A 185,941-nucleotide genomic window follows, 5' to 3' on the forward strand; every position below is an offset into this window, starting at 1 on the left:
CTTTTCGAAACACATGTGGCTTCTCGGCGCATTAAAAGTAAAAGTCAATACAATAAACCGCCCCGTCCACCGCACCCACACGGGGTGCAGTGGCCGGGGCGGCCTCATTCAGCGGTCAAAAACCGGCTTACAGGCTCTGTGCCTGAATTGCGGTGATCGCAACGGTGTTGATGATGTCCTCAACGGTGGTACCGCGCGACAGGTCGTTCACGGGCTTACGCAGACCCTGCAGAACCGGGCCCACAGCGGCAGCACCCGAAGACTGCTGAACAGCCTTGTAGGTGTTGTTACCGGTGTTCAGGTCGGGGAAGACGAACACGGTAGCCTGACCAGCGACCTCGCTGCCGGGCAGCTTGGTCGACGCAATGGACATGTTCGAAGCAGCGTCGTACTGGATCGGGCCCTCAACCGCGAAGTCGGGGTTCGATGCGCGCACGAGCTCGGTTGCCTCGCGCACAACGTCCACGTCTGCGCCAGCGCCGGAGGTGCCGGTCGAGTAGGACAGCATAGCAACCTTGGGGGTGACGCCGAACTGGCGTGCAGTCTCCGCGGATGCCTTCGCAATGTCGGCGAGCTGCTCTGCGTTGGGGTTCGGGTTCACTGCGCAGTCGCCGTAGACCAGAACGCGGTCTTCCATCAGCATCAGGAAGACGGAGGAGACGATCTTGGTGCCGGGGCGGGTCTTGATGAACTCGAGCGAGGGGCGGATGGTGTTCGCGGTGGTGTTCACTGCACCGGAAACCATGCCGTCGGCGATGCCCTTGTAAACCAGCATGGTGCCGAAGTACGAGGGGTCGGTCATGCGCTCGCGAGCAGCCTCAATGGTGACGCCCTTGTGTGCACGCAGCTCAGCGTAGGTTGCTGCGAAGTCTTCGGTGTACTCGTTGTTTTCGATGTCGATGATACGAACGGTGCTGGGCAGTTCAATACCCTCGGCCTGGCAGATCTCTGCGATCTTGGCGGGGTTGCCGAGCAGGATCAGGTCGCAGAAGTCGCGGCGTGCAATGATTTCGGATGCACGCAGGATTCGCACGTCGTAACCCTCGGGCAGGACCACGGAGCGGCGGTTTGCGCGTGCGGTCTCGATGAGGTTGTGCAGGAAGCGCAGCGGGGTCATGGATGCGGGGCGCTCAATTTCGAGGCGTGCGAGCAGTTCGTCCTTGTTGACGTGCTCGTCCCAGCCGCCCATTGCTGCTGCGAGCTTGCGCTGGTGGCCGCTTTCGAGGGTGCCGCGGACGCGGGAGACTGCGCGTGCAGACTTGAAGGTGTCCTTGGTGGTGGACAGCACGGGGAACGGTGCGTTGTCGATGAGGGAGCCGACTGCGGTGTTCTTGCCGGGCAGTGAGTCCAGGCCGCCGGTGAGCAGCACGCCGGAGGGTGCGGGGAAGGTCGGTGCCAGTGCGGATGCGAGGGTTGCGGCAACAATGTCTGCACGGTCGCCGGGGACGATAACGAAGTCGCCGTCGACGAACTGGTTGAGGAAGTTGGAGACGTTCATTGCTGCGACCTTGATGCCGTGAATATCGCGGCTGAGGTCCTCAGCCTTGATGCCTTCGGTGTCGAGCTTGAGGGCTTCGGCAACTTCACCGACGGTGGGTGCGTTCAGTTCGGGGATTTCAGGCAGCACGTAGACGGGCAGGTTTGCGTCGCCGCGCTTGACGGAGTTCTCGATTTCGTCGCGCAGTTCGGGTTCTGCACGGCCGACGATGATTGCGAGCAGGTCTGCCTTGGAGGCGAGCAGCTCGGTGCGTGCCACGTCAACGGCGGTGACTGCTTCCTCAACGGTTGCTTCCTGTGCGCCGACGATAGCGACGACGGGCAGGCCCAGGTCGCGTGCAATCTGGACGTTCAGGTCGAATTCGACTGCGAGCGCGTTGGCGGGCAGGTAGACGCCGTCAACGATTACGACGTCGCTGTTTGCAGCGACCTTTTCGTAGGCGGAGACTGCGCGTGCGGAGATTTCTTCGGTGTCGCCTTCTGCGATGAGTGCGAGTGCGTCGGTCATGGAGACTGCGCCGCCGACCTGCTCTTCGGTCAGGCCGAAGTGTTCACGGATGAGGCGTGCCATGGGGTCGTCGGAGATGGTTGCGCCGTCGAAGACGGGGCGGAAGAAGCCGACGCGGTCTGCGCGCTTGATGAGGGAGTCTGCTAGACCCAGGGCTACGAGGGACTTGCCCGAGTTCTGGGACATAGCGGAGAGGTAAAGACCGGTGGTCATTGTTTTACTGTCCTTCTATGCGATGTTCGGCGCTGGGTCCCGCGGTTGCGCAGGGGTGTATGTGCTCCTGTGCGCGGGTGCGTCGAGCTTATAGGTCTCTTCTATCTTAAGGCGTTGTGGGGGTGGCGCCTAACAGGGTGTGCGGTGCGCTGCGTCATGTGGGCGGGCTGTTTCCCTGTTGGGGTGTGTCGTTTAGGGGTTGAGGATGCGCGCGTATCGTACGCTGCGTCCGGGTTCCCAGGAGCCGCGTGCTTGGAAGTACACGCCTTCGTTGCGGTAGCCGAGCCGCTCGTAGAAGGAGAGCGCTCGTTCGTTTTCTGCCATGACCCACAAGTAGGAGTTTTCGTCCGGGTAGATGACGGATTCGTAGAGCGCCTGACCGAGGCCGGTGCCGTGCGTGTGGTTGAGAGTGTACAGGTGCGTAAGTTTGCGGGTGTCTGCGGGCAGTTCGGGGAGGTTGTCGGCGCGTTCGAGTTCCCAGGAGGAGGGCTCACACAGGGAGAGCGCCAGGCCGACCGGCTTATCCCAGTCGATGCGTGCGCCGATGGAGCAGGAGAGCCCACCGTCGGGGGTCCAGCCGGGTACGTCGTAGGCGAAGAAGCCGCGCACGGTGGGGGAGGAGAGGTGGCGGTGGAAGTCTTCGAGGTATTCGTTGCGTTCGGCGCGGTGGCGGGCGGTGAAGCTTTCCCCGAGCGTGTCGAAGTAGATCGGGTCGTAGGTTTGCTCCATGCAGTCCAGCTGCAGGTTGACGTATTTTTCGGCGTCGGTCGGTTCAATTGGTGCGAGCGCGTAGCGGCCCTGACATACAAATCCCATGGGTTCTAGTCTACTCAGCTGGCCCCTGTGGAGGCGGTTCCTTGCGGGTGCGTACGCTAGGGGCGTGTGGGCTGTCGGCTAGTCTAGTGGGTATGGCGAAAAAGAGCAGGGCACCCAAGAAGTCCCAAAAGGCGCAGAAGAACCAGAAGAACCGCATCGACGATACCGAGAACACCCCCGTGCAGGGTGCCGCCGCTGGAGTGTACCCGATTTCTACGGGTGAGGCGGAGCTGGTCCCTGACGGCTACCACGCTGACGGCTGGCTGCTGCTCATTAATGGTGTGCAGTCTTCCCACGTGATTGTGGGTGAGCCCCGCCAGCTGGATTTTGAGTACATGCGCTGGATTGCCGCGGTCGTCTCCTCACACGTGGAGGAGCACCTGGACGCCGCGAAGCTGCGCATCACCCACCTGGGCGGCGGCGCGTGCTCGATGGCGCGCTATTTCGCTGACCTGTACCCGACCAGCCGCAACACCGTCGTTGAGCTGGATGCCAAGCTCGCCGAGTATGTGCGCGCCTGGTTCGACATCCCGAAGGCACCGCGCGTGAAGATTCGCGTGGGCGAGGCGGGTGCCGTCACCGCGACCTTCGCGCCCGCATCCCGTGATGTGCTGATTCGTGACGTGTTCGCCGGGGACACCACGCCCGAGGCGCTTACCACCGTCGAGTTCACCCGCACTGTCGCCGAGTCGCTGGCACCCGGTGGCCTGTACATCCTGAACTGCGGTGACGGGCCGGCGCTGACCGGTGCCCGCGCGGAGGCGTCCGCCCTGCTTGAGGTGTTCGAGTACGTGTGCATTGTGGCGGATTCGGCAATGTTGAAGGGTCGCCGCCGCGGCAACGTCATTATCGCTGGTTCGCACGCGCCCCTGCCGGAGGCTGGTTCCGTGCAGGCTGCCGCTATCGCCCGTGAGCTCATGGGTGGAGGCGTGCCCGCCCAGTACTGGGACACCGCGCGGGTGCGCCAGTTCGTGAGGTAGCGGTTTCAGCTGTTGCCTGGATTTTCAGTGGTGGCTTAGGTCTTTCAGTAATGACTTAAGTTTTTCGGTGATAGGTTAGTGACTTCGGTAGGGGTTTTTAACTACCGCCAAAGACCGTAACCTATCACCGAATTCGGCGCCCCCTCCACAGCAGACGCTACTATAGTGGCATGCGATACACCTACCTTGGCCCCTCCGGCACCTTCACCGAATCCGCCCTGCTGAGCGTCCCCGGCGCATCCGACGCCGAACGGATCCCCGCCACCAGCGTGCCCGACGCGCTCGCACGCCTGAACGCGGGCGAGGCGGACGCCGCCATGGTGCCCATCGAAAACTCCGTGGAGGGCGGCGTGAGCGCCACTCTGGACGCTATCGCAGCCAGCGAGGGTGTACGCATCATCCGCGAGGTGCTCGTACCGATCCGCTTCGTGCTGGTCGCCGCGAAGCCCATCAGCATCGAAGACGTCAAGACCATCTCCACCCACTCGCACGCCTGGGCGCAGGTGCGCGGCTGGACGCAGGAGAACGTACCCACCGCCGCCTACCTGCCCGGATCCTCCACCGCCGCGGCGGCTGTCGGCCTGCTCGAAGAGGGCTGCACCTACGATGCGGCAATCTGCTCCCCGGCGCTGCTGAACTACCACCCAGAACTGCACGTGTTGCAGGACAACATCGGCGACAACAAGAACGCCGTGACCCGCTTCGTGCTGCTCTCCCGCACCGCCGACATCCCCGAACCGACCGGCTCCGACAAGACCACCCTGACCGTGCCGCTACCCACCAACCGCGCCGGCGCCCTGCTCGAACTGCTCGAACAGTTCTCCGTGCGCGGCGTGAACCTCTCCCGCATCGAATCGCGCCCCACCGGCGAAGGCATGGGCTCCTACTCGTTCAGCATCGACGCCGACGGCCACATCTACGAGGCACGCATGCGCGACGCTCTGCGCGGCCTGCACCGTGTCTCCCCGACGCTGAAATTCCTCGGCTCCTACCCGCGCGCCGACCACGAAAACACCGAAGTCGACAACATCCACTCCGACGGCTCCTTCGACGCCGCACACGAATGGGTCGAGTCGCTCTTCCCGAACGGCCGCCCCGTACAGCTGCAGCGCCGCTAGATACCCCCCCGCACCTACCCGCGCCCCACCAGTGCAAACCCCGCCCACAACCCACCGCAAGATTAGGTAGGATAAAACAGTGATTGATATTAACCTCCTCCGCGAAAACCCCGACGTCTTCCGCGCCTCCCAGCGAGCACGCGGCAAGGACGAAACCCACGTCGACCGCATCCTCGAAGCCGACACCGCACGCCGCGCACTCATCGGCGAATACGAGACCCTGCGCGCCGAACAGAACGCCTTCGGCAAGACCGTCGCAAAGGCACCCAAGGAAGAAAAGCCCGCCCTCGTCGCACAGGCCAAGGAACTGGCAGCCCGCGTCAACGAAGCAAAGGCAGCCTCCGAAGCGAAAACCGCCGAATACGAGGAACTGATCAGCAGCATCGAAAACCTCATCATCGACGGCGTACCCGTCGGCGGCGAAGACGACTACGTAGTCGTCAAGGAAGTTGGCACCCCCCGCGACTTCACCACCGAAGGCTTCGAACCGCGCGACCACCTCGAAATCGGCGAACTCGTCGACGGCATCGACATGGCACGCGGCGCAAAGGTCTCCGGCGCACGCTTCTACTTCCTCAAGGGCCAGGTAGCACGCTTGGAGCAGGCACTCATGTGGATGGCGCTCGACCTCGCAACCGAGCACGGCTTCACCATGATGACCACCCCCACCCTGGTACGCCCCGAAATCATGAACGGCACCGGCTTCAACGTCAAGCACGACGACGAAATCTACCGCCTCGAACGCGACGACCTGTACCTGGTCGGCACCTCCGAGGTGGCGCTCGCCGGCTACCACACCGACGAAATTCTCGACTTCGAGAAGGGCGCGAAGAAGTACCTGGGCTGGTCCTCCTGCTACCGCCGCGAGGCAGGCTCCGCAGGTAAGGACACCCGCGGCATCATTCGCGTGCACCAGTTCAACAAGGCTGAAATGTTCGTGTACTGCCCCGTCGAGCAGGCAGAAGAGATGCACGCAAAGCTGCTGTCCCTCGAAGAGGAAATGCTGCAGCGCTGCGGCCTCGCATACCGTGTGATTGACACCGCCGCAGGCGATCTGGGCACCTCCGCAGCCCGCAAGTTCGACTGCGAGGCGTGGGTCCCCACCCAGGGCACCTACCGCGAGCTGACCTCCACCTCGAACTGCACCACCTACCAGGCGCGCCGCCTGAACATCCGCGAGCGCACCCCGGATACCGTGGATGAGGCAGGCAACGTGCGTAAGGGCCGCACCCGCTCCGTAGCGACCCTGAACGGTACCCTGGCGACGACTCGCTGGGTGGTTGCCATCCTGGAGACTCACCAGCAGGCTGACGGTTCTGTGCGTATTCCGGAGGCTCTTCGCCCGTACATGGGCGGCGCCGAGGTTATCCCGGCTATCGCTGAATAAGGGAAACCCCGCCCGCTGAGTAATCTCACAACCAGCTGAAAAACCCGCTCACCGCGTAAACGGTGGGCGGGTTTTTGCGTATCCCGGTAGTCTAAGAACTATGCCTCTTTACCGTAAACTCCTTGGTGTTTCTGCGGCGGCGGCTCTGACCGCCTCCGTCACTCGTGCCCGCCGTGAAGCGCGCCGACGCGCTATCGAACTGGGCGCACCCTTCGGCGTTCTGCCGACCCTACCCACCGGTGAGGCGCAGCGTGTGGGCGTGGTGTACAACCCGAGCAAGCCCGGTGCTGCGGCGGCTATCGAGATTCTGGAACGCACCCTCGCGGCGAACGGCCACCCGCAGGCGCTGGTGCGCACCACCCGCGTGGACGAGCCCGGTTCTGAGGCTGCCCGCGAGCTGATCGCTGAGGGTGTTGACCTGCTGATTGCTGCCGGTGGTGACGGTACGGTGCGTGCTGTGGCGGCGGCGCTGGCGCATCATGAGGGGCGCAAGCCGCGCCTGGGTATTCTGCCGATGGGTACCGGTAACCTGCTGGCGCGTAACCTGTATATTCCGGTCAGTGATGTGGCGGCGTGCGTGAATATTGCGCTCAACGGTGCAGGTCAGAGCGTTGATGCGATTGAGATGACGACGACGAGCACCCCCGGCGAAGAAACCGAACACACGTTCTTTGTGATGAGTGGTGCCGGCTTTGACGCGCTCGTCATGAATGATACGAACGAGGAGATTAAGGCGAAGTTCGGCTGGGTTGCGTACGTGCAGTCCGGCATGAAGCATATGCTGGGTAGGTCGCACCCGGTGCGTATTAGCGTGGACGGTGGGGAGCCTCGTACTTTACCGATGCGTTCGGTGCTGATCGCGAATTGTGGCCGCCTGCAGGGCGGTATTCGCCTGGCGGATATGACGGATGTGCACGACGGTAATCTTGAGGTGATTGTGGCGTCGCCGCGTGACCTGGTGGAGTGGGGCCTGCTGATGGCGAAGGTTACGCGCCGCACGATTTTGGGTTCGCCGCGCATTGAGCTGCCGGTGATTCGCCACTTGGTGGGTTCTGAGGTGGTGTTGGAGTTCCCGGACGGTGCGCAGCCGGTTGAGGTGGATGGTGACCCGGCGCCGTCGGCGTACCGTATTAGCGCACGTGTGCTGCCTGCCGCCGTAGAGGTGGCGGTCCACCCCGAGGTGCTCTAGTGGGTGTAGTGAAGGTGCTGTGGGAGAGGCTGGCACCACCCCGAATCACCTATATGTGACCTGGATTATGAAAAAAATCGCGGATTTTTTCACTATTCCTTAAAAATTTTAGGAATAATGAAAAAAATCGCGGTTTTTTTCACTATTAAGGAGGACTAGATGAGTGTTGCCGGTCACGGATACCGAACTCTGAAAAGTATTTTCCATGAACGCGGCGAAGCTGCCGTACAGGAGGAACTGCAGGTACGCCGCAACGGCTACTCCACCTACCTCCTCAACGATTTCATGGTAGGGGAGCACCCCCTGTTCTACTTGGTGGATCGTACCGTGCTTGCCCATTACGACCGTATTATGGTGCGGGAGCGGACTATCGAACAGCTGAGTTCTCGCTTACCTGGTGTCGCGATGAGGAGCTACCTATCTGACCTGGCAGTACGCAGCATCGTGGCCACTGACAGCATTGAAGGTGTGCATACAACTCGCCGGCTGATTTCTGACGCACTTACATCTGGTGACAGTGAAGATCCTCGCGCTAAACGTGCTGTGGAATTTATGAATCTATTGAACACACTAGGAGAACGTCGGCCGCCTGATACGGTCGAGGAAGTGCGCAAGCTTTATGACACCCTGCTTGAGGGGCATCTGGATGATGAAAATCGTCTAGACGGAGCACTTTTTCGTGCCGGTCCTGTCCATATCACTAGTGGTACTAAGGTTGTGCATAAGCCCCCGATGGGCGAGGAAGCTATCACCGCTAACATTCAGGCGGCGCTCGACCACGCCCTTGACCCGAACGTGCCGGCGTTATTCTCTGCAATCGCCGCGCATTTTATGGTGGAGTACACACATCCCTTCTACGACGGCAACGGACGATTTGGCAGGTACCTCCTCGCTTCCCATATGGTGTGGGTACTCAGCCACCTGACGGCGCTTACTCTGCCGAGCACACTTAACCTCCATAAAGAGCGTTATTACAAGGCGTTTTCTGATGCTGAGGAGCGACTCAACTACGGTGAAGTAACTACTTTTCTGCATGCCTTCCTTGAACTGATTGAGAAGGCACAGGAATACCTAGAAAAGGAGTTGGCGACCCGCTACGAGGCGCTAGTATCGCTGAATAAGCGTACTGCTGAGTTGAATCAGAACCATGAGTGGCTGAGGGGCGAAACAGCAAAAAATCAGAAGAAGGTGGATTCCCTGCTTGACCTTCTGCATCTGTTGGGACAAGCCAATATTTTCCGTGCGCCAGTCGCCCCCACCTCAAGCGAGCTACAGGAGGTGTTGGGTGTTACGGCGCCGACTCTGCGCGATAGACTCAAACTGCTGCAGGGGCTCGGCTTTGTTAAGGGCGTCAAGGCTGGCCGTACGATGCGCTGGTCCCTCACCGAGGCGGGAACCGCCCTGCTGGGCCTGCCGGCGGTTGATGACGACGAAGAATAGCCCACGAGCAAAAGAAACAAGGGAGGGGCCGCACCGGAATGCGTCCCCTCCCCTAAAAACTATTGTTTCCCGTAACTCCTAGTAGTGGTAGTGATAGTGATAACGAGGAGTCGAGGCAGCCACCGCGGTAGCTGTAGTCGCTGCCAGAATGCCGGTAAGCAGAACGTTCGCCTTGCGCTGTTCATACAGCTGCTGATTCATCAGGTCCTCCACAATAGCGTTATGGATTCGCTGCTCCTCAGCCTGCTGCTCCATGCTGAGGCGAACCCACAGCTCGTGCTTCTCCTTCTCGAACAGGTTCAGCGCATCCTGCAGGGTGAAGGACCGACCCTGCCGCACGTACTTGTACAGGCTGTCCGAGGCGTACGGGTACAGGTAGTCTTCCGGGTACCAGTGGGAGAAACGCTCCATGTACTCCTTATGTACCTTCGATAGTTCCGCACGTGCCGGGTCCTCATACTCGCGCCACACAGATTCGTTGTGCGCCTGGCGTTTCAGGTTCTCTCGCTCCACACTCATCATTGCCAGCGGGTAGATGCCGAAGTACTTCCACAGCCACCAGGCAACCGCGATAGCAGCGGCAGAAACCAACGCCGGGACGTGGATGGTGTGCCAGGGAATATCACTGGAGTGAATCTGCGGGTTAGCGACAAGATACCGCAGGTACGTCACCATCATGATGAGGGCACTAATAAGGTACGTCCAGGCGAGGACCTTCACGAAAGCTACAAAGAGCTTAGTGATTTTGATGCGAGGCGGGTTAGGCACAGCGGTAACGTACGACTCCTGGGCGCTCTTCAAAGAAGCCGCCCAGGGTGCTGCGCGATCCACCAGCTGCTTGACCTGGCGGAGGTGTTCCAGCAGGTCCTGACGCTGATGCATCTGCTCCTGCGGAATCGGGGAATGAGTGGATGGTGCCGGGATGGGGGTGGGACTACTGGACGACATGGGGGTCTGCGACATTGGTGTGCCCTTTTCGTAGTGTGAATCGGTGTTTTATTCAGCCGGTGCGGCGGTTTCAGCTCTGACTAGGCGGCTTTCCAGGTGACGTACTTGCCCTTGTCATATTCGTCAGTCACCTGCGGCTGCTCGGCGGGAACCCACAGAGCCCAGTCGCCGTTGTGCCATTCCAGGGTCGTCTCAAAGTAACGGTAGGTACCTGACGGGGTCTGAAAGAGAATGCGGATGACTGCGCGTTCCGGGGTGTACGACATGTAGCGATACCCCATGATACGAACCACGGTGCGGGTCTTCGTGTCCTGCAGACGTTCCTTGGTGATTTGCTCAGCGCCGGGTCCGATGACGGTCGGCATGTACGCCTCCGGGCTGTCATTAACATGGATGACCGCCCACGCGGCTGCGTACAGGGCACCCTGCGCAGAGTGCTCAAAACAGCTGCGAATAGGGGACTCTACAACGGGGCCGGCGGTCTGCGAGACGGGTCCGGTCCACCCCGACTCGGTGGTCACCCACTGGGTGTCTTTCGGGGCGGTTTTCAGGACGGTCTTGTCTGCGGATGCTCCAGCACCGCACGTGCCGGGCTCAATCACGACGCCGGGTTTAGCTTCTAGGGTTTCGTTGGGGGAGGCGCCTCCTCGCGGCACCCACAGGAGGGTGAGCCCGAGGAGTAGCAGGCCAATGATGTAGAAGAACCCGATGAGCGCGCGGGGAATGGCTGGACCTGATGCGGTGTTATATGTTTTCACGAGTCTCCAATCGTATCTTCCCGGCGGTGGGTTATAGACTGAGCCAGCCCCTCGGCGCTGGGGGCGGTGTTTACTGGTTGAGAGTGAGTGGAGACAGTAGAGCATCCCCATGTGAGGTGCCGCCTTAGGAAGCGGAATCACCGGCTACTGGGTGCTCTCATATGAGCGTCAAAAGATACCCTAGCATGCCTACCGTCAGGGCGCTGAGCGGGCGGTCATTCTCTCATGAAGAGAGAGCGCGAAACAAGAAAAAGGCGCACCCCGTAGGTGGTAATCCGTCGTTTTATCCTGATAATCCCCAATATACGGAGGTTGTATCTACCCGCAACCGGTTTAGTCATGCATGACTGGGAGTCTAGTTTCAGATGCAGAAAAGGCACCCGCTGAGGGTGCCTTATGCGCGAGGTCCGTAGCTTCGACCAGAATCCACCAGTACACCCCGCTACGGCTCACCCGGTATACCTCATCGCCTTGCGGCGACTACCTCAGGGTTCTTGCTTTACCTTGCACCCCCAACTATACGGAACCCCTCCACACCCTGCAAACGATATGGTTATGGAACGCCACCTAATCCAACGCCACCTAATCCGAAATGAGGTAGATGAACCTTCTGCCTGGTATCTGAGAATTTCTAATACGGGACGGTGCGCCAGAGCGTAAAGTAGCGGCATGACCAACGGCGGTGCACACCTACGGGAAGTGCGTTAGGGTGGGAATATACGAGGTGCCTCGCAACGCTTGGGAGGGGGCTTCGGCACATGGATGTCGCTGAAACACCCCGCCTTCACAATAACCCTAGTATCTTGAAAGCGGGGTACCTTCAATCCTAGACGTAAGTAGTAGTCGTGACCTACCTGAAGAGTAACGCCTGGTATCTTGGTATCTTTGCCGTTGTCGTAGTGTGCTCACCCCTTGCCCCTGCCGCGTGCCTGCCGATTTGCGCGGTCTTCATCCTGGCTTTCGGAATTGAAACGGCGGCGCACCGCGCCCGAAAGCGTAACCGCCGCGTCTAAAATCCCACAAGAAAAACGTAGAGGGATCCCGCCCACGGGGTAGTGGGCGGCTCCTGCTGACAGACAATCACCAACCCCACCTGCGAGGAGAACATACAGTGTCAGATCGTTTTGACCTGCACCTGCGCTACCCCGAACTATTCGAGCCGCTCACCGAAGAGCAGCGCCGCAACATCATGCAGCCCCTCGCCTCATCCTGGCTTGAGGGCGACAACCCCACCCGCGAAGACGTCACGCTACTCATCGACTACGAGCTCGGGCGAATCACCGCGGAAGAATACGACCGGCAGGCACTAGCGAAGGCGCTCGCTTACCAGGTGCTGACAAGCCAAAACGTGGACCAGCACGCAGAGGAGGGCGAATAAACCGTGAATCATCAGCAGAACTGGGTGGCGTACTTCTACCCCGAACCCTACCAGCACGTCATGCGGAACAAGCCGGGTATCAAGGACCCCGCGGCACTTTCGCTCTACGAGCACCGTATCATCACCCGACGAGGCTACGAGCTCACCAAGAACCCCGAGCTTATCGCCCGCACCTTCGACGCCGAGCACCTCAAGGCCATTCACCGCTATCTCTTCCAGGACGTGTACGACTGGGCGGGGGAGTACCGCACCGTGGACATGTCCAAGGGTGTGAGTGCTTTCGCGAGCGTTCAGCGCGGGCCCTTGAGTATTGACCGGTACCTCGACTACGTTTTCGCCACTAGCCGCGCGACTGACTGGGCGAGCCTGAACCATCAGGAGTTTGTGGAGGTTGCCGCCGCGATTTTTGCGCACCTGAACCAGGCGCACCCTTTCCGCGAGGGGAACGGCCGCGCGACCCGCATTTTTATGGATCATGTGGCGGCGCGTAGTAATTTCCGGTTTGATTATGCGCGTGCTGGCCGCCGCGGCTGGAACCAGAGTTCGATGTTTAGCGGCCCGGATCGCGGGTATTTTGAGGTGCATCCGGAGGAGCTGCATCAGCTGTTCGGCATCATTACTGTGCCGTGTGACGCGTAGTCAGGCCACTAATACACCTCGGGCAGATGCCCGATGAGGGCATTAAAGCGCGGATGTCCGCCACCTTATTGGTAAGGCGGTGGGTTTTCCCTGTATGCGCGGGGGTGAGCCCATTCCATCAAGCCGCCTAATCTGAGCCTCCCCGCGTTCCCCGTATGCGCGGGGATGAGCCCGACAGACACGCTTATATGTTGGATTTTGGTCACATTATTGTATATTTGTCCCGTACCCAATTTCGGTGCATGCCCGAGAAGGCAGCATCTCAGCCGACGTTGGCTGTTCATTATAGACTGCATCACACAGTGCTTACATCGAATTTGGCTCGAGTTGTGAAGTCAATGGGGGATCTTCAAGAGGCGGAGCGACTGTTCAGAGAGGCCATCGCGATGGACCCAGAGTTCGCCGAATACCACCAGGATTTCGCGTCGTTCTTGAGCGATATGGGCCGTTTTGAGGAAGCAGCGGTAGAGGCAGGACGCACGGTTGAGCTCGAACCGAGCATAGATGTCCAGGTAGCTCTCAACGACCTCCAAGCCCGTTTTCCGAACGACGAACTTATTAACGAGGCCGTACACCTGAACTCGAATACCGAATGACTGGAAACATAATGGTGAGTAATCACAAGCGACGGGGCGAAGCACAGAGCGCTCCTAGCCTGCATCTGAGAGACATGCCCATCGAGCACTTGTATGTGCGCTATCAAAGGATAGCGCGGAACCTGCCGAGACGGATCCGCTGGCTTGCTTTGGTATTCGCGCCAACGAGCACGAGTTTCACCGTCTTCACCGCTGGCCTACTGAATGTTGCAGGGGCTCTGATGATTACGGCAGGTATCGGCCAGGTAACGTCAGGTGAGAGGACCCCAGGCAGTGCTATTTGGTTACTCATCTTCGCTTTCCTGGCTGAAAGCCTAGGGTACTGGGTGAAGGAACGCCAAGAGCTTATTCTCACGATCGCGGTTCGACAGCTCACATACCGCCGTTTCCGGGACATCTTTAGTAGGTCATCCCATCCGCCGGAAGCTCACGGACATGTTCTCACATACCCAGGACAGATCAGCCAGTTTGCCTTCGTTGTTGATTTCGCCGTTTCAACCGTTCAGATTATTGCCTTTCTCGCGGCTTCGCTCGCGCTATATGGTGCAAGCGGCGCCATCGCTGCGTTGCTCATCACTGGATTGGTATTCGTCAGCGTCCGTCTCATCAACTTGGTGGGCCGACTATGGGAACAGTACGTCGCTCTAGAGGGAGAGCGTAGGCAGTGGATCCAGCGTGTAGCAAACGCGATGCCTCGAGGGCAAAGCATCCCCAGCTGGGGTACCGCCCTGGACAAGATCGCTAGCATCCGAAACACCGAAGAGCAGCTTCTGCACAGACGGGTCCCGTTGCAGGTCCTGAATGGATTCCTTGAACGGGGAGCACTAACTGCGGTGCTCGCTGTGGTTGCGGTTCTCGGCGCGTGGTTCTGGCCATCCGCTCATTTCGGTGTTGGAATTATTTTGGCTGCCCGCTACCTGTACGCAGCGGTGCAGAACAACATCGTAAACTATCGGGTTATTCGGCTCGCTGTGCCAATGATGCGTGAGCTCGACAAGCTCGAGTCGTCTCCAAATTGCACGGTTAAACAGCAGGACTGGGTGGGGCAGCCTTCAAATTCTAGAGAGGTGCTTGCAGCTACGTCTGAGCGCGCTGAAGCATTGCGCACATCCGCGACCACCCCCGATTCTGCTTTCGTACCACGCAACCCGGAAGTGTCCCATTCGGTGTTGTCAGCGTGGCGAGCTTCTGCTTCGCCACATCAGGTATCCCGGTTCACTAGCCTCGCTTTAGATATGGGGCTCACTGAGGATGTAATCGGGCGGTTCTGGCAAGACGCAACAACCTTGTCGTCAGGAGAGAGACACCGTGCTGCTGTCGCTATCGTTTTGGCAGACAAACCGGACTGGCTAATTTTGGACGATACGTTCGCAGCGCTTGATCCTGTAGCACGAGAAGTGGTTGCCGAGAAGATCTTAGAGTGCGTGCCAACGTGCACACTTCTGGCAAGCTCGGAGGAGTATGTACCGAGTGCCTTCACCCCCGGCAATGATGCGAGGGTAGACCCTCTTGAGTTGCAGGCTCATAGCCCCGGGGCAGCTAAGGAGGTAGATGCTGGTTCGACGGATGTGAGCGAGGGACAGGACCTTCCTGACCCTGAGCCGAAGCGTGCCACATTCCGACGATCGGCCCTGTTGTTGTTTGGACCGCATTTGGTGTGGATTACGTGTGGCGCCCTACTCTTAAGCGGATCCGAAGTTGCTTTTGCATTGACGATTGCTCACAGTGATGGGCTGTCTGCTCAGGTTGCTGAAGTGTCAGCTGCTTGCGCACTGGCAGCAATTGTTGGGTCCGTCATGTTCTTTGGCCCGCTCTACTGGGCTCCCATCGCTAGGCTGAGCGATTTGCACGACCGGGTTATACGCAGGCTCGATCGATTCGCTACTCCTAGAACAAGCGGTGCGGTCATGGGGCGGATGGGTGAAGACTTCTCCGACCTTCAGATGTCGGTGCCTAGCGCCCTGGGTTCGGTATTTATGGTCATTCTACAGACCTTTATGCTCATCGGAGGCGCAGTGGCCGGCGCCCCGCTGTTCATGATCGTTGTGTTGGCGGTAGCACCCCTAGCGATGCTTGCTATGCGTCAGGGTTCAAAGTGGATTCTCCCTGCCTCGACGACGGCTGCCAATCGCCGAGGTGACTTCATCGGGGTGGCTGGTGCCCAGGCTGGCTTACACGCTGCGCCCGTCAGTGCAGGGCTGCGTCGGGCTGGAGAAGAAGCCTACGCTCATTCGGAGGCTGCATACGTCAGCAGCTCGATTCAGTTGGCGAACGCCTACGCACTGCGTACGGGACTGATTCAGTCGCTTGTGTTGTCACTGAATGTTTCTGCAGTGGTATTGGCACTGATGGTCGAAGGATCGAACTCAGTGGTTGCTCCCGCGGTCGTAATATATTTTGCAGTAACTCTGTCATCTGGCATCCAATCTACGGTGGAGACGCTGCAACAGGTTGGTGTAGTCAGCTTGACTGCGGAGCGTGTTCGGATGCTTGAAGAATACCGGGCCGACCGTTCTTATCCGCCCGTGCGGTCTGCTGACCTGGCTCTGCTTGAGAGTGCTCTTGACTCTGGGTGTTCTATGGTTGCCTTGATTGGACCAACTGGCGCGGGGAAGTCCGTCATGCTTGATGCTCTATACCGCCGGTATCCCCAAGGCGAAGTGGTAATCGTACCAGATATCGATCCGTTCGCATCTGAAGCATCGAATTCGAGCGGGCTCATGCTTGCGCGTTCCGTGTTACGTGAAGGCGCTGCCCGGCTTGTGTTGCTTGATGAGACTTTGAAGGCTCTCACTCCGTCAGAGGAGCGCGCTGAGCTCGAATCGATGGCGTGCGCTATCGAGGGCAGTGACAAGCAGGTTGTGATTGTCCTTCACTCGCGCTCTAACCTTGATTGTTTCAAAGAAGTGGTGAATTTAGATGCGTGAGCTGACCCAAGTACTACGTTTTTCTCCAAGAACTATCGAGGACGAAATGCGAATCTTATAGGGCCAAACCTATAGCCTGGACCGATTCGTCGGTGGCACTTCTGAACGAGTACGGCGCCACACTGTGCACACCTGACCGCGAGGCGACACCGCTGGACTTACCCGAGGCGGATGAGAAAGAAAAGAGCCCACCAAACCTGCCCCCGATACTGCCCGCGACAAAACCCCCGTTAAAAACACAGTCGGGGCCGTCTCGCACGCAGGCTCGAAAAGTGCGAGAATGGAGCAGAAAAGAAAACTACGAAAGAGATACTTTCATGCTTATTCTCGTTGTGAACGCTGGTTCTTCCTCCCTGAAGTACCAGGTGCGTGACACCTCCCTGCCCGAGGCAGAGCAGATGCTGACCTCCGGCCTCGTCGAAAACATCGGCACCGACGTGCCCAACCACGAAGTCGCATTCGACATCATGTCCGAGAAGCTTGAGCCCGTCCTGGCAGGCCGTGAGCTGCAGGCAGTCGGCCACCGCGTGGTGCAGGGTGCAGAGAAGTTCACCCACCCCGCCCTGCTCACCGAGGAAGTTGTCCAGCAGATCGACGACCTCTCCCCGCTGGCACCGCTGCACAACCCCGCACACGCTCAGGGCATGCGCGCAGCAATGCACAAGTGGCCCTCCCTGCCGCAGGTTGCTATCTTCGACACCGCGTTCCACTCCACCATGCCCGAAGAAGCATGGCGCTACGCGATCCCCTACGACCTGGCTGACAAGTACAGCATCCGCCGCTACGGCTTCCACGGCACCAGCCACGAGTACGTCTCCCACGTTGCAGCTGACATGCTCGGCATTGCACGCGACGAGTTCAACGGCATCGTTGCTCACCTCGGTAACGGCGCGTCCGTGACCGCTGTGAAGGGCGGCAAGTCCGTCGACACCTCCATGGGCTACACCCCGCTGGCTGGCCTGATCATGGGTACCCGCTCCGGCGACATTGACCCCTCGGCACTGACCACCATCCTGATTCGTGAGGGCATCGACGGTGCACGCCTGGACACCATCCTGAACAAGGAGTCCGGCCTGCTCGCACTGGCTGGCTCCAACGACATGCGTAAGGTCGTTGAGGCTGCACAGTCCGGCGACGAGCGTGCACAGCTCGCACTGGACATGACCTCCTACCGCCTGATGAAGTACATTGGCGGCTACAACCTGGTTGTTGGCGGCGCGCAGGCACTGATCTTCACCGCTGGTATCGGTGAGAACTCCGGCGACTTCCGCAAGCTGGTCCTGGACCGCCTCGGCGCACTGGGCATCAAGTACAACGAGGAGGAGAACGCTAAGCGTTCCCCCGAGCCGCGCGTGATTTCCACCGAGGATTCCGCTATCAAGGTGCTGGTCATCCCCACCAACGAGGAGAAGGCTATCGCTGAGGCTACCGAGGAACTCGTCAAGAGCCTCTAAGCCCCACGCACCCCGCCGTATAGGCGGTTGAATATAGGCAGTCCGCTGCAGTTCCCGTTCCGTACGGGTGCTGCAGCGGACTTGTTTGTGGGCTTCCATTAGCATAAATGCATATGATTCAACTTACTTTACAATGCAATATTACGGTAATGTGACGTGTGTTGCATATGTATCTTCTGTCACATAGAGAATAAAATGAAATTTAATTAAAAATGTGGGCTTGGGTGCTGCATAGAGTGTAAATTTTTTGCTTGCTTGGGAAAGTTATGTAGAGGTGTGCACTGAGTGCATTGATTCGCAACATTCCAACATTGATGGCAGTTAAGGTTGAAGGTGAAAAAAGGTTGATAATCCTGGATTAATTCTGTTAGGAATTATCTATCGACCCAAGTTTTTGCACAACGTTGAACAATAAATACAAATTTTTTGTGCTTTCATATAACGAGTGTTCATCGAAAAGAACTGAAGCGGATTTATAGCCGCAAAAGAATTCTGAGAGCGCACTCTGAATTACACGTTAAACACATACTGCGATAACCTTTATATCTGTATTTTTTATACAGAAATAAAGTGAATCAATGTACAAAACTCATTCCAATTGAGAGAGATTTGGTAATGGATATTCACTCGACTAAGAGCCACTCCGAACAAAGTGGAAAGCTGATGGGCCGTCGCGCCCTGGTCAAGGGTGCAGCATGGGCAACGCCCGTTGTGGCAGCAACCGCCGTAGTGCCCGCCTACGCCGCATCCAAGAACCCTTGCGAATACGGCACCATCGTATCCGTGCCCTGGGGTGAACGTGCCAACCGTCGCCGCTACAAGGGTACCGTGAATGAAGAATACGAATGGGCAGTAATGCCCACCTCCAACTGCAGCCCCCAGCCGCAGACCTACTTCATCGACAACACCACCCCCGAACGTAAGCTTGCTTACCCCTGGGGTCGTTACGAGGGTGTGAGCGACTTCCCGCCGATTTACCCCCCGAACGGCAAGGACACCCCTGACTACACCTCCAAGGACGGCGTTGGTGGCGTTGGTGGCGGCGTTATCATCAACGTTCGTGTTGAGAACGTTGCAGGTGACGTTTCCTATGCACCGACCCCCACCGGTGCGGACCGTTTCGCATTCGGTGAGTCTGACGCAAACCGCAAGAACAACATGTACTACGCCGAAGGCTACAAGGGCAAGGGCGCAAACCCCCCGGTTGTTCGCCTCAACGACAACTACAAGGGCAGCCGCTCTACCTACATCGCTCACGGTAAGTACAACTACCTGCACTTCCCGGATGGTCCCCGTCCTCCCAAGGAAAACAGCCCCCTGTGGACTTACGCATACGGTAAGCACTACACGACTGCTGAAGGCCGCGACGGCTGGTCCTGGGACATTCAGGTGATGGCTAACATTACCCACCCCAATGCTGGTCAAGACGTTGTGTCGTACATGACCTACCTGCGTAAGCACACCTACGGTGACCCCGCGCATCAGTCGGCAAAGGTCATTCCGGTGCAGTACCGCGTTATTGTGACTTCCCCCTGGGGTACTGTCACTTATCTTTCGGCAGCTGTTTAATATCAGCTTCCATTAGGTCTGAATGGAGTAGTGACCCATTCGACCTACTTCAATCTTGGATTGAGATTTATATATTGTGATGTTTATTTGAGTATAAAGTTGATGGATTTTTAGTGTATTAGGGAGTGGTGTCCCTAATAAGTAGACGCTATTCTTCTGTCAACTTTTGGAGGGGCCGGGCCGCACCACGTGTGCGGAACCGGCCCCTCTGCATGCATCAATAGGGAGAAAAGCTAAGCATTGTATCTCTTGGCGGGCTATTGCAGGGAAGATGAGAAGTGGTGAGCGTTCCGTGAGAAAAAGCGCATTCACATTCACTAGTAAGTGCCCAAAAACGATAGAGTGGAATCAGATAACACTCGATACGAAGCGGACGAGACATGACTCAACCCCCTGAAAACCACCAGCAGCCCGGCGGACAGTTCAACGCCCAACCCGGCCAGCAGGCATTCCGTGCCCCCGGTGAGCCCCTCCCGCAGGACCTCTCCGCCGGCTGGCTCCCCGAAGACGAGCGCCAGAAGCCGGTCAGCCCCCTGCCTCAGCCGAAGCTCTTCGCCTACCAGTCGATGCTGCCGCCGAAGGTGCTGCACGCGCTGCGTCACCCCTCCGAAATTCCGTGGCTGGTCGCCGCCTACGCCGTTACCGCGGTCGGCTACATTGTGCTGTTCATGGCGCTGGCTGACCTGTTCAGCTCGATGATGCGTTACGTCTTCAGCTCAACCGGTGAAGGCTCGGTTCGAGTACCTTCCGGCAGCACCTCCGCAAGCCTGGAAGACCTGATTTTCCAGACGGTTGGTCTGCTCATCCTGGGCCCGATTGCCATCTTCATTGTTCGTGCAATCTACTACGCACAGCAGCGTGTTCGCGGTGTGCGCATCACCCCGACCCAGTTCCCCGAGGCGTACCAGATGCTCGCCGAAGCAGCTGAGGCGGCAGGCCTGCGCCGCGTGCCGGATGCCTACGTTGTTCTCGGTAACGGCACCATGAACGCTTTCGCGGCAGGTCACGGCTTCCGCCGCTACATCTGCCTGTACTCTGACCTGTTCGAGATCGGCGGTAAGTCTCGTGATCCGCAGGCGCTGCGCTTCATCATTGGCCACGAGGTGGGCCACATCGCCGCAGGTCACGTCGGTTATTTCCGTCTGATTTTCACTACGCTGTTCAACCAGATTCCGGTGCTGTCGAGTGCGCTGTCCCGCTCGCAGGAGTACACCGCCGACAACTTCGGCTACCGCTTCTGCCCCGAGGGTGCTGAGGGTGCTGTCAAGGTGCTTGCGGCAGGTAAGTACCTGAACAAGCAGGTTAACTTCGATGAGCTTGCCGACCGTGCCGTCACCGACCGCGGTCTTGCCGTCTGGTACGTGAATCTGCTGGCAAGCCACCCGATTCTCACCTGGCGTGCGCACGCGCTGCGTGACCGCACCCAGCCGGGCCGCCTGTTCTGGCGCCCGACGGAGAACCCGGTCAAGGACGCCGCACCGCGCGTTCCTGTCCTGATTCCGGCGTCTGAGCCGGTGCACATGTGGCCTGACCCGATTCAGTCCACCGAGTTCATGCGTGAACACCAGGACACCTGGGCAGACCACACCCTGGAAACCGTGGACGTGTACTCCAAGCCCGAGAACGCCCCCGCGTTCGATGCGAACTCTACGCTGTTCGCTGGCTGGCTCACCGAGCAGGCTCGTGCCTTCCACGGCCAGCGTTGGGATGCGTACGCTGCCGCCGGTGGCGTGCCGGCGCCGGGTGCTCCCGGTGGTCCGCAGATGCCCGCACCGGGTCAGCCTGCAACCAATCAGCCTGCCTACGGTCAGCAGCCCGGCTTCGGTCAGCCTCCCGCAGGCCAGAACAGTGCAACCCAGAACGGTGCAGGCCAGCCCGCACCTGAGCAGCCCTCTAATGGCCAGCCTTCCAGCGGTCAGTCTTCTAATGGTCAGTCTGCTCCCGAGCAGTACGGTTACGGCCAGTACGGTAGCGGCTCCTCTGAGGGTGGCTCGTACGGTTACGGCTTCGACGGCGATAAGAAGTAGCCAGTAGCCACCCGGGTGCGCTCTGAACGCCTCATCTGAGCCGCACAGCTCAATAACCTTCACGAACCCGTCGGGGTGCCTAGGCGCTCCGGCGGGTTCGGTTGTTAACCGCCTCCTGCACACTCCTAAGCTCTCCCTGCGTGACCCCCAGGTGAGAAGGGGCGCCCGCCACTGCATCCGCCGCATGCCGCAGGCATAGAATGGACAGCATGCTTTCATCACTTCGCTCTATCAAGCTCGACCCGCTGCTGACCATGCTCATTAGCGCGGTTATCCTCGCAATTATTGTGCCGGCGCGCGGCGACTTCGCCGAATGGTTCAGCACCGGAACGAAGTTCGCGGTCGCCCTGCTGTTCTACCTGTACGGCGCTCGCCTCTCCACCACAGAGGCTATTCGCGGCCTGACCCACTGGCGTCTGCACCTGATGATTCTCAGCTGCACGTTCGTGCTGTTCCCGCTGGTCGGTTTGGCGCTTTCACCACTGCGTTTTGTGCTCGGTGATGGGCTGTACATGGGCATCCTGTTCTTGACCTTTGTGCCCTCGACCGTGCAGGCGTCGATTGCGTTCACCTCGATTGCGGGCGGTAACGTGGCGGCGGCGATTGTGAGCGCTTCGCTCTCTTCGATTGTGGGTGTGGTGGCGACCCCGCTGCTCGCCATGTTGCTGATGAACACGGGGCATATTGAGTTCTCCGGAACGGTCTTCCTGGACATCGCCATTCAGCTGTTTCTGCCGTTCGTGCTCGGTCAGCTGACGCGCCGCTGGGTGGGGGAGTTTGCTAAGAAGCCGACGACTAAGTGGCTGGATAAGTTCTCGGTCATGATGATTGTGTATTCGGCGTTCTCCGCCTCGGTGGTGCAGGGCGTGTGGACGCGCGTGGCGTGGTGGCAGATTGTGCTGCTGGTTGTGCTCATGGCGATTATTGTGGTGTTCATGCTGTGGCTGACCGACCAGCTGGCTAAGCGCCTGGGCTTCAACCGTGCTGACCGTATTACGATTCAGTTCTGCGGTTCGAAGAAGTCGCTGGCGGCTGGCCTGCCGATGGCGATCATTATTTTTGGTGCGGGCTCGCTGGGCCTGATGATGCTGCCGATCATGATTTTCCATCAGGTTCAGTTGATGATTTGTACCTGGCTTGCGGGCCGCTATGCGCGCCTGGATGTGGTGGGTGCAGCCTCCGCGAAGGAAGTTCAGTAGGGGCTTGAACCCTGTCTGCTGGGGTTGCTTGCCGGGTGCTATTGGGGTCCTCTGAACCTGTGAGATAAGCCTCTGATGAGGGGTTTTAATGGGGGACTTTGGGCCGTATCAATCGGTTTATGAAGTGATATGGCGCGCACTGCCAAAAATTCCCTGACTAGTGCATTTATGTGCAAAATGTGGTATTTGTACTGGTCAGTTGGGTTTTTGTGGGGTATGTGCACTCTATTGCATAAAAGTGACCGAGGAGACAATCAACACTATCGGGCGTTGAGCGGCGAAAAAGCCCCAAATTTGCCCTAGAATGTTTTGTCGTGGGTTAGACAGATTCGCATCCTGTATGCAAGAATTTATGACTCACATGGGAACGGTTGAGATTCACTCCCTCACACCGCCCACGAGCGTTGATGCAGCGGATTCACTCCCCGCCCGCATCCCACACCGGAAGAGACTCACTCACTCAACCGGAAGGAAGCTCAAAACCATTTATTCACTCAAACACAACTGGATACACTCAGCTTAATGACGCGCTTAGATTCTATCTATGCGCTAATCGCTGTTTGTATCCGCCAAGAAAGAGGACACTCCATGGCTACCATCATGAGCGTGAACGTATGCGATTCCAAGTACAACGCTGACCCCACCGGCGTACGAGATTCCACTAGTGCTATCCAGAAGGCTATCGATGATGTTGCTGCGCAGGGCGGCGGCTCTGTGGAGATTCCCGGCGGCATGTACCGCGTCTCCTACCCCTTCATCGAAATGAAGCACCGCGTCGAGATCTTCGGCCACGGTCAGGCAACCCGAATCGTCGCTTTCACCGACAAGAGCATCCCGTCGTCTAAGAACGGTAGCTACGAATGCACCGGCGTTTTCCACACCGGTAGCTACACCACCCCCATGAGCGGTGGCACCAACCAGAACAAGCCCATGCGTATGGGCGTGCGTGACCTGTTCATCCGCACCAACAAGTACAACCTGCCGCTGGATTCTAAGAGCAACCAGATTTTCCTGGAGAAGCACACCCAGCCCGTCGACAACGTTGCAGGCGTCATCTTCCACACCCGCATTGCGGACGCTAACCCCGGCGAGCCGGACGCAGTGCCCACCCTGTCCAACATCGAAATCTGGGACACCGCTATCGGCGTTGCAATCCTGGGCCTGGACGACCAGGGCATGAAGATTGACAAGATCCGCATCCGCCAGACCCTGCGCCAGGGCCTGCTGGTCGGCAAGCCTGTCGGCCACCCGCTGCGCCGCCGTGAGGGTGACACCCCCGGCGCGGCAGATAACAAGTTCTCCATGATTGACGTCTCTGATGCAAACATGAGCTTCGGCACCTACGCGGGTATCGAGATTTACACTTCTCAGTCCAAGTTCGAGGCGTCCACCAGCTGGTTCAACAAGCGCAACCAGGGTAAGAACGCCCTGTACGAGGTGAAGACCCGCCACGTGGGTGCAGGCTGGTTCATTCAGGGCACCCGTAACATGTTCATTGGCTGCACCGCCCAGGAGAACGCCGGTCACGGCTGGCTCGTGGAGGGGGGTAACAACCAGTTCATTGGTTGCCTGGGTGAGTCTTCGAGCTTCCAGGACGCTGTTACCGGCGCTGCTCGAGGTGACGAGGCGGCGAACTGGTACATTGGCCGTAACGCACGCGGTAGCCGTTTTGTGGCTCCTCGTTCGCACAACCCTTACAGCTGGGCGAAGGCTTCCCTGTACGGTTTCTACATTGAGAACAACATTCGCGATATGCACATTACGACTGCGTCCGCGAAGGATGACCGTATTGGTGAGAACAACATGATTGGCCGCCGTGTTCACGTGACCGGTGCTATGGGCGATAACGTGCTCATCGAGGTGGACCACATCCGCCACGCGACTTTCGCGCCGAAGCAGCTGGAGAAGCGCGGCAACGGCGTGTTCATGGGCTAACCCTCGCGGGTTAGGCTCTACGAGCTGAGGCTCGTGACCACAAAATCTTAAAACGCATACGCCTGAGGGGCGGGGAGTAATCCCCGCCCCTCAAGCGTTTAAATATTTTGTAAATTAGTAGACCCAGGTACCACCAGGGAGTTCTGTAAGGCTGTCAGGAGTAAATTTTTGGTATCGTAGCTTATCAATCTGCAAGATGACTTGGCTGCCAGGGCGCCCAGTCACACAGACCCTACGATTCTTCAGGTTGCTCTCGCTCATTCGCTCGTCAATGACTGAGCCACCAATAATTTGCAGGTCGTTCGTTCCACCCTCAATATAAAACCCATACAGTGAAGCATTGCGATCGTCTTTAGGGTTATGTGAGCGTGGAGCCACAAGCCGTAAACCCGTTGCTCCGTTCATAATGTACCAATTCGCGGCCTCCATCGGTTGTGCTTGACCTCCTACCGAAGCTCCCTGAAAGCTGGAGGACTCACCTAGACAGCCGATGAACTGGCTTTTACCGAGACGCAGAACCCAGCCGTGGCCCCCATTTTCCTGGGCGGTGCAACCAATGTACATGTTTCGTTCACCACGGTTGAGCCACCCAGCACCAGCATGAGCATTCTCAGGAGAGTAGATAGTGCTTTTAGGGAGGGTGCGGTGGTTATACCAGCTGCTGGAGAGTTCAAATTTCGTTTGGGAAGCGTACACCTCAATGCCAGCGTATACACCACCGGACTGATTTGTCCCAGAGACGTCAATCATGGAGAACTTATTGTCCGCACCATCAGCGTTCTGGTCTTTAGACTTTCGCAACGGATGACCAACAGGCTTGCCGACTAGTAAACCTTGACGGAGAGCCTTTCGGATACGGAGATCGTGCACCTTCATACCTTGGTCGTCTTTTCCGAGAATAGCTACTCCAATATCAGTACCCCAGATTTCAACGTTAGAAAGTAAAGGAACAGCATCAGGTTCATTTGAGGATTTATCTGGCATCTCAGTATGAAACAGGACTCCTACGACCTTGGGCATAAGAGGAGTCGTATGAAGCTCCTTCCAAAATGATCCATTAGGGTCTGAGAGAGACAGATTAGACGGGTTTGTACGGATAAATAAGTCTCGAACGCCCATACGCATAGGTTTGTTTTCACCCTTATTTGGGTTTGTCATAGGTACGCTATATGTTCCCGTGTGGAAAACCCCAGTTGTAAATTCAACGGTTTTCTCACCCGTGGCAATAATGCGGGTTGCCTGACCGTGCCCAAACACCTCTACACGATGCTTCAACTCAATGAAGGGGTAGGTGACACGATAAATACCACCAGGAATCTCCACTGAGCCACCGCCTCGTGCCGCTACATCATTAATAGCTTTTTGAATAGCGGCGGTGGAATCTTTAGCCCCCGTAGGGTCAGCGTCATAGTTAAGAACATTGACCGCCATAGGGCTTGTTTTCTCAGAGGCCATGAATCCTCAATTCAAGAAGTAGTGAGTGAATATATCTGCTAGTCAGCAGCTTATATGGGTAGTTTACTGCAATATCCGAGAAATCAATGGAGTATTTATGCACTTAGATATAAATTCATGTCATCCTCTACATGAGGGTTATTTTTTATAAATCCTAAAGGTGAGGATTATACTTTCACCTTTTAATCTCTGACAGGCAAAGATGCAAGTGACACATTGCCTACATACAACGGGGTTCAGATTCCTTAATGTGGTGCTAGTATTTAGCTGATTCACTCAACATGTCGTTCTCACATCACCGATTTCTGGAGAGTAACATGACCCCCCTCCCTCGCCCCCTCAAAGCATTGGGGGTAGCAGGCATTGCCGCATCCTTGATGCTGGCACCCCTCCCCGCACATGCGGAAGGGAACAACCTCTACCGCAACCCCAGTAAATTTTATACTGGCGCAGTTAGTGACTGTCTCCTGGATAAGCAATACGGACGCGGCCAGATAGCAGATATCTGGGCATATTGTAATGGCTTGATTTCTACAGGCGTTTACGAAATTCCCAATAGTTCTGCCAGCAGAATGGACGTTATCGCTGCTTTATACCGTCTAGCAGGATACCCTGAAGTCAAAAACCTACCTGAAGTATCCCCATACGCAGACGTGGAGACCTATGACCCAACCTACCCTCTTGCTATTTGGGCATCACGTGAGGGAATTACAAGTGGCTGGTCTGATGGCAAGTTCCATCCCAATGATTATGCAACTACCAGCACCGTCATCGCTTTCCTCTACCGTGCTGCCGGTAGCCCACAAAAGCTGTGGTACCGCACATGGGAACATTACAACTACGCAGCTAAAGATATTACCCCCATCGGAAAACCTTTCTGGAAAGAAACTTCCTGGTACACCGTAGCTATCGCTCCGTACCCCAAGGTACCCGTTAACGAAAACGAACCGAATAATCTCAAGACCGCTAAACCCACCACCATCCTTGACAGGAGGACGGTATATTCAATGATTCGAGATTTTCATACTTCCGGGTACCAGGTTGTCGGAACCCACAAATAAAATATGATGCATACGCCTGAGGGGCGGGGAGTAATCCCCGCCCCTCGGCGTTTAACCCGCACCCAAAACAGCCGAAAAACCGTAGAAAAACAGGGTAGGGGAGCAGGCATCACAGCGCCCGGTCATCGCCTCCACACGCCCAATGCGGTACCCTTGAGCAGGAGGCAGGTCTGCCGGTGCACAGACCCGCACACGTCAAAACACCCGCAGAAATGCGCCCAACACACCGCACCACACAAACTCAACACTGCACCCACGCAGCGCCGTACTCACTCAACACCGTATTCACCGCATACAGCCGTATTCACTCAATTCACTCACCCGCGCCGCCTTCAGCACCGAACGCGGTACCCATCGAAAGAATTGAGCCCCTCATGCCCGATACGCCCATGAGCATCAACGCCATCAACTACGGCGCAGACCCCACCGGTGCCAAAGACTCCACCGCAGCCATCCAGCGAGCCGTCGACGCTGTCGCCGCACGCGGCGGCGGATCCGTAGAACTCCCCCGCGGCATCTACCGCGTCTCCTACCCCTTCATCGACATCAAGCACCGTGTCGAAATCTTCGGCTACGGCTCCTCAACCGTCGTCATCGCGCACTCCGACCGCGCCATCCCCACCACCGCCAACGGCCACACCGAATACACCGGCGTGTTCCACGTCGGCAGCTACACCACCCCCGTCTACGGCAACTACAACGCCAACAAGCCCATGCGTATGGGCGTACGCAACCTGCACATCCGCACTAACGCCGCCAACACCCCCATCAGCAGCTACCCGCTCGATGCGCACACCACCCCGCTGAATAACGTCGCCGGCGTCATCTTCCACACCCACCTGACCGGCGACATGCTCAACGAACCGGACATCGTGCCCGTTATCGCCGGCGTGGAAGTCTGGGACACCGCCATCGGCGTTGCCGTGCTCGGCCTGGATGACCAGGGCATGAAAATTGACGACGTGACCATCCGCCGCACCCTCAACCAGGGCCTGCTGCTCGGCAAACCCGCCGGCCACCCCCGCCGCCCCAACGAAGGCCAGAACTCCGGCGCGGCAGACAACAAGCTGCGCGGTATCGACGTTGCCGAGGCGAATCTCAGCGGCGGCTCCTACGCCGGTATTGAGGTGTACGCGGCGCAGGCTAAGTTCGAGAACTGCTCCAGCAACAGCAACCACCGCACCAGCAACAAGAACGCCCTCTACGAGCCCGCCACCCGCCACGCTGGCGCAGGCTGGATCGTGCAGGGTGAACGCAACATGTTCATCGGCTGCACCGCACGCTCCAACGCGGGCCACGGCTGGCTCGTTGAGTGGGCGCACAACATCTTCATCGGATGCGAAGCGGAAGGCTCCAGCTGGGCTGGCACCGTCAGCGGCGCCGCCCGCGCCGACGAGGCCGCCAACTGGTACATCAGCCGTAACGCGCGCGGTACCCGCATGGTCGCGCCTGTCTCCTACAACCCCCCGGAGAAGCCCGCCTCCCTGTACGGCTTCTACATTGAAAACAAGATTTACGACCTGCGCATCACCGAAGGCACCGCCAAGGACGACCGCATCGGTGAGGGTAATATGCTCGGCCGCCGCGTGTACATTACTGGCGCAATTGGCGCAAACGTGGTCATTGAGGTTGAGGAACTGCGCCACTCCACCTCGCCCGCCGGTCAGCTCACCAAGGAAGCTTATAACGTGATGCGCGGCTAGTAGAGGCTAGTAGACACGCCCGAACCGGTCCAGGACTTTCCTGTGAATCGTGAGGGAGGCGCGTGTGCCCTAGTGGGCGCGTTATACCGCCACATGTCGGCTAAGAATCAGGGCAGCTGCGAATGGAATACATACCATTCGCAGCTGCTTTGTCGTTTAGAACAATGTTTAATTTTTAGTTGATAAAAGTCTCAATTAAATATTGAATAAAATATTAATATGTACTTTAAACTTTCTATGGCGGTGTAAAACAGTCCATTCACTGTGCACCACCATAGCCGTGCGACAGCATGCGCAACACGCACATCATTGGTACACATCAAAACCGCGTATCGCCGCACGTCAGCTCCTATTCATTGCCGCTTCTCACTATTCCTCAACGACCACTACCCTTCCCCTTTTCTTATTCGCTCCATTGGCGACCCCGCGGTCGACCCAAAAATCGGTTCCTTCCGGCCGGTTCCCAACCACAATTACATAAGGACAGCCCATGCTTCCGGTTATCTCCCGAGTCCTCACACCCACCACTCGCGCACGCCGCATCTTTGCACTCACTCTCGCGCTCGCCCTCGGTGCCCTGCCCGTAGGCACCTCCGCCATCGCCTCCCACCAGGCTGTAGCTCACGCCGCCGAACCTGCCGCAGCCAACGGCCTCATCAAACTTCACCAGCCCAAGGACGACCCCAGCTACGTCGAATGCGTCGCCAACTTCCTTGGCACCATGAGCGCCACCCCCGGCGTGTGGGCGGTCTGCCACGGCTACCTCGACAGCGAAGAATACACCGTCACCCGCCGCCACAGCAGCGCAACCGTCACCCGCGGCCAGCTCGTACGCATGCTCTACCGCATGGCGGGATTGCCGACCGTCAAGGACCTCCCGAAAACCTCGCCCTACAAGGACGTGCCCACCACCGACCCCAACTATGCTGCGTACATTTGGGCAGCGGATGCGGGCATCACCTCCGGCTGGGATGACGGGCTCTTCCACCCGGACGATTACGCCACCCGCCACACCCTCGCCGCGTTCCTGTATCGTGCCGCAGGTAGCCCCGATGGTGCCGCACGCCTGCGCCAGATTCGCCGTCCGCTACGTGCCGAAGTCAAGAAGACTGAGCAGTTCAAGGCTGAAAACCGCTGGGCAGCCCGCACGCTCGGCGCCTACCCCGAAGTGGACCGCGACAGTGACGGCGTGGCAGACGTGGTGAACCCTGCCAGCCCCCTGTACTTCTCCGATGCCCTGTACATGCTCAAGGCGTACGGTGATAAGGGCCTGAAGGTTGTGGGCACTCCCGCCGTTGACTAGGAAGCCGTTGACTAGGAAGCCGTTGACTAGGGGTAATACCGACTAGATGCAGTGCTGACTAGATGCAGTGCTGACTAGCGCATATATTCACCGCCCGCCGGTGCGACCCGAAGGTTGCGCAGGCGGGCGGTGCTCTGTTCCGGGTGCTGTGCTGTTCTGGCAGGTTGCGAGCGCCCGTGCCGCCGCGCAATCGCTTCCGTGCAATGAAAGGTGCATGCTCTGCACCCGCTAAGCTAGAAGGCATGAAGATTGCCACCTGGAACATCAACTCAATCCGCGCCCGTGAGAACCGCGTCGAAGACTGGCTCGACGAACACGACGTTGACGTGCTCGCCCTGCAAGAAACCAAAACCAAGGACGAAACCTTCCCCTTCGACCTCTTCGAATTCATGGGCTACGAGGTTGCGCACTTCGGCCTGAATCAGTGGAATGGCGTGGCAATCGCCTCCCGAGTTGGCCTCGAAGACGTGCAGCGCGGCTTCGATAATCAGCCGCACTTCGGTAAGACCGGCGAGCCCGAGGTGCTGGAGGCGCGCGCGATCGGTGCGACCTGCGGCGGCGTGCGCGTCTGGAGCCTCTACGTGCCCAACGGCCGCGGCCTGACCGACCCGCATATGGACTATAAGCTCCACTGGATGGAGGCGCTGTGCCAGAACGTGCACAACGAACTGGCTGCTAACCCGCAGTCGCAGCTTGCCCTGGTCGGTGACTGGAACGTCGCCCCCGAGGATGCCGACGTGTGGGATATAGACTACTTCCTGCGCAACGAAATGACCCACGTTTCCGAACCCGAACGCCGCGCTTTCGCCGCCCTACTCGAAGAGGGCATGGTGGACGTAGTACGCCCGCACACTCCGGGCGAGTACACCTACTGGGACTACCAGGCGGGCCGCTTCACCAAGGATGAGGGCATGCGCATTGACTTTCAGCTGTTCTCGCCCGCGCTCGCCGCACGCGTGGAACGTGCCTGGATCGATAAGGTGGAACGCGCCGGTGAAGGCGCAAGCGACCACACGCCGGTCGTGGTTGAGATTGCCGACTAATCCGAGCGTATAGCTTGCCGTAGAACCGCGTGTAGTAAGGAGGCGGGGGAGGGGTCCCTCGCCTCCTTGCTGTATCTGCTGGTGCTTCTGTGTGCCTGTCTCTGGGCGGCTGTTCCTATGCCTGCCCCTGGGCTTCTGCCAATATTTCGGGGTTTTCTGTGTGGCTTAGTTGAAAAGTTCGGCTAGCCGAACTATTGTTAAATTCCGCCCGGGACGACAGGCAAAAGCGCATTATGATGCCTGCGCAGACACAACCGTGTCCCTAGCGTCCCGGCGCGGCAAATTCCACACATCAACCACATACTCAAACCCGTGACTTCGAATGAAGGATGCCTCATGAACGCTTTCACCCCCGCAGGCAGCAACGCACGCCGCCTCGTCCAGGCGCTCTGCGCCGCCCTCGCACTCACCCTGCTACTCGTACTCACCGGTTGCGGTAGCACCGCCAGCACCGCCGACGGCGCTAAGAGCAGCAACGGCAAGAAGACCGTGCTCACCACCTTCACCGTGCTCGCCGACATCGCCCGCAACGTCGCCGGTGACGACCTGAACGTTGAATCCCTCACCAAACCCGGCGCAGAGATTCACGAGTACGAGCCCACCCCCTCCGACCTGAAGAAAGCGCACGCCGCAGACCTGGTACTCGACAACGGCCTCAACCTCGAATCCTGGTTCACCAAGTTCGTCAAGGACTCCAACGCTAAGCATGTGACCGTCTCCGAGGGGGTCACGCCCATCTCCATTACCGAGGACGCCTACGCGGGCAAGCCCAACCCCCACGCCTGGATGAGCCCCAGCAACGTGCAAAAGTACGTGGACGTGATGATTCGCGAATTTAGCACCCTCGACCCCACCCACGCCGCCGACTACAAAAACCGCGGCGAAGCCTACAAGAAGCAGCTGCAGGGCGTGCGTGACGAGCTCGTCAAGGAAATCTCCACCCTGCCCGAAAACCAGCGCGCACTCGTCACCTGCGAAGGCGCCTTCTCCTACCTGGCGGCAGACGCGGGCCTGAAGGAAAAGTACATTTGGGCGGTCAACTCCGAACAGCAGGCGACCCCCTCGCAGATTTCCTCCGCGATCGATTACGTGCGCGAGAACCAGGTGCCCGCTGTGTTCTGCGAATCCACCGTCTCTGACAACCCGATGCGCCAGGTCGCAGACGCCACCGGCGCACGATTCGGCGGCGTGCTCTACGTAGACTCGCTCTCCGAGGCGAACGGCCCCGTGCCCACCTACCTGGACATGATTCGCTACGACGCACGCACCATCGTTGCGGGCCTCAAGGGCAACTCCTAAACTCGGCATAAAGCCCGAATAAACCCGGTATAAACCCGGGCCAACCCCGGCATCGAAAACCCCGGGTAAACCCCAAACCTCCGATAGGATAGGAGGGGCGGTCGCCTTCATGGCTCCGCTCCTCCCACGCCGTTAACACTCGCTCACACAGCACCCGCCCACACGGCACCCACTCAGCAACACGCAAGCAAGTACACCCGCCCCACGCATACGGTGACCACCAGAAAGAACACAAGGAATGAGCACTCTTCTCAGCTGCGAAAATGTGCACGTGAACTACGGGCCAGTCCGCGCCCTCACCGGCGCATCCTTCACCCTGGACACCGGGCGTATCTGCGGCCTGATCGGCATGAACGGCTCCGGCAAATCAACCCTCTTCAAAGCCATTATGGGGGTCGTGCCCATGCATGCCGGTAGCATCACTCTCGACGGGCAGCCCGTCGGCGGTAACCATGGCAGCCGCGGCAAGAACGCGCACCACCACCGCGCCGGGCTCGTCAGCTACGTGCCGCAGAGCGAAGAAATCGACTGGACCTTCCCCATCTCCGTGCGCGAGGTCGTCAGCATGGGACGCTACCGCAACCTCGGCATCACCCGCCGCCTGCGTGCTGCAGACCGTGCCGCCGTGGATGAGGCGCTCGCCCGCGTGGAACTGACCGACCTTGCCGACCGTCAGATTGGGGCGCTCTCGGGCGGTCAGCGTAAGCGCGCCTTCGTGGCACGCGCTATCGCTCAGGGCGCCCAGCTGCTGTTGCTGGATGAGCCTTTCGCCGGCGTGGACAAGCGCAGCGAGGCGATGCTCATTCAGGTCATCGAACAGCTGCGTGACGAGGGCGCGACCGTGCTGGTTTCCACGCACGACTTGGCGAGCCTGCGCCAGTTCGCCGACGAGGCACTACTGCTACGCGGCGATATTCTGATGCACGACACCCCCGAGAAGGTGCTCGCCCCCGAGAACCTGGTGCGTGCCTTCGGCATGGAAGTGGACGCCGGCGCGCCGACTGCCGCCTCCAGCGCTACTACCTCTGGCACTACTACGATCAGCTCTGCGGAAGGGAAGAACTAAATGGACATCCTCAACTTTCTGGTGGAGCCGCTGACCCTGCCCTTCATGCTCCGCGCATTCGTGGTCACCGTCATCGCCGCCGCCGTCTGCGCCCTGCTCTCTTGCTGGCTCGTGCTGCTCGGCTGGTCGCTCATGGGCGATGCGATCTCGCACGCGGTGCTGCCCGGCGTGGTGCTCGCCTACATTTTTGGTGCGCCCTTCGCGGTGGGTGCGGTCATTGCCGCGCTCGTGGCGGTGGCGCTCATCGGCGGGGTGCGGCGTAGCGGACGCGTGCGCGAGGATGCCGCGATCGGCATCGTGTTTACGACCTTGTTCGCGTTCGGTCTGGTGCTGATTTCGGTTACGCCGTCGAATACCGACCTGAACCATATTCTCTTCGGTAACGTGCTGGGTGTGTCCTGGTCGGACGTCTGGCAGGTCGCTATCCTCGCGGTGGTGGTTGCCGCCGTGCTGCTGGTCAAGCGCCGCGACTTTGTGCTGTACGCCTTCGACCCGGGCTTTGCGCAGGCGGTGGGGTTGCGTCCGCGTCTGCTCGGTGCGCTGCTACTCATTATGCTGGCGCTGACTTCCGTGGTGGCGCTGCAGATTGTGGGTGTGGTGCTGGTCGTGGCGATGCTCGTCATCCCCGGCTCCACGGCGCGCCTCATTACCGACCGGTTCGTGCCGATGCTCGCGGTGAGCGTGGGTGTGTCCCTGGTGGGCACGCTGACCGGCCTGTACGCCAGCTACTACGCGGACGTATCCCCCGGTGGTGCCGTGGTCGTCACGCAGGGCATACTGTTCGCCCTGGCGTACGTGTTCGCTCCGCGCTACGGTCTGCTGGGCAGGATGCGTGCCCGCCGACTCAGCACTGCTGCAACGAAAACTGAGCCCTCAGCTTCCTAAAACTAACTCAATACAGCGCTAGGCGGAGGCCCTTTACGGGACCTCCGCCTAGCGCTATTTTCTGAAATTCTAGGGTGCCTCTACCGCCCTGCGCCTAGCGCACCGTGCGGGACACGAACAGGGAGGCGGTCGCCTCCGCACCCAACGGAATAATGGTGCCGCCGGGCTTCACCGCGCCAGCCGCGTCCGTCTCGTGCAGGTTGCCGGAACCGGCACCGACCACGCTCACGTTCACCGCCTCCGAGAAGGGCGCACCCTCCTCAATGTGTAGGCGCACGCCGGGCACAAAACCGTGGCCCTGCAGGTAACGCAGCAGGCGCGGGTCATCATCGTTAATGCGTTCGAGCACGACTGTTTCGCCGGGTTCGCACTGGCTCAGCGGCACGGTCTGCGGAAAACTAATATGCCCCGAAGAGTCCGGGATCGGGTCGCCGTGCGGGTCGCGGGTCGGGTGCCCCAGCAGGGTGTCGATGCGGTCCACCATGAAGTCGGATACCGCGTGCTCCAGAACCTCCGCCTCGTCGTGCACACGGTCCCAGGTGTAGCCGAGCGTCTCCACGAGGAACGTCTCAATGAGGCGGTGGCGGCGAATCATCGCCAGCGCGTAGGAGCGGCCGGTTTCAGTGAGCCCAATAGCGCCGTAGGGCTGATGCTCGATCAGGTCGGCGGCGGCGAGGCGCTTGAGGCCGTCAGATACCGAAGAAATGCGCAGGCCCATGCGTTCTGCCAGGGCGGATGCGGTGGCAGGGGTTTTGGTCCATTCTTCGAGGCTCCAGATTTCCTTGAGGTAGTTCTGGGTGCTGACGGAAAGTTCTGAAAGAGGCATAAAGATAAGTCTACCTTTTCTCTGGTTTTGCCCGTCGAGCTACAGGGTATTCAGCGCGGGCTTAAAAAGCGTCCCGCCCGGACGGTTCACCCCTGGCAGGGGGTGACTATCACGGGCGGGATCAGGTGTTCGGTTCCGCGCTGGCAGCTACGAAAGGCTGGCAGGTACCAGGTACCAGGTACGAAAAGGCTGGCAGGCGCGAAAGAATGAGGGATGCGCGGCGGCGGTTAGGTGGCGCGGCGGCGCGAACGGTCAATACGGGTCAGCAGCTCGATGAGCGCACCGCGTGCCGCCTGCTCCTCATGCCAGAGGGAGCGGACGAGGGTGCGGCTGACCGCCTGGGTGGTGATGCCGAGTGCGGTTGCGGCGGCCTTCTGCTGGCCGCGTACGCCGGGTACGAGCAGGTTTACTACGCGCCATTCGGCGTCGGTGCGGTCGGCGCATACGCGGTAGAGCAGGCGTGCGGAGCCTGCGGCGAGGTCGGCGAGGTGGCGGTTGTCGGCGCTGACGCTGATGCAGCGTACGGGTGCGCCTCCTTGTGCTTCTTCGACGGCGAGGCGTGAGAATTCGAGGGCGTCGCCGGTGCAGTCGGTGGTGCTGACGGCGCCGAGTGCGCCTGCGAATCGGGGGATGTTGAGCTCGCCGATTCCGATGCCGACCCAGAAGCCGTTATCGCGCGCGGCAATGAGCGCCGCGTGGAGTGCGTCGCTGGCGCGGTCGAAGGCGCCCTGAATTTCATCAGGGTATGTCTGGGCGAAGGCAACACGCGGGTTGAGCTTTGCGAGTTCGTCCGACAGTGCAGTGAGTGAGTGCTGTGCGGAACGTTGAATAAAGGTTAGAACGAACACCTTCCTATTATGCCGTAAAACCTTCAACAAGCGGCGTAAGGTTCGCCGTAATACCGGCAACATTTAAACCCCTAAAAATGCGCATTGATAAGGGGAATTATCGTGAGCATGCACTGTGTGCAGAAATCCTCGAAAGGACGTAGAACACCCCCGAAAGGAAAATAATTTTCATGCAAGTGCACGTTGAATTATTCGCTTTCGGGGGCGTTGAGTGGAGTTGATAGACGGGGCTACCGCGGAACTACTGTGCGTTCGTTACCTGCGAGATATGCGGTAGCTGACGCAGCGGCTTCTGGAATACCATCACCACCAGCGACAGGAAAATGAACACCGCGTAGAACAGCGCCGTGTACGTAATACCCCAATCAACAATGAGGAAGCCTGCCAGCAGAACAGCCAGTGGGGTCAGCGCCATATTCGGGATGCCCTGCACCGAGTGCACGCGACCGATCATATGCTCCGGGGTGGACGCGTTAATGTACGCAATGATGCTCGAATTGAAGGAGGGGAGCACAATACCCGCCAGCACAATCAGCAGGCACACCGCCCACAGCATCGAATGAACCACCGGCAACAACAGGTAGCAGGCCGACATGATGGCCAGGGAGGTGATACCGAGCGGGCCGAGCGCAAACTTCTCGGTCAGCGGGCCGACCAGGAACGAACCGAGCAGCACGCCCACGCCGAAGGCGCTCGCGAAGATGCCGATGAAGAGCGGGTGTGCGCCCTCCAGAGTGTAGTAGTAGATGAAGGTGAGCGGAATGCCGACCGTTCCAAAGTTAGCAAGTGTTGAAACGAACGCAATGGACACCAGCACCTTGTTTTTCAGGATGTACTCGAAACCGGCTTTTGAATCCTGCCAGAAGCTGGTTTTCTCGCCTTCCTCCTCTTCCGCGGGCTGCCGACTAGCGCCGTAGGTCTTAGGTGCGACGATGAATGCCAGCAGGTTGACGACCGCGTGAACTGCGGTCATGAGCACGGTCGAGAAGCCGATAATGATGCCGGCGACCGGGCCGCCCAGCAGGTTAGCGGTGGACTCGCGCGTCTCACCCATACCGGAGGCGTACCCCAGGTGTTCCTTGGGGACTACACGGGTGATGATGGACTGTTCACTCGGGTAGTCAAAGGTGGAAATGATAGCGGCGAGAGAAATCGTGATCACCAAAACGTAAATGTTGGTGACATTGAAAACGAGGTAGAGAAGAATCGCTATCCAGGACAGTGACTGGCCGATACAGGACAGTGCCAGGCACTTTGAGGGGCCGATTCTGTCGACCCATGTTCCAGATACTGCTCCGGCGCAGGTGGCGAGAACACCCGCGACGAAGAGGGTGATACTCGCGGCCTCGGGGGAGCCGGTCAGCGCCAAAATAATGATGGGCGTGGTGATATAACTCATCGAGTCTGAGAGCTGGTTGGCTCCAATGGCGAAGAGAGTATTTCGAAAATCTCTATTCTTGAGTAGCTCGGTGTTGACACTCATGGGGGACCTCCACGATGGGGTTGGGTGTCGCGCGGCGTGCAGTCCGTCGTGCGTAGTTCATTGTGCGCAATTCGTAGCGCGCAATCGTATGAGTGAATATCCCGACAGTCGGCTGTGCCTGCCTGTATTCGTCTGTTTTCGCCTGTGCTCGCCGATCATGACGGGCCCGCCGATCATCACGGGGTGGTTGAGGATGCACGGGGCGGCTCATCGGGAACCCCCGCACAAGAAGTGTGTCGCGCGATACTTTAGATTCTATAAGAGATGTGAATCATATACATGAACGCTAGTTGAAAAACTTTCCTCATTTTGAGTATTGACATTAGGGTTAGGGTGACTACAATTCAGTCTTGGTGCTTCCGCCCAACCGAACCCTGAAATAACCCGATTGAACCCGATTGCGGGCGCACCAAAGACGCCCCCTCCCCGCAACGCAGCGGGCGGGGGAGTGTAGAAGAGCGCAGAATAAGGGCTGCACTAGGGGTGCTACTCCACCAGGCCCGCGAAGCCCGACAGAGCCAGCACCTCCTCAACATCCTGCGGCACCGAACGCGCCACCCATGGCGAATGCACCAACACCGCCTGCCACTGACCGCGCGACACCGCCACATTCAAACGATTCGGCGACAGCACAAACCCGGCACCGCGCCCAGAATCAACCCGCGACGACGCCAACGACACCAACACCACCGCAGCCTCCTGACCCTGGAACTTATCCACCGTGCCCACACGCACACCAGCACCCGAAGAATCCGCCAAACCAGTAGCAATCAGCGCCTCACGCACACAATCAACCTGCGCGTTATACGCCGCCACCACAATGCAATCCTCCGCCGCCAGAGGGCGCGGCTCAGCACCAGCCGCCGGAACCCACTCACGACCCAACAACTCGCGCACGCAATCCACCACCGCCTGCGCCTCCTGCACAGAACGCACCGAACAACCCGCATGCTCCACCGGATACGACACCACACCCGGCGCAACACCCCGCAGGGCGCGACCAGCCGTCGCCGCCGCGCTCGCCAATGCGCCATCATACGACAGCCACGAAACCCGCTCGCACAACGCCGAATCCATACGCCACGACTCACCCAAGAAATAGCCAAAACGAGGATCCAGCGCCGCCGCCCCATCAGACAACCAGCCCAGTGCCGAAACATCCACCGGGTACGGGTGCACACCCGTCGACACCTGCGGCAACTGCTGCGGATCACCCAACAGCAGCACCGAACGCGCCGCACGAGCCGCCGCCACCGTATTCGTCAGAGAGAACTGGCCCGCCTCATCAACCACCAGAACATCCAGCGACCCGGCAGGCACACGACGCTCACTCACGTAATCCCACACCGTACCGCCAAACAGCAGGCCGCCCGCACCAGAAATCAGCTCCACCAGCTCCGAATCAGACACCTCAGACCACGGGGCGTCCGGAGTCACCGACTTACCGCGCAGACGCACCGCACGCGAAACATCAAAACCATCACGGGCACAGCACGCCAACATGAGATTCTCAATCACCGCATGCGACTGAGCCACAACGCCCACCTTCGCGCCCTCAGCCACCAGACGCGCAATCACGTGCGAGGCGAGGAAGGTCTTACCCGCACCCGGAGGGCCCTGAACCGCCACATAGGAATGGTCGAGAGCGCGAACCGCCGCGTGCACGGCATCCACCGTGGGCAGGTCAGAGGCAGAAAAATCAACCTCACGAGGTAGATTTTCTGCATTTTTGGCGTTCGAGGTGCTCCTCTTCAGGCGCGGTGCGCGGCGGAACAGCAAATCCGCGGAGGCGCTCTCCACCCCCGTCAACGAAGCCGCCGCATCGAGCACGCTCGGCAGGGTGCTGGGGGAGGAGGGGGTATTGGAGGGCTTGGAATCCTCGCCGGGCACGGGGCCATTAAGCACGGGGTCGCTCGGCATGAGGGCGCCATCGAAAAGTAGCCCGTGCACATCGGCCTGCAGAGCCGCCTCAATCGTCGCCGTAGACACCGGATCGCCAGGACCAATACCCGAAGGCAGGGCACGGTGCGGCTCATCCTTCACGCGGATGCGCTCCTGCAGAAGCACCTCCAAGAACTCGCCGGTCGACTCTGCGCCAGCCTCTGCAACAGTCTCTTCGGGGTCCGCAGAATCCTCGGAACCGGCACCGAAACCGCCCTGCGCCACCGCCAGCACACGCAAGCCAAAGAAACCCGTCGCCGCCAACTCGGCGGGCACACGCTCACCCGGATTCGACGCACGGAAATAATTCACCTGCGACTCCATACGGTCCAGCGCAATCTGCGGGCTCACCCCCGTCTCATACGCACAAAAAACCGCACGGTCAGAGGGCGCAATCACCAGGCTCGGGTCAGCCTCAAGTCGCGCACGCAACAGGCGCACCTGCGCGCCGCGCACACGATACCAGCCGGGGGTGTCTTCAACCTCGGTGGGCTCCTTCATGGCGGCGGCAAGCGCCTCCAGGTCTGCGGAGGTGTTCAGAAGAGCATGCGCATGCTCCACCGAAAGCACCTGCACCCGGTCAAGGTACGCGTAATCGCGGCTCGCCACCCACGCCGTCGGGCCGTCCTCCAGGCGGCGAATGTGCTCCCGCCAGAACGGGGCGCGCTCACGGCGGTAGTAGTTCGTCATGGACAGCAGCATCGCCGCCTCAAGCTCGCCGGCACCCCAGCCGTGCTCCGCCGCGTGCTCCTCCAGGGATGCGAGCTGGGCATCTAGCAGGCACTGCAGGCGGTACTGTTCGCTGTCGTTCTCGACCGCGGCGGGCACCCGGTACATGACCGGGTGCTCCTCAGTTGCGGGGTCTTCGGCAGTGTCTTCAACGGCGTCTTCGGTGACGAGTTCCGGGGCTTCGGTCGCGAGGGCAAGAGATGCCGCCGCGTTCAGGCACGCCGGGCACTCGTCGCAGGTCAGAAAATAGGGGATGCGCTCGGCAAGTTCCGCCGGTTCTACACCCTCGTTCAGCGCCTCGGTGAGCAGCAGGAGGCGCTGCTCCTGCAGGCGAACCAGCGGCAGAATACGCGCCGAATCAACTCGGTGAGGTTGAGGAACGGGGGAGTGGTGCTCAGAGGGTTCCGATTCGGACCCCGCGCAGTACTCATTTGCGCCGTGCTCCAGATGAAGGTCGAGGCGCCTCACATTCTCGGCATTCTCGGTGCTCGCGGTTGCACTAGCGGTCAGCAGGTGAGCCGCCAGGGCACCGCGCAATAGCGCCCGATGCGCCGCCTCACTCAGATGCGGGGTGCAGACGATTCGGGCGGTATTGCTCTCGGCGGTGCTGTTCTCAGGCGAGTACTCCAGACGGTCGAGCTCCACCGTGTAGGTCAGTCCCGCCGCGGAGGTCGCCACCAGGGGCACCGGGCGCGGTGTGCCGCCCGAGTGCTCACCGCCGACTACTTCACCGCTGACTACTCCACTGCCGACCATGCCACCTTCGGTTAGTACTTGCAGGCACTCGCGGTACGCTTCGTGGGCGCGCTCGGACTTCTCGGGGGTCGGGTGGGCAGACTGCTTCTGCGCACGCTCCCGAAGCTCGGTGTAGAGCCGCAACTCGCAGGTGGAGGTGGCGGTCAGATCAGCGAGGGTGAAGGTAAGGTCCATGGTGACTTTTCTGCTGGAGGAGAGAGAAATAGGGCGGGAGTGAAACCCCGCCGTAGGGAGCGGGCGCGAGTCCCGGTTGAGGAGTCTATCGGCACCCCGTGCCCCCTCGCCCCGAGAGGTTGATTTTCAGGTTTCACGTGAAACACTACAGAAAATCAACCTGCACGGGGTGATTCAGGGGGCTTTCGGGGCTATCCGGGCATACACGCTAGGAGGCTGCACCCGCCGCAGCCGCGGTAGAAACTGCCGCCGAAGCAGCCGCAGAAGCCGGGGCGCTTGCCCCGTCCGAAGCGGGTGCCGAAGCACTCGCTGCTACCGCAGAGGGAGCAACAGAAGCACTCGGCGCGGTCGAACGGTTCGCAATCGCCGCCGCGGCAGCGTCCACGCGTTCCTTCGCGGCGGGCAGCGCATCCGAGCCGCCCAGATCGTTCAGAATAATCGCGAAAATCAGGCGGGTGCCGTCGGGTCGGATCGCCACACCGCACAGCGAAGACACCGTGTACAGGGTGCCGGTCTTCGCCTGCACAAAAGTGCGCGCGTGCACGGCATTCGCCGCACCAAAACGATCAGACAGGGTGCCGCTCACGCCCGCGACCGGGAACGTGCTCATCAGCTGCTCCGCATGCTCATCAGCATTCAGCAGAGCCACAACCTGCACGAGGGTTCGGGCGGTCACGCGGTCCGTCAGCGACATGCCGCACACGTCTGCCTGCGCCAGGTTTTCAATGTTCACGCCGGCATCCACGAGTGCCTGGCGCACGGTCTGCTGTGCCGCTTCGCCGCTGCCTTCCTTACCTGCGGCGATGGCGGCGCAACGGCCAAGCACCTCAGCGAGGGCGTTGTCGGATTCGAGCATCATGTGTTGTGCCTGCTCCAGCAGGGTTGCAGACTCGACCGCGGCGATTTCAACCGCTTCCGCGGGGGCGGTGCGGCGCTCCGCGAGGGTGAAGCTCATGCCGGACTCCTTGCCGGCGGTGTTGAGTGCATCCACGAACGCCTTCTGGGCGGCAACCGCCGCATCGTCCGGGCGTACCGGGTTGCTTGCGGTGGACTTGCCCGGCACCGTGTGCGATTCGAGCGCAATCGGGTGAATGGGCGTGATCTGGCCGGACGCCACGTCGGCGGCATCCCAGCCGGGGTTCACGCCGGGGCCGGTGAAGAAGGTGCCGTCAAGGTAGACGGGTAGCGCCGCGGTCGGCTTCTCGCCCTCGTTCAGCGCCTTCACGGTCAGCTCGGCGAGGGTGGTTAGGCCTGCGCGTCCGACAATCTGCTTCGGGTCAGAGGCGCCCGCGCCGAGCAGGGTGTCGCCGCCTGCCATGAGGTACAGTCCGGCGGAGTCGCGGGTGACGCGTGTGCGCAGGCGCGCCTGCAGGTTCGCGTAGTGGTTGAGTGCGAACAGGGTCAGCACCTTAAAAGTGGAGGCGGGTACGCGTGCGGTGTCGGCGTTGGCGGCGTAGAGGTCGGCGGGTGCGGTGGCCGCCTTGATGCTGGGCAGGTTCCCGTCCATGCCGGTGACGAGCAGGCTGTACTGCGGGTAGGTGTCGTCAGCGAAGAGCGCGGTAAGAGCGGCACGTAGCTGTTCCTGCTCCGCTTCGGGCAGTGCGGGGGCGAGGGTCGGGGTGGCGCTCGGGGTTGCGGAGGCGGTCGCCTCGGCGGTGCCGGTGGGGCTGCCGGTTGCGCTGCCGATGGGGCTTGCGGAACCTTCGGGGCGTTTCTGTTCGGTTGCGGCGGGTCCGCAGGCGGTGAGGAGGAACATGCCGCCGAGGGTGAGGGCGGCGCGGCGGGTGAGGGTGGTGGTCTGGGTGTTGTGCTTGTTGGAAGGCATCTTTTGAGCATAGCGGGCGGATGGGGTGCCTATCGAATTTACGCGCCGGTGCCCTGATGCTCATGCCGTGTTCCTGCTGCCCCTCACGAACCCTATCTGGGCTGCCCGGCATGGCGGCGGGGTGTGCTGGCGCGCGTGCTGGCGGGCGCGGGACTAGGCGGAACGTTAACTGTGGTGTGAGCGTGGTAAATTACGCTGGTTTTGGCGCCGAATACGCGGTTTCGGTGTGCGTGAACGGGTTACAATGGGTGAGTTCAACACCTAACTTTCGCACCTTGCGCGCCGAAGTCGCCGCGAAAGTGACTCTAACTCACGAGAAAGAAGGTTCCGATGGAACTCGACGTCACTATTGAAATTCCCCGCGGCTCCCGCGTGAAGTACGAAGTGGACCACGAGACCGGCCGCCTGCGCCTGGACCGTGTGCTGTTCACCTCCATGCAGTACCCCACCGCTTACGGCTACTTCGAGAACACCCTCGGTGAGGACGGCGACCCGCTGGACGCAATGCTGATCCTGGACGTTGACGTTGTTCCCGGCGTGCTGGTTGAATCCCGCCCGGTCGCAGTGTTCAACATGACCGATGAGGCTGGCGGCGACGCTAAGGTTCTGTGCGTCCCCACCGACAAGCGTTACGACCACATCAAGTCCCTGGCTGATGTTCCCGAGCAGCTGAAGGCTGAGATTCAGCACTTCTTCGAGCGTTACAAGGACCTGGAGCCCGGCAAGTGGGTTAAGGGCGAGGGCTGGGAAGACCTGGCTGCTGCTGAGAAGATGGTCCAGGAGGCTATCGACCGTTTCGCAGCTGAGGGTCACTAAGCTGCCGCACCGTTAGGTGCACCCGGTTTTTGTAGGGGGCGTGTTCCCCGTGTCTGGTTCGTGCGAGTTTTCGTGCGTGCTGGAGGCGGTGGGCACGCCCCCTTTTGTTGTGCTCGGAGTTGTTGCCCAGGGCTTTGTTGAGGGGGATTTCAGCAAGTACTTTGCGCGGTGGGGCTTGTAATATTTCTGAAAGTTCAGATTTTTAAAGATATTTCTAAAGTTCTAGTTACATAAATATTCAAGTTTAAAGTGAGATTTTAATAAACTTCAAGTTTATATTGATATATATTTTTTCACGAGAATGAAATATTTGCTTGTGAATACTCGAAACGGTGAATTTTCAGAGTAGGGTTGAAGGAGTGTGGTGTATAGAGCGTCGACGAAGCGTAAACGCCACACACTATTGTCATCACTCAACTTAATTTAAGGACTATCATGTCTGAACTGTCACGCCGGCATGTGTGCCGGCTTTCGTCATTTGCCCTGGTAAGTTTCTTCGCAGCACCTCAGAGCACGGCATGGGGTATTCAGGGCTCTGTTGGGTCTCCCCAGCAAATAGATGGATGCACTGTTGCCCCGCTTCGTGAAGCATGGGTGCCGACTAATGGTGCAGATAATGTCATTCTGTGGTTTCAGCTTCTTCCCTTTTCGGGCCCTTTTGTAGGGGTGCATGCGCTTCCGTCGGTAGAACTGATGGGGAATCAAGAAGAGTCAGCCTTATATGAGGTAATTCGTCCCCATATTCACCGTGATACAGGGCAGTGGCTGTCTAAAATTCCTTCGGGTCAGCAGATTGTGGTTGAGCTTGAACAGCTGAGTGGATCGCAAGAATACATGGTGCAGATGAGCCGTTGGCAGCCGGGTTCTATGGGATTGACAAGCCATTCTCCTGAGGGGTACCCGGCTGCACCATCACTGACAGTGCGTGAAGACTCGGGTCTGAAGGTGGTTCGTGCGCGTGGTGCCTCAACGGAGAGCACTGAGTATTTTTGTGGTGTCTACCAAGGGGAGATGAAGGGAAACGCATCCCTTGGAGAAGATGACGGTGCGTTTATTCAAGCTCAGCGCTGGGAATGGGGTCTTGAGGTAGATAAAGATATTTCTCAGCCGGAAGAGTTGTTTCAACGAGGGTGCTTTGGCGTGTATTTCCCGGGTCGTAGCGAATACGGCGGATCTACTGTGTCGGCTTCCTATCGGATTAGTGTTAGGACGCCGGGAGGCGTGTTGACATGTACCACAATAGCTGCCCCATAAAACAATTATGGGGGTAATCGCAGGGTTGTGGATTCGGGAAATCTTGCTCTGCAAAAAGAGATGATTGATAGGGGGTTGGTACAGATTTAATAGAATTAAACATCAAATCATCTTTATGTATAGATATTCAGGGAAAATTGGTGGGTTGGCATTCAAACTATTTGAATGCGTTTGAACTACATGGCTTAAGAAAGGAATACAATATGGTTGATTATAGTAAATCAAAGCATGTGAATGTTTTGGATTTTGGTGCAGACCCAACCGGTACGAAGGATTCCGCACCAGCAATTCAAAATGCCATTAACTCGGTGGCCGCTGTTCCCGGTGGTGGTTCTGTCGAGATTCCTTCGGGAATCTATCTTGTGAGTAATGATTTTATTAATCTCAGGGATAGGGTAGAGGTGTATGGTCATGGATTCTCAACACAAATTATTGGGTTTAATAAAAACCCGAAGATTTTAAGAGATGTTGATGGTGACGATATGGAGTGTCAGGGGGTATTTCATATGGGGTCATACAATACCTTTGTGGGTGATATGGGAACAAATATACCAATGCGTTTTGGGGTACGGGATATGTTTATTCGTGCCGCCAATCTTAATCTTTTGAATCCTAATATTCGTAAAGGATTTTTTGAGTATCAAATTGCTCAGGGTAAGCACGTTGCTGATAATTATATACCGGATAATATTGCGGGCATTATTGTTCATACAAGATATGATATTTTTAATGAACCTGAAGCTGCCCCTATTATTTCAAATATTGAAATCTGGGATACGGCAATCGGAATTGCCATCCTGGGTGAACATGATCGTGCTATGAAGGTTGATAAGGTCCGCATTCGTAAAACTCGCAGACAAGGGCTCTTGGTGGGAAAGCCGGTGGGTCATGTTCAGCGTAGAACAGAGAGTTTGAACTCTGGAGCTGCGGATAATAAGTTTGTGATGGTTGAGGTCTCTGATGCCAATCTTGGTGGCGGATATCATGGGGCAATTGAGGTGTACGGAGCTCAATGTAAATTTGTGGCATGTACCGCCTGGTTTGCTATTCGCAATAAGCCAAATTCCGACCTTTATCACGATAGAGATCAGTACCGCAGAAAGTCTGGTGCCGGGTGGGCGATTTTTGGCGAACGGAATATGTTCATCGGATGTACCGCTCAGGAGAATGGCGGGCACGGGTGGGTCGTAGGTTTCAAGGATAATCAGTTTATGAATTGTCTAGGTGAGTCCTCGAGTCTCGAGAATTCACTTATTCTTAAGGGAACTGCACGCACTGATGAAGCAGCTAATTGGTATATTGGACGAAATGCTTCTGGAGCACGCCTAGTATCGCCGCGTTCGGCTAATCCGAAAGTTGGCCAGCGTTCCTCGCGTTACGGGTTTTATCTGGAGAATAAGCTGGATGATATTAGTATTGTGGCCGGTTCATCGCGTAATGCCCGTGATGGTAATAAATTGACTTCGAATGACGGTCGGCACCTTTTCTTTAGGAGAGATCGCAGTGTCCCCTGGGGCAATTTCTATATTGATATTAATTTTGTGGTCTATAGGACCTCGCAAGATAATGAGATTAATCGGAATAGTCAAAATGACGTAAAAGTTTAATCATTCTGAAATAATTGCGCGGAGAGTGAATCCTGAGTACCTTCAAAGGGATTCACTCTTCTTCTACCCTCACACCTTTCACCGAGGATAGAAAATGAAGAAAAACCTTTCGACCCGCGGCGCGGCGGCACTGTTGGCACTGGCTATGGGGTATATGGGCCAGGGTGTAGCCCAGGCGGCATACATTCAGCCGAAATCTGCACAGCCTGTAGAAGAGCTGGAATTTGATGTTAATTGTTTTGACATGCACTTCTTTTACGGCACGAACGGTATGACCAGTTTGTACTGGGCGGAGTGTACCGGCCTAATTACGAAGAAGCAGGTTGTTGGTCTGGGCACAACCCGTGAAGATAAGTTGCCGAACGGGGTCATGACCATTTCGCGTGGTCGCTTACTGGAGTACCTATACCGTCTGGCTGGTTCACCCGAGGTGAAGAACCTGCCGGAGAAGTCCCCGTACACCGACCTGACTCCGGGCGATGCACGCTATAAGGTTGCTATCTGGGCGACCCGCGTGGGTTTGACCACCGGTTGGTCTGACGGCTCCTTCCACTACGACACTCCGGCGAGCCGTGGCGCCTACTTCACCTTCCTTTATCGTGCTGCGGGTAGCCCCAAGGTGACTCTGGAGCCCCTGGACGCGGCGAATGCTGTGCGTGCTGAGAAGGGTGCTGCTCCCATTAAGGAGGGGAGTGAGTTGCATCGAGCAATGAGCTGGGTGTACCAGCATGCGCTGGCGAAGGGGGAAGATATCCGGGCGTATAACACTAACTTCTTCACTAACGGGTACACGCCGTGGGATTTCAACAAAACACCGGATTTCTATTACGCTTCGTACCCCACTATTTTCACCCCTCTCATGGTTCTTGATTACCACGAGGAGTTGGCGCCCATTGTGGCTCGTCTGCAGTCGCTGTCCTAGCGGTAGATGAGCGGAGGGCTTGTTGGGGGGCGTGTTCCCCGCGTCTGGTTCGTGCGATTTTTCGTACGTGCTGGAGGCGGTGGGCGCGCCCCTTTTTTTGTTGTACTCCTTGGCTGTGTTTAGGGGTACCGGAAGGGGCATGTGTAGCCGAACTATTCTTCGGAAAATAGCCTCAGGGTACCCCTAGGAGTGCTAATATATGCATATTACGAAGAATAGTTCGTATAACCTGAGGTTCTGCAGCGGTGAGGAGGAAACCCCTATGGCATTCGACGCAATGGGGTTCGCACAGGAATTTGGCGCCCAGGTTCGCGCCGTCCGCAAGTACGAAAAAATCACCCAAATGGAGTTGGCGTGGATGGTCGGGCTCAGCGATAAAACAATCCGCGATATTGAGCGTGGGCTACCCGGCCCGTCAATTGGTGCGGTCCTCAAGGTCGCCCAAGAGCTCGGCATCGAGCTGGCTATCACCAACCCCCTCACCTAACCCCTCCCGCACGCCTATATAAAGGAACCACCATGCAGAATGGACGCGCAGGACGCCTGCACCCCGCCGTCGGCACTGCTCGCCGCCACCTCGCCGCCGCCCTTGAAAAGCTCCTCGGCGCTGGAAGCATCAAAGCTACCGGGCGCTCCCGCACCGCCTCCACCGCGGATGCCGCCGACCTGCCCCTGCTCCTGGTCGCCTGCAGCGGCGGCCCCGACTCCCTCGCGCTGGCAGCCATTGCCGCGCACTTCACACGCCGCAGCGACGTACGCGTAGGCGCCATCATCGTCGACCACGGCCTACAAGAAGACTCCGCCGCGGTCGCCGCGCAGACCGCGCAGACCCTCACCGACCTGGGGCTTCACCCCGTCATCACCGAAAAAGTGCAGGTTCCCGTCGGGAACATGGGCCCCGAAATGGCGGCGCGCACCGCCCGCTACACCGCCTTCACGAAAGCTGTTGAAGCCACCGGCGCCCGCGCCGTACTGCTCGGCCACACCCTCGACGACCAGGCAGAAACCGTGCTGCTCGGCCTAAGCCGCGGCTCCGGCACACGCTCCCTTGCCGGTATGCCTCCCGTGCGCGTCGAAGGGGGCGTCACCTACCTGCGTCCCTTCCTTGGCCTGCGCCGCACCGACATACTCGACATCTGCGATGCCGAAACCCTCACCCCCTGGACCGACCCGACCAACACCGACGAAACCCTCATGCGTGCCCGCATCCGCCACAGCGTGCTGCCCTACCTGGAGGAGCACCTCGGCGGGGACGTCGCCCGCTCCCTGGCGCGCACCGCCTCCGTAGCTGGCCCCGACGCCGAATACCTCGACGAGCAGGCGCAGGCTGCCTACGAGCAGGCGCTCCTGCCCGCCGGAACCGCCGTGCGCGGCATCGAACGTGAGGACGCCGTGCTACTGGACCGTGCGCAGGTGGCGGCGCTGCACCCGGCGCTTCGATTGCGTGTGCTTGCGACCGCCTGTAAGACCGCCGGGGGAGAGAACCCCGGCTTCGAGCGACTGCAGGCGCTGGACTCTTTCACCGCCGGATACGCGGTAGCTGGGCCCGTTCAGATGCCCGGTCACGTGAGCGCGTACCGTCGCCGCAAAATTGTGCATCCGGCAACCGGTGAACGCCTGGACGTGCTCGTATTAGTGCCAACTCGACCCTAACTAGGTGCCCAGCTAGATGCCCGCGGAGCATCCTCAGCACACACTATCTGCATGGTGAGGTGCGCCGCGGCGCCGTTTTAAGCCATACTTAAGGCGAACACCATCCACATTGTCCGCTGTGGGAAGGCATGAAACCCCCGCACCCGGGGCCCCCCGGCGGAGGCGCAGAGCGTCTAAAAGAATACGAAGGAATACATCGTGCAGGCTATCGACGTGCAGGACGATATCAAGAACGTTCTCTTCAGCAAGGAAGAGATTAATGCGAAGGTCGCCGAACTGGCGGCGCGCATCGACGAGGACTACGCCGGTAAGGACGTGCTGTTGGTGGGTGTTCTCAAGGGCGCCATCATGATTATGGCTGACCTTTCCCGCGCTCTCAAGGGCCACTACACCATGGACTGGATGGCTGTTTCCTCGTACGGTTCCGGCACCAAGTCCTCCGGCGTTGTGCGTATCCTCAAGGACCTGGACACCGACCTGGTGGGCCGCAACGTCCTAATCGTTGAAGACATCATTGACTCCGGCCTGACCCTCGCATGGCTGCAGCAGAACCTGATTTCTCGCGGCGCAGCTTCCGTTGAGATTTGCACCCTGCTGCGCAAGCCCAAGGTCGTCAAGGCTGACGTTGAGGTCAAGTACGTCGGCTGGGACATCGAGCCTGAGTTCGTTGTTGGTTACGGCCTGGACTTCGCTGAGAAGTACCGCAACCTGGACTGCGTCGCAACCCTGCACCCGCACGTTTACTCCTAAGCCTTCGCCTCAGCAACCATGCTGTAGGTGGTTACGCCCCGCCTCCTCACGCTTGTGGGGGAGCGGGGCGTTGCTGTACCCGGAGGTGGATGTACCCGACGCAGAAGATGCACTTTCACCCCCGCCGAGTGCTACAACCCTTTAGCCCGCAGGTGAAATAGAGAAGCCCGGTACCTAGCCGCCCGCCGGGGTAGGGTACATTTAAGGTTGCACCGTTGGGTGTTCCGGCAGGCATGCCGCACCCCAACGGGTCACAGCCGCAACGTAAGGACAAAGCATTGGCGCAAACCCCCAATACTCCGCAGAAAGGCTCGGAGGGCTTCCTGAAGAAGCTGATTAACGGCCCCTGGTTCTGGCCGGGTGCAGCTCTCGTAATCATGCTGGCTTTCCTCATGGCCTCCTTCTTCACCCAGCCCTCGCGTCAGGTGGACACCAACGTGGGTCTTCAGCTGCTCAACGACCACCAGGTCAAGAGCGCAAAGATCTACGACGGCGACCAGCGCGTCGAGCTGCAGCTTAAGGACGACTACAAGAAGGGCAACGACAACTACGGTAAGTCGGTGCGCTTCTACTACGTGCAGCCCCGCGGCGACGAAGTTGCTAAGGCAATGGAATCCGCCGAGCTGGAAAGCTACACGGACCAGCCGGTTGAGCACAGCTTCCTGGGCTCCTTGGTGTCCCTGCTCCTGCCGATTCTGCTCTTTGGTGTGCTCTTCTGGTTCCTGATGGGACGAGTCGGAGGCGGTTCCTCTGTCATGAGCTTCTCCAAGTCCCGCGCGAAGAAATTCACCAAGGACAAGCCGGAAGTCCGTTTCAGCGACGTCGCTGGCGTGGACGAGGCGCTCGCCGAACTGGAAGAAGTCCGCGAGTTCCTGGCTGAACCCGAAAAGTTCACCCGCCTGGGTGCAAAGATCCCCAAGGGCGTTCTGCTGTACGGCCCTCCCGGCACCGGTAAAACCCTGCTCGCCAAGGCTGTGGCGGGCGAGGCTGGCGTGCCGTTCTACTCGATTTCTGGCTCTGACTTCGTTGAAATGTTCGTGGGTGTGGGTGCGTCCCGCGTGCGCGACCTGTTCAAGGAAGCGAAGAGCGACCCCGCCGCCATCGTCTTCGTCGACGAGATTGACGCTGTTGGCCGCCGCCGCGGCGTCGGCATGGGCGGCGGTAATGACGAGCGTGAGCAGACTCTGAACCAGCTGCTGGTTGAGATGGACGGCTTCGACGGCAACTCGAACGTCATCGTCATTGCGGCAACGAACCGACCCGACGTTCTGGACCCGGCACTGCTGCGTCCCGGCCGTTTTGACCGTCAGATTGGTGTGGACGCCCCCGACATGCAGGGCCGCGAACACATCCTGCGCGTTCACGCCGCAGGCAAGCCGATCGCTAACACCGTTGACCTGGCTCAGGTTGCTAAGCGCACCCCCGGCTTTACCGGTGCTGACCTGGCGAACGTCATGAACGAGGCGGCTCTGCTGACCGCCCGCGATAACGGCAACGTGATTGACGACCGCGCTATCGACGAGGCAATCGACCGCGTCATGGCTGGTCCGCAGCGTTCCTCGCGCATCATGAACGAGCACGAGCGTAAGGTCACCGCATACCACGAGGGCGGTCACGCCCTGGTCGCGGCGGCACTGCGTAACTCCGCGCCGGTCACCAAGATTACGATTCTTCCGCGCGGTCGCGCCCTGGGTTACACCATGGTCATGCCGCAGGACGACAAGTACTCCACGACCCGCCACGAACTGCTCGACCAGATGGCATACGCGATGGGTGGCCGCGCGGCTGAGGAAATCGTCTTCCACGACCCGTCCACCGGTGCGTCTAACGACATTCAGAAGGCAACCGACACCGCCCGCAAGATGGTCACCGACTACGGCATGAGCGCCGTGATTGGTTCCGTGAAGCTCGGCGGCGAAGACACCGAACCGTTCCTCGGTGGCGGCGGCGCTTCGGCACGCAACTACTCCGACGCGACCGCGGCAAAGGTTGACGCTGAGATCCGCGCCCTGCTGGAGCAGGCACACGATGAGGCATTCCAGATTCTGCTGGAAAACCGCGATATTCTGGACCGCCTGGCGTTCGCCCTGCTGGAGAAGGAAACCCTGCTCGAGAACGAGATTGCCGAAATCTTCAAGGATGTTCGCAAGCGCCCCGAGCGTGAGCACTGGTACTCCAAGCCGACCCGCGAGCGTACCGACATCCCGCCGGTGAAGGCACCGAGCGAGCTGGCGAAGGAAGCCGAAAAGTCTGAGGAAGCACCTGCCGAGGCGCCGACTGTTCCGGTGGCACCTACGCAGCCGTTGCCGCCTCAGGCGCCCCTCACCAACCCGGACGCCGACCCGACCGTCGCAATGCCCACCCAGCAGTACCCGAACTACCCCGCCCCTCCGGCGCAGCGCCCGGAGAACGGCACCCCGAACCAGAATGGAGCAGAGAATGAGCGAGGCTAAGAACGCCGTCGACCAGCCGCGTATTGAGGCTGCCGTCCGCGAGATTCTGCTCGCGATCGGTGAGGACCCGGACCGTGACGGCCTGCAGCAGACCCCTGCACGTGTGGCGCGTGCCTACGCGGAGTTCTTCTCGGGCCTGCACCAGGACGCCGGCGAGATTCTGGGTACGACCTTCGACATCGCCCACTCTGAGATGGTGCTGGTGAAGGACATTCCCTTCTACTCGACCTGTGAGCACCACCTGGTGCCGTTCCACGGTGTGGCGCATGTGGGTTACATTCCGGGCCCGGACGGTAAGGTGACCGGCCTGAGCAAGCTCGCCCGTGTGGTGGATCTGTACGCTCGCCGCCCGCAGGTGCAGGAGCGTCTGACCACGCAGGTGGTGGAGGCTCTGGAGGAGCACCTGAACCCGCGCGGCGCGATTGTGGTGATTGAAGCTGAGCACATGTGCATGTCGATGCGCGGTGTGCGTAAGCCGGGCGCGAAGACCGTGACCAGCGCGGTGCGCGGTGCACTCATGAACGGCGCAACCCGTGCGGAGGCGATGAGCCTGATCTTCTCGCAGCGCTAAGCATTCGGGACGATTACATAGCTATACGACAGGGGGCAGGATTCTAAGGAATCCTGCCCCCTGCGCTGTACCCCTGCACTGTGTAGCGGCATTTGTTGGGTCGTATGACGAGTGCCCTTGCGTGAAGAGCATTAGTGATTGTAAAGTTGTTACTACTAGAACCGGCACCACTGCCTGATGAATGATTGAGAATTCTGAAGGAGTACAGGACCGGTCTTCTTTTTTATCTTCAGTAGATTCGGGTCTTGTTACGGTGCGGGAAGTTAAAGAATTTAAAAGCTACGGTGAGCAACTAGCCATACTCGAAGGGCGAGGGATGGCGATAGAAAATCGTGAAGAAGCGATTGAATCCCTCGCCAAGGTTAATTACTACCGTCTTAGCGGATATTGGCATGCCCTACGCCAGACTGAGCGTGATGCCTCTGGAGAGACTACCCCGGTTGACCAGTTTAGAGAAGGGGTACGTTTTGACGACGTTGTAGCTCTTTATGAGTACGACCGGCGTTTGCGTTCTATTGCACTTCCGCATTTATCCCAGCTTGAAGTGTACCTACGAGCTAGGCTGGGGTATTTACTGGGAGAGATTGACCCGCTAATTCACGAGAAGGAAAATCTACTAGATGTAGCTCCTGCAAGGAGAGAAATCTGGAATAAGTTTGTTCGGATTTGTGGTGACTCTCTTCAGCGTTCTAAGGAAGATTTCGCTGTACATCACATAGAACAATACGATGGTAAAGTCCCTGTATGGGTGCTGGTAGAGGTTCTAGATTTGGGAGCCTTACAGACTCTATATATGATTTCTCCGCGACGAGTTCGCCGTCAGATAGCGCAGGATATGAACTGTACCGATCCGCAGCTTGGAAGCTGGATACGTTCGTTGAGAGGGATTCGGAATATCTGCGCACATCAGGCACGACTGTATAACAGGGTGCATTCCAAAGTTCTTCTACCGAGGGCAACATCCGGTAGAAGAGTTGAGAGCCCTGAAATCCGTGAGGTTATTGACCTGTTCGGGGTTCCTCAACGTGAAGAGAACCATAAAATGCGTAAGACTTTCGGAATGCTCACTCTCCTCAAATATCTGATGGATCAGGGTGGAGTTGGGGATACGGAATCTTTGACGCAGATCCTGAAGGAACGTCCTGATATTTCCGTTCCTGGGGTTGATGTATCGCGGGCTATGGGTATACCCCAAGGTTGGGAAGAAACCCGTTTGTGGAGCTAAAATCTTCACAGCTTATGGACACGCTGAAAGGGGCGGAGGTGAAAACCTCCGCCCCCTTTTCGCATCGCCAAAGTGCTCTGAGAATGTGTTCTGAGCCAGTACCTTCCGCGGCCGTGGCGGCGCCGATCATGCCGCACCGCAGAAGCTAGAAGAGCCCCGCCGCTAACGCTGCAAGCTACCCTTCGCCTCGCTCGGATTATCCCAACCCAGGGCAAGAGTCACGATCAAGCCCACGGCAATGAAACCGCAACCGGTCGCGGTGCCGAAAGCAATCCAACGCACGGCAGGAACACCTTCAGCGAGCACAATAGTCACCAGCGCGGCAAGAGCTACCAGGGAGAGAATCCAAGCTCCAGTCTTCATATTCACAATGAGTCACTTCCTAGAGTATGTATGTGTGGGTGCGCGCCGCCGACCGGGAACGCGCCCGGCACGGTATGCGTGCCCTCCCAGCATACCTTTAAATAAGTATCTGTAATGCAAGTATTGCATGCCGTGTCCCCAGAATCGACCCTACAGCTGCCCCAACCCCCGCCCCAATCACTGCGGCAAATATGGGAGCACCGCAGATTCGGTACGATAAACCCATGACTGAATCCACACACACCACCCGTGTAGCCCCCCTGCCCTGCGACGCGCTCGCCGCCGAACGCACCCTCGTGATGGGCATCCTCAACGTCACCCCCGACTCCTTCAGCGACGGCGGCCAGCACTACGCCGCCACCGACGCCATCGCCCGCGCCGCCCGCATGATCGCTGAGGGCGCTTCCATTATCGACATTGGCGGTGAGTCCACCCGCCCCGGTGCCGTGCGCATCAGCGTGGAGGAGGAGCAGCGCCGCATCCTGCCTGTCATCGAGGCAGTCGCGCAGATGGGCACCACCATCAGCGTTGACACCATGAACCCGCAGACCGCCCGCGCCGCCATTGCCGCCGGTGCGCACATTATCAACGATGTGTCCGGTCTGAACGTGAGCGATGAAATGATTGAAACCGCCGCTGAACTGCAGGTGCCGTACATCCTCATGCACGCCCGCGGCACCTCCCAGACCATGAACAGCCTGGCGGAGTACCCGCGCGGCGTGGTCACCGAGGTTGTGGAGGAGCTGACCGGCCTGCGTGAGCGTTTCCTCGCCGCCGGTGTGCTGCCGCAGAACCTGATTCTTGACCCGGGTCTGGGCTTCGCGAAGGGCGGCATGCAGGATTGGGAGCTGCTCGCCGCCATTGACGAGCTACAGGGTCTGGGGCACCGCCTGCTCATTGCCGGTTCCCGCAAGCGTTTTATCGCCAACGCCCTGACTGCGGCGGATATGGCGCTGGCTGAGCGCCTGAACGCGAGCGGTTTCACCGCAACCGATGCGGGTGAGGCTGAACGCGAACTGTGGCAGTCGCTGTCGGAGCCGCGCCCGGCTCAGCATCGTGCGGCAGCCTCTGCGGCGGTGACCGCCCTGGTGGCGGCGCGCGGCGTGTGGGCGGTGCGCGTGCATGACGTGCCCGCCAGCGTGGATGCGGTGACGGTCGCCTCCGCGTTGCGATCTGTCAGCTAGAACCACCAACTACCCGAATATCCTCTAGGAGCCCCCAATGACCCAGGCAGATTACGCCCGCCACGACCGCATCACCCTCACCGGCATCACCGCCAAGGGCTACCACGGCGTGCTCGACTTTGAGAAGCGCGACGGCCAGCCCTTCGTCGTGGACGCGACCCTGTACAGCGATTTTTCCGCCGCAGCCGCCACGGATGACCTGACGAAGACCACGAACTACGCGCTCGTGGTTGACCTGATTCACCGCCACGTGACGAACGGTTCCCTGGACCTGATTGAGACCCTTGCGGTGAACATTGCCGAGGGTATCCTTGCGATGTTTGAGCTTGTGGAGGCGGTGGAGATTACCCTATCGAAGCCGCAGGCGCCGATTGAGCTGCCGTTCGGTAACGTTGCGGTGAGCGTGTTCCGTGAGCGTGCCGCGGAGCGTACCGCTGAGGGCGGCCGCTAGTGGCGGGCACCCAGAAAACCGATACGCAGAAGCCCAACACCCTGAAACACCGCGCGGTGTTGGCGTTGGGCTCGAACCTGGGTGAAAGCGAAGACACCCTGGAGCGTGCCGTCGCCGACCTGGTGGCGGGCGGCGTGCAGCTGGTGCGCGCCTCCGGGTTGTACCGTACCGCCCCGGTGGGTGGCCCGGCGGGTCAGCCGGATTTTGTGAACGCGGTCATTGAGGTGGCCACTGACCTGGGCGCCTACGAGCTGCTGAAACTGTGTAATGCGGTGGAGGCGGCACATCACCGTGAGCGCCTGGTGCGTTGGGGACCGCGCACCCTCGATATTGACGTGATTGACTATGACGGCGTGATCTCTGAGGATCCGGTGCTGACTTTGCCGCATCCGCGGGCGCAGGAGCGTGCTTTTGTGCTGGTGCCGTGGGCGCAGATGGACCCGCAGGCGTACCTGACGGTGACCCGGCGTGCGGAGCCTTCGGGGGAGCGGCCGGATGAGGTTCCTGCGCCGCTGAGCCGCGAGGTCGTGAACGTTGCGGAGCTGTCCCGCACGCTGGTTGGGGCGGATGAAGACGCTATTAGCTATATGCGTGAGATGCAGGTACCTGATCAGCCTTAAATGTGGCACTCTGGAAGGTAGAGGAACCTACCGAAAGGAAACACCATGAAGCCCCTGAGTTATCGGGCGATTATTGTGGCGGCTGTGTGCGGTGCCGCTGCCGCTCTTATGGTGAATTCCGTGATGATTGGCGCCGGTTTTGGTGAGCTGAATTTTTCGTGGATGCTCGGCGCGGTGTGCCTGCTGGTTGCGGCGGGCGCCGTGTGGCTGGGTGTGCAGGTGGCTCGTTATCGTCGTATTCAGACGCGTGAGAAGGTACCCCATATGGGCCCGATTCTTGCGGCGCGTGCGGTGGCGTATGCGCAGGGTTCCATCATGACCGGTGCCCTGTTGACGGGCTGGTGCGCTGCGATTCTTGGCTACCATGTGGCGATGGTGTCTGTGCGCGGTTTTTCGGTGGTCTTTTGGGAGGTTCTTGTTAATTGTGTGGGCAGTGTTGCCCTGCTGATTGCTGGCCTGTGGGCTCAGCATTGTTGTCGTATTCCGCCGGAGGATGATGAGGATGCGGCCTCCTCTTCCGGTGCTGTAAAGCCGCGAGAGGGAGGAACCTATGTCGGCTCCTAACCAGAATAGTTATTCGCCGAATGGCCAGTACGGGCAGGATGCCCAGCAGGGTCAGTATGGTCAGAGCCAGCCTGTTCAGCAGAACCAGTACGGGCAGTACCAGCAGGCGGCTTACGGTCAGCCTGGTGCCCCGTCTGGACAGCAAGCACAGTACGGTCAGCAGGTTCCGCCCGCTGCCGCGTACCCGAACGCGCCTCAGCAGGTTCCCGCGCAGTCGGTAAGCTCCCAGCCGGTTCCCGCGCAACCCGTGCCGGAGCCGCAGTGGGTGCCCGCCGCCTCCGGCTACCTGACGGTTCGTTTTGTTCACACTATTTCTGCCTTGGCGCTCCCGATTCTTGCGGGTGTTGCCGTGTATTGTGCGGGCGCGTTCTTCGGCGGCCCGGAGGCGCTACGCATCGTCGGCCTGGTGGTGGTCGCGGTGTTTGGTCTGTGGGGTCTGTGGTGGATTCTGACCACTCCGCGCCGTACTCGCGCGCTCGGCTACGCGCTGGAGTCGAATCACCTGATGGCTCGCCGCGGTATCGTGTTCCGTTCGATGAGCTCCATGCCGTACGGTCGCATCCAGTATGTTGATGTGGATTCGGGTCCGCTGGAGCGCATGTGCGGTGTTGCCCGCCTGACGGTGCGCACCGCGGGTACGACCACCGGCACGATGGTGCTGTTCGGTATTCCGCTGAACGTGGCGGAGGAGCTGCGTGCGGATTTGGTGCGCCGCGCCGATGAGCGAATGGCGGCACTCTAATGAGTACCCCGGTTCCGCCCAACCCCGCGCCGCAGGCACCGCAGCCTCCTGCCTCCCAGACGCCGCAGGAGCAGAAGTGGTGGCGTGCCGATATCCGCACGTTCATCATGAACCTCTGGTTCATTATTCTGTTGGCGTTTGGTTTCTTCCAGAGTATTATCCTGAATATTTTGACCACCCCGCCGAACGAGTGGGGCGCGCGCCTGACGCAGGTATTCGACGAGAACAACAGCTACTTCAGCGCAACGTACTCGCAGCTTATCGGCTTCGCCGTGCTTGTGCTGATTCTGGTTGGCGGCTCGATTGACTGGTGGTTTACCCGCTATAGCCTGGACGATTTGGCGATTCACCGTCGTAGCGGTTTTCTGTTCAAGAAGAACCGCACGATCCGTCTGGAGAGTGTGCAGAGCGTGGACATTTCGCGTCCTCTGGTGGCGCGTCTGCTGGGTCTGTCGGAGCTTCGTTTTGAGGTGGCTGACGGCTCTTCGGAGGCGCTGCACATCAAGTACGTTTCTGCCCGCAAGGCGGAGGTTCTGCGCCGCACCGCGATGGCGAGTATTAACCTGCTGCGTTCGGAGGCGGCTGGCCGCCCGGTCGACGTGCTGCCCGATAGCATGCAGATTTCGGCGGAGCGCATGCCGGATGCGGATCAGCTGCACCAGCCGTTCGAGGCATCTTACGAGGCGCCCTATGGTGTGCCCGCACAGAACAGCACCCAGCAGGTAGCGCCTCAGCAGGGTGCCCAGCAGCTCGCACCCGAGCAGTCTGCACCTCAGCAACCCGCACCCCAGCAACCCGTCGCATCCCGCCGCGGCGCTCGCATGCCGATGCCGGTCGCGGCCGACCCCTCGCAGCCGCCGATTTTCCGCATCTCGAATGTGCGTCTGATTGCCTCCATCATGCTGGAGCACCTGGTGTGGCTGGTGCCCGCCGTGGCCCTCATGGTCGGTGCCGCGGTCATTGCCGCAATCATGGCCGGCGAGAGCCCGTTCCTCATTTTCATGGCGATGCTGCCCGGTATGTTCGCGCCCATGGTTGGTTACGTGGTTGCCCTCTGGACACGTTTTGACGGTGCCGCGAACTTCAAAATCACCCCCAGCGGTCAGGGCGGCGTGACCCTGCGTTACGGTTTCACCGGCACGCACACCCAGAACGTGATGGTTGAGCGTATTCAGGCACTCGCCGTGGAGCAGTCCATTCTGTGGCGTGCGTTTGGCTGGTACCGCATCAAGATGACCATTGCCGGTATTGGTATTGAGAAGAACGACAACCAGAAGCTGGTGACCCGCAACGTTGCCCTGCCGGTCGGCAACAAACAGGAGACGCTGATGGTGTTGCGTCTGCTGTTGCCCGCCCTGGATGAGGGGCAGGCGCAGGTGCTGCTGGATACCGCCGATGGTTCGCTGAAGAGTCAGAAGCCGCAGGTTCCGGCAATGATTGTGACGCCCTCTTCGGCGCGCTGGATGGATCTGCTCACCTGGAAGCGTAACGGCGTGACCACGGTCGGTTACACCGCCGGTTCGGTGCAGGCGAGCACCCGCATTGATTCTGATGCGGCACGTTCGAGCGTTGGTGAGCATACGCGAGGTGACCTGCTACTGATTCGTGGCGGCTACTTTATCCGCACGCTGTCGATTGTGCCGGTCAGCCGTGTGCTGAGCGTGAGCAGGGGCCAGGGCCCGCTGCAGCGTGCCTTCGGATGCGCGAGTGTGCATTTCGGTACGGTGCCCGGCCCGGTGCGCACGCTCATGATGCACTTGCCGCCGCGTGTCTGCGAGGACCTGGTGTGGTTGATGACGGTTCGGCTGGAGGGTATTGAGCCCTACTACCGCGTACCGGAACCCGCGCTGGGTTCTGCGTCCGATGCGAACGGGTACGGTGCGTGCTAACCCGCCGGGTTAGCGGGCAGCAAAACTACAGAACGCGCCCTGCCGTCAGTGTTCTTCGTGACACCGGCGGCAGGGTCGGCGTGAAAGGGAGAATATACTTAAAGCCGTGATACAGCATTCAAAACCTGCGCGTTTAGGCATTGGAATTATTTCAGCCGGGAGGGTCGGATCCGTCCTCGGTGCGGCTTTGCGCGCCTGTGAGCACACTATTGTGGGTGTTCACGCGGTGTCTGAGGCTTCTCAGGAGCGCGCCGCGATGCTGCTTCCCGATGTGCCGTTGCTACCGGTGGAGCAGATTGCTGAGCGTAGCGAATTGCTGATTCTTGCGGTTCCCGATGACGAGCTGCCGGGCCTCATCACCTACCTGGCGTCCTCGGGAAGTATTACCGCCGGTCAGATTCTGGTGCACACCTCCGGCCGTCACGGCACCGAGGTTCTCGCACCGGCGACCGCGCTGGGCGCTATCGGTTTGGCGATTCACCCCGCCATGACGTTTACCGGCATGTCCGTGGACCTGCAGCGCCTGAACGGCACCTGCTTCGCAGTGACCGGGCCTGCACCGTTCATCCCGATTGCTCAGGCACTCGTGGTGGAGATGGGCGGCGAACCCGTGCACGTTGCCGAGGCCGACCGAGCGCTCTACCACGCCGCTTTAGCGCACGCCGCGAACCACCTCGTGACCATCCTGGGTCAGTCCCAGCAGATGCTCGCCTCCATCGGTATTGAGGACCCGGCACGCTACATGGGGCCGCTCGTGCGAGCCGCCGTGGACAATGCGCTCGCCAGCGGTGAGGGTGCTCTCACCGGGCCCGTGGCACGTGGAGACGCCGGCACCGTGAAGGCTCACCTTCAGGCTCTGAATGAGTACTCAGAGCATGAGAAAACAGGTGATATTACAGACTCTTACGCCGCTCTGGCACACGCAACCGCAAAAAGAGCGCATAATAGAGGTTTGTTAAACGATGAACAACTGGGACGAATTGAGAATCTGCTGGGTGAGTCTTCGGACCGCAACCACCCCGGCGATATTGATGATTCAGCCCCCGAAAACAAGGAGTTCTCGTCATGACTGAGACTTCGATGCCCCGAGTCGTGACCACCATTGCGGATTTCCGCACGGCAATCACCGAATCCCTTGCCGCAGCGCAGGAAGAACTGGACCGGACAGCCCGCCAGGAGGCGGAGCAGAACGGCACCGCAGTTCAGTACACGAACGCATCCCTGGGCTACGTGCCCACCATGGGCGCCCTGCACGACGGCCACGCAACCCTGTTGCGTCGCGCCACTGAACAGAATGATGTAGTGGTCGCCTCCATTTTTGTGAACCCGCTGCAGTTTGGCCCCGGCGAGGATTACGAAGCATACCCGCGCACCCTGGAGGCAGACGCTGCCCTGGCTGGTGCCGCCGGCGTGAGCATCATCTTCGCACCTTCTGTGGAGGAAATGTATCCCGATGGTGATCCGCTCATCCGCATTTCGAGCGGCGAGCTGGGCACCAAGTTTGAGGGTGCGACCCGTCCGGGCCACTTTGATGGCGTGCTGGCCGTGGTCAATAAGTTCTTCAACATTATTCGCCCCGCAGCCGGTAACCACCCGGTGAACGCGTACTTCGGTCAGAAGGACGCTCAGCAGTACATCCTGATTCAGCGTATGGTGCACGATTTCAACCACGACGTGACCATGCGCCCTGTGGCGATTGTTCGCGACGATAACGGTCTGGCGCTGTCTTCGCGTAATGGCTACCTGTCGGATGAGGAGCGCGAGTCTGCCCTGGTACTGTCCCGCACCCTGGCGATGCTGCGTGAGAATTCGCTGAACCGTGGCTTCCACGAGATTGATTTGGACGGTGCGCGTGAGCGTATCAACTCCACTCCGGGTGTACGCCTTGACTACCTGGAACTGGTCGACCCGATGACTTTTGGTGAGCCGACTGAGGAGTCGGAGCGAGTGCTGGCACTGGTTGCTGCGTTCGTTGGCCCGACCCGCCTGATTGACAACATGGACCTGCGCTAAGCGTTCGTTCGTTTAGAAGAGTCCCCAACACACTACACAGATAGGTATCACTGTGAGCACTGAGCACACTGCCGCACCGGCGATTGCTGATATGTCTGAGCAGATGCAGATTCGCCTGGAAAAGCGTGCGAAGCTAATCGAGTCGGGTCGCGAGGCATACCCGGTGGGTCTGCTGGATTCTGAGGGTAACCGCGTGGAGCCCAACCACATTGAGGATTTGCGCGCCGAGTACGACCCGAAGCTGGAGTCCGGCGAGCTGAAGGCAGGCGACGAGACCGAGCGTGTGGTGCACGTGGGTGGCCGCGTGGTGTTCGTCCGTAACACCGGTAAGCTGTGCTTCGCGACCCTGCAGGGTGGCACCGAGGGTAAGCGCATCCAGGCGATGCTTTCGCTGGCTGAGGTGGGCGAGGAGTCCCTGGCGGAGTGGAAGTCCCTGGTTGACCTGGGTGACCACGTGTTCGTGACCGGCCGCGTGATTGTTTCTCGCCGTGGCGAGCTGTCCATTATGGTGACCGATTGGAAGATGGCGTCGAAGGCTCTTCGCCCCATGCCGGTTCTGCATAAGGACCTGAACGAGGAAACCCGCGTTCGCCAGCGTTACCTGGACCTGATGGTTCGCGAGGAGGCTCGCGAGCTGGTGAAGAAGCGCGCCCTGATTACCCGCACTGTCCGCCGCGTGCTGGAGGATCACGGCTACATTGAGGTTGAGACCCCCGTTCTGCAGCTGGTGCACGGTGGCGCGACTGCTCGCCCGTTCCGCACCCACCTGAACGCTTTTGATCAGCCGATGACCATGCGTATTGCGACCGAGCTGCCGCTCAAGCGCGCAGTGGTGGGCGGTATTGAGCGCGTGTACGAGATTGGCCGCGTGTTCCGTAACGAGGGTGTGGATTCGACCCACAGCCCCGAGTTCACCACCCTGGAGTGCTACGAGGCGTATGCCGACCAGTTCGTGATGGCTGAGCGCATGAAGGAGATTATCCAGAGCTGCGCAAAGGCTGTCGGTACTGAGCGTATTGAGACTGAGAACGGCACCATCGACCTGTTCGGTGAGTGGAAGTGGGTTGGCGTGTACCCGGGCCTGTCTGAGGCTGTGGGCGTTGAGATCACCCCCGAGACTGACGCTTCGGTTCTGCGTGAGATCGCTGAAAAGCACGAGGTTGACATCGACCCGAAGTGGGACGCTGAGAAGCTGGTGACCGAGCTCTTCGGTGAGATTGTTGAGCCGACCCTGGTGAACCCGACCTTCGTGTACGATTACCCGCCGAGCGCTCAGCCGCTGGCGCGTCCGCACCGTTCCGGTGAGCCGCTGATTGAGGCGTGGGACCTGATTATTGGCGGTATGGAGCGCGGTACCGCGTTCTCCGAGCTGATTGACCCGGTTATTCAGCGTGAGCGCCTGACCGCTCAGTCGCTGCTTGCTGCTGCCGGTGATGACGAGGCGATGGAGCTGGATGAGGACTTCCTGCGCGCCCTGGAGCACGGTGCACCCCCGATGGGTGGCATCGGTCTGGGTATTGACCGCCTGATCATGCTGCTGGCGGGCGACCAGGATCCGGAGCGTCCGGGTACCGTGGTGCGTCAGCCCGGTATTCGTGAGACCATTCTCTTCCCCCTGATGAAGCCGGAAGCCTAAGCTTTAGCTTCACCTCGAGGGTTGCTTATACTTCGCCTTGAGAGGCGATAATGCGGCGGGTGCCGCGGATACGGTTGTATCTGCAGCACCCGCCGTTTTTGCGTGCACTCTTTTGCACGGTGTATAGCGTGTGGTGTGGGCTTGGATTGGTATTTGCACAGGTCAGGGGCGTTTTTCGGTGCTTTTTTGCTCTATTCGGGTGCTGATTTATGCTGCTCTATTCGTTCTGGCGGGTGTTTCTGTTCTTGTACACAAATGTGTTGTGCAGAAAAGAATGAGGTGCTGGGATAGGGGTAGAATTTCGCTTTTGAATAGAGCTGAAATGCTATGGTGCGAATGGTCTATTGTGCAGACTCGTACGGGCGCTATATTTCACTCAGATTGTCGGGGACGCCGGGGCGCATTATTAGGTGTCTTTGTCTCTGGGGGCTGTGTCTGCTGTCTGGAAGAATCCAAAGTATTTGCACTCTGAACTTCGCTTTAATGTTCTTGTGGCGGATGCAGATTTAACGGGGATGCACAGAAGCGATATATCGCTGCGGGTGATTGGTGCATTGTTTCAATGCTCAGAATATTTTCGGAATTTTTAATATAGTTCTGTTACTATATGAAAGAAAATTAGTACATAAATATATCCGGCACATTATTTTCTCAATCCCGATAGAGGCTTTTGGGTTTACTCCACAGGATATATGCAACAGATGAGGAGGTGCCTCAATGGCACAGAAGGTTCGCATCATCCTTGAAGACGATCTCGATGGCGGCCCCGCAGACGAAACTATCCGTTTTGGCCTGGACGGCGCTCACTACGAAATCGATCTGTCCTCCGCAAACGCAGCTCGCCTGCGTGACGCTATCCGCCCCTTCGTAGCGAAGTCCCGCCGCGTGCAGGGTGCCGCTACCCAGCGCACCCGTGCTCCCCGTGGCACCGCTGCTCCGGTTAAGCGCAACCCCGAGACCGCAGCAATCCGCGAGTGGGCTAAGGCTAACGGCCACAAGGTTTCTGACCGCGGTCGTATCCACCAGGACATTCAGGACGCATACTACGCAGCAATGAAGGCTCAGGACTAAAGGTTCTAAGTTATTGCGTGTAACCGGAGGTGCTGGTTCTTTAGGACTATAAACCTCCGGGTGCTCAAGGCGGGCGGTGTTATCACCGCCCGCCTTTTGTTGTGCCCCCTTATGCGTTGTGTGTTTTGTGTATCTAATGGGGCGTGTTTTGTGCCTAATTCCAATTAACTATTTACATGTAAAATATATAGGGTTGGTTGATGGTGCAATCTGTGCAATACCGAGAAGGGTATTGGTTGGCCGAAGGGGCATAGTTTACATTCGGATTCTGTGTTCGTTTACTGTGTTCGTTTAGATTGCATGCATCGGCAGGAAGGCTAAAGGTGTTGTTGCATTAATCTCTTCGGTGCGGTTGTTATGCGCCGTTGTTGTGCGCCGAGATATTCCCTCTGTAAGAGGTGTGGAGCGCACCCTGAATAGAGTCGAAAATAATAAGCGCCCTACCTATGTGTCGACGTGGGGATTTCCTCTGATGTCGAGATGATTATCGGATGGAATTCTGACGCAGATTGCCTGAGGATTATGCGGAAATATATACCGGAAATGGTGCCGTATGTATTTTTGCGAATTATTGAAATTTCTCACTTAAACATATAAATTTTTAAAAATTTCTGCAATATATTCACGCGCGTGCAGAAAACATGCGGTTTGGGTGTTGGTCTGTGTGGCTTCTTTTGGGTTCTTCTCTTCCGTAAACCCGTGTATCGGCACTGTAGACCCTCGGAACCCACTTGTAGCACCTTCCCGCGGTACATCCGACGGTAATATGCGCACACTCTGCACAGACTGCCTCCGTAAAAACAGCCAGCCCCGGCAAAAACAGGTAGCACCGACCGGGCGGCACCCGTCCATCTTCAGGGTAGGCTCACCTGCGTGAGCTAGACCCCTCAAAACCGCCCCCGAACCCCGCCAGAAGCCCCGAAGCCGCGCCTAAACCGCCCCTAGAACGCCCCGAACAGCTCATCTGTTCTCTTGATGGCGAACAGACGCCCATCAGCCCGCCCTTTCAGCCGCGCTCAACGTACTCTTGTATCAATAGGAAAATGCAAGGAGTGCGTAAATGTTTGAACGCTTTACCGATCGAGCTCGGCGCGTTGTGGTGCTTGCCCAGGAAGAGGCACGCATGCTCAACCACAACTACATCGGTACCGAACACCTTCTGCTCGGTCTGATTCACGAGGGCGAAGGCATCGGTGCCCGCGCCCTGGAATCATTGGGCGTTACCCTGAACGCAGTACGTGAACAGGTTCAGGACATCGTCGGCCCCGGCCCCCAGGCGCCTAACGGTCACATCCCCTTCACCCCGCGCGCGAAGAAGGTTCTCGAACTGTCCATGCGCGAGGCTATTCAGCTGAACCACGGCTACATCGGCACCGAACACATCCTGCTGGGCATGGTTCGTGCAAACGAGGGCGTGGCAAACCAGGTGCTGGTCAAGCTGGGCGCTGAGCCCGCTGCCGTGCGCCAGGCCGTTATGGACCTGATTTCTGGCTACCCCGGCAACAACTCCGGCGATAAGGAAACCGCTGGCGTGGGCGCGGGTAACTCTCGCGAAGGCACTCCCGCGGGTTCGACCATCCTGGATCAGTTCGGCCGCAACCTCACCGCAGCAGCACGTGAGGGCGAGCTGGACCCGGTCATCGGCCGCCACAAGGAGATGGAACGCGTCATGCAGGTCCTCTCCCGCCGTACCAAGAACAACCCCGTGCTGATTGGTGAGCCCGGCGTCGGTAAGACCGCCGTCGTGGAGGGCCTGGCACAGGCTATCGTTCACGGTGACGTCCCTGAGACCCTCAAGGACAAGCACCTGTACACCCTGGACCTGGGCTCCCTGGTCGCAGGTTCGCGCTACCGCGGTGACTTTGAAGAGCGCCTGAAGAAGGTTCTGAAGGAAATTCGCTCCCGCGGCGACATCATCCTGTTCATTGACGAGATTCACACCCTCGTCGGTGCAGGTGCCGCAGAGGGCGCGATTGACGCCGCCTCCATCCTCAAGCCCATGCTGGCTCGAGGCGAACTGCAGACCATCGGTGCAACTACCCTGGACGAGTACCGTAAGCACATTGAGAAGGACGCCGCCCTGGAGCGCCGCTTCCAGCCGATTCAGGTTGAGGAGCCCTCTCAGGAGCTTGCCGTTCAGATCCTCAAGGGTGTGCGCGATAAGTACGAGGCGCACCACCGCGTCACCATTACCGACGAGGCTATCGAGACTGCCGTGAACCTTGCGGCACGCTACATCTCTGACCGCTTCCTGCCGGATAAGGCTGTCGACCTGATTGACGAGGCGGGCGCACGCCTGCGCATCAAGCGCATGACCGCTCCCCCGGAAATCAAGCTGCTCGACGAGAAGGCCGCCAAGCTGCGCCAGCAGAAGGAAGACGCCATCAACTCCCAGGATTACGAGAAGGCCGCAGGCCTGCGTGATCAGGAGCAGAAGGTTCTGGCTGAGAAGGAAGAAGCTGAGAAGGCATGGCGCGAAGGCGGCGACGCATTCGGCACCGTGACCCCCGAGGTTATTTCTGAGGTTCTGGCCGCTTCCACCGGTGTTCCCGTCTACAAGATCACCGAGGAAGAGTCCAGCCGCCTGCTGACCATGGAGCAGGAGCTCCACAAGCGCGTTATCGGTCAGGAGCACGCTATCGCGGCGCTGTCCCGCGCTATCCGCCGTACCCGCGCAGGTCTGAAGGACCCGCGCCGCCCGGGTGGTTCGTTCATCTTCGCCGGCCCGACCGGTGTGGGTAAGACCGAGCTTGCCAAGGCTCTGGCGGAGTTCCTGTTTGGCGATGAGGATTCGCTCATCACCCTGGATATGTCCGAGTACCAGGAGAAGCACACCGTCTCCCGTCTGTTCGGTGCGCCTCCCGGCTACGTTGGCTACGATGAGGGCGGCCAGCTGACCGAGAAGGTCCGCCGCAAGCCCTTCTCCGTGGTCCTGTTCGACGAGGTTGAGAAGGCTCATGCCGACCTGTTCAACTCGCTGCTGCAGATCCTGGAAGACGGTCGCCTGACCGACTCGCAGGGTCGCGTGGTGGACTTCAAGAACACCGTCATCATCATGACCACCAACCTGGGTTCGCGTGACGTGAACCGCCGCATCCCGGTTGGTTTCCAGGCGATGGATGACACCGCAGCCGACTATGAGCGTATGCAGGCACGCGTGATGGAGAACCTCAAGGAGCACTTCCGCCCCGAGTTCCTGAACCGTGTGGACGACATCATTGTCTTCCCGCAGCTCTCCGAGTCTGAGATTCTGCAGATTGTGGATCTGTTCGTGGGTCGCCTGGCTAAGCGCCTGGCGGAGCAGGATATGTCCATTGAGCTGACCAACGCTGCGAAGGTCCTCATGGCGGCTAAGGGTTACGACCCGTCCATGGGTGCTCGTCCGCTGCGCCGCGAGATGCAGCGCAACATTGAGGACGCCCTGTCCGAGAAGATCCTCTTCGGCGACATCAAGCCCGGTGAGAAGATCACCGTGGACGTTGAGGGCGAGGGCGACTCCGCGAAGTTCGTCTTCTCTTCTCAGCCGATGAAGGAGCTGGCTCTGGACTCGGTGCAGGAGCTGAACGAGGATGCCGCAGAGGCTCCCGCAGCTGAGGCACCTGCTGCTGAAGGTCAGGGCAACGACTAAGCTCTGGAATAAGTCCTAGGTAGCTAGGCTTAGCGCACTAAACGCCTGAGGGGCGGTACCGGAATTATTCGGTACCGCCCCTCAGGCATTTCTATTATAAGCCCCAGGAGCCTCTAGGAGCCTGTCTGCGGCGGGTACTAGAGCGAGACGAGCACAGTACCGCCCTGCGTGACTTCGCGGGCGAGAGAGTCCGCCAGAAGCCCCGCGTAGCAGCGCTGCAGCTGCTCGGCGGCGGGGGAGAGCGCATACAGCGCCTTGAGCGGGCGATGCACCGCGGCGGGTGCATCCGCCGGGAAGGCCAAGTCAGGCGAAGCTGATGCACCAGTGGCCGCAGTGGTGCCTGCACCCAGGATGAGGTCGCGTTCCACCGGCTCATGCGCCGCACGCAACACCGCCATGACTGCGCCGCGCACCTGGCGGTCCGTGCCGTGCCAGCTCTGACCCTTGGGGGTGTAGTCCGCCTCCGGCTTGCCTGCCGCAACCCAGGCACACAGATCCTCCACCGGGCACAGCTGACAGGTCGGGGACTTTGCCGTGCAGACCAGCGCACCAAGCTCCATGGTTGCCGCATTCCACAGGCAGGAGGTGGGGGTGTCGGCGGGCATGAGCGCCTCCGCCAGGCGAGTCTCAGCAGCCGTCAACGAACGCGAGGGCAACGCCTTGCCGGATACAGCGCGCGCATGCACGCGGCGGATATTCGTATCAATCACCGTCGCGCGCAGACCAAACGCGAACACGCTAATCGCCGCCGCTGTGTAGGAACCCACGCCCGGCAGATCCAGTAGCGCCTCGTAGTCGGCGGGAACCTCGCCGCCGTGCTGCTCCACAATCGCTACAGCGGCACCGTGCAGACGCTGCGCGCGGCGCGGGTAACCCAGGCGGCCCCAGGCGCGCACCGCCTCCGAGGTGGGCTCGGCGGCAAGGTCAGCGGGGGCGGGCCAGCGGCGCATCCACTCCTCCCACACGGGCAGCACGCGCTTGACGGGGGTCTGCTGTAGCATGAACTCGCTGACCATCACACCCCAGGGGGTGCACTCGTCGCGGCGCCACGGAAGGTCGCGTGCCTGGTCGAGGAACCACTGGTTGATGCGTTGGTGAAGCGCTTCAACATTAGTTCCTTCAGGGAGGTGTTGGGTAGGGGTGGATGCTTCTGTGGTCATCCGAAAAGCCTACGCCACGGGGCATATATTCCCAAAACCGCATGAACAGAGTTCACTGTGAATCTCAGGGTTAAACCCGGTATCCTTGAGGTATGTCTGAAAATGGTCCCGTTCTGCCTCCCGAAGTGTACCGCCGCCGTCGTATCGTGGCGGTTATTGCTCTGCTCGCTGTCATTCTGCTGCTGGTCGCCGGCGTGACCTCCATGGTCGGCATGATTAACGGCAAGAAGGACGCTACCGTAGCCTCCACCGCGACGGCTTCCGGTGCACCCTTCCAGAGCTTCAGTGCTCGTCCCTCCGAAACTGCTTCGGCAACCCCGTCTGCTAGTGCGACTGCTTCGGCTACCGCAACTGCCTCGGCTAGTGCTTCGGTAACCCCTTCGGTGACTGCATCTGCAGCACCCACTGCAAGCGTGACCACCGCTACCCCCGTAGCAACCCCGACCACGCCCGCGCCGACTCCGAGCGTGACCACTGCGGCTGTTGTTGCGGCGTGCACCGCGAACGACCTGAAGGTGACCGTCACCCCCGCGAAGCGTACCTTCGCAGCCGGTGAGCAGGTGTCCTTCCACGTGACCTACACGAATTCCTCGAAGACCCCCTGCGCTGTGGGTGGCGAGGGTGCAAACACCGGCGTGGACCTGAACATTACTTCCGGTGCAGCTCAGGTGTACACCCGTAGCCTGTGCGCGGCGACCGCCGTTCAGAAGTCTGAGGTAGCCGCAGGTGCTGAGGGTGCAGCCGACCTGGCGTGGGATCGTAAGATCAACGTCCTGGGTTGCTCCTCCGCTTCGACCGCTCAGAAGGGCTCTTACTGGGCGACTGCCACGGTGAATGGTGTGACTTCGGCTCAGGTGAACTTTGTGATTCAGTAGTTCACTTCTATAGTTTTCGCCCGTGAATGGGCACGCAAAAGCCCCCGTGCTGGATATTCTCCGGCACGGGGGCTTTTTTGTATAGGTCTATTGCGTGGCACTATTTGGAGGCGCGCGGCTTGGCGAAGCGGCGCTCACCCAGGTACCCGAGCAGGCTACCGAATGCGGTCCACTGTAGTGCCGCCAAAAGCAGGGTGGACAGGTCGGTCACCTCAAAGGAATTGGGGATGACCTTGAACCACAGCAGCGGCAGGTAAATCAGGAACAGAATGGGGGACGCCCACACGAAGAACGGGACGGGGCGCTTAGCCGACGGATACTTAGCTCGTGAGTACGACATTGTGACCTCCAAGGGGTGTCATGATGCTTGAGGCACCAGGGTGCGGAGGGAACTCCGCTGTCACTACATCATAATGCAAAAGGTTCTTGTGAGGCAGGAAAAGGCCGCCGTGCCAGATAGTCTCCGGCGCGGGGGCTTCTCGTATGAGCTTTTGTTAGAGGTACTTCTCCAGGCTGCTCTCCGCCATGCGGGAGAGCTGCTCGCGCACCGTGCGGGCACGAGCCTCACCCACACCGTCCACGGCGCGCAAATCCTCAAGGGACGCCGCCATCAGAGCCTGCAGGCTGCCGAAGCGCTCCACCAGACGCTCAGAAATAGCGTTCGGGATGCTCGGAATACCGGCGAGCAGACGGAAACCGCGAGGCTGCAGGGGGAACTCCAGGTCGGGGTTCTCGCCAAAGCCGACAGTGCGGGCAATCGTGCGCAGATCCACGATAGCCATATCGTCCAGGTTCTGAAGCGCCTCAACGCCGGCGGCGATCAGCTCGTCATTCGTCTCGGGCAGATAGTCGCGCAGAATCAGATCGCTGGCGGTCATCTCGGGGGCGCGTAGCTCCTCCAGCTGCAGGGCAATCAGGCGGCCGTGCACGCCGAGCTCCAGCACGTAGTGGCTGACCTCGCGGATAATGCGGTTCACCATCTCCATACGCTGAAGGGTCATCGCCACATCCGCCAGGGACACGTTAGACTCAATCTCCAGGGCCGAGAGTGAGGAAAGCACCGAACGCAGGCGCTTCTTATAGCTTTCAAGGGTCTGAATCGCCTGGTTCGCGCGGGCCATGAGGTACTGGCTGTCCTCGACCGTGTAGCGGGTGCCGTCAACGTACACCGAAATCATAGACATCGACGCGCTCACCGAAATCACCGGGAAACCGGTCTGAATCGCGGTGCGTTCGGCGGTGCGGTGGCGGGTACCGGACTCGTTCGTGTCAATGGAGGCGTCCGGCATGAGCTGCACGCCGGCGTGCAACAGGCGGGTGGCGTCACGGTCGCAGATGATAGCGCCGTCCATCTTCGCCAGCTCGCGCAGGCGCGTTGCCGAGAACTCGGTGTCGATGTTGAAACCGCCCGAAGACAGGGAGGATACGGTGCGGTCGGATCCGAGTACGATGAGCGCGCCCGTACGGCCACGCATGATGCGTTCCAGGCCCTCGCGGAGCTCGGTGCCGGGGGCGATTCGGGCGATAGTTTTAAGCAATAGGTCACTATAATTCATCTGCACAAAAAACATTGTACCTGTAAGGGTGGTTATTGAGCCAGGTCAGGGGCGGAACGGCGGGCTAAAGTGCCTCAAAAGCGAACGGATATTCTCGATATTTATACGGGAGTGCACGAGGTGAAACTATCTGCATTTAAGGGTAAAAGTGTGTTCTGCGGTACCCCTTTTCGCCGTGACTAAACACCGCGCACCATATCGCCCCAGACCCTAAAATAGACCCATGACCGCGCGCACGAAAAACACCAAAACCGCACCCGCCTACCGCTGCACCGAATGCGGCTGGACCACCGCCAAATGGGTAGGCCGCTGCGGCGAATGCCAAACCTGGGGCACCGTCGAAGAAGCCGCCGGGGGCACCCGCGCGCGCACCCGCGCCGCATCCAGCGTGCAGAAACCCGCCCAGCCCATCGCCGAGGTCGACTCGCGCGTAGCCGCCTACATGAGCACCGGAAACCCCGAATTTGACCGCGTGCTCGGCGGCGGACTCGTACCCGGCGCGGTCATCCTCATGGCGGGCGAACCCGGCGTGGGTAAGTCCACCCTGCTGCTGGATGTTGCCGCCACCTTCGCGCGCGGCACCGCCGGGATTACGGGGCAGAAGGGCGTGCAGAACCGCGCCACCCCGGCGCAGAACGTCCCCGCGCAGAACGCCCAGCCGCCGCGCCCGGTCCTGTACATCACCGGCGAGGAATCCGCCGCGCAGGTCAAGCTCCGCGCCGACCGCATCGGCGCCATCGCGGACACCCTCTACCTGACCAGCGAAACCGACCTCGGCACCGCCCTGGCGCACATCGAGCAGGTCAACCCCTCCCTGTTGGTCATCGACTCGGTGCAGACCCTCGCCTCCGCGGAAGTTGAGGGTAGCGCCGGCGGCGTGACCCAGGTGCGAGAGGTCGCCGCCTCCGTGATTGCAGCCGCGAAGGAACGCAACATGTGCACCCTGCTCGTGGGCCACGTGACCAAGGAAGGCACCATCGCGGGCCCGCGCCTGCTCGAGCACCTGGTGGATGTGGTCTGCCAGTTCGAGGGTGATAAGCACTCGAATATCCGCATGCTGCGCGCTATTAAGAACCGCTTCGGACCCACCGATGAGGTGGGCTGCTTCGACATGCACGAGGACGGCATCGCCCCCGTGCTGGACCCCTCCGGCATGTTTGTTTCGAGCACCCCGCACCCGGTGGCTGGCACCTGCGTGACCGTCACGATGGAGGGCCGCCGCCCCCTGCTCGCCGAGGTTCAGGCGCTGCTGGATCAGGCGGTGGCACCCGCCCCTCGCCGCACCGTTTCCGGTCTGGATTCGGCGCGTATCCAGATGCTGTTGGCGGTGCTGCAGCGCCGCGCCGGGCTGAACGTGGGCAAGCTCGACTGCTACGTCTCCACGGTGGGCGGTGCAAAAATTGCCGAGCCCGCCGCCGACCTGGCGTGCGTCATGGCGCTCGCCTCGGCAGCTCAAAATAAGCCGCTACCGCGCAAGCTCGCGGTCTTTGGCGAGGTCGGTCTGGCGGGTGAGGTGCGCGCCGTGCCGGGCATCCGCCAGCGCATCGCGGAGGTGGGCCGTCTGGGCTTCACACACGTGCTGGTGCCCGCCTCCCCGACCGGCGTGGGGGACGTGCCCGAGGGCGTGACCGTGCGTGAGGTAACCACCCTGGGTGAGGCGCTCGCGCTGCTCTTCCCGCAGAAGTAAAACACCTAAAGACACAGCAAAGGGGACTCCCGGCTGGCGTGAATGCCGCCGGGAGCCCCCTCCGTTGTGTCCTTGATGGTTGCCGCTGACCCCGTTAGAAACCCTCCAGAAACCCGCTAGGAGGAGCGGCTCTCCTCCTCATTCTCGTGCAACATAATGTTGATCGAGCGGGTGTTGAGCTTGTTCGTGTGGTGGGTGTTCACCGCGCTATCGGTCACGTCATCAACCACCGTGGAGTCGTCCATGTCAGCGTCAACAATCGGGATTGCCGAGGTGCGCGGTGCATGCTTCGTGACCGCCTCGCCGAGGGGCACCAGAACCGCCACGGCGTCCTTGTGGGACATACCGGTCGCCTCCAAAAAGTCGACCACAATTAGGCGGAGCATCAGCACCAGCGACTCGCCCTCAAAAGTTGCCACACCCATGGTGCGCGGCTCGAGGGTGCCGGCAAGCTTAATCATGCGCTCGCGTGCCGCCATCATGTAGTGCTCGCGTTCGCCTTCCGTCGGGGCAGACATACCCAGGCCGAGGCTCTGCGCCGCCAAAGACAGCTCGGTCAGCGCGTCACTGAGCGAGAGCTGCGCGGCAGTGCGTAGCTGCACGTGGTGAATCGTGGACGCCATGCGGCGGTTGAGCACGCGGTCGTTACGGATCGCCAAATCCACCGCGGCGAGGGTCTTTGCCATGCGCTCCAGCTCGCCCTTGCTCTTGCGGCTATTCCAGGACAGCTCGCTCATACCCTGCGCGGTAATCAGATCGCCGCGGCAGCTATCGTAGAGCGGTTGCAGGGCGCGTGCATCAAGCAGGCTCTGGTACGCCTTGTTGTAGTCGTAGTAGCGGATTGCTTCGGAGGAAAGCTGGAAAACCTTCGCGAACGCATCCATGAGAGCCTGCGCGCGTTCACGCGGGTTCTTACGCGGGTCGCGTGGCATCAGGTACATGGCGAGGAACGCGAAAGCGCCACCAACGATACCGTCGAAACTGCGGGTGAACGCATCGTCAGGTACGGGCAGCAGCAACGTGAAACAGGCCTGGAAGCTGAGCTGAATCGTAAAAATAATGCCCTTATCAATAAATCGGGCAATAATCACGGTCAAGAAAAGCACCACTGCCGCCTGCCAGGTACCGTGACCGAGCAGGATCAGCAGAAGGTCGCCAATGAGAATGCCGAGGGTCACGCCGAAGGATACCTCAAGGATTCGGCGGGAATGCTTAGCACCGCTTACATAGCCGAGGGATACGAGGGCAGCGACCGGCGCGAAAATGGGCTCGTGGTGGCCCAGGATGCGCTCAGCGAAAAGCCAAGCGCCCATAGACGCCGCAACAATCTGCACAGACTGAAAGAAGTCTGCTTGGACTCGGTGAATACCCTCACGGATGAACTGTCGGGTGTTCTGTTCAGTAGTGCGTAGAATGTCTGCGAATCGTGCCATGGGCACCATCATACCGGCGCATATGCGGTGCACAAGGGGGTAGGGGAGTGTTGGGTTGAAGTGTGAGAGACCCCGCGCCCCGTACCCCGCTTAGCGCCTCGGCTTGGGCGGTTTTGCGTGCCGAAACCTCAGCTTGCGTGCCGAAACCTCAGTGCAAGGGGCTTAGCCGCGAATCTAGCCGCGGAGGCGGCGCGCCACCCTCGCCAGCAGACCCTGCTGGGCGGGATGTGCCTCGGTGGGTGCTTCAGAATCAGCCTCAACGGTGACGGGGCGCGTTTCTTCCGCGCCGTGTGCCCCGTGAATACCGTGCGTGCTGTACCCGCCGATTGCGCGGGCACACTCGAGCTGCCGGCGGTGCTCGGCATCCCAGGAGTGAGCCCGGTCAGACATCGCCCACTCGAACCCCGCGGTGAGGGAGGTTTCGGTGAAGAGCTCGCGTGCGGCACGGACGGTCGCACCCAGCGGCTCGGGGAGCGCCGGAACCTGTTCCACGGTGGGGAAGGGGGCGGGTGCCTCTACTTCGTCCAGCTTTTCTGCGCCAGATGCAAGAATCTGCGTGAGCAGGTAGGCGCGCTCGGCGCGCAGAACCTCCAGCAGCTCGGTGCGGCGTGCATCCGATGCCACCGCCGCGTGCCGCAGGGCGGCGGCAACCATCAGCTCGGGAACCCCACCGGCGAGCATGCCCAACGGCAGGGTGAACTCGCCCAGCCCGTACAGGCTCAGGGCGCCGCCCACGCGCATCTGCGTGAAGGCATCCGGCACGAGGGCGAGCACGGGAATACCTGCCGCGGCGGAGAACACCGCCGGGTGGTAGCGGCTGGTCAGGGTGAACGCCGCCGCACGGTGTACCGTGATGCTCTGGTCGGCGTGCAGAATCGGCAGAATGGTCGCCGGGGTGGAGGTGCTGAGCCGCTTGGCGATGCGCTGGTGCGCCTGAATATCGCCGCTTGCCGGGTCCTGCGGGTCACCGTAGTGGCTCAGGAAGACGGGTGCGTAGCCGTGCTCGCGCCACATGCCGTCGAGCAGGCGCGCAATCTGCTGTGCCTGCTGGTCGGTGCACTCGTTGACGGTCACGCAGACGTAGTGCTCCGGCAGCTCATCAAGCGCCTGACCTGCGGAAACACCCTCCGCATAGTGCAGAGTACGCGCCGGAGAAGCTACCGGGTAGTCGGTGGCGTCATCTACGCTCAGGCGCGCGTCAATACCCCGCTCACGGCACCAAGCGAGGGAAGAACGTTCGCGCACCGTCACCGAACGGGCGGTGCGCAGCATGCGCTCCAGGATCTGCGCGTCCTCGGGGTTGAGGACCGGGCCCAGGGACTGGCCGGTCACGTACACGGGCACGCCCGCATGCTCGGCGGCACGCACCGCGGCGGCGCGTTCGTAGAGCAGCCAGCCGTAGCGGGAGTTGAGGTTGCCGCCGCCGGAGATGACGACCGCGTCCATGGCGGCGATGGAGTCCGCAAACTCCACCATGCGCTCGACGGTCTGCTCCAGCGGATGCAGCACCTCCGGCAGCGCCTGCACCTGCGGTAACGCCACCAGCTCGGCGGTGGAGGGCCGCTCCCGGTCAGCGTGCAGCTCCGCCAGAACAGATTCGAGCGCCGCGAGGGTCAGCTCGCGTTCAGCCGGTGCCCAGGGGAAGAGGAGGAACGGCAGGTACTCGTAGGGTGCGCCCGCCTCATGAGCAGCCGCGCCGATATAGCGCGCTGAATGGCCCACATCGCGGGTCATGAGGGTGACCGCCGCGCCGCCTTCGGAAAGCGCCTGGGCGCTCGCAATGGTCATGGCTTCGTCGCCCACGTGGTAGGTGTGCTGGCCAATATCGCCGATAACGAGCACGCGCGGTGCTTCATTAAAGTGCGGTGCTTCAGTAACGGGCAGTGCTGTAGAAGAATGATTGTTCTCTGCCACGGCTATGCGTCCTTCTCACCGGTAGAACCAGTCTCAGTACCGCGACGAGCCTGAGAACGCTGATTGAGGGAACGCTGCGCGAAGGAACGCAGTGCACGGCCCGGTGCGCGCAGGTGCTTCAGAACCCGCAGGCGCTCCTCGATGGACTGCTGGCGGGACTCAATAGCCTGCTGACGAGCCTCAATACGCTCCAGGCGGCTCTCAATAGAGCGCAGAATATCCAGGGATTCGCGGGTCAGATCGTGCCCATCAATCACGCGGCGCTCCAGGTCAGCCGCCAGATGCGCCTGGTACAGGTAAGCGCCCGGTCGGGCACCCGCCTGCAGGTCCTCGCGGATAGCGCGGGCACGCACCATCGAATCGAAGCGGGCGTGATCAGCCTGACGCTTCACGCTATTCGCCTCGGAGCCCTCCGCGTCGGGGCGCAGCGACCAGTACGCCAGCGGCTCATCCACCAGCAGAATATCTGCAACAGAGGCGGCACGTATGTTGAACTCCCAGTCGCCGACCACCGGCAGGGACTCGTCATAGAAACCGACGAGCTCGTGCAGGCTACGGCGGTAGAGAATGCCAATCGGCACGGCACGGTTCGTGCGGAAGAGGAACTGCAAACCCATGCCGGGCAGGCCGTCGTGGAAAATACGCTCCTCGTACACCTCGAACTCGCCCTCGGCGTTCTCACGTTCGTACCGCTCCACAACGCGGGTGGTGCACATGAGCGCGCCGCTCTCTTCGAGCGCCGCGACGGTGCGTTCCAGGAACTCGGGTGCCCACAGGTCGTCGTCATCGTGAATCGCCACGTACTGGGAGGTGGTCGCCGCCAAACCGGCGTTGGATGCCGCCTCCATGTTGTCGCCGGCGGTGGTCAGCAGCTGCACGCGGCCGGAACCCTGCGCATCAGAGCCCTGCAAGCCCAGCGGGGATGCCTCAATAACGGTGCGGGTTGCCTGCTCGTCGCCACCGTCGTTGATCACGCAGACCGTGTAGTCGGTGAAGGTCTGCTGCGCAATATTCTCCAGGGCGCGGCTCAAGAAGCGGGGGCGGTCCTTCGTGCGGACCAGAATAGCTACGGTGGGAGAAGACATAACCACAATCAGTCGAGGGTGAGTGGGCGCGTGCCAGCCCAAGAACTCAACCCATTATGAAGGTGTGCACTGTTCAGACTCAACCCGCCGCCCGGCTATCCCGCGGCAGTGGGCATGCAGGGGCACGAGCCGCCCCTAAAATTTAGCTGATGGACTGTAGCGCCACCATCGCCAGCACACCGAGCACAAAGCACGCCGGAATGGTTACCAGCCACGCCAGAAGAATCTGCAGAACAATCCTGGACTTCAACGCGTTAAAACGCTGGTTCACGCCCGCGCCGAGCGCCGATGCCGTTGCCAGGTGCGAGGAGGAGAACGGCACCTGCAGCAGGAAGTAGCCGATTACCTGCACCACAGCGGTGGTACCCTGGGCGACTGCGCCGCGGAACGGGTCCAGCCGCACCATTTTGTAGGCGAAGGTGTAGCCGATGCGGCGGCCACCGGTCAGCGTACCGGCACCCAGGCTGAGGGCAATAATGATGGTGCCCAGCAGCATCCCGCCCCAGGTGAGGGACTGAATCAGCGCCGGATCCATGATGCGTTCGCTCAGCAGCGCCCACAGCAGCAGGTACAGATAGCCGGTCTGCAGGCCGTGTAGCAACGAAATCGCGGAGGCAGACACCGCCAGCACCTCGCGGGCATGCTGATTCACCAGGCGCGGGTTGTGGCCGACCACCAGCCGGTAGAACGGCACCACCATCAGCCAGGACAGCAGAAAAATGAGCGGTGGCAGGTAAAAGAGCGGCAGCAGGGTCGCCCCAAAAATATGCGGCAGGAAGGCGAGAGAACCGAAGCCTTCAGCGGCGCTGTCACTCCTCGTCTGGGTCCACCAGCTCACGCCGGCAAGGGCACCCACCAGCGCGTGGGTCGAGGAAGACGGAATCCTCGAAACCCAGGTGAGCACACCCCAAATAGCGCAGACCAGTAGTGCCGCAACAATGCCGTTCAGGCCGGTGGTACCCTCCGGGGCACTCACCCACGAGGCGGAATACTCACCGAGCAGCAGGAACGCACCGACCACACCGAGCACGTTGAAGAGCGCGGCAAGGTACAGGGCGGAGCGCTCGCCGAGGGCGCGGGTACGCACCGGAACAGCGACGGCGTTTGAGGCGTCGTGCACACCGGTAACGTAGACCGCGGCAATGAAGGCGCAACAGGCTAGAAGACCCAGGAACATTAGGATTCCTGAACGATAATGCGGCCGATCTCGGCGGACACATCACGCATAGCGTTGGAGGCGGCGGTCAGCTGCGCCAGGAAGGTGGCGTAGCGGCGGTACCGTTCGGGGGTGTAGCGTTCGGCAATGTACGCGTCGTACTCTTCGGCGGTGCGCAGCGCCTGGCGGGAGATGCGCAGCATGTCCATCCAGTAGTTGTCGAGGCCGCGAATATCGGCAAGCTTGGGGATGACGGCGGCGGTCAGCACCGCCTGACGCTGAATAATGTCCAGGATTGAGGTGATGTGTGTGGCGAAGCCGTCAATGCTGTGCAGGGACAGCACGTGCGCGGCGCTGGTGAGCTTCTCAACGGCGTTGGTGAGCTTGCGTGCCAGCGTGTACAGGTCTTCACGCGGAATCGGTGGGGAGAAGGAGCTGCGCACCTCGGTGAGGGTGCGGAACAGCAGGTTCGTGGAGTCCGCCTCATGGGTGAGCATGCGTTCGAAGAGTTCGGGGTACTCCGCGACGGGGGAGCCGACCATTTCAGAGAGCAATGCCGCCGCCTCACCGACCTGCGCTGAAATTTCAGCGAGGGAGGCGAGGGATTCGTTGGCGTGGGGGAAAAGTCGGTGCAGCATAGTTCCCAGTCTAACCAGTATTGGGGGCTGCGGGTGCGCATAGCCCGCGCGCATCTCACGAGCGCCCGACCTGCAAACGTTATAGCGCCGACCTGTTCACGGTTACGCATGAGGGTTTTAAACAAAAAACGGTGGGGGTCGATTTCTCGACCCCCACCGGAACGTTTAGGGATGTCGGGTTGGGAGCGCCTCTCGGCGGAAGGCCGCTCGAAGCGGCTAAAGATTTGGAGCCCGGGGCTACCTATTAGCAACCCGACATCTTGTAATTATTATCCACCCGCACCCGGCGCAGAGTCAATCGGAAACAGGCTTTTCAGGCCTTTGCGGCCCAATGTGGAACCTGTGCCAATTCGCGGCACGAACCCGTATTTTTGCGCCCCTCAACGTTGCAGAAGACTAGAATGCTTCGAGGTTGGTCTGCGATTTTTCCTGCACAGAACCAGCCCCCGAGCCCCCGTTAGCCTGCTGACTAGCCTCAACGGCGCGCAGCTGGGCGGCGACCGCCTCCAAATCGTGCGCGATCTGCTCCATCTGCTGAGCCTGACGCGGCAGGCGAGCACGACGCTCCACCGCCTCACGCTTCACCTCGTGGCTGCCCGGAACCGCACCATCCTGCCCGGCAGAGCGCGCATAATCGGTGCGAATACCCAACGCCACCACGTGCGCAAACGCGGCGCAACGTTCCATCGCAATGTCCATATCGCCGGTGTACAGGCCCGCCAGAATCTCATCAATCGTGCGGACCACCTCATCGGCACTCGGCGGGTCGGGAACACCCGCCACCACGTGCGAACGGTAATCCTCCGCCATGCCCAGCTCAAAAGCGCGGCTCACCCCGCGCGGCGAACGATGCACCACGTCCCGCAGCCAGTACATACGCCACAGCGCACCCGGCAGGGAGTGGGCGCTTGCGTGCGACCAGAGTTCGGCGAGCGTCTCAATACCGTAGTCGTCGGTGAAGCTGACGAGCCGTTCGGTCATCTGCTCGTCGGTACCGCGTCCGCGCATCAGCAGGATGCGTGCGGAGGCGTGTGCCGCCTCTTCGCGTGCGGCGGGGTCCATGCCGCCTTCGTGGCGTTCAAATTTCTCGGCGGAGTAGAGGACGGGGCGGTGGTGGGTGCGGTATCGGGTTCGCCCGGAGGCGCCGGTTGATGATGCGGGTGTAGACATAGGATTTCCCAGTGTACCGTTCATTGGTTGGGGGCCGGTAGTGTATAGTATTTCTATCTGCACACTTTCAGTTTTGTGTGGATAGGAGCGCCTTTAGCTCAGTCGGTAGAGCTACGGACTTTTAATCCGCAGGTCGTGGGTTCGAGCCCCACAGGGCGCACTAGCCGACCCGTCGCCTCCCGCTTTGCGGGGGTCGGCGGGTTTTTGCGTCTTCACCCTAGTGTGCGGGGTTTTACCCCGTGTTGATTCCGTGTGGTGGGGCGTGTTCTGCCGGGTTGGCCTGGCAGTTTTTGATTTGTGTACGTTGACCCGAAAAGATGAGGAAACCCGTGAGCGTCACCATTAAGAACCCCGAAGAGATCACGATTCTTGCCACTGGCGGCACGATCGATAAGTTCTATTCGGTGGCGGGCACCATGGATATTGGTGAGCCTGCCGCTAAGGACCTGCTGGACCGCGTCATCACTGACGTGCGCTTCGATATTCGTCCGCTGATTGGCAAGGACAGCCTGGACATGACCGATGAGGATCGTGCCGAGCTGACCGAGGCTCTGAACGCTGTTACCAACGACCAGGTACTCATCACCCACGGCACCGACACCATGCCGGAGACCGCCCGCTACCTGCTGGAGCACGCCGACCTGGGCAATAAGGTCGTGGTGCTGACCGGTGCGATGCAGCCCGCCGTGATGGCTCGTTCGGATGCCGGTTTCAACCTGGGTGCCGCTATTGCCGCCCTGAACCTGCTGGAGCCGGGTGTGTACATCAGCATGAGCGGTCGTATTTTCCCTGCTGAGAGCGTGCGTAAGGACCGTTCGCGCGGCATTTTTGAGGGCTAAGATGGCTGATTCCGCTCGTATGCGGCGGGGTGAACCGGTTTCTGCCGCTGAGCTTGCGCCGGTTGAGGGCTCCTCGGATCTTGTGCCGCAGGAGCATATGTCGCAGGCGCAGCTTATGCAGCTGCAGGCTATGGATGAGCTGGAGCAGCAGGCTGATGAGTTCTGGAATGTCACCAGTGATTACCCGCTACCGGCTAAAAACCTGTACCTGGTGCGTGTGCTGCTGCTGGTCGTACCCTCGCTGATTACTGTTTATTACTTCATTCGCGTCACGCTTTTCCCGATTGGTGCGGTGCCGCTGGTCTATCTGGTGATGCATATGTGGGTTGCCATGATTTACCGGGCGAACCGTTCGGTGAAGTTGGTGTTGCTGGCGAATGCGGCGTCCGGGGTCGCGGCGGCGATTATGACGGCGTTCTTTGCCTATGCGCTTGTGACGGTGCAGGGCCCGCAGACGCTGCTGGACCGTGTGGGCGTGTTCTATACGGTGGGCTTGCTGACGGTCATGGCGTCGTTCGCGTTGGAGGTTCTGTTCTCGCTGTTCTATAGTTTGGCGGTTCGTAGGAGCTTGCGTCTGACGCAGAAGAAGCAAGAGGAAGAACAGCGGAACGCAGAACAGCAGCATGCAGAGGACCCGAACGCGGAGGCTTCGCAGGTAGCGGAGTAGGGCTAACGCGCCCCGGCGGGCGGGGATTCTACCCCCGCGTATCCGCGCCTCCGACGGGGTGATAACGAGGCGATAAGCGGCGGTGTGACACGCTCCCCGCGACGCCCAGCTACTGCTCAGATTCCCTTAAAGTACGCGTGATACGGTAGAGACAGAAACACGACCCGCACCTGCCAGGAGGCCGCTCATGGGCGCTACACACCTGAACACAGATGCCGCTTCATCCGCAGAACACCCGGATGAAGATATCAGTATGCAGACCCGCTTTCAGGCGCCTATCCGTCACGTGACTCCTGCTACGCCGGAGGTATCCGTTCCGCTGAACGCGCCGCCTGTGGTGACTGGCTCGCATCCGGTTATTTCGGCAACTTCTACCGTCATCATTCAGGATGGTACGAACCCGCCGATTGTGGTGCGTACGCATCCGACGGGTCCTCTACCGCCGTTCCCGGGGCAGGGTCAGTTGCCCGCTTTTCTGCGCACCTACACCGCTGACGAGGTGAAGGAGCGCAAGCAGAAGCTCAAGAAGAACCTGCTGGTCCGCGCGGTTATTCTGTGTATTTTGACCCTGGTTGAAGGCCTCATTATCTCTCAGTACACGCAGCCGTTGGCGATTTGCTTTGGGTTTGTTGCGGCGCTTTACTTGGTGGTTCAGATGTGGCCGCTGATGCGCCCTCCGCGTGATTCGGCGGACGCCTCCGTGTATAGCGTTTGGGCTATCTGCTCCCTGATTGGGTTTGTTGCGGTGGGGCTGGTGCTTTCACCGATTACGTTCCTGCTGCTGATGCTCGACTGGGCTGGGGTTTCGATGGGGCTTGACCCCCTGCTGATACTTGTTGTCTTGGGCTTGGTCTGGTTGAGCGAGGTCGGTTTATCGTTGCTGACCATTTACCGCTTCAACAACTTGCGAATTGCGATGGCGAACCGGGCAGATTCTCCGTTGCTACCTGAAAGTATTTCTGCGACGGTTGACCCGTCCACTTCTGCCTAAAGTTTTGAGGCGGCGCGGTAGACGAACGCCGCGCCGCCGCCCACACTCACATCACACACTCGCTCATACGTTTTCCGCACACTATCAGCCGATATCCGAAAGATTCAGCTATGTCCGCCGTCGAGTCCTCTCCGCCATCCGCTCCGAACACCACGCATCCTACGAAGCCCGCCACCCCCACTCTCGTGTCTGTGGCGGGTTGGGTTCTGCTCGTTATTGCTGTGGGCTGGCTGGCGCTGATTGCGTACACCGGCATCTCCTATGCGACTACCCATTTGTCGCATTTTTCGACCTGGCGCGCCCAGTCGCTGGTGGATGCGCAGGCGTACTATCCGGTGCTTTTCCTGATGGTCAACGCGTTCGGTAACGTGACCCTGCACGGTTTCTGCACGGTGGCTTATCTGCGTGGTTACCGGTGGGCGGCGTTGGTGCTGTCGGTAGCGTTGGCGTTGGGTGTGTTGGCTTCTTTGCTGATTATGCTGACTGTGGCGGCTCTTCTGGGCACGTTGAATGGTGCGCCGAGCCAGGATGTTGAGCTGCTGCTCAGTAGCGCTTCGCCGCTGTACACGCCGGTGTATATTGCGGGTCCGTACATGCTGGTGTGCGTGGTGGCGTTGGCGTTGGTGTGGTCGCGTCAGTCGCGTTCTTATATGGAGGCGCGCCGTGATTGGCGTGTGCGCCGCAGCGAGGATTACCTGATCTAGCCTCATTTCTGGCCGCGGGCACTGCGAGACACGGGTCTGCGGCTCACCGATAATTTTATTCACCCAACCACAGTTAGGATGACTTGTGCACCCTACTTCCGAACCTGCGCACGAATCCTCATCGCAGACTAGCCCCGGCGCCGCCAAGCGCACATATGATGAGCGGGCGGCATTTGAAGAGGCGAAAAGAAACCTTGGCATAGTTGGCGATAGGGAACAGGAATTTAACCGGGGACTGGCGATTCTTGGTAAAGCCTATTCCATCGGTATGACGCTCATCCTGGTGTATTTCCTCCTGGATGCGTACCAGATTCTTGTTACTGCGGGTCGTAGTGTGAACATCGGCTCGTTCCTTAGTTATGGCTTGCCGAAGGTTCTGCCTGACGCCATCTTGGTGGTGCCGTTCCTCTGGATTGTTCTGGGGTGGGTCAAAGACGGGTACATTAATCCGCGCCGCCTGATGATGCTGTACCTGCTGCTGTGCTGTGTGAGCGGCGTGCTCTCTTTCGCCGGTGTTTTTGGTATGGCGCAGGTACTTTTCCCAGCGTTTACTGCTCTGGATTCGGCATCGCATCCTGCCGCCGCTTCGTCTATCGTGACGCAGGCTCTGGTCGCGGTCATTACGGCGGGTAGCGCTGTTCTGATGTTTCTGCTGACCCGCCCGGCTGTGGGCGCGGTTCCGAGCTTTGCGGTGATTCGGAAACAGATGAGGGCTATCGAGGAAAGCATGTCGGGTGCTGAGGATGAAGAAGAGCTGACTCGCGAGGATGTTCTTCGTCAGCTTGAGAAGGAAGAAGGCCCGGTCAAGGACTCTACCGAGCAGCTGTTGCGTGAGCTTTCTGCCGATTATGCGCTCTCGAATGATCCGGTGGAGAAGAACCGCCTGCTGGATGAGATACAGCAGGTTCAGCGCGCCCAGAAGGCGGGTGTAAAGCCCAATCTTGGCGGCGCTTCCACTGGTGAGGCGGGTAAGCCCCACGAGCAAGCACACGGGGGTGAGAAGGCTACTGCTGGCTCTACCGCGCCTGCCGTGCCTAAGGTGGTGCTCCCGCCGCGCCCGAAGGCGTTACGCGGCGTCATGTGGTGCGCTACAGCGATTATTATTCTGTCCGCAATCCAACGTATCTATGTATCTATCCATAACGAGGTGCCAGACCGCGTTATGGAAAATATGCCGGGCATCATCATTTCAGGCATATTTGCTACCTTCATTTTCTCTCTCATACCCATTTTTGTCCTCCGCCGATTGTGGAAGGGCCGTAGATGGGCGTACTTCCTCACCCTCTTCGGTAGCGCTTTTGCGGTTTTTGTTGGGGCGCTAAGTTTGCAATCTTTCATCTCGGCTGATTATTTCTCCAGACTGGCGGATGAATCGTTGACTTCAAGGCCCCGAGACTACGTAGTTTCCATCGTGGTGAGTGACATTATGGGAGCTTTTCTTACGGCCTTCTACCTGCTGATAGTTGTGCTGCTCATTAGCCGTCCCACCAGGTCGTTTATGGCTACCGCGAGGTTGGCATGGATAGAAGCACGTGAACAGGTGAACGCCGGTGACGGTTGGATTGTTGCGCATCAGGATGCAGAAACGCGTACTCACCTGGAAGAAGAACAGACACGCAGGGAAGAAAAGGAAGCTAACCGACGCGCTGAAGAAGCGGTCGCTCAACAGTACAAGAGGACCCGCCGCACGGATGCACGGAGGAACTCCCGCAGCGAACAGCGCGGCTACAAGGACACTTCCGTGTACACCGAAGAAGGCTACCGCCTCAACTAGGGCAAGATGCCCCTCCTCATGGGGAAACTCTCTTCTGCACCCGCCCTGCGCTATAGCGTGCGGGGCGGGGCGCGAAGAGTAGAAAGGAACAATGATGTCAGAACGCACCCCAAAGCAACCGTTGAACGATCCGGAGTACACGGTTCCCGAGTACAGCGTGCTGTTGCCCTCCGACGAGGCTGAAAATAGCACTGCAGGAGGCGATGCCGCCTTCAATAACGTAACTTCCGGTAGCGCCGCAGATAACAGCGCGGCGGAGGGCAACGCACCCGGCGGCAGCGCCTCCGAGCACGACGCTAGCACCCCCGAGCAAACCACTACCGGCTACACCGCGACTGTCTCCGCCGAGCAGGTAATCCCGGAGCGCCCTAAGGCTATGCGCAACGTCATGTGGTGTGCAGTCGCCATGATTGCGTTGATGGTTCTTAGCAGTTCTCTTCGGATCCTGCTCCCAAGCCAGTCGTATATCGATTTTGAGATGGTGGTGAGAACTCTCTTCTCTATGCTGGCGTTTACCCTCTTCGCCTCCATCATCCCGATCTTTATCCTCTGGAAAGTCTGGGATGGCCGTGAGTGGGCCCGCATTCTTACCATCATCGGCAATGCTTTTGCAGTGGCTAACGGTGTGCTTATTTTTGCGAATAATTTCATGGACTCAAGGTATTCCTCCAGGGCGATAGGCGGGTCTTCGTATTCAGCCTCTTACCTGGTAGATACCGTTAGCGGCACTCTTATGTTTGTCCTTCATATCCTAATGATTGTGCTGCTGACTCGTGCTCCTATTAGGATGTACACACAAATCGTTAGCGGGGCACGTGCACTAGAACATCAGCAGATGATGTCTGAGACGAGACAGGCTGCCGGTCAGGTACCGGCGGAACTTCGAGAGCTTTTCGCTGATGATGAGGACGGCGAACGCACATCATCAGGGGAGAACACCCCTCGACCCCCGCACCGTAGCGCGGGATGGGGAACATAGAAAGGAACAATGATGTCAGAATATGGATCTCCGGGGCTAGCCCCGCACTATCAGCAGAACCAGCCGTATCAGCCGCGTTCTAACGGCCGCCCTGCTGCTCTGATATGGGTAACGGTGCTTACTGCGCTGGTTATTCTGATTGGGGCAACCCAGTCTACTGTGAGTGCTTTGGAGTCGAACCACACCTCCATGAATTCCGAGGCGCTGGTGCAAGTAACGATTCCTGCGCTGGTCAAAATTATCCTGATGGATGCGGTGACCCTCATTGCCCTGTTGTTCCTCTGGCTGAGGCGTAACTGGGCGCGTATCGTCAGTATTATTTTGAGTGTTCTCGGTGCGCTGGGCGGTCTTTTTTCTATTTTTGGTTCCGTCATACTCTTCAACTCTGTTGATGTGCAGGCGCTGAGCGGCGCCGAGCTGGCGCACTTCATCTTTGTCCTTGTGTTGGTGAATCTTCCTACCGTATGCCAGGCGGTGATCGCGGTATTGCTGTTCACTCCCGGTATGCGCCGGTACACGTACGCGGCTGGCTCATACTAAAGGCCCGTCGGCGTGAGAAGGCTGTGATAGAGCCTGATGCATGGGCGTAAAGTAACCTCGCGGAGGTGCAGCTGGCTTCCGGGGCATCACCTCCACCGGGCTTGAGAGAACGCAAAAAGGTGGGGATACCAAACGGTATCCCCACCCTTTCGCGTTAAACATCGAAATCTTCTAGCTGGTAAAACCCTTTGAGTTGCCTAAAAGGTTCCAATCATCCCATAAAAACCCTACTAGCCTCGAAGAGCTTACCCTATACTGAAAAAGTATTATTCTCTCAGCTAACTACATCAAATAATCCTTTTAGGTATGTTTTAAGCAAATCGACCTAAACGAGGGTAATAATCACCGACTTACGCACTGTAGTGCGAGCATACGAGAGAAAGAACGACGATGTTGAACAATACTTCCGGTGCCTCCGCGGGCACGCTGGCACCTCAGCCTAACGCCGTAGCATCGAACTTTCCGGCACTGAACTTTGCGGCACCCGCCGCAGTGACGCCTCAGCTTCCGGTTCCTGCTGGTGTCCACCCCGTACACGGCGCGCCAGGCACTCAGCGTGCTATCAATCTTCCGTCGCGCCCTATTGCCATCTGGGCGGTATCCCTATTCTTGGTGCTGTACATGTCCACATACCCTCTACAGCCTCTTGTGGGCCTAGAATTTACGGGCGCTTACATGTTTGCAGGTATGACGATGGGGCTTACGATGGTTCTCCCTATTGTTCTTGGAGCAATCAGCGCCTGGTACCTCAATGAGGGTTATGAGTGGGCGCGAGTGGTGATTATTATCGAGGGCGCGCTACGCATGATCCTGGATATTGTGTATGTAGTTCTCTGCGCTCACGTTTTCTTTGACAATGAGTATGATTCACAAATGCTTAGGGTGTTGTTCTTTGGCCCGTTTATGACTCTTGAAGTCTTGTGTGCGAAGCTCGCCTTTGATTTCATTAGCCGCATCGTGATTATTGTTCTTCTCTGCCAGCCGCAGGTGGGGCGGTACATCCATATGCGTGGAGACCTGCGACGCATGTGCGTAAAGTAACCTCGCGGAGGTGTAGCTGGCTTCCGGGGCATCACCTCCACCGGGTTTGAGAGAACGCAAAAAGGTGGGGATACCAGACGGTATCCCCACCTTTTCTCATCCCCGGCTCAGTAGCCGAGAAGGACTCACGTATTACTCAGCAGATTCCTGCTTCGCCTTCGAACGGCCACGCAGGTACTCGATAATAACCGGCACCACAGAAACCGCCACAATAATCACAGCAATGTACTCAATGTTGTTGTGCACGAACGGGATACCGCCCAGCAGCACACCCGCCAGACCAATCAAACCAATCCACGCAACCGCACCAACAACATTCCACAGGTGGAACTTCTTACGGTCGTACGATGAAATACCAGCCGCAAGAGACACAAAAGTACGAACAATCGGCACGAAACGACCCAGAACCAGAGCCAAACTACCGCGCTTCTGGAAGAACTCCTCAGTAGTGTGCAGGTTCTTAGTGCTCAGAATCTTCGCGTCATCCTTGAAGATCTTACGGCCGTAACGGGCACCAATCTGGTAGCCAACCTCAGCGCCAGCAATAGCAACCAGCACCAGGACCGGGAACGCAACCCACAGGGACAGGCCCATCTGCTCATGCAACATACCCAGAGCAAAAATCAGGGAGTCACCCGGAAGAACCGGGAAAAGAACACCGGACTCAATAAATACGATAATTGCCGAAACAACCAGAACCCAGGGGCCGGTATCGAGCAGGAACTGCTCAAGGTCGAGGCCCAAGAGCGCAACCGGAAGATGCGCCAAAGCGGTGGCAAGAAAAGTCATGAAAAATCCTGAACTGTGAGTGGACCGCACGCACGGATCGGCGGCGGAGTAACACCAGCATAGAAAGCGTACCTATGGTGAACATTGTGCAAAACTATGCGGAGGCTGTGTATTACTGGCACAATTCTACCGGCATTTACGCCGGATGCAGGGTGAGCGAGGCATAAATCTCCGTGCCCGCATGGCGAAACAACCCGAGGTGACGCGGCGCTCGCGTGCCTCCCCAAGAAATGACCATCCGCAGAGCCGGAGGATACGGGGTGTGACATGATGGAAAGAGAGCACGGCGCGTCGCGGCGTAGCGATTGACCCAACCACCCACCGTTGGAGAGAACCATGAACCCCGAACAGCCAGCGTCCAGCCCCGCCGATCCCCTGCATGCTGAAGCCCGTGAAGTGTTGCGCCGCCTCACCGGCGTTCCTGACGCTGAGTTCCACGATGGCCAGTACGAGGCGATTCGCGCCCTCGTAGCCGACCGCGCTCGCACCCTCGTCGTGCAGCGTACCGGCTGGGGTAAGTCCGCGGTCTACTTCATTTCTTCCCTGCTGTTGCGTGCCCGCGGTATGGGCCCGACACTTATCATCTCCCCGCTACTTTCCCTCATGCGTGATCAGGTTGAAGCGGCATCCCGCGCGGGAGTGCGCGCCGCAATGGTGAACTCCGCGAACGTCACCGAATGGGATGAAATCCGCACCCGCCTCGAAGCTAACGAGCTCGACGTGCTCCTGGTGGGCCCCGAACGCCTCAATAACGCGGCGTTCCGCGAGCAGTGGCTACCGTACCTGCTACCGCGCCTGGGGCTACTCGTCATTGATGAGGCGCACTGTATCTCTGACTGGGGCCACGATTTCCGCCCCGACTACCGCCGTATTGGTTCGCTCATTAAATCTCTGCCGGCGGGTGTGCCGGTGCTGGCGACTACCGCAACCGCGAATGACCGTGTTAGCCGCGATATTGCCGAACAGCTCAGCACTGATACCACCGCACCCGTGCATGTGCTGCGCGGTCCGCTGTCCCGCGAGTCCTTGCGCCTGGGCGTTCTGACCCTGCCTCATGAGGCGCAACGCATCGGCTGGCTGCTCACGCACCTGAATAGCCTGCCCGGTTCGGGCATTATCTACACGTTGACTGTCTCTGCGGCAGAAGATACCGCAAATGCTCTGCGTGCCAGCGGCTACGAGGTGCTTGCCTACACCGGCAAAACTGACCCGGATGAGCGGCTGGTTGCAGAGCAGGCACTCAAGGAAAACAGGGTGAAGGCGCTTGTTGCGACGAGTGCCCTCGGTATGGGTTTTGATAAGCCTGATTTGGGTTTTGTTGTGCATCTGGGCGCGCCGTCGTCTGCGGTGAGCTACTACCAGCAGATTGGCCGCGCCGGACGAGGTGCCGTCAACGCTGATGTTCTGCTCCTGCCCGGTCGTGAAGACCGCGCCATTTGGGAGTATTTTGCGACCGCCTCCATGCCTAACGAGGAGCAGGCGCTGGCGGTGCTGGATGCCCTCGCCCAGTCCCCGGATGGGTTGAGCATTACCGCGTTGGAGGCGCGCGTTCAGTTGCGCCGCTCCACCCTGGAGCTTCTGCTGAAGGTGCTGGACGTTGAGGGTGCCGCCGTGAAGGAAGGCAACTATTGGCGTCGAACCTCTTCGCCGTGGCAGTACGATAGTGCCCGTTACGCGGCGGTGGCGCAGGCGCGTGTGGTGGAGCAGAACGCCATGCTCGAGTATGAACGCACTAGTCAGTGCCGTATGCTTTTCCTGGCTCAGCAGCTTGATGATGCGTCCGCGACTGCTTGCGGTCGTTGCGATGTGTGCGCGGGCCCCTGGTACCCGGTTGAAGTTCCCGCTGAGGCGCAGCAGGCGGCGCAGAGCAGCTTTAATACGGTGGGCGTGCCCCTGCAACCGCGCCGTATGTGGCCGAGCGGGCTGGACCAGCTGATGGGTGCGGATGCGCCGCGCGGTCGTTTGTCTAAGGATGAGCAGGCTGAATCCGGTTACGCTTTGGCGCGTCTGAGCGACATGGGGTACGGTACTCGTCTGCGTGAGCTTCTGGCGACGAATGAACTGGGTGAGCCAGTTGATTCTGAGGTTCCTGCCGAGCTGGGTCGCGCCTGCGTGAAGGTGCTTGCCGCTTGGGAGTGGGCTGAGGCGGGTCGTCCGGTGGCGGTGTTGACTCTGCCTTCGCCGGTGCGTCCCCGTTTGGCTCAGTCCCTGGGTAGGGGATTGGCATCGGTGGGTCGTCTGGTGGATTTGGGTCAGGTGTCTCTGGTGGGGGAGCCGCGTTTCTTTGGCGGTAATAGCGCGTTCCGTTGTGCGGATGTGCTGCGCTCGTACCGGGTGCCTGCAGAAGTTCTGGACTATGTGCGTGAGCATCGGTGCCCTGTTCTGCTGGTTTCTGATGTGGTGGATTCGCGGTGGGCGTTTACGGCTGTGGCGCGTGAGCTGCGACTGGCGGGTGCTTCTGCGGTGTATCCTTTCTCTTTGGCTGCCACCCACTAGTTGCGCCTATTAACGTTTATTTATTCCCCTGACGAGGTTGTATGTCATATTCGGAATATTCAAAGTTGACGATCACAGACGGTTCTTCCGCCGTGCTCAGCGATATTCCCGCTCGCCCCGAACACGGTGAGTGGATGGTCCGCGCCCTCGCCGAGGGTGCCGCCGCGGGTGAGCGTGGCGAGATCCCTATTGGTGCTGTGGTGGTGGATGAGCAGGGTGTCATTATTGGTTCGGCAGGCAATACCCGCGAGCGGGAGCATGACCCCAGTGCCCATGCGGAGGTGAACGCGATTCGTCAGGCGGCGGCGCATCGTGGTCAGTGGCGCCTGGACGGGTGCACGCTCGTGGTGACGGTTGAGCCGTGCCTGATGTGTGCTGGCACGATCCTGGCGTCGCGCGTTTCGACGGTGGTTTTTGGTGCCTGGGAGGAGAAGACGGGGGCTGCTGGCAGTCGTTACGATGTACTGCGTGACGGCAGGGTTGCTCCGGTTCCCGAGGTGTATGCGGGGGTGCGTGCTGATGAGTGTGCGCAGCTGATGGTGGACTTCTTTAAAGAACGCCGCCCCTAGGCCTCACCTCTAAAAGATAGTTTGTATAACGCGAAAAGCCGCGCAGAGATTGCGTGGCTTTTCGCGTTATTTGTACGAAAAACCCCATTTATTTGAAAAATACTTCAGAAATTTCAAAAATGGCCCATATTTTTTCATGAAAAGCCCACCACATCACACATAACCGGGTCTACCATATATAGGCATTGGAGCCTCCGCCTGCCTGCGCCTGACGTTCTACACCCCGCGTGGTGCCCGCGGATGACTCCCAGAAACTCACCCGAACCATCCATTCTCTGAGGGGATATAACCGTGTTAAGCGTTGACAATATTTGGGCGAAAGGGCGCCACACTCCGCTTTTTGACCGCACCACCTTCTCAGTGGGTGAGGGTGAAGTCATTATTGTTCAGGCGGATAGCCAGTTAGAGCGTACCTCTCTCGCGTTGGCGCTGACTGGTCGCCTTCCCCTGTCCGGCGGAACGATTAGCTGGAGCGAAGGCGATGATGAGCCTCGCCGTATTTCGATGAAGCGTCTGCGTGCTCTCAGCAGCGTGGTGGACTCTCCTGATGTGACTGCTCCTGAGCAGCATATGCGCGTGCACGATTATGTGTCGGAGATGCTCTCCTATAACCTGCCGATTTTTGGTCGTTCCCGTGCGAGCCGCTGGTTGGCCGAGCGCGGTCTTGAGGAGCTGGACAGCCTGTGGATGGATGAGATTAGTGGCGAGATGAATATTGAGCTGATGGCTGCTTTGGCGCAGCATAGCCCCTCTGACTTGCTGGTTTTTGATACTCCTTCCCGACACCTGAACCACACGTACATGTGGCTTCCGTACCTGGAGGAGCTTGCCGCCGATGAGGACCACCCGCGCACGGTGGTGGCTGTTGTTCCGCATATTTCTGAGTCCTGGCATGGTGCGCGTGCTGTGGTCGGTCGTGTCCCTGAGGAAAACGTGCCGGCTCCTGTTGAGGGCGAGATTGAACCCTCCAATGATTCCCCCGAACATGGCGAAAACGCTGAGAAGGAGTAAGAATGACTGTTCTGCGTGTTGCACTCGTTGAGCTGAAGCGCCTGACCAGCGGTGTTTTGCCGGTTCTGGTGCTCATCGCGATGTCCTGTATTCCGCTGCTGTACGGTGCCCTGTACCTGTACGGCAACTGGGATGCTTACGGCCATGTGAATGGCATTGTGGGTGCCCTGGTGGTTGAGGATGAAGGCGCGACGGATTCTGAGGGTCAGCAGGTGAACACCGGTGCTGATGTGCGCCAGTCCCTGCTGGATGCTGGCACGTTTGATTGGCGTCAGGTGCAGACTCGCACTGAGGCTGTTGAGGGCGTGGAGAACGGCACCTATGACTTTGCGATGGTGATTCCGAAGGACTTCTCCCGTAATTTGCAGAGTGCCGGTTCGTTCAAGCCTGATGCTGACGGCAAGACGGGCACTATTGATGCGCGTTCGGCGGGTATTGAGGTCATTACGAATGACGCCAATAACTATGTGCTGACGAATATTGTCACGAAGGCGGGCACTGCGGTGCGTGATTCGGTGGCTGAGAAGGTCGGTAATTCTACGGCGAATTCGCTGTTGGCTAGCTTCACGACTATTCATTCGAAGATGGGTGAGGCTGCTGATGGTGCGTCGAAGGTGAATAGCGGCACGGTGAAGCTGGCGGATGCTATCACTCAGCTGAAGGACGGCACTGCCACGGTGAATGATGGTGCCGTGAAGCTGAAGGACGGTACTTCCTCCTTGGCTGATGGTCAGTCCCAGTTGTTGGATGGTCAGAAGCAGTTGGCGGAGGGTGCCGCGAAGCTTGCTGATGGTGTGTCGACTTTGGATTCTGGCGCGGCGAAGCTGGATTCTGGTGCGTCGAAGCTTGCCGATGGTGCTTCGAGCTTGAAGGATGGTTCGTCGACTTTGGCTTCGGCGGCTGCTTCTGCTTCTGATGGTGCGGCGAAGTTGAAGGACGGTTCGGCGACTCTGGCTGAGGGTACTGCGAGCTTGAAGAGTGGTTCGGCGGCGGTTGCGAAGGGCGCTAATGATTTGGCGTCGGGTATCCATCAGATGCGTGAAGGTATGGATCAGGCGGGTATTCGTGAGTTGCCGGCTGAGCTGAATGCGATGTGCGCGCGCCTGCATGAGACAGATACGTCTGCTGGTAGTGGTGATTTTGGTCGTGACTTGTCGAATACTGTGGTGTCTGCGACTGCACAGAAGATGCGTGCTCAGTTGGCGCCGTTGGTTGAGGCGGGTACGTTGACTCAGGAGCAGGCTGATCAGCTGGTGGCTGCTGTTGATTCTGAGGAGACGAAGAATGAGGTTGCTGAGCTGAATCAGAAGGCTCTGCAGTCGCACCTGGCTACTCGTGATGCTGCCGCTGCTGATGCCCTGTCGAAGCTGAGCGCATTGAAGTCGAGCCATTGTATTTCTGATGGTTCGTCGTCGACTGCGGTGAAGATTCAGACTTTGGTTGCTGGCGTGGATTCGCTGGATTCCGGTGCGTCTTCGCTTGCCAAGGGCGCTTCGTCGGTAGCTGATGGCGCCGCTCGTGTGGATGCTGGCGCGTCCTCGTTGGCGTCAGGTTCGGCGAGCCTGGCTGATGGTAATTCTAAGATTGCTTCGGGTGCTTCGAGCCTTGCGAGTGGTTCTGCGACTCTGTCGGGTGGTGCTTCTGAGCTGAAGGAGGGTACCGATTCTTTGAAGAGCGGTACTGCCGAGCTGAAGGATGGTAGCGGTACTCTGGCGGAGAAAGAGCAGTCTGCGGTTGAGGGTCAGCAGAAGTTGGCTGATGGTGCGAATGAGCTGAAGGATGGTGCGTCGCAGCTTTCTGACGGTACGGCGAAGCTGTCTGATGGTTCTACTCAGCTGAATGATGGTGCTTCCGAGTTGAAGGATGGTACTTCGTCGTTGGAGAGCGGCCTGGCTTCTGGTGTTAAGCAGGTTCCGAGCCTTGCTCCGACTGATCAGGCGAAGGTTGCGGATACGATGTCGAACCCGGTGACTTTGTCGCATGATTCCTTGGCGTCGGGCCGTAACTATGGTGAGGGCATGGGCCCGTTCTTCATGTGCTTGGCGTTGTGGATTGGCGGCTTGATGCTGGTTCAGACGTTGCGCGTGATGAATAACCGTGCGTTGGCTTCGCATGCTCCGTCGATTCGTGTGATGCTCGGTAGCTGGATGCCGTTCGGCCTGGTGGGTATTGCTCAAGCGACTTTGATGTTTGCCGCGATTAAGTTTGGTTTGGGCTTTGAGATGGCTCATCCGTGGCTGGTGTGGCTGTTCCTCTGCTATGTGGCTTTGGTCTTTACCGGCTTCATTCACGGTCTGACGGTGATTTTGGGTGCGCCGGGCAAGCTTGTTGCTTTGGTCATTCTGATTCTGCAGCTGATTACTGCGGGCGGCACGATGCCGTATGAGACTTTGCCTGAGTCGATTCGTTGGATGCATGATTTCTTCCCGATGGGTTATGCGGTGGCGGGTACGCGTCGTTTGGCGTATGGCATTAATGAGTCGAGCCTGTGGGGCATCATGCTGGTTTTGACTCTGTGGGGTCTGGCTGGTCTGATGTTGGGTTACATTGGCACGCGTCGTGATCGTACGTGGTCGCTGAAGAAGCTGGCTCCGGAGATTACGGTGTAACAAACCCTGTTTAGTCGCACCGGGGGAAAACTGTCTAATAAAATAGAGATATATCTGCAAAAAGGGAGGGAGGACTGCTGATGTTGCAGCGCCCAGTCGCTGAAGCTTCAAGTCGTCGTCCCGGCCGTACAGGTAGAACTCAGTTGAAGTTGTTCAACGCTGCTATGGAAATCATGACCGAAAAGGGGCTTGAGTACGCCACTGTTGAAGAGGTGGCTGCCCGGGCGGGTGTTTCTAAGGGAACCGTGTATTACAACTTCGGTTCTAAGAAGACCATGGTGGATCAGCTGGTTCAGTACGGCACGCAGTTGCTGCTGAGCGATGCGCGTCGCGCGGCGTCGGTTCATTCTGATCCGCGTGAGGCGTTGCGGAGTGCTGTTCGCGCCGCGTTCCAGTATCTTGAGGACCGTCCGGGTTTTACTCGGATGTGGCTTTCGGAGGCATGGAAGGGTGCGGATGGTTGGACTGAGGCGATGAGCGATAACCGTCTGAATCTTCTGGATTTTTTGGAGGAGATGACGGAGGCTGTGGCTCGCCGCTATACGGTTGATACCGCTCAGAATCCTCGTGCGATTGCGATCTCTATGTTCGGCGCGATTTACATGTTTGCTATGGATCGTGAAGTGCATCAGGCGGAGCGCAATGCTGAGGATGCAACGCGTGCTGTCATGCTGGTTGTAGATGGGTATATCCGTCATTAGGCGGACCTGTTGGGGTCTGTAGACGTAGCCGGGACTTCGGTGTCGGGTGTCGAAAAGGGCACGGTGAAAAGGGGCCGTGAAGAGGACGACACCCGGCTGCCGCACGTGGTTTTTCTTGCTCTCCTGTTGGGGGTGTGCTATAGTTTTCCACTGTTGGTGGTGTGTCCGAGCGGCCGAAGGTGCATCACTCGAAATGATGTTTGGTGTAAAAGCCAACGGGGGTTCAAATCCCTCCACCACCGCACCAACGAAAACCCGTCGAGATTTGTCTCGGCGGGTTTTTGCATGCCTGGATTGTTCTGGGGTGGTGCCGGCGGGTGTGTTGGTGGGTGTTTGTGCGGCGGTATTCGCCTCGTTTTATAGGGTGTGTGCCACTTCCGGGGCTTTGCCGGTGCTTGCTGATTCGGGGGTGGGTAAAATCGTATTATGCGTATTAAGATTCTTGACCACCCGCTGGTCTCTCACAAGATTAGTGTTCTGCGCGATAAGAACACCCCGTCCCCGATTTTCCGTCAGCTGGTTGATGAGCTGGTGACCCTTCTTGCCTATGAGGCGACTCGCGAGATTCGTGTGGAAGAGGTTGAGGTTGTGACTCCGGTGGCGACTACTACCGGTGTTCGTATTGCTGATCCTAAGCCGCTGGTTGTTCCGATTCTGCGTGCTGGTCTGGGCATGCTGGAGGGTATGACCCGTCTGGTTCCGACCGCTGAGGTGGGCTTCCTGGGTATGGCTCGTAATGAGGAAACGCTGGATATTGTGACTTATGCTGAGCGTCTGCCGGAGGACCTGACTGGTCGTCAGGTGTACCTGCTGGATCCGATGCTGGCTACCGGTGGCACTCTGATTGAGGCCATTAAGTTCCTGCGTGAGCGTGGCGCTGAGTCTGTGACGTGCGTGTGCCTGATTGCTGCTCCTGAGGGCATTGCTGCTCTGGAGAAGGGCATTGAGGGTATGGAGAATGTTGACCTGTTCCTGGCTGCTCGTGATGAGCGTCTGAACGAGAAGGCGTACATTATTCCGGGTCTGGGCGATGCTGGGGACCGCCTGTACGGTCTGGCTGAGTAGTTTTTCAGCGTAATTCACGTGATGTGAGTGGGGCGCCTCTGCATATGTTTAAGCATGTGCGGGGGCGCTTTGTTGTGTCTGCTGGAGGCCGTGTGCAGGTCATATGGTGTGGTGTTGGGGGATGTGTGTCTAACGGTCTGCTGTCTTGGGCGTTTATGGTGTTGTTGGGCGCTTGTGTGGGTTTATGAAACACCCTTGATAATATGTGATGAGGAACACTATAGTGCTTTGAGGGGCTTAAAATATATTGAGCATATTCACAGCTTCACATGAAAATACAGGGTGAAACTAGTAAATAAAAGAAGCTATGAATATTTATAAGGAAAAAATACTGAAAGCTTCAGGTAGTCCCTGAAACCCCAAAACGCGAGAGGGGGTATTGTACTCCTCTCGCCCATAAAGATGAATCCACTATGCCGAATCCGCTTGATTTATCCGTCAAATAGGAGAAATATTAAGTAAGAGGATTGAAGCTCGAACAGGTATTGGGGACTGTTTGACTCGGCGTCACTTCCGGCGCACCCCACACTACGTACGACAGGGATCCCGTACACAGACTTTGAGAGAAGGTTGAATCATGTCAGGCGCTGTACCTGGATATGTGCACATCTCCCAGCGCGGCCGCGCCGCTAAGCGCCAGGTCGTGCAGCCTCAGCGTCCCGCTGCGCAGGCCGCAACGTTGCGTCCGATGACTTTCTCAGCCGGTGACCCTGCCCATAAGCAGGCTCAGGAAAATGAGGCACGCGGCTTTGTGCTCTATGTTGGTTTGAACGAGGAACTTGCTGCAGCGAACGGCACCTCCCTGGTGCGTATCGTTCAGGATTTGCGCACTTATGCACACCACCTGGCTCCCGAGTCGGAGTCGTACGCCGCTGTGGCGTTGGCTCCGGTGAACGCTGAGGGTAGCGACCTTGAGGTAGTACGTAATGCACTCGGCGATCCGACCGCAATGTATATGCACCCGGAGGCGCATGTCGCCCGCGAAGCAGAGACCACGAATAGCCACTCTTCGGGTGTGCTGATTGATTTGGCACGCCGCGAGGTGTTCCTGGACGGTGAGCCGCTCATGCTGACCTTCAAGGAATTCGAGCTGCTGGCACACCTGGTGGAGAATTCTTCCCGCACCGTGGGTCGTGAGGAGCTGCTGAAGGCGCTGTGGAGCTCCGGTGACGAGCATCCGCATGAGCGTACGATTGACGTGCATATTCGTCGTCTGCGTTCGAAGCTGGGCCGCCTGTCGGGTACCGTGCGTACGGTGCGCGGTCAGGGTTACCGCTTCTTTGAGCACCCCGAGGTTGTTGTCTGGGCTGCTCCGGAATACTCGATTTAGCGTGTACAGAATTTAGCTTCTGTAGAGTGCACCCCGGTGTGCTGGCGTGATGCCGGTGCGCCGGGGTTTACTTGTGCCCCCCTAGGGGTGTTAGTGTGCGTGCTGTGGCGGCGTGCGGCACGTTCCGGCGCCCTCTAGATAGAATGGGTGTATGGCTGAAAATTCTTCCAACACTGCATCTGGCTCGCACCGCAGCGGGGTCAAGCGTCTGATTATTATGCGCCATGCGGAGGCTGATTGGGGTCTGAATGATTTTGATCGTCCGCTGACGAAGCGTGGTCATGAGCAGGCTGCCGCTGCTGGCGCTTGGCTGGCGGCTCGCGGTTATATTCCGGAGCAGATTATGTCGTCGTCGGCTTTGCGTACTCGTCAGACGACGACTTGGGTTTCGGATGGTTTGGGGGCGAAGGCGCCTACCGCTCATCTGGATGAGGGGCTGTACGAGGTGTCTGCGTCCCGCATTATTGCGCGCATCAACAGCGTTTCGGAGAATGTTCATTCTCTGATGGTGGTGTCGCATCTGCCCGGCGTGCAGGATGCCGCGCAGCGCCTGATGAGCCCTGATTCTGATCCGAACGCCTCCATGGATGTGTATTACGGTTTCCCACCCTCTTCCATTGCGGTGTTTGAGGTGCCGGGGGAGTGGGCTCTGCTTGATGGTGCGGATGCGCGCCTCGTGGACTTCAAGAGCTTCTAGACCAGGAGTTTCTAGCCCAGGTTTTTCTAGGCTTTGTACCTGAATGAAATGGGTAAAGCAAAAGCCCCGTACCAGCCGGTACGGGGCTTTTTGTGGCGGAGACGGGGGGATTTGAACCCCCGGTCGAGTTTAACCCCGACCCTTCATTAGCAGTGAAGTCCATTCGGCCGCTCTGGCACGTCTCCACGGTGCGCTCGTGAGCGCATCCCTATAAGAATATAGGCTGTTTTGCGCTTGGTCAATTCGACCCACGCTTGGGGGATATCTCTGAGCGTGTGTTGCTCTATAGGGCGGACTATGGATTGTAGGCTTTGAGGCTTATAAGCATTTTCGATAAACTGCTACCGTCCGACCGATAAATAGAGGGCGTCTCTGGCGTGTGATTTTTCCATACAGTGTTGCCAGAGTTGTCTTATTTACTCAACGAAATGAGAAATCATGTCTGAAAACCCCAACAACCCCCAGCCCCAGTTCAACCAGGACCCCCAGTTTAGCCAGCAGGCACCCCAGTTCAATCAGCAGGCTCCTTACGGTGTGCCCGTTCAGACCCCTGAGCAGCAGGCTCAGGCGAAGAAGGCAAAGACCCTGTCGATTGTCTCTCTGGTGAGCGGTATTGTGTGTCTGTTTGCTTTCGGTTACATCCTTGGTGCTGTAGCTATTGTGACGGGCCGCCTGGCTATGAATAACCCCGAGCTAAAGAACCGCGGTATGGCTATTGCCGGTACTGTTCTGGGCGCCGTCGGTATTATTTTGCTGGTCGCTCTGAAGATTTTTGTAAAGCAGTAAGATTGAAGCTACCTGCAGTAGCCTCATGATTTGAAGAAGCCCGCGAGCGCCCCGTGTGTTCGCGGGCTTCTGTGCGCCTCATCAGTTTTCTGGTCAGTGCATATATGCTGCGGATAGCTCCAGAATGACGAATCCGTTTGTGCCCACCTCAGCGATAGGTTAGGGTGAGTAAGGTTCAATACACACCATTCACACGAAAGAGGGACCACATGTCTCAGAACCCGCAGGACTCTAACTCCTACGACTACAACCCGGAATACGGCAACCTGAACGAGCAGAACGCTCAGAACGGTCAGCAGCAGTACCAGCAGCAGTACCAGCAGCCTGGTCAGTACGGTCAGCCTATGATGGTGCCTGTCGGCATTGTTCAGAAGACCCCCGAGCAGCTTGCTGGCGAGAAGGCTGGTCAGACCTCCATGGTGCTCGGCATTATTGGTCTGATCTGCAACTTCTTTGTTAGCTGGTGGCTGTTCGGTCTGCCCTCGCTGATCATGGGTGTTATCGGCATTATGAAGGCTAATGAGGCTGAGCGTTTTGGCACTGCAGCTTCGGGCGGTCGCATCATGGGCTGGATTAACGCAGCTTTTGGTGGCCTGTTCTTGGTTGTAATCGGTGGTTTCCTGCTGCTGGGTCTTATCGGCGCGGCAGGTGCTGCTTCTTCCTCTTCCAACCACTTTACTGAGCTGGTCAGCACCCTGGCACTCTTCTAAGAGCTCATTCGCAGGGTATAGCGGAAGCCCCGTTCCTCGATGTGAGGAGCGGGGCTTTTGCGTACCTGATAAGGCGCATATCCAGCGCATCAAAGTCTGTTGTGCGGGGTTGCATAACGGCCTTAGTTGTACCCGTTCCATTCATGGGTTAGGGTGAATTAGGTTTAACACACACCAGCCGTACGAAAGTGAGATGCCATGTCTCAGACTCCTCGGGGTTCAGACCCCTACGACTACAACCCGGACTACAACCGTCTGAACGAGCAGTACAACCAGAACGGCCAGTACGGGCAGAACACTCAGTACGGTCAGTATGGCCAATACGGTCAGGGTTCTTACGGCCAGTACGGGCAGAGCTCCTACGATCAGTATTCTTATGACCAGTACGGTCAGAATTCGTACGGTCAAGACTCGTATGGTCAGAATCAGTACGACCCGTACGGTCAGCAGTACCAGCAGCCCGGCCAGTACGGTCAGCCCATGATGGTTCCTATTGGCATTGTTCAGAAGACCCCCGAGCAGCTTGCCGGTGAGAAGGCTGCTCAGACTTCCACGGTGCTGGGTATTATCAGCTTGGCGTGTATAGTGACTCTCAGCTGGTGGCTGTTTGGTCTGCCTTCCCTGATTCTGGGTGGTATCGGTATTTTCAAGGCGAACGAGGCAGAGCGTTATGGCGCGGCTGCTTCGGCTGGGCGTATCTTGAACTGGATTAGCGTAGTCATTGGTGGCATGTTCCTGGTGCTTTTTGGCGGCGGTATGCTGCTGGCGATTATGCTGGCTCTTTCTGATTCTGCCGCAAATTCTAGGCTCGTGGAGACTGCGCAGATGCTGGTACTTTTCTAAACACTTTCACCCTCATTGGAGGGTACGCAAAAGCCCCGCTCCTCAATACGAGGAACGGGGCTTTGCCGTGTATATGCCGTATATCTCGTGGATTGGTCCTGACATGCTTGTTCCCGCGCGGGGGAAGGTCTAGGGTGAAGTTAACACCCCCTCGTGTGGAATGTGAAAGGTTGTGATGCAACGATGCAGGATCCAATCCTAGGCCCGTATTCCGACCCAGCAGCTGGTCTGCGCTCGAAACCTCATCGCCACAAACAGGGTGCTGATATTGAAGAGCCCCCTATGATGCAGAGCGGTGGGAAAACAGCGACTAATCTAGGGGAACGAGCCTCCCAACTTTCACTCACTTTCGGTGTGCTCAGCCTCATCAACATCATGGTGTCGGGTCCGTGGTTTTTCGGTATCCCCACCATCATCTTAAGTGTCCTTGGTCTACATAAAGCTAAGGAAGCGGATAGTTACGGCGTAGTTTCTCTTGCGGGTCGAATCCTGAGCTGGATAGCTATCGCCAAGCTTGTCCTCGTGTACGTACTGATTGTGTGGGCGTGGTTCAACGCCAAATAGGTTTTTGCGAAGCACCAGGCTGAGGTATTCAACTAACGCGTGTAGATCCTGAAAGGTTGTGGATGCGATGTCGCAGCTACCCCAAAACAACGAAGCCTTCGATAACAACCCTGAATACGCCAAGCTCTACCAAGCGGATGACAGCCAACAGCCGGAGACTGACGGCACGGACGACTGGGAGCAACCTGCGAGCGAGCAACCTCCCGCTGTGCAAGGAACACAAGACGGTAAAAGGGCTGCGAACTTCTCCCTGCTTTTCGGCTTCCTCAGCCCGCTGTCTTTCGTTCTAGGGTTTTGGTTGCTTGTCCAGGGTCTTGGAGAAAGTGGTCTGCAGGTAGCTCTCGCCGCGCCGGTGCTGAACATCCTGGGTATCTGGCAGGGGTGGGTAGCGCAGAGGCACGGTGTACCTGCCCTAGCGGGTCGTATTCTCAACTGGCTGGGGCTATGCTTTTTCATCGGTATCGCCGCCCTCTTCATGTATATTGCGAATGCCTTGTCACAAATCAACTGACGACGCCCTCCGGTAACTCAAAACGGCGTATGCAAAGAGCCCCGTTCCTCAATACGAGGAACGGGGCTCTTTGCGCTCCACACGTGGAGCAGAAGCTAAAACGCGGATGGTAAGGGATTTGAACCCTTGAGACGGGGTCACCGCCTACTGGTTTTCAAGACCAGCTCCTTCGGCCGCTCGGACAACCATCCATACGCACCAGAGACCGGCATTTTATGGCAATACCGTGCCGCAGGGCACTACGAGATTATCTCATGCGATAAGCTTTCTGTAAATCGCGCACCAACGATGGTGCTTCCGGCAATGAGGAGGACTCATGAGAGCAATTATTGAGAACAGTCACGGCGGACCTGAGGCTCTGACAATCAGCGAAGTCCCCGCCCCCGTACCCCGATCCCACGAAGTTCTCGTCCGTGTTCACGCCGCCGGAATCAACCGCGCCGACGCCCTGCAGCGCCGCGGATTCTACCCGCCGCCCGCCGGCGCGAGCGCCATCTACGGCCTCGAAGTAGCCGGCGTCATTGAAGCGGTCGGTGAAGGCGCCTCCGTGGAGAACTGCGGCACCCCCGTCATGGCGCTCCTCGCTGGAGGCGGCTACGCCGACTACGTGACCGTACCGGTCGACCACGTGCTGCCCGTACCCGAACAGCTGAGTTTTGCCGAAGCCGCCGGTATTCCCGAAGTCGCGGCAACCGTCTACTCGAACCTGGTTCTCACCTGTGGTATGAGCATGAACCCCGCCGAAAACCTCAAGGAAGACGGTGAACCCGCGGTGGTGCTCGTGCACGGTGGTACCGGCGGTATCGGTGTGCACGCTATTCAGCTGGCGCTCGCCGTAGGTACCCGCGTGTTTGCAACCGTGGGAACCGAGGAAAAAGCAGAATATGTGCGCTTACTAGGTGCGGAACCCATTATTTATACAGAACATTCGTTCCGTGAAGTTCTGCTGGCTGAAACTGGCGGACGCGGCGCTGACTACATCCTCGACGTCGTGGGCGGAAAGTACCTGGACGACAACCTGCACACCCTCGCCGACGGCGGTCACCTGTGCATTATCGGTCTGATGGGCGGCGCCAAAGCAGAAGTGAACCTGGGGTATATGCTCTCCCGCCGCCTGTCAGTGCACGCCACGAGCCTGCGCACCCGTTCGGATCAGCAGAAGGCTGAGATTCTGCGCGGTGTACGCGAACACGTGCTGCCGCTCATTGAATCCGGCAGGATTGGCGTGGGTCTGGACCGTATCTTCGACATGGAGGAGGCGGCTGCCGCCCACGAATACTTCGACTCCGGTCAGCATCGCGGCAAGATTGTGCTGCGCATGGTCTAGAAATCGCTGCGCCCCTGCGGTGCTATTTTAGGCCGGTGCCATTTTAGACTGGCGCTGCGGGGAGCGTCGCGTGAGCGGCGTGAAGAAAATCTGGGTTTGAAATAAACAGTTGACTGCTGACATCTCGTCACCAAAAGAGATTTAGGGTAACCTAAGTATAGGGAGGTTTGCGGGTCGCCGCAGAGCCCATCGCCGGCAGCCTCCACCGACCAACCAACACGGCACACACACCACGCAGAGGAGGGCACATGGGACTTAAAAGCTACCTGCAATCGCGCCGCGACGACGCCGAGCTCGGCAAAGGCATCTGGCGCCGATCCCACGACCGGTTCATTCGCGGTATCGACCGCTTCCACCAGGTCCTCGAACGCCTAGCGGCAACCGACTCATCCGACTCCATGATCGAGCTCATCGTGCCGGATGCAAACGCGCTCGCCGACCTCATCCCGCGCGTGCGTGCAGTCGCCATGGAAGCGCACCGCCTCGCCCCCAGCGACGGCGATATTCCCGCCTCCCCGTTCGGCACCTACTCCGACCTGAACCGCGCCCTCTCCAAGGCAGGTAACGCCGTGGCACTCTGCGCCGAAGCGCTCGCCATGGCACGCTGCTTCGGCAATTGTGCCACCGGATGCGACCGCCAGGTGAGCGTGCACCGCCGCGTGGAAACCGTCATCCAGCACATTGAAGACGCTGAGCGTCTGATTCAGCGCGCCCAGAAGGAAGCCGCCGGCAAGCTGACCTTCGACGATGGAATCCCCGTGGGCCGCACCCAGCTGATTGAGGCATAACACAGGGCCTAAATTGCGGTCAACAGGCGGGTTAGTTTGATGTGCACCTCAACAGGCGATACGCTTAAAGAAGAGGTGTAGGACACTTCTTATGCGGTTCCGTCACAATGGAGGTGACGACACAATGCGATGGTACGCGCGGAAGAACCGCAGGCTTTTTCCTGCCCCTCTACGGCACAACCCAATGCATATACAATTCACGGAAGAAGTCACACACCATGTTTGAATTCCACCGCAATGAGCGTGCGCGTCAGCTGCGCCCCAGCCTCTCACGCTCCTGGCTCCTCGTGCGCGCCAACTCCTCCGAAGAAGTCTTTGAAGAGGCCTTCGAATCCGAGGCCGACTCCATCATTATCGACCTCGAAGACGGCTGCCCCGCCGAAGAGAAGGACGCCGCTCGCGAACAGGTCGTCCGTATGCTCAACTCCGGCGTCGTCGCATGGGTGCGAATCAACGCCATCACCACCGAACACTGGTGGAAGGACGTCAAGGCCCTCAAGAACGTGAAGGGCCTGCGAGGCGTCATGCTCGCCACCGCAGAGCACGCCACCGACATTGACCGCACCGCAGCCGAGCTGCCCCCCGGAACCCCCATCATCGCGCTGATCGAGTCCGCACTCGGCGTGCACCACTCCATCGAAATTGCGCGCGCAATCGGCACTTTCCGCCTCGCATTCGGCGCAGGCGACTACCGCCGCGACACCGGCTCCTCCGCAACCCCCATGGCGCTCGCCTACGTGCGTTCGCAGCTGGTCATCGCCTCCACCCTGGGTGGTCTGCCCGGCCCCATCGACGGCCCGACTCTCGGCGCATACGGTGCTGACCTCTCCAAGGCATGCGGCTACGCGAACGACCACGGCATGACCGGTAAGATTACCCTCGACATCCGCCAGACCGAGACTATCAACGCGGCATTCTCCCCGAGCGAGATCGAAATCGAAGAAGCACACCAGATGCTCGACGTGCCCCTCGACGGCCCCCGCGACGGCTCCTACCTGCCGCGTTACCTGCGTGCAAAGAAGGTCAAGGAACTCGCCAAGGTTTACGGCCTGTGGGGCAAGACCGACAGCGACTTCCAGCGCGCCTCCAAGTAAGGTGCTCGCCTAAGGTACACGCGCAAAAAGCCGCGCATCCGACCCCTGAACGGGGGAACCGGATGCGCGGCTTTTATCTGCCTGAAACCTCTGGCGCGCTACAACTTAGCTACTAGTTGCGGGGCGATTTGCCGCCCGTCAACGCATGAGCGCACACGTACGAAGTCACCAAAGAAATCACAATCGGCACCAGGAACGAGGTGTCATCCTCATACACGGAACGGTAGAAGAACCACACCGCCAGGGAAACCACCAGCGCCAGCACGTACACCAGAGCAAAACGCATCGTGGGGCTCATCGGGCGTGCAGGGCCCGCGGAGGGGCGACCACCCTGCGAACGGTTCTGCAGACGCTGAGTATTTGAGGAATGAGAAGACACGAGAATCTCCTAAAAATCGATGGTGACATCCTGCGAGATACGTGACGTCTCTCAGATGCTAAAAACCGCCGCAACACACCGGAAACCGGCACGCGTTACGGCGGATGTGGAGCCCCCAGTGGGATTCGAACCCACGACCTTTTCTTTACGAGGGAAATGCTCTACCCCTGAGCTATAGAGGCACATATGCGTTCGTTCCCAACCGCCCGAAAGCAGCCGACGAACAGTGCATACCCCGCAATAGTACCAAAAAGGCGGGGGAGAGGCTAATTACTTTCAGCACCGTGACCGCTACCGAGAGCAGACGGCAGAGAGCCTATGGTGTGCACTGCATTCACCCCGTAAACCCGCCCGAAGATAGGGAATGTTCAGGGCAGAGGCATACAATAAACCCTATACCCACGGCGGCTAATCGCGCCTCACCGCGCCCAACAACCACTGACACATCAACCACAGACAGCCGCCCCCCATAGAGAGGAACCACCATGACTTCACCCCTCAACCGCCGCACCCTGCTGCTGGGCGTAGTGCCCGCCGCAGCCCTGGGATTGAGCGCATGCGGTTCCAGCTCCTCCCAGCCCTCCGCATCGGCATCTGCGAGCGGTTCGGCAAGCACCGCCGCAACCTCGGCAAGCGCATCCGCGAGCGCCACTGCGAGCGCTTCGGCATCCGCTAACTCCTTGGCTTCGGCAAGCGCGTCGGCAACCGCCGATGACGGCTACGTCGGCTACCGCCTCAACCGCGAAGTACCCGGTGCAGGCACCGCAACCCTGTACACCGACTACCAGTGCCCCTACTGCGCCAAGGCAGAACCCAAGTTCGAAGAAGCCGCCAAGAAGCTTGACGGCGTGCTGAACGTGACTGTGCGCCACATGCCGCTGAACATGCACGCCAACGCCGTACCCGCCGCACTCGCCGTGGAGGCCGCAGCCGCTCAGGGTAAGCACCTCGAAATGGCGAACAAGCTCTTCAACACCCAGAACGACTGGAAGAACATCAAAGAGCGCGACAAGCTGCGCACCCTCTTCAACGACTACGCCAAGGAACTGGGCCTGAACGTCGAAGAATTCGACAAGGTCCTACTCGCCTCCGACACCGTCAAGCCCATCCAGCGCGACTACGAGCACGCCGTGAAGATTGGTGTGAAGGGCACCCCCACCTTCGCCGTGAACGACAAGGTCGTTGAGGGTCTGGATTCTTCCTCCTCGGTGGATGACCTGGTCAGCACCTTCAAGCGTGAAGCTGGCGTGAAGTAGTGGCACACATTCAGCTCTCCGGCGGGCAGCGCGCCGAAATTCACCCCGACGGGTTCAGCGACCACGGCCACGTCCTCGAAATCGGTGGCGCCGAGCAGTCCCACGTGGACGTGCAGAACCCCGACTACGTGTTCTACGAGTACCTGCGCCGCATCGCAAACGCGGTGGATGCGCTTGCACCCGCCGGCGAACCCATCACCGCAGCACACCTGGGCGCCGGTGCGCTCACCCTTGTGCGCTATATTCAGGCGACCCGCCCCGGCTCCCGCCAGGTTGCCGTGGATATTGAACCCGAGCTCATGGGCTTCGTAACGGACCGCCTGCCGCTACCCGCCGGAACCGACTGTCGGTTGGTGGTCGGTGACGCTCGCGAGCAGCTGGCGAACCTGCCCGAGCTGCTGGGCATGCCCGGCTTCGACGCAATCATTCTCGACATCTTCACCGGCATGGACGCGCCCGCCCACCTGGCGAACCGCGACTTCTACCGCGAACTCAAGGACGCCCTGAGCGAGCGCGGCATGGTCGCCATCAACGTGGGTGACGACGCGGGTCTGCCCTTCTTCCAGCTGCAGGCAACCGCCATGCTGGAAGTCTTCGACCACGTGTGGTGCCTGTGCGAAAGTTCCATGATTAGCGGGCAGAATGAAGGCAACCTCGTGCTGGTCGGTACCGCCCGTGAGCTGGACGAGGACACCCAGGACTGGCTGTACGCCCTGGGCCCGCATCCGGCGGAGGTGCTCACCACCGATGAGCTGCGCGACCTGCTGGACGAGCTGGCTGAGAGCTAAACCTGACATACAAAACCGTTGAGGCGGGTACCAACCAGGTACCCGCCTCAACGGTTTTCTCTATGAGTTTTCTATAGGGGTTTTCTATACGCCGCGCGCCGTACACCGGCAGAATTTGGATTTTTACTCGGGACTTTGGCTTTACTCGGGTAGCGGCATGGGAACGGGGTCCTCGCTGTCATCCTTCTGCTTGTGGGAACCACCCTTCGTGGTGGTCAGCGTAATACCCACACTCGCAGTCATCAGCAGGAAAATTGCCACCCAACGAATCGGGCCGGTCTCCTGATTCAGCAGTGCCCAACCGGCAATCGCCGCAATAGCCGGCTCCAAGCTCATCAGCACACTAAATACGCGCTCCGGCAGGTTGCGCAGAGCCATCAGCTCCGCGCTATAGGGAATCACCGAAGCGAACATGGCGGTACCAAAAATCATGAGGGGCAGCATCGGATCCTGCGCCGCATTCCAAATCGGCTGAGGCGCCGGAACAACCGCCGCCACCGGGGCAATAAACGCAGCACCAACAAGCATCGCCACCGCCAGGCCGCTCGCACCCGGAACCAGGGCACCCACCTTCGCACTAGAGCGAATATACAGAGCCCAGAACACGCCAGCGATCAGCGCGAACGTCAGACCCAGGTAGTCGGTATCCTTGCCGACCGCCGCCTCATAGCCGAGCACCAGCATGCCCGCCAGGGCGCAGAGCACCCACACCGCATCGCGGAGCCTGCGCGTCAGCATGGACGCCAACGCCAGCGGGCCCAAGAACTCCACCGCAACCGCCAAACCAATCGGGATGCGGTCAATCGCGCAATAGAAGAAGCCGTTCATCAGACCGAAAGTCATACCGAAAATGATGACGGCACGCCACTGCTCCTTCGACCAAGACAGCGCACCCGGCGGCATTTCGCCGCCGCATCGGGTACGCCAACGCGCCGCCAACCACACGGCGCTACCCACCACCATGGAAGCAATCGCCAGACGGCTGACGCTAATAGCCAGAGCACCAAACAGCGGGAAGAGACTCACCGCGAACGCGGCACCGAACTGCAGCGACGAGCAGGATATCAGCACAAACATAATGCCCAGTGCGGGTCGTTGAGATGAAGTATGCGGCATGATTCTCCTTCCTGCGCCTCACAAGGAGGCGGTGCATCTCTCAAGGTGTACAGGTGACGTATCGATTCGGGCGGAGGCAAGAACCTGACCAGTGCAGTTAAAAAGCGCACCCCCGGGCAACACGAGATACTATCCTACTCGTCACCCGGGGGCGCTAGAAACCGTTGACACGGCTACAGTTCAGCAGATTAGAGGCCCTTCGCCTCACGGTCAGCCTTGATCTGCGCAGCCGACGGAAGCGTAATGGAACTGGTTGCCATCTGCGCAATATCTACTGCGTGCGCATCCACCGCACCGGGCAGGTAACGTTCGTTATCCTCCAAAGTGCCGTCTTCCTGCGCCTTCTTCTGCGCGCGAGCGTGAGAAATCGAAATGCCGATACTTGCAGCCACCAGCAGAGCAATAGCAACCCAGCGGACCAGGCCGGTAGCCTCACCAAGCATCACAATACCCACAGCCGCCGCAATCGCAGGCTCCAGGGACAGCACCACGCTATAAATATGCGCGGGCAACAGACGTAGCGAAGAAACCTCACCCAGAGCCGGCAGAGCAGAAGCCAGCAGACCCATCAGGCAGCCAATAGCCAGCAGGTTCACATCCTGAGTTACCTTCAACAGGTTATTGCCACTCAGAATAAACGGGAACGGCAGAACCAACAGGGTCGAAACAGCGTTACCCATGACCATGCCACCCATACCCGGGATGAGCGCGCCCACCTTCTCCGTCGCCAGAATGTAGGCGGCACGAGAAATAGCGGTCAGCACCGCAAAGAACACACCCACCAGGGCGAAATCCTCCGGCTTCGCCTGCGACTCAGCCGTCAGAATCGCCATGCCCGTAAAGGACAGAGCAATCCACACCAAATCCAGCTTGCGGCGCGACATAACCGTCGCCAACACCAGCGGACCCATGAACTCAATAGCCACCGCAATCGCCAGCGGAACCTGCTCAATCGCCACATAGAAGAACGCATTCGCGCCGGTCAGGGCAATACCCATGACAACAACAGTCAGCCACTGCGCACGAGTCCACGAACGAATCTGCGGGCGGAAAAACGCCCACATCAAAATGGTGGAGGTCAGCAGGCGCAGAGTCACCACGCCCCAGGGGCCCAAATCGCCCATCAGCTGCTTAGCAAGAGCCGCACCGAACTGCGCCGAAATAATCGCGCCGGTCGCGTACGCAACACCCAGTCCCTGAGTCGCCAGGGGAGAACGCGCAGCATTGGGCGTATGGGTGGAAGAAGTCATAGCAATCCTTATTAGTCCAGAAGAGGTGTCAGCCGCTATCTGTCATCAGGCGCGACCCCGAATCGTCGTGAAACAGGTCACGCACTATGCAAACAATGAATAGTGTGTAATCTACGACAATTTTACGCGCTTTAAAATCCGGCGCAAATAAAGACCAAAACACCTTAACAAGCAGACAAAAAACCACACGCCCTCGGTGAAATTTCACCCCCGCACCCCACCACAACCCCCTATATCCAGGAAATATTCACCCAGCCGTGATTTACTGAGAGCATGCTTGACCCGAAGAAGTCTCTATTCGATGAAGACGGCAACCCCCGTCCCGCGCTAACCACCACCCTCGACAACGTACTGCGCATGCAACGACCGCTCGCGCTGTCCATCGTCAAAAAACTCCGTGAAGCGCACCCCGACGAAACCCCCGAACAAATCCACAAGCGCCTCGACCGCACCTACCTGCGCGATATCACCGCTATCGGCGGCGTCACCGGCGCATCCGCATTCGTGCCCGGCGTCGGTACCGTCACCTCCATGAGCCTGTCCGCGCTCGCAGTTGGCGGCTACCTCGAACGTACCGCCCTCTACGCCCAGGCAGTCGCAGAACTGCACGGCGTGCACGTACACGACGCCGAAACCGCCCGCTCCATGGTCATGGCCATCATGCTCGGTGACGAAGGCTCCCAGCTCATGAACACCGTGCTGCTGCAGACCGGTAAGGCAAGCGGCGTCTCCAACAAGTGGGGCATGCTGCTCGGCAACTCCTCCGGCGGCAAGATGTTCAGCGTCGAGCGCACCATCCGCAATATGTTCATCCGCCGATTCCTGACCCGCCAGACCGGTGCACTGCTCGGCCGTGCCCTGCCCTTCGGTGTGGGTGCAGTCGTTGGCGGCGGCGCAAACCTGACCCTCGGCAAGGACGTTGTCCGCAACACCCGCCGTGCCTTCGGCGACGCACCCGCCTACTTCCCCGCAGAGCTCATGATTACCCCGCGCGCACCCCGCGTACAGGGCGGCGACGGTTCGGAAAGCTCCTCCGGCGTGGCTGGTGCCCTCCTCAAGGGCGTCAAGGATGCAGGTAAGGCGGCAGGCAAGGTCTTCACCCGCGGCAAGGGCCACGACACCGAAACCGGCCACCGCCGCATGCTCGGCCGCTAAACCTTCTGACTAACAGAACACAGCAAAGACCCAACACGCACAAGACCCCGGATCCCTAAACAGGGACCCGGGGTCTTGTGCGTATAAACCGTTAGTAGGCGCTACAGGTTACGCGTTCTTCGCGTGGTCCAGCAGCTGAGCCGCAATACCGTTGTAGGTGTGCGGGGTCAGGTTCGACAGACGCTCCTCAGCCTCGGGGGAGAGGCCCAGGGTTGCCACGAACTCCTTCAGACGAGCCGCATCCACGCGGTGACCGCGGGTCAGCTCCTTCAGACGCTCGTAGGGGTTCTCCATGCCGGGAACACCCGCGATAGCCTCCGCGCGCATCACCATCTGGATTGCCTCGGCCAGAACCTCCCAGTTGGAGTCCAGGTCGGCAGAAATCACGTCGGCCGCGATGTCCAGGCGCTTCAGGCCCTTCACCACGTTCGAGATGGCCAGGACCGAGTGACCGAAGGCCACGCCGATGTTGCGCTGAGCCGAGGAATCGGTCAGGTCGCGCTGCCAGCGGGAGGTCACCAGGGTCGAGCCCAGCGAATCCAGCAGGGCGTTGGAGAGCTCCAGGTTAGCCTCCGCGTTTTCGAAGCGAATCGGGTTAACCTTGTGCGGCATGGTGGACGAACCGGTCGCACCGGCCACCGGAATCTGGCGGAAGAAACCAATCGAAATGTAGCTCCACACGTCGGTGCAGAGGTTGTGCAGCACGCGGTTGAAGTGCGCGATATCCGAGTACAGCTCGGCCTGCCAGTCGTGCGACTCAATCTGGGTGGTCAGCGGGTTCCAGGTCAGGCCCAGGTGCTCAACGAAACCGCGAGAAATCTTCTGCCAATCGGCGGTGGGCACCGACGCATAGTGCGCGGCGTAAGTACCGGTCGCACCATTAATCTTGCCGAGGAACTCGGTCGCCTTCACGTGCTTGACCTGGCGCTTCAGACGGTAGGCGAGCACGCCCATCTCCTTGCCCAGGGTGGAGGGGGTCGCCGGCTGGCCGTGAGTGCGGCACAGCATCGGCACGTCGCGGCCGTCCTCAGCCAGCTTCAGCAGAACATCAATCAGCTCCTCCGCGGCGGGAATCCACACGTTCTCAACGGCGTCCTTGATACCCAGCGCATAGGAGAGGTTGTTAATGTCCTCAGAAGTGCAGCCGAAGTGAACCAGCGGCACCAGGTGACCCAGGCCCAGGCCCTCCAGGCGGCGACCAATGTAGTACTCGACCGCCTTCACGTCGTGAACGGTGACAGCCTCAATCTCAGCCAGCTCCGCCACAGAATCAGCGTTGAAATCGGTCACGATGGCGCGCAGGCCCTTCTTCTGCTCCTCGCTCAGCGGGGACAGACCCGGCAGCACCTCGTGCTCGCACAGGTAAATGAACCACTCAACCTCAACGTGGATGCGGTCGCGGTTCAGAGCCGCCTCAGAAAGGTAGTTGGTCAGGGGCGCGGTCACGGATGCGTAGCGTCCGTCCAGGGGGCCCAGCGCAAGTTCGCCGGTGCCCAGGTCAATACGGCCAGAAGGCAAGAAGGTGTTATTGGTGTGAGACATAGCTCTATTTTTGCATGAATTCGCTGAAAAAAAGAGGCGGGAAGAGCATGTGGACGTGACGGGTGGCTTAGTTAGTTACAGAAATATGACAAAACGAGGGGGCGCGGAGGGAGCATTTTTTGGGTTTTGAGGGCGCAAAACGTGCGAATTTTTCGAAACAAGCCTGAGTTATCCACAGGTTGGCACACTCCACCTGCACGGTCACCGCGGCAGATTTAGCCTAAAACAAACCCGAACACAGGACAGAAATAGGCGCACAAACAACCAGTCCAACCCCCGAAAGGACGCCCCGTGAACACAATCGTCGACACCGCACCGCCTCCCGCACTCCAGCTGCCTCGGATTGAACCAACCGATATCCTCCGCGCAGCAGGGCACATGGGCATCGGCACTGCCGCCGGCCACGCCCTCGCCGAGCAGCTCATGGCAGCCGCCACGCTTGCCCGCGCCAAAGGCGCAGAACTCGCCCACAGGATGCGCACCGAAGCCCAAGAAATCCGCACCGCACACCAACGCGCCAACGAACTCAACGGCGACCACTGGGCATCCGAAGCCGGACGCGCCTACCGGCGACAACTCGAAGAACACCGCGAGAAAATCCGCAACCAAGCCGAACAAGCCGAAAGCGCCGCTGCCATGATCGCCGCCGCAGGTGAAGAACTCGCCAACGACCTCATCACCAAAGCCCAGGCCATCGAAGCCGCCGCCTCCGCGGTAGATAACCTACTCGGCAAAATTGCCGACGGCGCCGCGGACGCACTCGAAAAACTCAACCCCGGCGAAATCATCGCCCGCTCAGGCGTACAAAAAGCCCAGTCAGCACTCGATTCACTCATGCACGTGAACCTGCCCGACGGGCTGAGCTCGCTCATCCGAACCCACTAACCTCACCCTAGGAGAAACCATGCTTACCGGACCCACCGTTGCGCCCATCGGTGACCTCAGCGACTCTGCAGGGCCCACCGCAGGCACTATTAGCGTCGCTCTTGAAGAAATGCCCGCCATTGCCGACGGGCTCGACACCGTCAGCCGTACCTGCGCCGACCGCACCATGCCCATTCTCGGTATCGCCGCCGAAACCAGGCTCTTCCTCGGCATCAACGGACGCGCCCAGCAGGCTGCTGGCCTCTGCGCCGGCCTCGCTACAGACCTAGGTATTAGCGCCGCAAAGTTCGGCGCCACCGCAGCCGCCGTCCGCACCGCCCACAGCTCCTACCTGCAGACCGAAAATATTGTCGCAGGCTGGTTCGAATCCATGGGCATCGCAAAGGACGGCAAACTACCCGACGGCCGCAGCACCCGAGACCGCCTCCGCGGCCTCGTCGCCGGAGAACCCGGTGAAGCTGAATACCTCATCAAGCTCACCATTCCCGAGCTCGGGTACTTCTCGGCCTATTGGATATTGCCTCATTCACCTGTAGCGGCAGCCATTATCTTCGGCTTCACTGCCTACATGGATGCCAAATGGAACCCCGAGATTGCGCGTCAGCGAGCATTTGACCGCCTTGCAGACATGTTGGGCATTCCGCGAGGACTTGCTCGAAAGGCACTGGGAGGTGGCTTATTTAGTATCTTCAGTATCGTCAAATCTGGAATCGATACCTATCTTGGCACTAAGGCTCATAATATTCGGACCGCTTCCGCCGATGCATACGGTATTGCTACGCATCGTGGTGAGAAAAGCCAGCTTTCTGTAGGTGCCAGCTCAGATCGTCTTCTTGCGGCTGCTAAGGCACAGGATCAGGAATTTGAGCATTCCCGGCAAAACCCCTCGACCGCTGAACGTAGTGCCGTGCTCGTCACCGTCATGTACGAAGCAGGGCACGAAGGCGACCCCGCCCATGCCCTGTATGTGGTGAGCGTTCCGGGTACCAACTTTAACTCCTGGGGCGGATCCATCATAGATGTCCCTGGTGCCGAACGCGAAGCATTGGGCAAAGATACCCTGGAAAACCCCGCCTATCAGATGGTTTTGCAAGCCCTCCGCGATGCCGGCGCGCCTCAGGGCGCACGCGTGTACATGGAGGGTTTCAGCCAGGGCGCCATGATTGCCTACAACATGGCGAATAGTACTGAAGTCGCTAAAGAAATCAACATTGTGGGTATCTACGCCCAAGGGGCTCCGCTACGAGGCTTGCCCGCCAAACGCCGTGATTTTGCTGTGGACTACGTGGAAGGAGAAGGAGACTGGGTTCCTGACTCTGCATGGCGAGAAGATGGATGGCATCCTGACGACCGTGATACAGCAATGACCGTCCAGAATCCTGAACATGATGGAGGAAAATATCGAGAAACCCTAGAACGCGAAGGATATAGTGGAGCGGTATTTGGCGGTATGCGTGCCGCAATGGACGGTAAAGAGTACGCGCTGGGGGAACAGAAGGTAACCTCAGCCTCAAGCCTGCCGGATGGTCTGCCTCCCGCTGTACGAGTGGACATAACTATCAGACGTGCCGAGGGCTACGGCGCGGCAGCCCTTGTATCAGGAACGGTGCCTGGTGCCTTGGGTATAGCTGAGTTCGCTGATGAGAAGACAGGCGGGCGTCTGGGGCAAGCAAAGCGTGGCATCGAAGACACCGTCTCAGATGTCCAGCAGGGCATGGAGATTGCCAAGCAGAAGGCCGAGGGTCTTCAGCGAGAAGCTGGAGAATCCGCCTGGGCGGTTGCTGGGCAAATCCCCGCCGTCATCGAGGGTGTCCAAAAGACCATCCCTCATCCCGAGCCGACTCCGCAGGAAAAGCCTCATAGCCCGAAGCCTGCATGGCCCGAAATGCCTGTGCCGCAGATGCCCAAGGTGCCCATCCTACAGGGATACAACCCGCAGCATCTGCCGCCTGCCATCAAGATGCCCGGGGACCTGAGTCGTCCGGAGCCTGCACCCATCAAGATGCCGAGCGACCTGAGCCGCCCTGAGCCTGCGCCCATCAAGATGCCCACTCGAATCGAGGCAGAGGGACAGCTACCGCCTGCAGGTCTGATCCCGCCGGACATTCTGCCCAAACCTGCAGATCTGCATACGCACATCGAAAAGGCTGTTACTCAGCCAATCATCGATCAGCTGCAGCTCCCTAATGCAGGTTCTGTGCTCAAGAATCCTCCAATCTTCGGAGCCGGGCAAGGCGGAGACTACGACGGCGTTGAGTCGCTCATTCCCATCCTGCCAGGCCAGAAGCCGGCGCCTATGCTCCCGCCCAAGAGTATTGACCCGGGATTCCTTGCACCAACTCCGCCCGAGAACATCGATCTCGGGTTCCGCGCCCCAGGCCCTCCCGAGGACCTGACTCCCATCGAGGAGAGTGAACCCCTGATGGTCTAAACACCGAGTCTAAAAGCACCAATCTCAATGGCTCGGTGGAGGGGCGAGTAGAGTAGAGAAGAGAAAAGGAGAGGCGTCGCCGGGAACAACCCCGGTGGCGCCCCTCCATCTTTGCGTACAGCGCTCGCGGCCAGTATCTGCTGCCTGCACAGCTGTAGCTGCGACCTGCTCTCCAGGTGAGAAGCGTTAGCCTCCGAGCCGCCCGCAGGCACATACTGGAACCATGAGCCAGTCAGCTGAACACGCCAACATCCCGGTCCGCCCCGTCTTCAACACTCTGCCCAGCTACGCGGCAGGCAAGCCGCCCGCACCCGTTGAAGGCCTCACCCAGTACAAGCTCTCCTCGAACGAGAACCCGCTGGGCCCTGTACCCGAGGTCGCGCGCGTCCTCGCAGAATTTGTGACAGTGCACCGCTACCCCGACCCGTTCTCCACCGCCCTGCGCCACAAGCTCTCCGCACGACTCGGCGTGGACGCTGACGACATCGTCACCGGTGCCGGAAGCCTCGGCGCGCTCAACCAAATCCTCAAAACCTTCGCCGGCGTAAACGCCGACGGCGTGCAGGACGAAGTCATCTACGCCTGGCGCTCCTTCGAGGCATACCCGATCCTCGTCGGCATTATGGGCGCTCGCAGCGTGCAGGTGCCGAACCTGCCCGACGGCTCACACAATCTGGACGCCATGGCGGCAGCCATCACCGACCGCACCCGCCTAATCCTGGTCTGCACCCCCAACAACCCGACCGGCCCCGCCGTCACCAAAAGTCAGATTCGCGCGTTCTTGGCGAAGGTGCCCGCCCACATCCCCGTGGTGATTGATGAGGCGTACTTCGAGTTCTGCGCCGCCTCCACCGTGCCGGAAGGCGAAGAAGCCCCGCTGAACGGCCTGGATATCTACCGCGACTACGAGAACGTCATCATTCTGCGCACCTTCTCCAAGGCGCAGGGCTTGGCGGGTCTGCGCGTGGGCTACTCGATTTCGCACCCGCAGATTACGCAGCACCTGCGCGTGGCGGCAACCCCGTTCGCCGTGACGGCGCTGGCTGAGGCGGCGGCTATCGCCTCCATCGAGCACGAGGATGCGGTGATGGAGCGCGTGAGTCACCTGGTCGCTGAGCGTGAGCGCGTGACCGCTCGACTGAGAGAGCTGGGCTACGAATTCCCGAGCACTTACGCGAACTTTGTGTGGCTGCCCCTGGGGGAGCGCACGGGTGAGTTTGTGCAGCTGATGTCTGAGCATGCCCTGTCGGTGCGTGCGTTCGGTACCGAGGGTGTTCGCGTGAGCATTGGTGAGGTGGAGGCGAATGACCGTTTCCTCTCGCTCTGTGAGGTCTTCGCGAAGGGGCTCTAGAGCGTCTTGTGAAGGGGTGGGGGTACCCGCTCGACCCTAATTGAACAATGTACTATTTTCCCTTGTCGAGGTTTGTTTGGGCTTTTCAAATGGTTCTCGCGCGGGAAAAATGATGGCCCGAAAAAGCTCTCAATAGTTAAATTAAACCTCCCGTATATTCTCGAAAAAGAATATACGGGAGGTTTAATTTAATGATGTTCAAATAGTGAATGACAGGGCATAATACACTGCGTTATCAGCGTAACTGCCGCGAGATAAAGCCGAAAAGAGTAGACTGGTAACTATATATGCCCAGACCCTCACAGGCTTGCCGGAACACCTCAAACCCTGCACCATCAGGTGAAAGTTGAGACTAAAACCCAAGCCGCTGAGGGCCAAGCCCTCGTCACGTGTGGAGGTTAGATGCACGAGAACGACAAGTACCCCGGAGTGCCCGAACGCATCCAGCTCATGGATGAAAACGGCACCGTACACGAACACCCCACCTACAGCCGGTACATCGAAGACGTCAACGCAGACACCCTGCGCGAGGCATACCGCCTCATGTACACCACCCGCCGATTCGACGACGAGGCAACCGCCCTGCAGCGCCAGGGCCAGCTCGCCCTCTGGGTGCCCAGCCGAGGCCAGGAAGCCGCACAGGTCGGCTCCGCACTCGCCTACGCACCCAACGACTACATCTTCCCCTCCTACCGTGAGCACGCCGTCGCCCTGACGCGTGGCGTGGACTTCCGCGACCTGATCACCATCTTCCGCGGCTCCACCACCCACGGCTGGGACATGAAGGCACACAACTTCCATACCTACACCAAGGTGCTTGCCGCCCAGACCCTGCACGCCGTCGGCTACGCTATGGGTCTGAACTTCGACGCCGACATCGAGGCTGAAACCGGCACCCGCCGCACCGGTCAGGGCCAGGCAACCGACCCCGCCGAGGACACCCAGAAGCCCGCCGTGGCGGTCTACTTCGGTGACGGCTCCTCCACCGAGGGTGACGCACACGAGTCCATGGTTTTCGCTGCCTCCTATAACGCGCCGGTGCTCTTCTTCGTGCAGAACAACCGCTGGGCTATCTCGGTGCCCTTCGAGGTGCAGTCCCGCGTTCCGGTGTCCACCCGCGCCGCAGGCTACGGCTTCGAGGGTATTCGCGTGGACGGCAACGACGTTCTCGCCGTGCTCGCTGCAACCCGCTACGCCATGGAGAAGATCCGCGCCGGCGAAGGCCCCGTGCTGATTGAAGCTGAGACCTACCGCCTCGGCCCGCACACCACCGCGGATGACCCCACCAAGTACCGCACCGATGCCGACCTGGAAGGTCCTCTGCGCCGCGACCCCATGTTGCGCCTGGAGAAGTACCTGCGTGATAACGGCTACGCCGATGATACCTTCTTTGAAGAGGTTGCAGAATCCGCGCAGCAGATCGCATCCGGCGTGCGTGAGGCAGTGCTGAACTCCGAGGTCGCTGACTTTGAGCGTTTCTTCGACCGCGTCTACGTGCAGGAACACCAGCAGGTGGAAGACGATCGCGAGTTCTACCGTAACTACGTTGCAGGCTTTGAAGAGGAGTAAGCATGAGCGAGAAAATTGAACGTTTGACCCTCGCCAAGGCGATTACCCGCGGCCTGGAAGATGCCATGGAAGCCGACCGCACCGTCGTCATGCTCGGTGAGGATATCGGCAAGCTTGGTGGCGTGTACCGTGTGACCGAGGGCCTGCAGGCGCGCTTCGGTAACCGTCGCGTCATGGATGCGCCCCTGGGCGAGTCCGGCATTATCGGCACTTCGATCGGTATGGCGCTGCGTGGCTACCGCCCCGTGCCGGAGATTCAGTTCGACGGCTTCGTGTTCCCCGCCTACAACCAGATCACGAGCCAGCTGGCGAAGATCCACAACCGCACCGATAAGCAGTACACGGTGCCGGTGACTATCCGCATTCCGTACGGTGGCGTGATTGGTTCGGTGGAGCACCACTCCGAGTCCCCGGAGGCGCTGTTCGCCCACACCGCGGGTCTGCGTATTGTGACCCCTTCGACCCCGCACGAGGCGTACTGGATGACCCGCAAGGCGATTGAGTGCCCCGACCCGGTCATTATTTTTGAGCCGAAGCGCCGCTACTGGCTCAAGGGTGAAGTGGACTTTAGCGACACTTCCTTTGATCCGTTTAGCGCCCAGGTGGTGCGTGAGGGTACGGACGCGACCATCGTTGCGTACGGTCCGCTGGTGCCGGTTGCTCTGGCTGCTGCAGAGGCTGCGGTGGAGGATGGCCGCTCGATTGAGGTCATTGACCTGCGCTCGATTTCGCCGCTGGACGTGCCGACCGTTGCCGCTTCGGTGGCGAAGACTGGCCGCCTGATTATTGCGCACGAGGCGCCGACCTTTGGTGGTATGGGTGGTGAGTTGGCTGCGGCGATTACGGAGCGTTGCTTCTACAGCCTGCAGGCGCCGGTGATTCGTGTGGGCGGCTACTACATGCCGTACCCGATTTCCCGCGTTGAGGAAGAGTACGTGCCCGATATTGACCGTATTCTTGAGGCGGTTGACCGCGCTTTTGACTACTAGGCATTCCCTGATCTGACGTATCAGCGTGTTGCGCTATGGCGGGTTGCAAGCCCGCACAGAATATTCCGTATAGGGTATATGCCCTAGTGAGAGGTAAAAATGTCCCAGATTTTCCCGCTCCCTGACGTGGGTGAAGGCCTGACCGAAGCAGAAATCCTCAGCTGGAAGGTTGCCGTCGGCACCGAGGTCGCCATCAACGACGTCCTCGTTGAAATTGAAACCGCGAAGAGCGTCGTAGAACTTCCCTCGCCCTTCGCTGGCACCGTCGAGGCGCTGCTCGTTGCCGAAGGCGAAACCGTTGAGGTGGGCACCCCAATCATCAGTATCTCCGGCGGCGACAACGCACCCGCAACCCCGGCGACACCCGCCGCGGCAGAGGCTGAGTCCGGCACCGCACTGGTCGGCTCCGGCCCCAAGGCGGACGCTGTGAAGCGCCGCGCCCGCAAGCGCCCCGCCTCCGCATCCCAGCCCGCACAGGCTGCTACGGCACCGGTCGCACCGACTGTTCAGGCGCCCGTGGCGCACACCCCCGCCGACTCGGTGAACCGCAACCAGGGCCTGCTGAGCGAGCTGGCTGAGCGCGCCTCCCGCTTTGTGGAGAACACCCCGCTGAACTCGGTGGTGCAGCGTCTGGCGCCCGAGCCCGCAGCGGCTCCCGCACCGACTTTGGCTCCCGAGCAGGTTCCGCACCGCCCGACCCTCGCGCCGCCTCCGGTGCGTCTTGCCGCAAAGGAGCTGGGTGTTGACCTGGCGAACGTGACCGCTACCGGTGCGCGCGGCCAGGTGACCAAGCAGGACCTCATGAACTATGTGGCGCACCTGAGCGATGTGCAGCATAGCGGCGCCCGCCAGCCGTTCTGGCAGCCCGCAGCCACCCCCGGTGACCGCATTGAGCGCATCCCTGTGCGTGGCGTGCGTAAGGCTACCGCGAAGGCTATGGTTGCTTCGGCGTTTAGCGCCCCGCACGTGTCCATCTTCGTGGATGTTGATGCCTCCCGCACCATGGAGTTCGTGAAGCGCTTGAAGAAGTCCCGCCACTTTGAGGGCGTGAAGGTCACCCCGCTGCTGGTGCTTGCCGCCGCGGTCATTTGGGCTGCTGAGCGTAACCCGCAGGTCAACGCGACCTGGACCGATAGCGAAATCCAGATTAAGCACTTCATGAACCTGGGTATTGCTGCGGCAACCCCGCGCGGCCTGATGGTTCCGAACATTAAGGACGCTCAGGAGCTGTCCCTGCGTGAGCTGGCTATTGCGCTGAACAACCTGACCACTCGCGCCCGTGAGGGTAAGACTCAGCCCGCTGAGATGGCGAACGGCACCCTGACCATTACGAACATCGGTTCGCTGGGTATTGATACGGGTACCCCGATTATTAACCCCGGTGAGGTGGCGATTGTTGCCTTCGGTACGATCAAGCAGAAGCCGTGGGTGGTTGATGGTGAGGTTATTCCTCGCTGGGTGACGACCCTGGGTGGTTCCTTCGATCACCGTGTGGTGGATGGGGACCTGTCGGCTCGTTTCATGGCTGATGTGGCTGCGATTCTTGAGGAGCCTGCACTGCTGCTGGACCACTAGGCGGCACATTTGGGCTAGTCAGCACCGTATTGCTGGGTAGCTGAGGCCGTTTAGGATACAGATATTTAGATACAGAAAACCTCCGGTACCTTACACAAGGTACCGGAGGTTTTCTGTATTCTCTAACGCCGAGGTGCGCGCTTAGAAACCTAAGTTAGGCGTCCTCGCGTGCCACCTGGTCGCTCGGATACTTGTCCACACGGCGGTGGTACAGGCGTCCGCACAGGCCGCCGAGGATAGCTCCGAGGAAGCTCAACGCCAGAACCAGCAGAACCGCGAGCAGGCCGTTCGCGAAATCGCCCGCAATCAGCTTCTGCAGGGACAGGGACGCGACACCGTTCTGGAACAGCTGAGGCGCGAGGAAGGTCGCCAGGGACCCGATGATGAGCGCCATAATCTGCCAGAGCCACACGGCAATGCCCTGCTTCGCGCCGGCGAATCGTGCCATGCGTCCCGCCGCGTAACCGCCCACCAGGTAGGCGAAGAAGATGAGCACGCTCAACGCCACCGCGACCGGCACGGCGTTCGACGCGCCGCTGAAGAGTCGGGAGACCACTGAAGAGTACTCGATGGACTCGCTCTGACCGGTCAGGGCCAGCCACGACTGGATAGCCCACAGGCCACCGTCCATGAGGGAGATGGTAATCAGCCAGCCGAGCAGGCCGGGCAGCAGGTGCATGCGGGAGTAGCGGCTCTTCTGCATGGACAGCGCGGTTGCGGCGGTGAGGATGGGTTCCGAGCCAGCGGCATCACCTGCGGGGGCGGGGATGACGAAGTGGTCATCTGCCGCGGGGGCAGCCTGCGGGGCGTTCGATGCCGCATGTGCGTTGCCGGGTGCGGGTACTTCGTAGCTTGCCGCCGCAGTCGGCGCAGTAGCGGGGGCAGGTGGGGTAGCGGGGGCAGAGGTTGCGCCGCCGCGCACATTATCCGCGCTGGGGGTTGCGGGCTTGTCGAGCCAGCTGAGGTTATCGGTAGCGGGTTCGCCCAAGTCAGCACCGGAGTCTGTACTTTGAGCGGCGCTGTTTGCGGAGAGGAGCGGCTGGGTTGCGGTAGCCGCCTCGGTGAGGGGGCGGGTCGCATCCTGCGAGGACTGTGCCGAAGAGCTCGACTCGCGCGCCTTTTCGTGGGCGCGGCGTGCCGCGTTCAGGTCCTCATCGGTCAGAACCACAGTGGGGTCGTCGGAGGAGAATGCCGCCTCCCACAGGTCACTTTCGGTGGGGGTGGACGCCGCGGCGGCCGGACGCTGCTGCGGGTTGTTGTTCTGTGCGTTCATTAAATCCTTTGGATTCTAGTCCTGGGTGCTGATTTAGCGGTTGCGGTCAGCGTAGAAGGCGCGTGCTTCTTCCAGGGCTTCTGCGGAGTAGGTGTGCGGGTATGCCGGGCGTTCGTTCTCGTCCAGGGTGCGGATGACGCGGCCGGGGTTGCCCACCACGAGGGAGTTTTCGGGGACATCCTTGGTGACGACGGTGCCCGCGCCAATCACGGAGTTCTTGCCGATGGTCACACCGCCCAGGATGATGGCGCCGCCACCAATCCAGACGTTGTCTTCAACGGTGATAGGCTCGCCACCTTCCCAGTATGCGGCGCGGTCGACCGGGTTGAGCGGGTGGGTGGGGGTGAGGAACTGTACGTTGTTGCCGACGAGCACGGTGGAGCCGATGCGAATCGGGCAGACGTCCAGGAAGACGCAGCCAAAGTTGAAGAAGGAGCCGTCACCAATATAGGTGTTCACGCCGTAGTCGAAGCGTGCGCCCGGGCGGATGTGCGAGTGCTCGCCCAGGTGGCCGAGGTGTTCACGGTAGACGTGCATTGCCTGTGCCTGCTCACCGCGTGCGTAGTGTTCTTCGGCGAGGACGGTTGCAGCGTGGATGCGCTTAGTCTGCGCGGCGCATTCGGCGTCGGGCATGTAAGCGGCGCCGGAGACCATGCGGTTGAAGATGTCGCCGTTGGGGCGCTGCGGGGTGTGCATTAGTGGGCTCCTCCCAGAAGGTAAGCAAGTGCGATGATGGCCATTCCGAACAGGATGACGACTCCTCCGGCGATGGCGAATCGTTTGGAAATTTCGCGGAGGAGCTTCTTGAACTGTTCGTCAGTGATGTCTTGCTGTCGTTTACTCATGCTTTAAGTATCCCAGAGTTGCTTGGGTTTACCTTAGTGTTTCGGCGTTTATTGCGGTATCTGGGGTGGGTGTACCGTGTGATTTTCAGCGTGGGAAGAAGCGCTGCTGAGTTGAAGCGTGAGGGTGTGGGAAGGCACAATCAATGCATGACTGAGGCTCAGAAGAACACGAATTCGCAGGATGCGGCGGCACCTGCATCCCCCGCTGGCGTATCGGCTGGTACGCATCCGTTGGCGCATCGCCCCTGGTTGAAGAATTATTCTTCGTGGACTGCCCGCGATATTGAGCTGCCCGAGACTTCGCTGAGCCACCTCATTGACGAGGCGGTCCGCACCGTACCCCACAAGGTGGCGCTGGAGTTCTTTGGCGCGACCACAACCTACGCCGAGTTGGGGGACCAGATTGAGCGTGCTGCGGAGGGTCTGCGTGTGGCTGGTGTGCAGGCGGGTGACCGTGTGGCGCTGATTTTGCCGAACTGCCCTCAGCATATTGCGGCGTTCTATGCGATTTTGCGCCTGGGCGCGATTGTGGTGGAGCATAACCCTCTGTACACGGGCGCGGAGTTGCGCCACATGTTTGAGGATCACGGCGCGAAGGTCGCGATTGTGTGGGATAAGATCGCCTCGCATATTACGGGTCTTCCTGCGGATATCCGCCCGAACCATATTTATTCGGTGAACATGATTTCGGCGATGCCCGCGCTGATGCGTACCGCGCTGAAGCTGCCGTTGAAGAGTGCGCGTGCTTCGCGTGAGAAGCTGACCGGTCCTGCGCCGGGTACGGTGCCGTGGACTCAGCTGGTGAAGAGCGAGCGTATTGACCCGTCGCATCGCCGCCCGACCGCGCACGATATTGCGCTGCTGCAGTACACCTCGGGTACGACCGGCCTGCCGAAGGGCGTGATGCTCACGCACCGCAACCTGGAGTCTAACGGTCGCATGGGTGAGGCATGGATTAACCCGGGCGATGACGAGGTGATTTACTCGGTTCTGCCGCTGTTCCACGCGTACGGTATGACCCTGGGCGTGACGATTGCGTCGTTGTGCCGTGCCCGCCTGGTGCTGTTCCCGACCGTGGACATGGACCTGATTTTGAAGGCGATGAAGAAGACCCGCCCGACCATTCTTCCTGCGGTTCCGCCGGTGTATCGCCGCCTGATGGATGAGGCGAAGAAGCGTGGTGTGTCCCTGGAGGGTATCCGTTACGCGGTCTCTGGTGCGATGAACCTGCCGCCTGAGCTGGTTGCCGAGTGGGAGGAAGCGTCCGGCGGTTTCATGGTGGAAGGCTACGGCCTGACCGAGTGCGCGCCGCTGGTGTCCTGCAACCCGCTCAATGACACTCGCCGTGCCGGTTTTATTGGTGTTCCGTTCCCCTCCACCGATATTCGTGTGGTGGACCCGGAGACCGGCGAGGACGTGCCTGATGGTGAAGAGGGCGAGCTGTGGGTGAAGGGCCCTCAGCGTTTTGCTGGCTACTGGAAGCGTGAGGACGAGACGGCTAAGACCATCACTCCCGAGGGGTGGCTGCGTACCGGCGATATTGTGCGACTGGATGAGGACTACTTCATTCAGATTGTCGACCGCATTAAGGAAGTCATTATTACCGGCGGTTTCAACGTCTCCCCGACGGAGGTTGAGGTCGCCCTCAAGCAGCACGACATGGTCGCGGATGCGGCGGTAGTCGGTATTCCGCTGCCCGCCGGTGGCGAGATGGTGGTTGCCGCCGTGGTTGCCGCCCCGGGTCGAGTGGTGCAGGAGCATACTCTGCGTGAGCACTGCTATTCGAAGGTGACCCGTTATAAGGTTCCGCGCCGCATCGTGGTGGTGGATGATCTGCCCCGTTCGATGCTGGGTAAGGTTCTGCGCCGTAAGGTGCGTGAGCAGCTGATTGCTTCGGGCGAGTTCGATCAGTAGGTTGATTCCCCACCGCCCGTAACGGGTGGCACTATGGACGCCGGCTTGGGTTTTTGTACCCTTGCCGGCGTTTTGTGTGCGCCTGAATACACCGTCAATGACGCTTTGTGACCTGGCAAATAATCACCGCATGACGAATTGTGACAAAATATGACGACCTTGACGTTCTGTGTCTCATGAATAGCCATTAACTTCCACACCCGCCCTTGTGCGTGCTGTAATTGTCCCATCATCATTCCCATCGGATGTGCTAGTACCAACGTGAGCACCCGGCGGAACGCATCATCATTCAACAGAAAGATTCATAGCCGTGAAGAAGTTTGCTGCTGCACTCGCAGTTGTCCCCATGGTCTTTGGCCTGGCAGCCTGCGGTTCCACCAACTCCTCCTCTTCCTCCTCTTCCGCATCTAAGAAGGTCACCATCGGTGTGGTTGGCTCTGAGAAGTTCAACAAGACCCTGAAGGAAGAAGCTAAGAAGCAGGGTATCGACATTGAGTTCAAGGAGTTCAGCGCTTACACCGAGCCGAACCCCGCACTGGACGCCGGTGACATCGACATGAACCGCTTCCAGCACATCGCGTACCTGTCCAACTACAACGTGAGCGCTAAGAAGGACCTGCAGATTGTCGGCCCGACCGTCATCTACCCGATGGCTCTGTTCTCCAAGAAGCACTCCAAGTTGGCTGACATCCCCCAGGGCGGCGAGATCGTTATCCCGAACGACACCGTGAACGAAGCACGCGCTCTGAAGCTGCTGAAGACCAACGGCCTGGTTACCTTCAAGAACGCTGATGTTGACGCACCCACCATCGACGACGTGGACACCGCTAACTCCAAGGTGAAGGTCACTCCCGTCGACGCAACCCAGACCGTGGTTGGCATGGAGTCCGCTGATGGCGCAGTCGTCAACAACGACTTCCTCAAGGATGCAGGTCTGAAGCCCGCAGACGCCCTGGCTCAGGACGACCCCAAGACCGACCCCTCGGCAATCAAGTATGTGAACCTCTTCGTTGCTCAGAAGGACAAGGCTGACGACGAGACCTACAAGAAGATTGTTGAAATCTTCCACACCAAGCCCGTCATGGATGTTGTTCAGGAAGAGACCCGCGGCACCGCTGTTGAGGTCAACGTGAGCACCGACGAGCTACGTCAGTCCCTGGCTAACGAAGAAGCCAAGCTGCGCGCCAAGAAGTAATCTTCTAAATACACGCCTCCTCTAGGCATACGCAAAGGCGGTAAGTCTAAGCACCCGATGCGGGTCACGACAGGCTTACCGTCCTTTGCGTAACGGCGTTAATGCCCTTTAGCGCCCCAACCACGACATACAACGGATACAAACTTATGAGTGAACTGGTACAGAGCTTCGGTGACAGCACCGAGCCCATGGTGGTTCTGGACGGAGTCTCCAAGGTCTTCGGCAACGGCCCCAAGGCAGTAGTTGCTGTGGACAACGTCTCCCTCAGCATTAACCGCGGCGAAATCTTTGCAATTATCGGCTACTCCGGCGCCGGTAAGTCTACCCTGGTCCGCCTCATCAACGGCCTGGAAACCACCACCAGCGGCACCCTGACCGTTGGCGGCTTCGAGATTTCCGGTAAGCGCGACTCCGAACTGCGTGAAGCACGCACCAATATCGGCATGATCTTCCAGCAGTTCAACCTGATGAACTCCCGCACCGTGCTCGGTAACGTCGAGTTCCCGCTGAAGATTGCCGGCTGGTCTAAGAAGGACCGCCGCGAACGCGCCCTGGAAATGCTTGAGTTCGTGGGTCTTGCCGACCGTGCAGGTCATTACCCGAACCAGCTTTCGGGTGGTCAGAAGCAGCGTGTGGGTATTGCTCGTGCGCTCGCGACCAGCCCCGCCCTGCTGCTGGCGGATGAGTCCACCAGCGCGCTGGACCCGGAAACCACTCATGAAGTTCTTGCGCTCCTTAAGCGTGTGAACCGTGAACTGGGTGTGACCGTCGTGGTGATTACCCACGAGATGGACGTGGTCTCCAGCATCGCTGACCGTGTGGCTGTCATGGAGTCCGGCCGCGTGGTGGAGCAGGGCAACGTCTACGACGTCTTCTCCAACCCGCAGACCGACGTGGCAAAGCTGTTTGTTGCGACCACCGTCAAGCTCGCCCCCACCGGCAAGGAAGCGGCTGAGCTGCGCGCAAACCACAAGGGTTACCTCATCAACGTTGAAATTGTGGAGGGTAACCAGGAGCTCGGTAAGGTGCTGTCCTACCTGGGCGCCCGTAACGTCCGCTTCAACATTGTGGGCGGCGGTATTGAGACCCTGCAGGGTAAGGCGTACGGTACCCTCACCCTGGAACTCCTTGGCGAAATCACCAGCATTGATGCCGCCGTTGCCGAACTGAAGACCGTTGCCCGCGTGCAGGAGGTGCGCTAAATGTTTGCTACTACTCTTCCGCTGGCTGCGTCTAAGACGGACTGGTCCGAGTTCCTGCCCGAGAAGCTGCTCCCGGCTATCGGCGATACGTTCTACATGGTGTCTATCACCATGCTGTGCGCCGGTCTGGTCGGCCTGATTGTGGGTGCTCTGCTGTACACCACCCGTGAGGGCAACATCTTCCAGAACCGTTTCGTGTACACGATCCTGAATATTCTGGTGAACGTGATTCGCCCGATTCCGTTCATTATTTTGATTGCGGCTTTGGGCCCGCTGACGAGCGCCGTGGTGGGTACCCGCCTGGGCGTGAATGCGGCGGTCTTCGCAATGAGCTTCGGTGCTGCATTCGCTATTGCCCGTATCGTGGAGCAGAACATGGTCTCCATTGACCCGGGCGTGATTGAGGCGGCGCGTGCGATGGGCGCTTCAAAGCTGACCATCCTCTTCACCGTGATGATTCCGGAGGCGCTTGGCCCGCTGATCCTCGGTTACACCTTCCTCGTCATTGGCGTGGTGGATATGTCCGCTATGGCCGGTTACGTGGGTGCTGGCGGTCTGGGTAAGATCGCGATTGTGGACGGCTACCAGCGCTTCAACGATGAGATCACCTGGGCTGTTGTGGCGATTATTATCGTCCTGGTTCAGCTGGTTCAGTTCATCGGTAACGCACTGGCGAAGAAGGTTATGCGCCGATAAACTCGTACCGCTTAGGTACAAGCTGATAAAGCATAGAAGACCCCCGGTCTGCTCTTCAGGAGCGGGCCGGGGGTCTTTCTTCATACCGGGGGAGGGGGCGCTAATTACTTAGCCCTGCGCCGCCTCAGACTGCTGTGCCGCCTCAAGCTTGGCGATCCAGATGCGTGCCGCCTCCCAGAGCTGCGGGTCATTGAACGAATCGAAGCGCCCAAAACCGGCCGGTGCCTTTGCCGGGTCGGTGCCTTCCGGAACGTAAACCATGACCTTTGTACCGGCGTCACGTGCCGCCTGCGCGCCCGCGGGGGAGTCCTCGAACGCCAGCGCCTCGTGACCTTCAAAGCCGAGGCGGCGTGCCGCCTCCAGGTACATGTCCGGGGCGGGCTTACCGGCCGGAACGTCGTTGCTGCTGACCCAGGTGCGCACCAGCGGGGCGTAACCGTAGCTTTCCATCTTCAGGGTCAGAATGTTCGCGGTGGAGTTCGACGCCACCGCAACCGGCATGTGCTCGCTCAGGAAGCCCAGGAACTTCTGTGCACCCTCAATCAGGTCCACGCCGGAGCTGATGACCTCGTGCTCGGTGGTGAGCAGGTCCTTCATCACGCGTTCATGGTGTTCGGCGTACTCTGCGGAGGCGGTGTCCGGCTTCTGGCCGTTCTGCGCCTCGTAGGAGAGCAGTGCAAGCTCCTGCGCAACGTCGGCTGCCGCCAGACCGGTGAGGCGATGCTCCACCTCCTCGGTGAAGGGAACAGACCAGCGGGTGAAAAGCTCACGCTGCACATCGTTCCAGACGGTCTCGGAGTCGAGGAGGATGCCGTCGCAGTCGAAGATTGCGCAGCGGGGGAACCAATCGGAGGGTACTGTGTGTTCAAACATAATGTCAGTCTCTCACAGGGCTTTAGGCTATGGAAGCAGTGGCCCGGTGCGTGAGAAAACATGCGGGGCTCAAACCGGGTGAGGGCACAAACGCACGCAGCACCTCAGCAGACATGAAGAAACCCTCCCGCCGCATCCACTGAGAACGCAACGGGAGGGTAGCAGCCGTACAGCTTAGAGAGCGGACACCGGCTTATGAGTCACCTGACGCATAAACGGAATGGTCGCCAACAGGCCCACATAGACCAGTGCCAGACCCAGCGCAATAGCGCCGAAGGTCATACCGAACATCTTCGCCAGAATCTCACCGGAAAGACCCTGCGCCGCAATCAACGCCGTCAGCGGCAGACCCAGTAGCGCAGAAACCACGCTAATGAGCACCAGCGGACCGAAAACCACGGTAAGGCGCGAAGCCTGCAACATCCTCGTGGGGGTACCCATCATATTCAGCGAAGAGTACAGCGAACCACGCTCGTAAATGGCGGCGCTCTGGTTCAACACTGCGGAGAGGGTGACCAGCAGGTACGAGAAGAACAGCATGAGCAGCATGCCCTGGAACATGTCCGACATGATGGTCATGAAGGGGCCGGCGGCGGGGCCTACCTCCTTCGCCGTTTTGTTCATCTCACCCGCCAGAATCAGGATGGGGCCGAAGAAGGTCACCAAGAAGGTCGACAGCGCCACACCCGAAACCTGACGCCACGCCCCGCGCGGGGACTCTAGCACCGCACGGTAACCCAGCAGAACCGACGCCTTCTGGGTCATGCGCACACGAATCTTTGCGTATGCCCACACCAGGAAGGTACCAATCAGGTCGATAGCAACCATCATCAGCAGACCCGGCAGAGCAATGAAAATCGCTAGGTTCTTAATCGCGCTATCGGCACCGCCGTCCTGGAAGGGTGAGAACATGCTAAAACCCTTCGAGGTCGAAGCCAGAATCATCACGGCGATGACCAGAACAACACCGATACCCAGAGCAATGTAACCGGCGGAACCAGCCTTCGCGCGGGTACGCACACCCAGCGGGCTGATGCTGACCTTCGCCAGACCGAAGAGGGAGCTAAGAGCCGCCAGAACCATACAGCCCAGGAAGCAGTAGAAAATCACGCTCACCGGCAGGAGCATATTCTCAGCACCCAGCGGAACGTTCATGAAGTGCAAAGCGCCAAAGGGGAAAATCAGCACCAGGTAAAGCAACAGACCGATGATGAAACCCACAAGAGAGTACACCAGCGCGTCCGCAACAGACAGACCCACAATCAGGGTTGTGGAGGCACCAATCAGACGCAGGGACGCCAGACGCTCATCACGGCGGCGGGCACTCAAACGAGCAGCCGAAGCGCCCAGGGTAAAGAGCGGAACAATCAGCACCAGAGCGGCAACCCACGCCAAACCCATGTAGAGCTTCTGAATGCCCATCAGGTTGATCATTTCGTGGTCAACGTTGGCGTGCTCAAGCCACGTGCTCAGCGCCTGAACACCACCGGCAACCGTCAAAAACAGTGCCGAGGAGGCGGCAAAAGCCAGTACGGGAAGAATCGCCTGCGAACTCCATAGGGTTCGCTTGGCGAGTAGAGCATAGATTTGCATTATGCACCTGCCTGAGACTGAGCGCCGAGGTTCTGAGCGTGGTTCTGGGAAGCGGGAACACCGCCCTGGTTATTGCGCTGATCGCTCACAATCTGGCCGTCCTGCAGGTACACCACGCGGGAGCACGCCGCCGCCACGTTCGGGTCGTGAGTCACCACCAGCAGAGTCTTACCCTGCTGCGGAATCATGGTCAGCAGCAGAGCCATCACCTCACGCGCGGTCTTCGAATCCAGTGCGCCGGTCGGCTCATCCGCGAAAGTCACGGGGGCACCGTTCACCTGGGAGCGGGCAATCGCCACACGCTGAGCCTGACCACCGGACATCTCACCCATACGGCGGTCCAGCATCTGCCCCAAACCCAGACGGTTCAACAGATCAGCCGAAATGGAACGCGCCTGCTGGCGGGGAACACCGGCAATCATCGCGGCGAGGGAGACATTCTCCTCCGCGGTCAGCTCGGGAACCAGCAGACCCTGCTGGAACACGAAACCAAACGAGTTAGCGCGCAGGGAGGTGCGCTCACGCTCGCTGAGGGACTCCACCGCCACCTGACCGGTCGGGCCGTTGAACAGCACAGAACCGGCATCGAGCTTGATAATGCCCGAGAGCGCGTGCAACAGGGTGGTCTTACCGGAACCGGAAGGACCCATAATCGCCACGGACTCACCGGGGAAAATATCCAGGCTCACGTTACGTAGCACCGGGTTATTGCCGTACGACTTGTGCAGGTTACGGGCAGAAATAATCGCGCCGCGCGCGAAGGGCGCCTGCTGCATCTGCTGAGGTGCCTGAGCCGGGTAGCCCTGCGGCTGGCCCTGATAGTAGCCCGCCTGGCTCTGCTGGTTAGGCTGACCCTGCTGAGCGGAATACTGACCGGCAGGCTGCGCCGCCTGCGGAGGGGTCATTGAGTACGGGTTCTGAGCCTGGAACTGCGGGTTCTGAGATTGAGGATTCTGCGTCATGACAACCTTCATTGGGTATGAACTAACGGAAGTACTCTTCTATCATCTCAGCTTCTCGGCAGCTCACCCCTCCGTCTGGGGGCTGAAAAATATGGGAAAACCCTGAAAAAATTCGCCCGACCGGGTGCTCAACCACCCCGCAGCTCATACCGCGGTATGAGTGCGCCTCAGCAGAAGGGATAAGCCGCGCACCCCTTGAACTGCACCGAGGCCTTGAACTGCGCGGCGGCCTTGAACTGCATGGAGGCAGTGCCATACTAGAAGGATGACCGACGCACAGAACACCCCCATCATCACTCCGGTAGCCGACCCCGAGGCAGGAACCCGCATCATCTTCCTACGCCACGGCCAGACCGACTGGAACATTGACCACCGCTTCCAGGGCGGCACCGACATCCCCCTCAACGACACCGGCAGAGAACAGGTCCGCACCGCTATCGGCGCCCTGAAGCAGGCAGCAGCTGAAGGCACCACCGTGGACGCTATCGTCTCCTCGCCGCTCTCCCGCGCCGTAGAAAGCGCCGAAATCGTAGCCGAAGGCCTGGGCGTACCCTACCGCGGTGCCGTTGACGGCTTCCAGGAACGTTCCTTTGGCGACTTGGAAGGGCAGATTGCTACCCGCGAGCTGATCCTCGCCTCCCGCCAGTCCAACAATGCTTTCAATGTGGAACCGAAGAAGGACTTCCTCGCCCGCTCCCTCGCGGCGCTGAACCGCGTCCGCCGCGAATACGAGGGTCAGACCGTTGTGGTCGCCGCGCACGGCATGCTGATTGCCATGACCATGACCGCCCTGGTCGCTGAACGCCATCCCGAACTGCTCAACGAGGACGGCATCTACCCGATCCCGGTAAACGCCTCCCTGACCGAGGTGCCCCTGCAGTACCTGGACAACGCAATCGACCGCCTGGTTGTGCAGCATCTGGAACCTGAGCTGGGCCCCGAGGAAGTACCGGCGGGCGCCGAGAACACGACCCTCACCCTGATTCGTCACGGCCAGACCGACTGGAACAAGGCGAACCTGATGCAGGGCATCACCGACATTCCGCTCAATGACACCGGTCGCGAGCAGGCACGCACCACCGGCAAGAAGCTCGCCGACATGGGTCTGGAGTTCACCGTGCTGGTGTCCTCGCCGCTGTCTCGCGCCTACGAGACGGCGCAGCTGGTCGGTGAGCACTTCGATCTGCAGGTGCACAAGACCTACCCCGAGCTGGTGGAACGCGCCTACGGTGCCGGTGAGGGCCTGGACATTCCCGCCCCCGAACGCCGCGCCCCCGAACGCTACTACCCGAACGTGGAATCCGAACGCGACGTGTACATCCGCGCGGTGCGTACCCTGCGCAATATCGTGCGTGAACTCTCAGAAGACTCCGGCGACCAGAAGATTATTGCCGTCAGCCACGGCAGCTTCATTCGCCGCGCCCTCTCCGCCGCAGCCGGTGAAGAGTGGACCGTGACCGTGCCGAACGCCGAACCGCTCACGATTGACGTGCCGGGCCTGTTCGCGTGGGATTCGACCAAGCAGTTCGACGAGGTGGGTCGCCTTGTTTGGTAAAGGTTGGTCTGGCGCTCGCGTATGGCGGCTGATTCTCTGGCCGGTCACGGCGCTGTACTGCGCGGTGGTGGCGAGTATCGTGTTCGCCCCCGTGCACGTGGACGATAACGAGATGGGAGGCCGCCTGGCGCAGCTGCTGGATACCGGCCACGCCGAGGGGTGGCTGCCTGCGTTCATCACCTATTCGAGCATCGAGCAGCTCTCGAACGTCATCATGTTCATTCCGGGCGGTTTTCTTTTCGCCCTGCTACTCAAACCGAAGGCTCGCCCGCACGTGCTGTACTCGGGATTTTTGGTCAGCGCCTGCATTGAGACGATCCAGAGTTTCATGCCTGATCGTACCGGCGATCCGGTGGATGTGCTGATGAACGGTTCGGGTGCCCTGCTGGGTGCGGCGGGTGCTTTGGGCGTGCATCGTTGGCGTCGTGAACGTCGTGAGCGTCAAGGTAAATAAAGTTTTGTGCCCGGTGGAGGCGCTGGTTTCGAGGATTCTCGCTGAGGATTTTCGGAGCTGGCGCCTCCACTTTTTACCCTGTGAGGGCGCCGTGTAGGTGTTGGATACTGTGCGGATGAGGGGGGAGCGGGAAAACCCAACAGTTCATTAGGTCAAACAGACATAAACAGGCAGTGACCTCCGATATAGTGTGGTTTCTGTAGGGAACATTCGGGTAATATTCCGGTAAATACAGCGTTTTATATTGACTTACCCACAAAAACCCACATAAAATCAAGTATTACCCTCAAGTGTTCTGCTGGCTCACTGAAACCATGTCTCTCACGGTTATAAAAGCCGAGCAGAGCACAGAAAAGAACGCACAGATTTCCTCCCACTAGCCCAAAGGAACACCAGATTTATGTTCGCAGAAGAACGCCGTGCCGAAATTGCAAAGCTTGTTGCCTCCGCACGTCGTGTCAACGGCGCTGACCTTGCGCGCCGTTACGATGTGACCATGGAGACCGTGCGTCGTGACCTCGCCGCACTGGAAGAGGCAGGTAAGCTCCGCCGTGTTCACGGTGGTGCTGTCACCATTGAGCAGTCCACCTCCCTGGAGTCCTCCATCTCCTCCCGACAGGGCATGAACACCCCCGAGAAGCGCCGTATCGCCACCAAGGCATACCAGATGCTGCGCGACTCCGAGGCAGGCTCCATCGTCCTGGACGCAGGCTCCACCATCGAGATTCTCGCCGACCACATCGGCGCCGAGAACTTCAGCCTCAAGACCGGCAACGACCGCATCATCATCACCCACGCACTGCACATTGCAGTCAAGCTCGCCGAAGCCGAGGGTGTCACCCTTGAACTGGTTGGCGGCCAGCTGCGCAAGATGACCTGGGCTGCTGTTGGTGCACGCGCCGCAGAGCACTTCGGTACCATGCGCCCCGATATTGCTTTCATCGGTGCCAACGGCATTGAAGCCCACTTCGGCATCTCCACCCCCGGCATGAACGAAGCTATCGTCAAGACCGCAATTTGCAAGGCAGCCCGCCGCGTGGTCTTGCTTTGTGACTCCGCGAAGTTCGGTCAGGAATCCCTGGTCCGCTTCGCCGGATTTGAGGATATTGACACCCTCATTACTGATCGCGAGCCCGAAGGTGCCCTCCGCCAGGCACTCGAGGCCGCAAATGTTGAGATTGTGATTGCCTAATGATTATTACTTTGACCGCCAACCCCAGCCTGGACCGCACCATTGAACTCGGTGCACCCCTGGCTCACGGTGCCGTGCAGCGTGCTGTCGGTGCCGTACAGGATCCCGGTGGTAAGGGTGTGAATATTTCCCGCGCCCTGCAGGTTTCCGGCGTACCGACCCTCGCCATTGTGCCCGGTGAAGCCAGCGACCCGGTGCTGACCGCACTGCAGGCGGTGGACGTCGAGTTCGCTAACCTGCCCACCGGTGAGCCGATTCGCTCAAACATCACCGTGGTTGATCCGGATGGTACCACCACCAAGCTGAATGCCCCCGGCACCGTTTTTGATGCCGAACTGCGTCAGAAGCTGGACGAGCTGGTGGTTGAGCGTTCCAAGGGTGCCGACTGGGTGGTTTTGGCTGGTTCGTTGCCTCCGGGCCTGGAACCGACCTACTACTCCGAGCTGGTGGCGGCACTGCGCGCCTCCGGCTACGAGGGCAAGATCGCTATCGATACCTCTGAGGCGCCGCTGATTGCGACCGTCGCCGGTGAGCACAAGCCCACCCTGATTAAGCCCAACTCGGAGGAGCTGGCTCAGCTGACCGGTAGCGATAACTGGGAGGAGCTGGAGGCTAGCCCCGAGCTGACCGCCCGCACCGCCCAGAAGCTGCTCGGCGACGGCATCGAGTACGTGCTTGCCACCCTCGGCGGCGGCGGCGCAGTGCTGGTCACTGAGCAGGGTATCTGGCACGCTGTGCACGAGCCGATTCAGGTTCGTAGCACTGTGGGTGCCGGTGACTCGTCGCTGTCCGGTTTCTTGATTGCTCATACTCGTGGTGAGGATGCCCCCGGTTGCCTGGTTCAGGCGGTAGCTCACGGTTCGGCTGCTGCTGCTCTGCCCGGTACCCGCATGCCTTCGCTGGAGCAGACCACTCCTGAGAAGGTCACTGTTCGTCAGCTGCAGCTCTAATTCGGGCTGTTTTCGCACCTCCAGCTTTTATTCTCAGAAGGGAATATAAGATGGGGTGCTGTGCGCATATGTACACACATATCCGCACGCTGCACACTCAACACACACTGCGCACACTTTGAACTCATATAGGGGAGAAGCCCGGCACCGCTGAGCGAATCCCCGCCCCAACACATACCCGAGGAGGGAATATGTCTGATCTGATCACCGCAGATCTCGTCCTGCTGGACGAGAACCTCGGCGAGACCCGATTCGACGTAATTGCCAAGCTCGCCCAGGCAGTCGTAAATGCCGGACGCGCTACCGACTTCGAGCAGCTCTACGCGGCTGCCGAGGCACGCGAATCCAAGACTGACACCGGCATCCCCGGCGGTATTGCGATTCCTCACTGCCGTAGCGCCGCCGTCACCGAGCCGACCCTGGCGATGGCACGCCCCAACCCGGCAGTTTCCTTCGGTGCAAAGGACGGCCCCGCCGACCTGATTTTCTTCATCGCTGCACCCGATGGCGCTGACCAGGCCCACCTGAAGCTGCTCTCCACCCTGGCACGCTCCCTGATGAAGAAGAGCTTCACCGCGTCCCTGCGCGAAGCCTCCTCGGCTGAAGAGATCGTTGAGCTGGTTAACGGTGCGCTCGGCGTGGGCGAGAAGAAGGCAGAGGCTAAGCCCGCCGAGGCTGCGCCTGCCGCTGCGCCTGATGCTGAGAAGGAAACCCCCGCTGCTTCGGCTCCGGTGAAGAAGATTGTTGCTGTGACCGCGTGCCCCACCGGTATCGCCCACACCTACATGGCCGCCGACGCCCTCAAGTACGCCGCCGAGGAACTCGGCTACGACCTGAAGGTTGAAACCCAGGGCTCCTCGGGCAACGAAACCCTGAGCCAGGCCGATATTGACGCCGCAGACGCCGTGATTTTTGCGGTGTCCGTGAACGTGCGTGAGCGTAACCGCTTCGCAGGTAAGCCCTTCGTTGAGTCTCCCGTCAAGCGCGGTATTGACGAGCCGAAGGAAATGATTGCGGAGGCTCTGGCTGAGGCCGAGAACCCCAACGGTGCACGTGTTGCCGCTACCGCATCCAGCGGTGAGGATAGCGCAGGCGCTACCGATGGCGCTTGGGGCTCGCGCATCTACAAGGCCGTGATGACCGGTATCTCCTACATGATTCCGTTCGTTGCTGCCGGCGGTATTCTGGTCGCCCTGGGCTTCGTTTTCGAGGCAATTACGGTGCCGAACCTTGGCAATGTGAACACCAAGGCGATTCTCGACTCGGCAACCCTGTTCAACCTCGGTGACGTGCACTGGACCCTGTACCTGGGTGCTGTTCTGCAGACCATCGGTGGTTTCGGCCTGAGCCTGATGGTTCCGGCTCTTGCCGCGTACATTGCGTACGGTTTGGCTCAGCGTCCCGGTATTGCTCCGGGCTTCATCGCCGGTTCGGTGGCTCTCGCTGTGAACGCGGGCTTCCTTGGCGGTATTGTTGGCGGTATTCTCGCCGGTCTGATTGCGTACGCTCTGGGCACCCTGAAGCTGCCCCGCTGGCTTGGCTCGATGATGCCCGTGGTCATCACCCCGCTGGTGACTTCTCTGGTTGCCGGCCTGGCAATGTACCTGCTGCTCGGTGCGCCCCTGGCGTGGGTTATGACCACCCTGCAGGATTGGCTGACCTCCATGTCTGGTGGTTCCGCTCTGCTGCTGGGCCTGATCCTGGGCGCTATGATGGCTTCTGACCTGGGTGGCCCCATCAACAAGGCTGCTTACCTCTTCGCAACCGCTGGCCTGTCCTCGGGTGCGACCGTGAACCAGGAAATCATGGCTGCCGTCATTATTTCCGGTATGGTTCCGCCGCTGGCTATGGCTCTGGCAACCACCCTGCGCCCCAAGCTGTTCAACGAGAACGAGCGTGAGAACGGTAAGGCTGCGTGGCTGCTGGGTGCATCCTTCATCTCTGAGGGTGCTATTCCCTTCGCTTCGGCTGACCCGGCTCGCGTGATTCCTTCGACCATTGTTGGTGGCGCTATTGCCGGTGCAATCTCCATGGGTGCGCACGTGGCTTCCCCGGCTCCGCACGGTGGTATTTGGATTATTGGTCTGGCACAGAACCCGCTGATGTTCCTGGCGGCTGTTGTTGCCGGTACCGTTGTTTCGGCGCTACTGTACGTGGTGCTGAAGTCCCTGGGTGCCCGCTCTAAGGCATCCGCATAAAGGCCGTATAACCTCACCTTCATTTGATCGTCTGTTTGCAGGCGTGAGCGTGAAAAAACACGTTACACTGTAGACAAACCACAGATAGGACATGAATTTATGACTACCTACAAGGGCGTCGGCGTATACGCCGGCCGCGTTATTGGCCCCGTTCTTCAGATGCCTAAGCCCATCGAGGAACCCAAGGACGGTCTGCGTCTGAGCGGCGAGACCGCTGAGGCTGCAGCGCAGCGCATTAAGGACGCATCGGTCCGCGTGAAGGAAGACCTGCTCGCTCGTGCAGAGCACGCTAGCCGTGACGGCAAGGCTGTTCTGAAGTCTACCTCTCAGATGGCTACCGACCGTGCACTCATCAAGAGCGCTATTAAGCTGGTTGAGACTCAGGAGATGGCTCCCGAGCGCGCTATCTGGGAGGCTGCAACCTCCTTCGCAGACCAGATGGCTGCCCTGGGTGGCTACATGGCTGAGCGCGTCACCGACATCCACGACGTGCGTGCCCGCATTGTTGCTGAGCTGACCGACCAGCAGGCTCCCGGCATCCCCGTTTCTGATGAGCCGTTCATCCTGGCCGCTATTGACCTGGCACCGGCTGATACCGCGACCCTGGACCCCGAGAAGGTTATCGCCCTGATCACCTCTGACGGCGGCCCCCAGGCGCACACCGCTATTTTGGCTCGCGGCCTGGGCCTGCCCGCTATTGTGGCCGCTAAGGGTGTGACCGAGATTGCTGACGGCACCGTCGTCTACGTGGACTCCAACGAAGGCATCGTTGACACCGAGCCCACCGACGCTGACCGTGAGGTAGCAATCAAGTACGCAAACCGTAAGCCCGTCGCTGACTTCGACGGTCAGGGCGTGCTGGCTGACGGCACCCGCGTTGAGCTGTACGCAAACGTTGGTGACGGCAAGTCCGCTGAGAAGGCTGCAAGCCTAAAGGCTGAGGGTGTTGGCCTGCTGCGCACCGAGTTCGGCTTCCTGGGCCACGACTCTGAGCCTTCCATTGAGACTCAGGCTAAGACCTACAAGTCCGTGTTTGACGCATTCCCCGGCAAGCACATTGTGGTTCGTACCCTGGACGCTGGCGCTGACAAGCCCCTGCCGTTCCTGAACGTGAACCCCGAGGAGAACCCCGCACTGGGTGTTCGCGGTTTCCGTACTGACTGGACCGTTCCGGGCGTTCTGACCCGCCAGCTGGAGGCTATCAAGGCTGCTTCTGAGGACTCCGACGCTGACATCTGGGTTATGGCTCCGATGATTTCGACCACCTCCGAGGCACGCAACTTCGCGAACATGCTCAAGGAGATTGGCCTGCCCGTTCACGGTGTGATGGTTGAGACCCCCGCAGCTGTGATGAACGCTGAGGCAATCCTGGGCGAGGTCGACTTCGTGTCCATCGGCACCAACGACCTGACCCAGTACACCATGGCGGCTGACCGTCTGCTGGGCGACCTGGCACACCTGAACAACCCCTGGCAGCCTGCAGTGCTGAAGATGATTAAGATGACCGTTGAGGGTGCTCAGCGTGCATCGGTCACCGCGGGTAAGAAGAAGTACGTGAGCGTCTGTGGTGAGGCTGCGGCTGACCCGGCTCTGGCTGTTGTTCTGATTGGTCTGGGTGTTGACACCCTGTCCATGAACGCTGGTGCTATTCCCGCTGTGGCTGCGGTTCTGAAGTCCGTGACCAAGGAGAAGGCACAGCAGATTGCGGCTATCGCTCTGCAGCAGATTTCTTCTGCTGAGGCGAAGGAGAGCGCACGCAAGGCTCTGCCGATTCTGGATGAGCTGGGCCTCTAAGCCTTAAAACGATTTCGGGGCTGCCTGCCGCGCCTTGATGGGGTGTGCTGGGCGGTGCCTGAGTCCATAAAAATGCCGGGTGTAGAGTTTTATTTCTGCATCCGGCATTTTTGGTACTTGTTAGCGTATGGCTGAACGGTACAATTTATAGAGTAAGGGCGGGTCCTGAAGCGCCCCGTTCATTTAGAATAGGTACTGATATATTTTCAGTTCCTTGATCAAAGGAGAAACATAATGGCAGAGCGCGAAGCCACTATTGCAAGCCGTGTTGGCCTGCACGCACGTCCGGCAGCTATCTTCGCTGAGGCAGCTGGCGACCTCCCCGTTGAGGTGACCATCGCTGCTAAGGGCGAGCCCGCAGATGAGGCTATGGACGCTGCATCGATTCTGTCCCTGATGTCCCTGGGTGCAAAGCACGGCGACGTTGTTGTCCTGCGCGCTGAGGGTGAAGGTGCTGAAGAGGCTCTGGACTCGCTGGTTAAGATCCTCGAGACCGACCACGACGCTGAGTAATTGACTTTCGCCTCTGAGGTGGCCCCGAGCGGTGCGCTTCAGATGCTGTGAAGGCTACAGCCTTAAAGCGTGAATATCCCGTCACTTCGGTGGCGGGATATTTTTTTATTATGAATAATTCATTTTTTATTGAGTTGTAAGTGGGGCATGGGGAATATTTCTCTGCTAAATCTTAATGTATATATAACCTTTATTTTTCCTCGAAAATAGCTCTAGAAATATCTCCCAAAATATCTTCTGTACAGTAGTGACCTGGATTTCTCTTCATATCAATGAACCTTTCTACCGTAAGTTCCGCAGAGCGCTTTTGCTCACAAAATCACCGGGCAGAAAAGTGATATTTCTGCTCTTCAGTGCTACCGCAGAATCGTGCCCTTGTTAGACTAAAAAGGCACTGTCTATCTGGGAGGGACATTGGCAGAATCGAGGAACACCCCCGCGACCCCCACATCGCGGGAAGCTTCGCATGCAGGCGAAGCAAACACTGCCGCAACGGAAGGAAGCGAGCAGAATACCACCGCGGGCTACATCGCTGGCAAACGCGGTTTTCCCCTGGTTTCACTAGACCAGGTCACCGACGAGAAATTGCGCCGCGTGCTGGCTCAGCATGCTACCTCCGCGACAAGCCAGGAGGGCACCGTTAAGGCAGAAGCAGTGAGTGAGGTGCTCCAGGAAGCTGCTGCCGACATGGGCATTACCCCGCAGGAGACCGCAGAGCCCGATTGTGGCCCGGAACTGTGCCCCCACGAGCACGATCATGGGGCGCGCACCGTCATTGACCCCTCCCTCGTGCCTGATGACGACCTGGATGCGTACCGTGAGGACCCTAACCCCGTCACATCCAGCAACTTGGTAACTGAGGCGGCGCTGACTCGCCCCTCCCAGCCGGTGCCCATGACCGGCATGATTCCGCAGGTGCCCAACTCTCACGCAGCCCGCCGCTTCGGCGCGGATCCTAGCGCAATGCCGAAGACTGGGCCTGTCTCGATGTCCACCACCTCCGTACCGCTGGTTGAGGGCGGCTCTCGCGGCCTGTTTGGGCGCGGTAGCGGTGGTCGCTGGGGTTCGCGTCGCTTCCGCTCCTTTGTGCGCACTGAGGAGGCGGCACCCGCCGCCCCGCGCGGTGCCCAGCGCATCGCGCAGCGCCAGTTCGTGCCGACGATCCGCTCTGAGGAGCATGAGCGCCGTGAGGCGTTCCGCCGTGAGAAGGAGTACGCCCGCGATACTCTGAACTTCACCCTGCGCCTGGCGGAGGCGATGTTCCACTACGGTGCGGACGCAATGGACGTGGACTCGGCGATTATTGCGGTCTCTTCGGCGTACGGGCTGGACTCGGTGGAAGTCGATATTACGAACCAGTCGGTGACCATCAACTACACGTCGGACCCCGATATTTACATGGAGTCCCGCATCGCCAAGCGCAATGCGAACGCTGACGAGCGCTTTACCCACACCCTGGTGCGTGTGGTTCGTTCCTCTACGGAGAACTACGAGGCGCTTTCTGAGGTGTACGGCCTAATCTACAAGATTACTCGCGGTGGTATGACCCTGGAAATGGCTGATTTGAAGCTGAACCAGATTACCCACCGACCCAAGCCGTTCCCGCCTCTGGTGGTGTGGTTGGCGAACCTGGCGTGTGCCGGAACCCTAACGGCAGCGCTGGGTGCAAGTTTTGCGACGGCGTTGAGTGCGGCGATTATCTTTATTCCGGTGTACCTGCTGATTCAGTGGTTGAGTTCGATTGGTATTCCGGCGTTCTTCCGTATGGCTGCCAGTGCGGGTCTGATGACCTTCTTGGCGATTTGGCTGGGCGGTGAGGGATCCATTCTTTCGGTGTTGCAGCGTCAGGGGGAGGCGATTTCGGCGCCTCTGGTGGTGGCTGCGGGCATGATTATGTTCTTGCCGACTCCGCGCCTGGTGGGTGCCGTGCAGGACGCGATTAATGGCTTCCCGGTGACGGCTGCGGGTCGTTTCGTGTCTACGGGCATGAGCTTCTTAGGTCTGGTGGTTGGCATTGCGACCGCGGTGAGTGCGATCAATATTTTCAACGGCCCGACCCTGGATATTGAGCAGCTGCGTTTTGAGCCGACGACCCCGCTGGTGGCGTCTTTCTTCTTCATTGTTGCGATTGCGACCTTTGCGGTGACCTTGCAGACGAAGCTGGTGAAGGTCGGGTGGCTGATGGTCATTACGGGCTGCGGTTTGGCGGCGTATTACGGTTATGAGTTGCTGGCTGGCCCGAGTACTGGTCGCGGTCCGACGGCGTGTGCGGCGGTTGTGATCGGTGCGTTGAGCACATATTTTGCGTACCGTCTGCATGTGCCTCAGGCGATCTTCTCGATTCCGGCGATTACGTTCTTGCTGCCGGGTCTGTCGTTCTTCCGCGGCATGTATCTGTTGACGGTTGAGACGGACGTGATTCTGGGTATGCAGAATATGATTACGGCGGTTTCGATTGTGGTGGCGATGGCTTCGGGGGTTGCGTTGGGTAATTACACGATGCAGTATGCGCTACAGCGTTTTACGACTCCGCGAAACGTGGAACCGGCGGATTCTTAGCCCTTTTCAAGGTTATATAGCCAATATCGCATATATTGGATGTGGGGAAGGGGCGGTAGCCTGCGAGGTGAACTCATAAGCTACCGCCCCTTCACTATGCCCATTGCGCCAGCTCGTACACTGGCTCTTGTGCTTACCCCTAGCGGACCGTCCAATCCACCGGCTCCGCACCCTGCTGCACCAGCAAAGAATTCACAGTCGAAAACGGGCGCGAACCGAAGAAACCACGACGAGCAGACAGCGGCGAAGGATGCGCCGACTCCACGCTCGGGTACGGCTGCAACATAGGTGCGCACTTGCGCGCATCCGCACCCCACAGCAGGCCAACCAGCGGCTGGTTACGCGCCACCAGCGCACGGATAGCGCACTCGGTAATCTCCTCCCAGCCCTTGCCGCGGTGCGAACCCGCATCAGACTCGCGCACCGTCAAAACCCTGTTGAGCAGCATGACACCCTCATCAGCCCAGCAGGACAGGTCACCGTGATCAGCCGGGGCAATACCCAGATCGTCCTCAAGTTCCTTGTAAATATTGTTCAGCGAACGAGGCAACGGCATACCGCGGTGCACCGAGAACGACAGACCCATCGCATTGCCCGGAGTAGGGTAGGGGTCCTGACCAATAATGAGGACCTTCACCCCGCTCATCGGGCGGCGGAACGCATTGAAAATATCGGCAGCAGGCGGGAAAGTACGGTACCCCGCCGCGTGCTCCTCACGCAGGAAAGCGCCCATGGCGTGAATCTGCTCTTCGACGGGGGCAAGTGCTGCCGCCCAATCCTCGCTCATAATGCTACTGAGGGGCTGGTTCATGAATCTCCTCGGGAATCTCCTGGTGCTGATGCAACCCGGACGGTGACGGAACCGGGCGCGGGATGAACGTTTCTCTTCTAGACTGAGTTTCTCTTCTAGACTGAGGTCCTCCTCTAGACTAGGGGATGACGGATACACGCGCTAGGAGACGCCAGCCGCGGCAGACGAGCTGCAGACAGGAGGGAACGTGTCAGAACAGGAACGCGCTGAAACCGCTGAGACCCAGACGGAAGTAGAAAACCAGCCGGAAGTACAGAACCAGCCGGAAGTAGAGAACCAACCCGGTGGCCTGACCCCGGTGGAGCGCCGCATCCTTGAGGTGGAGCGCCGCCGCTTCAAACACCAGGGCTCCAAAGAGAAGGCGATTATCGCCGCCGGATTCACCCCGATTGCCTACTACCAGCGCCTGAACGTGATGCTGGATGATGAGCGGGTACGCGCCGCAGCGCCGCAGATGATCGACGTTCTGCGCGCCCGCCGAGACGCTGACTAGGGGCTCAAACTGGGGGAGCCGTGCGAGCTCTCCAACTCCTGCTTTCAACCCCGCACACCTCAAGTTCAACCAGAGATTGAACACTGTGCGGCGTCCGTCTCTTTCACAGCCGGTTGCGGGGCGTTCGCGTTGGTTCCCGCTAATTGAGACGGTACTCTAGGTACTAGAACACCAAGACCGCACCTTCATCTGCCGCGCCCGCGCACCATGCAGGACGGCGCGGTACCAGCCGGTAAACAGAGACCCGTGAAATGAGGATAAATGAGCTACCCCCGCGATGAATTTGACGAGGTAGACGAGAACACCGCCCGCCGCGGAACCTACCGCGCGGTCAACGTCGACCCGGCAAAGAGCCCCAAGGGTGCTATCCCCCTGGTCGCCGCCGGTGTGGTTGGCCTGCTGATTGGCGGTGCAATGTACGTGTACGCGCCGCGCACCGCCTCCCCGCAGTACTCGGCGTCCACCGCGAAGAGCAGCTCTGCTCCCGCAAGCGCGTCGGCGTCTTCTGCGCCGGCTACCGCCTCCGCTTCGGCGAGCCCCACGAAGACTGGCCTGGCTGAGTCTATTTCGGTGGCGGTCTACAATGCGTCTGCTCCGGCGGGTAGTGCCTCCAGCGCGGCGGCTCTGCTGACTGGCTACACCATCAGCGAGACCGCGAACTACACCGGGGCGGCACCTGCAACCAGCGTGGTCTACTACGCTGAGGGCTACCAGTCGCAGGCGCAGAGCATCGCCTCGAAGCTGGATATTTCGCAGGTACGCCAGGCGACCGCCAACGTTGAGATGGGCAACCACGAGGTGATTGTGGTTCTGGCGTCGGATTACACCGGCTAAAACCCAGTCCGCGTCGCTTCTGTAATTACAAGTTTTCTTTCAACCCCACCCGTGCAATTCCAATCGCGCACCGGGTGGGGTTGATGCTTTTAACGCCCCTTTTGGCGGGGTTGATGAGCGCAGATTAAGCACTGGGCGATTAACCCTTCAACCTTGGGCTTAAACGTTTGCTCCACGCCGGTGCGGGTGCCACAATTGATGTAGCATTCGGGCGTTCTGCGCCCTACTCTGCCCACACCCCTGTCACGGTTGTCGTCACGGGTGCGCGGGGGAGGGGTAGCGACCCGATTTTAGACGTACTGCATCCCAGCGGGATGCAGGAGAATATCCTATCGTTCAGGAGGACACTTATGGCAAAGCTCATTGCTTTTGACGAAGAGGCACGCCGCGGCCTGGAGCGCGGTCTGAACACCCTCGCCGATGCAGTGAAGGTGACCCTCGGCCCCCGCGGCCGCAACGTTGTGCTGGAGAAGGCGTGGGGCGCCCCCACCATCACCAACGACGGTGTCTCGATCGCGAAGGAAATCGAGCTGGAGGATCCGTACGAGAAGATTGGTGCGGAGCTCGTCAAGGAAGTTGCAAAGAAGACTGACGACATCGCAGGTGACGGTACCACCACCGCTACCGTTCTGGCTCAGGCACTGGTCCGCGAGGGCCTGCGCAACGTGGCTGCTGGCGCTGACCCGCTGAGCCTCAAGCGCGGCATTGAGAAGGCTGTTGAGGCCGTGACCGAGGCTCTGCTCTCCTCCGCGAAGGAAGTTGAGACCGAGGAAGAGATCGCCGCAACCGCTTCGATTTCCGCTGGCGACGCAGAGATTGGCAAGCTCATTGCTGAGGCAATGGAGAAGGTCGGCAAGGAAGGCGTCATCACCGTTGAGGACTCCAACACTTTCGGCCTGCACCTGGAGCTGACTGAGGGTATGCGCTTCGACAAGGGCTTCCTGTCCGGTTACTTTGTGACCGACCCGGAGCGTCAGGAAGCAGTCCTGGAGGACCCCTACATCCTGGTTGTGAACCAGAAGATTTCGAACGTTAAGGACCTCGTCCCCGTCCTGGAGAAGGTCATGCAGTCCGGCAAGCCGCTGCTGATTATCGCTGAGGACGTTGAGGGTGAGGCTCTGGCTCTGCTGGTGCTGAACAAGATGCGCGGCTCCATCAAGTCTGTTGCTGTGAAGGCTCCGGGCTTCGGCGACCGCCGTAAGGCTCAGATGGCCGATATCGCTATCCTGACCGGTGGCCAGGTCATTACCGAAGAGGTTGGCCTGTCCCTGGACGCCGCAACCCTGGATATGCTGGGTACCGCCCGCAAGGTCGTTGTGACCAAGGACGAGACCACCATCATCGAGGGTGCAGGCGACGCAGCGGCTATCGAGGGTCGCGTGGCTCAGATTCGCGCAGAGATCGCTAACTCCGATTCCGATTACGACCGTGAGAAGCTGCAGGAGCGCCTGGCTAAGCTCGCCGGTGGTGTTGCTGTGCTGAAGGCTGGTGCCGCAACCGAGGTTGAGCTGAAGGAGCGCAAGCACCGCATCGAGGATGCCGTGCGTAACGCTAAGGCTGCTGTTGAGGAGGGTATCGTCCCCGGTGGTGGCGTTGCTCTGATTCAGGCTGGCGTGAAGGTCTTCGACAAGCTGGAGCTGACCGGTGACGAGGCTACCGGCGCGAACATTGTGCGCGTGGCTATCGACGCACCGCTGAAGCAGATTGCTGCTAACGCTGGCCTGGAGCCGGGCGTTGTGGTTGACCGCGTTCGCTCCCTGCCCGCAGGTACCGGCCTGAACGCCGCAACCGGTGAGTACGAGGACCTGATGGCTGCCGGTATTGCTGACCCGGTGAAGGTGACCCGTTCGGCTCTGCAGAACGCTGCGTCGATTGCCGGTCTGTTCCTGACCACCGAGGCTGTTGTTGCGAACAAGCCGGAGCCCGCTGGTGCGGCTGCTCCCGGTGCGGACGCAATGGGCGGAATGATGTAATAACTTTTTGTCCCTGATGGGGCAAAAAGTTATGGAATCCGAAGGGCACGAAGTGACCTTCGGTGGTGAGATGCCGCTGGAAACTAACCCGGCATAATCACACCGCATCCGTATGAGGCGGGGGCGGCTACCCATGAAGGGTGGCCGCCCCCGCTTTTGTGTGCCCGTGCGTCCTGTCCCGGCGGTGGAGGCGGTAGAATGGCTCCTTATGGAATGCGCCTATTTTCGTGATGACCTCTGCTCCTCCTGCCCCAGCATTGAGATCGCCTACACCGCGCAGGTGCAGGCGAAGCAGGAGCACGCCCGCGCCCTGCTTGCCGCCCACCCGCAGCTGCAGTGGCTGGACCCGGTGACCAGTGCGGAGGCGGGCTTCCGCAATAAGGCGAAGCTCGTGGTGGGTGGTTCGGCGAAGAACCCGACCCTGGGCATTGTAGATTACCGTACGGGTGCCTCCACTGATCTTGGCGAATGCCCGCTCTATATGGAGCCGATTCAGGCGGCTATTCCGGTGCTGCGTGAGCTGATTCGGCGCGCAGACCTGACCCCTTATGACATTCCGAATCGTCGCGGTGAGCTGAAGAATATTCTGGTGACTGCTTCGGCGGCGGGTGAGCTGATGGTGCGTTTCGTGCTGCGTTCGAAGAAGTTGCTGGTGCCGATTCGCCGCCAGATGGACTGGCTACAGGAGCGGCTACCGAACCTGGCGGTGCTGTCGGTGAACCTGCTGCGTGAACCGGTGGCGCGTGTTGAGGGTGATGAGGAGATTATCCTGTCGGAGCGTCAGACCCTGCCGATGCAGGTGAATAACCTGACTCTGCATCTGCGCCCGCAGAGCTTCTTCCAGACGAACACGAAGGTTGCTGAGGCGATGTACGCGCAGGGCCGTGAGTGGGTGCGTGAGGTGGCTCCGCGCTCGCTGTGGGACCTGTACTGCGGTGTGGGCGGTTTTGCCCTGCATGCCGCTTCGGTGATGGACGGCGGCTCGGTGACGGGTATTGAGATTAGTGCGGAGGCGGTCGCTTCGGCGCAGCGCACGGTGGCTGAGTATGGGCTGGAGGGCGTGAGTTTTTCGGCTCAGGATGCGCCGGAGTTCGCGGTGTCTTCGGGCGCGGTGCCGCAGATGCTGGTGGTGAATCCGCCGCGCCGCGGTATTGGTGAGAGCTTGTGTGCGTGGATTGAGGGTTCGGGTATTGACCGTGTGGTGTATTCGAGCTGTAACGCGGTGACTTTGGCGAAGGATCTGGAGCGTATGCCCTCGTATGCGCCGGTGCAGGGCCGTGTGCTGGACATGTTCCCGCATACGGACCACTATGAGGTTATGACGTTGCTGAAGCGCGGGTAGGTTTCTCGGGTCAAGCGCTCATTCCTATCCCAAGTCCGCGAGCAGATACATAACACTAGGGCGCGAGCAGGTGATTTTTGGCCGAGCAGGTAGTATTTTTCCTGCATGCTCGGCCAAAAATCACCTGCTCGCGGTGTTATCAGGGTTGCCCGCAACGTGGCGGAGGTGAGGCGATGATGCCCCGAGGCGATATACAGAGCACAGTCATGCACCCGCACGGCTCTTTGCCTCATTCCGCGATTCCTGCGCCCGTATCGCTCGCGCAGTCGGGCCGAGAATGAACGTGAATACGGTGGCGATGATGAAGAGTGCCCCTCCGGTAACAATGGTGTTGATCGCGCCGAACGCTGGTACCGCCCATCCGGTGATGAGGTACCCGACCATACCCGCTAGGGAGAAAACCACACCCATGAAGCTGTAGACGCGCCCGCGCATGTGTTCGTCGATAGCGTCTGCGAAGAGGACTTGCCCGAGCACTTCTTCGGGTCCGTAGAACATGCCCCAGATGAACCAGAGCACGAGTACCGCCCACAGCGCCGGGTGTAGTCCCATACTCAGACAAACGGCGCCGTAGCCGAGTCCGGAGATGCACATCCACCCGCGTTTGGTCATACGCACCCGCCCGGCGCCTGTACCGACGCCGAGTTTGGCTGAAAGCCAGGAGCTGATCACGCATCCGGCGGCGTAGACGGAAGTTGCGATTCCGAAGGCGGTGTAGTCGTGCCCGAGGCCGCGGGTGAGGTATTCGAGCATGGGCAGGGTGGTGATGGGTACGGCGGCGATGGAGAGGAACCAGAAGGTGAGCATACCGCGCACGATGGGGTTGTGTGCGGTGTAGGCGGCGCCTTCGCGCAGGAGTCTGCCGGTGTGGTGTTCCTGCACGGTGGCGGTGCGTTCGGCGTGGGTGAGGTCGTAGTTGCGTATGGTGGCGACGGTGAGGGCAGCGAGCAGGTTGAGGGTGCCTGCGAATCCGACGGCGAGGGCTGGGGTGGTGAAGGATGCGACGGCGGCTGCGATGGTGGGGCCGAGGGTTTGGGCGAGGAAGATGAGGCTGCCGCGGCGTGCCATGTATTTTTGGTAGTCGTCGCCGAGCAGGGAGGGCATGGCGGCGGAGGCTGCGGGGGATGAGAAGGTGCCGAAGGTTGAGACGAGGAATGCGATGGTGAGGAAGGCGGGTAGTCCTGCGGCGGCGTAGAGGGCTGGGGATGCGATGAGTAGGGCGGCGCTGGCGAGCCTGAAGCTGACGGTGAGGGTTTTGCGGTTGAATTTGTCGGCGATAGCGCCTGCGAATGGTGCGAAGAGGATGACGGGGACTGCCTCGACGACCATGACGATAGCGGAGTGGGCGAGGTCGCCGGTGGCGCCGTAGGTCAGCAGGGGCATGGCGATAGCTTGGATACTGGACGCAAGAGCATCAGAAACCTGCGCGGTCAGGAGCGTGAGCTGCCCGCGTGCGTTCAGCGGCGTTGCTGATGTGGGTTTTGCGGTCGCGTCTGGTGTGTTTGTTGGAATGCGCGACGCAGGTGATTCAGGGTGCTCAGGCGAAGGGTCTGTGGTGCGTCTCATAATACTGTGGATTCTATCACGGGTAAGAACGCTGTAACCGAGGCGAAACAAGACACAAGATGCGCGAGCAGATAACAGTCCGTTATCTTCTCGCCGAAATATTATCTGCTCGCGGTGTTATCGGGGTTGCCCGCAACCGGGCGGTGGCGTCTCGGGCTGGTTGTGTCCGAGGCGCCACCGCTTTTTCGTTCCCCTCTAGCGGGCGTGAAATTCTATCCCTGCGCCGCGAAATCCTGTGCCGCGAGAATACCCGCCGCGTACGCCGCCTGGCCTACGTGCTGGGCTGCGTCGTCAATCAGGCTGACTAGACGCACCCCGCGAGTCACCGGCGGAGTCCATGAACGGTCAATAATCTCGCTCAAATCAGCCTCGCTCAGCGTCTGCGCGTAGTCGGCGAGCGCCTCGCCGGTCGCCACAAGGTACTCCACCAGTAGCGCAGAATCTTCAACCACGATGGAGCGCGCCTGCTCGGCGGTGTGGCCGTAACCCATGGTGTCGCCCAGCTCGCCCAGGTTGAAGCGTTCCCTGAAGCCCTGAGCCTCCCAGACCTGCGGCTGACCGTTCAGAGCAGAAAGCTGCATGTCCATCTGTCGTCCGGCGTGCCAGAGCAGCCAGGCGATAGAGTTCGGGTGCCCGCCCGGGTGGGCGTTGAGCGCCTCGGGGGATAGCCCCTTGATGGCTACGGCGGCTTCGATGCCGGGGCGGCTGGCGGCGTCACGCAGAATATCGTGGGTTTTCATGGAATCCTCCTGATTGTGCTGGCTTCCTTTAGGGTGGCTTCCTTTAGGCTGGCTTCTCTTAGGGAGCTGGGTAGTTTCAGTCTACGCCCGCGTGTTCGCTGCCTTGAAAGAGTCGGTTTGGAAGAAAAAATGTGGCGCGCGGGAATAATACTTATTTCTTCCCGTTGAACTCTGTGAAGACATCATCATCTAAATTTCACAGGAGAATATTATGACCACCCCCGCTCAGCTGCACTTTGACATGGTCGTCATCGGCTTCGGCAAGGGCGGCAAGACCCTCGCCGGCGCATACGCCAAGACCGGTAAGAACGTTGCCCTCATCGAACAGTCCACCGGCATGTACGGCGGCACCTGCATCAACATCGGTTGCGTACCCACCAAGGCGCTCGTACACCGTGCCGATGAGTTCCGCGCCAGCGGCGAGCGCACCCTTGAAGAGGCAAACGCCGCCTACGAATCCGCCGTGGTTTTCCGTGACAAGCTGACCGGCATGATGCGCGCCAAGAACCGCGAGATCCTGCTGTCCAACGAGACCGCTAAGCTCATTGACGGTCACGCACGTTTCATCTCCGACATCGAGGTTGAGGTCACCGCGGGCGAGGACACCCTGCGCGTTACCGCCGACTACTTCATCGTCAACACCGGTGCCGTGTCGGTTATCCCGCCGATTGAGGGTATCCGCGAATCTGAGCGTGTGCTTACCTCCACCGAGCTGCAGAAGCTCACCCCGCGCCCCAAGCGTCTGGGCATTATCGGTGGCGGCCCCATCGGTGTTGAGTTTGCCGGTATTTTCTCCTCCTACGGTACCGAGGTGACCATTCTGGACGGTGCACCCGCCCTCTTCGGCCGCTACGATGAGGACGTTGCCCAGGTTGCCCGCGAGATTATCGCAGACCAGGACATTACCGCTCACACCGGCGTGCGTGTGCAGTCCTTCAAGGATGGCGCTGACTCGGTGACCGTGACCTACCTCGACTCCGAGGGCGCTACCCAGCAGCTGGAGGTGGACTACGTGATGGTTGCGACCGGCCGCAAGCCCGCAACCGAGGGTCTGGGTCTGGAGAACACCAGCATCGAAACCAACGACCGCGGCGCAATCGTTGTGGATGAGCACCTGCGCAGCACCGTGCCGAACATTTTCGCACTCGGTGACGTGAACGGCGGCCCGCAGTTCACCTACATCTCCATGGATGACTACCGCGTGGTGCTCTCCCAGCTGGTCGGTGACGGTTCCCGCTCCACTAAGGACCGCAAGGCAGTGGCTTCGACCATTTACATGAACCCGCCGCTGTCTTCCGTGGGTCTGACCGAGCGTGAGGCAATCGAGGCCGGCCACAAGGTGAAGGTCGCTTCGAAGCCGGTTGCCGCGGTTGCTGCGATGCCGCGTGCGAAGACCCAGGAGAACCCGCGCGGCATCATGAAGTTCGTGATTGACGCGCAGACCGACCAGATTCTGGGCGCCCAGCTGCTGGTAATCGAGTCCATGGAGGTTATTAACCTGGTGGCTCTGGCGATGCGCCACGGCATTACTGCTTCGCAGTTGCGCGATGAGATTTACACTCACCCCTCGATCACTGAGGGTCTGAATGAGGTTCTTGCCGTCGCGGCGCCCGTGAACTAGTTGAACTAGAATCGCGGCTGAATTCGCGGTTTGTATAGCGTTTCTGCTTGTCTGAGTGCTTCCCTGCCCGTTCCACCCGTTGTGCTGTCAACGGGGGTGCGGGTGGGGAAGCATTTTTGTTAAAGTTCAGATATACCTTGTACCTAAGCATGCCCTAAGATGGTTATGAGATAAGCGCAAGCTCACCGATTGGGTGGTCAGCGCGAAGGGGCTCGGAGGAGACACCCACTCGCGGCTACAGCCACCACAGTGCACCGCCTGCGCCGCGCATACAACCGAAAACCATAGGCACGAACCGGGAGAATCATGGCACTGCCCAAAATCAAGCCCTACACCTACGTCGACCGTGAACACAGCAACCGCGTGAGCTGGCCCGTGGACCCCTCCCGCGCTGTACTGCTCGTGCACGACATGCAGGTACACTTCGTCCAGGCTTTCGAAGGCGCCAACCTGGGTGAGGGTAACGATAACCCGGACGCACAGATTAACATCGCCATTCGGAACCTGCGCCGCCTCATTGACGCCGCCCACGCCGCCGGAATCCCGGTCTACTACACCGCGCAGCCGCCGCGCCAGAACCCCGAAGATCGCCGCCTGCTCATCGACTTCTGGGGCGACGGCCTGCAGAACGATGAGTCCGCCCGCGTGCTCGACGAACTGGCACCCACCGACCGCGACACCGTGCTGACCAAGTGGCGCTACTCCGCGTTCGTGCGCAGCCCCTTCGAGGACCTGCTCAAGGAGTCCGGTCGCGACCAGCTCATTATCGGCGGCGTGTACGCTCACATTGGCTGCCTGACCACCGCCCTGGAGGCGTTCATGCGTGACATTCAGCCGTTTATGGTTGCGGATGCGCTCGCCGACTTCTCGGAGGAGGAGCACCGCACGGCGTGCGAGTACGCTTCGGGTCGTTGCGCCCGCGTGCTGAACACCGCCGATGTGCTCGCAGACCTGCAGGCTGCAGAAGGTGCTGAGAAGGCTGAGACTGCTGAGGAGGCGCGCGCATGAGCTGGGTCATTGTGACCGGTGCGAACGGCGGTATTGGTGAGGCAACCGTCCACCAGCTCATCAAGAACGGCTATTCGGTGTTTGCGGCTGACCTTGCGGAGCAGCCCATTGCCTCCTTCGGTACCTACGGGGACGCGATCTTCCGCTACCGCGCCGTAGACGTTACGAGCGAAGAGTCCGTCACCGCCCTCGCCAACGCTGTAGCGGCACTCGACGAACCCATCACCGGCGCGGTACTCGCCGCGGGCATCGCCCACAGCCAGCCGCTACTGGAAACCAGCTTCGCCACCTGGAAGCGCCTGCACGCGGTCAACTCCGACGGCGTGTTCCTGTGCCTGCGCGAATTCGCGCGCATCATGATTGACCAGCAGGAGAGCGACCCGACCAACAGCCGCTCCCTGGTGACGGTCGCCTCCAACGCGGCCCGTGTGCCCCGCGCGGAGTTTGGTGCCTACGGTGCATCGAAGGCATCGGCGGCGCGCGTGAGTTCCAGCTTCGGTCTGCAGCTTGCCGCGCACGGTATTCGCGTGAACTCGGTCTGCCCCGGCACTACCCGAACCCCCATGGTGACTGACGCCTGGGAGGGTGAGGATCGCTCCGCCCTGCCGGTTGCCGGTAACCCGGAAACGTTCCGCCTGGGCATTCCGCTGCGCCGTATTGCCGACCCGGCGGATATTGCGGCGGTCAACGCTTTCCTCATTTCTGAGGCGGCACGCCACATCACCATGCAGGAGATTGTCGCTGACGGCGGCGCGACCCTCTAACGGCACCCCGCGTCCGGCGTTTAGATGCCCGGCGCGAACCCACACACCACTGATAGAAGTACGATGACGAACCTTCCCGACTTTATCTTTTCCACCGGCACCCGCGTTCTGCGCGCATCCGGTGCGATGACCCCTGTTACCTTCGATAATGCCCTGGACGAGGCGAAACGTGCCGGTAGCGCCGTCGTGGGTCTGATTCCTTTTGACCCCGATATGCCCGCCTACCTCTTCGTGCCTGAACGCCTGGAGGAGCAGCAGGTGCCGGTTCCCGAGCAGACTGTGGCGCTTGCCGAGCCGGTATCGGTCACCGGCCGGCAGAACGACCGGTTCCGTGCCGCCGTTGCGACCGCCGTGGAACGCATGAAGGCGGGTGAGCTGAGCAAAATCGTGCTTTCGCGTGTGCTCACTGCCCGCTACGCACCCGGCGCCCTCAACCTGGAGGCGCTGTACAACAACCTGCGCGCCCAGCAGCGTTCCGCGTTCAACTTTGCGGTGCGCCTGCCCGACGGTGAGCGCGGCATGAACGGAAGCTACCTGATGGGTGCCTCTCCGGAGCTGGTGTTCCGCACCGAGGGCCGCGCCTTCAAGACCCACCCGCTTGCCGGTAGCGCCCCGCGCATTGCCGAGCCCGGTAGCGCCGAGGACGAGGCGATTCGTGACCGCCTGTTCGCCTCGCCGAAGGACCGCCACGAGCACGCCTACGTCATTAACGATATTGCCAAGCGCCTGGCCCCCATCGCCGAGGAGCTGAACGTACCGCAGGTGCCCTCGCTGCTGCAGACCCCGCAGCTGTGGCACCTGGCGACCCCCATCGACGGTGTGCTGAAGGAGGGTTTGACCTGCCTGGACGGTGCCCGCGCGATCCACCCGACTCCCGCGATTTGCGGTGCCCCCACTGAGAAGGCGCTGGAGCTGATTCGCCAGCTGGAGTCTTTCGAGCGCCGCTACTTTGGCGGCCTGGTCGGCTACATGGACGCCGAGGGTAACGGCGAGTGGGCGCTGGTGCTGCGTTGCGCCCAGGTCAGCCCGGACGAGGCGGTGCTGTACGCGGGCGCGGGTATCGTGGCTGAGTCTGACCCGGAGCTGGAGCACACGGAGACCGGCACGAAGCTCGGTAGCTTTGGCCGCGCCCTGGGCGTGGATACCCTGGGCGAAGATACCCCTTAGGTTCTGCCACGAACGCCTTGACGAGGCGGAATACAACGACTGAATACGATGACTGAATACGATGACTGAATAAAACGACGGAAGGCGCTCGCTGGCATGGCGGGTGCGTTCCGTCGTTGTATGAGTTGTTAGGGGAATGAGCGCAGCTAATCGGTGAGCAGGCGCTTGAGCTCCAGGGGAGTAGCCACCGGCAGAAGCTGAGCCTCAACCTGCGCGGGCTCACCCTCGGCAGGGTTCTCCACAGCCAGGGCGATGAGCATCTTCTGCGCGTGCTCGGGGTTCTCCGCGTCGGGCAGCGCCACGGGTACCCACTGCAGGCTAAAGCTCCGCTCGATAGCCTCGCCGCCGCCCTGAGGTGTGGGTGCGCTAAAGGTAGCACGCGCGGTCAAGCTGTCCTGAGTCAGTACGCGTAGGGCGGTTGGCTCGGGGGTGCCACCGTCCAGAAGGTCACTAGGAGCCTCCTCGTTCATGGCAAGTTCGAGCGCGTCCAGCAGTGCATCGGTGAGCTGCACCCGAACCAGGGAGGGCACTACGCTCAGGCCGTGGCCGGTCGCCTTGAGCACCGCCTCCTTAGCGGTCCACAGCGCCACAGAGAACAGGTGTAGTACGGGCGCGGGGCGTTCCTGCGCCACCCGCTCATAGAATGCACGTTCTTCATTGGAGAGCGCCAGACGCGCAAAACCGGAGAACAAGCGCGCATCCAGAGTCTCAACATCCACGCCGAGCACCGCCGAAGAATTACGGCTAAACGCACCCACCACCAGCGGATTCACCTGCGACATATTGAAATTCACGCCCGCAATACGCGGCTTGCCGTGCTTCTTACCGCTGGTGCACAGGGTGCAGGAACGATCCACCTCAATCTCAGAAGCGGCGCTCGACGGCACATCCAGACGCGCCGCCGCCATGGCACGCATGAGTGCCTGAGTGCTCAGGTAGCTGACCGCCGCCGTGGAGGTCGGCAACTGCGCCGCATGCTGCTGCTCGGCAAGACCCAGGTAGCTCAACCAGCTAAAACGCAGGGAACCGTACATGGTGCGGGTGGGAAGAGCGAAAATCTGCACGCGCTCACTCGGACGGGCGGTAGGGCGCTCCGGGCGCTGGGCGCTGGGTGTTTCGGGGGCAGAATAGCTCATAGGTTTAGTGTACCCGCCCGGCATTACGGCAATTCGCGTTGCGAGGCTACTTGAGGTTGTCCACAGCGGCGACCGTGCGCTACGCACCCTCGCCGCCGGTGCGGTAAAGTCATCACAGACATCATTACGGACTGCCGCCTGCACGCTAGAGGGGTGGCAGCTTAGAAAGAAGGTACCGTGAACAGCACGCAAGAGATCATTGCCGCCGCAGACGGCTCGGCGCTGGGCAACCCCGGACCGGCGGGCTGGGCATGGTATATCGACGACGACCACTGGGCGAGCGGCGGCTGGGCGCACGGCACCAACAACATGGGCGAGCTCAAGGCCGTCCTGGACCTGTTCGAGGCGACCGCATCCCGCCCGGAGGCGAAGCTACGCGTGTACTGCGATAGCCAGTACGTCATTAACTCGCTGACCAAATGGATGCCCGGCTGGAAGAAGAAGGGCTGGAAGAAATCCGACGGTAAGCCCGTGCTCAACCGCGACCTTCTGGAGGCGCTGGATCAGGCGCTGACCGGCCGCGACTACGAGTTTATTTGGGTGAAGGGCCACGCGGGTCACGAGCTCAACGAGAAGGCGGATTCCCTGGCGAATGGTGCTGCGCGCGCCTATCAGGAGGGCCGCGAACCTGCGCACGGCCCCGGCTTCGGTGCGGCTGCTGAACCCGCTACTGCGGCTGAGCCTGTGGCTGTTGAAGCGCCGATTGTGAACGCTCCGTCCGCAGAACCTGCGCTCCCTGAGGTTGTGCTCTCTGAGCCGGCGCCCTCCGAGTCTTCCGCGGACGCCCACCTGCCCGTGCAGGAATTCACCGCAGCCGAGATTGAGAACGCCCAGCGCGGCGTGGAGAGCCTGCGCCTATCCGGTCTGTTGCGCCCCGCCTCCGCGGTGAACGCCCCCGACCCGGAGGCGGTTCGCACCCGCAAGGAACAGCTGGCGCTCGCGGCAGAGCGTGCCGCTGAGCGTGACGCAAAGGCACTGGCGCGCCAGCAGGAGGAGACCGCTCAGCAGGCATCGAGCGCCGCGCAGGCGGAAGAAGAGGATGACCTGACCGGTCTGGAAGAGTTTGCGGGTATGGATCCGAACGATGTTGACCCGGCGGAACTGCTGGGTGAGACGGAAGAACATGCAGAGGAACAGGCGGTAGAGCCTGCCCTAGAGCCCGCCGCGGAGCCCGCTCAGCCTGCTCCTTCCCAGCCTGCTGAGCCCGCACCGTCTGCTCCTGCGGCACCTGCGGCACCCGCTCTGAACCCCGAGGAAGCCGCCGCCGCAGAACAGCTGCTCGAAAGCCGCGGCTCCGTTATGGAGGCGGCGCAGCTGGAGTCCATGTTGCACGAGCGTCTGGTGTGGGTGACCGCCACCGGTAAGTCGGTGTCCCGCTCCTCGGTGCTGCAGTACCGTGAACGCGCCTTCGCTCAGCAGGGTGCCCCGCTCAAGCAGGGTGTGCAGGTACTGGATTCTTCCAGCGTGCTGGTCATGGCGGCGGTTGCGACCGCGCGTGGTCGCGTGAGCCGTTCGAGCATCTGGCATTACGACGCTGAGCGCGGCCTGTGGCGTCTGCGTTTCCGTCAGGAGACCCCTGCTTCCTAAAGCTCAGCTCCTAAAGCTCTGCTCCTAAGGAATGGGCTCTTGGGCCCAAAGATTTCTGTACATTAAAACCCCGCCGCATCCTCACTTTCGAGGATGTGGCGGGGGTTTCTCAATAGATGTTCGCCGCCTTCTGGCGAATCTAGCGGGCGGTGTGCTGTGCGTCCGGGACCTTTTAGCTGCCCGGTCTGCCGCCTGCCTGCGGGTGGGCCTTAGAATCTGTAGCCCGGACCCCTTAGCCGACGAACATGGAGGCGTTAGCCTGCTCGGTGTCTGCGTAGTTTACGCCTGCGCGGGTGAGTGCCTCGTTGATCTGGGTGATGGATGCTTCGACCTGGCGCTGGGTTGCATGCCACTGGTCCAGTACGCCCTGGAAGTTAGCGGATGCGGAGCCGGTCCAGGAGCTCTGCAAATCGTGCAGGGATGCGGTCATACCGTTGACGTCTGCGGTGATGGATGCGACGTAGGATCGTGCCTGTGCGCTCTTGGCTGCGATGACTTCGGAATCGACATTGAACTGTGCCATGGTTTTTCTCCTTTGAGATATGTGAGATAGGTGGGGCGGTTGCCCCGTGGTGGCGCTTGGGGTTTGGATCTCTGGAAGGGTTGAGTTCCTGACCGGAAGCTTGTTATCACTATATCTTTCAAAATGCATCAAATGAGCTGAAAAATGATTATTAAATAAATATGTGGATAAACCCGTCAGATTCACTCCGGCATCTCGAAAAAATCGAAAACCCTCCCAAAAATGACGCCGCCATGACGCGCGCTCGGTTGCTCCCGCTGTTCTTTACTCGCGCCGCCGCGAGTCATAGTCCCGCCTCCGGCGCACAGCAAAACCCCCGAACCGTAGAACACTCAAGTTCCACAATCCGGGGGTTTATGCATCAGCGCTACTTCATCAGCTGATTGTCCGAGACGGGCGGCGGGTAGAACGGCAAAGAAATCACGAAGGTAGCGCCGCCACCATCGGTCTCTTCAATGTGAATCTTGCCCTCATGCTGCTCGATAATCGCAGCCACAATGGACAGACCCAGACCCGTACCGCCGGTTTCACGCGAACGTGAAGCATCGGTGCGGTAGAAACGCTCGAAGACGCGCTCGCGGTCTTCGCCGTGAATACCGGGGCCGTGGTCGCGCACCTCCAGCACGGACAGCGGGAAGCCGGGAACCTCTTCGCGCACGCCCACCGCAATCTCCAGGGGAGAGCCGTCGGGGGTGTAGCGCATGGCGTTGGTCAGCAGGTTCGCCACGACCTGACGCAGGCGTGATTCGTCGCCGAGCACGGTTGCGGAGGTCGGCGCCACCTCTTCGTTCAGACCCACCAGGGACACCGCACGATCGGGTGCCGTAGCGTAGGCGTCGTTACTAGCGTCTACCGCCAGGTTGAACAGGTCGAAGGGCGCCAGCTTGGATTCGCGGCGCTCATCAATACGCGCCAGGGTCAGCAGGTCTTCCACGAGCTGACCCATACGCTTGGACTCCGATTCGATGCGGCTCATCGCGGTAGCAACAGCCTCATCGGTCGGTAGCGCGCCCTGACGGTACAGCTCCGAGTAGCCTCGAATACTGACCAGCGGGGTGCGCAGCTCATGCGAAGCGTCACCCACGAAGCGGCGCATTTTTGCCTCGCTCTTCTCGCGGGCTTTGAAGAGCATTTCAATCTGGGTGAGCATCGTGTTCAGCGAAACCGCGAGGTTACCGATCTCGTTGCTGGGGTTGTAGTCCTCAATACGCTGAGAGAGGTCACCGGCAGCGATCTTGGCGGCGGTCTGCTCCACGCGAGCCAGCGGCTCGAAGGTGCGGGTCACAATCACCCAGGTCATCGCAATCGCGGAGGCGAGAGTCGCCAACCCAAACGCGAAGGTCAGCACACCCACGAGGGCGACCACCTGGTTCGTTTGTTTCAGCGGCATGGCAATAACCAGGGATGCCGCCTCCGTCAGCCCAGAAGAATCTTTCGATTCAATGGGCACGGCGAGCACGCGCCAATCGGAGGAGCTGCCCACCGAATTGACGGTGACCGCCTCTTCGTTTTTCTTGCGAACCTTCTCTTCGGTCCAGCCTTGCAGTGCCGGCTCGCTGAACTGTTCGCTGTCCTCGGACTTGAGCGAGTACAGTACGTTGCCGTCCTTGTCGAGCAGGTACAGGCGGTAGGTGCTCAGGGATTGTTCCTGATTACCGGAGGGGCGCACGGTCGCCAGCTGCACGAGTGAGGGGGCGCTGTTCTTCATCTCTTCGTCCAGCTGGTGCACCATCTGGGCGCGCAGAGCGGAAATCGCCACCAGGCTCGTCACCGCAATGGAGAGGGCGATGAGCATGGAGGTAATGAGCACCAGCTGGGTGCGAAGGGAAAGAGACTGGGGGATCCGGTCGAGGGGTTTGAGCGCCACGTTAGCCTCGAGAACCGCGAATCATGTAGCCCACACCGCGCTTGGTGTGGATGAGCGGCTCGTGGTTTTCACGGTTGTTGTCAATCTTGCGGCGCAGGTACGAAATGTAGGACTCAACGATGGAGGAGTCGCCGTTGAAGTCGTACTCCCACACGTGGTCGAGAATCTGCGCCTTGGACAGCACGCGGTTGGCGTTGAGCATCAGGTAGTGCAGCAGGTTGAACTCGGTGGGGGAGAGGTCAATCTCTTCGTCACCGAGGAACACTTCGTGGGTGTCCACGTTCAGGGTGAGGGCGTCAACGCGCAGTACGGCGTCGTCCTCTTCCTGGACGCTGCGGCTACGGCGCAGAATGGCGCGGATGCGGGCGATCACCTCGTCGAGGGAGAAGGGCTTGGTGACGTAGTCGTCACCACCGGCACCCAGACCGGTCACCTTGTCTTCGGTGGCGTCCTTTGCGGTCAGGAACAGCACGGGGGTGGTGGTGCCGTTTTCGCGCAGGCGGCGGGTCACCTCGAAGCCGTCCATGCCGGGCATCATGACGTCCAGGACAATGAGGTCGGGGTTTTCGGCGTGTGCCTTTTCGAGGGCTTCGCGGCCGTTGCCGGCGGTAACTACTTCAAAACCGGCGAAACGCAGGGAGGTGGCGAGCAATTCAAGAATGTTGAACTCGTCATCGACGACTAGGAGTTTTGCTTCAGCAGACATACTCTATCTTTCTCTCTGAATGGCAGGCTGTACTTGATAAGTGAATGATGTGTGTGAGCTTGCGGCTCAAATCTTTATGCCTTGTTGCGGCGCATGACCGACAGGATGAGTGCGGCCATGAGGGCGATAAAGGCGACGGGGAGGAGGACCAGCGGAATCTGGCTCATGAGGGCGGGCGGCGCTGCCCCAACCCACTTCATCACGAGCATGGCGACTCCGGTGAGCAGGCAAATCAGGGCGAGAAGCGCACCTGCCGCGCCGAGCCAGCGGATAGCTCCGGCGTAGGGAAGGGGCGCGGGCGCCTGGTCTGCGGTACTGCGCGTGTCCTGTACGGGTTCATTACTCATAAATTTAACCGTATCAGCTCACACACAGCTGTTCGTGGGCGAAGCCCCAGATTTAGCGGTTTGAGACCCAAATTCACAGCGTATGTGAAGCTTGGGGTGGGCGCCACACTGTTTGCGCACGCGAGATGCTTTAATAGGGGTATGTCTGAACAGGTTATTGAACTGCTCCCCGAAACTACGCCCGCTACTGACGCGCCCGCAGAGTCCGTTGCGCCTTCTGCCGCGCCTGAGAGCACCGATGAGGGTAGCGCTGTACCTGCTGAGACTCAGCCCTCCGTGAACGCTGAGGAGACTGAGGCGGCTGATACGCCCGCTGAGGAGTCTGCCTCCGAGGAATCTGCTGCCGAAGAAACCGCACAGAACGAAGACTCCACCCCCGACCCCTTCACCCCGCTGGATGAAGAGGTGGGCGCCCCCTCCCTGGGCGTTCCGCACAAGCTGCGCCGCACCTCCAAGGTGGATGAGATTCTTGCCGCCGCCAAGGATGTGGCGTTGCAGGGCGTTCAGGAAATCGCCCCGGCACACGCTATCGGCCTGGTGCATCACGTGCGCGCCGAGGAAGAGCGTCTAAGCACTCACCTTTTCGAGTGCACCCTGCCCGGTTACCGCGGCTGGTTCTGGTTCGCGACCCTCTCACGTGCGCCTCGCTCCCGCGTGGCAACGATCTGCGAGGTGGGCCTGCTGCCCGGCGACGACGCACTGATTGCGCCGGATTGGGTGCCGTGGGCTGACCGCGTTCGCCCGGAAGACCTGGAGGAGAACGCCGCGCAGGAGAACGCAGAGTCTGCTGAAACCGCTGAGGCAGAGGAGTCTGCTGAGCTTGCAGAGAACAAAGCGGAAGAGAACGAATCTGCCGTGGAAGAAACCGCTGAGGCTGAGTCCGCAGAGTAAGCCTACCGTCTACTCCTCTTAATAAGGGGTGGGTTAGCAAAAGCGTATATATAAGGTGTCTTGAGTCGTCCAATGAGTTTTCATTGGGCGACTCAATGACTTAAGCCGTGGCAAAAGCCGCTGAAAAAGTACATAATAGATTATTGAATAAGTAACGACTTAGGCAGTGCTATCTAAGTACTGTTGCGGTGAAAGCTGGGAGAGATATATGACAGACCTCATCGATACCACAGAGATGTATTTGCGCACCATCCTCGAACTGGAGGAAGAGGGCATTGTCCCCATGCGTGCGCGCATCGCTGAACGACTCGAGCACTCCGGCCCGACCGTTTCCCAGACTGTGGCACGTATGGAGAAGCACGGCCTGCTCACCGTTGAGCCGGACCGCCACCTCGAACTGACCGAGGAAGGCCGCCACAAGGCGGTCGAGGTGATGCGTAAGCACCGCCTGGCTGAGCGACTGCTCTCCGACATCATTGGTCTGGAACTTGAGTACGTGCACGAAGAAGCATGCCGCTGGGAGCACGTCATGAGTGACAAGGTGGAGAAGCGCATCCTGGAGATGCTCAAGGACCCCAAGTTCTCCCCGTACGGTAACGCTATCCCCGGCCTGGAGGATCTGGGCCACACCAGTGAGAAGAACGACGAGCGTACCGTGCCCATGTCCCTGGCTGCACGCGACTCCGGCCCCGAGGACCGTTTCACTATCTCTCGTTTCCCCGAGTCCATTCAGACTGACGTTGAGCTGCTGAAGCTGCTGGCTGACGCAGGTATTGTCTACGGCGCTTCGGTGTCCGTGGTTGCCGGTCAGAACGATGATGTGATTGTTCACGCCGACGGTGAAGAGGACACCCTCTCCCTGGACATGGATGTGGCAAACGCGATCGTGGTCAAGCGCGGCGGCAACCTCTAAGGTCTAATTCTGAGAGTCCGCTAACCCAGTTCACGCTAAACGGTGGTATCGCCTCCCTTTGTGGAGGAGGTGCCACCGTTTTTGTGCACTTGTTTAGGGCTGCTCGGCCTTGCGGGGGAGGCTTCGGGGAGCTGAGGTGCCTAGTGAGTGGGGTATTTCAGAGTTTGGTCATGTGCGCGGGCGCATATACTCCTCTCTCAGAGTTTTAGCAACTGCGCTTGAGTGCATTTTTCGGGTTTTTCGCTTAAATCTAAGGTTGAAACTGAGGGAAACGCCGATGTTTGAGCAATCTCTGGGAGTGGACACTTAAGAGATAAGGGTCATTGTTTAAGAGTTTTGAACCCTGTCCTTAAGGGGTACTGGTGCATTAAAAGCGAATGTGCATCCTTGTAAAACACCTAGTCAAGAGCCTTAAACGGTAGCTGTTGGTTCCATTGAGAGGGGGTCAAATGCCTGGAGTGCCAAGTTTTCCCCCCAGGGTGAAAGTTCAAAATTTAAGCCCGAATGAAGTGACAACTGGGAGTTTTCTGTGTATTCTCATTTCTGTGCCCAAATCCTCATCGTAAGAGGGCACCGTCGAAGCGGATCCGCTGAGTTCTGCCAACGCTTCGATGTACGTCTACCCAATATGGCAGAAGCGGGGGACCCAATCCCCAAGCTGGGATACGGCTTCTCAATCGAGAGGCCTCGGGGCTAAGTCACTTCGGTGGCCGAGCGAATCCATGCTCGAGCCCGACAGCTCACCTCGTCAGGCAATGGAGGAATTACCAATGGCTAAGAAGATCGTACGTACCGCAGGTGCAACCCTCGCAGCAGGCGCAATCCTGCTCGGCTCGACCGTTCCCGCAAACGCATTTGCACAGATCCCCGCTGCTGCTGATCTGTCCTACGACTACACCAACTACGAGTTCGACTACACCAGCTACAACACCCCCGCAACCACCTACGTTGCACCCCAGGCTCAGGCACAGCAGACCTACGTTGCTCCCGCAGCAGCTCCGGCACCCGCAGCTGAGACCACCTACGTAGCACCCCAGGCTGAGGCACAGCAGGCTTACGTTGCTCCCGTAGCAACCGAGGCTCCCGCTGCTCCCGCAGCTTCCTCCGCTTCCACCGGTAACGCATCCCGCGACGCAATCGTTGCAACCGCAATGAGCGGTCTGGGCGGCGCATACGTTTGGGGCGGCAAGACCTTCGGTGCATGGGACTGCTCCGGCTTCACCTCTTGGGTTTTCGCTCAGCACGGTATCAAGCTGACCGCTTTCACCTACGCAATGAAGAACGAGCTGCGCCCGACCGCTAACCCCCAGCCCGGCGACATCGTCTTCCAGAACGGCTACAGCCACGTTGGTATCTACCTGGGCGACGGTAAGATGATCTCCGCTCTGAACCCCACCAACGGTACCATGGTGCACCCCACCTCCTGGATGTCCGTTGACGGCTACTACACCGCTCTCTAAGCCTTAGCGCATAAGAGCTGGGTCTAGCCCAACATACTTCTCAAAAGGCGCCTACCCCGCACGGGGTGGGCGCTTTTTGCGTACCCGAGAGATTCTATGAAAATACCGCCGAGAACGCGCCTTAGTATGGGTGCATTCTCAGCGGTATGTGTTTTAGGTGTATGCGGCTAGGACGCGAGAGCCTGCAGAAGCCCCTGCGGGTCCTGCGCCCACTCGATGAGCTCAGCACTCAGATTAGCCCTCGCGGGCTCCTCCCAGAGCTGTAGACCCTCCTCGGAGAGGAAGATGCGTTTACGCCCCAGGATCGAACGCAGGAAGGTCGTACGACCGGTGCGGAACGCCTCATCGTCAAAATGGGAGTACTCGCTACGCACCCCGCGCAGGTAGCGGCGATAGCGTGCCGAATCAGCCGCCAGGATAGCCATATCGGCATCGAGGAAAAACTGAATATCCGCAGGTTCGTAGCCCGCCGGTAGGTCGGCAGACTCGGGTAGCTCGTGGGTTGCCGTGGCACGCACCAGAAGGCTCACCATCTGCAGCTCGTGCCCGGTGAGCAGGCCCGCGGTAACCAGCGGCTCCAGGGAGGTGCTCGCCAGCTGCTCGCTACGGCGCTCATCCTCACCCGGCGCGCCCTCGTACACCGCGTCGTGGAACCACGCCGCCAAAATCAACGCCAGGGGAGTAGAACCCTGCGTGCGGTGTGCGTAGAGGCGGTCCAGGTCGGTGAGCATCTGCGAAAGGTGCCCGCTGTGGTGGTAGGCGCGGTGCGGCTGCTCCCACGCCTGCAGCAGGCTCTCACCCAGCTCCGCCACCTGCGCCGTGAGTTGAGCTTGGCTCATGGCAGGAGCCTCCACATGCTTGAGGCGGGGCGTATTAAGGCGGGGCGTAAACGCCGCCGCCCAGGCGCGAAGCAGACGCGGGCGGATCTTCTCGGGGCGTTCCTTCAGGGGAATCCGTAGACCGCTGGCAATGAGTGTGCGAGTCAGTTCTGCACCGCTGAGTTCCTTCGCACCCGCCCGCACTAGCTCATCGTAGAGGTGCGCCGGAACATCGTAGTGGTCGCGGTCGAAAGCACGCTCACTGATGCCCGCAGCCGCGGCGAACTCGTGCAGTTCCGCCAGGGATGCATCGGAAATGAGGTGCGAGAAGACGGTGCCGTGCGCGGGCCAGGTGGGCGGGTCAATGTAGATGCTCATTCGTACATTGTAGGAGCGGTTCTGCCGCCGGGTGCGGGTGTCCTCAGGCGGTGAACACTGGCTGTGCGGACTCGCGGCGCGGGGTGCCTTATACTGGATAGGTACGCCCTCGTAGCTCAGGGGATAGAGCACTTCTCTCCTAAAGAAGGTGTCGGACGTTCGAATCGTCTCGGGGGCACACAGAACCGGTAGTCATGCCGGTACGAGAAAACCGCCCGTCGCTTGCATTAGCAGGCGCGGGCGGTTTCTCTGTTTCTGCACGTAACGAGTACTCAAGAAAACACGTTGTTATAGCTGAGACAGGTCAATCTTGCCCATCAGCAGGATCTTCTCGCGAGCGGCCTTATCCGCCATCAGCTCAGCAATATTGTGCGGGACAACCTGCCAAGAAATACCCCAGCGATCTACACACCAGCCGCAACGCTCCGCCTCAGGTATAGCGGAGAGCTGCTCCCAATAGTAATCAATCTCCTCCTGAGTACGGCACGAAAGAACTACCGAAACCCCCGGCGTGAATGTGAAATCGTGGAAAGTACCGGAATCAGCAGCCGCCATCCAGGTGCCGTGCAGGTTGAAGTCGGTAAACATGACCGCATCTGCCTCAAAGGGGCTACCTTCCGGATAGTGGTACAGGGTGCCGCGGCGGGCATCCTCAAACATGGAAATCCAACGGTTGGTGGCTTCCTCTGCATTGCCGTGATTCGTGCCGCCAAACATGAAAGAAGGCACGACGAAGGGCCGCGGGTCTCCTGCAGGGTTGGTAAGCATCAGCTGCCAGGTCATACCGAAACGATCACGCACCCAGGCGTAGCGTGGGGAGAAAGGATACTCACCCAGTTCCATCAGCACACCGCCGGTACTTAGCTCTTCGTAGAGTTCATCGAGGTATGCTCGCGCTTGCGCCTCACCGCCGAAGAGGAGCGGGTCAAAGTTTAGGATGCAACTGATGGACTGGTTCGGGACGTACCGGTCATCACCGTTAATGAGCGAGAGCTGGAAGCCGTGGATGCTTAGAGTCGTGAGTCCGGGCACCTGTTCCATGATGGAAGCATCGCGAAAAACCCTGGTATAGAACTGTGCGGCTTCGTCGGCTGAGCCATTGCACCATAGGGCTATTGAGAGGCTCGGAGGTAAGGTCTGGGTCATGCGGTCATCCTAGCATGACTATTCTGTGCCACCGGTTTGCCGTTGCCGATTTAGATTGTGAGGCTGATTGACCGAACGGGTGGGAGCCGCGGAGTAAATGCGGTAGCATGGAATATCGAACGTGTATTCTAGGCAGCGAGGTAGATGATGAGCGACAAGCCCGAACAGCAGAAGCAGCCCTTCACCGAACAGGACGGCCTGTTCGCCGCCGAACTCGTCACCCCCGCAGCACCCGCACCGGCTGACCTTGTACCGGCTGACGAGCCGCCCTTCGACCCGTACTACGACGTACCCCCTGCTGAAGACGACTACTACGCGCCTCCCATGGACGCTGCAGTGATGGATGCTCCGGTGATGGAGGCGCCCGCACAGGACGCACCCGCCGCCCTGTCCACCGGCATGCCCGCCTACAGCGCATCTGCTGCCAGCGCCCCCACTACCAGCGCGCCCGAACCCGGCATGTCTGAACCCGGCGTACCCGTCGCCTTCGCCGCAGACCCGCTCGGCGACTTCATGCCGCCCGCCTACCGAGTCGGCGGCTACGGCGAGGACTTCGACCCCGCTGACCCCTACTGCGAACGTGCCCACAGCCTCAATGCGGTGGACCCCGCCTCCCTCACCGCCGGGCTCAATGAACGCCAGGAAGAAGCCGTGCTGCACTCCGGCGCGCCCCTGCTCATCGTTGCGGGCGCCGGCTCCGGCAAGACCCGCGTGCTCACCCACCGCATCGCCTACCTGCTCGCAACCCATCGCGCGACCCCCGGCCAGATTCTCGCCATCACCTTCACCAATAAGGCTGCCGCCGAAATGCGTGAACGTATTGAGGCGCTGGTTGGCCCGCGCGCCAAGCACATGTGGATTTCTACTTTCCACAGCTTCTGCGTGCGCGTGCTGCGCCGTGAGGCCGCCGCCCTGGGTTTGAAGTCCACCTTCACCATTTACGATTCGACCGACTCGCAGCGCCTGCTGAGCCTCATCATTAAAGAGCTCAACCTGGACCCCAAGAAGTTCACCGCCAAGGCCGTGGGCAACCGCATCTCCGGGCTGAAGAACGAGCTGGTCAGCGCCGAGGCGTTCGCATCCCGCGTGGCCTCCGATAACCCGTACGAGAAGACCATCTCGCAGATCTACACCGTTTACACGCAGCGTCTGCGCGCCGCCAACTCCCTCGACTTTGACGACCTGATTGGCCGCACCGTCTTCTTGCTCAAGAAGTTCCCCGAAATCGCGAACTACTACCGCCGCAAGTTCCGCCACATCCTCGTGGACGAGTACCAGGACACCAACCACGCCCAGTACCAGCTCGTGCGTGAACTGGTCGGCGCCCACACGAAGGCACCGGCTGACCGCGGCCCCTACCCGGACGCCGTGCCCCCCGCCGAGCTGACCGTGGTGGGTGACTCCGACCAGTCCATCTACGCCTTCCGCGGCGCGGATATCCGCAATATTACGGACTTCGAGAAGGACTACCCGAACGCCCACACGATCCTGCTGGAACAGAACTACCGTTCCACGCAGAACATCCTCTCCGCGGCGAACGCGGTCATCGAACGCAACCCCGACCGTCGCCCCAAGAAGCTGTGGACCGCCTCCGGTGCGGGCGCGAAAATCATCGGTTACGTCGCCGAATCCGAACACGCCGAGGCACGCTACATCACCCGCGAAATTGACCGCCTTGCCGATGAGCACGGCGTGCAGCCCGGTGACGTCGCAATCTTCTATCGCACCAACGCGCAGTCCCGAACCCTCGAGGACATGCTCATGCGTGCCGGCCTGCCCTACCGCGTGGTCGGCGGTACCCGCTTCTACGAGCGTAAGGAAATCAAGGACGCTCTGGCGTACCTGCGCGCCCTGAGCAACCCCGATGACGACGTGAACGTGCGCCGCATCCTCAACGAACCCAAGCGCGGTATCGGTGCCAAGTCTGAGTCCGTGGTGGCGGAGTACGCGAGTGCGAACCGCATCTCCTTCTACGCCGCCGCACGCCAGACAGCCGACATCCCCGGCCTGGGTGCCGCCGCGGTCAAGAAGTACGCCGAGTTCGTGCGCCTTATGGACGACCTGGCGCAGATTGCCCGCACCGAACCCGCCGCAACCTGCCTGGAAGCGGTCCTGGAGCAGACCGGATACCTGGCGGCTCTGCGCGCATCCAAGGACATTCAGGACGAATCGCGTGTGGAGAACCTCTCCGAGCTACTCGACGCCATGGTCGAGTTCGAGACCGAGAACCCCGGCGCCGACCTGGAGCAGTTCCTCGAACACGTGGCTCTGGTCGCCGACGCCGACTCAATCCCGAACCGCCCCGCCAGCGCCGACGGTGAGAACGCCTCCGCCGCACAGATTGCCGCCGAAGCCGCCGAGGCGAAGGCACAGGGCATGGTCACCCTCATGACCCTGCACACCGCCAAGGGCCTGGAGTTCCCCGTGGTGTTCCTGACCGGCATGGAGCACGGCCTGTTCCCGCATCAGCGTGCCCTGACCGATGAGAAGGAAATGAGCGAGGAACGCCGCCTGGCGTACGTGGGTCTGACCCGCGCCATGGAGCGCCTGTACCTGACCCGCTCGGAAACCCGCACCATGTGGGGTAAGAGCCAGTTCAACCCGCCCTCGCCCTTCCTGGAGGAAATCCCGGAGGAGCTGATTGAATGGAAGCGCACCGCCGGTTTCTCGGGCTTTGGTGCCTCCGGTATGGGTGCGTATGGCGCTCGCGGCAGTTCCTATGGCGGCAGCTCATACGGGAACTCGTACGGTGGCGGCTATTCGGGCGGTTCTCGTTCCAGTTACGGTTCCGGCGGCTACTCGGGCGGCTATGGCTCGAGCGGGTACAGTTCCGGTGGCTCGCGCGGCTCATACGACCCCTACGAGTCCCGCCCCGCACGCCGTTCTGAGCCGTCCACCGCGGATATTAATGGCTCGGCAAGCTACGGGCTGGCGGCGGCCACCTCGAAGGTGACGAACCGCTCCCGCGTGCACCAGAGCAAGGAAATCCCGACTCTGGCGGTCGGCGATACCGTGCGCCACACCAAGTTTGGTGAGGGTCGCGTGCTCGCCGTTGAGGGTAGCGGCGATAAGACCGTGGCGAAGGTCCGTTTCGGTTCGGAAGAGAAGCGTCTGCTGCTGCGTTACGCGCCGCTGGAGAAGGTGAGCTAACGCGTCGGGCGTGAGAACCTGACAATGCCTATGGAGGGGCGGGTACCTGAGGGTGCCCGCCCCTCTATTTGTATGCTGTATCGGGCGTGTTGTCCGCCTGCTGAGAAGGTGGCCGGGGCTTTGCAGAGCACGGCGGTAAACGCCGCATTTTCGCCGGTATTTCGCGGCGGATGGGGGAGTGCGAGTTCGGGTTAGTTACCCGGTGCACAGCCTTTGGGTGGAATGTACCCAAAATATTTGTGAGCTGAGTCGCTAAAATCTCAGATTTGGGGCTCTGTGAGTGCGAGCTCACGCCGAATCCGATAGAGTAGAGACGAGAGAAATTCCCCGCGTCAATGATGCGTGTGCGCCGGGTGCGAGAGACCCTTATCGCACCGTACTGACCACACGGGGGAACCTCCTCTAATGAGACCAGGCCGAGTGCACCAGTACTCGGCACCACTTCGAAGAAGAAGGACACCTGTGGACCTTTTCGAATACCAGGCGCGCGAGCTCTTCGCAAAGCACGGTGTACCCGTGCTCAAGGGCATTGTTGCGACCACCCCTGAAGAAGCAAAGGCAGCAGCTGAGGAAATTGGCGGTCTGACCGTCATTAAGGCTCAGGTTAAGACCGGCGGCCGCGGTAAGGCTGGCGGCGTTAAGCTCGCAAAGTCCCCCGAAGAAGCTTACGAGCACGCTAAGGCAATTCTCGGCATGGACATCAAGGGCCACACCGTTCACCGCGTGCTGGTCGCTGACGGCGCAGACATCGCCGAAGAATACTACTTCTCCCTCCTGCTGGACCGTGCAAACCGCTCCTACCTGGCAATGTGCTCGGTAGAAGGCGGTATGGAAATTGAGCAGCTCGCTGCTGAGCGCCCCGAGGCACTGGCAAAGATCGAGGTTGACCCGCTGGTCGGCCTGGACCAGGCTAAGGCTGAGGAAATTGCTAAGGCAGCAGGTTTCTCCGCAGAACTGCAGGAGAAGGTTGTTCCCGTTCTCGTTAAGCTGGGCGAAGTCTACACCAAGGAAGACGCAACCCTGGTTGAGGTTAACCCCCTCGTTCTGACCCCCGAGGGCACCATCCTGGCCCTGGACGGCAAGGTCTCCCTGGACGACAACGCAGAATTCCGCCAGCCCGAGCACGAGGCTCTCGTGGACAAGTCCGCTGAGAACCCGCTGGAAGCTAAGGCAAAGCAGTTCGACCTGAACTACGTGAAGCTGGACGGCGAGGTCGGCATCGTTGGTAACGGTGCAGGTCTGGTCATGTCCACCCTGGACGTCGTTGCATACGCTGGTGAGAACCACGGCAACGTCAAGCCCGCAAACTTCCTTGATATTGGTGGCGGCGCGTCCGCTGAGGTTATGGCTGCCGGCCTGGAAATCATTCTGGGCGACGAGCAGGTCAAGAGCGTTTTCGTGAACGTCTTCGGCGGCATCACCGCATGTGACGCAGTGGCAGACGGCATTGTGAAGGCTCTGGAGATTCTGGGCGACGCAGCAACCAAGCCCCTGGTTGTGCGCCTGGACGGCAACAACGTTGCTGAGGGTCGCCGCATCCTCTCCGAGGCGAACCACCCGCTGGTTGTTCTGGCTGAGACCATGGACTCCGGCGCTGACAAGGCAGCAGAGCTCGCTCACAAGGCGTAATCGCCAGCAAAGGATTTCAAGGAAGTAATATGTCTATCTTTGTGAACAAGGACTCCAAGGTCATCGTTCAGGGCATCACCGGTGGCGAGGGTACCAAGCACACCGCACGCATGCTCGCAGCAGGCACCAACATTGTGGGCGGCGTGAACGCTCGCAAGGCTGGCACCACCGTCACCCACAAGGCAAAGGACGGCTCGGACATCGAGCTGACCGTGTTCGGTACCGTGGCTGAGGCTATGGAGAAGACCGGCGCGAACGTCTCCATCGTCTTCGTTCCCCCGGCCTTCACCAAGGCAGCAGTTCTCGAGGCTATCGAGGCTAAGATCGGCCTCGTCGTCGTCATCACCGAGGGCGTTCCGGTTCAGGACTCCGCAGAGTTCTGGGCAGCTGCTAAGGCATCCGTGGACGAGAACGGCAAGCAGATCACCCGCATCATCGGTCCCAACTGCCCCGGCATCATCTCCCCCGAGGAGTGCCTGGTCGGCATTATCCCGGCGAACATCACCGGCAAGGGCAAGATTGGTCTGGTTTCCAAGTCCGGTACCCTGACCTACCAGCTGATGTACGAACTGTCCGACATTGGTTTCACCACCGCTATTGGTATTGGTGGCGACCCCATCATCGGCACCACCCACATCGACGCTCTGGAAGCTTTCGAAGCTGACCCCGAGACCGAAGCAATCGTCATGATTGGTGAGATTGGTGGTGACGCTGAGGAGCGTGCTGCAGAGTACATCAAGGCAAACGTGACCAAGCCCGTCGTTGGTTACATTGCGGGCTTCACCGCTCCTGAGGGTAAGACCATGGGCCACGCAGGCGCTATTGTCTCCGGTTCCTCCGGTACCGCTCAGGCGAAGAAGGAAGCTCTGGAAGCAGCAGGCGTGAAGGTCGGTAAGACCCCCTCCGAGGCTGCAAACCTGATGCGCGAAATCTTCGCAGCGAAGTAAACAACATAGTATTGCGGCAGATGCCGGTAGTCCATGAGGCTATCGGCATCTGTGCATTTAACGCCCCGCTAGCGCCCGCAAATATTGCACTAGAAAGTAAGATTGTGCACACTGTGCCACAAAAAGATGTAAGTGCGATCTTAACCTTTGTATACTGGAGTGCATTGAGCCTAGTCAGAATCATTTTGAGCGGCTCCAAGAAACACCAAACACTAACAGGAGATCACTACACTCATGACTCAGCCCATCTCTCGCCGCACTGTCGCCAAGGCAGGCGTCTGGTCCGCACCCGTCGTCGCAGCCTCCGCAGCAGTGCCCGCCTACGCAGCATCCAAGGAAACCCCCGGCGTGCAGTACGGCGTGTACGTCAGCGTGCAGAACAACGGCGGCTACGTCGGCTACGCATCCTCCAACAACACCGGCACCATCAACCCGGCAACCCCCGAGGCGCACTTCACCGCCTCCGGCACCCCCGACTCCGACATCAACTGGGACGACGCAACCTCCAAGCCCAAGAGCGCAACCTACGTCAATGGCGAAGGTAAGTTCACCCCCGTCACCAACTCCCAGACCGGCGCAAACGGCGCCTACATGTCCTCCAGCGGCTTCTGGTGGTCCGTACCGACCAAGGACACCGCAACCGGCACCGGCTACATCCCCGGCAGCAGCGTCACCCTCGCGGCGGGCGCGACCTTCGTGACCGAGGTTGAGTACACCGTCGCCGCCAGCGCCCAGTCGCTCCTTAAGTTCGGTAAGATCAACGGCCAGGCATGGGCCCCCTCCGGTCGCAAGCTGACCGGTAAGACCACCGAACTGGTAGCCTCCGCAGGCCAGGCAAAGTACCTGTCCGTCGCGCAGACCGCCGGCACCTGGACCGCAGAAGTACCGACCGTCACCAAGAACTCCGACGGCACCTACACCTTCAAGGGTCGTATCGTCTACACCACCAGCAAGGCGTACACCATGAAGCAGTCCGGCACCAAGTACTACAGCCAGACCAACTTCATGCCGGCACAGCTGCGATTCCCGGCAAACGACGGCTGGGTCTCGTACAAGCAGACCTCCAGCGTGCAGGTTGCAAACCTGACCTACTCCGGCAACGGCGCGACCGGCTCGGAGAGCGTTTCCGGTCAGGCCACCACCGCGGAGATTCACCCGTAATAGATCAACCCCTCATGCAGGGTAAGAACATATAGAAAACCCCCGGCGGATGACTCACCCGCCGGGGGTTTTCTACGCTCGGGATGCACGGCGCAGGGGAGAGCGCGGAACATGCCCGAGCGGCTATATACACTTGTTGAAAGCCTATTTATGGGGTTCTTGATTAGCCGACCGTCGTACCGAACGCCAAACCCAGCAGGTAGGTCACGAACGCCGCACCAAAGCCAATTAGAATCTGGCGAACACCGCGCCTGAGCGGGGAAGTGCCCGAAAGCAGACCCACCACGCCGCCGGTGAAGCCCAGCGCCGCACCCACAAATAGCAGAGACAGCACCATCGCGAACACACCCGACAAGCCGAAAATATAGGGCAGAATCGGAACCAGCGCACCCGAAGCAAAGAACGCGAACGACGCAGCGGCGGCACCAATATCGGTACCCAAAGCCACATTCTCCTCACGATCCTCTTCCTCGCGGTGAGACAGCGACGGATCGCAGTCACAATCCAGGTAGCCGAAACGCTCCATCGCACGGTGATGCGCCGCTTCCGGCTCCATGCCGCGGGCACGGTAAATGAGCTCCAGCTCGTTCGAGTCCAAATCCAAATCGTGTGCAACACGCAGGGTCACCTGGGTCGGCTGGGATGCATCCAGCAGCTCACGCTGAGAACGCACCGACACGAACTCACCCGCCGCCATCGACAGCGCACCCGCCAGCAGACCCGCAATACCCGAGAGCAGAACCATTGAGCTGGACGCACCCGAGGCGGTAATACCCATAGTCAACGCCAGGTTCGACACCAAACCGTCGTTAGCGCCAAAGACCGCCGCACGGAAATTACCCGAAAGCTTCTCCCTGCCACTGGTCGCCAGGGCGCGGATAATTTCCTCGTGAATCGCCTCGTCAGCCGCCATTTCCTCGGTAGCGTCCGGGTCCTCAGCGTAAGGGGAGCGGGACTCCGCGCGCTGCGCCATCGCCAGAATAAACACCGAACCGAAGTTCTTCGCCAAGAACTGCAGAAGTAGGGACTGCATGGACGGGCGCACGTGAACATCCGCGTGTTCGCCGAGCATGTCACGCCAATGCTGCTGGTGGCGCTTCTCCGCCTCGGCAACCTGCAGAAGGATCTCGCGGTCGGTACCCTCGGCGCGGCGAGCCAGGTAACGGTAGATGCGTGCCTCCGACTCTTCATCAGCCAGATAGCGGCGCCAACGCTTAATCTGCGCGGGGGAGGGGGAAGTAACCGCACTGTGGCGGGTCGGCTTGTGCTCGGTTGCCTCAGCTACGGTCCTTTCAGCCTCGGCCGCGTCAGCCTGAAACTTCTCGGTCTGCTCACCGTACGTGTCTTTGCCGTGCTCGTTCGGGGCGTGCGTGCTCATATCTCTCTTTCCGCCGGATGCGGGTCGCTCCGGGTATCTCCCGGGTGCTCAACCATGCGTTCAAGTCTGTGCGTTCTGTGTTAATCAGTGAACCACTGTAGAGCACTCCGAACAGAAAATCTAGGACGGCCTAACCCGGTGTTATTGTTCGCCTCAACGTACTTTGTGATACCGCACGGACGAGGACTAAAGTGCCGGGAAGGGTAAAAATGGTCGGGAAGAAGCGGGGCAGCTTCGAGCATAAAAAGCCGGGCGGGTGCACCCTCCATAAGGAGGGCGCACCCGCCCGGTTCGTGACTCTAAAAGATAGCGTCTACATGGCTTGCCGCCATAAGTAGGCTGCAGTTTAGAGGCTACAACTTAGATGGTTGCGGCTTAGATGTTGCCTTCGCCGTTCTCCAGGAATGCGCGGATGAACCACTGGAACTTCTCCAGCTCGGCGGTCTGACCAATCAGCAGGTCCTCGGTGACGGGGTCGGACTCGCCAGCGAATTCAATCGCCTTGCGGTGAGCCTCAATCACGCGGGTGTAGACGTCGTTCAGGGCGCGCAGGTGAGCGGCGACGGGTGCGCGGCCAACTGCGTAGTCCTCGACGGTGCGCTGTGCGACCAGTGCGCCAGCCAGACCGTTGGGGGTTGCGCCCAGGGTTGCCATGCGCTCTGCGATGGCGTCAACGAACTCGCGGACGGTGTCGACCTGGGGGTCAATCATTTCGTGAACGGCGATGAAGCCGGGGCCGGTCACGTTCCAGTGAGCGTGCTTCAGCAGCAGGTGCAGGTCGTTCAGGTCGTGCAGACGTGCCTGGAGAACCTCGGAAATGCCCTTGCCTTCTTCGAGGGTCAGGCCGGGTGCGGTGTAGTTTGCGAATGCCATGATGGTCTCCTTCATGATGCTGTGATGCTTGTGGTTCGGTGGGATTTGTCGCCCCGCCGAATCGTTATTATGAGTAAATCATTTTAAGGAACCATTGTCAAGGTTATTTTGAGTAATTCGTAATAAATTGTCATCTATGTGTCGCGCCGCACTTAAAAGCTCCTGCCCAAAAGCCCCTGCTCACCCCCCCCACGGCTCACCGCCCAGGCGCGCACAAAGGGTGGGACGCGCAGTCTCTCATATCGCGCATCCCACCCTTTATGGTGAAGCGTATTCAGTTTTCTACAGAGCTTCCGGCCTTTCTGCAGGGCTTCCCGCGTGCGAATCGGGCGGCTACGCCAGCGCGCGAACCGCCTCCAGGGTCAGCTCCTCATGCTTGAGGCGCGCGGTGCCGAGCTCCGCCGGAACCTCCAGCTCGCCCGGCACAACAATGACGCGCATACCCGCCGCGGTCGCACTGCGCACGCCCGAAGGGGAATCCTCGAGAGCCACGCACTGAGTCGGATCAACATCCAGACGTTCCGCCGCCAAAAGATAAGGCTGCGGGTCCGGCTTGGGGTTGGTGGTCTCATCGTTGCCAATAACCACCGAGAACGTGCCCTCGGGTGCCGCGTTTGCGGTGCGGCGAGCCACGGAGGTGGTTGCGTTTGTGACGATGGCGGCCGGAATTTGCGCATCGTGAACCTCCGAGAGGAAGCGCTCAATGCCGGGTAGGAACTCGACCGGCTGCTGTGCCAGCGTCTCGCGCACCTTCGCTACCAGTCGATCGTTAATCTCCTCGTCCGGCAGGTTCACGCCGCGCTCGCGCAGACGATCCAGGGTGAACTGCATGGATAGGCCCAGGCAATCGAGGGTGTCCTGTTCGGTCCAGGTGCCGCCAAATTCTGCGGTGAGAGCAACCTTTGCGGCAGCCCATACGGGTTCAGTATCGACGAGGGTTCCGTCGTGGTCGAAGAGAATGGCGGCGGGGAAGGTGTTCGTAGTCGTCATGTCATTAAGCCTACCGGTTTATTTCTGGGGTGAGAGTAGGACAGCGTCCCCAGTCGTCACCAAAAAATCCGTGCCAGCGTTCTGGGGGTTCTTGGCGATAGTGAGCAGCGCATCGGCGACGTCTTCACGGGCAATCGTGGGGATACCCGGAGTTCGCTCGACGCTCGCCATGTCAAATACCTTCACTCTGCCCTTACCGGGCTTATCGGTCAGCCTGCCCGGATGCGCACGCGAAATATACGGCTGATATTCGGCAACCAGGGCGTCCGCCTTAACCTTGTCGGTAAAAATGCCGCGCATGATGACCTTGCATACCAGGCGCATGGGCAGGGACGCGGTCCGTACCGTATCGCCCACACCGTAGGCACTCATCAGAACGCAGTGCTTTACGCCTGCGCCCGTGACCGCCTCCATGATGAGGGGCAGACGCTCCTGCATGAACGTGGAGGAGAGAAATTCTCGCACCGTGGCTTTCTGCCCCAGGATGCTCACCATGACGTCCTGCTCGGAAGAAGCTGTGGCGAGCTGCTCGGCATCGTTCAGGGCTCCCGGAATGATAGTGAGATTTTGGTGCGCCCCCAAAAGTGTTAGCGCCTTGTCGGGGTTGCTCACGTAGGCGGTGACGGTGTGCCCCTCCTCTAGGGCTTTGCGGGTGAAGAGGTAGCCGGTGCGGCCGGTTGCGCCTAGAACCAGTATTTTCATGTGGGTCCCCATTCGTGACTGTGATTGTTGCGGGAACTCGCAAGTGCCCAGCCTTACATGTACCCAGCGTGGTCACTATAACAATAGGGCTTTTGGGTGGAGTTTTTGGCTGGAGTTGGTGCTTTCGCCGCTTTATTCGTGTGGTGATCCCTTAGTTTGTTGTCGAAATTTTAATCTCAAAAACCTTGGTTAACCCCTTGCGCAGAATAATTGAGTGTAGTAGACTCAAGTTATGTAATGCAGGGGCGCATAGGATAAGCCCCTCGAAATGCGAAAGGAACACCATGGACAACAAGTTCACCACCAAGAGTCAAGAAGTCATCTCGGCGGCAAATACTAATGCTCAAACCGCCGGCAACCCCACTATTGAAACCGCGCACATCCTCAAGGCCCTCATGGACCAGCGCGAAGGCGTCGCCGTAGCAGTCCTCAAGGCTGCAGGCCTGGATGTCGACGCTATCTCCGAGGCGGCATCCGCTGAAATCAAGAAGCTGCCGAAGGCATCCGGTGCCTCCGTGCAGAACGCCTCCCTCAGCCGTGCAGCGCTTTCTGCTCTGCAGGCGGCACAGACCCGTGCCCAGGGCTTCGGAGATACCTACGTTTCTACCGAAATGATCCTGCTCGGCATTGCCAGCGGAACCGATAGCACCGCAACCGCAATGCACAAGCTCGGCGCTACCGCAGAGCTCATCGCACAGACCATCCCCAACGTCCGAGGAGACCGCACCGTGGACACCCCCGACCCCGAAGGCACCTTCCAGGCGCTCGAAAAGTACGGCACCGACCTGACCGCTATTGCTCGCGCAGGCAAGCTCGACCCGGTCATCGGCCGTGACTCTGAGATTCGCCGCGTCGTGCAGGTGCTCTCCCGCCGAACCAAGAACAACCCCGTTCTGATTGGTGAGCCCGGCGTCGGTAAGACCGCCGTCGTGGAGGGCCTGGCACAGCGCATGGTTTCTGGCGACGTGCCCGAATCCCTGCGCGGCAAGACCCTGATTAGCCTGGACCTGGGCTCCATGGTCGCAGGCGCAAAGTACCGCGGTGAATTCGAGGAGCGCCTGAAGGCAGTCCTCGAAGAAATCAAGAAGTCCGAGGGCCAGATTGTGACCTTCATCGACGAGATTCACACTGTCGTCGGTGCGGGCGCATCCGAAGGCTCCATGGACGCCGGTAATATGCTCAAGCCCATGCTGGCTCGAGGCGAGTTGCGCCTCATCGGTGCCACCACCTTGGACGAGTACCGCGAGAACATTGAAAAGGACCCCGCCCTGGAGCGCCGCTTCCAGCAGGTGTACGTGGGCGAGCCCAGCGTCGACGACACCATTGGTATTCTGCGTGGCCTGAAGGAGCGCTACGAGGCACACCACAAGGTGCAAATCGCCGACTCCGCACTGGTTGCCGCAGCCACCCTGTCCAACCGCTACATCCCCTCCCGTCAGCTACCGGATAAGGCCATTGACCTGATCGACGAGGCTGCATCCCGCCTGCGCATGGAAATTGACTCCGCCCCGGAGGAAATCGACCAGTTGCGCCGCGCCGTGGACCGTCTGACCATGGAGGAGCTGGCCCTGGCCGACGAGACCGATCCCGCATCGGTTGAGCGTCTGGAAGCGCTGCGCAAGGACATGGCTGACAAGAAGGAACAGCTCGACGCCCTCAACGCTCGTTGGGAGGCCGAGAAGGCTAGCCTGAACCGTGTGGGTGACATCAAGACCCAGATTGACGAGCTGCGTTCCCGCGCAGAGGTTGCACAGCGCGAGGGTAACCTCGCCGAGGCATCCCGCCTGCTGTACGGTGAGATTCCCGCAAAGCAGGCTGAGCTGGAAGAAGCACAGCGCGCCGAGGACACCGCCAAGAACGAATCTATGGTCTCCGAAGAGGTCACCGCGGACGATATCGCCGAGGTGATTTCCTCCTGGACCGGCATTCCTGCAGGCCGCATGATGCAGGGTGAGTCCGAGAAGCTGCTCGAAATGGAGAAGCGCATCGGTGCCCGCCTCATCGGTCAGGAAGCCGCAGTGGTCGCTGTCTCTGACGCTGTGCGCCGTGCCCGCGCCGGTATTTCCGACCCGAACCGCCCGATTGGTTCCTTCCTCTTCCTGGGCCCGACCGGTGTTGGTAAGACCGAGCTGGCTAAGGCACTGGCTGAGTTCCAGTTCGATGACGAGCGTGCCCTGGTACGTATCGACATGAGCGAGTACTCCGAGAAGCACACCGTTTCCCGCCTGGTCGGTGCCCCTCCCGGATACGTCGGCCACGAAGAGGGCGGTCAGCTGACCGAGGCTGTACGCCGTCGCCCCTACTCGGTGGTCCTGCTCGACGAGGTTGAGAAGGCGCACCCCGAGGTCTTCGACATCCTGCTGCAGGTACTCGATGACGGCCGCCTGACCGACGGCCAGGGCCGCACCGTGGACTTCCGCAACGTCATCCTGATTCTGACCTCGAACCTCGGTTCGCAGTACCTGGTCAACCAGGATTTGCCCTTCGAGGAGCGATCCGAGAAGGCGCTGGAGGTTGTTCACCAGGCATTCCGCCCCGAGTTCCTCAACCGACTGGACGACATCATCATGTTCCAGCCCCTGTCGGCTGAGAACCTGGGTCAGATTGTGGGCCTGCAGATCAAGAGCATGGCTAAGCGTCTGGAGGACCGCCGCCTCACCCTGAACGTGACTGAGGCAGCCCTGGAGTGGCTGGGTAAGACCGGCTACGACCCGGCATTCGGTGCCCGCCCGCTGCGCCGCCTGGTTCAGCGTGAGATTGGCGACCGCCTGGCTCGCGGCATCCTCTCCGGTGCAATCCACGACGGCGACACCGTGACCGTGGACGTGAACCCGGACGTTGCCAGCGACGGCCTGTCGGTGACCTCCGAGCGTGAGCAGAAGGCTGAGAACTAAGCTTAACCGGTTGGCTGAGCGGACTTAGCCTGTGGCTGAGTTTGCACATTCGAAACCATAAGAAATAGGCTGTGGGGTACCCTCGAAAGGGGGTGCCCCGCAGCCGTTTAACGCGTTAGAACCGCGCTAGTACACAGAGCATTGAGGAGAAGAATGGACCGCTGGACTGACCACCAGAACTTCGCCGCCGCCGGTGAGCAGCGCGAAGAAATCGCCTCCGTGCACCGTGCCGCAATCCGCTCGATTCAGCGCGTTGTCTCTGAGAACGCCACCCCGCACGACGAAGAATACGCCTCCGCGGGTATTGCCGAGCTACTCAAGGCCGGTAAGGTTCTCGTGCTCACCGGCGCGGGCGTGAGTACCGAATCCGGCATCCCCGACTACCGCGGCCCCGGCGGCTCCTTGCACGACCACCGCCCCATGACCTACCAGGAATTCCGCTACGATGACGCCGCCCGCCAACGCTACTGGGCGCGCTCCTACGTGGGTTGGCGCCGCATGCGCCGCGCCGAACCGAACCGCGCCCACTACGCGCTCGCCGAGCTGGAGCAGCTGGGCGCTGTGAGCGGCGTGATTACGCAGAACGTGGATGGGCTGCACGCCCGCGCTGGAAGCTCCCGCCTTCTGGCGCTGCACGGTGACCTCTCCCGTATTGTGTGCCTGGACTGCGGGCAGGACGAGAGCCGCGAAAGCCTGGATGCGCGCCTGGACGCGGCGAACCCCGGCTACCTGGCGCGCCTTGACAACGAAGACCTGCGGGTGAACCCTGACGGTGACGTGGAGCTGGACGAGCGCTATATCCGCGATTTTCAGATGGTGCCCTGTATCGCCTGCGGTTCGACCCGCCTCAAGCCGGATGTCGTGTACTTTGGCGAGTCCGTGCCCGCCGAACGTAAGGCACGTAAGGACGCCATGCTCGCTGAATGTTCGGCGCTGCTGGTGGTGGGCTCCTCGGTGGCGGTCATGAGCAGCTACAAGATTGTGCTGGAGGCTCTGCGCGCCGGCAAGCCGGTCGCCGTCATTAACGGTGGTCCGGGTCGTGCGGATGCGAAAGCAACCTACCTGTGGCGCAGCGGCGTGGGTGAGGCGCTGGAACTCATGCTCGACGCCGTTGACGTTTAAGGTTGCCGGGGTTGTCGCAGGGATCTAGGTGGCGCTGTTTTCCAGTGAATATTGCCGCGCGTGCACAGACCGGTGATTTAGTGCACGAAAGTGCTATTTTGTGTTGCAAGTCATTGCAAATAGCCCCTGGACAGGCGGATACGCCCACCGTGCGGGGATAAAATGATGGGATGGACATTCGACACACTATCACTCGCTTCGGTGCCACCGCCCTGATCGGTTGCGGTCTGGCGGTCACCGCAATTCCCGCAACTTTCGCTCAGAACGGTGAAGAGTCCGTCACCCACGTTTACTCTGACAAGGCTGCTTCCCACATTTCTGAGGTCTGGTACAAGGGCGAAACCCTGAAGATTACCGGTGAGGGCTTCCTGACTCAGGATGGTGCCTCCGGCTCCGTTATCGCTATCAAGCTGAATAAGGGTTCCGTCAAGATTGACGGCAAGGACTACCTGGAAGTTCAGGCTGACGAGAAGGGCAACTTCTCCGTCTCCATTCCCTGGCAGAACGACCTGGAAGACCGTATTTCCGTGGACGTCTACCTGCTCTCCGGCTCCCTGAAGGACAACGACACCTCCCGTGGCGGTAAGGCTGCAACCGTGAAGATTGAGGCTCGCTCCGTTCAGGAAGCAACCCCCTCCGCTACCGCATCTGCGAGCGCTTCGGCAACCGCGAGCGCTTCGGCTTCCGTGGTGGCGACCCCCTCCGCTTCTGCGGTGCCTTCCGCATCTGCATCCCCCTCGGCTTCCGCGACTGCTTCGGCTACTGCCGCTGATGAGGTTGTTGCCTCCGTGGATGCAAAGATTAAGAACCGCGCCGATGAGAAGGCTACCGCTTCGGTGAGCCCCTCGGCTACCGCATCGGCTTCGGCTTCTGTGGTGGCGACCCCCTCCGCTTCGGCAACTGCTTCTGCGAGCGCTTCGGCTTCGGCAGCTGCTGATCAGCACGCATCTGTTGCGAACGATGCGAAGGATCAGCTGGGTGATTCCGCCTCCGCTACCGAGCAGGTGACCGCTTCGGCTGAGAGCACTCGCTTCGCGAACTGTGCAGAGGTTGCGGCTGCTGGCCTGGCGCCCATGCATAAGAGTCACCCGGACTTCCGCCAGAAGTTCGATAATGACAAGAATGATTGGGGCTGCGAGGTCATTAACAGCGAGGTGACTGACGGTTCCTCCTCCAACAGCTCCTCGGGTTCTTCGTCCCGCAACTCTGGCAGCCTGGATAACCTGGGCGGCGACTCCTCCTCTTCGAGTAGCTACACTTCGAGCCGTGCTCAGCGCTCTTCCCTGGCTAACACCGGTGCTTCTAACGCCTTCACCATTGCTGGTATGGGTCTGGTAGCTCTGGGTCTGGGTGTTGCTGGCGTGTCTGCTGTGCGTAAGCGCAAGAACTCCTAAAAACTGTTGCCGCCCGGTGCGGTGTGCATGAGGGTCCCTTCCCCTGAACGCTTTTGAGTGTTCGGGCGGAGGGGATTTTCGCGTTTAACGGGGTGATTTTTGCTGCTGGGTTGTGCTGATGGGGTGGGGTATGTACTTGTTAGTTTCTTCAACGTCGGGTTGAGAGTTTGGGTGTGCACGGCGGTGTAAAAGGCTCATATAGTTCAACCACGCCTTCAAGAAACCTTCAAGAAAAATATGTTTTGTGAGTTAGGTCATAATAAATTGACGTCTTGGGTGCCGGTATCCTAAGCTTCGCTCGTTAGAATGGGGGGCATGAACATTCGAAACAATATTGCACGCATCGGCGCCACCGCACTCATCGGCTGTGGCCTCGTTGCTACTTCCGTCCCCGCAACCTTCGCTGTTGAAGGCGCACCTCAGGTTGTCCACACCTACGCAGACTCTGCGCAGTTCATCGCCCCCGACGTATGGGTTGAGGGCCAGAATCTGAACATTGGCGGCGAGGGCTTCAAGACCGCTGACGGCACCTCCGGTTCCGTTCTGGCACTGAAGCTGAACAAGGGTGCAGTTAAGATTAACGGCCAGGACTACCTGGAAATCCACGCTGACGAGGCTGGCAACTTCTCCGTTGCCATCCCCTGGCAGGCAGAGCTGCACGGCAGCGTTTCCGTTGACATTTACCTGCTGTCCGGCTCCCTGAAGGACGGTGACGTTCCCCGCGGCGGTAAGGCAGCTACCGTGACCATTAAGGTTGCAGAGCAGCCCGCTCCCGCACCTAGCGAAGAGCCTACCCCGGCTCCCTCCGAGGACCCGACTCCGGCTCCCTCCGAGGATCCGACCCCCGCTCCCTCCGAGGACTCGACCCCGGCTCCGACCACCGAGGCTCCCAAGCCTGCTGAAGAGACCTCCGCACCCGCAGTTGAGGACGCTAAGGAAACCAAGCCTGCTGAAGAGACCTCCGCACCCGCCGAGGATTCCTCCAAGCCCGCTGACGAGAACGCAGCTCCGGCTCCCCAGCCTTCCGAGAGCTTCCGCTTCCAGAACTGCGCCGACGTTGAGGCTGCAGG

155 protein-coding genes, 6 tRNA genes and 1 riboswitch are annotated in these 185,941 nt (G+C 59.8%); of the genes, 113 read left to right on the top strand and 48 right to left on the bottom strand.

What is annotated here, in order from left to right; all coding sequences use genetic code 11:
- Nucleotides 1–127 precede the first annotated feature (127 nt).
- Both pta and HMPREF2712_RS03050 read right to left on the bottom strand, forming a co-directional pair.
- Entirely contained in the window at nucleotides 128–2,218 is a 2,091-nt protein-coding gene (gene pta / locus HMPREF2712_RS03045; RefSeq protein ID WP_070616268.1) for a phosphate acetyltransferase, read from the bottom strand.
- A gap of 192 nt (nucleotides 2,219–2,410) precedes the next feature.
- The gene (locus tag HMPREF2712_RS03050; RefSeq protein WP_070819234.1) at nucleotides 2,411–3,034 is read right to left on the bottom strand and encodes a GNAT family N-acetyltransferase; all 624 of its coding nucleotides are present in this window, start codon (nucleotides 3,032–3,034) and stop codon (nucleotides 2,411–2,413) included.
- Between the two features lie 92 nt (nucleotides 3,035–3,126).
- Here HMPREF2712_RS03050 and HMPREF2712_RS03055 point away from each other — a divergent pair, with 92 nt between their 5' ends.
- The 5 genes from HMPREF2712_RS03055 to HMPREF2712_RS03075 all read left to right on the top strand — a co-directional run bounded on the left by HMPREF2712_RS03055 (nucleotide 3,127) and on the right by HMPREF2712_RS03075 (nucleotide 9,148).
- On the top strand, nucleotides 3,127–4,014 hold the full coding sequence (locus HMPREF2712_RS03055) for a spermidine synthase (RefSeq protein WP_070819235.1): 888 nt from the start codon (nucleotides 3,127–3,129) through the stop codon (nucleotides 4,012–4,014).
- Between the two features lie 170 nt (nucleotides 4,015–4,184).
- Nucleotides 4,185–5,132, top strand: coding sequence for a prephenate dehydratase (gene pheA / locus HMPREF2712_RS03060; RefSeq protein WP_070630075.1), 948 nt, complete (start codon nucleotides 4,185–4,187; stop codon nucleotides 5,130–5,132).
- Nucleotides 5,133–5,211: 79 nt separating this feature from the next.
- Nucleotides 5,212–6,519: a serine--tRNA ligase gene (gene serS, locus HMPREF2712_RS03065; RefSeq protein WP_049353192.1), complete on the top strand. Its 1,308-nt coding sequence runs from the start codon at nucleotides 5,212–5,214 to the stop codon at nucleotides 6,517–6,519.
- 100 nt (nucleotides 6,520–6,619) lie between these two features.
- On the top strand, nucleotides 6,620–7,708 hold the full coding sequence (locus tag HMPREF2712_RS03070; protein WP_070819236.1) for a diacylglycerol/lipid kinase family protein: 1,089 nt from the start codon (nucleotides 6,620–6,622) through the stop codon (nucleotides 7,706–7,708).
- A gap of 159 nt (nucleotides 7,709–7,867) precedes the next feature.
- Nucleotides 7,868–9,148, top strand: coding sequence for a Fic family protein (locus tag HMPREF2712_RS03075; protein WP_070819237.1), 1,281 nt, complete (start codon nucleotides 7,868–7,870; stop codon nucleotides 9,146–9,148).
- A gap of 78 nt (nucleotides 9,149–9,226) precedes the next feature.
- Here the strand turns inward: HMPREF2712_RS03075 and HMPREF2712_RS03080 are convergent, their stop codons facing one another.
- On the bottom strand, nucleotides 9,227–10,111 hold the full coding sequence (locus HMPREF2712_RS03080; RefSeq protein ID WP_141753017.1) for a hypothetical protein: 885 nt from the start codon (nucleotides 10,109–10,111) through the stop codon (nucleotides 9,227–9,229).
- Nucleotides 10,112–10,176: 65 nt separating this feature from the next.
- Complete coding sequence (locus tag HMPREF2712_RS03085) at nucleotides 10,177–10,854, bottom strand: DUF8175 domain-containg protein (RefSeq protein WP_005504289.1); 678 nt, start codon at nucleotides 10,852–10,854, stop codon at nucleotides 10,177–10,179.
- 845 nt (nucleotides 10,855–11,699) lie between these two features.
- Here HMPREF2712_RS03085 and HMPREF2712_RS09085 point away from each other — a divergent pair.
- The 10 genes from HMPREF2712_RS09085 (at nucleotide 11,700) to HMPREF2712_RS03130 (ending at nucleotide 24,578) form a co-directional block, all read left to right on the top strand.
- The gene (locus HMPREF2712_RS09085) at nucleotides 11,700–11,867 is read left to right on the top strand and encodes a hypothetical protein (protein WP_168165094.1); all 168 of its coding nucleotides are present in this window, start codon (nucleotides 11,700–11,702) and stop codon (nucleotides 11,865–11,867) included.
- A 98-nt stretch (nucleotides 11,868–11,965) separates the two neighbouring features.
- The gene (locus HMPREF2712_RS03090) at nucleotides 11,966–12,232 is read left to right on the top strand and encodes an antitoxin VbhA family protein (protein ID WP_049344655.1); all 267 of its coding nucleotides are present in this window, start codon (nucleotides 11,966–11,968) and stop codon (nucleotides 12,230–12,232) included.
- Between the two features lie 3 nt (nucleotides 12,233–12,235).
- Complete coding sequence (locus HMPREF2712_RS03095) at nucleotides 12,236–12,871, top strand: Fic/DOC family protein (RefSeq protein WP_049326770.1); 636 nt, start codon at nucleotides 12,236–12,238, stop codon at nucleotides 12,869–12,871.
- A gap of 242 nt (nucleotides 12,872–13,113) precedes the next feature.
- A complete protein-coding gene (locus HMPREF2712_RS08910; RefSeq protein WP_168165093.1) occupies nucleotides 13,114–13,467 on the top strand; it encodes a tetratricopeptide repeat protein in 354 nt (117 codons plus the stop codon).
- Between the two features lie 74 nt (nucleotides 13,468–13,541).
- Nucleotides 13,542–16,394, top strand: a complete 2,853-nt coding sequence (locus tag HMPREF2712_RS03105; protein WP_246828664.1) for a hypothetical protein — start codon at nucleotides 13,542–13,544, stop codon at nucleotides 16,392–16,394.
- 317 nt (nucleotides 16,395–16,711) lie between these two features.
- On the top strand, nucleotides 16,712–17,848 hold the full coding sequence (locus tag HMPREF2712_RS03110; RefSeq protein ID WP_005507659.1) for an acetate/propionate family kinase: 1,137 nt from the start codon (nucleotides 16,712–16,714) through the stop codon (nucleotides 17,846–17,848).
- A 615-nt stretch (nucleotides 17,849–18,463) separates the two neighbouring features.
- Entirely contained in the window at nucleotides 18,464–19,417 is a 954-nt protein-coding gene (locus HMPREF2712_RS03115; protein ID WP_141762567.1) for a hypothetical protein, read from the top strand.
- Between the two features lie 380 nt (nucleotides 19,418–19,797).
- Entirely contained in the window at nucleotides 19,798–21,444 is a 1,647-nt protein-coding gene (locus tag HMPREF2712_RS03120; protein WP_070630071.1) for a M48 family metallopeptidase, read from the top strand.
- Between the two features lie 200 nt (nucleotides 21,445–21,644).
- A complete protein-coding gene (locus HMPREF2712_RS03125; protein ID WP_371326247.1) occupies nucleotides 21,645–22,643 on the top strand; it encodes a bile acid:sodium symporter family protein in 999 nt (332 codons plus the stop codon).
- A 588-nt stretch (nucleotides 22,644–23,231) separates the two neighbouring features.
- Nucleotides 23,232–24,578 (top strand): glycosyl hydrolase family 28-related protein, encoded by a 1,347-nt coding sequence (locus HMPREF2712_RS03130; protein WP_070819241.1) that lies wholly within the window; start codon nucleotides 23,232–23,234, stop codon nucleotides 24,576–24,578.
- 114 nt (nucleotides 24,579–24,692) lie between these two features.
- On the opposite strand, the gene HMPREF2712_RS03135 is transcribed toward HMPREF2712_RS03130, so the two are convergent.
- Nucleotides 24,693–26,033 carry a glycosyl hydrolase family 28-related protein gene (locus tag HMPREF2712_RS03135; RefSeq protein WP_070630070.1) on the bottom strand — a complete coding sequence of 447 codons (1,341 nt, stop codon included), beginning with the start codon at nucleotides 26,031–26,033 and terminating at the stop codon, nucleotides 24,693–24,695.
- Between the two features lie 317 nt (nucleotides 26,034–26,350).
- Between HMPREF2712_RS03135 and HMPREF2712_RS08915 the strand changes: the two genes are divergently transcribed.
- The 7 genes from HMPREF2712_RS08915 (at nucleotide 26,351) to HMPREF2712_RS03165 (ending at nucleotide 34,393) form a co-directional block, all read left to right on the top strand.
- Nucleotides 26,351–27,094, top strand: coding sequence for an S-layer homology domain-containing protein (locus HMPREF2712_RS08915; protein ID WP_246828665.1), 744 nt, complete (start codon nucleotides 26,351–26,353; stop codon nucleotides 27,092–27,094).
- A 374-nt stretch (nucleotides 27,095–27,468) separates the two neighbouring features.
- Nucleotides 27,469–28,797 carry a glycosyl hydrolase family 28-related protein gene (locus HMPREF2712_RS03140; RefSeq protein WP_070616279.1) on the top strand — a complete coding sequence of 443 codons (1,329 nt, stop codon included), beginning with the start codon at nucleotides 27,469–27,471 and terminating at the stop codon, nucleotides 28,795–28,797.
- Nucleotides 28,798–29,287: 490 nt separating this feature from the next.
- Nucleotides 29,288–30,100: an S-layer homology domain-containing protein gene (locus HMPREF2712_RS03145; RefSeq protein ID WP_070630069.1), complete on the top strand. Its 813-nt coding sequence runs from the start codon at nucleotides 29,288–29,290 to the stop codon at nucleotides 30,098–30,100.
- A gap of 242 nt (nucleotides 30,101–30,342) precedes the next feature.
- Nucleotides 30,343–31,143 (top strand): exodeoxyribonuclease III, encoded by an 801-nt coding sequence (locus HMPREF2712_RS03150; protein ID WP_049337791.1) that lies wholly within the window; start codon nucleotides 30,343–30,345, stop codon nucleotides 31,141–31,143.
- Between the two features lie 336 nt (nucleotides 31,144–31,479).
- The gene (locus tag HMPREF2712_RS03155; protein ID WP_070819242.1) at nucleotides 31,480–32,442 is read left to right on the top strand and encodes a metal ABC transporter substrate-binding protein; all 963 of its coding nucleotides are present in this window, start codon (nucleotides 31,480–31,482) and stop codon (nucleotides 32,440–32,442) included.
- Between the two features lie 238 nt (nucleotides 32,443–32,680).
- Nucleotides 32,681–33,508, top strand: a complete 828-nt coding sequence (locus HMPREF2712_RS03160) for a metal ABC transporter ATP-binding protein (protein WP_070819243.1) — start codon at nucleotides 32,681–32,683, stop codon at nucleotides 33,506–33,508.
- On the top strand, nucleotides 33,509–34,393 hold the full coding sequence (locus HMPREF2712_RS03165; RefSeq protein ID WP_070819244.1) for a metal ABC transporter permease: 885 nt from the start codon (nucleotides 33,509–33,511) through the stop codon (nucleotides 34,391–34,393).
- Between the two features lie 94 nt (nucleotides 34,394–34,487).
- Here HMPREF2712_RS03165 and HMPREF2712_RS03170 read toward each other — a convergent pair whose 3' ends face one another.
- The 5 genes from HMPREF2712_RS03170 to dacB form a co-directional block, all read right to left on the bottom strand.
- Complete coding sequence (locus tag HMPREF2712_RS03170; protein ID WP_070630067.1) at nucleotides 34,488–35,219, bottom strand: metal-dependent transcriptional regulator; 732 nt, start codon at nucleotides 35,217–35,219, stop codon at nucleotides 34,488–34,490.
- A gap of 227 nt (nucleotides 35,220–35,446) precedes the next feature.
- The gene (locus tag HMPREF2712_RS03175) at nucleotides 35,447–36,067 is read right to left on the bottom strand and encodes a hypothetical protein (protein WP_005507641.1); all 621 of its coding nucleotides are present in this window, start codon (nucleotides 36,065–36,067) and stop codon (nucleotides 35,447–35,449) included.
- Between the two features lie 241 nt (nucleotides 36,068–36,308).
- A complete protein-coding gene (locus HMPREF2712_RS03180; protein ID WP_070630066.1) occupies nucleotides 36,309–37,550 on the bottom strand; it encodes an MFS transporter in 1,242 nt (413 codons plus the stop codon).
- A 486-nt stretch (nucleotides 37,551–38,036) separates the two neighbouring features.
- Nucleotides 38,037–41,150, bottom strand: a complete 3,114-nt coding sequence (locus tag HMPREF2712_RS03185) for a DEAD/DEAH box helicase (protein ID WP_070630065.1) — start codon at nucleotides 41,148–41,150, stop codon at nucleotides 38,037–38,039.
- A 208-nt stretch (nucleotides 41,151–41,358) separates the two neighbouring features.
- A complete protein-coding gene (dacB, locus tag HMPREF2712_RS03190) occupies nucleotides 41,359–42,975 on the bottom strand; it encodes a D-alanyl-D-alanine carboxypeptidase/D-alanyl-D-alanine endopeptidase (protein ID WP_005507636.1) in 1,617 nt (538 codons plus the stop codon).
- Between the two features lie 330 nt (nucleotides 42,976–43,305).
- Here dacB and ppa point away from each other — a divergent pair, with 330 nt between their 5' ends.
- The 10 genes from ppa (at nucleotide 43,306) to HMPREF2712_RS03235 (ending at nucleotide 54,226) form a co-directional block, all read left to right on the top strand.
- Complete coding sequence (gene ppa, locus HMPREF2712_RS03195; RefSeq protein ID WP_005504328.1) at nucleotides 43,306–43,791, top strand: inorganic diphosphatase; 486 nt, start codon at nucleotides 43,306–43,308, stop codon at nucleotides 43,789–43,791.
- A 435-nt stretch (nucleotides 43,792–44,226) separates the two neighbouring features.
- The gene (locus HMPREF2712_RS09010; RefSeq protein ID WP_141752125.1) at nucleotides 44,227–45,045 is read left to right on the top strand and encodes a hypothetical protein; all 819 of its coding nucleotides are present in this window, start codon (nucleotides 44,227–44,229) and stop codon (nucleotides 45,043–45,045) included.
- 203 nt (nucleotides 45,046–45,248) lie between these two features.
- Entirely contained in the window at nucleotides 45,249–46,652 is a 1,404-nt protein-coding gene (locus HMPREF2712_RS03200; RefSeq protein ID WP_005507633.1) for a glycosyl hydrolase family 28-related protein, read from the top strand.
- Nucleotides 46,653–46,746: 94 nt separating this feature from the next.
- The gene (locus tag HMPREF2712_RS03205) at nucleotides 46,747–47,574 is read left to right on the top strand and encodes an S-layer homology domain-containing protein (protein ID WP_070630062.1); all 828 of its coding nucleotides are present in this window, start codon (nucleotides 46,747–46,749) and stop codon (nucleotides 47,572–47,574) included.
- Between the two features lie 262 nt (nucleotides 47,575–47,836).
- Nucleotides 47,837–48,061, top strand: coding sequence for a helix-turn-helix domain-containing protein (locus HMPREF2712_RS03210; RefSeq protein ID WP_049326751.1), 225 nt, complete (start codon nucleotides 47,837–47,839; stop codon nucleotides 48,059–48,061).
- Nucleotides 48,062–48,093: 32 nt separating this feature from the next.
- Nucleotides 48,094–49,227, top strand: a complete 1,134-nt coding sequence (gene tilS / locus HMPREF2712_RS03215; RefSeq protein ID WP_070630061.1) for a tRNA lysidine(34) synthetase TilS — start codon at nucleotides 48,094–48,096, stop codon at nucleotides 49,225–49,227.
- A gap of 198 nt (nucleotides 49,228–49,425) precedes the next feature.
- Nucleotides 49,426–49,977 carry a hypoxanthine phosphoribosyltransferase gene (hpt, locus tag HMPREF2712_RS03220; protein WP_005504342.1) on the top strand — a complete coding sequence of 184 codons (552 nt, stop codon included), beginning with the start codon at nucleotides 49,426–49,428 and terminating at the stop codon, nucleotides 49,975–49,977.
- A 278-nt stretch (nucleotides 49,978–50,255) separates the two neighbouring features.
- Nucleotides 50,256–52,430, top strand: a complete 2,175-nt coding sequence (gene ftsH / locus HMPREF2712_RS03225; RefSeq protein ID WP_070819245.1) for an ATP-dependent zinc metalloprotease FtsH — start codon at nucleotides 50,256–50,258, stop codon at nucleotides 52,428–52,430.
- Complete coding sequence (folE, locus tag HMPREF2712_RS03230) at nucleotides 52,417–53,001, top strand: GTP cyclohydrolase I FolE (protein WP_005507626.1); 585 nt, start codon at nucleotides 52,417–52,419, stop codon at nucleotides 52,999–53,001. The genes ftsH and folE overlap by 14 nt, the downstream gene beginning before the upstream one ends.
- A gap of 181 nt (nucleotides 53,002–53,182) precedes the next feature.
- Nucleotides 53,183–54,226 carry an Abi family protein gene (locus tag HMPREF2712_RS03235; RefSeq protein WP_083323938.1) on the top strand — a complete coding sequence of 348 codons (1,044 nt, stop codon included), beginning with the start codon at nucleotides 53,183–53,185 and terminating at the stop codon, nucleotides 54,224–54,226.
- A gap of 162 nt (nucleotides 54,227–54,388) precedes the next feature.
- Here HMPREF2712_RS03235 and HMPREF2712_RS03240 read toward each other — a convergent pair whose 3' ends face one another.
- Nucleotides 54,389–54,595, bottom strand: a complete 207-nt coding sequence (locus HMPREF2712_RS03240) for a hypothetical protein (protein WP_070616019.1) — start codon at nucleotides 54,593–54,595, stop codon at nucleotides 54,389–54,391.
- A gap of 218 nt (nucleotides 54,596–54,813) precedes the next feature.
- Here HMPREF2712_RS03240 and folP point away from each other — a divergent pair, with 218 nt between their 5' ends.
- The 11 genes from folP to HMPREF2712_RS03295 all read left to right on the top strand — a co-directional run bounded on the left by folP (nucleotide 54,814) and on the right by HMPREF2712_RS03295 (nucleotide 68,387).
- The gene (folP, locus tag HMPREF2712_RS03245; RefSeq protein ID WP_005507621.1) at nucleotides 54,814–55,773 is read left to right on the top strand and encodes a dihydropteroate synthase; all 960 of its coding nucleotides are present in this window, start codon (nucleotides 54,814–54,816) and stop codon (nucleotides 55,771–55,773) included.
- Between the two features lie 37 nt (nucleotides 55,774–55,810).
- On the top strand, nucleotides 55,811–56,224 hold the full coding sequence (gene folB, locus HMPREF2712_RS03250; RefSeq protein WP_070819246.1) for a dihydroneopterin aldolase: 414 nt from the start codon (nucleotides 55,811–55,813) through the stop codon (nucleotides 56,222–56,224).
- The gene (gene folK, locus HMPREF2712_RS03255) at nucleotides 56,224–56,844 is read left to right on the top strand and encodes a 2-amino-4-hydroxy-6-hydroxymethyldihydropteridine diphosphokinase (protein ID WP_070819247.1); all 621 of its coding nucleotides are present in this window, start codon (nucleotides 56,224–56,226) and stop codon (nucleotides 56,842–56,844) included. Before folB ends, folK begins: the two co-directional genes overlap by 1 nt.
- A gap of 45 nt (nucleotides 56,845–56,889) precedes the next feature.
- Nucleotides 56,890–57,408 carry a DUF3180 domain-containing protein gene (locus tag HMPREF2712_RS03260; protein WP_005507616.1) on the top strand — a complete coding sequence of 173 codons (519 nt, stop codon included), beginning with the start codon at nucleotides 56,890–56,892 and terminating at the stop codon, nucleotides 57,406–57,408.
- A complete protein-coding gene (locus tag HMPREF2712_RS03265; protein WP_070819248.1) occupies nucleotides 57,395–58,150 on the top strand; it encodes a PH domain-containing protein in 756 nt (251 codons plus the stop codon). Before HMPREF2712_RS03260 ends, HMPREF2712_RS03265 begins: the two co-directional genes overlap by 14 nt.
- Nucleotides 58,150–60,039 (top strand): PH domain-containing protein, encoded by a 1,890-nt coding sequence (locus HMPREF2712_RS03270; RefSeq protein ID WP_070819249.1) that lies wholly within the window; start codon nucleotides 58,150–58,152, stop codon nucleotides 60,037–60,039. Before HMPREF2712_RS03265 ends, HMPREF2712_RS03270 begins: the two co-directional genes overlap by 1 nt.
- 106 nt (nucleotides 60,040–60,145) lie before the next feature.
- Nucleotides 60,146–61,108 carry a Rossmann-like and DUF2520 domain-containing protein gene (locus HMPREF2712_RS03275; protein ID WP_070630058.1) on the top strand — a complete coding sequence of 321 codons (963 nt, stop codon included), beginning with the start codon at nucleotides 60,146–60,148 and terminating at the stop codon, nucleotides 61,106–61,108.
- Complete coding sequence (panC, locus tag HMPREF2712_RS03280) at nucleotides 61,105–62,052, top strand: pantoate--beta-alanine ligase (RefSeq protein WP_070819250.1); 948 nt, start codon at nucleotides 61,105–61,107, stop codon at nucleotides 62,050–62,052. Before HMPREF2712_RS03275 ends, panC begins: the two co-directional genes overlap by 4 nt.
- Nucleotides 62,053–62,104: 52 nt before the next feature.
- Nucleotides 62,105–63,688, top strand: a complete 1,584-nt coding sequence (gene lysS, locus HMPREF2712_RS03285; RefSeq protein ID WP_083311357.1) for a lysine--tRNA ligase — start codon at nucleotides 62,105–62,107, stop codon at nucleotides 63,686–63,688.
- Nucleotides 63,689–64,405: 717 nt separating this feature from the next.
- Nucleotides 64,406–64,759, top strand: coding sequence for a histone-like nucleoid-structuring protein Lsr2 (locus HMPREF2712_RS03290; protein WP_070616037.1), 354 nt, complete (start codon nucleotides 64,406–64,408; stop codon nucleotides 64,757–64,759).
- Between the two features lie 1,060 nt (nucleotides 64,760–65,819).
- Complete coding sequence (locus tag HMPREF2712_RS03295) at nucleotides 65,820–68,387, top strand: ATP-dependent Clp protease ATP-binding subunit (RefSeq protein WP_070593062.1); 2,568 nt, start codon at nucleotides 65,820–65,822, stop codon at nucleotides 68,385–68,387.
- Between the two features lie 137 nt (nucleotides 68,388–68,524).
- Here HMPREF2712_RS03295 and HMPREF2712_RS03300 read toward each other — a convergent pair whose 3' ends face one another.
- Nucleotides 68,525–69,547, bottom strand: coding sequence for an HhH-GPD family protein (locus HMPREF2712_RS03300; protein WP_070819251.1), 1,023 nt, complete (start codon nucleotides 69,545–69,547; stop codon nucleotides 68,525–68,527).
- A 92-nt stretch (nucleotides 69,548–69,639) separates the two neighbouring features.
- Between HMPREF2712_RS03300 and HMPREF2712_RS03305 the strand changes: the two genes are divergently transcribed.
- On the top strand, nucleotides 69,640–70,422 hold the full coding sequence (locus HMPREF2712_RS03305; protein ID WP_070819252.1) for a hypothetical protein: 783 nt from the start codon (nucleotides 69,640–69,642) through the stop codon (nucleotides 70,420–70,422).
- Nucleotides 70,423–70,522: 100 nt separating this feature from the next.
- Here HMPREF2712_RS03305 and HMPREF2712_RS03310 read toward each other — a convergent pair whose 3' ends face one another.
- Together HMPREF2712_RS03310 and disA are read right to left on the bottom strand one after the other, a co-directional pair.
- Nucleotides 70,523–70,762, bottom strand: coding sequence for a hypothetical protein (locus HMPREF2712_RS03310; protein ID WP_005507607.1), 240 nt, complete (start codon nucleotides 70,760–70,762; stop codon nucleotides 70,523–70,525).
- A 154-nt stretch (nucleotides 70,763–70,916) separates the two neighbouring features.
- Nucleotides 70,917–71,993 carry a DNA integrity scanning diadenylate cyclase DisA gene (disA, locus tag HMPREF2712_RS03315; RefSeq protein ID WP_049354024.1) on the bottom strand — a complete coding sequence of 359 codons (1,077 nt, stop codon included), beginning with the start codon at nucleotides 71,991–71,993 and terminating at the stop codon, nucleotides 70,917–70,919.
- Between the two features lie 208 nt (nucleotides 71,994–72,201).
- Here disA and HMPREF2712_RS03320 point away from each other — a divergent pair, with 208 nt between their 5' ends.
- Complete coding sequence (locus tag HMPREF2712_RS03320; RefSeq protein WP_070819253.1) at nucleotides 72,202–73,665, top strand: DNA repair protein RadA; 1,464 nt, start codon at nucleotides 72,202–72,204, stop codon at nucleotides 73,663–73,665.
- A 116-nt stretch (nucleotides 73,666–73,781) separates the two neighbouring features.
- Here HMPREF2712_RS03320 and HMPREF2712_RS03325 read toward each other — a convergent pair whose 3' ends face one another.
- The 6 genes from HMPREF2712_RS03325 to HMPREF2712_RS03350 form a co-directional block, all read right to left on the bottom strand.
- Nucleotides 73,782–75,110 carry an FUSC family protein gene (locus HMPREF2712_RS03325; protein WP_070819254.1) on the bottom strand — a complete coding sequence of 443 codons (1,329 nt, stop codon included), beginning with the start codon at nucleotides 75,108–75,110 and terminating at the stop codon, nucleotides 73,782–73,784.
- A gap of 162 nt (nucleotides 75,111–75,272) precedes the next feature.
- Nucleotides 75,273–77,012: a polysaccharide pyruvyl transferase family protein gene (locus HMPREF2712_RS03330; protein WP_070819255.1), complete on the bottom strand. Its 1,740-nt coding sequence runs from the start codon at nucleotides 77,010–77,012 to the stop codon at nucleotides 75,273–75,275.
- A 2-nt stretch (nucleotides 77,013–77,014) separates the two neighbouring features.
- Nucleotides 77,015–78,097: a glycosyltransferase family 2 protein gene (locus HMPREF2712_RS03335; protein ID WP_070819256.1), complete on the bottom strand. Its 1,083-nt coding sequence runs from the start codon at nucleotides 78,095–78,097 to the stop codon at nucleotides 77,015–77,017.
- A 142-nt stretch (nucleotides 78,098–78,239) separates the two neighbouring features.
- Nucleotides 78,240–79,274 carry an inorganic phosphate transporter gene (locus HMPREF2712_RS03340; RefSeq protein WP_070819257.1) on the bottom strand — a complete coding sequence of 345 codons (1,035 nt, stop codon included), beginning with the start codon at nucleotides 79,272–79,274 and terminating at the stop codon, nucleotides 78,240–78,242.
- Nucleotides 79,274–79,891 (bottom strand): hypothetical protein, encoded by a 618-nt coding sequence (locus HMPREF2712_RS03345; RefSeq protein ID WP_005504391.1) that lies wholly within the window; start codon nucleotides 79,889–79,891, stop codon nucleotides 79,274–79,276. The genes HMPREF2712_RS03340 and HMPREF2712_RS03345 overlap by 1 nt, the downstream gene beginning before the upstream one ends.
- Before the next feature lie 396 nt (nucleotides 79,892–80,287).
- Nucleotides 80,288–81,061 (bottom strand): histone acetyltransferase, encoded by a 774-nt coding sequence (locus HMPREF2712_RS03350; protein WP_083323939.1) that lies wholly within the window; start codon nucleotides 81,059–81,061, stop codon nucleotides 80,288–80,290.
- 87 nt (nucleotides 81,062–81,148) lie between these two features.
- On the opposite strand from HMPREF2712_RS03350, the gene HMPREF2712_RS03355 reads away from it, so the two are divergent.
- From HMPREF2712_RS03355 to HMPREF2712_RS03395, 9 genes are all read left to right on the top strand, one after another.
- Nucleotides 81,149–81,221: transfer RNA gene (locus HMPREF2712_RS03355), tRNA-Lys, on the top strand.
- A 169-nt stretch (nucleotides 81,222–81,390) separates the two neighbouring features.
- Nucleotides 81,391–81,900 carry an asparaginase domain-containing protein gene (locus HMPREF2712_RS03360; RefSeq protein ID WP_005504395.1) on the top strand — a complete coding sequence of 170 codons (510 nt, stop codon included), beginning with the start codon at nucleotides 81,391–81,393 and terminating at the stop codon, nucleotides 81,898–81,900.
- Between the two features lies 1 nt (nucleotide 81,901).
- The gene (locus HMPREF2712_RS03365) at nucleotides 81,902–82,567 is read left to right on the top strand and encodes an amino acid transporter (RefSeq protein ID WP_070819259.1); all 666 of its coding nucleotides are present in this window, start codon (nucleotides 81,902–81,904) and stop codon (nucleotides 82,565–82,567) included.
- 253 nt (nucleotides 82,568–82,820) lie between these two features.
- Nucleotides 82,821–83,558 (top strand): organic solvent tolerance protein OstA, encoded by a 738-nt coding sequence (locus HMPREF2712_RS03370; RefSeq protein ID WP_239665165.1) that lies wholly within the window; start codon nucleotides 82,821–82,823, stop codon nucleotides 83,556–83,558.
- A gap of 110 nt (nucleotides 83,559–83,668) precedes the next feature.
- Complete coding sequence (locus HMPREF2712_RS03375; RefSeq protein WP_070819260.1) at nucleotides 83,669–84,262, top strand: flagellar type III secretion system protein FlhB; 594 nt, start codon at nucleotides 83,669–83,671, stop codon at nucleotides 84,260–84,262.
- 268 nt (nucleotides 84,263–84,530) lie between these two features.
- Nucleotides 84,531–86,036, top strand: coding sequence for an ABC transporter permease (locus HMPREF2712_RS03380; protein WP_246828667.1), 1,506 nt, complete (start codon nucleotides 84,531–84,533; stop codon nucleotides 86,034–86,036).
- 91 nt (nucleotides 86,037–86,127) lie between these two features.
- Nucleotides 86,128–87,015 (top strand): multidrug ABC transporter permease, encoded by an 888-nt coding sequence (locus tag HMPREF2712_RS03385; protein ID WP_246828668.1) that lies wholly within the window; start codon nucleotides 86,128–86,130, stop codon nucleotides 87,013–87,015.
- 12 nt (nucleotides 87,016–87,027) lie between these two features.
- Nucleotides 87,028–87,555: a hypothetical protein gene (locus HMPREF2712_RS03390; protein ID WP_070819263.1), complete on the top strand. Its 528-nt coding sequence runs from the start codon at nucleotides 87,028–87,030 to the stop codon at nucleotides 87,553–87,555.
- 390 nt (nucleotides 87,556–87,945) lie between these two features.
- On the top strand, nucleotides 87,946–88,596 hold the full coding sequence (locus HMPREF2712_RS03395) for a hypothetical protein (RefSeq protein WP_070819264.1): 651 nt from the start codon (nucleotides 87,946–87,948) through the stop codon (nucleotides 88,594–88,596).
- Between the two features lie 132 nt (nucleotides 88,597–88,728).
- Here the strand turns inward: HMPREF2712_RS03395 and HMPREF2712_RS03400 are convergent, their stop codons facing one another.
- Nucleotides 88,729–89,385: a DedA family protein gene (locus HMPREF2712_RS03400; RefSeq protein ID WP_005504410.1), complete on the bottom strand. Its 657-nt coding sequence runs from the start codon at nucleotides 89,383–89,385 to the stop codon at nucleotides 88,729–88,731.
- Nucleotides 89,386–89,721: 336 nt separating this feature from the next.
- Here HMPREF2712_RS03400 and HMPREF2712_RS03405 point away from each other — a divergent pair, with 336 nt between their 5' ends.
- From HMPREF2712_RS03405 to HMPREF2712_RS03445, 9 genes are all read left to right on the top strand, one after another.
- Complete coding sequence (locus HMPREF2712_RS03405) at nucleotides 89,722–91,881, top strand: RecQ family ATP-dependent DNA helicase (RefSeq protein ID WP_070819265.1); 2,160 nt, start codon at nucleotides 89,722–89,724, stop codon at nucleotides 91,879–91,881.
- 41 nt (nucleotides 91,882–91,922) lie between these two features.
- The gene (locus tag HMPREF2712_RS03410) at nucleotides 91,923–92,450 is read left to right on the top strand and encodes a nucleoside deaminase (RefSeq protein WP_070819266.1); all 528 of its coding nucleotides are present in this window, start codon (nucleotides 91,923–91,925) and stop codon (nucleotides 92,448–92,450) included.
- A 291-nt stretch (nucleotides 92,451–92,741) separates the two neighbouring features.
- On the top strand, nucleotides 92,742–93,461 hold the full coding sequence (locus tag HMPREF2712_RS03415) for an ABC transporter ATP-binding protein (protein ID WP_070633667.1): 720 nt from the start codon (nucleotides 92,742–92,744) through the stop codon (nucleotides 93,459–93,461).
- 2 nt (nucleotides 93,462–93,463) lie between these two features.
- Nucleotides 93,464–96,070 (top strand): YhgE/Pip domain-containing protein, encoded by a 2,607-nt coding sequence (locus tag HMPREF2712_RS03420; RefSeq protein WP_070819267.1) that lies wholly within the window; start codon nucleotides 93,464–93,466, stop codon nucleotides 96,068–96,070.
- Nucleotides 96,071–96,150: 80 nt separating this feature from the next.
- Complete coding sequence (locus HMPREF2712_RS03425; RefSeq protein ID WP_005504416.1) at nucleotides 96,151–96,771, top strand: TetR/AcrR family transcriptional regulator; 621 nt, start codon at nucleotides 96,151–96,153, stop codon at nucleotides 96,769–96,771.
- Between the two features lie 155 nt (nucleotides 96,772–96,926).
- Nucleotides 96,927–97,013 (top strand) — tRNA-Ser (locus HMPREF2712_RS03430).
- 184 nt (nucleotides 97,014–97,197) lie between these two features.
- Nucleotides 97,198–97,836, top strand: coding sequence for a uracil phosphoribosyltransferase (gene upp, locus HMPREF2712_RS03435; protein WP_005507583.1), 639 nt, complete (start codon nucleotides 97,198–97,200; stop codon nucleotides 97,834–97,836).
- 577 nt (nucleotides 97,837–98,413) lie between these two features.
- Nucleotides 98,414–99,166 carry a winged helix-turn-helix domain-containing protein gene (locus HMPREF2712_RS03440; protein ID WP_049352307.1) on the top strand — a complete coding sequence of 251 codons (753 nt, stop codon included), beginning with the start codon at nucleotides 98,414–98,416 and terminating at the stop codon, nucleotides 99,164–99,166.
- Nucleotides 99,167–99,317: 151 nt separating this feature from the next.
- Entirely contained in the window at nucleotides 99,318–99,863 is a 546-nt protein-coding gene (locus HMPREF2712_RS03445) for a SixA phosphatase family protein (protein ID WP_005504419.1), read from the top strand.
- A 93-nt stretch (nucleotides 99,864–99,956) separates the two neighbouring features.
- Here the strand turns inward: HMPREF2712_RS03445 and HMPREF2712_RS03450 are convergent.
- Nucleotides 99,957–100,048: transfer RNA gene (locus tag HMPREF2712_RS03450), tRNA-Ser, on the bottom strand.
- Nucleotides 100,049–100,301: 253 nt separating this feature from the next.
- Here HMPREF2712_RS03450 and HMPREF2712_RS03455 point away from each other — a divergent pair.
- The 5 genes from HMPREF2712_RS03455 to HMPREF2712_RS03475 all read left to right on the top strand — a co-directional run bounded on the left by HMPREF2712_RS03455 (nucleotide 100,302) and on the right by HMPREF2712_RS03475 (nucleotide 103,277).
- A complete protein-coding gene (locus HMPREF2712_RS03455; protein ID WP_070819268.1) occupies nucleotides 100,302–100,649 on the top strand; it encodes a DUF4190 domain-containing protein in 348 nt (115 codons plus the stop codon).
- 209 nt (nucleotides 100,650–100,858) lie between these two features.
- Nucleotides 100,859–101,359, top strand: coding sequence for a hypothetical protein (locus HMPREF2712_RS03460; protein ID WP_049352303.1), 501 nt, complete (start codon nucleotides 100,859–100,861; stop codon nucleotides 101,357–101,359).
- A gap of 198 nt (nucleotides 101,360–101,557) precedes the next feature.
- Nucleotides 101,558–102,202, top strand: coding sequence for a polyprenyltransferase (locus HMPREF2712_RS03465; RefSeq protein WP_070819269.1), 645 nt, complete (start codon nucleotides 101,558–101,560; stop codon nucleotides 102,200–102,202).
- A gap of 354 nt (nucleotides 102,203–102,556) precedes the next feature.
- Nucleotides 102,557–102,766: a hypothetical protein gene (locus HMPREF2712_RS03470; protein WP_141762568.1), complete on the top strand. Its 210-nt coding sequence runs from the start codon at nucleotides 102,557–102,559 to the stop codon at nucleotides 102,764–102,766.
- A 67-nt stretch (nucleotides 102,767–102,833) separates the two neighbouring features.
- Complete coding sequence (locus tag HMPREF2712_RS03475) at nucleotides 102,834–103,277, top strand: hypothetical protein (protein ID WP_070819271.1); 444 nt, start codon at nucleotides 102,834–102,836, stop codon at nucleotides 103,275–103,277.
- Between the two features lie 103 nt (nucleotides 103,278–103,380).
- Here HMPREF2712_RS03475 and HMPREF2712_RS03480 read toward each other — a convergent pair.
- A tRNA-Ser gene (locus tag HMPREF2712_RS03480) sits at nucleotides 103,381–103,468 on the bottom strand.
- Between the two features lie 125 nt (nucleotides 103,469–103,593).
- Between HMPREF2712_RS03480 and HMPREF2712_RS03485 the strand changes: the two genes are divergently transcribed.
- The 3 genes from HMPREF2712_RS03485 to HMPREF2712_RS03495 all read left to right on the top strand — a co-directional run bounded on the left by HMPREF2712_RS03485 (nucleotide 103,594) and on the right by HMPREF2712_RS03495 (nucleotide 106,486).
- Nucleotides 103,594–104,604, top strand: a complete 1,011-nt coding sequence (locus HMPREF2712_RS03485) for an NAD(P)H-quinone oxidoreductase (protein ID WP_070819272.1) — start codon at nucleotides 103,594–103,596, stop codon at nucleotides 104,602–104,604.
- A gap of 248 nt (nucleotides 104,605–104,852) precedes the next feature.
- Nucleotides 104,853–105,392, top strand: coding sequence for a hypothetical protein (locus HMPREF2712_RS03490; protein ID WP_049358270.1), 540 nt, complete (start codon nucleotides 104,853–104,855; stop codon nucleotides 105,390–105,392).
- A gap of 218 nt (nucleotides 105,393–105,610) precedes the next feature.
- Nucleotides 105,611–106,486 carry an HpcH/HpaI aldolase/citrate lyase family protein gene (locus tag HMPREF2712_RS03495; RefSeq protein ID WP_070819273.1) on the top strand — a complete coding sequence of 292 codons (876 nt, stop codon included), beginning with the start codon at nucleotides 105,611–105,613 and terminating at the stop codon, nucleotides 106,484–106,486.
- Nucleotides 106,487–106,598: 112 nt separating this feature from the next.
- Here HMPREF2712_RS03495 and HMPREF2712_RS03500 read toward each other — a convergent pair whose 3' ends face one another.
- The gene (locus HMPREF2712_RS03500; protein WP_070819274.1) at nucleotides 106,599–106,865 is read right to left on the bottom strand and encodes a hypothetical protein; all 267 of its coding nucleotides are present in this window, start codon (nucleotides 106,863–106,865) and stop codon (nucleotides 106,599–106,601) included.
- 107 nt (nucleotides 106,866–106,972) lie between these two features.
- Nucleotides 106,973–107,047 (bottom strand) — tRNA-Thr (locus tag HMPREF2712_RS03505).
- A gap of 303 nt (nucleotides 107,048–107,350) precedes the next feature.
- Between HMPREF2712_RS03505 and HMPREF2712_RS03510 the strand changes: the two genes are divergently transcribed.
- A complete protein-coding gene (locus HMPREF2712_RS03510) occupies nucleotides 107,351–108,121 on the top strand; it encodes a DsbA family protein (RefSeq protein WP_070819275.1) in 771 nt (256 codons plus the stop codon).
- A complete protein-coding gene (locus tag HMPREF2712_RS03515; protein ID WP_070819276.1) occupies nucleotides 108,121–108,909 on the top strand; it encodes a spermidine synthase in 789 nt (262 codons plus the stop codon). Before HMPREF2712_RS03510 ends, HMPREF2712_RS03515 begins: the two co-directional genes overlap by 1 nt.
- Nucleotides 108,910–109,050: 141 nt before the next feature.
- Here HMPREF2712_RS03515 and HMPREF2712_RS03520 read toward each other — a convergent pair whose 3' ends face one another.
- Complete coding sequence (locus HMPREF2712_RS03520; RefSeq protein ID WP_070819277.1) at nucleotides 109,051–110,025, bottom strand: EamA family transporter; 975 nt, start codon at nucleotides 110,023–110,025, stop codon at nucleotides 109,051–109,053.
- 188 nt (nucleotides 110,026–110,213) lie between these two features.
- The gene (locus HMPREF2712_RS03525) at nucleotides 110,214–111,275 is read right to left on the bottom strand and encodes an EamA family transporter (RefSeq protein WP_070819278.1); all 1,062 of its coding nucleotides are present in this window, start codon (nucleotides 111,273–111,275) and stop codon (nucleotides 110,214–110,216) included.
- Nucleotides 111,276–111,548: 273 nt separating this feature from the next.
- On the opposite strand from HMPREF2712_RS03525, the gene HMPREF2712_RS03530 reads away from it, so the two are divergent.
- Nucleotides 111,549–112,430: a hypothetical protein gene (locus HMPREF2712_RS03530; RefSeq protein ID WP_049327021.1), complete on the top strand. Its 882-nt coding sequence runs from the start codon at nucleotides 111,549–111,551 to the stop codon at nucleotides 112,428–112,430.
- Between the two features lie 108 nt (nucleotides 112,431–112,538).
- On the opposite strand, the gene purB is transcribed toward HMPREF2712_RS03530, so the two are convergent.
- Nucleotides 112,539–113,972, bottom strand: coding sequence for an adenylosuccinate lyase (gene purB / locus HMPREF2712_RS03535; protein WP_049338406.1), 1,434 nt, complete (start codon nucleotides 113,970–113,972; stop codon nucleotides 112,539–112,541).
- Between the two features lie 291 nt (nucleotides 113,973–114,263).
- Here purB and HMPREF2712_RS03540 point away from each other — a divergent pair, with 291 nt between their 5' ends.
- From HMPREF2712_RS03540 to HMPREF2712_RS03565, 6 genes are all read left to right on the top strand, one after another.
- Nucleotides 114,264–114,857, top strand: a complete 594-nt coding sequence (locus HMPREF2712_RS03540; protein WP_070819279.1) for an ABC transporter substrate-binding protein — start codon at nucleotides 114,264–114,266, stop codon at nucleotides 114,855–114,857.
- A 19-nt stretch (nucleotides 114,858–114,876) separates the two neighbouring features.
- Entirely contained in the window at nucleotides 114,877–117,288 is a 2,412-nt protein-coding gene (locus HMPREF2712_RS03545; protein ID WP_070819280.1) for an extensin, read from the top strand.
- A gap of 223 nt (nucleotides 117,289–117,511) precedes the next feature.
- Nucleotides 117,512–118,639, top strand: a complete 1,128-nt coding sequence (locus HMPREF2712_RS03550) for a histidinol-phosphate transaminase (protein ID WP_070819281.1) — start codon at nucleotides 117,512–117,514, stop codon at nucleotides 118,637–118,639.
- Nucleotides 118,640–119,041: 402 nt separating this feature from the next.
- On the top strand, nucleotides 119,042–120,208 hold the full coding sequence (locus tag HMPREF2712_RS03555) for a thiamine pyrophosphate-dependent enzyme (RefSeq protein ID WP_070819282.1): 1,167 nt from the start codon (nucleotides 119,042–119,044) through the stop codon (nucleotides 120,206–120,208).
- Between the two features lie 2 nt (nucleotides 120,209–120,210).
- Entirely contained in the window at nucleotides 120,211–121,197 is a 987-nt protein-coding gene (locus HMPREF2712_RS03560; RefSeq protein ID WP_049357344.1) for an alpha-ketoacid dehydrogenase subunit beta, read from the top strand.
- A gap of 99 nt (nucleotides 121,198–121,296) precedes the next feature.
- Nucleotides 121,297–122,772, top strand: a complete 1,476-nt coding sequence (locus HMPREF2712_RS03565) for a dihydrolipoamide acetyltransferase family protein (protein WP_070819283.1) — start codon at nucleotides 121,297–121,299, stop codon at nucleotides 122,770–122,772.
- A 154-nt stretch (nucleotides 122,773–122,926) separates the two neighbouring features.
- Here the strand turns inward: HMPREF2712_RS03565 and HMPREF2712_RS03570 are convergent, their stop codons facing one another.
- From HMPREF2712_RS03570 to HMPREF2712_RS09060, 3 genes are read right to left on the bottom strand one after another with little or no spacing between them, the layout of a single operon-like run.
- A complete protein-coding gene (locus HMPREF2712_RS03570) occupies nucleotides 122,927–124,045 on the bottom strand; it encodes a hypothetical protein (protein ID WP_070819284.1) in 1,119 nt (372 codons plus the stop codon).
- Nucleotides 124,046–124,078: 33 nt separating this feature from the next.
- Nucleotides 124,079–124,741 (bottom strand): sugar O-acetyltransferase, encoded by a 663-nt coding sequence (locus HMPREF2712_RS03575; RefSeq protein ID WP_070819285.1) that lies wholly within the window; start codon nucleotides 124,739–124,741, stop codon nucleotides 124,079–124,081.
- A complete protein-coding gene (locus HMPREF2712_RS09060; RefSeq protein WP_005504480.1) occupies nucleotides 124,741–124,890 on the bottom strand; it encodes a hypothetical protein in 150 nt (49 codons plus the stop codon). The genes HMPREF2712_RS03575 and HMPREF2712_RS09060 overlap by 1 nt, the downstream gene beginning before the upstream one ends.
- Nucleotides 124,891–125,037: 147 nt before the next feature.
- Here HMPREF2712_RS09060 and HMPREF2712_RS03580 point away from each other — a divergent pair, with 147 nt between their 5' ends.
- The 4 genes from HMPREF2712_RS03580 (at nucleotide 125,038) to HMPREF2712_RS03595 (ending at nucleotide 129,897) form a co-directional block, all read left to right on the top strand.
- On the top strand, nucleotides 125,038–126,804 hold the full coding sequence (locus tag HMPREF2712_RS03580) for a long-chain-fatty-acid--CoA ligase (protein WP_070819286.1): 1,767 nt from the start codon (nucleotides 125,038–125,040) through the stop codon (nucleotides 126,802–126,804).
- 310 nt (nucleotides 126,805–127,114) lie between these two features.
- Nucleotides 127,115–127,999, top strand: coding sequence for a MetQ/NlpA family ABC transporter substrate-binding protein (locus HMPREF2712_RS03585; RefSeq protein WP_005507550.1), 885 nt, complete (start codon nucleotides 127,115–127,117; stop codon nucleotides 127,997–127,999).
- A gap of 146 nt (nucleotides 128,000–128,145) precedes the next feature.
- The gene (locus HMPREF2712_RS03590; protein ID WP_044150078.1) at nucleotides 128,146–129,201 is read left to right on the top strand and encodes a methionine ABC transporter ATP-binding protein; all 1,056 of its coding nucleotides are present in this window, start codon (nucleotides 128,146–128,148) and stop codon (nucleotides 129,199–129,201) included.
- Nucleotides 129,202–129,897 (top strand): methionine ABC transporter permease, encoded by a 696-nt coding sequence (locus HMPREF2712_RS03595; RefSeq protein ID WP_070819287.1) that lies wholly within the window; start codon nucleotides 129,202–129,204, stop codon nucleotides 129,895–129,897. It begins immediately after the preceding gene.
- 108 nt (nucleotides 129,898–130,005) lie between these two features.
- On the opposite strand, the gene HMPREF2712_RS03600 is transcribed toward HMPREF2712_RS03595, so the two are convergent.
- The 3 genes from HMPREF2712_RS03600 to HMPREF2712_RS03610 form a co-directional block, all read right to left on the bottom strand.
- Entirely contained in the window at nucleotides 130,006–130,770 is a 765-nt protein-coding gene (locus tag HMPREF2712_RS03600; protein ID WP_070819288.1) for an HAD family hydrolase, read from the bottom strand.
- Nucleotides 130,771–130,944: 174 nt separating this feature from the next.
- Nucleotides 130,945–132,363, bottom strand: a complete 1,419-nt coding sequence (locus HMPREF2712_RS03605; RefSeq protein WP_070630031.1) for an FtsX-like permease family protein — start codon at nucleotides 132,361–132,363, stop codon at nucleotides 130,945–130,947.
- On the bottom strand, nucleotides 132,363–133,325 hold the full coding sequence (locus HMPREF2712_RS03610; protein WP_070616144.1) for an ABC transporter ATP-binding protein: 963 nt from the start codon (nucleotides 133,323–133,325) through the stop codon (nucleotides 132,363–132,365). Before HMPREF2712_RS03610 ends, HMPREF2712_RS03605 begins: the two co-directional genes overlap by 1 nt.
- Nucleotides 133,326–133,590: 265 nt before the next feature.
- Between HMPREF2712_RS03610 and HMPREF2712_RS03615 the strand changes: the two genes are divergently transcribed.
- The 8 genes from HMPREF2712_RS03615 (at nucleotide 133,591) to HMPREF2712_RS03650 (ending at nucleotide 144,540) form a co-directional block, all read left to right on the top strand.
- Nucleotides 133,591–134,880 (top strand): histidine phosphatase family protein, encoded by a 1,290-nt coding sequence (locus HMPREF2712_RS03615; protein WP_070616138.1) that lies wholly within the window; start codon nucleotides 133,591–133,593, stop codon nucleotides 134,878–134,880.
- Nucleotides 134,870–135,334, top strand: a complete 465-nt coding sequence (locus HMPREF2712_RS03620; protein WP_049358374.1) for a VanZ family protein — start codon at nucleotides 134,870–134,872, stop codon at nucleotides 135,332–135,334. The genes HMPREF2712_RS03615 and HMPREF2712_RS03620 overlap by 11 nt, the downstream gene beginning before the upstream one ends.
- Before the next feature lie 400 nt (nucleotides 135,335–135,734).
- A complete protein-coding gene (locus tag HMPREF2712_RS03625) occupies nucleotides 135,735–136,526 on the top strand; it encodes a DeoR/GlpR family DNA-binding transcription regulator (protein ID WP_049357323.1) in 792 nt (263 codons plus the stop codon).
- Nucleotides 136,526–137,476, top strand: coding sequence for a 1-phosphofructokinase family hexose kinase (locus HMPREF2712_RS03630; RefSeq protein WP_070593162.1), 951 nt, complete (start codon nucleotides 136,526–136,528; stop codon nucleotides 137,474–137,476). Before HMPREF2712_RS03625 ends, HMPREF2712_RS03630 begins: the two co-directional genes overlap by 1 nt.
- Nucleotides 137,477–137,667: 191 nt before the next feature.
- Nucleotides 137,668–139,674: a PTS fructose transporter subunit IIABC gene (locus HMPREF2712_RS03635; protein WP_070819289.1), complete on the top strand. Its 2,007-nt coding sequence runs from the start codon at nucleotides 137,668–137,670 to the stop codon at nucleotides 139,672–139,674.
- A 99-nt stretch (nucleotides 139,675–139,773) separates the two neighbouring features.
- A complete protein-coding gene (gene ptsP, locus HMPREF2712_RS03640; RefSeq protein ID WP_070819290.1) occupies nucleotides 139,774–141,468 on the top strand; it encodes a phosphoenolpyruvate--protein phosphotransferase in 1,695 nt (564 codons plus the stop codon).
- 234 nt (nucleotides 141,469–141,702) lie between these two features.
- On the top strand, nucleotides 141,703–141,981 hold the full coding sequence (locus HMPREF2712_RS03645; protein ID WP_005504506.1) for an HPr family phosphocarrier protein: 279 nt from the start codon (nucleotides 141,703–141,705) through the stop codon (nucleotides 141,979–141,981).
- Between the two features lie 414 nt (nucleotides 141,982–142,395).
- Nucleotides 142,396–144,540, top strand: a complete 2,145-nt coding sequence (locus tag HMPREF2712_RS03650; RefSeq protein ID WP_070819291.1) for a threonine/serine exporter family protein — start codon at nucleotides 142,396–142,398, stop codon at nucleotides 144,538–144,540.
- A gap of 139 nt (nucleotides 144,541–144,679) precedes the next feature.
- Here HMPREF2712_RS03650 and HMPREF2712_RS03655 read toward each other — a convergent pair whose 3' ends face one another.
- On the bottom strand, nucleotides 144,680–145,351 hold the full coding sequence (locus HMPREF2712_RS03655; protein ID WP_005504509.1) for a uracil-DNA glycosylase: 672 nt from the start codon (nucleotides 145,349–145,351) through the stop codon (nucleotides 144,680–144,682).
- A 187-nt stretch (nucleotides 145,352–145,538) separates the two neighbouring features.
- Between HMPREF2712_RS03655 and HMPREF2712_RS03660 the strand changes: the two genes are divergently transcribed.
- The 4 genes from HMPREF2712_RS03660 (at nucleotide 145,539) to rlmC (ending at nucleotide 149,993) form a co-directional block, all read left to right on the top strand.
- Nucleotides 145,539–145,844: a DUF3263 domain-containing protein gene (locus HMPREF2712_RS03660; RefSeq protein ID WP_049338388.1), complete on the top strand. Its 306-nt coding sequence runs from the start codon at nucleotides 145,539–145,541 to the stop codon at nucleotides 145,842–145,844.
- Between the two features lie 261 nt (nucleotides 145,845–146,105).
- Nucleotides 146,106–146,678 (top strand): LytR C-terminal domain-containing protein, encoded by a 573-nt coding sequence (locus HMPREF2712_RS03665; protein WP_070819292.1) that lies wholly within the window; start codon nucleotides 146,106–146,108, stop codon nucleotides 146,676–146,678.
- A gap of 350 nt (nucleotides 146,679–147,028) precedes the next feature.
- The gene (gene groL, locus HMPREF2712_RS03670; RefSeq protein ID WP_070483466.1) at nucleotides 147,029–148,651 is read left to right on the top strand and encodes a chaperonin GroEL; all 1,623 of its coding nucleotides are present in this window, start codon (nucleotides 147,029–147,031) and stop codon (nucleotides 148,649–148,651) included.
- A 208-nt stretch (nucleotides 148,652–148,859) separates the two neighbouring features.
- Entirely contained in the window at nucleotides 148,860–149,993 is a 1,134-nt protein-coding gene (rlmC, locus tag HMPREF2712_RS03675; protein WP_070819293.1) for a 23S rRNA (uracil(747)-C(5))-methyltransferase RlmC, read from the top strand.
- Between the two features lie 204 nt (nucleotides 149,994–150,197).
- On the opposite strand, the gene HMPREF2712_RS03680 is transcribed toward rlmC, so the two are convergent.
- A complete protein-coding gene (locus HMPREF2712_RS03680; protein ID WP_246824527.1) occupies nucleotides 150,198–151,559 on the bottom strand; it encodes an MFS transporter in 1,362 nt (453 codons plus the stop codon).
- A gap of 212 nt (nucleotides 151,560–151,771) precedes the next feature.
- Nucleotides 151,772–152,299: a mycothiol transferase gene (locus HMPREF2712_RS03685; protein WP_070819294.1), complete on the bottom strand. Its 528-nt coding sequence runs from the start codon at nucleotides 152,297–152,299 to the stop codon at nucleotides 151,772–151,774.
- 211 nt (nucleotides 152,300–152,510) lie between these two features.
- Between HMPREF2712_RS03685 and HMPREF2712_RS03690 the strand changes: the two genes are divergently transcribed.
- The 4 genes from HMPREF2712_RS03690 (at nucleotide 152,511) to HMPREF2712_RS03705 (ending at nucleotide 156,859) form a co-directional block, all read left to right on the top strand.
- On the top strand, nucleotides 152,511–153,920 hold the full coding sequence (locus tag HMPREF2712_RS03690) for an FAD-dependent oxidoreductase (RefSeq protein ID WP_070819295.1): 1,410 nt from the start codon (nucleotides 152,511–152,513) through the stop codon (nucleotides 153,918–153,920).
- Nucleotides 153,921–154,226: 306 nt separating this feature from the next.
- Entirely contained in the window at nucleotides 154,227–154,928 is a 702-nt protein-coding gene (locus tag HMPREF2712_RS03695) for an isochorismatase family protein (protein ID WP_070819296.1), read from the top strand.
- A complete protein-coding gene (locus HMPREF2712_RS03700; protein WP_070819297.1) occupies nucleotides 154,925–155,692 on the top strand; it encodes an SDR family oxidoreductase in 768 nt (255 codons plus the stop codon). The genes HMPREF2712_RS03695 and HMPREF2712_RS03700 overlap by 4 nt, the downstream gene beginning before the upstream one ends.
- Before the next feature lie 63 nt (nucleotides 155,693–155,755).
- Nucleotides 155,756–156,859, top strand: coding sequence for an isochorismate synthase (locus HMPREF2712_RS03705; RefSeq protein ID WP_070819298.1), 1,104 nt, complete (start codon nucleotides 155,756–155,758; stop codon nucleotides 156,857–156,859).
- A gap of 146 nt (nucleotides 156,860–157,005) precedes the next feature.
- On the opposite strand, the gene HMPREF2712_RS03710 is transcribed toward HMPREF2712_RS03705, so the two are convergent.
- On the bottom strand, nucleotides 157,006–157,995 hold the full coding sequence (locus HMPREF2712_RS03710) for a 4'-phosphopantetheinyl transferase family protein (RefSeq protein ID WP_070819299.1): 990 nt from the start codon (nucleotides 157,993–157,995) through the stop codon (nucleotides 157,006–157,008).
- A gap of 177 nt (nucleotides 157,996–158,172) precedes the next feature.
- Here HMPREF2712_RS03710 and HMPREF2712_RS03715 point away from each other — a divergent pair, with 177 nt between their 5' ends.
- Nucleotides 158,173–159,582 carry an RNase H family protein gene (locus tag HMPREF2712_RS03715; protein ID WP_070819300.1) on the top strand — a complete coding sequence of 470 codons (1,410 nt, stop codon included), beginning with the start codon at nucleotides 158,173–158,175 and terminating at the stop codon, nucleotides 159,580–159,582.
- A 232-nt stretch (nucleotides 159,583–159,814) separates the two neighbouring features.
- Here HMPREF2712_RS03715 and HMPREF2712_RS03720 read toward each other — a convergent pair whose 3' ends face one another.
- The 4 genes from HMPREF2712_RS03720 to HMPREF2712_RS03735 form a co-directional block, all read right to left on the bottom strand.
- Entirely contained in the window at nucleotides 159,815–160,105 is a 291-nt protein-coding gene (locus HMPREF2712_RS03720) for a WXG100 family type VII secretion target (protein WP_005504526.1), read from the bottom strand.
- 367 nt (nucleotides 160,106–160,472) lie between these two features.
- Complete coding sequence (locus HMPREF2712_RS03725; RefSeq protein ID WP_070819301.1) at nucleotides 160,473–161,972, bottom strand: sensor histidine kinase; 1,500 nt, start codon at nucleotides 161,970–161,972, stop codon at nucleotides 160,473–160,475.
- A 1-nt stretch (nucleotide 161,973) separates the two neighbouring features.
- Nucleotides 161,974–162,678 (bottom strand): response regulator transcription factor, encoded by a 705-nt coding sequence (locus tag HMPREF2712_RS03730; RefSeq protein ID WP_005504528.1) that lies wholly within the window; start codon nucleotides 162,676–162,678, stop codon nucleotides 161,974–161,976.
- Between the two features lie 74 nt (nucleotides 162,679–162,752).
- On the bottom strand, nucleotides 162,753–163,025 hold the full coding sequence (locus tag HMPREF2712_RS03735) for a hypothetical protein (protein WP_005504529.1): 273 nt from the start codon (nucleotides 163,023–163,025) through the stop codon (nucleotides 162,753–162,755).
- 141 nt (nucleotides 163,026–163,166) lie between these two features.
- Here HMPREF2712_RS03735 and HMPREF2712_RS03740 point away from each other — a divergent pair, with 141 nt between their 5' ends.
- The 3 genes from HMPREF2712_RS03740 (at nucleotide 163,167) to HMPREF2712_RS03750 (ending at nucleotide 166,289) form a co-directional block, all read left to right on the top strand.
- Complete coding sequence (locus HMPREF2712_RS03740; RefSeq protein WP_070677669.1) at nucleotides 163,167–163,916, top strand: DUF3027 domain-containing protein; 750 nt, start codon at nucleotides 163,167–163,169, stop codon at nucleotides 163,914–163,916.
- Nucleotides 163,917–164,124: 208 nt separating this feature from the next.
- Nucleotides 164,125–164,829, top strand: a complete 705-nt coding sequence (locus HMPREF2712_RS03745) for an iron-dependent transcriptional repressor DtxR (protein ID WP_005504532.1) — start codon at nucleotides 164,125–164,127, stop codon at nucleotides 164,827–164,829.
- Nucleotides 164,830–165,439: 610 nt separating this feature from the next.
- A riboswitch (cyclic di-AMP (ydaO/yuaA leader) is annotated at nucleotides 165,440–165,599 on the top strand.
- Nucleotides 165,600–166,289, top strand: coding sequence for a C40 family peptidase (locus HMPREF2712_RS03750; protein WP_070819302.1), 690 nt, complete (start codon nucleotides 165,600–165,602; stop codon nucleotides 166,287–166,289).
- 167 nt (nucleotides 166,290–166,456) lie between these two features.
- Here HMPREF2712_RS03750 and HMPREF2712_RS03755 read toward each other — a convergent pair whose 3' ends face one another.
- Nucleotides 166,457–167,485 carry a DUF4031 domain-containing protein gene (locus tag HMPREF2712_RS03755; protein WP_070819303.1) on the bottom strand — a complete coding sequence of 343 codons (1,029 nt, stop codon included), beginning with the start codon at nucleotides 167,483–167,485 and terminating at the stop codon, nucleotides 166,457–166,459.
- A 105-nt stretch (nucleotides 167,486–167,590) separates the two neighbouring features.
- Here HMPREF2712_RS03755 and HMPREF2712_RS03760 point away from each other — a divergent pair.
- Nucleotides 167,591–167,663, top strand: a tRNA-Arg gene (locus tag HMPREF2712_RS03760).
- Nucleotides 167,664–167,773: 110 nt separating this feature from the next.
- Here the strand turns inward: HMPREF2712_RS03760 and HMPREF2712_RS03765 are convergent.
- Complete coding sequence (locus HMPREF2712_RS03765) at nucleotides 167,774–168,631, bottom strand: VOC family protein (protein WP_070819304.1); 858 nt, start codon at nucleotides 168,629–168,631, stop codon at nucleotides 167,774–167,776.
- A gap of 144 nt (nucleotides 168,632–168,775) precedes the next feature.
- Here HMPREF2712_RS03765 and HMPREF2712_RS03770 point away from each other — a divergent pair, with 144 nt between their 5' ends.
- The 4 genes from HMPREF2712_RS03770 to HMPREF2712_RS03785 all read left to right on the top strand — a co-directional run bounded on the left by HMPREF2712_RS03770 (nucleotide 168,776) and on the right by HMPREF2712_RS03785 (nucleotide 175,518).
- The gene (locus tag HMPREF2712_RS03770) at nucleotides 168,776–171,781 is read left to right on the top strand and encodes a UvrD-helicase domain-containing protein (protein WP_070819305.1); all 3,006 of its coding nucleotides are present in this window, start codon (nucleotides 168,776–168,778) and stop codon (nucleotides 171,779–171,781) included.
- A 462-nt stretch (nucleotides 171,782–172,243) separates the two neighbouring features.
- Nucleotides 172,244–173,410, top strand: a complete 1,167-nt coding sequence (gene sucC / locus HMPREF2712_RS03775) for an ADP-forming succinate--CoA ligase subunit beta (protein ID WP_005504561.1) — start codon at nucleotides 172,244–172,246, stop codon at nucleotides 173,408–173,410.
- Between the two features lie 29 nt (nucleotides 173,411–173,439).
- Entirely contained in the window at nucleotides 173,440–174,357 is a 918-nt protein-coding gene (gene sucD / locus HMPREF2712_RS03780; protein ID WP_049331561.1) for a succinate--CoA ligase subunit alpha, read from the top strand.
- 234 nt (nucleotides 174,358–174,591) lie between these two features.
- Complete coding sequence (locus tag HMPREF2712_RS03785; RefSeq protein WP_070819306.1) at nucleotides 174,592–175,518, top strand: amino acid oxidase; 927 nt, start codon at nucleotides 174,592–174,594, stop codon at nucleotides 175,516–175,518.
- 163 nt (nucleotides 175,519–175,681) lie between these two features.
- Here HMPREF2712_RS03785 and HMPREF2712_RS03790 read toward each other — a convergent pair whose 3' ends face one another.
- From HMPREF2712_RS03790 to HMPREF2712_RS03805, 4 genes are all read right to left on the bottom strand, one after another.
- Entirely contained in the window at nucleotides 175,682–176,896 is a 1,215-nt protein-coding gene (locus HMPREF2712_RS03790) for a VIT1/CCC1 transporter family protein (RefSeq protein ID WP_070819307.1), read from the bottom strand.
- A gap of 375 nt (nucleotides 176,897–177,271) precedes the next feature.
- Complete coding sequence (locus HMPREF2712_RS03795) at nucleotides 177,272–177,769, bottom strand: Dps family protein (protein WP_049346089.1); 498 nt, start codon at nucleotides 177,767–177,769, stop codon at nucleotides 177,272–177,274.
- Nucleotides 177,770–178,102: 333 nt separating this feature from the next.
- Nucleotides 178,103–178,759, bottom strand: a complete 657-nt coding sequence (locus HMPREF2712_RS03800; RefSeq protein ID WP_070819308.1) for an HAD family hydrolase — start codon at nucleotides 178,757–178,759, stop codon at nucleotides 178,103–178,105.
- Between the two features lie 18 nt (nucleotides 178,760–178,777).
- Nucleotides 178,778–179,461 carry an NAD(P)-dependent oxidoreductase gene (locus HMPREF2712_RS03805; RefSeq protein WP_070819309.1) on the bottom strand — a complete coding sequence of 228 codons (684 nt, stop codon included), beginning with the start codon at nucleotides 179,459–179,461 and terminating at the stop codon, nucleotides 178,778–178,780.
- Nucleotides 179,462–179,745: 284 nt separating this feature from the next.
- Here HMPREF2712_RS03805 and clpB point away from each other — a divergent pair, with 284 nt between their 5' ends.
- The 4 genes from clpB to HMPREF2712_RS03825 form a co-directional block, all read left to right on the top strand.
- Entirely contained in the window at nucleotides 179,746–182,355 is a 2,610-nt protein-coding gene (gene clpB / locus HMPREF2712_RS03810; RefSeq protein ID WP_044150099.1) for an ATP-dependent chaperone ClpB, read from the top strand.
- Nucleotides 182,356–182,508: 153 nt separating this feature from the next.
- Complete coding sequence (locus HMPREF2712_RS03815) at nucleotides 182,509–183,477, top strand: Sir2 family NAD-dependent protein deacetylase (protein ID WP_070819310.1); 969 nt, start codon at nucleotides 182,509–182,511, stop codon at nucleotides 183,475–183,477.
- Between the two features lie 170 nt (nucleotides 183,478–183,647).
- A complete protein-coding gene (locus HMPREF2712_RS03820) occupies nucleotides 183,648–184,871 on the top strand; it encodes an excalibur calcium-binding domain-containing protein (protein WP_070819311.1) in 1,224 nt (407 codons plus the stop codon).
- A gap of 315 nt (nucleotides 184,872–185,186) precedes the next feature.
- Nucleotides 185,187–185,941, top strand: a 755-nt coding sequence (locus HMPREF2712_RS03825; protein ID WP_070819312.1) for a calcium-binding protein, incomplete at its 3' end; no start/stop codon positions are given.

The sequence above is a fragment of the Rothia sp. HMSC064F07 genome (assembly GCF_001837265.1).
GTDB classification, from domain to species: domain Bacteria; phylum Actinomycetota; class Actinomycetes; order Actinomycetales; family Micrococcaceae; genus Rothia; species Rothia mucilaginosa.

Excerpts from the sequence above, each read along its gene's own strand:
- purB (WP_049338406.1), bottom strand. The coding sequence starts at position 113,972 with ATGTCTCACACCAATAACACCTTCTTGCCTTCTGGCCGTATTGACCTG.
- HMPREF2712_RS03800 (WP_070819308.1), bottom strand. The coding sequence starts at position 178,759 with ATGACGACTACGAACACCTTCCCCGCCGCCATTCTCTTCGACCACGAC.
- HMPREF2712_RS03170 (WP_070630067.1), bottom strand. The coding sequence starts at position 35,219 with ATGCCTCTTTCAGAACTTTCCGTCAGCACCCAGAACTACCTCAAGGAA.
- HMPREF2712_RS03070 (WP_070819236.1), top strand. The coding sequence starts at position 6,620 with ATGCCTCTTTACCGTAAACTCCTTGGTGTTTCTGCGGCGGCGGCTCTG.
- HMPREF2712_RS03150 (WP_049337791.1), top strand. The coding sequence starts at position 30,343 with ATGAAGATTGCCACCTGGAACATCAACTCAATCCGCGCCCGTGAGAAC.
- HMPREF2712_RS03630 (WP_070593162.1), top strand. The coding sequence starts at position 136,526 with ATGATTATTACTTTGACCGCCAACCCCAGCCTGGACCGCACCATTGAA.
- HMPREF2712_RS03685 (WP_070819294.1), bottom strand. The coding sequence starts at position 152,299 with ATGAAAACCCACGATATTCTGCGTGACGCCGCCAGCCGCCCCGGCATC.
- pta (WP_070616268.1), bottom strand. The coding sequence starts at position 2,218 with ATGACCACCGGTCTTTACCTCTCCGCTATGTCCCAGAACTCGGGCAAG.
- HMPREF2712_RS03475 (WP_070819271.1), top strand. The coding sequence starts at position 102,834 with ATGTCGCAGCTACCCCAAAACAACGAAGCCTTCGATAACAACCCTGAA.
- HMPREF2712_RS03465 (WP_070819269.1), top strand. The coding sequence starts at position 101,558 with ATGTCTCAGACTCCTCGGGGTTCAGACCCCTACGACTACAACCCGGAC.
- upp (WP_005507583.1), top strand. The coding sequence starts at position 97,198 with ATGCGTATTAAGATTCTTGACCACCCGCTGGTCTCTCACAAGATTAGT.
- HMPREF2712_RS03160 (WP_070819243.1), top strand. The coding sequence starts at position 32,681 with ATGAGCACTCTTCTCAGCTGCGAAAATGTGCACGTGAACTACGGGCCA.
- HMPREF2712_RS03335 (WP_070819256.1), bottom strand. The coding sequence starts at position 78,097 with ATGTCTTCTCCCACCGTAGCTATTCTGGTCCGCACGAAGGACCGCCCC.
- HMPREF2712_RS03145 (WP_070630069.1), top strand. The coding sequence starts at position 29,288 with ATGCTTCCGGTTATCTCCCGAGTCCTCACACCCACCACTCGCGCACGC.
- panC (WP_070819250.1), top strand. The coding sequence starts at position 61,105 with ATGACTGAGACTTCGATGCCCCGAGTCGTGACCACCATTGCGGATTTC.
- groL (WP_070483466.1), top strand. The coding sequence starts at position 147,029 with ATGGCAAAGCTCATTGCTTTTGACGAAGAGGCACGCCGCGGCCTGGAG.
- HMPREF2712_RS03420 (WP_070819267.1), top strand. The coding sequence starts at position 93,464 with ATGACTGTTCTGCGTGTTGCACTCGTTGAGCTGAAGCGCCTGACCAGC.
- HMPREF2712_RS03665 (WP_070819292.1), top strand. The coding sequence starts at position 146,106 with ATGAGCTACCCCCGCGATGAATTTGACGAGGTAGACGAGAACACCGCC.
- HMPREF2712_RS03080 (WP_141753017.1), bottom strand. The coding sequence starts at position 10,111 with ATGTCGCAGACCCCCATGTCGTCCAGTAGTCCCACCCCCATCCCGGCA.
- HMPREF2712_RS03310 (WP_005507607.1), bottom strand. The coding sequence starts at position 70,762 with ATGTCGTACTCACGAGCTAAGTATCCGTCGGCTAAGCGCCCCGTCCCG.
- HMPREF2712_RS03520 (WP_070819277.1), bottom strand. The coding sequence starts at position 110,025 with ATGCCGCATACTTCATCTCAACGACCCGCACTGGGCATTATGTTTGTG.
- HMPREF2712_RS03605 (WP_070630031.1), bottom strand. The coding sequence starts at position 132,363 with ATGCAAATCTATGCTCTACTCGCCAAGCGAACCCTATGGAGTTCGCAG.
- HMPREF2712_RS03610 (WP_070616144.1), bottom strand. The coding sequence starts at position 133,325 with ATGACGCAGAATCCTCAATCTCAGAACCCGCAGTTCCAGGCTCAGAAC.
- HMPREF2712_RS03050 (WP_070819234.1), bottom strand. The coding sequence starts at position 3,034 with ATGGGATTTGTATGTCAGGGCCGCTACGCGCTCGCACCAATTGAACCG.
- HMPREF2712_RS03485 (WP_070819272.1), top strand. The coding sequence starts at position 103,594 with ATGAGAGCAATTATTGAGAACAGTCACGGCGGACCTGAGGCTCTGACA.
- HMPREF2712_RS03705 (WP_070819298.1), top strand. The coding sequence starts at position 155,756 with ATGACGAACCTTCCCGACTTTATCTTTTCCACCGGCACCCGCGTTCTG.
- HMPREF2712_RS03555 (WP_070819282.1), top strand. The coding sequence starts at position 119,042 with ATGCACGAGAACGACAAGTACCCCGGAGTGCCCGAACGCATCCAGCTC.
- HMPREF2712_RS03055 (WP_070819235.1), top strand. The coding sequence starts at position 3,127 with ATGGCGAAAAAGAGCAGGGCACCCAAGAAGTCCCAAAAGGCGCAGAAG.
- HMPREF2712_RS03740 (WP_070677669.1), top strand. The coding sequence starts at position 163,167 with ATGTCTGAACAGGTTATTGAACTGCTCCCCGAAACTACGCCCGCTACT.
- HMPREF2712_RS03180 (WP_070630066.1), bottom strand. The coding sequence starts at position 37,550 with ATGAGTGTCAACACCGAGCTACTCAAGAATAGAGATTTTCGAAATACT.
- HMPREF2712_RS03155 (WP_070819242.1), top strand. The coding sequence starts at position 31,480 with ATGAACGCTTTCACCCCCGCAGGCAGCAACGCACGCCGCCTCGTCCAG.
- HMPREF2712_RS03695 (WP_070819296.1), top strand. The coding sequence starts at position 154,227 with ATGGCACTGCCCAAAATCAAGCCCTACACCTACGTCGACCGTGAACAC.
- HMPREF2712_RS03105 (WP_246828664.1), top strand. The coding sequence starts at position 13,542 with ATGCCCATCGAGCACTTGTATGTGCGCTATCAAAGGATAGCGCGGAAC.
- ptsP (WP_070819290.1), top strand. The coding sequence starts at position 139,774 with ATGACTACCTACAAGGGCGTCGGCGTATACGCCGGCCGCGTTATTGGC.
- HMPREF2712_RS03635 (WP_070819289.1), top strand. The coding sequence starts at position 137,668 with ATGTCTGATCTGATCACCGCAGATCTCGTCCTGCTGGACGAGAACCTC.
- HMPREF2712_RS03210 (WP_049326751.1), top strand. The coding sequence starts at position 47,837 with ATGGCATTCGACGCAATGGGGTTCGCACAGGAATTTGGCGCCCAGGTT.
- HMPREF2712_RS03115 (WP_141762567.1), top strand. The coding sequence starts at position 18,464 with ATGGATATTCACTCGACTAAGAGCCACTCCGAACAAAGTGGAAAGCTG.
- HMPREF2712_RS03140 (WP_070616279.1), top strand. The coding sequence starts at position 27,469 with ATGCCCGATACGCCCATGAGCATCAACGCCATCAACTACGGCGCAGAC.
- HMPREF2712_RS03200 (WP_005507633.1), top strand. The coding sequence starts at position 45,249 with ATGGTTGATTATAGTAAATCAAAGCATGTGAATGTTTTGGATTTTGGT.
- HMPREF2712_RS03700 (WP_070819297.1), top strand. The coding sequence starts at position 154,925 with ATGAGCTGGGTCATTGTGACCGGTGCGAACGGCGGTATTGGTGAGGCA.
- HMPREF2712_RS03385 (WP_246828668.1), top strand. The coding sequence starts at position 86,128 with ATGATGTCAGAACGCACCCCAAAGCAACCGTTGAACGATCCGGAGTAC.
- HMPREF2712_RS03755 (WP_070819303.1), bottom strand. The coding sequence starts at position 167,485 with ATGAGCATCTACATTGACCCGCCCACCTGGCCCGCGCACGGCACCGTC.
- HMPREF2712_RS03730 (WP_005504528.1), bottom strand. The coding sequence starts at position 162,678 with ATGTCTGCTGAAGCAAAACTCCTAGTCGTCGATGACGAGTTCAACATT.
- HMPREF2712_RS03490 (WP_049358270.1), top strand. The coding sequence starts at position 104,853 with ATGGGACTTAAAAGCTACCTGCAATCGCGCCGCGACGACGCCGAGCTC.
- HMPREF2712_RS03510 (WP_070819275.1), top strand. The coding sequence starts at position 107,351 with ATGACTTCACCCCTCAACCGCCGCACCCTGCTGCTGGGCGTAGTGCCC.
- HMPREF2712_RS03750 (WP_070819302.1), top strand. The coding sequence starts at position 165,600 with ATGGCTAAGAAGATCGTACGTACCGCAGGTGCAACCCTCGCAGCAGGC.
- HMPREF2712_RS03390 (WP_070819263.1), top strand. The coding sequence starts at position 87,028 with ATGTCAGAATATGGATCTCCGGGGCTAGCCCCGCACTATCAGCAGAAC.
- HMPREF2712_RS03130 (WP_070819241.1), top strand. The coding sequence starts at position 23,232 with ATGGCTACCATCATGAGCGTGAACGTATGCGATTCCAAGTACAACGCT.
- HMPREF2712_RS03770 (WP_070819305.1), top strand. The coding sequence starts at position 168,776 with ATGATGAGCGACAAGCCCGAACAGCAGAAGCAGCCCTTCACCGAACAG.
- HMPREF2712_RS03560 (WP_049357344.1), top strand. The coding sequence starts at position 120,211 with ATGAGCGAGAAAATTGAACGTTTGACCCTCGCCAAGGCGATTACCCGC.
- folE (WP_005507626.1), top strand. The coding sequence starts at position 52,417 with ATGAGCGAGGCTAAGAACGCCGTCGACCAGCCGCGTATTGAGGCTGCC.
- HMPREF2712_RS03805 (WP_070819309.1), bottom strand. The coding sequence starts at position 179,461 with ATGAAAATACTGGTTCTAGGCGCAACCGGCCGCACCGGCTACCTCTTC.
- HMPREF2712_RS03270 (WP_070819249.1), top strand. The coding sequence starts at position 58,150 with ATGAGTACCCCGGTTCCGCCCAACCCCGCGCCGCAGGCACCGCAGCCT.
- HMPREF2712_RS03495 (WP_070819273.1), top strand. The coding sequence starts at position 105,611 with ATGTTTGAATTCCACCGCAATGAGCGTGCGCGTCAGCTGCGCCCCAGC.
- folP (WP_005507621.1), top strand. The coding sequence starts at position 54,814 with ATGACTGAATCCACACACACCACCCGTGTAGCCCCCCTGCCCTGCGAC.
- HMPREF2712_RS03455 (WP_070819268.1), top strand. The coding sequence starts at position 100,302 with ATGTCTGAAAACCCCAACAACCCCCAGCCCCAGTTCAACCAGGACCCC.
- HMPREF2712_RS03765 (WP_070819304.1), bottom strand. The coding sequence starts at position 168,631 with ATGACCCAGACCTTACCTCCGAGCCTCTCAATAGCCCTATGGTGCAAT.
- HMPREF2712_RS03720 (WP_005504526.1), bottom strand. The coding sequence starts at position 160,105 with ATGGCACAGTTCAATGTCGATTCCGAAGTCATCGCAGCCAAGAGCGCA.
- HMPREF2712_RS03645 (WP_005504506.1), top strand. The coding sequence starts at position 141,703 with ATGGCAGAGCGCGAAGCCACTATTGCAAGCCGTGTTGGCCTGCACGCA.
- pheA (WP_070630075.1), top strand. The coding sequence starts at position 4,185 with ATGCGATACACCTACCTTGGCCCCTCCGGCACCTTCACCGAATCCGCC.
- HMPREF2712_RS03370 (WP_239665165.1), top strand. The coding sequence starts at position 82,821 with ATGCAGACCCGCTTTCAGGCGCCTATCCGTCACGTGACTCCTGCTACG.
- HMPREF2712_RS03425 (WP_005504416.1), top strand. The coding sequence starts at position 96,151 with ATGTTGCAGCGCCCAGTCGCTGAAGCTTCAAGTCGTCGTCCCGGCCGT.
- HMPREF2712_RS03570 (WP_070819284.1), bottom strand. The coding sequence starts at position 124,045 with ATGAACGCACAGAACAACAACCCGCAGCAGCGTCCGGCCGCCGCGGCG.
- HMPREF2712_RS03405 (WP_070819265.1), top strand. The coding sequence starts at position 89,722 with ATGAACCCCGAACAGCCAGCGTCCAGCCCCGCCGATCCCCTGCATGCT.
- HMPREF2712_RS03525 (WP_070819278.1), bottom strand. The coding sequence starts at position 111,275 with ATGACTTCTTCCACCCATACGCCCAATGCTGCGCGTTCTCCCCTGGCG.
- HMPREF2712_RS03595 (WP_070819287.1), top strand. The coding sequence starts at position 129,202 with ATGTTTGCTACTACTCTTCCGCTGGCTGCGTCTAAGACGGACTGGTCC.
- HMPREF2712_RS03350 (WP_083323939.1), bottom strand. The coding sequence starts at position 81,061 with ATGTCTACACCCGCATCATCAACCGGCGCCTCCGGGCGAACCCGATAC.
- rlmC (WP_070819293.1), top strand. The coding sequence starts at position 148,860 with ATGGAATGCGCCTATTTTCGTGATGACCTCTGCTCCTCCTGCCCCAGC.
- HMPREF2712_RS03530 (WP_049327021.1), top strand. The coding sequence starts at position 111,549 with ATGCTTGACCCGAAGAAGTCTCTATTCGATGAAGACGGCAACCCCCGT.
- HMPREF2712_RS03460 (WP_049352303.1), top strand. The coding sequence starts at position 100,859 with ATGTCTCAGAACCCGCAGGACTCTAACTCCTACGACTACAACCCGGAA.
- HMPREF2712_RS03320 (WP_070819253.1), top strand. The coding sequence starts at position 72,202 with ATGACCGCGCGCACGAAAAACACCAAAACCGCACCCGCCTACCGCTGC.
- disA (WP_049354024.1), bottom strand. The coding sequence starts at position 71,993 with ATGTTTTTTGTGCAGATGAATTATAGTGACCTATTGCTTAAAACTATC.
- HMPREF2712_RS03075 (WP_070819237.1), top strand. The coding sequence starts at position 7,868 with ATGAGTGTTGCCGGTCACGGATACCGAACTCTGAAAAGTATTTTCCAT.
- HMPREF2712_RS03550 (WP_070819281.1), top strand. The coding sequence starts at position 117,512 with ATGAGCCAGTCAGCTGAACACGCCAACATCCCGGTCCGCCCCGTCTTC.
- HMPREF2712_RS03590 (WP_044150078.1), top strand. The coding sequence starts at position 128,146 with ATGAGTGAACTGGTACAGAGCTTCGGTGACAGCACCGAGCCCATGGTG.
- HMPREF2712_RS03440 (WP_049352307.1), top strand. The coding sequence starts at position 98,414 with ATGTCAGGCGCTGTACCTGGATATGTGCACATCTCCCAGCGCGGCCGC.
- HMPREF2712_RS03795 (WP_049346089.1), bottom strand. The coding sequence starts at position 177,769 with ATGGCATTCGCAAACTACACCGCACCCGGCCTGACCCTCGAAGAAGGC.
- HMPREF2712_RS03135 (WP_070630070.1), bottom strand. The coding sequence starts at position 26,033 with ATGGCCTCTGAGAAAACAAGCCCTATGGCGGTCAATGTTCTTAACTAT.
- HMPREF2712_RS03445 (WP_005504419.1), top strand. The coding sequence starts at position 99,318 with ATGGCTGAAAATTCTTCCAACACTGCATCTGGCTCGCACCGCAGCGGG.
- HMPREF2712_RS03345 (WP_005504391.1), bottom strand. The coding sequence starts at position 79,891 with ATGCTGCACCGACTTTTCCCCCACGCCAACGAATCCCTCGCCTCCCTC.
- HMPREF2712_RS03375 (WP_070819260.1), top strand. The coding sequence starts at position 83,669 with ATGTCCGCCGTCGAGTCCTCTCCGCCATCCGCTCCGAACACCACGCAT.
- HMPREF2712_RS03235 (WP_083323938.1), top strand. The coding sequence starts at position 53,183 with ATGATTGAGAATTCTGAAGGAGTACAGGACCGGTCTTCTTTTTTATCT.
- HMPREF2712_RS03110 (WP_005507659.1), top strand. The coding sequence starts at position 16,712 with ATGCTTATTCTCGTTGTGAACGCTGGTTCTTCCTCCCTGAAGTACCAG.
- HMPREF2712_RS03165 (WP_070819244.1), top strand. The coding sequence starts at position 33,509 with ATGGACATCCTCAACTTTCTGGTGGAGCCGCTGACCCTGCCCTTCATG.
- HMPREF2712_RS03300 (WP_070819251.1), bottom strand. The coding sequence starts at position 69,547 with ATGACCACAGAAGCATCCACCCCTACCCAACACCTCCCTGAAGGAACT.
- HMPREF2712_RS03655 (WP_005504509.1), bottom strand. The coding sequence starts at position 145,351 with ATGAACCAGCCCCTCAGTAGCATTATGAGCGAGGATTGGGCGGCAGCA.
- HMPREF2712_RS03400 (WP_005504410.1), bottom strand. The coding sequence starts at position 89,385 with ATGACTTTTCTTGCCACCGCTTTGGCGCATCTTCCGGTTGCGCTCTTG.
- HMPREF2712_RS03305 (WP_070819252.1), top strand. The coding sequence starts at position 69,640 with ATGTCTGAAAATGGTCCCGTTCTGCCTCCCGAAGTGTACCGCCGCCGT.
- HMPREF2712_RS08910 (WP_168165093.1), top strand. The coding sequence starts at position 13,114 with ATGCCCGAGAAGGCAGCATCTCAGCCGACGTTGGCTGTTCATTATAGA.
- HMPREF2712_RS03615 (WP_070616138.1), top strand. The coding sequence starts at position 133,591 with ATGACCGACGCACAGAACACCCCCATCATCACTCCGGTAGCCGACCCC.
- HMPREF2712_RS03365 (WP_070819259.1), top strand. The coding sequence starts at position 81,902 with ATGGCTGATTCCGCTCGTATGCGGCGGGGTGAACCGGTTTCTGCCGCT.
- HMPREF2712_RS08915 (WP_246828665.1), top strand. The coding sequence starts at position 26,351 with ATGACCCCCCTCCCTCGCCCCCTCAAAGCATTGGGGGTAGCAGGCATT.
- HMPREF2712_RS09060 (WP_005504480.1), bottom strand. The coding sequence starts at position 124,890 with ATGAGTAAACGACAGCAAGACATCACTGACGAACAGTTCAAGAAGCTC.
- HMPREF2712_RS03575 (WP_070819285.1), bottom strand. The coding sequence starts at position 124,741 with ATGCACACCCCGCAGCGCCCCAACGGCGACATCTTCAACCGCATGGTC.
- HMPREF2712_RS03785 (WP_070819306.1), top strand. The coding sequence starts at position 174,592 with ATGACTCAGCCCATCTCTCGCCGCACTGTCGCCAAGGCAGGCGTCTGG.
- HMPREF2712_RS03710 (WP_070819299.1), bottom strand. The coding sequence starts at position 157,995 with ATGAGCTATTCTGCCCCCGAAACACCCAGCGCCCAGCGCCCGGAGCGC.
- HMPREF2712_RS03745 (WP_005504532.1), top strand. The coding sequence starts at position 164,125 with ATGACAGACCTCATCGATACCACAGAGATGTATTTGCGCACCATCCTC.
- HMPREF2712_RS03125 (WP_371326247.1), top strand. The coding sequence starts at position 21,645 with ATGGACAGCATGCTTTCATCACTTCGCTCTATCAAGCTCGACCCGCTG.
- HMPREF2712_RS03565 (WP_070819283.1), top strand. The coding sequence starts at position 121,297 with ATGTCCCAGATTTTCCCGCTCCCTGACGTGGGTGAAGGCCTGACCGAA.
- HMPREF2712_RS03340 (WP_070819257.1), bottom strand. The coding sequence starts at position 79,274 with ATGTTCCTGGGTCTTCTAGCCTGTTGCGCCTTCATTGCCGCGGTCTAC.
- HMPREF2712_RS03680 (WP_246824527.1), bottom strand. The coding sequence starts at position 151,559 with ATGAGACGCACCACAGACCCTTCGCCTGAGCACCCTGAATCACCTGCG.
- HMPREF2712_RS03395 (WP_070819264.1), top strand. The coding sequence starts at position 87,946 with ATGTTGAACAATACTTCCGGTGCCTCCGCGGGCACGCTGGCACCTCAG.
- HMPREF2712_RS03380 (WP_246828667.1), top strand. The coding sequence starts at position 84,531 with ATGACGCTCATCCTGGTGTATTTCCTCCTGGATGCGTACCAGATTCTT.
- HMPREF2712_RS03185 (WP_070630065.1), bottom strand. The coding sequence starts at position 41,150 with ATGGACCTTACCTTCACCCTCGCTGATCTGACCGCCACCTCCACCTGC.
- HMPREF2712_RS09010 (WP_141752125.1), top strand. The coding sequence starts at position 44,227 with ATGTCTGAACTGTCACGCCGGCATGTGTGCCGGCTTTCGTCATTTGCC.
- HMPREF2712_RS03545 (WP_070819280.1), top strand. The coding sequence starts at position 114,877 with ATGCTTACCGGACCCACCGTTGCGCCCATCGGTGACCTCAGCGACTCT.
- HMPREF2712_RS03265 (WP_070819248.1), top strand. The coding sequence starts at position 57,395 with ATGTCGGCTCCTAACCAGAATAGTTATTCGCCGAATGGCCAGTACGGG.
- ppa (WP_005504328.1), top strand. The coding sequence starts at position 43,306 with ATGGAACTCGACGTCACTATTGAAATTCCCCGCGGCTCCCGCGTGAAG.
- HMPREF2712_RS03325 (WP_070819254.1), bottom strand. The coding sequence starts at position 75,110 with ATGATGGTGCCCATGGCACGATTCGCAGACATTCTACGCACTACTGAA.
- tilS (WP_070630061.1), top strand. The coding sequence starts at position 48,094 with ATGCAGAATGGACGCGCAGGACGCCTGCACCCCGCCGTCGGCACTGCT.
- HMPREF2712_RS03295 (WP_070593062.1), top strand. The coding sequence starts at position 65,820 with ATGTTTGAACGCTTTACCGATCGAGCTCGGCGCGTTGTGGTGCTTGCC.
- HMPREF2712_RS03260 (WP_005507616.1), top strand. The coding sequence starts at position 56,890 with ATGAAGCCCCTGAGTTATCGGGCGATTATTGTGGCGGCTGTGTGCGGT.
- HMPREF2712_RS03790 (WP_070819307.1), bottom strand. The coding sequence starts at position 176,896 with ATGAGCACGCACGCCCCGAACGAGCACGGCAAAGACACGTACGGTGAG.
- HMPREF2712_RS03600 (WP_070819288.1), bottom strand. The coding sequence starts at position 130,770 with ATGTTTGAACACACAGTACCCTCCGATTGGTTCCCCCGCTGCGCAATC.
- sucD (WP_049331561.1), top strand. The coding sequence starts at position 173,440 with ATGTCTATCTTTGTGAACAAGGACTCCAAGGTCATCGTTCAGGGCATC.
- HMPREF2712_RS03815 (WP_070819310.1), top strand. The coding sequence starts at position 182,509 with ATGGACCGCTGGACTGACCACCAGAACTTCGCCGCCGCCGGTGAGCAG.
- dacB (WP_005507636.1), bottom strand. The coding sequence starts at position 42,975 with ATGCCTTCCAACAAGCACAACACCCAGACCACCACCCTCACCCGCCGC.
- HMPREF2712_RS03410 (WP_070819266.1), top strand. The coding sequence starts at position 91,923 with ATGTCATATTCGGAATATTCAAAGTTGACGATCACAGACGGTTCTTCC.
- HMPREF2712_RS03625 (WP_049357323.1), top strand. The coding sequence starts at position 135,735 with ATGTTCGCAGAAGAACGCCGTGCCGAAATTGCAAAGCTTGTTGCCTCC.
- folB (WP_070819246.1), top strand. The coding sequence starts at position 55,811 with ATGACCCAGGCAGATTACGCCCGCCACGACCGCATCACCCTCACCGGC.
- HMPREF2712_RS03120 (WP_070630071.1), top strand. The coding sequence starts at position 19,798 with ATGACTCAACCCCCTGAAAACCACCAGCAGCCCGGCGGACAGTTCAAC.
- HMPREF2712_RS03205 (WP_070630062.1), top strand. The coding sequence starts at position 46,747 with ATGAAGAAAAACCTTTCGACCCGCGGCGCGGCGGCACTGTTGGCACTG.
- clpB (WP_044150099.1), top strand. The coding sequence starts at position 179,746 with ATGGACAACAAGTTCACCACCAAGAGTCAAGAAGTCATCTCGGCGGCA.
- HMPREF2712_RS03820 (WP_070819311.1), top strand. The coding sequence starts at position 183,648 with ATGGACATTCGACACACTATCACTCGCTTCGGTGCCACCGCCCTGATC.
- HMPREF2712_RS03290 (WP_070616037.1), top strand. The coding sequence starts at position 64,406 with ATGGCACAGAAGGTTCGCATCATCCTTGAAGACGATCTCGATGGCGGC.
- HMPREF2712_RS03580 (WP_070819286.1), top strand. The coding sequence starts at position 125,038 with ATGACTGAGGCTCAGAAGAACACGAATTCGCAGGATGCGGCGGCACCT.
- HMPREF2712_RS03735 (WP_005504529.1), bottom strand. The coding sequence starts at position 163,025 with ATGAGTAATGAACCCGTACAGGACACGCGCAGTACCGCAGACCAGGCG.
- HMPREF2712_RS03690 (WP_070819295.1), top strand. The coding sequence starts at position 152,511 with ATGACCACCCCCGCTCAGCTGCACTTTGACATGGTCGTCATCGGCTTC.